210 protein-coding genes, 8 tRNA genes, 2 other RNA genes and 4 pseudogenes (2 of these 224 only partly in view) are annotated in these 230,686 nt (G+C 59.2%); 172 read left to right on the top strand and 52 right to left on the bottom strand.

Annotation, left to right across the window (positions count from 1 at the left end; translation table 11 throughout):
• Together ACOY6C_RS12440 and ACOY6C_RS12435 are read right to left on the bottom strand one after the other, a co-directional pair.
• A protein-coding gene (locus ACOY6C_RS12440; protein ID WP_420905792.1) for a 4Fe-4S binding protein crosses the window boundary here: on the bottom strand, positions 1-1,049 show its 5' portion. 178 nt of this gene lie to the left of the window's left edge; only the first 1,049 of its 1,227 coding nucleotides appear in the window; it begins with the start codon at positions 1,047-1,049; its stop codon lies off the left edge, out of view.
• A 14-nt stretch (positions 1,050-1,063) separates the two neighbouring features.
• On the bottom strand, positions 1,064-1,885 hold the full coding sequence (locus ACOY6C_RS12435; protein ID WP_420905791.1) for a sterol desaturase family protein: 822 nt from the start codon (positions 1,883-1,885) through the stop codon (positions 1,064-1,066).
• Between the two features lie 357 nt (positions 1,886-2,242).
• Here ACOY6C_RS12435 and ACOY6C_RS12430 point away from each other — a divergent pair, with 357 nt between their 5' ends.
• Positions 2,243-2,899, top strand: a complete 657-nt coding sequence (locus ACOY6C_RS12430) for an ArsR/SmtB family transcription factor (RefSeq protein WP_420905790.1) — start codon at positions 2,243-2,245, stop codon at positions 2,897-2,899.
• Complete coding sequence (locus ACOY6C_RS12425; RefSeq protein WP_420905789.1) at positions 2,896-3,207, top strand: DUF4915 domain-containing protein; 312 nt, start codon at positions 2,896-2,898, stop codon at positions 3,205-3,207. Before ACOY6C_RS12430 ends, ACOY6C_RS12425 begins: the two co-directional genes overlap by 4 nt.
• 337 nt (positions 3,208-3,544) lie before the next feature.
• Here the strand turns inward: ACOY6C_RS12425 and ACOY6C_RS12420 are convergent, their stop codons facing one another.
• The 5 genes from ACOY6C_RS12420 to lolA form a co-directional block, all read right to left on the bottom strand.
• Positions 3,545-6,463 carry an NACHT domain-containing protein gene (locus ACOY6C_RS12420; RefSeq protein ID WP_420905788.1) on the bottom strand — a complete coding sequence of 973 codons (2,919 nt, stop codon included), beginning with the start codon at positions 6,461-6,463 and terminating at the stop codon, positions 3,545-3,547.
• 333 nt (positions 6,464-6,796) lie between these two features.
• Positions 6,797-6,872 (bottom strand) — tRNA-Ala (locus tag ACOY6C_RS12415).
• 236 nt (positions 6,873-7,108) lie between these two features.
• On the bottom strand, positions 7,109-8,551 hold the full coding sequence (gene rimO, locus ACOY6C_RS12410) for a 30S ribosomal protein S12 methylthiotransferase RimO (protein WP_420905787.1): 1,443 nt from the start codon (positions 8,549-8,551) through the stop codon (positions 7,109-7,111).
• A gap of 3 nt (positions 8,552-8,554) precedes the next feature.
• Positions 8,555-9,040: a YajQ family cyclic di-GMP-binding protein gene (locus ACOY6C_RS12405; RefSeq protein WP_420905786.1), complete on the bottom strand. Its 486-nt coding sequence runs from the start codon at positions 9,038-9,040 to the stop codon at positions 8,555-8,557.
• A gap of 17 nt (positions 9,041-9,057) precedes the next feature.
• On the bottom strand, positions 9,058-9,768 hold the full coding sequence (gene lolA, locus ACOY6C_RS12400; protein WP_420905785.1) for an outer membrane lipoprotein periplasmic chaperone LolA: 711 nt from the start codon (positions 9,766-9,768) through the stop codon (positions 9,058-9,060).
• A gap of 84 nt (positions 9,769-9,852) precedes the next feature.
• On the opposite strand from lolA, the gene ACOY6C_RS12395 reads away from it, so the two are divergent.
• Complete coding sequence (locus tag ACOY6C_RS12395; protein WP_420905784.1) at positions 9,853-10,359, top strand: hypothetical protein; 507 nt, start codon at positions 9,853-9,855, stop codon at positions 10,357-10,359.
• A gap of 121 nt (positions 10,360-10,480) precedes the next feature.
• Here ACOY6C_RS12395 and ACOY6C_RS12390 read toward each other — a convergent pair whose 3' ends face one another.
• Both ACOY6C_RS12390 and ACOY6C_RS12385 read right to left on the bottom strand, forming a co-directional pair.
• On the bottom strand, positions 10,481-11,059 hold the full coding sequence (locus ACOY6C_RS12390) for a hypothetical protein (protein WP_420905783.1): 579 nt from the start codon (positions 11,057-11,059) through the stop codon (positions 10,481-10,483).
• 155 nt (positions 11,060-11,214) lie between these two features.
• Positions 11,215-11,631 (bottom strand): MCP four helix bundle domain-containing protein, encoded by a 417-nt coding sequence (locus tag ACOY6C_RS12385; RefSeq protein WP_420905782.1) that lies wholly within the window; start codon positions 11,629-11,631, stop codon positions 11,215-11,217.
• A gap of 464 nt (positions 11,632-12,095) precedes the next feature.
• Here ACOY6C_RS12385 and ACOY6C_RS12380 point away from each other — a divergent pair, with 464 nt between their 5' ends.
• From ACOY6C_RS12380 to ACOY6C_RS12345, 8 genes are all read left to right on the top strand, one after another.
• Positions 12,096-13,046 (top strand): MBL fold metallo-hydrolase, encoded by a 951-nt coding sequence (locus tag ACOY6C_RS12380; protein ID WP_420905781.1) that lies wholly within the window; start codon positions 12,096-12,098, stop codon positions 13,044-13,046.
• A complete protein-coding gene (locus ACOY6C_RS12375) occupies positions 13,046-14,470 on the top strand; it encodes an NAD(P)/FAD-dependent oxidoreductase (RefSeq protein WP_420905780.1) in 1,425 nt (474 codons plus the stop codon). Before ACOY6C_RS12380 ends, ACOY6C_RS12375 begins: the two co-directional genes overlap by 1 nt.
• A gap of 62 nt (positions 14,471-14,532) precedes the next feature.
• The gene (locus ACOY6C_RS12370; RefSeq protein WP_420905779.1) at positions 14,533-14,943 is read left to right on the top strand and encodes a cyclic nucleotide-binding domain-containing protein; all 411 of its coding nucleotides are present in this window, start codon (positions 14,533-14,535) and stop codon (positions 14,941-14,943) included.
• Positions 14,940-15,518, top strand: coding sequence for a hypothetical protein (locus ACOY6C_RS12365; RefSeq protein ID WP_420905778.1), 579 nt, complete (start codon positions 14,940-14,942; stop codon positions 15,516-15,518). Before ACOY6C_RS12370 ends, ACOY6C_RS12365 begins: the two co-directional genes overlap by 4 nt.
• A gap of 195 nt (positions 15,519-15,713) precedes the next feature.
• Positions 15,714-19,490: an EAL domain-containing protein gene (locus ACOY6C_RS12360; protein ID WP_420905777.1), complete on the top strand. Its 3,777-nt coding sequence runs from the start codon at positions 15,714-15,716 to the stop codon at positions 19,488-19,490.
• Between the two features lie 84 nt (positions 19,491-19,574).
• Complete coding sequence (locus tag ACOY6C_RS12355) at positions 19,575-20,894, top strand: two-component system response regulator (protein WP_420905776.1); 1,320 nt, start codon at positions 19,575-19,577, stop codon at positions 20,892-20,894.
• 51 nt (positions 20,895-20,945) lie between these two features.
• Positions 20,946-23,306, top strand: a complete 2,361-nt coding sequence (locus tag ACOY6C_RS12350; protein WP_420905775.1) for a methyl-accepting chemotaxis protein — start codon at positions 20,946-20,948, stop codon at positions 23,304-23,306.
• A gap of 288 nt (positions 23,307-23,594) precedes the next feature.
• Positions 23,595-23,670: transfer RNA gene (locus ACOY6C_RS12345), tRNA-Glu, on the top strand.
• 228 nt (positions 23,671-23,898) lie between these two features.
• On the opposite strand, the gene ACOY6C_RS12340 is transcribed toward ACOY6C_RS12345, so the two are convergent.
• Positions 23,899-24,066 carry a DUF6444 domain-containing protein gene (locus ACOY6C_RS12340; protein WP_420905774.1) on the bottom strand — a complete coding sequence of 56 codons (168 nt, stop codon included), beginning with the start codon at positions 24,064-24,066 and terminating at the stop codon, positions 23,899-23,901.
• Positions 24,067-24,715: 649 nt separating this feature from the next.
• On the opposite strand from ACOY6C_RS12340, the gene ACOY6C_RS12335 reads away from it, so the two are divergent.
• From ACOY6C_RS12335 to ACOY6C_RS12305, 7 genes are all read left to right on the top strand, one after another.
• A complete protein-coding gene (locus ACOY6C_RS12335) occupies positions 24,716-25,933 on the top strand; it encodes a tyrosine-type recombinase/integrase (RefSeq protein ID WP_420905773.1) in 1,218 nt (405 codons plus the stop codon).
• Between the two features lies 1 nt (position 25,934).
• Complete coding sequence (locus ACOY6C_RS12330) at positions 25,935-26,192, top strand: DUF4160 domain-containing protein (RefSeq protein WP_420905772.1); 258 nt, start codon at positions 25,935-25,937, stop codon at positions 26,190-26,192.
• Positions 26,193-26,197: 5 nt separating this feature from the next.
• The gene (locus ACOY6C_RS12325) at positions 26,198-26,449 is read left to right on the top strand and encodes a DUF2442 domain-containing protein (RefSeq protein ID WP_420905771.1); all 252 of its coding nucleotides are present in this window, start codon (positions 26,198-26,200) and stop codon (positions 26,447-26,449) included.
• 103 nt (positions 26,450-26,552) lie between these two features.
• Positions 26,553-27,731 carry a BspA family leucine-rich repeat surface protein gene (locus tag ACOY6C_RS12320; RefSeq protein WP_420905770.1) on the top strand — a complete coding sequence of 393 codons (1,179 nt, stop codon included), beginning with the start codon at positions 26,553-26,555 and terminating at the stop codon, positions 27,729-27,731.
• Between the two features lie 106 nt (positions 27,732-27,837).
• Entirely contained in the window at positions 27,838-28,086 is a 249-nt protein-coding gene (locus ACOY6C_RS12315; protein ID WP_420905769.1) for a DNA-binding protein, read from the top strand.
• A gap of 9 nt (positions 28,087-28,095) precedes the next feature.
• Positions 28,096-30,687 carry a hypothetical protein gene (locus ACOY6C_RS12310; RefSeq protein WP_420905768.1) on the top strand — a complete coding sequence of 864 codons (2,592 nt, stop codon included), beginning with the start codon at positions 28,096-28,098 and terminating at the stop codon, positions 30,685-30,687.
• 867 nt (positions 30,688-31,554) lie between these two features.
• Positions 31,555-33,519, top strand: coding sequence for an ankyrin repeat domain-containing protein (locus ACOY6C_RS12305; RefSeq protein WP_420905767.1), 1,965 nt, complete (start codon positions 31,555-31,557; stop codon positions 33,517-33,519).
• Between the two features lie 1,297 nt (positions 33,520-34,816).
• Here ACOY6C_RS12305 and ACOY6C_RS12300 read toward each other — a convergent pair.
• Together ACOY6C_RS12300 and ACOY6C_RS12295 are read right to left on the bottom strand one after the other, a co-directional pair.
• Positions 34,817-35,176, bottom strand: a complete 360-nt coding sequence (locus tag ACOY6C_RS12300) for a hypothetical protein (protein ID WP_420905766.1) — start codon at positions 35,174-35,176, stop codon at positions 34,817-34,819.
• A gap of 81 nt (positions 35,177-35,257) precedes the next feature.
• Positions 35,258-35,701, bottom strand: a complete 444-nt coding sequence (locus tag ACOY6C_RS12295; protein ID WP_420905765.1) for a helix-turn-helix domain-containing protein — start codon at positions 35,699-35,701, stop codon at positions 35,258-35,260.
• Between the two features lie 118 nt (positions 35,702-35,819).
• On the opposite strand from ACOY6C_RS12295, the gene ACOY6C_RS12290 reads away from it, so the two are divergent.
• The 51 genes from ACOY6C_RS12290 (at position 35,820) to ACOY6C_RS12040 (ending at position 74,095) form a co-directional block, all read left to right on the top strand.
• On the top strand, positions 35,820-36,080 hold the full coding sequence (locus ACOY6C_RS12290; RefSeq protein ID WP_420905764.1) for a helix-turn-helix domain-containing protein: 261 nt from the start codon (positions 35,820-35,822) through the stop codon (positions 36,078-36,080).
• A 102-nt stretch (positions 36,081-36,182) separates the two neighbouring features.
• The gene (locus ACOY6C_RS12285; RefSeq protein WP_420905763.1) at positions 36,183-36,614 is read left to right on the top strand and encodes a hypothetical protein; all 432 of its coding nucleotides are present in this window, start codon (positions 36,183-36,185) and stop codon (positions 36,612-36,614) included.
• A 31-nt stretch (positions 36,615-36,645) separates the two neighbouring features.
• Complete coding sequence (locus ACOY6C_RS12280) at positions 36,646-36,924, top strand: DUF6874 family protein (protein ID WP_420905762.1); 279 nt, start codon at positions 36,646-36,648, stop codon at positions 36,922-36,924.
• Positions 36,925-36,933: 9 nt separating this feature from the next.
• Positions 36,934-37,086 carry a hypothetical protein gene (locus ACOY6C_RS12275; RefSeq protein ID WP_420905761.1) on the top strand — a complete coding sequence of 51 codons (153 nt, stop codon included), beginning with the start codon at positions 36,934-36,936 and terminating at the stop codon, positions 37,084-37,086.
• Entirely contained in the window at positions 37,083-37,268 is a 186-nt protein-coding gene (locus tag ACOY6C_RS12270; RefSeq protein WP_420905760.1) for a hypothetical protein, read from the top strand. Before ACOY6C_RS12275 ends, ACOY6C_RS12270 begins: the two co-directional genes overlap by 4 nt.
• Positions 37,269-37,482: 214 nt before the next feature.
• The gene (locus ACOY6C_RS12265; protein WP_420905759.1) at positions 37,483-37,908 is read left to right on the top strand and encodes a hypothetical protein; all 426 of its coding nucleotides are present in this window, start codon (positions 37,483-37,485) and stop codon (positions 37,906-37,908) included.
• 40 nt (positions 37,909-37,948) lie between these two features.
• Complete coding sequence (locus tag ACOY6C_RS12260) at positions 37,949-40,210, top strand: Mu transposase C-terminal domain-containing protein (protein ID WP_420905758.1); 2,262 nt, start codon at positions 37,949-37,951, stop codon at positions 40,208-40,210.
• Between the two features lie 10 nt (positions 40,211-40,220).
• Positions 40,221-40,961 (top strand): AAA family ATPase, encoded by a 741-nt coding sequence (locus ACOY6C_RS12255; protein WP_420905757.1) that lies wholly within the window; start codon positions 40,221-40,223, stop codon positions 40,959-40,961.
• Positions 40,962-41,519 (top strand): hypothetical protein, encoded by a 558-nt coding sequence (locus ACOY6C_RS12250; RefSeq protein WP_420905756.1) that lies wholly within the window; start codon positions 40,962-40,964, stop codon positions 41,517-41,519.
• The gene (locus tag ACOY6C_RS12245) at positions 41,516-41,869 is read left to right on the top strand and encodes a hypothetical protein (RefSeq protein WP_420905755.1); all 354 of its coding nucleotides are present in this window, start codon (positions 41,516-41,518) and stop codon (positions 41,867-41,869) included. The genes ACOY6C_RS12250 and ACOY6C_RS12245 overlap by 4 nt, the downstream gene beginning before the upstream one ends.
• 342 nt (positions 41,870-42,211) lie before the next feature.
• Positions 42,212-42,721, top strand: coding sequence for a host-nuclease inhibitor Gam family protein (locus ACOY6C_RS12240; protein ID WP_420905754.1), 510 nt, complete (start codon positions 42,212-42,214; stop codon positions 42,719-42,721).
• Entirely contained in the window at positions 42,718-43,008 is a 291-nt protein-coding gene (locus ACOY6C_RS12235; protein WP_420905753.1) for a DUF2312 domain-containing protein, read from the top strand. Before ACOY6C_RS12240 ends, ACOY6C_RS12235 begins: the two co-directional genes overlap by 4 nt.
• A 5-nt stretch (positions 43,009-43,013) precedes the next feature.
• An RNA gene (locus ACOY6C_RS12230) (hammerhead ribozyme type II) lies at positions 43,014-43,080 on the top strand.
• Positions 43,081-43,098: 18 nt separating this feature from the next.
• Entirely contained in the window at positions 43,099-43,296 is a 198-nt protein-coding gene (locus tag ACOY6C_RS12225) for a hypothetical protein (RefSeq protein ID WP_420905752.1), read from the top strand.
• Positions 43,295-43,360, top strand: an RNA gene (locus tag ACOY6C_RS12220) — hammerhead ribozyme type II. Before ACOY6C_RS12225 ends, ACOY6C_RS12220 begins: the two co-directional genes overlap by 2 nt.
• A gap of 28 nt (positions 43,361-43,388) precedes the next feature.
• On the top strand, positions 43,389-43,589 hold the full coding sequence (locus tag ACOY6C_RS12215; protein ID WP_420905751.1) for a hypothetical protein: 201 nt from the start codon (positions 43,389-43,391) through the stop codon (positions 43,587-43,589).
• Between the two features lie 322 nt (positions 43,590-43,911).
• Entirely contained in the window at positions 43,912-44,385 is a 474-nt protein-coding gene (locus ACOY6C_RS12210; RefSeq protein ID WP_420905750.1) for a phage protein GemA/Gp16 family protein, read from the top strand.
• Positions 44,378-44,809 carry a Mor transcription activator family protein gene (locus tag ACOY6C_RS12205; RefSeq protein ID WP_420905749.1) on the top strand — a complete coding sequence of 144 codons (432 nt, stop codon included), beginning with the start codon at positions 44,378-44,380 and terminating at the stop codon, positions 44,807-44,809. The genes ACOY6C_RS12210 and ACOY6C_RS12205 overlap by 8 nt, the downstream gene beginning before the upstream one ends.
• 3 nt (positions 44,810-44,812) lie before the next feature.
• Positions 44,813-45,145, top strand: coding sequence for a hypothetical protein (locus ACOY6C_RS12200; protein ID WP_420905748.1), 333 nt, complete (start codon positions 44,813-44,815; stop codon positions 45,143-45,145).
• An 11-nt stretch (positions 45,146-45,156) separates the two neighbouring features.
• Positions 45,157-45,639: a nucleoside triphosphate pyrophosphohydrolase family protein gene (locus ACOY6C_RS12195; protein WP_420905747.1), complete on the top strand. Its 483-nt coding sequence runs from the start codon at positions 45,157-45,159 to the stop codon at positions 45,637-45,639.
• A 353-nt stretch (positions 45,640-45,992) separates the two neighbouring features.
• Positions 45,993-46,913 carry a BRO family protein gene (locus tag ACOY6C_RS12190; RefSeq protein ID WP_420905746.1) on the top strand — a complete coding sequence of 307 codons (921 nt, stop codon included), beginning with the start codon at positions 45,993-45,995 and terminating at the stop codon, positions 46,911-46,913.
• 160 nt (positions 46,914-47,073) lie between these two features.
• The gene (locus tag ACOY6C_RS12185) at positions 47,074-48,303 is read left to right on the top strand and encodes an SAP domain-containing protein (RefSeq protein WP_420905745.1); all 1,230 of its coding nucleotides are present in this window, start codon (positions 47,074-47,076) and stop codon (positions 48,301-48,303) included.
• Positions 48,304-48,442: 139 nt separating this feature from the next.
• Entirely contained in the window at positions 48,443-49,036 is a 594-nt protein-coding gene (locus ACOY6C_RS12180) for a glycoside hydrolase family 108 protein (RefSeq protein ID WP_420905744.1), read from the top strand.
• Positions 49,037-49,167: 131 nt separating this feature from the next.
• Positions 49,168-49,518, top strand: a complete 351-nt coding sequence (locus ACOY6C_RS12175) for a hypothetical protein (RefSeq protein ID WP_420905743.1) — start codon at positions 49,168-49,170, stop codon at positions 49,516-49,518.
• Positions 49,518-49,721 carry a TraR/DksA C4-type zinc finger protein gene (locus tag ACOY6C_RS12170; RefSeq protein WP_420905742.1) on the top strand — a complete coding sequence of 68 codons (204 nt, stop codon included), beginning with the start codon at positions 49,518-49,520 and terminating at the stop codon, positions 49,719-49,721. The genes ACOY6C_RS12175 and ACOY6C_RS12170 overlap by 1 nt, the downstream gene beginning before the upstream one ends.
• A gap of 8 nt (positions 49,722-49,729) precedes the next feature.
• Positions 49,730-50,101 (top strand): hypothetical protein, encoded by a 372-nt coding sequence (locus ACOY6C_RS12165; protein ID WP_420905741.1) that lies wholly within the window; start codon positions 49,730-49,732, stop codon positions 50,099-50,101.
• Positions 50,091-50,399 (top strand): hypothetical protein, encoded by a 309-nt coding sequence (locus tag ACOY6C_RS12160; RefSeq protein ID WP_420905740.1) that lies wholly within the window; start codon positions 50,091-50,093, stop codon positions 50,397-50,399. The genes ACOY6C_RS12165 and ACOY6C_RS12160 overlap by 11 nt, the downstream gene beginning before the upstream one ends.
• 7 nt (positions 50,400-50,406) lie before the next feature.
• The gene (locus tag ACOY6C_RS12155) at positions 50,407-50,925 is read left to right on the top strand and encodes a DUF3486 family protein (RefSeq protein WP_420905739.1); all 519 of its coding nucleotides are present in this window, start codon (positions 50,407-50,409) and stop codon (positions 50,923-50,925) included.
• The gene (locus tag ACOY6C_RS12150; protein WP_420905738.1) at positions 50,922-52,469 is read left to right on the top strand and encodes a hypothetical protein; all 1,548 of its coding nucleotides are present in this window, start codon (positions 50,922-50,924) and stop codon (positions 52,467-52,469) included. The genes ACOY6C_RS12155 and ACOY6C_RS12150 overlap by 4 nt, the downstream gene beginning before the upstream one ends.
• Positions 52,466-53,866 carry a phage portal protein gene (locus ACOY6C_RS12145; RefSeq protein ID WP_420905737.1) on the top strand — a complete coding sequence of 467 codons (1,401 nt, stop codon included), beginning with the start codon at positions 52,466-52,468 and terminating at the stop codon, positions 53,864-53,866. Before ACOY6C_RS12150 ends, ACOY6C_RS12145 begins: the two co-directional genes overlap by 4 nt.
• Before the next feature lie 16 nt (positions 53,867-53,882).
• Complete coding sequence (locus ACOY6C_RS12140) at positions 53,883-55,346, top strand: phage minor head protein (RefSeq protein ID WP_420905736.1); 1,464 nt, start codon at positions 53,883-53,885, stop codon at positions 55,344-55,346.
• A gap of 420 nt (positions 55,347-55,766) precedes the next feature.
• A complete protein-coding gene (locus ACOY6C_RS12135) occupies positions 55,767-57,809 on the top strand; it encodes a phage major capsid protein (protein ID WP_420905735.1) in 2,043 nt (680 codons plus the stop codon).
• Between the two features lie 14 nt (positions 57,810-57,823).
• Positions 57,824-58,489 (top strand): hypothetical protein, encoded by a 666-nt coding sequence (locus ACOY6C_RS12130; RefSeq protein ID WP_420905734.1) that lies wholly within the window; start codon positions 57,824-57,826, stop codon positions 58,487-58,489.
• Entirely contained in the window at positions 58,486-59,076 is a 591-nt protein-coding gene (locus tag ACOY6C_RS12125; protein WP_420905733.1) for an HK97 gp10 family phage protein, read from the top strand. Before ACOY6C_RS12130 ends, ACOY6C_RS12125 begins: the two co-directional genes overlap by 4 nt.
• The gene (locus ACOY6C_RS12120) at positions 59,073-59,531 is read left to right on the top strand and encodes a hypothetical protein (protein ID WP_420905732.1); all 459 of its coding nucleotides are present in this window, start codon (positions 59,073-59,075) and stop codon (positions 59,529-59,531) included. The genes ACOY6C_RS12125 and ACOY6C_RS12120 overlap by 4 nt, the downstream gene beginning before the upstream one ends.
• 10 nt (positions 59,532-59,541) lie before the next feature.
• Positions 59,542-60,468, top strand: a complete 927-nt coding sequence (locus ACOY6C_RS12115) for a phage tail tube protein (RefSeq protein WP_420905731.1) — start codon at positions 59,542-59,544, stop codon at positions 60,466-60,468.
• Between the two features lie 26 nt (positions 60,469-60,494).
• Complete coding sequence (locus ACOY6C_RS12110; RefSeq protein WP_420905730.1) at positions 60,495-60,821, top strand: phage tail assembly chaperone; 327 nt, start codon at positions 60,495-60,497, stop codon at positions 60,819-60,821.
• Between the two features lie 47 nt (positions 60,822-60,868).
• Positions 60,869-61,153 carry a DUF1799 domain-containing protein gene (locus tag ACOY6C_RS12105; RefSeq protein ID WP_420905729.1) on the top strand — a complete coding sequence of 95 codons (285 nt, stop codon included), beginning with the start codon at positions 60,869-60,871 and terminating at the stop codon, positions 61,151-61,153.
• Positions 61,146-63,983: a phage tail length tape measure family protein gene (locus ACOY6C_RS12100; protein WP_420905728.1), complete on the top strand. Its 2,838-nt coding sequence runs from the start codon at positions 61,146-61,148 to the stop codon at positions 63,981-63,983. The genes ACOY6C_RS12105 and ACOY6C_RS12100 overlap by 8 nt, the downstream gene beginning before the upstream one ends.
• Positions 63,980-64,600 (top strand): hypothetical protein, encoded by a 621-nt coding sequence (locus tag ACOY6C_RS12095; protein WP_420905727.1) that lies wholly within the window; start codon positions 63,980-63,982, stop codon positions 64,598-64,600. Before ACOY6C_RS12100 ends, ACOY6C_RS12095 begins: the two co-directional genes overlap by 4 nt.
• Positions 64,597-65,172, top strand: coding sequence for a baseplate hub domain-containing protein (locus ACOY6C_RS12090; RefSeq protein WP_420905726.1), 576 nt, complete (start codon positions 64,597-64,599; stop codon positions 65,170-65,172). Before ACOY6C_RS12095 ends, ACOY6C_RS12090 begins: the two co-directional genes overlap by 4 nt.
• On the top strand, positions 65,173-67,680 hold the full coding sequence (locus ACOY6C_RS12085) for a phage tail protein (protein WP_420905725.1): 2,508 nt from the start codon (positions 65,173-65,175) through the stop codon (positions 67,678-67,680).
• Positions 67,677-68,225: a hypothetical protein gene (locus tag ACOY6C_RS12080; protein ID WP_420905724.1), complete on the top strand. Its 549-nt coding sequence runs from the start codon at positions 67,677-67,679 to the stop codon at positions 68,223-68,225. Before ACOY6C_RS12085 ends, ACOY6C_RS12080 begins: the two co-directional genes overlap by 4 nt.
• A complete protein-coding gene (locus ACOY6C_RS12075) occupies positions 68,225-69,250 on the top strand; it encodes a WD40 repeat domain-containing protein (protein WP_420905723.1) in 1,026 nt (341 codons plus the stop codon). Before ACOY6C_RS12080 ends, ACOY6C_RS12075 begins: the two co-directional genes overlap by 1 nt.
• 21 nt (positions 69,251-69,271) lie before the next feature.
• The gene (locus ACOY6C_RS12070; RefSeq protein WP_420905722.1) at positions 69,272-69,670 is read left to right on the top strand and encodes a hypothetical protein; all 399 of its coding nucleotides are present in this window, start codon (positions 69,272-69,274) and stop codon (positions 69,668-69,670) included.
• A complete protein-coding gene (locus tag ACOY6C_RS12065) occupies positions 69,667-70,056 on the top strand; it encodes a hypothetical protein (RefSeq protein ID WP_420905721.1) in 390 nt (129 codons plus the stop codon). Before ACOY6C_RS12070 ends, ACOY6C_RS12065 begins: the two co-directional genes overlap by 4 nt.
• Positions 70,053-70,391 carry a hypothetical protein gene (locus ACOY6C_RS12060; protein WP_420905720.1) on the top strand — a complete coding sequence of 113 codons (339 nt, stop codon included), beginning with the start codon at positions 70,053-70,055 and terminating at the stop codon, positions 70,389-70,391. The genes ACOY6C_RS12065 and ACOY6C_RS12060 overlap by 4 nt, the downstream gene beginning before the upstream one ends.
• A 27-nt stretch (positions 70,392-70,418) precedes the next feature.
• Positions 70,419-70,802, top strand: coding sequence for a hypothetical protein (locus ACOY6C_RS12055; RefSeq protein WP_420905719.1), 384 nt, complete (start codon positions 70,419-70,421; stop codon positions 70,800-70,802).
• 10 nt (positions 70,803-70,812) lie between these two features.
• A complete protein-coding gene (locus tag ACOY6C_RS12050; protein WP_420905718.1) occupies positions 70,813-72,795 on the top strand; it encodes a tail fiber domain-containing protein in 1,983 nt (660 codons plus the stop codon).
• A gap of 357 nt (positions 72,796-73,152) precedes the next feature.
• Positions 73,153-73,401, top strand: a complete 249-nt coding sequence (locus ACOY6C_RS12045; protein ID WP_420905717.1) for a Com family DNA-binding transcriptional regulator — start codon at positions 73,153-73,155, stop codon at positions 73,399-73,401.
• The gene (locus tag ACOY6C_RS12040; RefSeq protein WP_420905716.1) at positions 73,316-74,095 is read left to right on the top strand and encodes a DNA adenine methylase; all 780 of its coding nucleotides are present in this window, start codon (positions 73,316-73,318) and stop codon (positions 74,093-74,095) included. The genes ACOY6C_RS12045 and ACOY6C_RS12040 overlap by 86 nt, the downstream gene beginning before the upstream one ends.
• A 290-nt stretch (positions 74,096-74,385) precedes the next feature.
• Here the strand turns inward: ACOY6C_RS12040 and ACOY6C_RS12035 are convergent.
• Both ACOY6C_RS12035 and ACOY6C_RS12030 read right to left on the bottom strand, forming a co-directional pair.
• Positions 74,386-74,460, bottom strand: a tRNA-Thr gene (locus tag ACOY6C_RS12035).
• A gap of 45 nt (positions 74,461-74,505) precedes the next feature.
• Positions 74,506-75,105 carry a peroxiredoxin gene (locus ACOY6C_RS12030; protein WP_420905715.1) on the bottom strand — a complete coding sequence of 200 codons (600 nt, stop codon included), beginning with the start codon at positions 75,103-75,105 and terminating at the stop codon, positions 74,506-74,508.
• Between the two features lie 140 nt (positions 75,106-75,245).
• Between ACOY6C_RS12030 and ACOY6C_RS12025 the strand changes: the two genes are divergently transcribed.
• The 47 genes and pseudogenes from ACOY6C_RS12025 to rplQ form a co-directional block, all read left to right on the top strand.
• Positions 75,246-75,806, top strand: a complete 561-nt coding sequence (locus ACOY6C_RS12025) for a helix-turn-helix domain-containing protein (protein WP_420905714.1) — start codon at positions 75,246-75,248, stop codon at positions 75,804-75,806.
• A gap of 117 nt (positions 75,807-75,923) precedes the next feature.
• Positions 75,924-76,008: transfer RNA gene (locus tag ACOY6C_RS12020), tRNA-Tyr, on the top strand.
• A gap of 15 nt (positions 76,009-76,023) precedes the next feature.
• Positions 76,024-76,097: transfer RNA gene (locus tag ACOY6C_RS12015), tRNA-Gly, on the top strand.
• 82 nt (positions 76,098-76,179) lie between these two features.
• Positions 76,180-76,254: transfer RNA gene (locus tag ACOY6C_RS12010), tRNA-Thr, on the top strand.
• Positions 76,255-76,367: 113 nt separating this feature from the next.
• Positions 76,368-77,558, top strand: coding sequence for an elongation factor Tu (gene tuf, locus ACOY6C_RS12005; RefSeq protein ID WP_420905701.1), 1,191 nt, complete (start codon positions 76,368-76,370; stop codon positions 77,556-77,558).
• Between the two features lie 121 nt (positions 77,559-77,679).
• The gene (rpmG, locus tag ACOY6C_RS12000; protein WP_420905713.1) at positions 77,680-77,835 is read left to right on the top strand and encodes a 50S ribosomal protein L33; all 156 of its coding nucleotides are present in this window, start codon (positions 77,680-77,682) and stop codon (positions 77,833-77,835) included.
• Positions 77,836-77,879: 44 nt separating this feature from the next.
• A tRNA-Trp gene (locus ACOY6C_RS11995) sits at positions 77,880-77,955 on the top strand.
• Positions 77,956-78,059: 104 nt separating this feature from the next.
• Positions 78,060-78,263: a preprotein translocase subunit SecE gene (secE, locus tag ACOY6C_RS11990; RefSeq protein ID WP_420905712.1), complete on the top strand. Its 204-nt coding sequence runs from the start codon at positions 78,060-78,062 to the stop codon at positions 78,261-78,263.
• A gap of 35 nt (positions 78,264-78,298) precedes the next feature.
• Positions 78,299-78,829, top strand: coding sequence for a transcription termination/antitermination protein NusG (gene nusG / locus ACOY6C_RS11985; protein WP_420905711.1), 531 nt, complete (start codon positions 78,299-78,301; stop codon positions 78,827-78,829).
• Positions 78,830-78,940: 111 nt separating this feature from the next.
• Positions 78,941-79,369, top strand: a complete 429-nt coding sequence (rplK, locus tag ACOY6C_RS11980) for a 50S ribosomal protein L11 (RefSeq protein WP_420905710.1) — start codon at positions 78,941-78,943, stop codon at positions 79,367-79,369.
• 104 nt (positions 79,370-79,473) lie between these two features.
• Positions 79,474-80,163 carry a 50S ribosomal protein L1 gene (gene rplA / locus ACOY6C_RS11975; protein WP_420905709.1) on the top strand — a complete coding sequence of 230 codons (690 nt, stop codon included), beginning with the start codon at positions 79,474-79,476 and terminating at the stop codon, positions 80,161-80,163.
• 235 nt (positions 80,164-80,398) lie between these two features.
• Positions 80,399-80,923 (top strand): 50S ribosomal protein L10, encoded by a 525-nt coding sequence (gene rplJ, locus ACOY6C_RS11970; RefSeq protein ID WP_420905708.1) that lies wholly within the window; start codon positions 80,399-80,401, stop codon positions 80,921-80,923.
• A gap of 91 nt (positions 80,924-81,014) precedes the next feature.
• Complete coding sequence (rplL, locus tag ACOY6C_RS11965) at positions 81,015-81,398, top strand: 50S ribosomal protein L7/L12 (RefSeq protein ID WP_420905707.1); 384 nt, start codon at positions 81,015-81,017, stop codon at positions 81,396-81,398.
• Positions 81,399-81,768: 370 nt separating this feature from the next.
• Entirely contained in the window at positions 81,769-85,860 is a 4,092-nt protein-coding gene (gene rpoB, locus ACOY6C_RS11960; protein ID WP_420905706.1) for a DNA-directed RNA polymerase subunit beta, read from the top strand.
• Between the two features lie 201 nt (positions 85,861-86,061).
• Positions 86,062-90,195: a DNA-directed RNA polymerase subunit beta' gene (rpoC, locus tag ACOY6C_RS11955; protein WP_420905705.1), complete on the top strand. Its 4,134-nt coding sequence runs from the start codon at positions 86,062-86,064 to the stop codon at positions 90,193-90,195.
• A 277-nt stretch (positions 90,196-90,472) separates the two neighbouring features.
• Positions 90,473-90,844 carry a 30S ribosomal protein S12 gene (gene rpsL, locus ACOY6C_RS11950; RefSeq protein ID WP_420905704.1) on the top strand — a complete coding sequence of 124 codons (372 nt, stop codon included), beginning with the start codon at positions 90,473-90,475 and terminating at the stop codon, positions 90,842-90,844.
• Positions 90,845-90,954: 110 nt separating this feature from the next.
• On the top strand, positions 90,955-91,425 hold the full coding sequence (gene rpsG / locus ACOY6C_RS11945) for a 30S ribosomal protein S7 (protein ID WP_420905703.1): 471 nt from the start codon (positions 90,955-90,957) through the stop codon (positions 91,423-91,425).
• Between the two features lie 58 nt (positions 91,426-91,483).
• The gene (fusA, locus tag ACOY6C_RS11940; RefSeq protein WP_420905702.1) at positions 91,484-93,565 is read left to right on the top strand and encodes an elongation factor G; all 2,082 of its coding nucleotides are present in this window, start codon (positions 91,484-91,486) and stop codon (positions 93,563-93,565) included.
• A 12-nt stretch (positions 93,566-93,577) separates the two neighbouring features.
• Positions 93,578-94,768 carry an elongation factor Tu gene (tuf, locus tag ACOY6C_RS11935; protein ID WP_420905701.1) on the top strand — a complete coding sequence of 397 codons (1,191 nt, stop codon included), beginning with the start codon at positions 93,578-93,580 and terminating at the stop codon, positions 94,766-94,768.
• Positions 94,769-94,820: 52 nt separating this feature from the next.
• Positions 94,821-95,129, top strand: a complete 309-nt coding sequence (gene rpsJ, locus ACOY6C_RS11930) for a 30S ribosomal protein S10 (protein WP_420905700.1) — start codon at positions 94,821-94,823, stop codon at positions 95,127-95,129.
• Between the two features lie 29 nt (positions 95,130-95,158).
• Positions 95,159-95,800 (top strand): 50S ribosomal protein L3, encoded by a 642-nt coding sequence (gene rplC, locus ACOY6C_RS11925; protein WP_420905699.1) that lies wholly within the window; start codon positions 95,159-95,161, stop codon positions 95,798-95,800.
• A 20-nt stretch (positions 95,801-95,820) separates the two neighbouring features.
• Positions 95,821-96,501 (top strand): 50S ribosomal protein L4, encoded by a 681-nt coding sequence (gene rplD, locus ACOY6C_RS11920; RefSeq protein WP_420905698.1) that lies wholly within the window; start codon positions 95,821-95,823, stop codon positions 96,499-96,501.
• A complete protein-coding gene (rplW, locus tag ACOY6C_RS11915) occupies positions 96,498-96,797 on the top strand; it encodes a 50S ribosomal protein L23 (RefSeq protein WP_420905697.1) in 300 nt (99 codons plus the stop codon). The genes rplD and rplW overlap by 4 nt, the downstream gene beginning before the upstream one ends.
• Before the next feature lie 36 nt (positions 96,798-96,833).
• Positions 96,834-97,673 (top strand): 50S ribosomal protein L2, encoded by an 840-nt coding sequence (gene rplB / locus ACOY6C_RS11910; RefSeq protein ID WP_420905696.1) that lies wholly within the window; start codon positions 96,834-96,836, stop codon positions 97,671-97,673.
• A 91-nt stretch (positions 97,674-97,764) separates the two neighbouring features.
• Positions 97,765-98,043: a 30S ribosomal protein S19 gene (gene rpsS, locus ACOY6C_RS11905; protein ID WP_420905695.1), complete on the top strand. Its 279-nt coding sequence runs from the start codon at positions 97,765-97,767 to the stop codon at positions 98,041-98,043.
• 15 nt (positions 98,044-98,058) lie between these two features.
• Positions 98,059-98,397 carry a 50S ribosomal protein L22 gene (gene rplV, locus ACOY6C_RS11900; RefSeq protein ID WP_420905694.1) on the top strand — a complete coding sequence of 113 codons (339 nt, stop codon included), beginning with the start codon at positions 98,059-98,061 and terminating at the stop codon, positions 98,395-98,397.
• A 53-nt stretch (positions 98,398-98,450) separates the two neighbouring features.
• Entirely contained in the window at positions 98,451-99,095 is a 645-nt protein-coding gene (rpsC, locus tag ACOY6C_RS11895; protein ID WP_420905693.1) for a 30S ribosomal protein S3, read from the top strand.
• A 12-nt stretch (positions 99,096-99,107) separates the two neighbouring features.
• Positions 99,108-99,527 (top strand): 50S ribosomal protein L16, encoded by a 420-nt coding sequence (gene rplP, locus ACOY6C_RS11890; RefSeq protein ID WP_420905692.1) that lies wholly within the window; start codon positions 99,108-99,110, stop codon positions 99,525-99,527.
• On the top strand, positions 99,527-99,742 hold the full coding sequence (rpmC, locus tag ACOY6C_RS11885; protein ID WP_420905691.1) for a 50S ribosomal protein L29: 216 nt from the start codon (positions 99,527-99,529) through the stop codon (positions 99,740-99,742). The genes rplP and rpmC overlap by 1 nt, the downstream gene beginning before the upstream one ends.
• A gap of 3 nt (positions 99,743-99,745) precedes the next feature.
• The gene (gene rpsQ, locus ACOY6C_RS11880) at positions 99,746-99,985 is read left to right on the top strand and encodes a 30S ribosomal protein S17 (RefSeq protein WP_420905690.1); all 240 of its coding nucleotides are present in this window, start codon (positions 99,746-99,748) and stop codon (positions 99,983-99,985) included.
• Positions 99,982-100,350: a 50S ribosomal protein L14 gene (gene rplN, locus ACOY6C_RS11875; protein WP_420905689.1), complete on the top strand. Its 369-nt coding sequence runs from the start codon at positions 99,982-99,984 to the stop codon at positions 100,348-100,350. The genes rpsQ and rplN overlap by 4 nt, the downstream gene beginning before the upstream one ends.
• Positions 100,351-100,391: 41 nt before the next feature.
• Entirely contained in the window at positions 100,392-100,721 is a 330-nt protein-coding gene (rplX, locus tag ACOY6C_RS11870; protein WP_420905688.1) for a 50S ribosomal protein L24, read from the top strand.
• 72 nt (positions 100,722-100,793) lie between these two features.
• On the top strand, positions 100,794-101,333 hold the full coding sequence (gene rplE, locus ACOY6C_RS11865; RefSeq protein WP_420905687.1) for a 50S ribosomal protein L5: 540 nt from the start codon (positions 100,794-100,796) through the stop codon (positions 101,331-101,333).
• A gap of 22 nt (positions 101,334-101,355) precedes the next feature.
• The gene (locus tag ACOY6C_RS11860) at positions 101,356-101,541 is read left to right on the top strand and encodes a type Z 30S ribosomal protein S14 (RefSeq protein WP_420905686.1); all 186 of its coding nucleotides are present in this window, start codon (positions 101,356-101,358) and stop codon (positions 101,539-101,541) included.
• 34 nt (positions 101,542-101,575) lie between these two features.
• On the top strand, positions 101,576-101,971 hold the full coding sequence (gene rpsH / locus ACOY6C_RS11855; protein ID WP_420905685.1) for a 30S ribosomal protein S8: 396 nt from the start codon (positions 101,576-101,578) through the stop codon (positions 101,969-101,971).
• An 18-nt stretch (positions 101,972-101,989) separates the two neighbouring features.
• Positions 101,990-102,523 (top strand): 50S ribosomal protein L6, encoded by a 534-nt coding sequence (rplF, locus tag ACOY6C_RS11850; RefSeq protein WP_420905684.1) that lies wholly within the window; start codon positions 101,990-101,992, stop codon positions 102,521-102,523.
• A 50-nt stretch (positions 102,524-102,573) separates the two neighbouring features.
• A complete protein-coding gene (gene rplR, locus ACOY6C_RS11845; protein ID WP_420905683.1) occupies positions 102,574-102,939 on the top strand; it encodes a 50S ribosomal protein L18 in 366 nt (121 codons plus the stop codon).
• Between the two features lie 51 nt (positions 102,940-102,990).
• Positions 102,991-103,554, top strand: a complete 564-nt coding sequence (gene rpsE, locus ACOY6C_RS11840; RefSeq protein WP_420905682.1) for a 30S ribosomal protein S5 — start codon at positions 102,991-102,993, stop codon at positions 103,552-103,554.
• A gap of 12 nt (positions 103,555-103,566) precedes the next feature.
• The gene (gene rpmD, locus ACOY6C_RS11835) at positions 103,567-103,746 is read left to right on the top strand and encodes a 50S ribosomal protein L30 (RefSeq protein ID WP_420905681.1); all 180 of its coding nucleotides are present in this window, start codon (positions 103,567-103,569) and stop codon (positions 103,744-103,746) included.
• An 85-nt stretch (positions 103,747-103,831) separates the two neighbouring features.
• A complete protein-coding gene (rplO, locus tag ACOY6C_RS11830; protein WP_420905680.1) occupies positions 103,832-104,314 on the top strand; it encodes a 50S ribosomal protein L15 in 483 nt (160 codons plus the stop codon).
• A gap of 17 nt (positions 104,315-104,331) precedes the next feature.
• Positions 104,332-105,654, top strand: coding sequence for a preprotein translocase subunit SecY (gene secY, locus ACOY6C_RS11825; RefSeq protein ID WP_420905679.1), 1,323 nt, complete (start codon positions 104,332-104,334; stop codon positions 105,652-105,654).
• Between the two features lie 27 nt (positions 105,655-105,681).
• Positions 105,682-105,798 carry a 50S ribosomal protein L36 gene (gene rpmJ / locus ACOY6C_RS11820; RefSeq protein WP_420905678.1) on the top strand — a complete coding sequence of 39 codons (117 nt, stop codon included), beginning with the start codon at positions 105,682-105,684 and terminating at the stop codon, positions 105,796-105,798.
• An 85-nt stretch (positions 105,799-105,883) separates the two neighbouring features.
• Positions 105,884-106,246, top strand: coding sequence for a 30S ribosomal protein S13 (rpsM, locus tag ACOY6C_RS11815; RefSeq protein WP_420905677.1), 363 nt, complete (start codon positions 105,884-105,886; stop codon positions 106,244-106,246).
• A 61-nt stretch (positions 106,247-106,307) separates the two neighbouring features.
• A complete protein-coding gene (gene rpsK, locus ACOY6C_RS11810; protein WP_420905676.1) occupies positions 106,308-106,709 on the top strand; it encodes a 30S ribosomal protein S11 in 402 nt (133 codons plus the stop codon).
• 35 nt (positions 106,710-106,744) lie between these two features.
• Complete coding sequence (gene rpsD, locus ACOY6C_RS11805) at positions 106,745-107,371, top strand: 30S ribosomal protein S4 (protein ID WP_420905675.1); 627 nt, start codon at positions 106,745-106,747, stop codon at positions 107,369-107,371.
• Between the two features lie 23 nt (positions 107,372-107,394).
• The gene (locus tag ACOY6C_RS11800; protein ID WP_420905674.1) at positions 107,395-108,417 is read left to right on the top strand and encodes a DNA-directed RNA polymerase subunit alpha; all 1,023 of its coding nucleotides are present in this window, start codon (positions 107,395-107,397) and stop codon (positions 108,415-108,417) included.
• Between the two features lie 74 nt (positions 108,418-108,491).
• Positions 108,492-108,848, top strand: a pseudogene (gene rplQ, locus ACOY6C_RS11795) (50S ribosomal protein L17); the annotation flags it as partial.
• A 237-nt stretch (positions 108,849-109,085) separates the two neighbouring features.
• Here rplQ and arsC read toward each other — a convergent pair.
• The 11 genes from arsC to ACOY6C_RS11740 form a co-directional block, all read right to left on the bottom strand.
• Entirely contained in the window at positions 109,086-109,439 is a 354-nt protein-coding gene (arsC, locus tag ACOY6C_RS11790; RefSeq protein ID WP_420905673.1) for an arsenate reductase (glutaredoxin), read from the bottom strand.
• A 65-nt stretch (positions 109,440-109,504) separates the two neighbouring features.
• Entirely contained in the window at positions 109,505-110,278 is a 774-nt protein-coding gene (gene yaaA / locus ACOY6C_RS11785) for a peroxide stress protein YaaA (RefSeq protein WP_420905672.1), read from the bottom strand.
• A gap of 4 nt (positions 110,279-110,282) precedes the next feature.
• Positions 110,283-111,077 (bottom strand): type 1 glutamine amidotransferase, encoded by a 795-nt coding sequence (locus tag ACOY6C_RS11780; RefSeq protein WP_420905671.1) that lies wholly within the window; start codon positions 111,075-111,077, stop codon positions 110,283-110,285.
• A complete protein-coding gene (locus tag ACOY6C_RS11775) occupies positions 111,059-111,754 on the bottom strand; it encodes a 4'-phosphopantetheinyl transferase family protein (protein WP_420905670.1) in 696 nt (231 codons plus the stop codon). The genes ACOY6C_RS11780 and ACOY6C_RS11775 overlap by 19 nt, the downstream gene beginning before the upstream one ends.
• Positions 111,755-111,761: 7 nt before the next feature.
• Positions 111,762-112,457 (bottom strand): thioesterase II family protein, encoded by a 696-nt coding sequence (locus ACOY6C_RS11770; protein ID WP_420905669.1) that lies wholly within the window; start codon positions 112,455-112,457, stop codon positions 111,762-111,764.
• Positions 112,454-114,100 (bottom strand): cyclic peptide export ABC transporter, encoded by a 1,647-nt coding sequence (locus tag ACOY6C_RS11765; protein WP_420905668.1) that lies wholly within the window; start codon positions 114,098-114,100, stop codon positions 112,454-112,456. The genes ACOY6C_RS11770 and ACOY6C_RS11765 overlap by 4 nt, the downstream gene beginning before the upstream one ends.
• 587 nt (positions 114,101-114,687) lie before the next feature.
• Complete coding sequence (locus ACOY6C_RS11760) at positions 114,688-116,733, bottom strand: heavy metal translocating P-type ATPase (protein ID WP_420905667.1); 2,046 nt, start codon at positions 116,731-116,733, stop codon at positions 114,688-114,690.
• A complete protein-coding gene (locus ACOY6C_RS11755) occupies positions 116,730-121,016 on the bottom strand; it encodes an amino acid adenylation domain-containing protein (RefSeq protein WP_420905666.1) in 4,287 nt (1,428 codons plus the stop codon). The genes ACOY6C_RS11760 and ACOY6C_RS11755 overlap by 4 nt, the downstream gene beginning before the upstream one ends.
• 66 nt (positions 121,017-121,082) lie before the next feature.
• Positions 121,083-121,880, bottom strand: coding sequence for an SDR family NAD(P)-dependent oxidoreductase (locus ACOY6C_RS11750; protein WP_420905665.1), 798 nt, complete (start codon positions 121,878-121,880; stop codon positions 121,083-121,085).
• A 117-nt stretch (positions 121,881-121,997) separates the two neighbouring features.
• Positions 121,998-123,662 (bottom strand): condensation domain-containing protein, encoded by a 1,665-nt coding sequence (locus ACOY6C_RS11745; protein WP_420905664.1) that lies wholly within the window; start codon positions 123,660-123,662, stop codon positions 121,998-122,000.
• A 45-nt stretch (positions 123,663-123,707) separates the two neighbouring features.
• Positions 123,708-124,421: a TIGR00266 family protein gene (locus ACOY6C_RS11740; protein ID WP_420905663.1), complete on the bottom strand. Its 714-nt coding sequence runs from the start codon at positions 124,419-124,421 to the stop codon at positions 123,708-123,710.
• A gap of 237 nt (positions 124,422-124,658) precedes the next feature.
• Here ACOY6C_RS11740 and ACOY6C_RS11735 point away from each other — a divergent pair, with 237 nt between their 5' ends.
• The 3 genes from ACOY6C_RS11735 to ACOY6C_RS11725 all read left to right on the top strand — a co-directional run bounded on the left by ACOY6C_RS11735 (position 124,659) and on the right by ACOY6C_RS11725 (position 128,904).
• Positions 124,659-125,576 carry a SphA family protein gene (locus ACOY6C_RS11735; protein WP_420905662.1) on the top strand — a complete coding sequence of 306 codons (918 nt, stop codon included), beginning with the start codon at positions 124,659-124,661 and terminating at the stop codon, positions 125,574-125,576.
• A 114-nt stretch (positions 125,577-125,690) separates the two neighbouring features.
• Positions 125,691-126,581, top strand: a complete 891-nt coding sequence (locus ACOY6C_RS11730; protein WP_420905661.1) for a sulfotransferase domain-containing protein — start codon at positions 125,691-125,693, stop codon at positions 126,579-126,581.
• 19 nt (positions 126,582-126,600) lie between these two features.
• Positions 126,601-128,904: an NADP-dependent malic enzyme gene (locus tag ACOY6C_RS11725; RefSeq protein WP_420905660.1), complete on the top strand. Its 2,304-nt coding sequence runs from the start codon at positions 126,601-126,603 to the stop codon at positions 128,902-128,904.
• 18 nt (positions 128,905-128,922) lie between these two features.
• On the opposite strand, the pseudogene ACOY6C_RS11720 reads toward ACOY6C_RS11725, so the two are convergent.
• The 7 genes and pseudogenes from ACOY6C_RS11720 to ACOY6C_RS11690 form a co-directional block, all read right to left on the bottom strand.
• Positions 128,923-129,015 (bottom strand): annotated as a pseudogene (locus ACOY6C_RS11720) (pentapeptide repeat-containing protein); the annotation flags it as partial.
• 140 nt (positions 129,016-129,155) lie between these two features.
• A complete protein-coding gene (locus ACOY6C_RS11715; protein WP_420905659.1) occupies positions 129,156-130,973 on the bottom strand; it encodes a TolC family protein in 1,818 nt (605 codons plus the stop codon).
• Positions 130,974-131,047: 74 nt separating this feature from the next.
• Positions 131,048-139,168 carry an amino acid adenylation domain-containing protein gene (locus ACOY6C_RS11710; protein ID WP_420905658.1) on the bottom strand — a complete coding sequence of 2,707 codons (8,121 nt, stop codon included), beginning with the start codon at positions 139,166-139,168 and terminating at the stop codon, positions 131,048-131,050.
• Positions 139,165-147,402, bottom strand: a complete 8,238-nt coding sequence (locus ACOY6C_RS11705; RefSeq protein ID WP_420905657.1) for an amino acid adenylation domain-containing protein — start codon at positions 147,400-147,402, stop codon at positions 139,165-139,167. The genes ACOY6C_RS11710 and ACOY6C_RS11705 overlap by 4 nt, the downstream gene beginning before the upstream one ends.
• 153 nt (positions 147,403-147,555) lie before the next feature.
• Positions 147,556-148,263: a cytochrome b/b6 domain-containing protein gene (locus ACOY6C_RS11700; RefSeq protein ID WP_420905656.1), complete on the bottom strand. Its 708-nt coding sequence runs from the start codon at positions 148,261-148,263 to the stop codon at positions 147,556-147,558.
• Between the two features lie 7 nt (positions 148,264-148,270).
• Complete coding sequence (locus tag ACOY6C_RS11695; protein ID WP_420905655.1) at positions 148,271-148,717, bottom strand: c-type cytochrome; 447 nt, start codon at positions 148,715-148,717, stop codon at positions 148,271-148,273.
• A 125-nt stretch (positions 148,718-148,842) separates the two neighbouring features.
• Positions 148,843-149,055 carry a CDGSH iron-sulfur domain-containing protein gene (locus ACOY6C_RS11690; protein ID WP_420905654.1) on the bottom strand — a complete coding sequence of 71 codons (213 nt, stop codon included), beginning with the start codon at positions 149,053-149,055 and terminating at the stop codon, positions 148,843-148,845.
• A gap of 123 nt (positions 149,056-149,178) precedes the next feature.
• Here ACOY6C_RS11690 and ACOY6C_RS11685 point away from each other — a divergent pair, with 123 nt between their 5' ends.
• From ACOY6C_RS11685 to ACOY6C_RS11675, 3 genes are all read left to right on the top strand, one after another.
• Positions 149,179-150,102, top strand: a complete 924-nt coding sequence (locus ACOY6C_RS11685; RefSeq protein WP_420905653.1) for a LysR family transcriptional regulator — start codon at positions 149,179-149,181, stop codon at positions 150,100-150,102.
• Between the two features lie 111 nt (positions 150,103-150,213).
• Complete coding sequence (locus tag ACOY6C_RS11680; protein ID WP_420905652.1) at positions 150,214-151,647, top strand: sensor histidine kinase; 1,434 nt, start codon at positions 150,214-150,216, stop codon at positions 151,645-151,647.
• Positions 151,644-152,342 (top strand): response regulator transcription factor, encoded by a 699-nt coding sequence (locus tag ACOY6C_RS11675; protein ID WP_420905651.1) that lies wholly within the window; start codon positions 151,644-151,646, stop codon positions 152,340-152,342. Before ACOY6C_RS11680 ends, ACOY6C_RS11675 begins: the two co-directional genes overlap by 4 nt.
• Here the strand turns inward: ACOY6C_RS11675 and ACOY6C_RS11670 are convergent.
• Genes ACOY6C_RS11670 through argJ form a run of 3 tightly spaced genes read right to left on the bottom strand, consistent with a single transcriptional unit; the run spans position 152,335 to position 158,715 of the window.
• Positions 152,335-156,804 (bottom strand): response regulator, encoded by a 4,470-nt coding sequence (locus tag ACOY6C_RS11670; RefSeq protein WP_420905650.1) that lies wholly within the window; start codon positions 156,802-156,804, stop codon positions 152,335-152,337. The two genes, ACOY6C_RS11675 and ACOY6C_RS11670, sit on opposite strands and share 8 nt — an antisense overlap.
• Positions 156,805-156,808: 4 nt before the next feature.
• Positions 156,809-157,492: a GMP/IMP nucleotidase gene (gene yrfG, locus ACOY6C_RS11665; protein ID WP_420905649.1), complete on the bottom strand. Its 684-nt coding sequence runs from the start codon at positions 157,490-157,492 to the stop codon at positions 156,809-156,811.
• The gene (gene argJ, locus ACOY6C_RS11660; RefSeq protein ID WP_420905648.1) at positions 157,489-158,715 is read right to left on the bottom strand and encodes a bifunctional glutamate N-acetyltransferase/amino-acid acetyltransferase ArgJ; all 1,227 of its coding nucleotides are present in this window, start codon (positions 158,713-158,715) and stop codon (positions 157,489-157,491) included. Before argJ ends, yrfG begins: the two co-directional genes overlap by 4 nt.
• A gap of 258 nt (positions 158,716-158,973) precedes the next feature.
• On the opposite strand from argJ, the gene ACOY6C_RS11655 reads away from it, so the two are divergent.
• The 5 genes from ACOY6C_RS11655 (at position 158,974) to ACOY6C_RS11635 (ending at position 163,084) form a co-directional block, all read left to right on the top strand.
• On the top strand, positions 158,974-159,174 hold the full coding sequence (locus ACOY6C_RS11655) for a hypothetical protein (RefSeq protein ID WP_420905647.1): 201 nt from the start codon (positions 158,974-158,976) through the stop codon (positions 159,172-159,174).
• A gap of 63 nt (positions 159,175-159,237) precedes the next feature.
• The gene (locus ACOY6C_RS11650) at positions 159,238-160,206 is read left to right on the top strand and encodes a radical SAM/SPASM domain-containing protein (protein WP_420905646.1); all 969 of its coding nucleotides are present in this window, start codon (positions 159,238-159,240) and stop codon (positions 160,204-160,206) included.
• Complete coding sequence (locus ACOY6C_RS11645) at positions 160,203-161,207, top strand: Gfo/Idh/MocA family protein (RefSeq protein WP_420905645.1); 1,005 nt, start codon at positions 160,203-160,205, stop codon at positions 161,205-161,207. Before ACOY6C_RS11650 ends, ACOY6C_RS11645 begins: the two co-directional genes overlap by 4 nt.
• Before the next feature lie 393 nt (positions 161,208-161,600).
• Positions 161,601-161,676: transfer RNA gene (locus ACOY6C_RS11640), tRNA-Ala, on the top strand.
• A 586-nt stretch (positions 161,677-162,262) separates the two neighbouring features.
• Positions 162,263-163,084: a hypothetical protein gene (locus tag ACOY6C_RS11635; protein WP_420905644.1), complete on the top strand. Its 822-nt coding sequence runs from the start codon at positions 162,263-162,265 to the stop codon at positions 163,082-163,084.
• Between the two features lie 382 nt (positions 163,085-163,466).
• On the opposite strand, the gene ACOY6C_RS11630 is transcribed toward ACOY6C_RS11635, so the two are convergent.
• From ACOY6C_RS11630 to ACOY6C_RS11605, 6 genes are all read right to left on the bottom strand, one after another.
• Positions 163,467-163,664: a hypothetical protein gene (locus ACOY6C_RS11630; RefSeq protein WP_420905643.1), complete on the bottom strand. Its 198-nt coding sequence runs from the start codon at positions 163,662-163,664 to the stop codon at positions 163,467-163,469.
• Positions 163,665-163,952: 288 nt separating this feature from the next.
• Positions 163,953-164,150: a hypothetical protein gene (locus ACOY6C_RS11625; RefSeq protein WP_420905642.1), complete on the bottom strand. Its 198-nt coding sequence runs from the start codon at positions 164,148-164,150 to the stop codon at positions 163,953-163,955.
• Positions 164,151-164,430: 280 nt separating this feature from the next.
• Positions 164,431-164,829, bottom strand: coding sequence for a hypothetical protein (locus tag ACOY6C_RS11620; RefSeq protein ID WP_420905641.1), 399 nt, complete (start codon positions 164,827-164,829; stop codon positions 164,431-164,433).
• 5 nt (positions 164,830-164,834) lie between these two features.
• Complete coding sequence (locus ACOY6C_RS11615; RefSeq protein ID WP_420905640.1) at positions 164,835-166,139, bottom strand: recombinase family protein; 1,305 nt, start codon at positions 166,137-166,139, stop codon at positions 164,835-164,837.
• Positions 166,136-166,582 (bottom strand): DUF2924 domain-containing protein, encoded by a 447-nt coding sequence (locus ACOY6C_RS11610; protein ID WP_420905639.1) that lies wholly within the window; start codon positions 166,580-166,582, stop codon positions 166,136-166,138. The genes ACOY6C_RS11615 and ACOY6C_RS11610 overlap by 4 nt, the downstream gene beginning before the upstream one ends.
• Positions 166,579-166,761 carry a hypothetical protein gene (locus ACOY6C_RS11605; RefSeq protein ID WP_420905638.1) on the bottom strand — a complete coding sequence of 61 codons (183 nt, stop codon included), beginning with the start codon at positions 166,759-166,761 and terminating at the stop codon, positions 166,579-166,581. Before ACOY6C_RS11605 ends, ACOY6C_RS11610 begins: the two co-directional genes overlap by 4 nt.
• Before the next feature lie 170 nt (positions 166,762-166,931).
• Here ACOY6C_RS11605 and ACOY6C_RS11600 point away from each other — a divergent pair, with 170 nt between their 5' ends.
• The 7 genes from ACOY6C_RS11600 (at position 166,932) to ACOY6C_RS11570 (ending at position 172,794) form a co-directional block, all read left to right on the top strand.
• Positions 166,932-167,324, top strand: coding sequence for a helix-turn-helix domain-containing protein (locus tag ACOY6C_RS11600; protein WP_420905637.1), 393 nt, complete (start codon positions 166,932-166,934; stop codon positions 167,322-167,324).
• Positions 167,321-168,001: an ImmA/IrrE family metallo-endopeptidase gene (locus ACOY6C_RS11595; protein WP_420905636.1), complete on the top strand. Its 681-nt coding sequence runs from the start codon at positions 167,321-167,323 to the stop codon at positions 167,999-168,001. The genes ACOY6C_RS11600 and ACOY6C_RS11595 overlap by 4 nt, the downstream gene beginning before the upstream one ends.
• A 102-nt stretch (positions 168,002-168,103) precedes the next feature.
• Positions 168,104-169,336, top strand: coding sequence for a hypothetical protein (locus ACOY6C_RS11590; RefSeq protein WP_420905635.1), 1,233 nt, complete (start codon positions 168,104-168,106; stop codon positions 169,334-169,336).
• Entirely contained in the window at positions 169,293-170,468 is a 1,176-nt protein-coding gene (locus ACOY6C_RS11585) for a hypothetical protein (RefSeq protein ID WP_420905634.1), read from the top strand. Before ACOY6C_RS11590 ends, ACOY6C_RS11585 begins: the two co-directional genes overlap by 44 nt.
• 704 nt (positions 170,469-171,172) lie before the next feature.
• Entirely contained in the window at positions 171,173-171,718 is a 546-nt protein-coding gene (locus ACOY6C_RS11580; RefSeq protein ID WP_420905633.1) for a sigma factor, read from the top strand.
• Positions 171,719-171,892: 174 nt separating this feature from the next.
• The gene (locus ACOY6C_RS11575) at positions 171,893-172,378 is read left to right on the top strand and encodes a hypothetical protein (protein ID WP_420905632.1); all 486 of its coding nucleotides are present in this window, start codon (positions 171,893-171,895) and stop codon (positions 172,376-172,378) included.
• Entirely contained in the window at positions 172,378-172,794 is a 417-nt protein-coding gene (locus ACOY6C_RS11570; protein ID WP_420905631.1) for an ATP-binding protein, read from the top strand. The genes ACOY6C_RS11575 and ACOY6C_RS11570 overlap by 1 nt, the downstream gene beginning before the upstream one ends.
• A 10-nt stretch (positions 172,795-172,804) precedes the next feature.
• Here the strand turns inward: ACOY6C_RS11570 and ACOY6C_RS11565 are convergent, their stop codons facing one another.
• Positions 172,805-175,168, bottom strand: coding sequence for a hypothetical protein (locus ACOY6C_RS11565; protein WP_420905630.1), 2,364 nt, complete (start codon positions 175,166-175,168; stop codon positions 172,805-172,807).
• Positions 175,169-175,178: 10 nt separating this feature from the next.
• Positions 175,179-175,556 carry a hypothetical protein gene (locus ACOY6C_RS11560; RefSeq protein ID WP_420905629.1) on the bottom strand — a complete coding sequence of 126 codons (378 nt, stop codon included), beginning with the start codon at positions 175,554-175,556 and terminating at the stop codon, positions 175,179-175,181.
• A 132-nt stretch (positions 175,557-175,688) separates the two neighbouring features.
• Between ACOY6C_RS11560 and ACOY6C_RS11555 the strand changes: the two genes are divergently transcribed.
• The 5 genes and pseudogenes from ACOY6C_RS11555 to ACOY6C_RS11535 all read left to right on the top strand — a co-directional run bounded on the left by ACOY6C_RS11555 (position 175,689) and on the right by ACOY6C_RS11535 (position 178,827).
• The gene (locus tag ACOY6C_RS11555; protein ID WP_420905628.1) at positions 175,689-176,675 is read left to right on the top strand and encodes a DEAD/DEAH box helicase; all 987 of its coding nucleotides are present in this window, start codon (positions 175,689-175,691) and stop codon (positions 176,673-176,675) included.
• Positions 176,668-176,874 carry a DUF6511 domain-containing protein gene (locus ACOY6C_RS11550; protein WP_420905627.1) on the top strand — a complete coding sequence of 69 codons (207 nt, stop codon included), beginning with the start codon at positions 176,668-176,670 and terminating at the stop codon, positions 176,872-176,874. The genes ACOY6C_RS11555 and ACOY6C_RS11550 overlap by 8 nt, the downstream gene beginning before the upstream one ends.
• Positions 176,875-176,890: 16 nt before the next feature.
• Positions 176,891-177,622: an ORF6N domain-containing protein gene (locus ACOY6C_RS11545; protein ID WP_420905626.1), complete on the top strand. Its 732-nt coding sequence runs from the start codon at positions 176,891-176,893 to the stop codon at positions 177,620-177,622.
• Positions 177,623-177,783: 161 nt separating this feature from the next.
• A pseudogene (locus ACOY6C_RS11540) lies at positions 177,784-178,119 on the top strand (bifunctional DNA primase/polymerase); the annotation flags it as partial.
• A 15-nt stretch (positions 178,120-178,134) separates the two neighbouring features.
• Positions 178,135-178,827 carry a PriCT-2 domain-containing protein gene (locus tag ACOY6C_RS11535; protein WP_420906117.1) on the top strand — a complete coding sequence of 231 codons (693 nt, stop codon included), beginning with the start codon at positions 178,135-178,137 and terminating at the stop codon, positions 178,825-178,827.
• Positions 178,828-178,944: 117 nt separating this feature from the next.
• Here the strand turns inward: ACOY6C_RS11535 and ACOY6C_RS11530 are convergent, their stop codons facing one another.
• On the bottom strand, positions 178,945-179,343 hold the full coding sequence (locus ACOY6C_RS11530) for a hypothetical protein (protein ID WP_420905625.1): 399 nt from the start codon (positions 179,341-179,343) through the stop codon (positions 178,945-178,947).
• A gap of 16 nt (positions 179,344-179,359) precedes the next feature.
• Between ACOY6C_RS11530 and ACOY6C_RS11525 the strand changes: the two genes are divergently transcribed.
• The 9 genes from ACOY6C_RS11525 (at position 179,360) to ACOY6C_RS11485 (ending at position 183,239) form a co-directional block, all read left to right on the top strand.
• Positions 179,360-179,950 (top strand): hypothetical protein, encoded by a 591-nt coding sequence (locus tag ACOY6C_RS11525; protein ID WP_420905624.1) that lies wholly within the window; start codon positions 179,360-179,362, stop codon positions 179,948-179,950.
• Between the two features lie 440 nt (positions 179,951-180,390).
• Entirely contained in the window at positions 180,391-180,819 is a 429-nt protein-coding gene (locus ACOY6C_RS11520) for a hypothetical protein (RefSeq protein ID WP_420906116.1), read from the top strand.
• Complete coding sequence (locus tag ACOY6C_RS11515; RefSeq protein ID WP_420905623.1) at positions 180,816-181,034, top strand: hypothetical protein; 219 nt, start codon at positions 180,816-180,818, stop codon at positions 181,032-181,034. The genes ACOY6C_RS11520 and ACOY6C_RS11515 overlap by 4 nt, the downstream gene beginning before the upstream one ends.
• Positions 181,027-181,428 (top strand): DUF6362 family protein, encoded by a 402-nt coding sequence (locus tag ACOY6C_RS11510; protein ID WP_420905622.1) that lies wholly within the window; start codon positions 181,027-181,029, stop codon positions 181,426-181,428. The genes ACOY6C_RS11515 and ACOY6C_RS11510 overlap by 8 nt, the downstream gene beginning before the upstream one ends.
• A gap of 161 nt (positions 181,429-181,589) precedes the next feature.
• Positions 181,590-182,057 (top strand): hypothetical protein, encoded by a 468-nt coding sequence (locus ACOY6C_RS11505; protein WP_420905621.1) that lies wholly within the window; start codon positions 181,590-181,592, stop codon positions 182,055-182,057.
• A gap of 1 nt (position 182,058) precedes the next feature.
• Positions 182,059-182,196: a hypothetical protein gene (locus ACOY6C_RS11500; protein ID WP_420905620.1), complete on the top strand. Its 138-nt coding sequence runs from the start codon at positions 182,059-182,061 to the stop codon at positions 182,194-182,196.
• A gap of 45 nt (positions 182,197-182,241) precedes the next feature.
• A complete protein-coding gene (locus ACOY6C_RS11495; protein WP_420905619.1) occupies positions 182,242-182,424 on the top strand; it encodes a hypothetical protein in 183 nt (60 codons plus the stop codon).
• An 8-nt stretch (positions 182,425-182,432) separates the two neighbouring features.
• The gene (locus tag ACOY6C_RS11490; protein WP_420905618.1) at positions 182,433-182,633 is read left to right on the top strand and encodes a hypothetical protein; all 201 of its coding nucleotides are present in this window, start codon (positions 182,433-182,435) and stop codon (positions 182,631-182,633) included.
• Between the two features lie 57 nt (positions 182,634-182,690).
• On the top strand, positions 182,691-183,239 hold the full coding sequence (locus ACOY6C_RS11485; protein ID WP_420905617.1) for a hypothetical protein: 549 nt from the start codon (positions 182,691-182,693) through the stop codon (positions 183,237-183,239).
• Positions 183,240-183,354: 115 nt separating this feature from the next.
• Here ACOY6C_RS11485 and ACOY6C_RS11480 read toward each other — a convergent pair whose 3' ends face one another.
• From ACOY6C_RS11480 to ACOY6C_RS11465, 4 genes are all read right to left on the bottom strand, one after another.
• Positions 183,355-184,227: a DUF3489 domain-containing protein gene (locus ACOY6C_RS11480; RefSeq protein WP_420905616.1), complete on the bottom strand. Its 873-nt coding sequence runs from the start codon at positions 184,225-184,227 to the stop codon at positions 183,355-183,357.
• Between the two features lie 829 nt (positions 184,228-185,056).
• A complete protein-coding gene (locus tag ACOY6C_RS11475; protein WP_420905615.1) occupies positions 185,057-189,673 on the bottom strand; it encodes an SUMF1/EgtB/PvdO family nonheme iron enzyme in 4,617 nt (1,538 codons plus the stop codon).
• Between the two features lie 61 nt (positions 189,674-189,734).
• Complete coding sequence (locus ACOY6C_RS11470; protein ID WP_420905614.1) at positions 189,735-190,730, bottom strand: AAA family ATPase; 996 nt, start codon at positions 190,728-190,730, stop codon at positions 189,735-189,737.
• Positions 190,727-193,426, bottom strand: coding sequence for a phosphorylase family protein (locus tag ACOY6C_RS11465; protein ID WP_420905613.1), 2,700 nt, complete (start codon positions 193,424-193,426; stop codon positions 190,727-190,729). The genes ACOY6C_RS11470 and ACOY6C_RS11465 overlap by 4 nt, the downstream gene beginning before the upstream one ends.
• Positions 193,427-193,855: 429 nt before the next feature.
• Between ACOY6C_RS11465 and ACOY6C_RS11460 the strand changes: the two genes are divergently transcribed.
• Genes ACOY6C_RS11460 through ACOY6C_RS11450 form a run of 3 tightly spaced genes read left to right on the top strand, consistent with a single transcriptional unit; the run spans position 193,856 to position 200,041 of the window.
• Positions 193,856-196,519: a tellurite resistance TerB family protein gene (locus ACOY6C_RS11460; RefSeq protein ID WP_420905612.1), complete on the top strand. Its 2,664-nt coding sequence runs from the start codon at positions 193,856-193,858 to the stop codon at positions 196,517-196,519.
• The gene (locus ACOY6C_RS11455; protein WP_420905611.1) at positions 196,516-197,814 is read left to right on the top strand and encodes an ATP-binding protein; all 1,299 of its coding nucleotides are present in this window, start codon (positions 196,516-196,518) and stop codon (positions 197,812-197,814) included. Before ACOY6C_RS11460 ends, ACOY6C_RS11455 begins: the two co-directional genes overlap by 4 nt.
• A complete protein-coding gene (locus ACOY6C_RS11450; protein ID WP_420905610.1) occupies positions 197,789-200,041 on the top strand; it encodes a DEAD/DEAH box helicase in 2,253 nt (750 codons plus the stop codon). Before ACOY6C_RS11455 ends, ACOY6C_RS11450 begins: the two co-directional genes overlap by 26 nt.
• Positions 200,042-200,321: 280 nt before the next feature.
• Here ACOY6C_RS11450 and ACOY6C_RS11445 read toward each other — a convergent pair whose 3' ends face one another.
• From ACOY6C_RS11445 to ACOY6C_RS11430, 4 genes are read right to left on the bottom strand one after another with little or no spacing between them, the layout of a single operon-like run.
• Positions 200,322-202,019 (bottom strand): SUMF1/EgtB/PvdO family nonheme iron enzyme, encoded by a 1,698-nt coding sequence (locus ACOY6C_RS11445; protein ID WP_420905609.1) that lies wholly within the window; start codon positions 202,017-202,019, stop codon positions 200,322-200,324.
• Between the two features lie 12 nt (positions 202,020-202,031).
• Complete coding sequence (locus ACOY6C_RS11440) at positions 202,032-202,781, bottom strand: PP2C family protein-serine/threonine phosphatase (RefSeq protein ID WP_420905608.1); 750 nt, start codon at positions 202,779-202,781, stop codon at positions 202,032-202,034.
• Positions 202,782-202,819: 38 nt separating this feature from the next.
• Positions 202,820-203,437 (bottom strand): hypothetical protein, encoded by a 618-nt coding sequence (locus ACOY6C_RS11435; RefSeq protein ID WP_420905607.1) that lies wholly within the window; start codon positions 203,435-203,437, stop codon positions 202,820-202,822.
• A gap of 47 nt (positions 203,438-203,484) precedes the next feature.
• Positions 203,485-205,488 carry a hypothetical protein gene (locus ACOY6C_RS11430; protein WP_420905606.1) on the bottom strand — a complete coding sequence of 668 codons (2,004 nt, stop codon included), beginning with the start codon at positions 205,486-205,488 and terminating at the stop codon, positions 203,485-203,487.
• 340 nt (positions 205,489-205,828) lie between these two features.
• Here ACOY6C_RS11430 and ACOY6C_RS11425 point away from each other — a divergent pair, with 340 nt between their 5' ends.
• The 21 genes and pseudogenes from ACOY6C_RS11425 to ACOY6C_RS11325 all read left to right on the top strand — a co-directional run.
• Positions 205,829-207,532, top strand: a complete 1,704-nt coding sequence (locus ACOY6C_RS11425; protein WP_420905605.1) for an SUMF1/EgtB/PvdO family nonheme iron enzyme — start codon at positions 205,829-205,831, stop codon at positions 207,530-207,532.
• 100 nt (positions 207,533-207,632) lie between these two features.
• On the top strand, positions 207,633-209,549 hold the full coding sequence (locus ACOY6C_RS11420) for an SUMF1/EgtB/PvdO family nonheme iron enzyme (protein ID WP_420905604.1): 1,917 nt from the start codon (positions 207,633-207,635) through the stop codon (positions 209,547-209,549).
• Positions 209,550-209,842: 293 nt separating this feature from the next.
• Positions 209,843-211,024, top strand: a complete 1,182-nt coding sequence (locus ACOY6C_RS11415; RefSeq protein ID WP_420905603.1) for a type III PLP-dependent enzyme domain-containing protein — start codon at positions 209,843-209,845, stop codon at positions 211,022-211,024.
• A complete protein-coding gene (locus tag ACOY6C_RS11410; RefSeq protein ID WP_420905602.1) occupies positions 211,011-212,339 on the top strand; it encodes a DUF3326 domain-containing protein in 1,329 nt (442 codons plus the stop codon). The genes ACOY6C_RS11415 and ACOY6C_RS11410 overlap by 14 nt, the downstream gene beginning before the upstream one ends.
• A gap of 81 nt (positions 212,340-212,420) precedes the next feature.
• Positions 212,421-214,643, top strand: coding sequence for an SUMF1/EgtB/PvdO family nonheme iron enzyme (locus tag ACOY6C_RS11405; RefSeq protein WP_420905601.1), 2,223 nt, complete (start codon positions 212,421-212,423; stop codon positions 214,641-214,643).
• Positions 214,644-214,941: 298 nt separating this feature from the next.
• Positions 214,942-215,202, top strand: a complete 261-nt coding sequence (locus ACOY6C_RS11400; RefSeq protein WP_420905600.1) for a DUF4160 domain-containing protein — start codon at positions 214,942-214,944, stop codon at positions 215,200-215,202.
• Between the two features lie 11 nt (positions 215,203-215,213).
• Positions 215,214-215,489 carry a DUF2442 domain-containing protein gene (locus ACOY6C_RS11395; protein ID WP_420905599.1) on the top strand — a complete coding sequence of 92 codons (276 nt, stop codon included), beginning with the start codon at positions 215,214-215,216 and terminating at the stop codon, positions 215,487-215,489.
• 317 nt (positions 215,490-215,806) lie between these two features.
• A complete protein-coding gene (locus ACOY6C_RS11390; protein ID WP_420905598.1) occupies positions 215,807-216,838 on the top strand; it encodes a hypothetical protein in 1,032 nt (343 codons plus the stop codon).
• Positions 216,839-217,041: 203 nt separating this feature from the next.
• Complete coding sequence (locus tag ACOY6C_RS11385; RefSeq protein ID WP_420905597.1) at positions 217,042-217,233, top strand: hypothetical protein; 192 nt, start codon at positions 217,042-217,044, stop codon at positions 217,231-217,233.
• 81 nt (positions 217,234-217,314) lie between these two features.
• Entirely contained in the window at positions 217,315-217,773 is a 459-nt protein-coding gene (locus ACOY6C_RS11380; protein ID WP_420905596.1) for a hypothetical protein, read from the top strand.
• Between the two features lie 115 nt (positions 217,774-217,888).
• Positions 217,889-218,548 (top strand): dihydrolipoyllysine-residue succinyltransferase component of 2-oxoglutarate dehydrogenase complex, encoded by a 660-nt coding sequence (locus ACOY6C_RS11375; RefSeq protein WP_420905595.1) that lies wholly within the window; start codon positions 217,889-217,891, stop codon positions 218,546-218,548.
• A gap of 21 nt (positions 218,549-218,569) precedes the next feature.
• Positions 218,570-220,351 carry a hypothetical protein gene (locus ACOY6C_RS11370; RefSeq protein WP_420905594.1) on the top strand — a complete coding sequence of 594 codons (1,782 nt, stop codon included), beginning with the start codon at positions 218,570-218,572 and terminating at the stop codon, positions 220,349-220,351.
• Positions 220,348-222,354 carry a hypothetical protein gene (locus ACOY6C_RS11365; RefSeq protein WP_420905593.1) on the top strand — a complete coding sequence of 669 codons (2,007 nt, stop codon included), beginning with the start codon at positions 220,348-220,350 and terminating at the stop codon, positions 222,352-222,354. The genes ACOY6C_RS11370 and ACOY6C_RS11365 overlap by 4 nt, the downstream gene beginning before the upstream one ends.
• Positions 222,355-222,496: 142 nt before the next feature.
• Positions 222,497-223,621 carry a hypothetical protein gene (locus ACOY6C_RS11360; protein ID WP_420905592.1) on the top strand — a complete coding sequence of 375 codons (1,125 nt, stop codon included), beginning with the start codon at positions 222,497-222,499 and terminating at the stop codon, positions 223,619-223,621.
• A 25-nt stretch (positions 223,622-223,646) separates the two neighbouring features.
• The gene (locus ACOY6C_RS11355) at positions 223,647-225,575 is read left to right on the top strand and encodes an SUMF1/EgtB/PvdO family nonheme iron enzyme (RefSeq protein ID WP_420905591.1); all 1,929 of its coding nucleotides are present in this window, start codon (positions 223,647-223,649) and stop codon (positions 225,573-225,575) included.
• A gap of 370 nt (positions 225,576-225,945) precedes the next feature.
• On the top strand, positions 225,946-227,043 hold the full coding sequence (locus tag ACOY6C_RS11350; RefSeq protein WP_420905590.1) for a hypothetical protein: 1,098 nt from the start codon (positions 225,946-225,948) through the stop codon (positions 227,041-227,043).
• A 223-nt stretch (positions 227,044-227,266) separates the two neighbouring features.
• Entirely contained in the window at positions 227,267-228,019 is a 753-nt protein-coding gene (locus tag ACOY6C_RS11345; protein ID WP_420905589.1) for a hypothetical protein, read from the top strand.
• The gene (locus tag ACOY6C_RS11340; protein WP_420905588.1) at positions 228,016-228,987 is read left to right on the top strand and encodes a hypothetical protein; all 972 of its coding nucleotides are present in this window, start codon (positions 228,016-228,018) and stop codon (positions 228,985-228,987) included. Before ACOY6C_RS11345 ends, ACOY6C_RS11340 begins: the two co-directional genes overlap by 4 nt.
• On the top strand, positions 228,984-229,766 hold the full coding sequence (locus tag ACOY6C_RS11335; RefSeq protein ID WP_420905587.1) for a hypothetical protein: 783 nt from the start codon (positions 228,984-228,986) through the stop codon (positions 229,764-229,766). Before ACOY6C_RS11340 ends, ACOY6C_RS11335 begins: the two co-directional genes overlap by 4 nt.
• A gap of 66 nt (positions 229,767-229,832) precedes the next feature.
• A pseudogene (locus ACOY6C_RS11330) lies at positions 229,833-230,069 on the top strand (SWIM zinc finger family protein); the annotation flags it as partial.
• A gap of 33 nt (positions 230,070-230,102) precedes the next feature.
• Positions 230,103-230,686, top strand: partial view of a hypothetical protein gene (locus ACOY6C_RS11325; protein WP_420906130.1) — the start only. 670 nt of this gene lie beyond the right edge of the window; the window shows 584 of its 1,254 coding nt (coding positions 1-584); the start codon lies at positions 230,103-230,105; the stop codon falls past the right edge of the window.

Here is a 230,686-nt window from a genome sequence, read left to right as displayed (position 1 = left end):
TGTTTGCGATCCTGATGCAGGCCCGGAAAGATCCGGTTGCGCACATCGTGGAAGGCCAGACTGCCGGTGGGACATTCGGTGATGCACCGACCGCAACCCATGCACTCGGTGGTATTCACCACCCCCTGGTTGGCCGCCCCCATGCGCCAGACCGGGATCGACATGTCGCAAACCTTTTCGCACTTGCCGCACTGGATGCACGGGTCGGCCCGATAATCGATGCGGAATTGGCCAACCTTGTTGAGCAGTCCGAAGGTGGCCCCGAACGGGCACAAAAAGCGGCAATAGCCGCGATTGCCGATCCAGGGCGAAAGCAGAAAGGTGATGAAGTAGGGCAGACCGACCATCAGGCCGAAGAAACCCAGATAGGCCGATGTGCTGTTGTTGGCCGGTTGCATCACCGCCCACATCGCGCCCAGATACAACGCGAACCAGAACCATTTCAGATGGCGCAGACGCCACGCCCAAGGCGAACGCGGCACATGATCGGCGTGCCGGAAGGGAAACCCCACCACCTCGCGGATGGCGACGCACGGGCAGTTGAAACCGCAGATGACGCGGCGTCCGAACAGGAATACGGCAAGAAGCACCAGAAAAAAGGTGATCGTTCCCGGCGTGTGCAGCGACGGGAAGGCCGGCAATCCGGCCAGATACCCCACATGCGGCTCGATGAAGGGCCAGACCCAGGGGATCAGCCACCAGAGCACCGTGACGTTGGCCACCAGGATGATCAGGCGGCGTCGGGTGTAGGGATTTTTTTCCGCCACGATGCGCCAGAGACCAAAGGCCAGAATGAGCGCCGATTCGGTATACCGGTTGAGCCAGAGCGGTGAGTCGAACTTGAAGAACCAGGTTTCATTGAGCCAGCCGAGAAAGGCCCAGCCAAAGGCCACCCAACTGAGCGCCTTGACCCACCAGGCATAGCGTCCGGCCTGGGAGCGCTGCTGGTTGGCCGGCATGCAGCGCAGGTGCTGGACCCGGTGGAGGGCGCGCATCCGTTCGGCTGGTCGGGGGGCGGGCGGACCCTGTTCGGCAAGGGCGTGATTCATCGCGATGCCTTTTTTCACCAACGTCGGTTGATGGTGTACTCCCCCAATTTGGAGCGCACGGGCATCAGCAACAGGGCGGTCAGAGGTTGACATTTCTCCGGTTCGCGTTGATGCTCCAGCCCGATCTCCATGGCTTCATGTCCTTCGGCGGGTTGTGGCCAATAGGTTCCCAGGATACGATCCCACCAGGACAGATTGAATCCGAAGTTCATGTTGGCTTCCGGGGAGAGGTGGGAGTGATGGGAACGATGCATGTCCGGGGTGACCAGGATCCAGCGTATCACCCGATCGATCTGCTCGGGAATGCGGATGTTGCCGTGGTTGAACATGGCCATACCGTTGAGCAGCACCTCGAAGATCAGCACCGCCACCGGAGAGGCGCCGATGGCATGCACCGCCGCCAGTTTGATCCCCATGGAGAGCAGGATCTCCATGGGATGGAAACGCAATCCGGTGGTCACGTCCACTTCCAGATCGGCATGATGCACCATGTGCAACCGCCACAGTACGGGCAGGGCGTGAAAGAGTACATGTTGAAGATAGATCACCAAATCCAGCAGCATCACCGCAAACAGGATCTCCACCCATTCCGGCCAGTCGAATTGGTTCAGCAGCCCCCAGCCGCGCGTCTGCCCCAGGGCGGCCACCCCCACGGCGGTCACCGGGAACAGCATGCGGACCAGCATGGTATTGATGACCACCAATCCCAAATTCGGAATCCAGCGCGCCTGACGGGTGAGCGTGCGTGGGCGACGGGGAAAGCGTGTTTCCCAGGCCGCGATCACCCCAAGCACGCCCACAAAAACACCCAGCCGTAACAGGGCTTCATGCGCCATTTTATGCTCCTCCCTCAACCCGCTGGCAATGTTCATTCATGAACCCGGCACCGGACGCCGGTTGTGGTTGGATTGTTGACCAATCGCCAGAACCCTCCGTGCTGCCCGGACCAGCCTGCGAGGTAAACGAAGCGAGGCAATAATCAACCAATTGGTTGAATTAAATTCAATCACCTTGTTGATCGTCTGTCAAGCCTTTTTTGCTCCTGAAACTCCCGTCAGGGAGGTCCGGGGTTGGTGGGTGAGGGGGGTTCCTTCCCCATCATGCAAGTTTGTGCTTGCCCGGAATTTCCCATTCTGGAAACATACAGCCAGCACTCTCATGAACCGATCCGAAGATGGTCAGGGTAAAGATCCATGTCGTTCAAACAAGAGCTGTTCGACCATCTGGCGCGCATCGGCAAGGCTGTGGGGCAGGGGCATCGGTTGGCTATTCTGGAGTTTCTCGCCCAGGGGGAACGGAGTGTGGAGGCGTTGGCGCAGTTGAGCGGTTTGTCGGTCGCCAACACCTCGAAGCATTTGCAACAGTTGCGTCATGCGGGTTTGGTGCAGGCGCGCAAGGAGGGGTTGTATGTCCATTATCGATTGTCGGATCCCGAGATCGTCACGTTGCTGGGAGTCATCCGGCGACTGTCGGAACGTCATCTGGCCGAAGTGGACGCTCTGGTTCGCAACTATCTGCTGACCAAGGACAACCTGGAACCGCTTCCGCGCGAGACCTTGCTGGAGCGGATGCGGGAGGGGACCGTGACCGTGCTGGATGTGCGACCGCACGAGGAGTATCAAGCCGGTCATCTGCCGCGCTCCTTCAACATCCCGTTGCGGGAGTTGGAGCGGCGGTTGCACGAGCTGCCACCGGATCGCGAGGTGGTGGCCTATTGTCGCGGGGCGTGGTGCGTGTTGTCATTCGAGGCCGTGGCCCGGTTGCGCGAGCAAGGGTTTACAGCCAGACGGTTGGAGGAAGGTTTTCCGGAGTGGCGGCAGGCTGCGTTGCCGGTGGAACAGTGTGATTGAATGGATGCAGGGGCGCCTCGCTGCTACGTCACAACCGGACCTTTATCGGTCTGCCGCTCGATGAGAGGCTCCAATCCCGGAACGCCCAGCCGCGCTGTGGCATCCAGGTGATCGATCTGCGCACCGGGGATGCGGTGCATGGGTTCCGTTTCGAAGGGGTGTTGAGCGAAATTCACGATCTCATCGCTCTGCCGGGTGTGCGCTGTCCGATGGCGTTGGGTTTCAAAACCGACGAGATCCGCCGTGTTCTCGGCGTTGATTCCGCATCGTCGCTGGACCGCATGAAATCGAAACCTGCGGCGCGGTGATAAGGATGACCTCGCGCCCGCATCCCAGGAAGCCCCCCACCCGCCGCCGCCTTGTTCATGGTGATGCAGGTGATCGTCGAGGCGTTGGAAAAGATCGATGCGGTGATGAAGTCCCTGGCTCACGAATGAGCGGCGGGATGGATGGGGGCAGAGCATCCGGGGACTGAAAGGAAATTGGTATGGTGTCTTTGGAATTCCGAAAGGAAATTGGTATGGTGTCCCTGGAATTCCCGGAATTCCCGGACAGCCTCGGCCTGGAAAAGCAGCGGGCGGGATTTCCCATGGACTGGGAGGAGCAGGGGCGGAGGTTTGGAATTTGGTATTGAGCTGCCGGAATTCAAGAGGCGTTAATAACTTGAAAAAATGAAGCTAGCTCATTTTCAATAATCTGCTCATCACAAAATCGTCTAAAGATATTCCTGCCAATTTCTGTTGGACTTATAAGTTCGTGCGTATCAACCTCGACCAGATTCTGTGAGATTAGATGCCTAACGAAACGGCGGGCAACCTCAGGATTCCGATTTGCTACCCCGCGCTGTTCGAGACCTCTACGTTGCCGCTTTGCTTGCATGGTGAGCAGACGGCAGATCTTCTCGGCAATATCGAAACTAGGATGGTGATAAATGACAAAATACTCAGGGACGTCGTTTGTAGTTGCCTTGCGAGACTTAAGGTATCCAAGCGCCAGTCGACCATTGAAGGTTCTCCCATCCACCTTTATGGAGATATCATCTTCATCGACAGTCAAAAAGTCCGCTTGTTCAAGATCAGCTCCTGAAAGATCGACATCCGTAAGGATTGCCCCTGTGAAACTGCTGCCACACAGGCCTGCATTTACAAAGCAAACATTGTCTAGCAACGTATTATTGAATGATGCGCGCTCTAATTTCGCTGATGATAGATCAATATCAATTAAATGCGCACTGGAGAAGTTCGCACCTTCTAGAGCGCTTGGCTTGATTTCTCTTGATAAGATAACACGTCGCAATATCGTCCTACTCAGGTCGAGTGCCCCTGAGCCGATCTTCCGAAGGAGAAGGTTCACTGGATCGCTTTGTCCATCCGAGTCTCCCAGAACTCGTAACCCAGCATCCCAGAGGAGCGATAGAATCTCACCAGCTGCTTGATTGTCAGTCCTGTCGGGCCACAGGTTCGTTAGTTTGGTAAGGTACTGCTCAATATTGGCATCTTGTTGAGATGCAACGAAGAGACGCATGGCATCGGAGACGTAGACACCATCACCAAAGAACCTGCCGGACTGAAGTTCGTTAAGCAGAAGCTCTGCAACCAAATACTCGCGCAGCGAGTTGTGGGAGAATTGCCATCCATTTGTTCCTGGAGCTCCAGATCGGGTTAGCGTCCCTGAACTTCGCAAATCCGCGAAGAGCCGCTCAATCTCAGACTTCCGATCTTCGGATGCATGCCGCGCCAGCTCATTTTTAAATTCTTTTTCAATAAGGCGAACAAAATCAAACTCTTCTATGAATTGGTGACCCTTCTTCGATAACCAAATGGCAAGCTTTTGCAGGAACTTGCGCCGATGTTGCATTTGTAGGACCGGAGATCTTTTAAAGTCTCGTCGCATTAAGTTCGTGACGATCATATCGAAGATGGCCCACTCGGACCTGATCGCATCCATCACCCCCTGCTGCTCGGTCTTAACGGTATCGAGAATATCAAGCAGGTAAGAGATAATCACCGGTTTTCCGGATAAATTTTTGCTCCCAGAAACATGTTCTGTCCGATAGATCCTGTCGAGCAGGTCGAACACAACTTTTTTCCCATCTGCATCTTTATTTAAAATTCGACCTACAAGCGCCTCTGTCTGTGGTCGTGACAAATCCTGAAGTGTGCGTTCGTAGCGCTCCAAAATATGCGCTTCGATCGTTGCATCAATTTCGCGCTCACGCTTTATTGTTTCAGCGTCGGAACGATCTACACCTAACGAAGAACGGTCAACTGTCGCATATAAAGCTTCATATACATGCAATTCTTCTGTCTCTGTAAAGTAGTTTGGGCGGCTAGTCAGCACGCCACAGGCTCCCTCTGCTGACAGCCTCGACAGTGCTTCTAAGCAGACACGTCTTTCTCGAATATGCATGTACTGGGCCATTTCGTCGTAGCCATCCAATAGCAAGACAACGCGGCCAGAGCGAATAAGTGAGTTGACGAAGTCGATAGGGATATGTCCAAGCTTGTTGCTGTCAAGGAAGTAGTGAAGTAAGCTATTGGCATCGAACTGGCGGTTGAAGTTGCGTAACTCAACTCGAAATGGAATCGGAGATGCTGGGTTCGCACGGTACGCGTTCACCCACCGTCGCTGCAATACTCGTGTCAAAGCCGTTTTTCCGGTTCCGTATTCTCCGACGACGACGATCCATCTGTTTTGACGCGACTCCCTGGAAAGCCAATTGGTTAGAAACTCCGTAGCGGGATGGGTGCCATGGACGTCATCAAAGTGGGGTTCTTCATACACCGCGTCAAGGTGGGCAAGTTCGTCGGAGTATTTTCCAGAATTAAGGATGTATTGAATGTAAGGATCAAAACGTTCGAACTTCGAGAATAGTTCATCGTAGGTGAGTGTATTGATCCGTGCTTCTCTGGCGCGTTCCCTGACTGGCGCAGTAAATCCTTTTCCCGACACAATCAGGAATTGTGCATCTTGGCGTTTCTCCCGAAGGAGAATGATTTTTGTTAGATCTTTTCCATACTTATCGTTATCAACGTACTCAATTGTCACTTCGATATATAAAGGGGGGCTGAACGGGTCTGAGAGGTGTTCAGCGATAATGTCGATTTCCGCCCCGTGAATCTCCTCGGGACCACGAACATCATAATTGTTTAGCCGCAGAAGCGAGGCTACCGCCTTTGGAAGCGTATCCCTATCAAAAATAACCGACATAACTCTCGCTCCATGTAAATCCGGAGACAGTACATCCCTTTCCCATCCCCGAGTTTCCTGATCGCAGCATCCACTTACCAAACCTGTTGCCCCATTTTCCTTCCAGAGCACATTAAAATCCGGGGACAGTATACCCATTTCCGGCACTGCGTGCCATTTCCTTACCCTGTCGTCAAGTCTTGATACTAAAAACACCAGACGTAAAAATTTTAGAATATAACCTTGTACTATGTCAATCAAAAAAAGTCGTTCATAAGTCGCCCGTTCGACGTCGGGTTCTTTTGACCCCGAAGTGCAGAAATCTGGGGACAGTGTATCCATTAACCCTTTTGGGGATTCTGGAGCAAATGTCATGCCGCACTCAAGTTAGCCAGTTCACCCTATTCTCCGTAACCAAGTTTACCAGCAAACCAGTCCGGCATCAAGGGGCAATGATATTACTTTGATTTCATGGTGTTAAGTTGGTTCGTGATTTCCGGACTCAACGCGGCGGGTCCATAGGCTTTGGAGAATGGGCCGGAGAGAGAAGGAAAAACGCCGGTTTTGGCCCTCGCGAGTCCGACGCCGGACCAGGTGCGTTTTCGAACCGTCTCGAGTGACTCTTGGAAATATTTGGATTGTTGCGGCAGGAATAAAAAAAGCCGCCCCAAAGGGCGGCTTTGCAGAGAAATAACTTATGAAAGAAATTGGTGGAGCCAGGCGGGATCGAACCGCCGACCTCTTGAATGCCATTCAAGCGCTCTCCCAGCTGAGCTATGGCCCCAAATCAGAAGCAGGATTCTAAGCGGGTTGGATGGGATTGTCAAGCATTTTATTCGAGGTGTTTAAATTGTCTCGTTTGCAACCGAACGTGAGGGCGTCATTTCAGCGTGTCACGAGGCGTCCCGCAACCGGCGAATTGGGGTCGGTCAACTCCGGGCCGGGGAGGCGGTTTGGCTCTGGATGGGGGGGTGGCTTGGCGCGTTTTGGGGTCGGTCAATTCCGGGTCGGGGAGGCGGCTCAGACCCGGATGGGGGGGCCGGCCTGGCGCGCCTTGAGGTCGTAATCCCCGGATGCGGTGATGACGACCGGTAGAAAGGTGCCGGGCGGGAAGGTGGCGCGGCCCTCCAGACGGGTGATGCCGTCGATCTCCAGCGCCTGACCGGTGGTCCGCCCGACCAGACGCGGCGGGTGTCCGCCCTCCGCGCCATCGATCACCATCTCCAGCCGTTGACCGACCAGGCGAGCCAGCTTCTCCCGACTGATCCCCTGTTGCAAGGTCATCAGCTCGGCCCGGCGGGCCTCGGCGATCTCTGCCGGCACCTTGTCGGGCAGTGCGTGGGCCGCGGCCTCCGGTTCGTCCGAATAGGCGAACACCCCGACGTGATCAAAACGACTCCTCTCCACGAACCCCCGCAGCACGGCGAACTCCGCGTCGCTCTCCCCTGGAAACCCGGTGATGAACACCGAACGCAGCACCGCCTCCGGCATGCGCGTCCGAATGCGGACGATGAGCCGTTCCAGATCGTCCGCGCGCTCCGCGCGGCGCATGCGGCGCAGCACCCCGTCATCGGCATGCTGCAACGGCAGATCGAAATAGGGGAGAATCCGGGCCGAGGCGGCGATGTGGTCGAGCAGCGCGTCGGTGATCAGGGTGGGGTAGAGGTACATCAGTCGGATCCACCGCACCCCGCGGATCCTCTCCAGGCGGGTCAGCAGATCCGTCAGGCTCAAACGCGGGGAGAGATCCCGACCGTACAGGGTGGTATCCTGGGAGACGACGATCAACTCACGCACCCCGCCGGCGGCCAGCGCTTCGGCCTCGGCGACGATCTCCTCCGGCGGACGCGAACGGAACGGACCGCGCAGACGCGGAATGATGCAGAAGGTGCAGGGGTTGTCGCACCCCTCGGCGATCTTCAAGTAGGCGGTGTGGGACGGGGTGGTCAACAGCCTCGGGCCGGCCTCGGAGTGGCGCGAGAAATCCGCCGCCGGCATCGGCGTGATCGGAATGGCGAGCCGCTCCAACAGGTGATCGTGTCCGGTGGTGCCGGCCAGCAGATCGATGGCCGGGATCTCTTCTCGCAGTCGCTCGCCGTGCCTTTGAGCCAGACAGCCGGTCACGATCAGCCGTTTACCCGGATGGGCCGCCTTGAGCGCCGCCATCTCGGCGATCGCGGCGCGCGATTCGGCCTCCGCGTCGGCCTTGAACCCGCAGGTGTTCACCAGCAGGATGTCGGCCTGTTTCGGATCGCTGGTCGGTTCGTGGCCCGCCTCCAGGAAACGCCCCAACAGCCGTTCGGCATCGACCACGTTCTTCGGGCAGCCGAGGGAGATCAATCCCACCTTGGCGCGACGTCTCCGCAAGGAGGATCCGCGACTGGGCGGGGAGGGTGGGGTATCCCGGTCCGGCACGTTTGCCGCGCGGTGTTCCGTCCCGCGCGCCTTCCAATCGTCACCCACGCATCACTCCCGGAAGTTGGTGAACTGCAACGGGATCTCGTATCCGGCGGCCTTGATGCTGGCGATCGCCTCCTGAAGATCATCGCGTTTCTTGCCGGTGACCCGCACCTGTTCCCCCTGAATCGCTGCCTGCACCTTGAGCTTGCTCGTCTTGATCCCGGCCACGATCTTTTTCGCCAACTCGGCGTTCACACCCTGGCGCACCGTGATCTGCTGACGCTTCATTCCCCCCGAGGCTGCCTCCACGGTGCCATAATCCAGCACCTTGAGATCCACCTTGCGACGCACCAGTTTTTCCTTGAGCACATCCAGCACCTGATCGAGCTTGTAATCGTCGTCCGCCAGCACCTTGAGCAGCGACTCCTCGCGTTCAACCTTGCATTTGGAACCGCGAAAATCATAACGGGTGGCGATCTCCTTGGTCACTTGATTGACCGCGTTGTCCACTTCCTGCAAATCCACTTCGGAAACCACGTCGAACGAAGGCATGGGGCACTCTCCGGTTGTCACTGGGTGTTTTTTTCTACGTGTTCGATCACATCCACCCCCTTGGGCACCTCGAACCGGAACCGTTCCGCCGGAATCTCGGTGTTGACCCGCCAGGTGCGAAAGAGAATACGCGAGCGATTGTTCAGGGAGTCCTCGACCACGAAGTCGCGGATCTCCTCCTTTTTCGGATCCAGGGTGATGGCGATCCAGCGCAGCGAACCCTCCTGGAGCGGGGTGAGCACCACGGCGGGGCGATCCGGGGTTGGGCCGGGGATCACCTCCCAGGTGAAGCTCTCCTCGAGTCGTTTGCCGGAGATCAGGAATCCCGCCGGACTTTTGTCGAGTCGCGTCGTGGTGGAGCGGGTCACCTGTTTGAGATCCGGTTCGTAATACCAGACCGCGCGGCCATCCGAGACGATCAGTTGCGGATAGGGCGCGGTGTAGTCCCAACGGAACTTTCCGGGTCGAGAGGCCAGGAACAGACCGCGCCCGTCTCGCGCCTCGGCGGCATCTCCCTTGATCAGTTGCTGTTCGAACTCGGCCTCGATGGTGCGCAGACGGTCCATGAAGGCCTGAAGCCGTTGCACCTCCGGGGGTTTGGGACTCCCTTGACCCAAGGCGGGCGGCGGGTTGATTCCCAGGATCCCCAAAACCAGAACCCCGAGCAGGAGTCGGCGCACGGGATTGAAAGAAGAGCGTTTTTCGCGGATGGGAAGAAAGGTTGGCATGAATTTGGCTTTCTTTTCAGGTATAGAAAATCCCTTGCAGGGGGATTGTCAAAAGTTTTACGTCACCACGGGTCAATGACGCACATGGATATGAACAACCTGCCTGATCTGCTCTTTCGCGAGCAGCCGGACAACTGGGACGAAACGGATACCCGGATCGTCAACGAGTCGGTGGTCGAAACGGCGGAGTCAGGCGCACTCCAGAGCATGGCCGTACAGGGTGATCTGGCCGAGGTCATGGAGGATCTCGCCGTCTGGCTGACCAAGCGTATCACCGTGGAGGTGATAGCTTACTGGAATCCGCGACTCGGGAAAAGCCATTTGCTCTCTTTGGCCCCGTCGGAGGAGAATGGGGCGTTGCCGGAGCTGATCCGGGGGGTGATCGACGGTCCCTTGCCGCGCATTCGTCACTGGCGGCGTGGGGCCTGGAGTTTCCATCTTTGGATGGGACCACCTCTTGACGGTTGGGATCGTCTGTTGATCGTCGAAAAGGGGGGGGCTCTGGATGCCGACGGCTGCAACACCCTGATTCAGGATGCGGCGCGCAACTTCGGAACCGCCCTGCGACTGGCCCCCATGCCCAAGGTCTGAACCATCGTTCCGTCACCATGCCGCGTCCGAAGGGGCCACCCGGCCATGGGCATTCACGGCTTCCCTTGATCCAATCTCACCGCCGGCGATCAACCCCGCACCCGTGCCGTCAGCAGCCGGGTCATCGGGAAACCGGTTGGCCCATCGCCTGGGCCTCGTCCATCTCCTCCCCTTTTCTCAGAATATCCCGCGCCTGTTCAAAGACCGAAGCGGGGTAGAATCCAGCCTGGCGCTCGACGCGAATCCGTTCCACAAAGCGATCCATCTCTCCCGGCGCGGCGGTCACACTGGTGAAAGCCCCCCCTGCCAGACGCGATTGGGGGGACAATTCGACCCGAAAGGCCGGTTCCTGCCATGAACCGCCGCGTGCCGGTGGACGTGTCCAGACCGTGGATCGCTCCAGCCGGAGCTGGGGTTGGACTCTTCCGGAGACGGAGTAGAGCAACGGGGCGGACTCGGAGGGTTGTTCCTGTGGTTCGGGAAGCGTGGCCTGGTCGGCGCGGCGCAGCAGGTCGGCAAGCCCTTCGACCATGCGGGTGAGGGTGAGGCGTGCCGATTGCAGGGACCAGAGGCTCGATCTTCTTTCGGTCGGATCGTCCGTGTGATGCGTCGATGCCTGGGAAAAAGGGCTGGTGATCCGGTTCAGGGTCGTGCCGAGCCAGTCGAGAGAGTGCTGGAGCAGGCGATCCGGGGAGATCATGGGGGGTGCCTCGCGCACGGCCTCATTGGGATGGGGGAGAAACACGGCGCACATCGGCGCATGAATACCGTTAATAACCCGACAAACCGTGGGCGTCAAGGGCATGGATCGGGTGGCAAGGGGATCCTGTCCCTTCCTGGCGTCCCCAGGCCTGTTTACCGCAGGATTTGCACCATCCGCTGGTACCGGTCGGCCTGGATCCCCTTGCCGAGGCTTTGGGCCTTGGCCCGGTCTCCCGCGAGTACCGCTGGGATGATCTCCCCCATGCGGGTGTTCTTGAACGGTTCCCAGATGTCCTTGAACCGTTCCAACCGTTCGCGGGTCGCCGGAGGGGTGGCCCGGTTGTCGAGCAGGTTGGAGACGCGATAATCGATCTCTTGTTGGGAAAGGGTGAGATCGTCGATCACCCCCGTTTTCTGGCCTGGATTCTGACTGTCCACGAGGATGAGCAGTTTGGCGCGCGAGGCGCGCAGCAGGGCGAGGATCTCCGGGAGATCATCCGCCACGCCGGGCGTGGTCAGGGAGAGAAACAACGCCAGGATCGTGGCGGACGAACCGAACCGGTTGCGCATGGGCGTGATTGAGCTGAAATGGATGATCGTGTTCTCCGGCGTGCGTGAGAGCGGCCAGGAATCCCTTGAGCCCCGCCTTCCGTCACACCGGCGCGGAAGAAATCTCTTCTCAGGTTCGTGGCATCGAAGACCCGCAGACTCCAGGCATCAATACCCCCTTGGGATTCGCGTCGTCAAGCGGGATTGATGGATTGTTTCCCCGGAATTTTTCAGAGGTTCCATGGGGGGTGGGGCGAGGGGGCGGGAAGGTCCGTTCGCGACGAAGCGTAAAGAAGACTCGTCAAGCGCGCGGGATTGTCCTAAGATGATCAAGTCTTCATTTTCGTGGGAGATCCCCCGACCTCTCCGACGGGAGGGGAGAAGGCGCCCTGGAGATCCCCCGACCGCTCCGACGGGAGGGGAGAAAGGGCCTTTCGGCGCAGGATTCGGATATCGGGATATCAATGACAGGAGTCGAACAGAACATGGCAACGAGATTTCAGGAGGTACACCCCGGGATCACCCGGATTGACGTGGAGTACAACCGCACCGGATTCGCGGCGGCCTGGTTGATCCGTTCCGGTGCCCAGGCGGTCTTCATCGAGACCGGCCCACTGCCGGCTTTGCCGTTCCTGCTCGAGGCCCTCGATCATCACGCCCTGACCCCGGCCATGGTGCGCGCGGTGATCGTCACCCATGTCCATCTCGATCATGCCGGTGCGGCGGGGGCTCTGCTGAACCACCTGCCCAACGCGCGTTTCTTCGTGCATCCCCAGGGGATCAAACATCTGGTCGATCCCTCCCGTCTGGTCGAGGGGGCCAAGGTGGTTTACGGCGAGGCGTGTTTCGCCGCCACCATCGGCGGGGCCGAGCCGGTCGATCCCGAGCGGGTTCACGCGCCGGTCGATGGGGAGGTCTTTGATCTGGGCGGTCGCAATCTGATCTTTTTCGATACGCCGGGCCACTCCCTCAATCATCTCTGCGTGCTCGATACCGTCAGCAACGGTCTGTTCACCGGGGATGCCTTCGGGCTCTCCTATCGGGAGTTCGACGGTGGATCCCATCCCCTGATCATCCCGGCCACCACCCCGACCCAGTTCGACATCGACACCTCGCGGGCCACGGTGCGGCGTTTGGCCGCATTGCGGCCCGAGTGGCTCTATCTGACCCATTTCGGGGCGCTGCGTTTTGATCCGGTGCTGGCGGATGATCTGGATGCGCAGTTGATGGGCTACCACCGCGTGGCCACCGATCTGCCGGACACGGCCACCGAAGAGGCGTGGATCGCGGCCCTGACCGAGCTGACCACCCGTCACGCGCGCGCCATCGGCGTTCCAGAGGAGGCTGATCTCTCTCTTTTGGCCGGCGACATGCGTCTCAACGCCCAGGGGTTGTCGATCTGGCGCGAGCGCGGACGGCGACGGAAATCGGGGTGATGATCCCCTCCGGCGCGGCTGGGGCGGGCGGCATGCCCCCTCTCGAGTTGACCGGCGGCTCACGGGTCGCGGTCATCGGCGGGGGGCCGGCGGGTTCGTTGAGCGCCTGTTTTCTGTTGGATCTGGCGCGCCAGTTCGGGGTGAGCTTGCGGGTGGATCTTTACGAACCCCGTGATTTCACCCTCACCGGACCACCGGGCTGCAACATGTGCGGTGGCGTGATCTCCGAATCGCTGATGCAGAAGATGGCCGCCGAGGGGATTTCGCTTCCCAGAGAGGTGCTGCTGGATGCCATCGACTCCTATGTGCTGCATACCGATTCCGGAGCCGTGGCCATCCGTCCGCTCCACGAGGAGATGCGTATCGCCTCGATCTTTCGCGGCGCCGGTCCCATGGGCGCCGAAAGCCAGAGTCCGCTTCCCTGGAGCAGCTTCGATCACCATCTGCTGGAGATGGCCCGGCGGCAAGGGGCGCTGCACATCGCGCGCCGCGTGCGTCGCCTGGAACGGTGCACCGATGGCCGGGTGCGTCTCCATCTCCAACCCTCCCGGCAGACCGAGGGGGCGGATGATGCCTCCGATCCTTATGACCTGGTGATCGGCTGCGTGGGACTCAATGGGGCCGGGGTCAAGCTCTTCGAAGAGTTCGACATCGGCTACCGTCCGCCGAAAAGCGCGCGCGCCTGGGTGTCCGAACTTTACATGGGGGCCGAGGAGGTGCGGGCGCGTCTGGGCAATGCCATGCATATCTTCCTGCTGGATGTGCCGGGCATGAAGTTTGCCGCCTTGACCCCCAAGGGACACTACGCCACCTTCATCCTGTTGGGGGAGGGGGTCAACGAGGAGTTGGCCAGTCAGGTCTGTCACTCCCGGGCGATCCGGGAGCTGTTTCCCGAGGGGTGGGAGACCCCGGTGCGGCCCTGTCACTGCATGCCGCGCATCAACGTCGGACCACCGACCCGGCCTTTCGGCGACCGGCTGGTGCTGGTCGGGGATTGCGCTTCGTCACGCCTCTACAAGGATGGCATCGGCGCCGCCTATCGCATGGCCAAGGCGTGCGCCTATACCGCCCTGACCCGAGGCATCTCCGCCGAGGCGTTCCGGTTGGGCTACTGGCCGGCCTGCCAGGAGATGGACCGGGATAACCGGCTGGGCCATCTGCTTTTTTCGATGGATGGCTTGTTGCGCCATGTTCCCCCCTTTCGGCGTGGCATGCTCCAGGTGATCCGCGACGAGCAGGAGCGCAGCGATGATCCCCGTCGCATGAGTTCGGCGATGTGGGATACCTTCACCGGCAGTTCGAGCTACAAGGAGATCTTTCGTCGTGCCGGCCATCCGGTGATTCTGTGGCGTCTGCTGGTCGCCACGTTGGGCGCTCTTCTCTCCGGTTTGGCCTTTTGGCGTGGCCGGGGCGGAACCGCCTGAACATGCGAGGGGCGTGGCCGTCGGGCAAGGGCCGCACCCCCAGGAAAAAGGAGACCGTTGCCGTGCTGTTCGATTCGGATAAACCTTCTCTGGGCAAGGAGTTCGCCGCGGGCGAGGTGATCTTGCGCGAGGGCGAGGTGGGGGACAGTCTGTACGTGATCCTCGAGGGGCGCGTGGAGGTGGTGGTCGATGACGGTGGCAAGGAACCGCATCACCTGGCGATCCTGGAAAAGGATGCCTTCTTCGGTGAGATGTCCCTGTTTTCCGATGATCCGCGCGTGGCCACGATCCGCGCCCTGACCCCGGTGCGGGTGATGACCGTGGACAAGCGCGGTCTGTTGCGCTGGATGGGCGAGGATCCCTCCTTGAGTCTGCGCATCCTGCTCAAGATGATCGAGAGGATCCGGTTGCTGGTCGCCGAGGTGGTGCGTCTGCGCAAGACCCTGCGCGACGGGGGATTGATCGGTCCATGATGCGCCATTTCGTTTGGTTTGTGCTGTTTCGGCCCGAAGGGCTGTTCACGCGCCTGCGCGCCTATGATCTGTTTCGTTGGGCCTTGGCGTTGCAGATCCTGCGCTGGGAGTCCACCGCCCTGACCACCATGGTGACGCTCTACCACGAAAAAAGCGACATGTTGTTGCCTGTGCCCTTCGGCATCGATCCGCAAGCCTACCGGTTCTTCGAGATTTTTGCCTATGGCCCGTATGGGCTGCTGATCATCACCATCATCGCCTACGTGATCCAGGTGCACGGCGCGCCCTTCGCGCTTCAGACCCCCTTGACCATGCGTCGGGCCTGGACCCTGTTGGGTTTCTGTTTTTTCGGCCCCTGGCTGCCGAGTCTGTGCGTGGACAGCTTTTTGATCATGCTTGGTTTCGGCGGTCCGGAGGTGATCATTCCGTGGCATGTGACCATCGTGGCCGCCGAAAGTCTCTTCACCGCCGCCGGTCTGCGCACCATCCACGGCATCCCGATCCGGCGCGCCCTGGGACTGGGCGCCCTGACCGGCTTTTTGTTTCTGATTCTGGCGGGTCTGGTGATCCGGTGACGAGGCGGGAGTCGGTCGAGGGAAGGGATTGACCGATGCGGGCAGGTCTGCGAAACTTGAGACCCTGACAGGAGTTTCTGGAGCACGTTGAAGCGTTTTGCCGTGGAGTCCCGGCAGGGTTTCCACGATTTGGGGGAGGAGGGGGCTCTTCCCATCTGGCAAGAATGGCGACGTCGGGTCGGAGGCTGGGCACGAATGAGATTCCTGGAGTCCCTCTCGTTTCATGTCAAGCTCCTGTTGATCCTGCTGATTCCCTTGGGAGGGATCCTGGGCCTGGGTCTGGTCGGCATTCACGAAAAGCGGGAACTGATCGCGGAAATGGAGCGGATGAATCACCTCTCCGGCCTGGCGATCCAGATCAGCGATCTGATCCACGAGATCCAGCGCGAGCGCGGATTCACGGCGGGTTTTCTCGGCAGTCGGGGCAAGCGATTCCAGGAGGAGCTGGCCTGTCAGCGGGCGCGGGTGGAGTCCTCGTTGGCGCGTCTGAATCTGTCGCGACAGGAGCTTCATCAAGCGGAACACCACGCCGATGCGCTCGGCGAACCCTTCCAGTCGGCCAGCGCCGACCTGGACAAACGCGACGCCATCCGGCAGTCGGTGGATCGCCTCGCCATCGATGCCATCGAGGCGATCGATTATTTTTCCGCCATCAATCTCGATCTGCTCAACACCATCGATCGACTCTCCAGTTTTGCCGCCACGGTGGAGATCGCCACCCAGACCCGCAACTACACCCTGTTCCTGCAAGGCAAGGAGCGCGCCGGCATCGAACGGGCGATCATCGCCGAAACCCTCACCGCCGGTCGTTTCGCCCCCGGCATGTATCGACGCTTCAGCGCCCTGGTCTCCGAACAGGAGACCCTGTTCGGCATCTTTCGCGCCCTGGCCTCTCCGGATGAGCGGGTTCGGTTCGACGCCATCGTCTTTGGCGCGGATGCCAGCATGGTGGAGCGGATGCGCGAGGTGCTGTTCAAGAGCGGTCATGCCAGCGCGCTTTACATCCAGCTCGGTCTTCTTTATCAGAACATGGCGCTGCGCGGCGCCTATCATTCGGTCAAGAATCTCCTCATTCGCGGTTCGCTCTACGGCGATCGGGACGACGACTTCGATCCCGAGGCCCAGCAACGCCACTATCGGCTGCAATTCGAGGGGAATCATCAAGCGATCCGCGAGATCGTCGAGCGGATTCGCGCCCTCTCCACGGAGGAACTCTCCACCGGGCAACGGAGCGATGTGGAGATCGTCTGGGAGAACATCGAAGCCTACCGACACAGCCTCGCCCGGATCATCGCGATGCAACGGCGCGGAGCCACGTTGCACGAGATCGACATGGATCCAGGGGTGAAGATCGACGACCGACCCGCAGACGAAGCGATCCGGCGTCTGGTGGAGTCCACCCGGGTGGGACGGTTCAATATGGAGGCCACCGACTGGTTCGGGGCCACCACGGCCCGGATCGATCAGTTCAAGGAGCTGGAGGATCAACTGGCCCTGCGTCTGATCACCCGTGGACAGGCGTTGGAGCGGGAGGCCAGGAGCGAACTGCTCGCCTATCGTCTGGCGATGCTGGCGATCATGCTTCTGGCGTTGGGGATGGGCTCCTATCTGGTGCGCCGGCTGCGCGACAAGGCCGAGAGGATCGTGCGGTTGAGCCGTCAGATCCGCGCCGGGGATCTGACCGCGCGCATCGAGCTGTGGGATGCCACCCGCCAGGACGAACTGGATCGCATCGCCATCGCCATGAACCATATGGTGGAGGGACTCGATCGCTCCACGCGGCTCACCCAGGAGACGATGCGCGCTCTGGCCGATTCGGAAAGCCGGGTGCGCTCGATGTTGGAGACCGCGCCGGATGCGATTCTCGCGTTGAATGCCGCCGGTCGGGTGGAGTCGGTCAATCCGGCGGGGGAGGATCTGTTCGGTTACTATCCGGGCAGCATGGCTGGCTGTTTCATCGAGGATCTGGTGCCCAATTTCCGCGCGGTGCTCAATCTGCACGACGTGGATGGCCTGGCGGCGCACAGGACGGTCGAGGTGGAGGGGTTGTGCCGGGATGAGGGGAGATTCCCGGTGGAGATCTCCATGAGCGGCTACGAGTCGGTGACCGGCGAGTGGCATTATCTGCTGATCATGAACGACATCACCGAGCGCAAGCAGGTGAAGATGGCGTTGGCCGCGGCCTACGCCGAACTGGAACAGCGGGTGCGCGAGCGCACCTTCGAGTTGGAACACGCCAACCGGCAGCTGTTCGCCGAAATCGACGAGCGCACCCGTGCCGAGCAGGGGCTGACTCTGGCGGCCAAGGTGTTCGAGACCGCCACCGAGGGGATTCTGATCACCGATGCCGAGGGTCGGATCATCAAGTGCAACCAGGCCTTCACGGAGATCTCCGGCTACACCTTCGAGGAGGTGTATGGACGGCAGCCGAGCATGATGAGTTCCGGGCGGCACGACCAGGCCTTTTACGAGGCGATGTGGAAGGGGATCTTGGAGGATGGCGCCTGGTCGGGCGAGGTGTGGAACCGGCGCAAGAGTGGCGAGATCTTCCCGCAGAAGCTGTCGATCACCACGGTCTGGAACAGCGCCAACGAGTTGACCCACTATGTGGGGATCTTCTCGGACATCACGAAGTTGAAGGAGACCGAAAAGCGCCTCGAGCAGATGGCCTATTTCGATGCCCTGACACAACTCCCCAACCGGGTTCTGTTCCGCGACCGGCTGCAACACGAGCTGGACAAGAAGAGCCGCTATGATATCAAACTGGCGGTCTTTTTCATTGATCTGGACCGCTTTAAGCATGTCAACGACTCCCTGGGACACTCCGCCGGGGATCAACTGCTTGTCGAGGTCGCCGAGCGGATCCGGATTTCGTTGCGCAAGTACGACACCGTGGCGCGACTCGGCGGGGATGAGTTCGCGGCGATCATCACCGGCTTGAAGGATGGCCGGGAGGCGGCGCCGGTGGCCCGCAAGATCATCGACAGTCTTAAAGCCGTCTTCCATATCAACGGCCATGAGGTGTTCGTGGGTGCGAGCATCGGCATCAGCGTTTTTCCGAACGACGGCGAGGAGATCGAAACCCTCACCAAACACGCCGACATCGCCATGTACAAGGCCAAGGAGAGCGGTCGCGGGGTGATCAAGTTCTTCGAGGAGGCGATCAACGCCGGCTTGCAGAACCACCTCCAGATGGAGAGCGCGGTGCGCAACGGCCTCAAGAACGGCGAGTTCACGGTTCACTATCAGCCCAAGGTGTCGTTGAACAGCGGTCGGATCGTGGGCATGGAGTCGCTGGTGCGCTGGTTCCCGCCGGAGGGCGCGATGATTTCGCCGGCCCGGTTCATTCCGGTGGCCGAGGAGACCGGTTTGATCCTCCCTCTGGGCTCCCAGGTGCTGCGCGATTCGTGTCGGCAGGCCGCGCGCTGGCGCAAGGAGGGACACGAAATTCGCATGGCGGTGAATCTGTCGGCGTTGCAGTTCCAGAAGAGCGAGTTGGTGGACGAGGTGCAGGAGATTCTGGAGGAGGTGGATCTGCCTCCGGGCGCCCTGGAGCTGGAGATCACCGAGAGCATGGTGATGGGGAATGTGGAACGTTCCATCGAGCGGATGCAGGGGTTGAAGGCCCTGGGTCTGACCCTGGCGGTGGACGACTTCGGAACCGGGTATTCGTCGTTGAACTATCTCAAGAAATTTCCGATCGACACCTTGAAGATCGATCAATCCTTCGTGCGCGATCTGGGGCAGACCCGCGAAGGGTTGGCGATCGTGCTGGCGATCATCTCCATGGGCCAGGCGTTGCATCTGAAGCTGGTGGCCGAGGGGGTGGAGACCCGTGAGCAGTTGGACATTCTCAAGGAGTTGGGATGTCACGAGATTCAGGGGTATTACTTCAGCAAACCGGTGGCCGCCGAGGGGATCGGAGCGATGTTCGCCGCCGACAAGCGGTTGGAGTGGCGAGGATCCGCATAGAGATTCCACGGGGTTTGACCATGGGTGAGGCTCCGTGCTGATCCGTGAATTTTTGAAATTCATGTGCAGGGTTGGGAGTGGAGCATGGAATTTGCCGGTGTACAAAAGGTTCCCCGCATTCTTGTCGCGGATGATTCACGTTCGGCGCGGGAGATGATCCGAAATTTTCTGGAAAAATCCGGATATCTGGTCAGCGAGGCGGCGGATGGCAAGGAGGCGGTGCGCAAGTTTCGCGAGACGCCCCACGATCTGGTGTTGATGGATGCCAACATGCCGGTGGTGGATGGCTATCGCGCCTGCGCGGAGATCCGTCGTTCCTCCCAGGGGGGGGATGTGGGGATCATCATGATCACCGCGCTCGACGACGACGAATCGGTGGAAAAGGCGTTTGCCGCCGGGGCCGAGGAGTACATCAACAAGCCGATCCGCTGGGTGGTGTTGCAAAAACGGATCCGTTTGTCGCTGGAGAACCGTTTTGCCAAGGAGCAGATCACCGAGGCGCGGGCACGCATGGAGGCGATCGTCAACTCTGCGGCGGATGCCATCGTGGTGATCAACGAACGGGGGGTGATCGAGTCGGTCAATCGGGCGGCGAGCCGGTTGTTCGACTACCCCATGCCGGATATGGTGGGCAAGAACGTGTCGATGTTGATGCCCACGCCCCATCGGGAACGGCATGATCAGTACATCAGCACCTATCTGACCGCCGGCAAGGCCAAGGTGTTGGGGATGACCCAGGAGATGGTGGCGATCAAGAACGGAGGGATGACGTTTCCGATCGAGTTGACCATCAGCGAGGTGCGGCTCAAGGATCGGATCCTGTTCACCGGGATCCTGAGGGACATCACCGAGCGCAAGGAGGCGGAAGCCAAGATTTTTCACCAGGCCCATTACGACGCCTTGACCGGACTGGCCAACCGGGCGTTGTTCATGTCCACCCTGGAAGATGCCGTCGGGCGCGCCAAGGCGTCGGGTCGGGAGTTGGCGCTGGTGTTCGTGGATCTGGACCGTTTCAAGTGGGTGAACGACAATCTCGGCCATGCCGCGGGGGACGCCTTGCTCAAGGCTGCATCCGGACGCATTCGTGAACCGGTGCTTGATGGCGATACCGTGGCCCGGTTGGGCGGGGATGAGTTCACCGTCGTTCTGGCGAATTGCACGCCGGAACGGGCCCTGGAAACCGCGCGTCGGATTTTGCATCGCTTGAACGAGCCGTTTGAACTGGAAGGGAGGGAAACCTTCATCTCCGGCTCGCTGGGCGTTGCGTTTTTTCCGCGTGACTCGCAGAATCTCCACGAACTGTTGAAGTGCGCGGATGAGGCGATGTATCGCTCGAAGAAAGCGGGGCGGAACGCGTGTCATTTTTTTGTTGGCGAATCGTTCTCCCTGCCACGCAACTACTGACACGCGGCATGGGGATGGTTCTGTTGCCGGGGATGGGGGTGACAACGAGGAATGAAGGGGCAACTGCGATTCAAGGTTTTGTTGCTGCTGGTCGCCGCGCTGCTGGTCATCGTGGGGTTGAGCGGCACGGCCACGTTCGAGCGGCTCACGCAGTCGCATGAGGCCGGTTTGCATGCGGATCTGGCCGAGTTGGCGGTGTTGACCGGCAACGTGCTCCATGAGGGGCAGAAGGAGCGCGGTTTGACCTCCGGGTATCTGTCGAGCGGCAAGAAACGGTTTCGACCGGAGTTGGAAGCGCAGCGCGCCGGAACCGACAAGGCGCTCGCCGCCTGGCTGGAGTGGTTCGGTCAGGAGCGGTGGCGGAATTTTGTGCCGGCGTTGATGCAAAAGGTGGAGCAAGCGGCGGCCAGTCGCGAACGGATTGGGGCGATCCGCAAAGAGGCCGAGGGGGAGAAAGCCACGGCCAATGAGGTGGTGCCCAAGTATACCGTGGAGTTGTCGATTCTTCTGGAATTGATCAACGATCTGCCCAGCCACTCCAACAACGTCTCCCTGGCCGCGCGCGCGTTGGCCTATGCCCATCTGGTCTCCGGCAAGGAGTTGGCCGGGCAGGAGCGTGCCTTGATGATGGCGGTCTTCACCGCCGATCGGTTCGATCCCGCCAAGTTGACCAAATACGCGCAGTTGGTGGGTGGACAGGAGGTCTATTTCAAGAGCTTCATGGACCTGGCTACGCCGGCCAATGCCGAGAAGGGCAAACAGTGGCTCGCCTCGCCTGCGGAGGAGGCTGTCGGCAAAATTCGCAAGCTGGTTTTTGACAAGGCGTTGACCGGTGGTTTCGGCATGGATCCTGGCGCCTGGTTTCAGGCTTCGACCAGGCGTATCGACACCATTAAGGGACTCGAGGACGCGTTGGCCCGTGATCTCGGCGATCTGGCCGGGGTGTTGCGGGTGCGGGCGGTGCGGGCGTTCTGGGTCTATCTCACCGGAACCATCGTGGTGGTGGGGGCGTTGTTGTCTGTGGTGGTGATCGGCATGGTGTCGGTTGGTCGGCGGGTTCAGGGGATTCTGTCCGGGCTGAACCGTCTGGGCCAGGGGGATCTGACCGGTCGCATGGAGTCTGGAAACGGTCACGACGAGCTGAGTGCCATCGCGTCGGGCATCAACACCATGACCGAGGCCATGGCGACCAATCTCAAGACCGTGCATGCCGAGGCGGAATCGGTCGAAAGGGTGGCTTCGCAATTCGTCACGTTGCGGCAGGAGATGGATCGGGAGTCGAGCGCCACGTTGCGGTTGTCTGCCCAGGTGGTGGAGGAGAACAACCGTCTCGACCACGAACTGGAGAAGCTGAAAGGTGACATCGATGCTGCGGTGGAGCGGATCGATCAGGTTTCCAAGGCCGCCGAGCAGCTCGCGCACGATGTGCATGGCACAGCCAGTTCCACCGAATTGGCGAGTGCCAACGTGCATGCCATGGCTGCCGCCGCCGAGGAGATGACCGCCAATCTGGCCGAGGTGAACCGACATCTGGAGGAGGTGGCCGCTTCGGTGCATCGGGTGGCCGATCGGGTGGATGACGTGCGCGATCTGTCCGTGCGCATCTCCGAGCGGTGCGCTGCGGCGGATGGCATCGCGGAGCAGGCGGATCGCTCCTCGAACGAAACCCTGGTCGCCATCGAGGGGTTGGCCTCTTCATCGGACGAGATCGTCGAGGTGGTCAAGTTGATCCATTCGATTGCGGATCAGACCCACATGTTGGCGTTGAACGCGGCGATCGAGGCGGCGGGGGCCGGGGAGAGCGGCAAGGGTTTCGCGGTGGTGGCGGGCGAGGTGAAGGAGTTGGCGCGGCAGACCGCCGAGGCCACGGAGTTGATCGAGGCCAAGACCAACGACATTCAGGATCGGACGCGGGTGGTGGTTCAGGCGATTCGCGAGATGGGGGAGTTGATCGATCGGATTGGATCTGGGAACGATGCGATCATCGAGGCGGTGAATCAGCAGCGGTCGGCGGTGGCGGAGATCGGTCAATCGATGGACCGGGTGGCCGATTCGGCGGGTCAGGTGTCGCGCAATTCTGGCGAGTTGGCCATGGCCTCGGACGAGGTGGCGCGGCGCGCTCAGGAGGCGGCTTCTGGGACCGGGGATGTGGCGCGGTCGGCGGTGTTGATGTCCGAGCATGCGGAGCGGGTGGCATCGGAGAGCGATGGAGCCCGGCGGCGGGCCGAGTCGATGCGCACCGTGGCCGAGGAGATGTATCGTGCCTCTGCCGAGGTGCAGAAGATGATGTTGGATGCGATGAACCATGTGGACGCCTTGGGAGAGACGATCGAGCGTTCCGGGAAGTTGACCGAGACGTTGAATCAGAGCAGCCATGCGTTGCACGAGGCGCGGGCCGGTTGGACGGTGTAGGAGTCTGGTATTGGCATGAGGGGATCCCCGCTCTCACCGCGCAATCGTGGACCTTCTTTCGGGCGGTCCACGGTAATGTTGCACGATTGGGGAGGAGATCCCCCCCCCGCACCCCCGACCGTGGACCACCCTGACTGGCGTTGCAGAGTAAAAAAAAAGATTGCAACTCCCGTCGAGTTGCGCTATGATGGCGAGATTGTTTCCAAGCTTGAAGGATGAAGCGTGATCGGCAATGGCACGCCAATCTTGATTCAAGAATCGCTTGACTTGATGCTGTATTCATCGCACGTCCTGTTCGTCTAGTGGCCTAGGACATCGGCCTTTCACGCCGGCAACACGGGTTCGATTCCCGTACGGGACGCCATTTCAAATCTGAAGCAGTCCAAAAAAGTCCAATAAGCCCGTAAAATTCAACGTTTACGGGCTTTTTTGTGTCCAGAGTGGTCCCAGAAAATCCGCTTGCAACCAACAAATTTGGTAACCGTTCAGGTCTGTAACGCGCTTTAAGCGGGCTGAATGACTTCGACTTCCTGGGATGGAAGCGGTGAGGGGGGAGGGGGCTGGTTTGTCCTGCAGGCGAGCCTCTACAGCCTCAATCAAAAATGCCATGACATGACGGATCCTGAGACGGCGGTTTGGAGGAATTGCTGGAATTCTTTTGCAATCGCTCTTCCAACGTGGCGACCCGTTTGACCAGCTCAGCAATCTGCTCCTGCTGCCGAGCAAGCAGTTCCCGAAGGGACTGGTTTTCCTCGCGCAAAAAGCAGATTCTCCTCCCGAAGAGCCCGGTTCTCTTCTCGCAGTCGTTGATTCTTTGCAAGTAGATCCGTGATGTTCAATTCCATGATAGCGTTCATGGATAAAGAATCTGACTGTCAATAATCATTCTGTCAAGGTATAGCGTCGCTCGGTACTGGGGTGAACGGTTACGATATTTTTACAAAACCATCTGGCGCGATACAGCCTGTTGATTGTCAGGTATCGGGAGGGGCCTTCATCCTGGAGGGAAAAATCTCACTGTGGTTACACCAAAAAAAACGGCCTACGTCGATACCGACGTAAGCCGTTTTTTTTCCTGGAGCCGCTTCTCGGAATTGAACCGAGGACCTGCTCATTACGAGTTTGCGAAAAACGGGTTTTAGCCATTTCTAGGCTGTTCGATATTTTTCTAAAATTGCTTGTGAAGCATGATGTTAATCTGTTATCTTCTTCTACGCGGTTTGAGCCGTTTTTAATCGAAGTGGCTACACTGTGGCTACATTGGAAAAACTGCTCATTATCTGCGGGCTGTTTTTTTGATGTAGCCACACCAGACCATGTTGGGGCATTTGTCGGGTGCAGTGGCTACATTCTGACCTGACTCATTAGCGATCAGGTCTGGTTTGGTGGCATTGCCTGGAGGGGTGTTTATGAGACTGATCAAGACCGCCATTGACCGTTTGCCTTTCCCGGAGTCCGGGCAGGTGCTCTATTTCGACGACACGTTGAAGGGGTTCGGCCTGCGGGTGACGATGAATTGCAAAACCTTCATCGTGGACAAGCGGATTGAAGGCAAGAAGAAGCGCATCACCGTGGGGCGGCATGGCGAGTTGACGGTTGAACAGGCGCGCAAGGAGGCTCAAAGGCTGCTGGGGGAGATTGCGACCGGAGAGGATCCGATTGCCAACCAGCGCGAAGAGGAGTTGCGGTCACGGACGTTGGAGGAGGTTTTCAAGGAGTATCTGGCATCCCGGCAACTGGCCGCCAGCACGGTGCGGAATTATCGGCTGGCCATGGATCTGCAATTTGCCGACTGGAAGGACAAGCCTTTCTTGTCGATCACCAAGGACAAGGTGGAACGTCGGCATGCCCTGGTTGGCAAGGAGCGGGGAGAGCCGTTTGCCAATCACGGCGGGCGGGTGTTGCGCGCCCTGTTCAATTTTGCGGCAGGCAAGTATGAGGATGCGCAAGGCAATTCGCTGGTCCGGGATAATCCAGTGCGCAGGCTCTCTCAGGTGCGCAGCTGGTTCCGCGAGACCCGACGCCAAACCTTGATCAAGTCCCACGATCTGCCCGCGTGGTATGCGGCGGTCATGCGGTTGGAGAATACCATTCTGCGGGATTACCTGCTGTTGTTGATCTTTACGGGTCTGCGGCGGGAAGAGGGTGCCCGGTTGCGGTGGGCGCATGTGGATCTGGCGGGCAAGACCCTGACCATCCCGGACACCAAGAATCACGAACCGCATACGCTCCCGCTGTCTGAATTCCTGTTCGAGCTCCTTTCCAGACGGCGGCGGGCTGCTTCCGAGAGTGCGGAGTTCGTTTTTCCTGGAAGTGGGGCAGGGGGACACCTCGTCGAACCACGCGCACAGATGCGGAAGATCACCGAGCAGACCGGCATTCACTTCACGGTCCACGATCTGCGGCGTACCTTCATCACCATGGCCGAATCGCTTGATATCCCCGCCTATGCGCTCAAGAAGCTGTTGAATCATCGAACCGGGGCCGATGTGACGAGCGGGTATCTGGTCATCGATGTGGAGCGGTTGCGGGGGCCGATGGAGAAGATTTCAGCCGCCATGCTCTCCTGGATGAGGGCTGGGCCATTGGCGGACGTGGTGCTGTTGCGGAAAGAGTTGGTTGGTTGAGATGCCAGTCTTTAGTCGTTTTTTCGGAATTGTGGTGTTCATGCACTGGAACGACCACTTTCCACCGCACTTTCATGCCCGCTATGGCGATCTTGAGGGGATGATCGGTCTGGATGGCGCGGTGTTGGAGGGGAATCTCCCGCGTCGCGCATTGGCGCTAATCGAGGAGTGGAGAAGCCTGCATGCCGGGGCGTTGCAAGAGAACTGGGAGCGTGTGCGTTCCCGTGAACCGCTGATTGATATTGACCCGTTGGAGTAACCATCATGCTGCACATCACGGACGTTGCCTATCTGGAAGAGTACCGATTGTGGCTGGCATTTGATAATGGCGTTTCCGGCCAGGTGGATCTGGGTGGAGAGTTGTGGGGGGAGATGTTTGCACCCTTGCTGGATCGTGCTGCGTTTGCCGAGGTTGCCCTGGATCGGGAGTTGGGGACCATCGCATGGAAGAATGGGGCGGACCTGGCACCTGAATATTTGTTGGAGAGGCTGCAACGTGAAGAAGTTGCGGCCTGAATGAGTTTGCCAGGATAGGGAATCGCGACCCGACAAGGCCGGACACCTTCAACGGCTTTCCTGGTAAAAATAATGAAGGCATCGCCGTTGAAGGGGCGAAACAATGCTTTTGACCCGTGATCAAATTTTGGCCGCACCTGCCAGGGAGTCAGATGCAACCTCCGCCGAACTTGAGGAGTGTGAACGCCGACTTGAAGGGCTGTGTCACACTCTGACCAAACCTTTATTATCTGTACGTTCATGGGTGAAAACACAGACAGATCAGTATGACCGGATAATTGCAGATATAGACCGTCAGAAAAAGTTTACTGACCAGATGCTGAAGACGTGGGACACCTCCTCGTTCCTCCGGGATCTGGAGACGTGGGGCACCTCCTCGTTCCTCCGGGATCTGGAGACGTGGGGCACCTCCTCGTTCCTCCGGGATCTGAAGACGTGGGACACCTCCCTGTTCATCCAGGAGTTGGAGAAAGATGAAAGTTACGCGCTTGATCGCAACCAAGCGAGATGGATTTCATGCGTCACCTTTGATAGGTCTGTTCATCACGAACTTAGAGTGATTTCTATTCCTCTGTTCACCCCTGATTGGAGCCTATACCGTGACACACCGTCTGCACCGTTATGGCATCGGATCGCCTATTCTCTGAACGTGTCCCCTTTGCTTCTGGAGGCAGTATGGCGACGTAGCGGTGCCATCAGAATGAATTTCAGAGAGTGGCTTTCGGGCTGTGGAGTGGCCTTTTCTGAGCGGTTACTGATTGCTGAATCGGCAGTGATATGCGGTTCGCTTGAGGCAAAAGGTTTTTCTTGTGTACTTCCGCACGCTCATTACGTAGATGCGGATAAATTCTTGCGGTGGGCCAGGCAGAACGGATGGAGAGTGCCAGATAAGCTGTTTTCTGTTGCTCCCATTACCATCCAAGGAAGCGTTGTCCACGAAACAGATCCCATTGTCCCCGATCCGCCAGCGACGTACCACGCCCCACCTAAGAATAAAGGAGGGAGACCAAGCGGTCGGGTTTCTCCTTTGACCATTCTGATTGAAGTAACCTACCACGCACTGTTGAAGGACCACCCGGAACGAAAGCCAACAGCGAAAGAAATTTTGCTTGAGATTCGAGACCACGACGACGAGCAAATCATCCAGGAGATAACTGGAGATCAAGATATCCTTTGGTGTGATCCTGTAACTCGCCAAGACCGCCCCTCGTTGACCTTTAGAACGCTACGCAATCGAATTTCAAGTATGTCATTCCCGATCAACCCCGCCGATCACGATTAACCTGCCAAAATCCCGATCAATCCCGACCAATCCCGGTTAACCAGTTAATCGGGATTTTGGTTTTCTAAGCTACCCTCGTCACTAATTTTCAGCATGAGGTGTTGCGATGAAGACCGAAAAAACACGAATTGAATTGTTGCGAGAGTTCGAGGACGCCCCCGTTTCGGCTCTGTTCGACCAAACGGCGATTGCTGCTGTCCTTGGATGTTCTGATAAAAAGCTGGAAAGAGATCGATGGATCGGGGGCGGGATCCCGTATCGAAAAATCGGCAATCTCGTCCGGTACTCGAAAGGCGATGTGCTGGCCGCAATTGACCGGTGCCCGTTGGTCAATTCGACGGCGGCTTGTTGCTGAGGGGTGCCCATGGACGCGATCACACAACAAAGAAGTCGCCTGGCTGGCATTTCGGACGGCTCACATTATGGACGCGAGAAGCTTTCTCCCACGTCTACCACCCAACTTCAACCCATCCTGGACGAAAGCGGAAATAATGCGCTGACACATTCCTCTGTTTGGTCGAACGAAACCGACAAAACCAACAAAACCGATTCTGTCAGCAACACACAATTCCTGGCGGCGTTGTTCGGGAATACCAAGTCCGATCACTGCCCGATCTTGGTAAGTTTTCCCGGCCATCCAGGCGAGGTGCCCGGTGGCGCATGGATGGGGCACCCCTGGAAAGAGAATTCCCCCGAACTGCCCGAGGCCAACAACAACTATTTCAGCTTGGCCGTGTTCCGTCCTGACGAGGCGGGGATCTACCGGCGACAGAAAGCCCGTTTCATGGCTCTGCACGCAGTCATGCTGGATGATATCGGCAGCAAGGTTCCCAGGGAACATTTGACCCTGCCCCCTTCATGGTTGCTGGAAACATCGAAAGGAAACTTTCAAGCAGGCTTCATCTTAAAAGAGCCGATCACCGATGGCACGGCAGCCGACCGGTTGATGAACGCCATCGTGACCGCCGGTTTATGCGATCCAGGCGCAAACGGTCCTCGTGCCCGTCTGGCGCGTTTGCCCGTAGCCGTGAATGGCAAGCACGAACCGCCCTTCCCATGCCGCATGGAGACATGGAATCCGGATCTACGCTATGCGGTCAAGGAACTGGCGGATGGACTGCAACTGGATATGACCACAACGGCGAGCAAACGTCGTGCCCGCTCTCCGGATAATCATGATCGGCATGCGGAGCGTGATCCGGTTTGGCTGCCGCGCCCGGATGAAAACGCAGTCCTGGCCGGGCTTCGCGACAGAGGGCTCTACAAAGGCCCGCTTGGCGATGGAAAGCATGACATCACCTGCCCATGGGTGGAAGAGCACACCGACAACCTTGACGGCGGAACCGCCTATTTCGAGCCTGACGACAATTGGCCCATCGGTGGATTCAAATGTTTGCATGGCCATTGTGCCCACCGGCATATGCACGCACTGCTCAAATTTCTGGGTGTCGATGCGCATGCCGCGCGAATGAAGTCGATCATCCGTGTGGTGCCTGGGGCACTTGACCGCATTGTGGATGCCGCCGAACGGGAACTTGTTCAGACCCGCCGTCATTATCAAAGAGGCGGTCTGATTGTTACCGTCGTCACCGATCCTGGCACCCGAGAAACTCGCGTCCAGGAAATCAGCCAACCGGCTTTGGTGCGTGCCTTGGCTGGGGTCGCAACATGGGAACGCTACGATGCCCGTTCACAGGCATGGGTGCGGACTGATCCACCCGAACGGCCTGTGAATGTGTTGTTCAATTCCGAAGAATATCCCCACCTGTCAGTCCTCAAGGGTCTGACCCGTCAACCTTATCTTCGGCCAGACGGCAGCCTGATGTACCGGGCAGGATATGATGAGGCCACAGGAATGTTCGGCGTGTTCAATGAGCGAGCTTTTGCCATTCCCGATCATCCGACCCGCGATGAAGCGGACGCGGCGGCCAAACTGTTGATGGGGTTGTTGTCGGAATTCCATTTTGCCAATGCTCATGCTCAGGCGGCAGCCTTGTCTGCGATCCTCACAGCCGTTGTCCGGCCCAGCCTGCCCCTTGCGCCGATGTTCCATGTGAAAGCGCATGTGCTTGGATCAGGGAAAAGCTACCTGTGCGAACTGATCACGGCCTTTGCCACGCCACAACGGGGAACACCAACCACCTTTCCTGCTGATGATGAAGAGTGCCGGAAATTGCTGTTGGCCGAACTTCTCAGGGCTCCAGCAGTGATCGAGTTCGACAATCTGACCAGCGATCTGTTGCCGCACAAGAGTCTTTGCACGGCTCTGACGTCGGAGTTTATGACCGGGCGGATTCTGGGTGTATCGAAAACCGCCACGGTCAACACGCGGGCCTTGTTCCTTTCCAGCGGCAACAATGTTGGACCTGTCCGCGACATGACACGCCGTTGCATTACCATCAGCCTGGATCCCGGTTGCGAGACGCCAGCGGCGCGATCCTTCGAGCGACCCGATCTGGTGCGGGAGGTGCTGGCAGAACGGTGGCGATATGTGTCGGCGGCGTTGACCATCGTGCGCGCCTGGATCGAGGCAGGCAGACCCAAGATCGAATGCAAGTCGCTGGTGAGTTATGACGACTGGTCGGACTTGTGCCGTCAATCGCTCATGTGGTTGGGCTTCGCCGATCCCACCAACGCTATTTTTGAATCCATGGCCGATGACCCGGATCGGGAGATTCTGGGCCGCATACTTCTGGCTTTGAATGCGGAGTTTGGCAATGCCCCCACCATGGTACGGGATATAGTCAAGCGGTCCGAGCATTCGGTTGACGACATGTCGAGCGAAGGAGAGTTGCGGGAAGTACTCCATGACATCGCCTTTGAACGCGGGGGGATCAACCGGCGGAGGCTGGGATGGTGGATTAAGCGCCATGAGGGCCAAATCGTCAATAGCTTGAAATTTGTTCGCGCCAGTGGCAACCGGTCGGCGGAAGCATGGAAGGTTGAATCGGTTTAGTCGGTTTCGCCGGATGATATCTGGTGATATCAGAAAAGTTGCAAAGAAGTATGGATCGACAGTTGGGCCAGCCGGAACCACCACGAACAATGCAGGAGTCTTGGTGGTTCCGGCCTTCAAATGGGATCTGTCTTGCATTTGTCATCTGGTAATCGTAAACTTTGGATATTCATGGCCCTCCACTGTATAGCTCAGACGGGTTCTGAGTATCGTGAAGTAGGTTCGGTGCCCGACAACTCTGAAACGTCTCTGAGATCGTTGTAGGGGCCGAGAACAGCGGTTCGGTATCATGAGGGCTGCGGAGGTTGCGAGCCAAAAGCCGTAGGTTCTCCGACACGGTCTGGAAAGCGACGGCCAGAGGCCCGGAGGTTGGCTAGTGGAAAACCAAAAAGTATCGATAACATTTACGTATAACTTTTGATTAACAAATAAAATATGAAAACTTTTATAAAAATCATAATGACGATATTTGTTAGTTCAATCGCATTGTTTCTTGTTGTTCTATGGGTGGCAGGGAAAACAATTCCTTCCGGAGAACAGGGGTCAAGTACAAAAAGGTTATCCAATAGTATCGCGACCTACGCAAGCAATGATAAATTTTTAATGCAGTGCCATAAATTGCTTGAGTTAACTCTTGTGACAAAACTACAATTTACAGACATCTCTATCCCTTATATTGAACCATTTAATGACGGCGACACTTATATTTTTGCATAGGGATATTCTACAAAATTTATTAAAGCAAAAAATAGAATTGGACAAGACGCTTCTGTTTCTTCTTCTTGCCTCGTCAGAAAATCTACACAAGAAATAATTGGAATGTCGGTGAATGGCCAAACTATTTTATAGGAATCACGAGGGCTCGACATGAAAAAATATAGTTGCTCGGCGCAGATTTATTCAATAAGAAAAAGCAATTATGTTTCGATGGGAGCAATGTTGATTTTGTTATCAACAGGCCTTGGGTATGCAGATCAGAGGTGCGGAGATACTGGGGGTGTCTGTCCACAAGTGTGGAGGAGCGACGACCAACCTCGTGCAACGGTCCAGGGCGATCTGGTTGTTGCACAGGCCAAGCCCGCAAAAGAAGGGAAAAATGTAAAAGCTAAAGATGGTGATGGCCAGACCGCGCTGATGATAGCCTCCAAGAACGGAAATCTTGCAGAAGTACAAACTTTGCTTGCTAAGGGGGCGGATGTCAATGCCAAGGAGAAGACTGGTTTGACCGCGCTGATGGTGGCCTCCGGCAAAGGACATCTCGAAATTGTCCAGGCACTGCTCGACAAGGGGGCGGATGTCAACGCCAAGGAGAAGACTGGTTTGACCGCGCTGATGGTGGCCTCCGGCAAAGGACATCTCGAAATTGTCCAGGCACTGCTCGACAAGGGGGCGGATGTCAACGCCAAGGATCAGGACGGTTGGACCGCTCTGGAGTTTGTCTCCGTAGAAGGACATCTCGCAATTGTCCAGGCGCTGCTTGCCAAGGGGGCGGATGTCAATGCCAAGAGTAAGAATGGTGGAACCGCGCTGATGGGGCCCGCTATGGAGGGACATCTCGCAATAGTCCAGGCACTGCTCGACAAGGGGGTGGATGTCAACGCCAAGGATAAGGAGGGAGGAACCGCGCTGTTTTATGCCTCCTCGAAGGGACATCTCGAAATTGTCCAGGCACTGCTTGCCAAGAGAGCGGATGTCAATGCCAAGGTAGAAAAGGGTGGCTTAACCGCGCTGATGGTGGCCTCCGGCAAAGGACATCTCGAAATTGTCCAGGCACTGCTCGACAAGGGGGTAGATGTCAACGCCAAGGATAAGAATGGTGGGACCGTGTTGATGGAGGCCTCTGCGAGTGGACAGCTCGCAATTGTCCAGGCACTGCTTGCCAAGGGAGCGGATGTCAACGCCAAGGTTAAGAATGGTGCGACCGCGCTGATGCATGCCTCCTCGGCAGGACATCTCGAAATTGTCCAGGCACTGCTTGCCAAGGGGGCGGATGTCAATGCCAAGACTGAGACTGGTAATGCCGCGCTGAAGGTCGCCTCCTCGGCAGGACATCTCGAAATTGTCCAGGCACTGCTTGCCAAGGGAGCGGATGTCAACGCCAAGGATAAGAATGGTATGACCGCGCTGATGGTTGCCTCCCTGAAGGGATATCTCGAAATTGTCCAGGCACTGCTTGCCAAGGGGGCGGATGTCAACGCCGGAATAGATGGTGAGACCGCGCTGATGGTGGCCTCCAGAGAGGGACATCTCGAAATTGTCCAGGCACTGCTTGCCAAGGGGGTGAATGTCAACGCCAAGAGTAAGGATGGTGAGACCGCACTGGCTCCGGCCTCCTCGGCAGGACATCTCGAAATTGTCCAGGCACTGCTCGACAAGGGGGCAGATGTCAACGCCAAGAATAACGATGGTTGGACCGCGTTGGTGCTGCCGTCTTCTAAGGGACATCTCGAAATTGTCCAGGCATTGCTTGCCAAGGGGGCAGATGTCAATGCCAAGAATAAGAATGGTTTGACCTCGCTGATGGTGGCCTCTGTGAGTGGACAGCTCGCAATTGTCCAGGCACTGCTCGACAAGGGGGCGGATGTCAACGCCAAGCAAAAGGCTGGTTTGACCGCGCTAAGCTTTGCTTTAAGACAAGGGCACCATGATATTGTTAAACTTCTGCGGACCAAGGGGGCTAAGGATGGGCAACCTACGAGCTCTTCCGCCCCTTCCTTCGATATCAATTCATACTGCAAGGACATGGCTATGAAAGCTGGCGGCAGTTACAGCCTGATGGAAAGCTGCATCGAGCATGAAACAAAGGCAAGGGACAGGCTCAAGAATCGTTAATTTTCCATAGACTGCCACGAAATGCAACAGGAGCGCGTGCAGAGACTGCAAACCGGGCATTCGTGCCTGCCCTATACCGTCGTGTGACGGTGGACGAGGCCCGACACCGTGACGCGGGCGGGAGCGCATGGAGCAGTGAAAACCTTCATCCGCGTCGTGGAAGGCCACAGACGCGCGCACAAAGCCTTATCGGGAACGCACTCAATTGGCGGCAGCCCGGCACGTGGAATAGGTTGTGTCGGTTTTATCGGTTTCATCCGGGTGCAATCAGAAAAGTGTCATCAATCATGGATCAGGCAGCAGTGACCAGTGAAAGCAGGCAGGTAGAATAGGTTTTGTCGGTTTTATCGGTTTCACTCCAGCGAAATTGGAAAAGTGTCAGCAATCATGGATCAGTAGCCGTAGCAGGTTTTTTTGCGGGCGTACTTTAAAGCGGCTTCCTTGATCTTCAGATGCGCCGCCAGCGTCCCTCCGGTTCATGGAATGGAGTTGAAGTATCATGTCTTGAGGACGCGACAGAGGGCCGTGCAAAGGCTGTAATCGCATATTGTGTCGTTGCCTTGGTCGGGAGGGCACCTGCAAGGCGTGTGATTTGTGGATTCGTATTGCTGGGGCATGTCTATCGCCATGTCGCCACAGGGAGAACAAGAAAATTGAAAATCGGGCTCCCTCCTGGCGACATGGATGGGGAGCATCAGCTTTCATTGCCTCGGGATGGGAAGAGGAGCACCCTGTTCCTGAAATAACCCCGTCTCCTACCCGTTTGTACCGATTATTTGGAAACGTGGTGGCATTCCACCTGGAAGGGGATGCTTGTTTCGCGCCAGATGGTGTTGGAAATCCGGGGGTGGGACTTGGGGGGACTTGGGGGGACTTGGGGGGATGGAAGGGGTTGATGGGGAAGGAGAAAGGATGGGGGGCGGGTGGCTGGGGCGGTGAGGGGGGCGGGGTGGGCGCGCCAGATGGTTTTGGAAATTCTCCTTGGCGGCACTGAAAGCGGGTGGCGCATCTTGCAGCACAAATCCATTCATTACAGATAGTTGGGAAAATATATGGCTAGGCGAACGTGCACGAAAACGTGCATGTTTGAGTTTTGCGTGCAAGTTTAAAAATGTCTATAAAAACAATTATATGAACAAGAAGATTCCGAAATCACAATCCGGAACATGCACGTCTCTATCAGGAAAGCAATCCCTTATATCCTATATCTATAGAAATATACCGCCCAGGCGACCAATTTGCCGGAGCGGGCAAAATGGTGTCCGCCCGAGCGTTCCGGGCGGACAGTGGGACGGGATCAGGGGGCCGGGTAGGCGGTTAAATAGACCACCGCCGACTCGAAATCTGCCTGCCTGATCTGGCTGGCGCGGCGCACCTCGAACTTCTTGTGAACGACGCTCCAGACTCTTTGTCGGGATAGTCCAGATCGTTCCGAGGCGCTGGCGACCAAGTTGGACAGGGTGACGAGCTGGTCCTCGGTGACCGGTTTGGATTGGCGCTGCTGCCACACGGCCACCGCGACCAATAGAGCGACGCACGACATGCCCCACACCTTGAAAGATAGACGCCTGCGCGTGTTCTCTGGCGTCGCACTCCTGATGAGGCCAGCCAACTCATCAAACTCTTGTTTCTTATCTGAATCCTGATCGGTATGCATGACAATCCTCCTGACAATGGCCCCGGCCCATTTTGGCCGTCAGGAGGTGTTACGGTTTTATTACAAATTCAGATGAACTCTTTATGTGCTGGCCGTTTTCAGGACATCCACGTACTCGCCTAAGCGGGCGGAATTCTCTTCCAGATTGCTCATCTGTCCGCGCTCTCGATCTCTCCTCACCAGCATCTTGCACAACAGCTTGACCATCTCCGCCTTCTTGGGGGGCGGCATTTTCAATTCGCTCTCATACAGCCAAGTGTCCACGAACTGCATCACATCCAGAACCAGCGCGGCGCCGACCTCCGGGTAATCCTCTAACCCTTTGGCCTGGATGTTAGGCTTATTGCTGCGAACCCCTGTCAACAGGTAACCAACATCAGCGCCAGCCTTGGCGATTGCTGATAGATAATCAGCATCGGGACTTCTGCTGTCGTTTTCGTAGTTCGTTTGAGTTCTCCGAGTCGCCCCTGATAGGCGTGCAAATTCCTCTTGCGTCAACCCTAATCGGTTACGCTCCTCTTTCAATCTGGCTCCAATAGGAAAATTCATTCTCACTTTTCAAAAAAATTGTTGACTTTGAGAACAAACGTTCCCATTCTATCAAGCATGAATTCTTTAACGAACAAACGAACCCGGTAAACCAATGGACAAGCACGATATCACAGCCGCCGTGCATCGGAACGGATGGTCATTGCGCCGACTGAGTGAGGCGCACGGATTCCGCCCCTGTTCCATCGGGAGGGCCTTGCACATGCCTTATCCAAACGCTGAATGGATCATCGCCGACGCCATCGGCATGAAGCCATGGGAGATCTGGCCGGAGCGGTATCCCAACGGGCCGACGGATCGCGCGACGGTGCGGCGGCGTTGCACAAAGCGAGCGGCCAATGGCGCGGGTCGGTGAAGCGATTCGCAGTCCGGTGTCATTCAACGTGTGGGTAAGTGTACCACACCCCACCAACATCTCAATGTCCATTTCCCGATGAGGATGGGACAGGAGGCAAACATGAGTGGAAATCAGCATACGCACGGTCCGTGGAGATGGGAGGTGAATGAGGCAGGTAAGAGCCTTTCGTTGGTCGGAGGGCTTCGACCAAAGTTCGATCTCACTATCATCCATGTCAGGTGGGGAATGGGGAGCGGATCCATGCTGGTCAGGGGTACGACGTTTGACGACATGAATCTGTTGTACAAGCTGCACGAGCGCAGAGACTGGATCGAGCCGTTTCCTGGGCGAGGCCACCACGCACATTGGTGTGCTTCGGTAAACCACCCCGACATGCGGCTGATAGCCGCCGCGCCCGAGTTGCTCGAATCTCTGACAAAGCTGTTTGAGTGGGCAATTAACATTCGGGCAGCAATGAAAATAAACGATAGTTTTACAGAGAAGTTGATCAATAGAGTAGATAAAACAATATCCGAAGCAACCGTAGGATGAAGGGTCAACCATCACAGGAGGAGATTACCCCATGATCAGCTTTGATGTTTCGAAGCGCGACAAGAAATTGATCGCCAAAATCGCCAAGCGGGTGAAAAAGATCTGCAAGCCCGCGAACGAAAGGATCATCGCAATGGATCTGACCGCCACCCATGCCAATGGATGCCCGTTGGATCTTTTGGGGATGCTCAAGGCGAGAGAGGTGGATCTTTTGCACGATGTTGGCAACATTCATAGTTCTTTGGATCGAAACACGGGCAAGTTGAAAGATTGTTTCGAGCCTCGGTATGCGGAAAAGATTCCGTTTTGAGGTGTCGATATGATCACCGAACCCGAGTTCCAGATCACCGAAGAAGATGAGGAAGAGTTAAGGATTATCGAAGAGCAGTTGAGCCGACTGTCGAGAGAAGAACTCGACCGGCTCATCGAAAGCATCATTAAGGATATCGACGCACGAAAGGAGGATCCATGAACAGCGAGCAAGACAATCAACAAATCAACGAGGCGGTGGAGCGTCTGAATCGTCTCGCAGACGCGATGCGGAACCTGACGGTTGAGGATATCGAGGATTATTGCAACGCCTTCCTTGAGCGCGAGGAGGCCGCAAAACGTGAGCAATCGTCTGACGAGCCGCGCGGCGGCGAAACTCCCTGAGGGGAGTCACGAAGCTCAACTCTTCCAGGCCATGGAAGGCCAAGACAAGCCGGGGGTGTCGAAACTCCGGCCATCACCGACCGTTTATTCGTGACGTTTGCCTTTGTGCGCACGACCTCCGGCGGGGCGGTGATCGAGTGGTCCACGTGACGGACCGAAATTTTTAGCAGATTTTAACCCATTTATAAATCGCGTTTTTTGGTTGTGAGACGGCGTGAACGGAAAACAGCTCAACCTTTTTGCTCCCGGCCTGGCTGTGGAGTACGCGATCAAGGAGGCGATGCAGATCGCCGCCAAGGAGAGTGGTTTGTCCCGCGCCCAGATCGTGGACGAGATGGAAAAACTGGCTGGCCGGAGCGGGGTGAAGCTGAACACCGGATCCGCCGCGCGTCTCACGGAGGATATGCTGGACAAATGGCTGAATCCTCAAGAATCGGAACGGATGATACCGCTCAAGTCTCTGGTGATCTTTTGTCGGGTGGTGGGGAGTCTGGCCCCGTACCGGGTGATGCTGGCGCCGCTGGAGGCCGAGGTGATCAGCGGGGAGGATGTGATTCTGTTGCAGTGGGCCAAGGCCCAGCAGCGCATCAAGGAAGAGCGCAAACGGTTGCGGCGTCTGGAAATGCAGATCAGCGGGTGAGAGCGATGCGCGATGACGGCCAGACTTGGGATTTGCGGTCATGAACGCCTACACAGCGCGCGAGTTGGCTGATTTGGTGAGTCAGGGGGCTGCTCCAGGACTCCCAATATCGCGTTTCAGAATTGCCGAGTTGGCAGACCGCGAATCCTGGCAACGCCGCGCCCGTCAGGGCCGTGGCGGCGGGTGGGAGTATCTGCCCCCCGAGCCCTGGCGCACCCTGCTGGCGGTACACGAGTTCAAGCAGGCGGCCCCCTCCTCCGTGCTCATGGCGCCGGAGAGAGTCGAGGCCGCCGCGCGGCAGACCGAGGCCGGGGTGGAGAAGCGGCCCGCGCTGCGGCGGGATGCCAAGCTGTTCATCCTGGGGGCGTGGGAGCAGTTCCGCCATGACTCCGGTTTGCCGCTGGTGCGGGGCATGGAACTGTTTTGCACGCTCTATGGCGCGATGCAGCCGGTGCAAAAGGGCGGATTCTCGGCCTCTGACGACATCGACGGGCAGCGGCACGTGTTGGCGATTCCGGCCTGGGTGCGGGCTGTGTGTCCATCCTTGTGCGTGACCACGCTGATCAACTGGCGCAAGGCGCGGGAGGCCGGGGCGCTGGAGGCGCTGGCCGGGGCGTATGGCAACCGGCGCGATCGGGGTGTGATCGACCAGTGCGAACTGCTGAAGAACAAGGTGATCGGACTGGTGTTGAAGGCGCCGCACTGGAGCGGTCCGCAGCTGCGCGATGCGTTGCTGGTGGAGATCGGCGCGCAGGTGGAGGTGATCGAGAACGGCATGGCGACCCTCAAGCCGATCCCGAGCGTGCGCAACCTGCAACGCTGGGTGGCGGATTGGAAGGCGCGCAACAAGTCCCTATACGTCCGGGAGACCAATCCGGACAAGTGGCGCTCCGAATTCGCCTTGGCTCTGGGAGACGAGGACGAGCATGTGGTGCGGCTGAACCAGGAGTGGCAGATCGACGCCTCGCCGGCGGATCTGCTGCTGACCGACGGACGGTATCAACTTTATGTGCTGGTCGATCTTTACAGCCGCCGGATGATGGGTCTGGTCACCAAGACCGCCCAGACCGGCGCCACGTTGGTCTTGATACGGCGCGCGCTGACGGCCTGGGGGGTGCCGGAGGTGATTCGCACAGACGAGGGATCGGATTTCACCAGCTCCGAATTCGAGCGGACCGTGGGGTTTCTGGACATCGCGCACGACGTGCGTGGCCCGTACCGGCCCGAGCAGAAAGGCACCGTCGAGGCGCGCGTCAAGATCGTGCAACACCAGTTTGTCTCTCTGATGCCCGGCTATGTGGGCCATTCGGTAGCGGATCGACAAAAAATCCGCGAGCGCAAGGCGTTTGCGGACCGGCTTGGCGAGTCGGACAAAGAGGCGTTCGCGGTGGAGCTGACCCGCGATGAATTGCAAGCGCGGCTTGATGACTGGTTGACCCATGTGCGCGCGCACCAGCCGATGAATGATGTTTTCAAGGATTCGCAGCGGCGCGGCAAATCGCCGTTTCAGATCGCCACCGAGTACACCGGGAGCATCCGGCGCATCGATGATGCGCGCAAGCTGGATCTGCTGTTGGCGCCGGTGCCCTCCTCCGGGGGACGGGCTGCCGGAATCCGCACGGTAACAAGCAAGGGAATACGGGTTGAAGACGCCTATTTTTGGGACAACACCCTCGCGGATCCGCGCCACACCCGGCAAGAGGTGTTCGTGCGCATGGATCCGACCGACATGGGCACGATCTGGGTGTTCGATGTTGAGCACGAAACATTCATCTGTCAGGCGGTCAATCAGGACCGGGCAGGCCTCAACCGCGCTGAAATGGCCACCGAGGCCAAGGCCGTGCAGGCCAAACGGCTCTCCGAGGCGCGCAAGCAGGTGAGTGCCGCCAAGCGCGGCGTCAAGCCGCACGAGATCGCGGACGCGATCATCGCCAAGGGACGGAGCGACAACGGCAATCTGGTGGCCTTCCAGGCCCCGTCCGAATTGCACGAGACGCCGGCCTTGCAGGCGGCTGGAGAGGCGCTGCGGGCCATGGAGCCAGTGCAACCAAAACCGATGAGCGAGCCGGAGCGGCAGGCCTATCAGGCCAAAGTGGTCCAACTGACCACACCCAAGCCGCCACCGCCGGAGGATCCGGCCAAGGTGCGCTATGGTCGTGCCAAAGGGATCGAGGCAGCTCTGGCTGCGGGAGAGGATGTGAATCACGAGGATCGCGACTGGTTTGAGCTGTACCGGAACAGTGCCGAGTACCGCGCCCGTGAGCGATTCTCCAACTACAACAAGCGAATGATGAGCGGATAGGGGAGCAGGCATGGAGAGCGAGCGGATTACCAGTGTGGCCCTGTTGAAAAATGTCATGGCTGTCACCGAGGCCATGGAGCATGCCATGGCGCGTCCTGGGCATCTGCCCGGATTGGTGTGCATGCATGGGTTTTCCGGGTTGGGCAAGAGCTATTCGGCCATTTTCGTGGCTGCCGAGCATCGGGCCTATTTCGTTCAGGCGCGTTCCACCTGGACCCGCAAGGCGATGTTGCTGGCGGTGCTCAAGGAGATGGGGATCGAGCCGGAGCGGACCATTCCGGAAATGGTGGATCAGATCGCCGAGCAGTTGGCGGCCTCGCGCCGCCCGCTGATCATCGACGAGACCGACCACCTGGTGGAGCGCGGCCTGATCGAGGTGGTGCGGGATATTCACGAAAGTGCGCCTGGCTGCACCATTCTTTTGATCGGCGAGGAGGGTTTGCCGGGCAAGCTGGCCAAATTCGAGCGGGTGCATGGCCGGATTCTGGATTGGGTGGCTGCCCAGCCGGCGGACATGGAGGATGCCAAACTGTTGCGGTCGTTCTACTGCAAACGGGTGCAGGTGACGGATGAGCTGTTGGCCCGGATTCATCGAGTGAGCAACGGATCGGCGCGCCGCATCTGCGTGAACCTGGAGCGGGTGCAGGAGATGGGGGCTTCGGAGGGGAAGCGGGAGATGGATCTTGCGGCCTGGGGCGACCGGGCGTTTTACACCGGCGAGGCCCCGACGCGCCGGCAGGGAGCGCGATAGATGAAGAGCGTGAAAACCAGAATCGAGAAGGCCCTTCAGTTGACGGGCAGCGATCAGGTTTGGGCGCTGATCCGCGTCTGGCGCTGTTTCTCGTTTGCCGAGATGACGGACATCGCACGGGTGCATCCGGACACGATCCGCGGCTATTTGCGCGCGCTGGTGCAATCCGGGCATCTGTCTGTCAACGAGGGTTTTTATCGGCTGGAGCGGGATGTTGGCGTGGATCGACCACGGGTGCGCGAAGATGGTTCGGATGTGCCGCAAACTGGCCGTCAGCGCGCGTGGACGGCGATGAAGATCGCCAAAACCTTCAGCATTCGCGACCTGCACGTCACTTGCGGCATCGCCATCTTGGACGCCAGAGATTACATCTCCGGGCTGCATCATGCCGGAATTCTGGTTGTGGTCGAGGCGTCGAGGCCTGGAGTTCTGGCCAAATACACCCTGCCGCGACACGCCAATACCGGCTCGAAGGCTCCATCCTTGCGGCGCGACGGATCGGTGTTGGATCTGAACACGGGCAAGGTTCACCCGCGTCTGACCGGGGGGCGGTCATGAGCAATCTGGCGACCGCGCAAAAGAGCTGGGGGGCGGCCATGCCGGCCTGGGTCGGGGCGCTGGCGCGGGCTTGTGATGAGACCAGTCAAAGCCGGACGGCCAAGGAGATCGGTTACGCCGTAGCCGTGGTCAATCAGGTGTTGCTCGGCAAGTACAAAGGCAGTTTGAGCCGGGTTGAAACCCAGGTGAAGGCGGTTTTCATGGGCGAGATGGTTGATTGCCATGCGCTGGGCGAAATCCCGGCGCTGGATTGCGAAGCGTGGCGCAAGAAGCCGTTTGCATCAACCAACCCTGTACGTGTGCGCATGTGGGTGGCGTGCCGGGAGTGCGGCAAGGGAGGGGCGAAATGAGGGGGTCTATGAGGTCACCATCGAGGCGGGATTTCCGGGACTGATCAACCAGGTTTATGTGTTTTCCAATCTGCCGCATGCGTTGGAGTTTGTAGAAGGATTGTTAAAAAAATGCACAGCGAACAAGGTGGTGATCATACGCCGTGAAACGACAAGTAATGAGTTGATGAGACATTTTGGCGAACCAGGTAAGGAGATGACAGCATGATGAAATGGTTGAAGAGATTTTGGGGATGGATCCGGAGCGAGGTGGAACACGCCAAGGCGCTTCGGACCATGAAAGAGATCGGGATGGGCAATCCGCGTCGGCGGACCTATTGGGCACGGAAAGGAGGGTAAGAGATGGCGCGCACGAAGCCTGAGATTTTCTACATTCGGGATCTGGATCACGCCAACCAGGTGATGGCCGAGATGGCGCAGATCAGCCGGGAGATCCAACGGATCGAGACCGACTTGAACCGCGAGATCGACGCGGCCAAGGCGCTCGCGGACGCACTGGCCGCCCCGCATCGTAAAAAACTGGAGGCGATGGGTAACGGGCTGGCGAACTTTGCCGAGCACAACAAGAAAGAGTTGTTCGTTGCCAAGAAGACGGTGGATCTGGTTTTCGGAATGTTCGGGTTCCGTCTCTCCTACGAGTTGGCGCCCGCCGTCAAATCGACGTGGGGGGCGGTGCTGGAGCGTCTGAAGGCCATGAAAATCCACGAGGCGATTCGCGTTCGGGAAGATCCGGCCAAGGATATCATGCGCGAGTGGTCGGACGAGCGGTTGGCGAGCGTTGGCGCGCGGCGCGTGGAGAAGGACCAGTTCTGGTACGAGTTGAAGGAAGTGAATCTGGAGAATAAAGCATGAACGCCGCCCAAAAACTGAAAGCCGTGACGAATCCTGACCCCCTGAATGCCAATTCGGACGATGATCTGCGTCGATATATCGAGCGGATCGAACGGCTGGAAGAAGAGAAGTCTGGCATTGCCGCAGACATCCGTGCCGTCTATCTGGAAGCAAAAGCGCAAGGGTTTGATACAAAAACCATGCGCAAGATGATCCGTCTGCGTGCCATGCAACCGTATGCGATCGAAGATGAAGATGCGTTGAATGATCTTTACAGATCCAAGCTTGGCTTGAATTTCGGTAAATGATTGAAGCGCGAAACCGCCCCTCTGGGGGCGGTCGTCGGGGCGTGGTGGCCCCGGCCTGATGAGCAGCCAAAAGAATCAAAGGAGACCGCTATGAAAGACTGTTATGAATATGTAAATCGCTTATATAAAAGAAATTTCAAACCGGGACAGATTGTTAAGTATGTTAACTCCGGACTGATGGGGCAAGTTCAGAACCGGAGAGTCAACGACCAGTATGTGGAAGCTTGGCTTTCGAATGGTGCGCGCGGCCCGTTCCATCCGGATGATCTTGAAATTGTCGAAGGGTGAGCGAAACCGTCCTACGAGGGCGGTCGTCAGGGCGTGGTGGCCCCGGCCTGATGAGCAGCCATTCCAGACCAGCTATTGAGGGTGCCATGAACGTGACTGAGAAAGAAGCCTCCCGGCTGTGGTGTTGCCAAGCCCGGCATGAGGCGGTGAGACAAGCGGATCGGAAGGTCATGGTGTCGTGCATCGGTTCCGGGTGCATGGCCTGGCGCTGGGATATGCCGGCCAACGAGGTCGAGTCGCAGAAAACGCGCTATGGCCATTGCGGGCTGGCGGGCATTCCAGAGTGGACGTGACCACGCAAACCATCCAGATCCCAATCGGGGCGCGCATCTGCTGGCACTGCCGACATTGGCAGCGCCACGGGTTGAGCGGCCTGGGAGGGTGCGAGATCAAGGTCGTGCATATCGCGACCTGGGATTGGGGTTGCACCAGGTTTGAGCGCCGTTGAGCGCCCAACAGAGCGCCTCAGAGCGCCAAGCACCATTCTAGAGTGCCGTCAGAGCGCCTTAGAGCGCCAAGCACCATTTTAGAGTGCCACCGGAGCGCCTCAGAGCGCCGTCAGAGCATCATTTCAGAGTGCCATCAGAGCGCCAAGAGAGCGCCACGGGGGATAAGATGTCGAGCAGCGCCGCTTTTGCCAAGATCCATATCGCCAAGAAAGAGTTGGGGCTGGATGATGCGCAGTATCGCCAGATGTTGCGGGACCGGTACGGCGTGGAAAGCTCGAAGACGCTGTCGGCGCAGGATATTGCGGATCTGTTGTCCCATCTGCAAAAGCTGGGCTGGAAACCGAAATTGCCCAAGGCTGCCGAACAACCTGCCCCACCGGCGGGCAGACGGCCACAGCCCAAGAAGGGCAACGAGGCCATGATTGCCAAGGTGGCGGCGATGCTGAAGAACGCCGGGCGACTTGGCCAGGGCGCGACGCGCTTTGCGTATGCTGACGGCATTGCCCGGCATATGTTTTTTGGGGGCGATCCGGATGTGCAGGTGTGGGTCGAGTGGCTGGAGCGGTGGCAGTTGGTCAAGGTGATCCAGGCGCTGGAGTACGATGCCAAACGTTTGCCCAGGAAGACGGACCATGTCTGAGTCGCTGCATGAGGTCTGCCAGGAGGAGTTGCCGGAGACCTTGCGAGAGATCCGGGATGTGATCGGTTGGCCGGCCACCATGACGCTGGTGAGCGAGATGGGCGGGTTGAAGGTGATTGTGCCCAAGAAGTTGACCCGGAATCACCTGCTGGTCGAGATGCTGGGTTGGGAGGCGGCCAGCAAGCTTTCCGAGGTCTACGCGGGCGAGGTGCTCAAGATCCCCCGCGCCATCTCCGCGCTGCGCTGTCTGCGGGATCGGGAGATCCTGCGGCGCTACGATGCCGGGGAGAGGTTGGCCATCCTGGCGCGCGAGCATCATCTGGATCTGCGTACCATCGAGCGCATCATTCCGCGCGCGAGCCTGAAAGAGGCCGAGCGGCGGGAACGGGCGAGTCGGCAGCTGGTGATGACGTTTGGGGAGTGAGAGATGGCGCATGCGACGGATGAGATGGACCGCTCGACCCTGGAGTTTTTTGCCTGTGCGGAGGTTTCGGCGCGGTGGGAGCGCGGGTTTCTCTCGCACCTGTTCGGATGGGCGCCGTATCTGGGCGAGTTTGGCTTGCTCTCCTCGCGCTCCGTAACGCCTGTTGGTTCGCGTCATCCGACCGGGCTGTTCGCCACCAAAGGCGACGCCCTGCATGCCGGAGAGGTCTATCGAGAGGCGTGCCGGAGGCGGGTTGCGGATTGCGATCTGAACGATGCGCGCGACTGCATTGGTCAACAGGGTGTGCAACAGTCGCCTTTGAACTCCAGTGAATGACGGAGGGGAAAATGGAAGAAGAGAGGTGCGATTTGCGTTCACTATTGTCGTGGCAAAGAGGATTTAATACTGGCAGAAAATCCATGAGATTGGAGATGGATCAAGTGCGGCAAGCGATGGAGCGGGTGCGCGAAGATGCGCGACTTGAGGAGCTGGCCGTCATGGATCTCGTGGACAGGATGCATGGCCAGGAGGCCGCAGCTGCGGAGGAGACGGCGCTCTACAAGCTGGCGCTGGACATCCACGGAAAATCGAAACAGGTGGATATGGCCCTTGAGGAGATGTCGGAGTTGGCAAAGGCGCTTTTGAACGAGCGCCGGGGCCGGGGCGAGAACATTGTCGAGGAGCTGGCGGACGTCTCGATCATGCTGAAACAGATGCTGCTGATTTTTGATCCGGACGGCAGCCAGTTCATGGAGATCAAAAGCCGGAAACTGACCCGGCTGCGTGCGCGGTTGCAGGAGCGGTTGCGGGCAGCTGAGGGCAGAGATTGAAATGCGGGCTGGCTGGATTGACGAAGCAGGTGAAGATTCCGAAACGGACGTTTGAAAAAAACTTGCAATTTTGCGTTCGGTTCCGGTAACGTCGGGGGCGGAGCTCGAAAACCTCCAAAACACACGGCGGACAACCGCCCCCGTCAGTCTTGGCGTTTTTTTGTGCCCGCATTTTGCGGGTCATCATCGCGTGTCCGCGTTTGCCAGACTCCGGGGGGGTCATGCAATGTCCAAGCCGCAAGGCTAAAGGCATGGCCGCCCAACCGTGTGTGGGGTTTTCGACCCCCGGAGTCTGAACGCTCGAAAACCGCTCGCTCTCCGGTAAAGTCCACAGTAACACACGGAGCATCCTCATGATAAACCCTACCCATGCGTCTTCCACTTACCTCACCCTGTTCGAGTTTGAAACACACCCAATTCGAATCGTTACCCGAGATGGCGACCCTTGGTTCGTCGCCGCCGATGTGTGCCGGGTGTTGGAAATCCGCAACACGTCAGATGCCATCAAGCGATTGGATGCTGACGAACAAGCCCTAGATTTCATCGAGGGCATCTCTCGCGGGAACGATCAAGTCAATATTATCAACGAATCCGGCCTTTATTCGCTGGTAATGAGATCATACAAACCGCAGGCCAAGCCGTTCCGCAAGTGGGTGACTGGTACAGTGCTCCCGTCGATCCGAAAGACCGGATCCTACCAGCATCCATCCATGGGGCCGATCCGAGCGGGTGACGAGGATTGTTACGTGCAACCGGGTTTTGCGGTTGTCGAGGGGCGGGTCGTCATATCGAGTGTGGATCTCGCTGTAAAATTCGGGAAACGGCATGAAACAATCCTGCGAACGATTCGCAATCTGGATTGCTCGCCGGAGTTCCGACGCCGCCATATTTTCGAGGGGATTCGGGAATTCGAGGTTTGTGGTACGCCCTATCGGGAGCCGATTTGTCATTTAAGCCGCGACGGTTTTCTCTTTTTGTTCATGCGCGGTTATATCGGCAAACATGCCCAACTCATGGAGGCGTATCTCGACGCCTTCGATAAACAGGCGGTGGCATCTGTTCTGCCATCGACACCACCCTCACCGCCACAGACGTTACCGTCCACTCCTAGACCGATCGGAGTCACCGATCCTATGCTGAAGCTGATGGAGAAACTGGTGTCCGCCGTGGAGATCTTAGCTAAGAATAGTATCGTTACACCCGAGGCTATCGACCGGGCACAACAGTTCGAGCTGTTCCAGTTGAGACGCCAAGGCCGGGTCAGCTGTGGGTAAAAAATAACTTTTCAACACAAGGGTCAGAGAATTTCTGACCCTGATTTTTTTGGATTTTATTATGATTATTGTTAAAACACATACAAATCGATCTTGACCTTTTGGGTATATCCTGAAATTATATTAACATGTTTAAACAATTCTTATCTTTAGGAAAATCATGATGAATCAGACACATCTGTATTTTCTATCCTGCCTTACAAAACCATTCTCCAAGAAGAATTTGGATAATCGTGAATCTTGGGATAGCTATCTCGGGGAGAGTAGATTCACTTTTGTGGATCGTATGATCAAGGAAGGATTGGTCCAACATCTTGATATTGATGAACAAATCAATCTAATATTCACTGTTTCTGAACTTAAATCCCTCTTGAAGGAGCGTGGATTGAGAGTTTCTGGAAACAAGCCGGAGTTGGTGTCTCGTTTGTGTGCTCACGACCCGGAAGGAATGGCACAGATCGCCTCCGCAAAAGGGGGTGGTTGGTGTGTCTCGCCAAAAGGCGCTGAACTTGTGGATCAACACAATCGTGAGATGCGTCTGGATTTTGATACAACAATCCAGAAGATTTACTATTTCCTAGAAAAATTTGATTATTGGCAAGCCGAAAAGATCGCCATCGAATACGGGAATCGTCAAGTATGGACATTCTATATAGGTGTAAATTGGGGTAGAAATATTCAGATAATGCAAGAGATTATGGAGAGCATTCCAGATGACTATGTTGGAAATGAAGCTATTCTTGAAGAGTTACGCATTCCTGCAACTATTTTATTTCTTTTTAGGGAGCCAAGTGTTAAAGATTTATTATTATCACATCCAATATTAACTGATTATTTTGATTTTAAGCTGGAAATTGAAAACTTAATAAATATTTCAATAAGTAAGTGTTGGTTTGATCATTGGCGCGATATGGAAAGAAATCAACTTAGACGGTATATGCAACCACAGAGTTCTGTCGCTTTTGTTGAAGTGAGAGGGAGTATTGGACCTGTTTGCTCTGCCTGTGCGCAAGTTGTTGGGGTTTATCTCTTGTCAGATGCACCAGTAATTCCTGTTGAAGGTTGTGAAACATTATCCTCGTGCAAAATAACGTATCACCCCGTCTTCAGAATAGAAACCGAGTTAATAGAAGATTCGTATAAACAAGGAATAAGTATTGATGATATTGCTGAAAAGAGAAGAATTGAGAAGAATATTGTATATTTTACTATCAACACGTATCTTCCTGGCAAACGAACGAACGGACAAAGAGAATTTAGGGATGATCAGCTAGAATTTGTTGATTATAGAGACGTATCCAACCACACAACAAACTCACCAGCAAATGAATCATCAAGAAACGATAATGCCTGGAGAGTTGTTAAATGGTTGAAGAGATTATTATTGTGACTGTATCTGACAATATTTAACAAGTCAAAAGTTACCATCCGTCATCCGTCGGCTTCATTCCCGTTCTCCTCATTCTCTATCCTGACCAGGATGCCGCCTTGGAACTGTGTGCGGCTGCACCCCTTGTCAGGAGCGCGACATGCCCGATTTTTCCTCTGCTTTTCAAAAAACCATGGGCCACGAGGGTGGCTGGTGCAACACGCCCGGTGATCGCGGTGGCGAGACCTACCGGGGGATTTCCCGCGTCTATCATCCCGGGTGGCTGGGGTGGTGGTTGATCGATGCGGCCAAGGACAAGTCCGGTTCTCCGGTGCTGCGCGGCTATTCCCGCATGGGTGAGCTGGACGGGATGGTGGAGGCGTTCTACCGCGCGGAGTTCTGGGAGCGTTGCGGCTGCGACCGGATCGAGCATCAGGCCATCGCCGAGGAGTTGTTCGACTCCGCGGTCAACTGCGGGGTGGTTGCCGCCCAGACGTGGCTGCAAGAGTCGGTCAACATCCTCAACGAGCGGTTCCGGCTCTTCGGCAAGCTCGCGGTCGATGGTCATGTCGGACCGGGCACACTCGCCGCCGTGGCCAAGATGCTGGAGCGCGGGGTCGGCTTGCTGCTGTTCCGGCTGATGAATCTGGCCCAGGGGGCGCACTACCTGGCTTTGGCGCGCAAGGATCCCAGTCAGGCCAAATTCCTGGCGGGTGGCTGGCTCGACCGGGTCGAGTGGGAGACCTCCAAATAACCTGCCGACTGCTGTCGGCTGTCCGTCGTCACGCACGAATCGTTATCATGACCTTGCAAGTGTCCGGATGATTTCCGGAGTCGCTTTGACGTTTGAATCTTTGTTCATCACCTTTTCAAGGAACCTGAAACATGCCCAAAAATTGGCTCATCGTTCTCCCCGCGCTTGCCGTGGTCACTCTTCCCCCCGCCCTGGCGATGGCCATGGACCCCGCCACACTGATCAGTGTGGCCAACGTTGTGGCGCCGCTGATTCCGGACAATATCGGCAGCGTCATCAGCGGCTTTTTCACGATCGGCGGCGTCCTCGCGCACATGACAGCCGCGTTGCCCATCTCTTCCGGCAAATCCTTCGGCAAGATCATGCATACGCTGGCAGGAAACTATGGCCACGCGTTCAACGCCAAGGATATCCCCGAGATGTTGGCCAAATCCAACAACAAGGCGGAGCCCGATTTCACGTTGCCTCGGGATCGCGACTGATGGACGAGGCAGACCAGGCGCAGGCCATCGCCGAGATCGAGACCGCCCGCTTGATCGCGGCGCACACACGATCCTTTCGGCAACAACAGGGACGCGCCTTCTGCGAAGATTGCAGCATCGCCATTCCCCAGGAGCGGCTTTTGGCCAATCCTGGGGCGCGGCGCTGCCTGCCGTGCCAAAAGCGTGTGGAGCGCGGACGATGACGATAAACATGGAGTTGTGGCAGCTGATTTCGCTGCTTTTGGCGTTCTTCGGCTTTACCGCCGCGGGTGCCAAGCTTTTGGTTGGACAGTTCGAGGCGCGACTGGATGAAAAGTTCGACAGCATGGAGCAGGCCAGGGCAGCGGCGGATCGCACGTTGCGCGACTCGATCCAGGAGCTTGCCGAGCGGCAGAAAGAGCTGGACGCGCAATTCCGCGAGCAGGAAAAAGAGATGAACCGTATGCAGGTGGACATGCTGTCGCACTATGTCCGGCGCGAGGATTACATCCGGGGGCAGACGGTCATCGAGGCCAAGCTGGACGCGCTGAGCGTCCGGCTGGAAACGTTGCAACTGAAAGGAGTCGGTGCGCATGACCGTTGATCTTGCCAAGGCGCGTCGCGAAACGATGCGCTGGAATATCCTGCTTACTCTCAATAATTCCCGACCCATCGGCGCGCGCGAGGAGCTGGTGTTGTCCGTTGTTCAGGGGATGTTCCCGGACGCCACCGCGCACGAGCTGCGCCGCGAGCTGGACTATCTGGATGATCGCCAGTTGGTGACGGTCAAGAAATCCCCGGACGGCAGTTGGCATGCCGAGCTGACGCGGTATGGGGTGGATGTGGCCGAATACACGGTGGATTGCGATCCGGGCATCGCGCGGCCCGTGAAATACTGGTAGGTGATCGATGCCGTCGCGCTCCTTAGTGTACGACCTGTCGCCGGAGATCAAGGCGTGGCTGGATGAGGCTTTGGTCGAGGGAAATTTCAGCGGTTACCGGGCGCTGGAGGCTGCGTTGCGGGAGAAAGGGTGCGAGATCTCCCGGAGCGCGCTGCACCGCTACGGCCAGGATTTCGAGCGCCGTCTGGGTGCCTTGAAGATGGCATCCCAACAGGCCCAGGCGATTGCCGAGGCGGTTCCGGATGAAGAGAACGCGCTCTCCGATGCCCTGATCCGATTGTTCCAGGAAAAGGCTTTCGACTATCTGATCAAGATGGAAGCGGATCCGAAGATCAGCTTTGCCGCGCTCGGCCAGGCCATCGCGCAGATTTCGGGAACCTCGACGGCGCTCAAGCGCTATCAGACCGAGGTGCGCGCCAAGACCAAATCCGCAGTCCAGGAGATCGAAACCATCGCCCGGCAAGGCGGTCTGTCGGGCGATGCGGTGGCCAGCATACGCCAGCACATTCTAGGGATTACGCAATGACTGATTCAGCCGTACAGACCGACCCGACCCCGCCGGCGCTGCTACCCTATCAGCAAAAATGGGTCGCGGACAAGTCCAAGGTCAAGATCTGCGAGAAAAGCCGCCGCATTGGCATCACCTGGGCCGAGGCTGTCGATGACGTGTTGATCGCGGCCACGGGCAAGGCGGATGGCGGCATGGATGTCTGGTACATCGGCTATAACAAGGAGATGGCCGAGGAGTACATCCGCGCTTGCGCCGGCTGGGCCAAAGGGATCCAAAAAGCGGCCAGCGAAATCCGCGAGTCGCTCTTTCGCGACAAGGATGTGGAGCGGGATATTCTGACCTACAGCATCGATTTCGCCTCGGGATGCCGGATCACGGCGCTCTCCTCCGCGCCCAGCAATTTGCGCGGCAAACAGGGTGTGGTGGTCATCGACGAAGCGGCCTTCCATCCGCACCTGCCCGACCTGATCAAGGCGGCCATGGCGCTGCTGCTGTGGGGCGGCAAGGTGCGCATCATCTCCAGCCACCAGGGTGACGACTCCCCGTTCAACCAGCTTATCCAGGAGTGCCGGGCCGGCAAGAAGGGGTACGCGGTGCACCGCTATGTCTTTCAAGAGGCGGTCGCCCAGGGGCTGTACCGGCGCATCTGTCTGGTCACGCGCGAGGCGTGGAGCCGCAAGGGTGAAAAGGCATGGGTCGCGCAAGCCTACGCCGACTACGGCAGCGACGCCGAGGAAGAGCTGGATGTGGTGCCGTCGAGCGGCTCCGGCGTCTATCTGACCCGCGCGGTGATCGAGTCTTGCATGGATCGCGCGCGTGCCGTGCATCGGTTGTCGCTACCCCAGGAGTTTGCCACGCGGGAGGCGTTCCTGCGTGAAGGCGAAGTGCTGGAGTGGTGCGAGCGCGTTTTGCTGCCGGAGTTGTCGCGGCTGGATGTGTCGTTGCAGGGATATTTCGGGCTGGACTTCGGGCGGTCTGGTGACTTGAGCGTGTTGGTACCGCTGATGCAGAGTCAGGATCTGCGCTTGACTGCCCCCTTCCTGATCGAGATGAGCAACGTGCCGTTCGAGCAGCAAAAGCAGGTGCTGTTTTATGTCGTGGACCGGTTACCGCGTTTCCGCTCCGGAGCGCTGGACGCGCGCGGCAACGGCGCCTATCTGGCCGAGGTGGCCATGCAGCGTTATGGCGCGGCCAGGATCGTTCAGGTGGCGCTCTCCCAGCCGTGGTACATCGAGCACATGCCGAAATTCAAGGCAGCCTTCGAGGATCGCATTGTGTCGATCCCGGCGGATGCCGATGTCATGGACGATCTGCGCGCGATCAAGATGCACAAGGGGGTGGCCAAGGTGCCGGAAGGGGCCAAGACGCGCGGCAAAGATGGCCGGCAGCGGCACGGGGATGCGGCCATCGCCATCGCGCTCGGGGTGTTTGCCACCAAGAGCAGCATGCTGCCAGCAGCCGGTGTGTCCATCGATCCCGATCCGGAGATCTACCGGCCTCGGGCGGACGGATCGCGGCCTGGGCTGCTCCAGCGATTCAAGGCGCGGATCTGGTCATGAAGCATCACTCGAAGAAACAGGCGGCGCGTCGGGAGCAAAAAACGGTCTTTCGTGAGGCGCATGGCCGGAACATCGATCTGGAAGAGACCGGATACCGTCGGCTGACCGACGGCAAGAACCGGCGCGATCTGCCCGAGCATCAGGCGGCCCGCATGCGCGAGATCGCCCTGCATTTGTGGCGCACCAACCCCTTGGCCAACCGCATCATCGAGTTGCCGCTGGCATTCATTCTGTCGGACGGTGTGACGCTTAAAATCGATGATCTGGAGGCGCAAGGGTGGCTGGATGCCTTCTGGCGTGATCCCATCAACCGCATGGGGATCACCCTGTTCGAGATGGTGCGGGAGTTGGCGCTTTATGGCGAGCTGTATTGGGTGGCCTTTGTCAACGAGCATTCGGGGCATGTGCGGCTTGGCTATCTGGATCCGGAGCGGGTCGAGGCGGTGGTGCGCGATCCGGACAACGGGCGTCAGGCCATCGGCGTGATCACCAGGGCGGATGAGCAGGGGGTGAAACGCCGTTACCGGGTGGTGATCAACGGGACGGATGATGAGCTGCTCATGCCGGAGGCGATCCGATTGCGCGAGAGCTGCACGGATGGGGATATCTTCTATTTTGCCGTCAACAATGTCTCGACCAGCGGCGGACACAGCGACCTGTTGGCGTTGGCCGACTGGATCGACGGCTATGAGCAGTTTCTGTACGGCGAGGTCGAGCGGTCGGCCCATCTGCGGGCGCATGTCTACGATGTGACCCTGACCGGGGCCACGCCGGAGGAGGTGGATCGCAAGGCGCGGAGCATCGTGCCGCCGGCGCCGGGCGGGGTGCGTGTGCACAACGAGGCGGAAAAGTGGGAGGCGGTCTCCCCCAACCTGCAAGCCGCCGACACAACGGAAGTTGGACGCATGTTCCGCAACCACGCCCTGGGCGGGGCGACGATCCCGGAGCACTGGTTCGGCGGCGGCGGGGATGTCAACCGTGCCACCGGCGAGAGCATGTCGGACCCGACGACCAAGATCTTCACGGTGCGCCAGAAGCTGATCCAGTATTTTTTGGAGGAGCTGGGCAGCTATGTGGTGCGTCGTCGCTTAGAGTCGCTCGCCCGTCCGATGCCGGATCCGGAAGATGCGGCGTGGCGGGTGCGGGCCGAGTTCCCGGAGATGATCGTCAAGGATGTTTCCAAGTACGCGGCGGCGTTGCAGCAGGTGGTGGCCGCCTGCGCTTCGGCTGTGGATGCCGGGTTGATGTCGCGCGATACGGCGCTCTCCTGCATCCGGTCTGTCGCCACCCGGTTAGGCGTGGAGTACGACGCCGGGCAGGAGCTGGACAAGGTTGATGCGAGCATGGATGCGGCCCGCGAGGCGGATAACTTCCAGCCGCCGCCCGTGACCGTATGACGCAAGGACCGGGTGCATGAACATCTTGAGAAAGGTTGCCCAGGCCATCCAGAGCGCGCATGCGAAGCTGATGGCCATCTATGCGAATACCTTCGGAGAGGTGGAGCGTCTGCTGGATGCGACCTCGGATGAGATCCAGAAAGAGTTGGACAAACAGCCGAGCGACTGGAAAACATGGCATCTGCAGCGATTGAAACAGGAGGTTCGACGCTCTTTGGATTGGTTCGGGGAGCGGTCGGGCGCGGTGGCGGCGTCCGGCGCGCGCGATGGCTGGGAGGCCGGGGTGCAGTCGGTGGACGATCCGATCGCCGTTGCCAGGGGTGAACCGATTCACGATTCCCCTTTGCCGCTCCGACAGACTGCACCGCAAATGCCATCATCCTCGCCACCCGCATCCGTTCAAGTCCCCCTTGTCTCCTCCCCGCCCCACCACATCACGGTTGGCGTGCAGCTTCCGGCCCTGGATAATCACCAGCTGGTTGCCATCGAGGGGTTTCTGACGCACAAAATGAAGGATGTGTCGGCGGACATGGTGAAAGCCATCAATCGGGAGCTGGGTCTGGTCGTGACCGGATTGCAGAATCAGTCCGACGCGGCCACGGCCATCGAGAAGCTGCTGAAGGTTGGCGGCAGACGGCGCGCCCTGACCGTGGTGCGCACCGAGATCGGACGGGCCTTCTCGATGGCCGCGCAGCGGCGCATGGAAGAGAAGGTGGCGGCGGGGATGACGGGACTTAAAAAAAAGTGGCGCCGTTCCGGCAAGATTCACTCACGCCAGGCGCACGATCTGGCGGACGGCCAGGTGGTGGCGGTGCATGAGTCGTTCATGGTGGGTGGCCAGCCGATCCGGTATCCCAGAGATCCGAACGCCCCGCCGGCGCAGACCATCAACTGCGGTTGCACGGCCATTGCGCACATGGACCATTGGGAGATGCTGCATCCGGGTGACAAGCCGTTTACCGAGGAGGAGATCCAGCGCAACCCGCGCCACATGTATACGGCGAACTCGCGTGCCGAGGGGGTTGCCAAATGGATCCAGACCACTTTGGAGGGCAAGCGCAAGGCCAACGGCGAATGGCGCACCGTGGGCACCCTGCCTATGCCTGTCGTGGATTTTCTCCGCGCCAAGGGGGTGGAGCCGGCCAGCATGGAGATCGCGATCTCCGACAAGCTGCTCAAGCGTCCCGCGCGAGAGATGAAGCGGCATGTATGGATGAAGGGATTGGAGAATGATGAGCTTGTCGGGATGTCGGCTCATATCGACAATCCCAAGGCGATCTACTGGGGCAAGCATGATCACAGCCTGCATTATGTGTTTGCCCGCAAGGATCAAGGGCTTGGCAAACTGGTGGTGAGAGTGCGGGCGCGTGAAAGCCGCTCGACCCTGAAACATCACAATTACATCATCTCTGGCGGGTCGGTGAATCGAACGGATGTAATGGATACAAACCAGTATCAATTGATCTCGGGAGCGATCTAAAGAAAAGAAAACGACCGGACGGGACGTTACCCCCATTCACTCCCTCTCGGCTGCCAGGGCCGGACGAGCTTGCGGATATACGGCTTGTTCCGCTGACCAAACGGTCGTTTCGAGTGTCATCATACCTCTTGCATCACCCAAAGACAAACAAAACCGCAAAAGCCCCACAAAAGCCCATTTGAGGCGTTTTCTATCCTCTTCCTTCCCGCCGTATTACCGAAACCACAGGCGCGATCCTGGGGCGAATTAAAAGGTGTTTCAAAGCCATCCCGCCTGTTGGGTCACCCTACGCAATCACCGTTTCCTCAAGCCTCATCTGAACCGGCATCGGTCGTCTACATCTCCCTGGCGCATCCCTCTATTCTGGATCTCGTGTTGAACGCAAGAGCAAACGAGATACCGCCCATCGAGGATGACGACATGGCTGAAGAGGAAAATCCAACCGAGACGCAACCCGGCGCAACCGGCGTGCTGCTCGAAGCCAAGGATGGCACCCGGTTTCTGGTGCGGGTGATCCGTGCCGGGCTCTCGGGCAACGGGGTGTTCTATCCGGACGCCGTGCTGCGCGAGGCGGCGCCGCTTTTTGACAAGGCGCGCGTCCTGATCAAAGGGGATCAGGAGCATCTCAAGGGGGGCGGCAAAGACCCTCGCAACATCGTGGGACGCCTGACCGAGACGGTATTCGTCGAGGGGCGCGCTCCGGATACCGGGGAGTTGCGCGCCACGCTGGAAGTGCTCCAGTCCGCGGGCGACATGTCCGCGCGGCTGACCGAAGCGGTGAGCCGTGGCATGGCGGATCTCTACGGACTCTCGATGTTCGCCGACGGACGCACGGTTCAGGGTGCGGTATCCGGCAAGCCGGCGCGTCTTGCCCGTGCCATCACAAAAGTCCACTCCGTGGATCTGATCGTCGAGCCGGGCGCCGGCGGCGAGATCGTATCCCTGATCGAAGCCCAGAATACCACCCCACACCATGGACAATCACGCATGAAAAAATTTTTGATCGAGCAGATTCAAGCCCGCAAGCCGGAACTGTTGGCCGGCAAGGATCCGGAGGCCCTCCGGGATGACGAGGTGGAGGCGATCTTCAAGGAGGCCTATCCCGACCCGGAACCCGAACCGACCACCAGCCAGACCACCACCCCGGCGACCACCAGCCAGCCCACCACCCCGGCGACCACGGACGACCTCGACTTGCGGATCCAACAGGCGGTCGAGGCCAAGACCCAATTGCGCGAGGCTCTGGATACGAGCGGACTGCCTCCGGCGGCGCGTGACCGGGTCGCGCAGCGTCTCGGCAGCCGGTTCGTCCCGGATCTGGTTGACAGGGAGATCCGGGCCGAACGGGACTATCTGTCGCAAGTGACTGCGAGCGGGCGTGTCACCGGCCTGGGCGGGAGTCGCGCGCGGCTGGTCGAGAGTCAGCGCCAGAAGACGGACAAAATGCTCGATGTGCTGCTCGGATCGGCGGCTGCCGGGCCGGGTGACACGCTCAGTCTGCGGGCGGCCTACGGTCGGATGACAGGCGATTTCGAGGTCTCGGGTCGTATGAGATCGGCGAACATGTCGATCATGGCCGAGGCGCTGGACAGTGACTCCTGGTCCGAGGTGCTGGGCGATGCCATGACCCGTCGTCTGCTGGCCGACTATCGCGCGCCGGCGGCGCAGGATATCTGGCGTAATCTGGCCAACACCGTGCCGGTCCGTGATTTTCGCGATCAGAAACGCACGCGCATCGGCGGTTACGGCGATCTGCCGAAGGTGGCCCAGGGTGGAGCGTATCAGCCTCTCTCCTCTCCGGACGACGAGAATGCCGACTATGCCGCCGAAAAGCGCGGCGGTACGGAGAGCGTCACCCTGGAGATGATCATGAACGACGATGTGGGCGCGCTGCGGCAGATCCCGATCAAACTGGCGCGCGCCGCCAAGCGCACGCTTGGCAAGTTCGTGCTGGATCTGTTGCGCACCAACCCGACCGTCTATGACGGCAAGGCGCTGTTCCACGCCGATCATGCCAATCTCGGCAGTGCCGTCCTGGACGCCACCAGCTGGATGGCCGCCCGGTTGGCGATGCTGGCGCAAACCGAGTCCGGTTCGAACGAGCCCTTGGGGATCGCGCCGAAATATCTCTGGGTGCCGACCACTCTGGAGGAGGCCGCGAAAGATCTCTTCGTGCGCAACACCAACCTGGATCCGACCTTCCTGCAAACCACCGCCCCGACGGTTGTGTCGGTGTGGTACTGGACCGATCCCAACAACTGGTTCGTCTCGGCGGACAAGCTCGACATCCCCTCCATCGAGATCGGTTTTTTGGGTGGCAACGAAGAGCCGGAGATTTTCATTCAGGACAACCCGACCGTCGGCAGTCTGTTCACCAACGACCAGGTGACCTACAAGATCCGGCACATCTACGGTGGCACCGTGACCGACCATCGCGGGCTGTACGGCGCCATCGTGGCGTAAGGGGTGGGCGAGCGATGGCCCTGACCGATCTGCAATCCATGGCGCGGCGCATGACGCGCACGGACGAGGCGAGCATCACCGCCGAGGATATCGACGCGGCGATCCGCACCGCAATATGGCGATATTCTATGGATCGCGCGCGCGTAATGGTCGCGGAGATCCGGGTTGCGGACGGTCCGGTGTTCGCGCTCCCGGATGGATGGGAGGCCGGGTTTTCCGTGCTGGCCACCATCGAGCACGGCGATGGCGAGCTGGAGGGGGAGCCGTTGCCGCTCTCCATCCTGCGCATCGAGGAGACGGCTGCGGGATGGCGGATGCGCCTGACCGGGCCTGTGGACACCTCTTCCTTAAGGCTGCGTTACACGGTGCCGCACCGGGTGACGCAGACCGAAGACACGCTCGCGGCGCGCGAGTGGGAGGCGGTGTCCACCTACGCCGCGGCGCATCTGTTGGAGCAGATCGCCGCGGCCAAAAGTGGCGATGTGGACCCTTCGTTCGGGGCGGATACGGTGAGCCGAAGCACGCCGGCGAGTGAGTACGCGGCGCGCTCCAAACAGCTTTTCGCCCGCTACCGGGAGATGATCGGCACCAGAACCGAACGCACCATCCCGGCAGGGGTGGTGGTGGCGCCGATCCAACGGCGGGTGGGGCTGACACATGGCGTGCGAGGATGGGTATGAGCGGAACCACGGAATATTCGATCGAGAATGACCCGGCCTACCGCCTCCAGATCGACACCGGAGGGCTGGTCGATCTGGCTCGCCGCCTGGAACACGCTCCGGACGAGGTGGTGAATGCGCTCAAGTTGGCGATGATGGAAGCGCTGGAGTTGCTGGCCTCCGAGGCCCAGGAACGCACGCCGGTTGCCACGGGCAATTTGCGCGCCTCGATCTTCCCGGTGATGCCGCAAGTCCAGGGTGATGCCGTGATCGGCGCGGTGGTATCCACTCAAGAGCAACAGGGGGAGACGCTCGGCATGGGGTCGCCCTTGATTTACGCCGTGCCGGTCGAGCTGGGTAGCAAACCGCACATGCCGCCGCTACAGCCGTTGATCGATTGGGTGAAGCTCAAGCTGGGCATACGGGATCCGGAGGAGCGGGAGACCGTAGCCCAAAAGATCCGCTGGAAAATCTACAACCACGGCAGCCGTGGACAGTTTATGTTTCTGCGGGCGCTTGAGGTCTGCAAGCCGCGCATGGAAGCCATATTTGCGCGCTACATGCGCATCGCCGTCGAACGGACGCTCGGAGAGAGGAGTGGATCATGAACCAGCTTGAAACCATCCGTCAGGCGATCATCGCACGCATCGAGGAGATCCCGGAGATCGGGATCGTGCATGATCATCAGCCGTACATCAAATCCGAGCAGGAGTTGCGCGCGCTCTACGTCGATGAGGGGCTGCTGCTCGGCTGGTATGTGCGCCGCGTGGCCACCCAAGAGAGCGCCGGCGCCATCGGACAGTGGATCGAAACGCACACCTGGCTGATCTGGGGGGTGATGGCCATGGGCGATCAGGGGCGATCCGAGAACACGTTCGACGGGCTTGTCGAGCAGATCCGCGACAAATTCCGTGAGGATCAGGATCTCGGGGGTGTCGTGGCGCTCACCGCGACGCACGAGGTGGCGGGTATCCAGGTCGAGAAGGTGGAGCCGGTCTTTTTTTGTGGCGTGTTGTGTCACGCCGCGCATCTCACATTGCGCACCGTTTCGTATCGTTATTAAGGAGACGCCAATGCTTCATCTCACGGCAAACCGCATCATTCTGGCCAAGATCGAATCCACTTACGGGGCGGATGCGGCACCCACCGGAAGTGACGCGCTGCGGGTGCAAAATCTGTCGCACGCCTCATTCGAGGCCGACACGGTGAATCGCGCCCACGTTGTGCCCTGGTTCGGCGAGCAGTCGAAAAGCCATACCAAAACGCATCGCAAGGTCTCCTTCGAGATGCAGGCGTATGGTTCCGGGGATCCGGGCACGGCTCCGGTGTGGGGCGCGCTCCTGCGGGCGTGCGGCTTCTCGGAGAGCGTCACGCCGGATGTCTCGGTCACCTATCTGCCCATGTCGGGCGACAACGAGTCGCTGACCCTCTATTACCGGCAAGATGGTCGTCTGACAAAGATCACCGGCGCGCGCGGCAAGGTCACCCTGTCGCTCGCCTCCCAGGCCTTGCCGGTTCTCAAATTCGAGTTCACGGGCCTATGGAGTCCGGTCACGCAGGCTGCGTTGGTGACACCCGCATTTCCGACCGCGATCGATCCCCAGGCGCTCACCAAGCTCCTCACCCCCACTTTCACGCTGCACGGCCATGCCCTGGCCATGAAGTCGCTGGAGGTCGATTTCGGCATCGAGGTGAGCTACCGCAATCTGGTGGGCTACGAGGGGGTGAACAAAACCGGTGCCGCCGTGAGCGCGAATACGCAATGCCTTCTGCCAGAACTCTCCACCCTGGATGCCGAGACGTTGGCCGTCAATGCCACGCGCGACGCGCTGCAACTGGTACACGGCACCGTGGCCGGCAACATTCTGGAGATCCAGGGAACCCAGGTGCAGGTCATGAGCCCCAAAGAGGCGGATGACAACGGGGTGCGCATGCTCCAGTGCCAGCTTCTGTTTCACCCGACATCCGGCAATGATGAGATCCGGATCATCTCCCGATAACCCTAAAACCCATCAAGGACCAAACCATGTTTCAAATCGCCAAAGACCAGACCTTTTCCTGGACCATCGATGTCACCGCCCCCCATCAGAGCAATCAACAACCCGCCGGACAGTTCACGGCGCATATGCGGCTGCTCGGAATCGCCGAGACCACCCGGTTGGCCGGGGAGAGTGACGCCGCGTTCATCAACGCGATCGTGACCGGCTGGGATGATGTGCTCGATCAGGAGGGTCAGCCGATGCCGTTCACCCCGGAGAATCTGGCGGTGCTGATCGACATGCCCAACGTGCGTCTGGCCCTGGTGCGCGGGTACCACACGGCATCGTCCGGCGGGGCGCGCGAAAAAAACTGATCGATGCCGCCCGGTATTGGGCGGTCGGCGCGCGCGCCTCGCGGGAGTTGCAGGCGGATGCCGAGGCGTTTGGAATCACCATCCAATCGGGTTCAACCGGCTTTGAAGTCTGGGAAGAGAATTTTGAACCCGTGAATCTCTTCCTGCTCTGCGCCACCCAGTGGCGTCGGGCGGGTATGGACGGCATACCGGTCGGCCTGGATTACATTGCCGTGGACGCGGCGGCCAGAATGGCCGGTATCGTCATCACGCCACGACTGTTTGACGATGTGCGCGTGATGGAAATGGCAGCCCTTGAGGCCTGGAGCGGAGAGCGAAAGCACGATGGGTAGCGAAACACAGTTGGCGATACGACTGAGGGCGGATGGTATCGGGCAGGTAACCTCCGGCCTGGATGCCGTCGCTCAATCGGCGCGACAGGCCGCGGTTGACAGCGAAAACGCATCCCTTGCGATTGCCGGGATTGGTCAGTCGGCTGGCGTGGCCAGCGAGCAAATCGTGCCGGCGTCAAACCACGCCGCCGAATCGATCGCCAGAATCGGCGGTGCGGCAGAGGTCTCCGCGGCGCAGATGAGAATGGCGCGCACCATCGTTGTCCAGAATCTTATCAACATGGGCACGGCAGCGGTCGTGACCCATGGGAACATCATCGCAACGCTTTCCCCTCTGCCGGACCTCCTCTACGGCATCAATCAGATGGGTTCCGGGGCTGCGGCCAGCGCGCGGAACATGATGCTGTTCGGAGGCGCTTTCGTGGCGGTGGCCGGAGGCATGGCCGCCGTGATCGCGCACGCTGTCACGCTGGAGTCCCGCACCCGGCAGATGAATGTGAGCATCAAGGCCATGGGGGATGCGGCAGGGATTACCGGCGAGCAGTTGCGCAAACTTTCCGAGGCCGCAGCCACAAAAGGCCCGTTCAGTCGCGCCGAGACCGCCGAGGCCGCCAACGCTCTGGCCTCCTCACACCCGCTGATCGCGGGCAACATGATCGGCAAGCTGCTCAACACGTCGGTCGATTTCTCCGCTGCGTTCGGCAAGGATCTCATATCTGGCACCAACACCCTGGCCGGGGCGCTCGAAAAGGGGTACGCCGGTATCCGGCAGCTTGACGAGCAGCTCAATTTTCTCACTCGGGATGAGCTGAAGCAAATCGAGACGATGACCCTGATGGGCAAACAGACCGATGCCATGGGGGTGGCCCTGGACGCACTCAACCGGCGTTTCGGCGGGTTGGCGAAGGAAGGAATGAGCGAGTCTGCAAAGGCTTGGCATTCCATGACGGACGAGGTTTCTCGGTTTCTTGACAAGGTTTCCAATTCGGATTTTGTCGTTTCCTTCATGCAACGGTTCACGGATGGACTGAAACGTATGCGGGGTGAATCGGATCCAGCTGACATCCCGATTCGTCATGGGTTGGCGTTGGGAGAATTGACAAAAGGCCGTGAGCAGCTTGCCGAGGCGCAGCAACGGCTGGCGACTCTGCCAGAAGGAACCTGGGAGTACAAAAGAGCGCTAGCCGATGCCAGAACGGCTCAAGGTTGGATCAATAAATACCAAAATGAGATCGCGTCTCTAAAGCAACCAGCGCCCGTCCAGTCGCAATCCGTATCGGCCAGCTTTGCAGCGGATGCCGACGCACAAAAAACCAAAGACCAAACCGAGAGAGACGCCAAAAAGATCGAGGAGCTGCAAAAGCAGCTGTCGGGCGAGGCGCGCGTCCTGTCCGTATCGGCGCCGAATCGTCCGTTGATGCAGGCCCGTGTCGATGCCGAGAACTACGCCAAGACGAACAACGTCGGTGTAGCCGAGGTCCAGAACCTCATGACCGACGCGGCATTCAAGCGCATCGCCGCCGCAGCGCGCGACGCCACGGACGAGCTGCGTTACAACGCCGACGCTCAGGGGCGTGTGGCCGATGCGGCGGCCATCTCGGATATCGCCATGCGCAAGGCGGCGGTGGACAACGACATCGCCCGGTTCGCGGTCGAAAAGCACGGCATCCAACTCGAAGAATATACCGAGCAAGCGCGGCGCATGTTCGACAACGAGAATCGCGCCCGACGCAACCAGTGGGCGCGGGAGATCGACGACCAGGCTTCTGCCGCCAACCGCCTGTCGGACGCCTACAAGGCTCACAGTGTGGCGGCCATCGATGTCGCCGAACGCGAGAATCAGATCCAGGATGCGGTGCGCCGACTGGGTGTCACCGCCGAGGAGGCAGCCACGCAAATCGACAAGCTGTTCGCTCACAAATGGGATCAGGTCGCTGTCCAGCTCAACCGCTCGGGCGATCCCAACCTGAACTACCGGATGCAGTCCGAGGAGTTGGAGCGTGCGCGCGCCACCGGCATCCTCTCGGAGAGAGCCTATGCCGAGCACGCCAAGCGCAATTACCACGAAATGCTGGAGGCCTCCAAGGCGTGGAGCGACGGGGCCAGGCTTGCGGTGTTGGATTATACCGATGAGATCAACAACAGCGCCAAGCAGGCGAACACGTTTTTCAGTGGCGCTTTCAAGAAAGGCGAAGACAGCCTGGTCAAGATGATCACTGGCGGCACCAAAGGGTTCAAGAATTTGAAAGAGAGCTTTTTGGATTTCGCCAACGGCATGGTCGAGGGGTTGGTGCGTATCGGGGTGCAACAAGAGTTCATGCGGCCCCTGGCGCAAACGCTGTTCGGCGGATCAGGAGGTGGATCTGGTGGCGGGTTTGGGGGTGGCGGGTTGCTGGCCGGTTTGGGAGGACTGCTCGGATTCGGAGGCGGGGGCGGATCTCTGGACGGGATGCTCAACGCGGACGGCTCCATTGATTCGTGGGTGTTTCATGGCGGCGGCATCGCGGGCGAAGGGTCGCGCGCCGTCAAGGCCCCCGCAACCCTATTCGCACGCGCACCGCGCTTTCATGGCGGCGGTCTGGCCTCTGACGAGGTGCCGGCCATCCTGCAACGCGACGAAGGCGTCTTCACGTCTTCCCAGATGCGACGCCTGGCTCCGGTCGGCGCGGGCGGTGCCGGCGGGAACGGCGCCACCGTCAACGTCACGTTCAACGTTCAGGCCCTGGATGCGCGCGGGGTCTCCGACGCGATCTATCAGCAGCGTGACCTGATCGTCGGGATCGTCAATCAGGCGACGGCCCGTCGCGGCGGAAAGGGTGTCCGGACATGAGCGCGATTTATCCTGTCCTGCCCAGACCGAAGAGTGTGCAGATCGGATCCGTCACGCCCAGCATCGCGTCTGAGACGCACAGTCTGCGCGTGCAAACCCGCTCCCGCAATGTGCATCGCTGGACGTTCAAATTGACCTACATGGATCTGACGCGCGATGAGCATGCCACGCTGCGCGCGTTTTGCCTTGCACAGCGCGGAAGGCTGCGCCGGTTCCTGTTCACACCTCCGATCCACGCCGCGCCGCGTGGCGTGATCCTCGGCTCTCCGAAAGTTCATGGCAGCGCCTTCACGCGCGATCCTCTTGATGGGGTCATGCGGGTGGTGACAAAGGGGTGGATACCAAGCGTCTCCGGAATCGTCAAGGCGTTCGATTTTATCCAATTCAACGGCCATTCGAAGGTCTACGCGGCAATCGAGGATGCGTCCTCCGACGGATCCGGCCACGCCACGCTGATCATCGAGCCGGGTTTGCTCTACCCGGTGGCGGATGACGAGTCCGTGATCGTTTCCGATGTGCCCTTCGTCTGCTCCGTTGCGGAGGATGGTTTTGCGGACAGATTGATCGGCGGACCGTGGTATCAAGACGTTGAAATCAATCTTGTGGAGCGGTTATGAACGAACGTCGCGCCACCACCGCATTGAAGGCCGCCATTGCTCAACCGGACGTGGTATGTGGCCACCTGTTCGAGGCGCACATGGACGACGGCACGGTTTATCTCACCGATCTGGGCCATGATCTGACCTGGAACGGTCACGCCTATATGTCCGCCGGACAGATCCTCTCTTACGAGCCCATCGAGGAGTCGCTGGATATCTCGACCTCCCAGACCACCGTGACCCTCTCCGGAGGGGATTCGGACAGCATCGCCTTGTTCCTGGGCGATGACTACATGCTGCGGCGCTGGCTCATCCGCACGGTCGTGCTCGACAAATCCGGCCAGGTGATCGCCGATCCCATCCTGATTTTCGATGGCCGTATCAGCCGCGTCACCCTGCACGAGGATCCGGACAGCGGAGAAAGCACTGTTGCCATCCAGCTCGTCAACGCCCTGATCCTGTTCGAGCGCACCGCTGGCCGCCACACCAACGATGCCGAGCAACAATTCCGGTTTCCGGGTGATCGCGGATTCGAGTTTGTCGCGGCGATTGCAACGACCCAGGCCATTCCCTGGGGAAGGAGCGCCTAGATGGGCTTTCTATCCTTCGTTGGCGGTATCCTTGGTGCTGCGATAGGCTTTTTTGTCGCCGGACCCAAAGGCGCGCTCATCGGCTACAGCGTGGGATCCACCATCGGCGCGCAGGTCGAACCCAAACCTCAACTGCCCTCGACCTCCGCTGTACCGTCCGGCGTCATGCTCAATCAGCGCTCGTCTGTCGCCCCCATCCCGGTCATTTACGGATCGCGCCGCATCGGGGGACCGGTGGTGTTCATCGACACGACGGGCGAGAGCCGGATCTACCTGCATCTGGTCGTGGCGCTGTGCGAAGGCCCGGTCGCAGCGATCCACGACGTGTTTTTGGACGATGTTGCGATCACGGATGCGAAATTCAATGGCCTTGTCGAGTGTTATCGGCATTTGGGTGATGAGAGCGTTGCCGATCCCCAGTTGATCGCCCGCTCCTCGAAGTGGACCAGTGCGCATCTGCTCAAAGGGGTGGCCTATCTCTACCTGCAACTCAAATACGACCCCAACAATCTCTCCGCGCTGCCAACCGTCACCGCCGATGTGGACGGCAGGCTGCTATACGATCCGCGCTCCGGACAGACCGGCTTTTCGCGCAACCCGGCCCTGGCGATCCGCGACTATCTGACCAACACCCTCTACGGCTGTGGCCTGCCCGCCTCGGCGTTGGACGAAGCATCCTTCATCGCTGCCGCAAACCACTGCGACGAGGTCGTCAACGATCCCGGCATCTCCCAGCCCCGGTATACCTGCAACGGCATCGTCAACGTCGATGCCCGTCTGGTGGACAATATCGAGCATCTCAAGTCCTGCTGTTGCGGCTGGCTGGTTTGGCAAGCCGGGTACTATGGATTGCTGATCGACCAGCCCGCCTCCCCGGTGGCCACCATCACGCCGGATCAAATCACAGGCAGCTGGGAGATCGACAGCAACGACCACACCACACGCACCAACCGCATCAAGGTGACGTGGTACAACCCAGGCGCCAGATGGCAACCGGACCTGCTCACCCTCGATGCTCCCGCTTTGCGCGCGGAGGATCAGGGATTTCTGCTCGAAAAAGCTATCGAACTGCCGTTCACCGCCTCCGGCACCATGGCCAGTCGCATCGGCTGGATACTGCTCAAGCGCTCGCGCCTGTTCCTCGCCGTGCATCTCACGGTCACCATGGAGGGTCTGCCCATCGAGGTGGGCAGCGTGGTCGCGATCACCCATCCGACGGCGGGGTGGATGGAAAAACGGTGCATGGTCCTGAAAATCCGCCTGCTCGTGAGCGATGAGGTCGAACTCTGGGCGCAAGAGTACGATCCGGGCGTCTACCAATCCGACATCACCACGACATTCCATCCGGCACCATCGCTTGGCCTGCCTGATCCGTATCACGTCACACCACCATCCGGCCTCGATGTCACTGAGTCGCTCTACGTCACGCGCACAAGCAGCGCGCCCAAAGCCAAGGCTACCATCTCTTGGATTTCGGCATCGGATCTGTTCCGGGTCTCCGTCAGAAACACCACGGGTGGTGAATGGAAACTCATCGGCACGACCAGCGAAACCCTGTTCGAGTGGTTGGATGTTGTGCCCGGCCTGTATGAATTCCGGGTGGTGGCAATCAATGCCATTGGCGCCGGCAGCGATCCCACCACGATCACCACGGAAATCTTTGGCCTGAGCGTCCCGCCTCAAAACCCGATCGGTCTGACCCTCTCCGGCCTGGGAGGTATCGCCCTGCTGCGCTGGAATCTCTCCCCGGATCTCGACGTGCGCATCGGCGGTGGGGTGCTGATCCGCCACACCCCGGACACCAGCGAGGCAGGATGGAGCGCATCGATCAGCGCCAGCAACCGTTTGCCGGGTGATGCCACCTCCGCAACCCTGCCGCTGCGCACCGGCACCTACATGCTGCGCTTCATCGACTCCTCCGGCATTCTTTCGCCCGGATATGCCGCTGTGGTGGCCACCCAGGACACGGTGTTGGCCTACGATGGCACCGGCACGATCTCGTTTCACCCGGAGTGGATGGGCGAGAAAACCGGATGCGCCGTGGATGACGGCACACTCAAGCTGGATGGCGTCACCCTGGTGGACGCCTGGGGCGAAATCGACGCCATCGCTCTGATCGACCTTGGCGACGGCGACGGAATTGCCACAGACGGGACATTTACGCCTGCCGAGGTGTTCGATTTTGGTTCCGTGGTGCGACGCCGCCTGACAGCCACGGTGCGTGCGACAATCTACAGTGCCAACGACATGCTCGATGCCCGCCTGGATCCCATCGATGCCTGGATCGACATCGATGCCGAGGGTGTGGCGGGCGCCGATGCCCGCGTCGAGGCCTCCTACACCATGGACGATCCGAACGCCTCCCCGGCGTGGTCCGAATGGCGGACGCTCGAGGTCCACGAGATGGTGGCCAGGGCCGCGCGGTTCCGGCTGCGCCTCTCATCCGACGGGTTTTTCAATATCTCGGTCTCCGCATTCTCAATCGTTTCCGACACGGTGCAACCATGAGTCAAGCCTCTTTCAATATCCCCAATCAGCCCGGCGCCAGTTTCCGGGCGGATGTCAACGCCGCCTTGCAGTCGCTGGCCACCAGCAGCGCCGGGCCGTCGGCACCCGGCAACCCAACGGCCAACATGTTCTGGGCAGATACAGCCAACCAGGTGCTCAAGATCCGCGACACGACCAACGCGGCCTGGATCACGCTCTGTGCCCTCGATGAATTCGTGCATGCCGGAGTGCCGCAAAACAGCCGCAGCGAGAATTATGTCCTCACACTGGATGACGCCAACCGGCATATCTTTCATCCCGGATCGGATCCAACACCGCGCGTCTTCACGATCCCATCGAACAGCGCGGCGCCGTTCCCGGTCGGCACCATCATTGGCTTTGTCAACGACTCCGGCGGCGCCGTGACCATCGGCATCACCTCGGATACGCTGGTATGGCCTCCGACCGGCGCCACTGGAAGCCGGACTCTTTCATCCTGCGGCATCGCCAGCATCATGAAAGTCACAGCCACGAAGTGGATGATCACAGGTACGGGGGTGTCGTGATGGGCGGTGCTTTGCATTTCATGGCAATGGCCTGCGCTTCCAGCGGAAGATCGCCAGGAATCGTCATTGGGCATATGAACGCCCCCTTTGTCAGTGTCTATCAGTGGAGCGATGGCTTTGGCGCAAAATACGCGGACCCGGCCACAACACCCACAAGCACCGTTCTCTCTGTCGCTCACTCGCCGACCAAGAATGTCATTGCGCTCGGACATTCCGACTCACCGTGCATTAGCGCGTATGATTGGTCAAATGGGCTCGGCGCAAAATACGCGGACCCGGCCACGCCGCCTTCTTATTACAGCAGTTCCGTGACCTTCTCACCGACAGGCGACGTGCTCGCTGTAGCGCACTCCTATTTCCCCAACGTCTCCGCTTATGCGTGGGCGAGCGGATTCGGTGTCAAATTTGCCAATCCGTCGGTTATTCCAGGTGGAGGAGGTCAGTCCGTCGCATTTTCGCACGCCGGCGACGCGCTTGCCGTTGGGCACGGTTTTTCTCCGAACATCAGTGTATACCGTTGGAATAATGGTTTCGGAACCCGGTACGCCAGCCCAGGTACTTTGCCGAGCAGCGCTCAAGCCGTTGCCTTCTCTCCATCCGATAGCACGATTGCCGTTGCTGAAGGAAGCTCGGGCGCCTTGATCAGCGTCTACGAATGGAATGATGGATTCGGTACCAGATTCGCCGATCCGGCGGTCATGCCGATCAGTCTGGCACAAGCCGTTACCTTTTCTCCAGCTGGGGATGCCCTCCTGGTCGGGCATTACGTCAACCCCATCAGTTCCCCGTATGTTTGTGCCTACCACTGGAATAACGGGTTCGGCACAAAATACGCCGATCCAGCAATCCTTCCAATCGGTACCACCAACGCCGTCGGCTTTTCCTCATCGGGAAATGCTATCGCGATCGGCAGTAGCCAGAGCCCGTATATCAACGCCTATCCTTGGTCGGGTGGCTTTGGAGTCCGGTACGCAGATCCGGCGCCATCGATCCCAGGACCTGTTCAGAGTCTCTCCTTTTTTTAACCACAATCTTATAGGTAAGTCATGGATATCACCATCGAAACTACTGCCGACCAGATCATCATGCGCCAAGCCTCGATCCAGGCCTACCAGCGCAACATCGACACCTTTGCGGCCATCGTCTCCGGTCTGCCGCAGGGCGAAGTGCCGCCGGAACTGACTGCCTACATGGCCATGCGCGCCGAGGAGTTGCCGCTGGAGCTGGACGACGGGACGGTGGATCTGATCCACCAGTACCAGCACCGCGACAACATGCGCCGCCGCATCCGTGCCGAACGCCAGCAACAGGCGATCGAGCAAAGCGTCGTCGATGTGCATCTGACCCAGATCCCGGAAGAGTTGCGCGAGCAGGCCTTGCAGGAGGCCCAGGCGCGACTGGTGCAACGCCAGGCGCAACAGGCGCAACAGGCGGTCCAGCCGTGAGTATCTGCCGACGCGGCGATGTGCAGCGGATCCATCTCTCCGTTGGAGACCACGGCAAGCCGCTGCTTTGCACGCTGCGAGACCGCACCAAGGCGGCGCTCGGAGCTGTGCTTGATGCGCGTAATCCGGAGACCTGGAAGCCGTATGATCTGTCGCGCGTGCGCACCATCCATGCCACGGTACATCCGCCGGACGGGTCTGATCCCGTGCTGCTGGGCGCCACCCGCCGCGCGCCTTATGCCGCCGGGGTGGTGCACCTGACGTGGTCCGGGGAGGTGTTCGCTCTCCCCGGACAGTATCCCGGAGAGGTCCGCATGGAATACCTTGATGGCTCGATCGAGACAGTGACGCCGCGCATTCTGTTCATCGTCCGGAGGGACTCATGATCGCCCGTGTCTTGCCTGCACGTCTGAGTATGACCGGGTGGCGCTGGAGCGACGATCAGTACGCTCGGATCGATCTGGCCACGGTGCTGTCGTGTCCGGTCGTAAAAATCGCCATACGTGTCGAGACGCCAGCATGTGCAATCGAGGTGTCCACCCAGGCGGCAACCCGACTCTCCGTCATCACCCGGTGTGACCTCGACATGATCAGCGCCACCAACACCCGCATCACAACCAGGAGTGCAGCGGTCGTAACGCTGAGCGCCCAGGCCGATTGCGATCTGGCCTACGGCAGCATTCTGGGGCGAAACGTACTCGGTCATGACCTCTTCGGCTGATTCACTCATAACTAAAGGAGCATCCCTATGCCCACCCAATCGCCCGCTACTGTCACAATCAATGGCCTTGCCTGGGCCTTGGCGCGCATCGCGGGCCAGGGTTTAGCGGCCAGCCACATCGCCATCGGCACCGGCTCGACCGCGCCCGAGCCAACCGATACCGCGCTGGTCACCGAGGTCGCCAGGATTGCCCTCTCCAACCCAGCCGGCACGATCGTGGGCGACCAGATTCTGTTCGAGGCGGAATTTCCGCCTGGAACCTACATCGGCACCGTTCACGAGATCGGTCTGTACAACGAGGTGGTGGGCGGCACCTTGATCGCCCGATCCTTGAAGGGGCCCTACACCATGGACGATAGCGCCTCGCTGGTCGTCACCATGAGTCTGCAACTCCAACTTGTTGCCGCCTAAGGAGATTCCCATGCCTTTGAAACTAAAGGATGACGCACGCTCCACGCTGGCCGATGCATGCTCTCCAGAGGATCTGTCCATTCATGTCGTGGATGGCGCCGTCTTCCCGGCGCTCTCGGTCGGCGATCACACCTACCTCGTCATCTCGTCACCGGCCCGTGAAGTGGTCAAGGTGACAGCCATCACCGGAAACATCCTGACCGTACTGCGCGCCCAAAGTGACACCACGGCCCAAGCGCACCCGGCTGGAGCGGTGATTGCGCTGCGATTGTGCAGCGCGGTCGTGGGTGAGATGTATGGCCCGCAGGGCCCACAAGGCGACACCGGCCCGACCGGGCCGCAGGGCATCCAAGGTCCACAAGGCGACACCGGCCCGACCGGTCCGCAGGGGATCCAAGGTCCACAAGGCGACACCGGCCCGACCGGGCCGCAGGGCATCCAGGGACCGACTGGCGAGACTGGCCCGACCGGGCCGCAGGGGATTCAGGGTCCGCAGGGCGACACCGGCCCGACCGGGCCGCAGGGGATTCAGGGTCCGCAGGGCGACCCAGGTCCGCAACGCTGGTATCAGGGGTCGGGCGCCCCATCGGACGCGATCGGCGCCCAATTCGATCTCTATCTGCGCGGCGACAACGGCCAGGTCTATATCAAAGGTGTTTCCACCTGGAGCGACACCGGTGTCAATATCAAGGGGCCGACCGGCATAGGTACGGGGGGTCTGAACGGTTTGTCGGCTGGCGGTCTGGTGGTCGGAGGGTCTAACGGGCTGCCGGCTCAAGATGCACAACATTTTTTTTGGGACGCGACCAATAGGCGGATGGGGGTGGGGACAAATGCTCCGATCGGAAATCTCGATGTGCGATTGTCTTCAAATGAACAGCCGATCAAAATTCTTTTGGAAGAAATTGCAAGTTTTTACCAGGCAGGAACCGTTACATCAGCCTCGCTTGTCAATCTTTTTGATTCCAATATTGCGAACGTTGGATTTACCTATTCGGCACAAACCGGGCAGTTTGAAGCTGGCGTGATTTTCAAATTTTCTCGCATAGCTTCAAAATTCCGTTGGTTCAGCGATATCCAAGGCAGTTATCCGGCGTTGGCGACGTTCAAATTGCAAGCCAAAATAGCCGGAATATGGGTGGATCTTGCGGTCACAAGTGTCGCAGACTCATGCACAAGAAATGGCGATTATAATATCTCAACGGGGCTCTCTACCGGGTGGAAGACTATGAATTTTTCCCCGATAGCCTGTGAAGGGATTAAGATCGTTAGTCTCACATGGAATAATGGATCATGGATCAACATATGCGGAGAGTTTGAGATTTACGTTCTGCCTGCTGCTACCAGCGCGCACATATTGTGCGTTAAAAATTATGGCAATGTTGGAATCGGCACCTCGGATCCTGTTGCACGTCTCCACGTTGCCGATTCTTCAGACTATCTTGCCGGGTATATGTATCGCGCAGGAATGACGACAAGCGACCCAATTGTGCAATTTGCTTCCAATGTCACGTCTAACAACAGCGTAAAATGCCAGATAAACAACAATGGCGACCTGCTGAATACAAACAACAGCTATGGAGCCATCTCTGACGAGAAATTCAAGGAGAACATTGCCGATACCGCGCCGAAATTGGCCGATCTCATGGCCGTGCGGGTGCGGAATTTCAATCTCATCGGCAACCCGTTGCGCCAGATCGGGGTGATCGCCCAGGAGGTGGAAACCGTCTTTCCGGGATTGGTCGAGTCGGTCCCGGACTTCGAAACGATCCCTGATCCGACGTGGAGCCCCGGCGAAGGAGAGACCGAGGCGGATCGTCCCATCGTTCGGCGTGATCTGGGCTCGGTGACCAAATCGGTCAAATATTCGGTCTTCGTGCCGATCCTGATCAAGGCGTTGCAAGAGTCGCATGCGCAGCTGCTGGAAATGGCGAGCACCCTGACCGCCCTGACCGCGCGCGTGGCGGCGCTGGAGGGCGGGGAGGATGGATGATGCGTGGGCGACAGAGATGCATAGACGCATCAAGGAGATATACCTGGAAAGAGAGCGAATCGAGCAATCTGAGATGCATAGACGCATCAAGGAGATATACCTGGAAAGAGAGCGAATCGAGCAATCTGATCAATCTTGTTCTGGTGTTGGAACGTGGATATGGCTTCTTGCGTGGTTGATCTATATGGTTTTCTTCTAAAGATGATCTCTGTTGATATGATTGCTGCGAAGCAATAAGCGGGGGCCGGGGTGTTAGGGCACCCCAAGCCGCAGGGGGTAATCCTGCACGACCAATTGGCCATTTTGGCCGTCCCGCACCGCACGCGCGGCGGGATAAAGAGTACAGGAAGGTGTTGAATGTTGGAAGAGTTTAGATGTGGCCAGTGTGGGCGTTTGCTGGCCAAGGGCGCGGGAATGCGCGTTGAGATCAAATGTCCAAAATGTAAAACCCTTAACCATTTCAGTGGTCAAGAACCACGCCAGACAGAACGCCAGAGAGCGTTGTCGTCAGGTAGTAAAAATGAACATACCGATCAAAAGCCCGCTTGCCGGTTGGACGGGCGGAAAGTATCTGCTTTCACGAACCATTATCCCCCTCATTCCTGACCACCAGTGCTATGCGGAACCGTTTGCCGGTGCGGCCTGGATTTTGTTCCGCAAACCTCGCTCCGATTGCGAGGTGATCAACGATATCAACAGCGACGTGGTGAATTTGTACCGGATCGTCCGGTTCCATTGGGAGGCGTTTGTCGAGACGTTACAGTGGGCCCTGACGAGCCGGGAGGAGTTCGAGCGGTTTCTCGAAACGCCGCCGAATACGCTGACGGACATCCAGCGGGCGGTGAGGTTCTATTACCTCCACAAGTTGTGCTTCGGAGGACGCATGAGCGGCAAGCGCACGCTGGGGACATCGGCGGTCATGCCGTCAAGCCTGGATCCTTTCAAGGTCCGGCGCGAGGTCGAACTGGCGCACACACGCTTGAGCCGTGTCATGATCGAGCATCTGCCGTATGGGGATCTGATCCGTCGTTATGATCGGGCGGGTACGTTCTTCTACATCGATCCTCCATACCACGGTTGCGAGGACTACTACGGGAAAGGCATTTTCACGCGGGAGGATTTCAACGCGCTCGCTTCCCAATTGGCCGGCATCCGTGGCAAGTTCCTCATGAGCCTCAACGACACTCCGGAGATTCGGGGAATCTTCGGGGCGTTCCAGATCACCCCGGTCACGACCCGCTACTCCTGCACCACCGGCCCGCGCCCGGTGGCAAAAGAGGTGCTGATCCGGAACTATTGACATCCGTTAACGTTAACCAAATGAGGGTCGCAAGACCCTCTACTTAAATATTATAATTTATTATTAAATTAATTAGACAGACAATATTATTGATTAATTTTCCAGACAACTACTTTTACAAAACCATCTGGCGCGATTTACAAAACCATCTGACGCAATACAATGCTTACGGCCATGGGTCTGATATGTCATGGGGTTGACGAACGACCCGATTTCCACCAAGTGGCTACACTGTGGCTACATCAAAAAAAACGGCCTACGCCGATACCGACGTAAGCCGTTTATTTTTCTGGAGCCGCTTCTCGGAATTGAACCGAGGACCTGCTCATTACGAGTGAGCTGCTCTACCCCTGAGCTAAAGCGGCTTATCCAATCAAGTATAGGACAAACCGCGTCGTTTTGTCAAGGGATTACAGATCGCTGGCGTGGTTGGCCAGGTATTCGGCCACACCGGCGGTCGAACCCTTCATGCCGGCCTTGCCTTTGTTCCAGCCCGCCGGACAGACCTCGCCGTGCTCTTCGGTGAACTGCAGGGCATCGACCAGGCGCAGCATCTCGTCGATGTTGCGGCCCAGCGGGAGGTCGTTGACCACCTGGTGGCGGACGATACCCTGACGGTCGATCAGGAAGGAACCACGCAGGGCAATGCCGGCACCCAACAGTAAATCATAGTTCTTGGCGATCTCCTTGGTGAGGTCGGCCACGAGCGGATATTGGACATTGCCGATGCCGCCCTGATTGATCGGGGTGTTTTTCCAGGCCAGATGGCAGAAGTGGGAGTCGATCGACACGCCGACCACCTCCACGTTGCGCTGCTTGAACTCGTTCAGACGGTGGTCGAAGGCGATGATCTCCGAGGGGCAGACGAAGGTGAAGTCCAGGGGATAGAAGAACAACACCACATACTTGCCGCGCAGCGAGGAGAGGGTGAAGGCGTCGGCGATGCTGTTGTCGGGCATGACGGCCTTGGCGGTGAAGTCGGGTGCGGGTTGGGTGACCAGAACGCTCATGTGATTTTTTCTCCTGTAATAACAGTTTTGCTTAGATACAATGGTGGCTACTGTGCGCCGAGTCGCTGGTTTGCGTCAAGCGGAAAATCAATATGCTGTCAATTTTGTTGTCAGATTGTCAAGCGGGGGCGAATGCCAACATGATCACCAATCTGGTTGGTACGCGAATCCGTTCGATTCGCCGGCAACGGAAGCTCACCCAGCAGCAGTTGGCCGATCTGGCCGGGATTCCCAGGGCCACGCTCGCCACGGTGGAGAAGGATGATGCCAATCCGAGCTTGGCCGTGGTTTTCAAGATCGCCTGCGCGCTGGAGATGACGCTTGATCAACTGGTGGATGCCTCGCGTCGTTTTATTCGGGTTCTGCCGGTGGATCAGATGCGGCGCGTCGAGTCCGGGGAGGGGCGGTATCAGGCGATGATGGTGACGCCATCCAACATGCTGCACCTGACGCAATGGTCTTTCACGTTGCAACCGGGTGGGGGCTACGCGGGGAAGCCCCATCTTCCCGGTAGCGAGGAGTATCTCCACGTTCTGGAGGGGGAGGTGGAACTGGAGGTGGGTGGGGAGCGGGCCAGGGTCGGCGCGGGAGAAACAGCCTGCTTTCACGGCAACGCCCAGCACCACTACCGCAACCTCTCGACACGTCAGTCGGCGCGGGGCATCATGACGATCCTGGCGATCGATCCGGAAAAAAAGTGATCCTCTGCACAAATGATCTTGACTTTCGACCGTGCGACGTTTAAATGTTTCTAGCTCAACCGATGCCAATCCTGAAGGCCGTATTTTTCAGGACCCGGTTGAACGAGATGGGCTTAGGGAGGGGTTCCCAAGCGGCCAAAGGGAGCAGACTGTAAATTTGCCGGCTCAGCCTTCGGAGGTTCGAATCCTCCCCCCTCCACCAATCTCGCCAGAGCAAGCGGGCGTAGTTTAGTGGTAGAACGTTAGCCTTCCAAGCTGATCATGGGGGTTCGATTCCCCCCGCCCGCTCCAAAAGATTTCAACCAGGGCGCACACAGATGATCCTGGCCTTGGAGTGAAGAATTTGGTAGATTCTGGTATGCAGTGATGTTTCGCCCATGTAGCTCAGTGGTAGAGCACTTCCTTGGTAAGGAAGAGGTCCTCGGTTCAATCCCGAGCATGGGCTCCACTCTATAATTTTTCTGAACTTTTCAAGCCCGCGACTTCAGTCCCGAGGCATTTTTTTATTTTCAAGTTTTTGTCCATAATTCGAGATTGCAGAGTCCCAGCGGAGAGATTGTCATGGCCAAGGCGAAATTCAATCGAAACAAACCGCATGTCAACATCGGCACCATCGGTCACGTTGACCATGGCAAGACGACCCTGACGGCGGCAATCACCAAGCATCTGGCGACCAAGGGGCTGGCCGAGTTCAAAGCGTATGACCAGATCGATGCGGCTCCCGAGGAGCGGGCTCGTGGTATCACGATCTCGACCGCTCATGTGGAGTACGAGACCGATCAGCGTCACTATGCGCATGTGGACTGCCCCGGTCACGCGGACTACATCAAGAACATGATCACCGGTGCCGCGCAGATGGACGGCGCCATCCTGGTGGTCTCCGCCGCCGACGGCCCGATGCCTCAGACCCGCGAGCACATTCTGCTGGCCCGTCAGGTGGGTGTGCCCTCGCTGGTGGTCTTCATGAACAAGGCCGACCAGGTGGATGATCCGGAGTTGCTGGAACTGGTCGAGCTTGAGGTGCGTGAGTTGCTGTCGAGCTACGACTTTCCGGGCGACGAGATCCCGATCGTGATCGGTTCGGCTCTGAAGGCCATGGAGGGTGATACCGGCCCGATGGGTTCCGGCGCGATCCAAAAGCTGATGGATGCGGTGGATGCCTACATCCCGCAACCGGAGCGTCCTTTGGATGGTGCCTTCCTGATGCCGATCGAGGATGTGTTCACCATTTCCGGTCGTGGCACGGTGGTGACCGGTCGCGTGGAGCGCGGTATCGTCAAAGTGGGCGAGAACGTCTCCATCGTCGGCATCAAGAATACGACGAACTCGGTCTGCACCGGCGTCGAGATGTTCCGCAAGCTGTTGGATCAAGGTCAGGCGGGCGACAACATCGGCGTGCTGCTGCGTGGCATCAAGCGCGAGGATGTGCAGCGTGGTCAGGTTTTGGCCAAGCCGAACTCGATCACCCCGCATACCAAGTTCAAGGCCGAGTGCTATATCCTCTCCAAGGAAGAAGGTGGTCGTCATACCCCGTTCTTCACCAACTATCGCCCGCAGTTCTATTTCCGCACCACGGATGTGACCGGTGTGCTGAATCTGCCCGAGGGCGTGGAGATGGTGATGCCGGGCGACAACATCGCCATGGAAGTTGAGCTGATCGCACCGATCGCCATGGAGAAGGGACTGCGCTTCGCCATTCGCGAAGGCGGCAAGACCGTGGGCGCGGGTGTTGTTTCGGAAATCATGAAGTAAGTCGTGGCTTGCGTGCAATGCGCCGAACACCCTCGGGTGTTCCGTCCATTGTCCGCCGGATCGGTTCGAACCGACGATCGATGCCAAGACAGAAAAGCAGCCAGGGAACTGGGAGAGATAGATGCGTGACCTGATCAGCCTCTGTTGCGAAGTGTGCAAGCGGCGTAATTATACCACCGACAAGAACAAAAAGAACAAGCCGGAAAAGATGGCGCTCAAGAAGTTCTGTTCGGCGTGCCGCAAGCATACCCTGCACAAGGAAGGAAAGATCAAGTAGATATCACGTCGCGTCCCTGGGGCGCGACGTGAACATGTTGGATTAGGATAGTAGCTCAAGTGGTAGAGCATCGGTCTCCAAAACCGGCGGTTGGGGGTTCGAGTCCCTCCTGTCCTGCCAATGTGTATGGCGTATCGGCTTGAAGGCCCCTTGACCGGGGTTCTGATGGTGCTGGTGCTTAAGGTCCAACATTCATTTGCCTTCCTCACCGTAAGAATCACTCCATGATCAATGACAGTGGGCGGATCGCCCAATTCAGAACCTACCTGACTGAGGTGCGTGCCGAGGTCGGCAAGGTGGTTTGGCCTACCCGGAAGGATACGATGAACACGACCATCGTCGTATTCGGCATGGTGGTTCTGGTATCTCTGTTTTTGTGGATGGTGGATGCGATCCTGGCGCTCGTCGTGCGTCAGATCATCGGTTGACGGCTTGGGACCGCGCACAAAGAAAAAGGACAACCATGGCCAAACAGTGGTATGTGATTCACGCCTACTCGGGATTTGAGAAAAAGGTCAAGAGCACCCTTGAGGAGCGTGTGCGACTGACCGGTTCCGGGGAGTTGTTCGAGTCGATCCTGGTCCCCTCGGAAGAGGTGGTTGAACTGCGTGGCGGTCACAAGGTGACCTCGGAGCGCAAGTTCTTCCCTGGTTATGTCCTGGTCAAGATGGAGTTGAACGACGAGACTTGGCACTTGGTGAACTCCATTCCCAAGGTGACCGGCTTTCTCGGTGGTGGAGGGCGCCCGCAGCCGTTGTCCGAGCGTGAGGTGGAAAAGATCCTTCATCAGGTCGAGGTGGGCATGGAAAAACCCAAGCCCAAGGTTACCTTCGCGGTGGGTGAGAGCGTACGTGTGACCGATGGTCCGTTCGTCTCCTTCAACGGCGTGGTGGAGGCGGTGGATGAGGACAAGACTCGTTTGAAGGTCTCGGTGAGCATCTTCGGACGCGCAACACCCGTGGAGTTGGATTTCGTTCAGGTCGAAAAGCTGTAATTTGCATGAATGGGGGGAGAACCCCCTCACCCCCCGACCATGGATCTCCCTGGCGGGAGTTCATGCTCATTCACGCTTTCATATGGTGTCACAGATTGGGGATTCGCCAAAATGGCCAAGAAAATCACAGCGTATGTCAGATTGCAATGCCCGGCTGGCGCGGCCAAGCCCAGCCCGCCCGTGGGACCGGCTCTGGGTCAGCACGGCCTGAACATCATGGAGTTCTGCAAGACCTTCAATGCCCGTACCCAGACGTTGGAGCCTCTGGCTCCGACCCCGGTGTTGATCACGGTCTATGCGGACCGAACCTTCACCTTCGAGATCAAGACCCCGCCGGCCACCTATCTGCTGCGCAAGGCCTCCGGCGTGCCCAAGGGCGCGGTGAAGCCCGGCAAGGGTGGTCCGATCGGCAAGGTGACCTGGGATCAGGTGGCGCAGATCGCCGAAACCAAGATGGTGGATCTGAACGCCAAGGATCTGGAAGGCGCGAAGCGGATCATCGCCGGCTCGGCCCGTTCCATGGGGCTGGAAGTGGTGTGAGTGGATGGATTGACCGATGCCCTTCCGTTGGAAGAGGCCAAGGTTGGCGGGTGAGGGGGATACCCCACATCATGCACGTTTGAAAAGGAATCGAGGAGCGAGTCATGGCCAAGCGCGGTAAACGGATCAAAGCTCTTTGGGAGGGTCTTGACCGTACCACCCAGTTCACGCTGGAAGACGCGGTGCGTCTGGTGAAAGAGAAGAGCAACGCGAAGTTCGACGAGTCGGTTGAGATCGCGGTCAATCTGGGCGTTGATCCCCGGCATGCCGATCAGATGGTTCGCGGCACGGTGGAGCTGCCCCATGGTACCGGCAAGACGGTTCGGATTCTCGCCTTTGCCAAGGGTGACAAGGCCCAGGAGGCACTGGCCGCCGGAGCCGATTATGTCGGCGCGGACGAGTTGGTCGAGAAGATTCAAGGGGGTTGGCTGGAGTTTGATCGCGTCGTCGCCTGCCCCGATGTGATGGGCATCGTGGGTCGCCTGGGACGTGTTCTGGGCCCCCGTGGCCTGATGCCCAACCCGAAGCTCGGCACCGTGACCTTCGACATGACCGGCATCATCAAGTCCATCAAGGCCGGTCAGGTGGCCTTCCGCGTCGAGAAGGCGGGTATCATCCACGCCGGCGTGGGCAAGGTCTCCTTCGATGCCGACAAGATCAGCGACAACTGTCGCGCCCTTGTGGGCCAGCTCAAAAAGCAGCGTCCCACCGTGGTCAAGGGCACCTATGTGAAGAAGGTGACCGTCTCTTCGACCATGGGGCCGGGCGTGCGGGTGGATGTGCACACGGTGTGACCTGCGGTTCCCGTTCGGGAGCGCGCCACCGGTTTGAATTCGTCCAAGACAGCGGGTGAGGCGTGAATCACGCGCCTCTTAATGGAAATCAGCTTCGGCCCGCCGAGACCAATCATGCGGAATATCCTCTGGTTGGGGACGCTTTTGTTGGTACGAGACACGAAAACCTGCGACCTGGCCAACCCTTGACAGGGAATGGGGGGCGCACCAACTCAGCCAGAAAGGAGCACAGTCGGTGAACCAAACCGAAAAATCAGTGATCATCCAAGAGGTCCAGGAGAGCATGGCCCGTTCGCAGGTGGCTATCGCCTCTCACTACCGTGGCATGACCGTGGCCCAGATGACCCGTTTGCGGCGTGAAATTCGTGCCGCTGGCGCGGAGTTGCGGGTTGTCAAGAACACCTTGACCCGTCGGGCGATCCAGGGATCCCAGTTCGAGCCGTTGGGTAAGGTTCTCACCGGTCCCACGATCCTGGCCTTCTCCAAGGATCCCGTGGCCCCGGCCAAGGTGCTCACGGAATTTGCCAAGAAGCATCCCCTGCTGATCGTGCAGGGAGGCGTTCTCAATGGCGTCTTCATGAACCCGGCGGAGATCGTCGAGCTTTCCAAGCTGCCCTCGCGCGAGGTGCTGCTGGCTCGTCTGCTCGGTACCATGATGAACCCGGTGCAGAACATCGTCGGTGTCCTGGCCGCCGTGCCCGCCAGCTTCGTGCGCGTGCTCGACCGGATCCGCGAGGAAAAAGAGAAACAAGCCGCTTGACCCTTACCCTGGCCTGGACTCCAGGTGGGGGACTGGGCTTGTCATTCACAAAATTCGCGCATGGCGCGATCGATATGATTGGAGAAAGAACATGGCTCTGTCGCAACAAGAACTGATTTCCGCCATCGAAACCATGACGGTCCTGGAACTGGCCGATCTGGTCAAGGCCCTGGAAGAGCGCTTCGGTGTTTCCGCCGCCGCTCCGGTTGCCGTGGCCGCTTCCGCCGCTCCTGCCGAGGCCGCTGCCCCGGTGGAAGAGCAGACCGAATTCACCGTCATCCTGGCCGATGTGCCGGCAGACAAGAAAATTCACGTCATCAAGGCCGTGCGCGCCATCACCAGCCTGGGCCTGAAAGAGGCCAAGGATCTGGTCGAGGCTGCGCCGAAGCCGGTCAAGGAGGGTGTCTCCAAGGCCGATGCCGAGAAGTTCAAGAAAGAGCTGGAAGAGTCCGGCGCCAAGGTCGAGATCAAGTAATTCCACGTTCTTGTCAGGTTCCCGCCCGCGATCCACGAGGAAATGGAGTTCGGATCGCGCGGCGGGTCTTGGCATTTGTGGCGTTTGAGAAATTTCAATATTGAAAGTCATGCCACGCTGTTCGGCCATTTCGTATCCGAGGGCATGATTGAGGTCAGTCGGGTGGATGGGTTGGTCTCGGGTCACACTCCAGAGGGTCGCTCCCCTGGGGACGATCTGTCCCAAGATCCCCATCGCGCCAACAGGATGTGGCGCAATACCGTGCATGATCGCCGGGACTAGGCGCGGGTAGTTGGCGTGGGGACCCCCTGTTCCCACTGGCGCGCGAGTCCCATGTTTTGTTTCCAAACAGGTCGTTCCAGGAGTTCCGATGGCTCTGTCGTTCACTGAAAAGAAAAGGCTGCGCAAGAACTTCGGCCGCATCCCGACCATCATCGACATTCCCAACCTGATCGCCATCCAGACCCAGTCCTTTCAACGCTTCCTCCAGGAAGAGGTTGACCCGGATCTGCGCCGTGACATGGGATTGCACGGGGTCTTCCTGTCGGTCTTCCCCATCCAGGACTATTCCAACACCATCAGTCTCGAATATGTCCGTTACCAGCTTGGCGAGCCCAAGTATGAGGTGGACGAGTGCCTGCAGCGCGGCATGACCTTTTCGGCGCCGCTCAAGGTTTCGTTCCGTCTGGTGATCTGGGAGGAGAACGAGGACGCCGGTACCCGTTCGGTGCGCGAGATCAAGGAGCAGGAGGTCTATCTGGGTGAGATGCCCCTGATGACCGCCACCGGCACCTTCATCGTCAACGGCACCGAGCGCGTGATCGTCTCGCAGATGCACCGTTCGCCGGGCGTCTTCTTTGACCATGACAAGGGCAAATCCCACTCCAGTGGCAAGCTGCTCTTTTCGGCGCGGGTGATTCCCTATCGCGGTTCCTGGCTCGACTTCGAGTTCGATCCCAAGGATATCGTCTACGCGCGCATCGACCGTCGCCGCAAGTTGCCGGTGACGACTCTCCTGCGTGCCATGGGCATGTCGGGCGAGGAGATCCTCAACCGTTTCCACGACTCCGAGCGGTATCGCAAGCAGGGCGTGGTCTGGGAGAAGAAGCTCGACTTCGAGCGTCTGATGGGCAGCCGTTTCAACTACGCCATCGTCGATCCGGAGAGTGGCGAGGAGTTGGTGAGCGCCAAGCGCAAGATCACGGCGCGGGCGGTGAAGAAAATCCAGCAGCTCGGCCTGGAGTGGTTGCCGGTGCCTGCCGAGGATCTGATCGGGCGTTTCCTCTCCCACGATATGCACACCGCCGAAGGTGATCTGATCGCCGAGGCGGGTGGCGAGGTGACCGAGGATCTGTTGGTTCGTTTCGAGGACGCGGGGATTCAGGAGATCGAGACCCTGTTCATCGATTACACCACCGTGGGTCCATATCTGCGCAATACCATGGCGCTGGACAAGAATCAGACCACCGATGACTCGCTGATCGACATCTACCGGATGATGCGTCCGGGCGAGCCGCCGACCCTGGATGCGGCCACCAATCTGTTCAACAACCTCTTCTTCAACCCGGAGCGGTATGATCTCTCCGCCGTGGGTCGGATGAAGATGAACAAGCGGCTCGATCTGGAGTGCGACCTGGATGTCCGCGTGCTGCGCAAGGAGGACATCATCGGCGTGCTGTCGATCCTCCTCAAGCTCAAGGATGGTCACGGCAAGGTGGACGACATCGACCATCTGGGCAACCGGCGTGTCCGTTCCGTGGGCGAGTTGTTGGAAAACCAGGTGCGTATCGGTTTGGTGCGCATGGAGCGGGCGATTCGCGAGCGCATGTCCGCCGCGGACTCCGACTCCCTGATGCCGCACGACATCCTCAACTCCAAGCCGTTTTCGGCGGTGATCCGCGAGTTCTTCGGCTCCAGCCAGCTCTCGCAGTTCATGGATCAAACCAATCCGCTCTCGGAGATCACCCACAAGCGGCGTCTTTCCGCGTTGGGACCGGGCGGCATGACCCGCGAGCGCGCCGGCTTCGAGGTGCGCGACGTCCATCCGACCCACTATGGCCGCATCTGTCCGATCGAGACCCCGGAAGGTCCGAACATCGGCCTGATCAACAGCCTCTCCACCTATGCGCGCATCAACGAGTTCGGCTTCATCGAGAGCCCGTATCGTCGCGTGGAGAATGGCCAGGTCACGGACGAGGTGGATTATCTCTCCGCCATTGAGGAAGAGAACTACGTCATCGCCCAGGCCAACGCCGCCCTGGATCGTCAGGGGCGTCTGACCGGTGAACTGATCCAGTGCCGTCACAAGCTCGAATTCACGGTGGGCGAGCCCATCCGCGTCGAGTACATGGACGTCTCGCCCAAGCAGATCGTCTCCGTGGCCGCGGCGTTGATCCCGTTCCTGGAGAATGACGACGCCAACCGCGCGCTGATGGGTTCGAACATGCAGCGTCAGGCGGTGCCTTTGATCAAGACCGATGCCCCGCTGGTGGGCACGGGCATGGAAGGGGTGGTGGCGCGGGATTCGGGCGTGGCGATCGTGGCCAAGCGTTCCGGCATCGTGGACGAGGTGGAGGCGGGTCGCATCATCATCAAGGCGGATGACGAGCCGGGCGCGACCGAGCCGGGCGTGGACATCTACAATCTGATCAAGTTCTCCCGTTCCAACCAGAACACCTGCATCAACCAAAGCCCGCTGGTACGGGCCGGTGAGCGGGTGAACAAGGGTGACATCATCGCCGATGGTCCGAGCACCCAGTGGGGCGAACTGGCGTTGGGACGCAACGTTCTGGTGGCCTTCATGCCCTGGAACGGCTACAACTTCGAGGACTCGATCCTCATCTCCGAGCGTCTGGTGCGCGATGACGTCTTCACCTCGATCCATATCGAGGAGTTCGAGGTCATGGCGCGGGACACCAAGCTCGGACCCGAGGAGATCACCCGCGACATGCCGAATGTCGGCGAGGATGCGCTGCGCAATCTCGACGAATCGGGGATCATCTATGTGGGTGCCGAGGTCAAGGCCGGGGATATCCTGGTCGGCAAGGTGACCCCGAAGGGCGAGACCCAGTTGACCCCGGAGGAGAAACTTCTGCGGGCCATCTTCGGCGAAAAGGCTTCGGACGTGCGTGACACCTCGTTGCGTCTGCCGCCTGGTGTCGCCGGAACAGTCGTCGATGTGCGCGTCTTTTCGCGTCGCGGCCTGGAAAAGGACGATCGCGCCAAATTGATCGACCAGGAGGAGATCGTCCGGCTGCGCAAGGACATGGCTGCCGAGCGGCGCATCATCGAGCTGGACGCGGATGCCCGCATTCGTGCGTTGATGGTGGGCAAGAGTGCGCGGGGTGGCGCGGGTCTGGCTCCCGGGACCGAGATCACCAATGAGCTGCTGAGTCAGTTGGGTTCACGCCGTTGGGATTCGGTGGTGCTGGACGACGATCAGATCACCCAGCAGATCGAGGGGATCCGCGAGCAGATCGAGAAGGCCGCCGCCCGTTTGAAGAAGCGGTTCGACAGCAAGGTCGAAAAGCTGGAACGTGGTGACGACCTGCCGCCCGGCGGTCTGAAAATGGTGAAGGTCTACATTGCGGTGAAGCGCAAGCTGCAACCCGGTGACAAGATGGCCGGTCGCCACGGGAACAAGGGCGTCATCTCCAAGATCAACCCGGTCGAGGATATGCCGCATCTGGAGAATGGCACGGTGGTGGACATCGTGCTCAATCCCCTGGGTGTGCCGTCGCGTATGAATGTGGGTCAGATTCTGGAGACCCATCTCGGTTGGGCCGCCAAGGGGTTGGGGGTACGTATCGGCGAGGCGCTTGATGCCTACCGGACCCAGGAGTCCCAGGATATCGAACAGGTGCGCGAGGTGCTCTCCATCGTCTTCACCAATCCTCGTCAGTCCCGCGCCGTCAAGGCGCTGACCGACGAGGAGGTGTTGACCCTGTGCGGCAACCTGCGCGATGGGGTGCCGATCGCCACCCCGGTCTTTGACGGGGCCACGGAGAAAGATATCGTCGAGCTTCTGGAGAAGGCCAATCTGCCCAAATCCGGACAACATCGTCTGATCGACGGGCGCACCGGCGAGCCGTTCGATCGCCCGGTCACCGTGGGCTATATCTATATCCTTAAACTGCACCATCTGGTGGACGACAAGATCCACGCCCGCTCCATCGGTCCCTATTCGCTGGTCACCCAGCAGCCGTTGGGCGGCAAGGCGCAGTTCGGTGGACAGCGCTTCGGGGAAATGGAGGTGTGGGCCCTCGAGGCCTATGGGGCCTCCTACACGTTGCAAGAGATGCTCACGGTCAAATCCGACGACGTGGCGGGCCGCACCAAGATCTACGAGTCGATCGTCAAAGGCGACGACTCCTTTGACGCGGGCATTCCGGAGTCGTTCAACGTGTTGATCAAGGAGTTGCAATCCTTGGCGTTGGATGTGGAGTTGAAGACCACGGATTGATTCTTTGCCGGGGGTGGCACCGAACGGGGATATTCTCCTTGTGGAGCCTGGTCAAGAATCAGCGCCTTCCCAATCAGGATACAACCGCCCCGGCTCGCCGGGGCGACGACTCTTACCGTGACGCCCGTCAGGGAGGTCTACGGTTGGGGGGTGAGGGGGTCCTCCCCCCATCATGCAAGTTATTTTGTGGAGCGAGAGGACGTGAAACCAAATCTCTTCAAGTTGTTCTCCCGACCGACCCTGGGACAGAATTTCAATGGCATCCGCATCTCCCTGGCATCCCCAGAGAAGATCCGGTCCTGGTCCTTCGGAGAGGTCAAAAAGCCCGAAACCATCAACTACCGTACCTTCAAGCCGGAGCGCGACGGTCTGTTCTGCGCCAAGATCTTCGGACCGGTGAAGGATTACGAGTGTCTGTGCGGCAAATACAAGCGCCTCAAACATCGCGGCGTGGTCTGCGAGAAGTGCGGCGTGGAGGTGATTCAGTCCAAGGTGCGGCGCGAGCGCATGGGCCACATCGAGCTGGCCGCGCCGGTGGCGCACATCTGGTTCCTGAAATCCCTGCCGAGCCGCATCGGTCTGTTGTTGGACATGACCTTGAAGGATCTGGAGCGGGTGCTCTACTTCGAGAACTTCGTGGTGCTCGATGGCGGCATGACCCCGCTCTCCAAGGGGGAGCTTCTCACCGAGGAGCGCTACCATCAGCTGTTGGATGAGTATGGCGAGGACTTCACCGCCGGCATCGGCGCTGAGGCGATTCGCGACATGCTCGCCGGCATGAACATCCCGCAGGAGATCGAAACCCTGCGCGAAGAGATGTCGGCCACCAACTCGGATGCCCGTCGCAAGCGGATCATCAAACGGCTGCATACGTTGGAGTCGTTCCAGGAGTCGGGCAATCGTCCGGAGTGGATGATCCTGGAGGTGCTGCCGGTGATCCCGCCGGAGCTGCGTCCGTTGGTGCCTTTGGATGGCGGTCGCTTTGCCACCTCGGATCTCAACGATCTCTACCGTCGGGTGATCAACCGCAACAACCGGCTGAAGCGCCTTTTCGAGTTGCGTGCGCCGGACATCATCATCCGCAACGAAAAGCGCATGTTGCAGGAGTCCGTGGACGCCCTGTTCGACAACGGACGACGTGGACGGGTGATCACCGGCACCAACAAGCGCCCGTTGAAATCACTCTCCGAGATGCTCAAGGGTAAGCAAGGTCGCTTCCGTCTGAACCTGCTGGGCAAGCGCGTGGACTATTCGGGCCGTTCGGTGATCGTCGTCGGTCCGGATCTCAAGCTGCACGAGTGTGGTCTGCCGAAGAAGATGGCCTTGGAGTTGTTCAAGCCCTTCATTTATAACCGTCTGGAGGAGAAGGGCCTCTCGACCACCATCAAGGCGGCCAAGCGCATGGTGGAGAAGGAGAAGAGCGAGGTTTGGGATATTCTCGAGGAGGTGATTCGCGAACATCCGGTCATGCTCAACCGCGCACCGACCTTGCACCGTCTGGGTATCCAGGCCTTCGAGCCCAAGCTGATCGAAGGCAAGGCGATCCAACTCCATCCGCTGGTCTGCACCGCCTTCAACGCCGACTTCGACGGCGACCAGATGGCCGTGCATGTACCGTTGTCGGTGGAGGCGCAGATCGAGGCGCGCGTGTTGATGATGTCCACCAACAACATCCTCTCGCCCGCCAACGGCAAGCCGATCATCGTGCCGACCCAGGACATCATCCTTGGTCTCTACTACATGACCTCCGAGCGGCTCGGTGTTGCCGGCGAGGATATGATCTTCAGCTCGCCCGCCGAAGTGCGTCAGGCGTTTGATTCGGGAATCGCCGGTTTGCACGCGCGCATCTATTGCCGCATGAACGGCATGCGCATCCAAACCACCGTCGGACGCGTGCTGCTGACCGAGATTCTGCCGGATGTGGTGCCTTTCGAGCGCATCAACCGTCTGCTCACGAAGAAGGAGGTTGCCAACCTCATCGATCTGGTCTACCGCAATTGCGGGGCCAAGGAGACCGTGGTCTTCTCGGATCGTTTGATGGGCATGGGCTTTTCGTTCGCGGCCCGGGCCGGGATTTCGTTTGGCAAGGATGACCTGGTGATTCCGCAGGCCAAGAAGAAGCTGGTGCGCGAATCCCAGGTGAAGGTTCAGGAGATCGAGCGGCAGTATTCGGACGGTCTGATCACCGAGGGCGAGAAATACAACAAGGTGGTTGACATCTGGTCCCAGTGCACCGAGCGGGTCGCCGAGGCGATGATGAAGGCGATCTCCTCGGAAGAGGTGATCGACAGCAAGGGACAGAAACAGGAGCAGCTCTCCTTCAACTCCATCTTCATGATGGCCAACTCCGGCGCGCGCGGTTCCGCCGCCCAGATGCGTCAGTTGGCGGGCATGCGCGGTCTGATGGCCAAGCCGTCTGGCGAGATCATCGAAGCGCCGATCACCGCGAACTTCCGCGAGGGGTTGACGGTGTTGCAGTACTTTATCTCCACCCACGGCGCGCGCAAGGGGTTGGCGGATACCGCCTTGAAGACCGCCAACTCGGGTTACCTGACCCGTCGTCTGGTTGACGTGGCCCAGGACTGCATCGTGCGTGAGCTTGACTGCAAGTCCGAGGAGGGGTTGACCGCCGCCGCGCTGTTGGAAGGCAACGACGTTGTGGAGTCCCTTGGCGACCGGATTCTCGGACGCACGCCGGTGTATAACGTGTATGATCCGGTGACCGACGAGCTGTTGGTTCAAGCGGGGCAGATCATGGACGAGGCGGATGTGGATCGCATCGAGAACTCGAACGTCGAGTCGGTGTTGATCCGGTCGCCTTTGACCTGCGCCACGGAGCGCGGGGTGTGCGTGTTGTGCTATGGACGCGATCTGGCGCGTGGCGTGCCGGTGACCGAGGGTGAGGCCGTGGGTGTGATCGCGGCTCAGAGCATCGGCGAGCCAGGGACGCAGTTGACCATGCGCACCTTCCACATTGGTGGTACGGCGTCGCGCGCGGTGGAGCGATCCTCCATCGAGACGGTCAACGGCGGCATGGTGCGCTATCACAATCTCTCTACCGTGACGGATCGCAACGGTCATTTCGTGGTGTTGTCGCGCAACAGCGAGGTGACGGTCCACGATGCCCGCTCCGCGGACGAGAGTGGCAAGTTGGAGCGCGGCTTTGTCGGTCGCGAGCGCGAGCGCTATCGGGTGCCTTACGGCGCACGTCTGGCCGTGGCCAATGGCGGCGCGGTGGAGCGGGGTGGCGTACTGGCCGAGTGGGATCCGTTCGCGACTCCGATCATCACCGAGTTCAACGGTGTGATCCGTTACGGGGATCTTCAGGAGGGAACCACCCTGCGCGAGGTGACGGACGATACCACCGGGTTGAGTTTCCGCGAGGTGACCGACTGGAAAGGGCAGGGGCGTCGCGTGGACATGCGTCCGCGGTTGACCCTCAAGGATCCCCAGACAGGCGAGACCCTGATTTCGCCGACCGGTACAGCGGTGAGCTACTACCTGCCGGTGGGGTCGGTCATCGTGGCCCAGGAGGGAGATCAAGTGCAGGCTGGCGACATCATCGCCAAGATCCCGCGGCAAAGCTCCAAAACCCGCGACATCACCGGCGGTCTGCCGCGCGTGGTGGAGTTGTTCGAGGCGCGGCGTCCCAAGGAGTTTGCCATCATTGCCGAGAACGAGGGTGTGGTGTCGTTCGGAAAGGATCTCAAGGGCAAGCGCCGGGTGATCGTCACCCCGGATGATGGGGGTGAGCCGCGTGAGTATCTGCTGCTCAAGGGCAAGCAGTTGGCGGTGAACGAAGGGGACTGGATCCGTCGGGGTGAACCCCTGATCGAGGGGTCGCTGGTTCCTCAGGACATTCTCAAGGTGCTTGGTCTGGAAGCGTTGTGCCGTTTCATGGTCAACGAAATTCAGGAGGTGTACCGTCTGCAGGGCGTGCGCATCAACGACAAGCACATCGAGGTGATCGTGCGCCAGATGTTGCAGAAGGTGACCGTGCTCGAACCGGGCGATACCACGCTGGTGGCGGGTGAGCAGGTGGAGCGCAGCGAGCTGCTGCGCATGAACGACAAGGCGCGTGCCCGTGGGGGTCGTGAGGCGTCGAGTGCGCCGTTGCTGTTGGGTATCACCAAGGCATCACTCTCCACGCCGTCGTTCATTTCGGCGGCGTCGTTCCAGGAGACCACGCGGGTGTTGACCGAGGCGACCATCTCCGGCAAGGCTGATACCTTGACCGGACTGAAAGAAAATGTCATTGTAGGTCGATTGATTCCTGCCGGGACCGGGCATGCCAAGGAGATCTTTCACCAGAAGGTTCGCTTGGCCGTCTCCTGAGTTGCAATAAGCAACAAACGTGCGAAAAATCAGGAAACGCACATTTTTTTGATTAAAAAGCGTTGACAATCCTGGTGTGCATGGTTAGTATGAAGGGCTTTCACGATATGGCGATTTGAACGGCGGGTTCACCCCGCCGTTCTGTTCACCATAAAGGCGAAATATAAGGTTGGTCGGTCGGGTCAGCGATTTTGAAGCAAAAAAAGTGCGAACAAGACTTTACCGACGGCTGAAATGTTGTTAAACTATCGGGTTAATGGTTTGGGGTGAGATTGGGATGCCAACCGTAAATCAACTTGTGCGTTTTGGACGCAAGACGGTCAAGAAAAAGACCAACGTCCCGGCCATGCAGGCCTGCCCGCAAAAGCGTGGCGTCTGCACCCGCGTCTACACGACGACGCCGAAGAAACCGAACTCAGCGCTCCGTAAAGTTGCGCGCGTGCGTTTGACCAATGGCCATGAAGTCACCGTCTATATTCCCGGTGAGAGCCATAATCTTCAAGAGCACTCGGTGGTGCTGGTGCGCGGTGGCCGTGTGAAGGATCTTCCTGGCGTGCGCTACCACATCATTCGTGGCACCCTGGATACCCAAGGGGTCAAGAATCGCAAGCAGGGCCGCTCCCTGTACGGAGCCAAGCGGCCAAAGTAATCTGCATCACCCGGAGTATGTTTGAAAACGGGTGAAATCTCCGCTACCGGTTTGCATTTTCTGGTTACCGGTTTTGAGAAACAATCTCTTAGTTTGCAGGAGCTGAATGCATGTCGAGACGGCGTGACGTTCAACAACGGGACACGATCGGTGATCCTGTGTATGGCGACCAGCTGGTAGCCAAATTCATGAACTGTCTCATGCGGGACGGCAAGAAATCCCTCTCCGAGCGGCTGTTCTATGGTGCCTTGGAGATTGTGGGCGAGAAGACCAAGGATGATCCGATGAAGATCTTCCGGGATGCCATCGACAATACCCGTCCGACGGTTGAAGTGCGTTCCCGTCGCGTGGGTGGCGCCACCTATCAGGTGCCGGTCGAGGTTCGTCCGAGTCGGCGTCAGACTCTGGCGATCCGCTGGATTGTCAAGTATGCCCGTGATCGTGGTGAGAAGACCATGCGCGAGCGGCTCGCCGCCGAACTGATGGATGCCGCCAACAATCGCGGTTCCACGGTCAAGAAGAAGGATGATACCCATCGCATGGCCGAGGCCAACAAGGTCTTTGCTCATTATCGCTGGTAAGGTTTGATGATTCGGATGCACTTGATCATCCGGATCTCTCGTGTACAGGGGATGTGACGTGTCTAGGGAAATACCACTGTCTCGCGTGCGCAATATCGGCATCATGGCACATATCGATGCTGGTAAGACCACCGTGACTGAGCGGATTCTGTATTACACCGGTCGCTCGCACAAGTTGGGCGAGGTGCATGAAGGAACCGCGACCATGGACTGGATGGAGCAGGAGCAGGAGCGTGGCATCACGATCACCTCTGCTGCGACCACCTGTTTCTGGACCGATCATCGCATCAACATCATCGACACCCCTGGTCATGTGGACTTCACCATTGAGGTGGAACGTTCTCTGCGTGTGTTGGATGGCGCGGTGGCAGTCTTCTGTTCGGTGGGTGGCGTTCAGCCTCAGTCTGAGACGGTGTGGCGTCAGGCAGACCGCTATGGTGTGCCGCGTGTAGCCTTCGTCAACAAGATGGACCGCATGGGTGCGGATTTCTACCGTGTGGTCACGATGATCAAGGATCGTCTGAAGGCCAAGGCGGTGCCGCTCCAGTTGCCGATCGGCAGCGAAGAGAATTTCCGTGGCATGGTGGATCTGCTCTCCCGCAAGGCCTTCATCTTTGATGATGAGTCGCTGGGAGCGCGCTACGAAGTTCAAGAAGTTCCGGCCAACATGCTGGACACCGTGAACGAGTATCGCGAGAAGTTGATCGAAACGGCCCTTGAGGAAGATGATGCCCTGATGGAGCGTTATCTGGAGGGCGAGACCATCACCGAGACTGAGATCCGTTCCTGCGTCCGCAAGGGTGTGATCCGCAGTTCCTTCATTCCGGTGATGTGTGGTTCCGCCTTCAAGAACAAGGGTGTGCAGGCTCTGTTGGATGCGGTCGTGGCCTATTTCCCCTCACCCGAGGATGTTCCGGACGTGCAGGGCGTGAAGTCGGTGGACGATTCGACCCCGGACTCTCGCGAAGCCAAGGACACGGAGCCCTTTTCGGCTCTGGCCTTCAAGATCATGTCCGATCCGTTTGTGGGAAGCCTGACCTTCTTCCGTGTCTATTCGGGTGTGTTGACCGCTGGGTCCTACATTCTGAATCCAGGCAAGGACAAGAAGGAGCGCATTGGTCGCATCATGTTGATGCACGCCAACAAGCGCGAAGATGTGAAAGAAGTGAGAACCGGTGACATTGCTGCAGCTGTGGGCTTGAAAATGACCACGACCGGTGATACACTGTGTGACCCAGCCAAACCGATCATCCTGGAGAGAATGACCTTCCCGGAACCGGTGATCTCGATTGCCATCGAGCCGAAGACCAAGGCTGACCAGGAAAAGATGAGCCTGGCTCTTGGACGGTTGGCCCAGGAGGATCCATCCTTCCGGGTTTCGATCGATCATGAGACCAACCAGACGATCATCTCGGGCATGGGTGAGTTGCATCTGGAGATCCTGGTGGATCGTATGATGCGCGAATTCAAGGTCGAGGCGAATGTTGGCAAGCCGCAGGTTGCCTACCGCGAAACCATCACCAAAACGGTGGAATCCGAAGGCAAGTTTGTGCGTCAGTCCGGTGGTCGTGGTCAGTTCGGTCATGTCTGGCTGCGTATCGAGCCGCGTGAACCTGGAGCCGGCTTCCAGTTTCTGGATGAGATCAAGGGTGGCGTGGTGCCGCGCGAGTATATCTCTGCCGTGGCCAAGGGAGCCGAAGAGGCCCTTGGGAGCGGTGTGATGGCCGGCTATCCGATGGTGGATATTCAGGTTGCCCTCTATGACGGTTCCTACCATGAGGTGGACTCGTCGGAAATGGCATTCAAGATCGCAGCCTCCATGTCTCTCAAGGCGGGTTGCGCCAAGGCTTCGCCGGTGATTTTGGAGCCGATCATGGAGGTGGAGGTCGAGGTGACCGAGAACTTCATGGGGGATGTGATCGGTGATCTGAACTCACGTCGCGGTACGATTTATGGGATGGACTCCATCGCGGGCAATCAGTTGGTGAAGGCGATGGTCCCGCTGGCCAATATGTTCGGATACGCCACGGATCTGCGGTCCATGACCCAGGGACGTGCGACATTTACCATGCAGTTTCATCACTACGAACCGGTGCCGAAGAGTGTCGCTGACGAAATCGTGGCGAAGGTCAAGGGCTAAAGGGAAAAAGAGATGGCCAAGGCGAAATTCAATCGAAACAAACCGCACGTCAACATCGGCACCATCGGTCACGTTGACCATGGCAAGACGACCCTGACGGCGGCGATCACCAAGCATCTGGCGACCAAGGGGCTGGCCGAGTTCAAAGCGTATGACCAGATCGATGCGGCTCCCGAGGAGCGGGCTCGTGGTATCACGATCTCGACCGCCCATGTGGAGTACGAGACCGATCAGCGTCACTATGCGCATGTGGACTGCCCGGGTCACGCGGACTACATCAAGAACATGATCACCGGTGCCGCGCAGATGGACGGTGCCATCCTGGTGGTCTCCGCCGCCGACGGCCCGATGCCTCAGACCCGCGAGCACATCCTGTTGGCTCGTCAGGTGGGTGTGCCCTCGCTGGTGGTCTTCATGAACAAGGCCGACCAGGTGGATGATCCGGAACTGCTGGAGCTGGTCGAGCTGGAGGTTCGTGAGCTGCTGTCAAGCTACGACTTTCCGGGCGACGAGATCCCGATCGTGATCGGTTCGGCTCTGAAGGCCATGGAGGGTGATACCGGCCCGATGGGTTCCGGCGCGATCCAGAAGCTGATGGATGCGGTGGATGCCTACATCCCGCAACCGGAGCGTCCGCTGGATGGGGCCTTCCTGATGCCGATCGAGGATGTGTTCACCATTTCCGGTCGTGGCACGGTGGTGACCGGTCGCGTGGAGCGCGGTATCGTCAAAGTAGGCGAGAACGTCTCCATCGTCGGCATCAAGAATACGACGAACTCGGTCTGCACCGGCGTCGAGATGTTCCGCAAGCTGTTGGATCAAGGTCAGGCGGGCGACAACATCGGCGTGCTGCTGCGTGGCATCAAGCGTGAGGATGTGCAGCGTGGTCAGGTTTTGGCCAAGCCAAACTCGATCACTCCGCACACCAAGTTCAAGGCTGAATGCTACATCCTTTCCAAGGAAGAGGGTGGTCGGCATACACCGTTCTTCACCAACTATCGGCCTCAGTTTTATTTCCGGACCACCGATGTAACCGGTGTCCTGAATCTGCCCGAGGGCGTGGAGATGGTGATGCCGGGCGACAACATCGCCATGGAGGTGGAGTTGATCGCACCGATCGCCATGGAAAAAGGGTTGCGTTTCGCCATTCGTGAGGGTGGCAAGACTGTGGGTGCCGGCGTCGTCTCGGAAATCATGAAGTAAGCGATGGCCTGTTAGGGTACGGCGTCAGGAAGGCGATTTGGGTGAATGGGTAATGGATAATCAGAAGATACGAATCCGGTTGAAGGCATTTGACCATCGGATCCTGGATCAATCCACCGGTGAGATCGTGCAGACCGCACGTCGCACCGGAGCGGAAATTCGCGGGCCGATCCCGTTACCGACTCGCATCAGCCGGTATACGGTACTGCGTTCACCGCACGTGGATAAAAAATCCCGTGAACAGTTCGAGATCCGCACGCACAAGCGGGTCATCGATATCATCAATCCGACGCCTCAGACCGTGGACGCCCTGATGAAACTCGATCTGGCCGCTGGCGTTAACGTCGAGATCAAGCTGTAGGCGGCAGGTCTGAAGAAAGGATAATCAAGATGCGCGCGGGATTGATCGGACGCAAACTCGGTATGAGCCGGATCTTCACGGAAGATGGCAAAAGTGTGGCCGTCACCTTGGTGAAGGTGGGGCCATGCCCGGTCATCGGGTTGAAGACGAGCGACAAGAATGGCTATGATGCCGTACAGCTCGGCTTTGAGGATGCCAAACCCTCTCGGGTCAAGAAGCCGGTGCGGGGAATTTTTGCCAAGGCCAATGTGCCGCCGCAACGAATTCTCAAGGAGTTCCGGGTGACGGATACGGGTGAGTATGAAGTTGGCTCCTCTCTGAGCCTGGACCGATTTGAAGCTGGCGGTCGAGTGGATGTGACCGGAAAGAGCGTCGGAAAGGGGTTCGCCGGTGGGATGAAGCGCTGGGGATTCCGCGGTGGTCGTGCCACCCATGGTGCCCATCTGACCCACCGTTCCCCTGGTTCCATCGGTCAGTGTCAAACGCCGGGTCGAGTCTTCAAGAACAAGAAGATGGCCGGCCATATGGGTGATGAGAATGTGACGGTCATGGGGTTGACCGTGGCCTCCGTGGACCTGGAGCGCAATCTGCTGGTTCTGAAAGGCAGCGTGCCGGGTTCCAAGGGATCGGTGCTATTCATCCGCGATGCCGTCAAGGCGGTCCGGAAATGACCAGTTCGAGATCGGATGAGATGATTGACTTTCCTGTAATCGACGCGGCCAGCAATGAGTCGTCGCGCACCGTGAAGCTGAGCAGCCTGGGTTTTGGTTGTGTTGTACGCGGTGATCTGCTGACACGGGTGGTTCACTACCAACTGGCCAAGCGCCGTCTTGGCACCGCATCGACCAAACGTCGCGGCGAGGTGCGTGGTGGCGGACACAAGCCTTACCGTCAGAAGGGAACCGGTAATGCCCGTCAGGGTACGATCCGGGCTCCGCAATACCGGACCGGTGGTGTGGTGTTCGGGCCGCATCCCCGTGACTATGCGGTCAAGATGACCAAGAAGGAACGCGCCCTCGGGCTGCGTACCGCCTTGTCCGCCAAGCGCGAGGCCGGTGAGTTGATCGTCGTTCAGGATTTTGGCCTGGAGCGCATCAAGACCAAGGCGATGCTCGAGATCCTCAAGCGGATCGGTGCCGATCGTTCTTCCCTGATCGTGTTGCCGGGCATCGACGCCAATGTCGAGTTGTCGGTCCGCAACCTTCCGGGCGTGGATGTGATCCTGGTCGAGGGGGTCAATGTGTACGATATTCTCTCCCACGAAAAGCTGGTGATGACCGAAGCTGCACTGGCCAAACTGGAAGAGCGTCTTGCCAATCTGCCCGGCTCCAAGGCCGTCGGGATTGATGCAAGCGAAGGAGATCAGGCATGAGCGGTCCTTACACTCTGTTTCAGGTCCTGGATGCCCCGCGCATCACTGAAAAGGCAACCATGTGCCTGGAGCAAGGCAACCAGGTCGTCTTCCGCGTGGCCAAATGGGCCAACAAGCCGCAGATCAAGGCCGCGGTCGAGAAACTGTTCAACGTCAAGGTCGAAGCCGTGCAAACCCTGACGCAGTCGGGCAAGACCAAACGGGTGGGTCGCACGCAAGGACAAAGAAGCGACTGGAAAAAGGCGATCGTTCGCATTGCCGAAGGGCAAGCGATCGACTTTTATGCCAAGTCCTAACCGAGTGCGACACACGGAAACGCACGGAGCGCAATCATGGCACTGAAATATTTCAATCCCACCTCGAATGGCAAACGCACCCAAGTGTGTGTGGACCATAGCGCACTGCATCGTGGGGAACCGGAAGGAAGTCTCACCGAGGGCTTGAACAACTCCGGTGGACGCAACAGCTATGGCCGGATGACGGTTCGTCATCAAGGTGGTGGTCACAAGCAGCGCTACCGCATCATCGATTTCAAGCGCGACAAGCACGGCATTCCGGCCAAAGTCGAGCGGATCGAGTACGATCCCAACCGGACTGCGTTTATTGCCTTGCTGCACTATGTGGATGGCGAGAAGCGCTACATATTGGCCCCGCAGCGTCTCGCCGCTGGCGATCAGGTTCTCTCCGGAACCTCTGCCGAGGTGAAACCGGGCAATGCGATGCCGTTGCGAGTCATTCCGCTCGGTTCCGTGGTGCATAATGTGGAGTTGAAGCCCGCCAAGGGTGGACAACTGGCCCGCTCTGCTGGTAATTATGTACAGTTGATGGGCAAGGAAGGCAAGTATGCGCAGTTGAAGCTCCCTTCGGGCGAGATGCGCATGGTGCTGCTGGATTGCATGGCTACGATCGGTCAGGTTTCCAATCCGGATCATGGCAATGTCAAATTGGGCAAGGCGGGTCGTGCCCGCTGGATGGGCAAGCGTCCGTCGGTGCGTGGTGTGGCCATGAACCCGGTTGACCATCCGCACGGTGGTGGTGAGGGTCGTACCTCTGGAGGTCGTCATCCGGTGACCCCGTGGGGTGTTCCAACCAAGGGCAAGAAGACGCGCGTGGGCAGCAAACCCTCGGATCGTCTGATCATGCGTCGGCGCGTGACCGGCGATCGCAAGTAGCGTTCGCACGGCGTGGTTTTACTGGACAACGGGAAGCAACCGGGCACGAGGTCGTCAAGCTTCGGGTCATGACGGGTGCGAGAGGAATAGCATGGCACGTTCGATTCATAAGGGTCCCTTCTTCGATGGGTATCTCCTCCAGAAGGTGGAGAGACTACGCGATAATGGACGCAAGGAGCTGATCAAGACCTGGTCGCGGCGTTCGACGATCATTCCGGAATTCGTCGGCTACACCTTTGGCGTGCACAACGGTCGCAAGTTCATTCCGGTTCTGGTGACGGAAAACATGGTCGGTCACAAGCTCGGAGAGTTTTCCGCCACCCGTACCTTCCCCGGCCATGGCAACGACAAGAAATCCAACCGGAAATAAGGAAGGGACGGGAAGATGGAAGCCGTAGCTCGTTTGAGAAATCTCCCGGTCTCGCCCACAAAGGTCAGACTGGTCGTGGATTTGATTCGTGGTCTGCGCGTGGAAAATGCCCTGCGTACCTTGGAGTTCTCCAAGAAGCGGGTTGCCAATTCCGTGCGTGAGACTCTGAAATCGGCAATTGCCAATGCCGAGAACAATTTTGGTCTGGATGTCGATACGCTTGTGGTCTATCAGGCGAGTGTCGATCAAGGACTGGTCATGAAGCGGTTCCGTCCACGCGCCAGAGGTCGTGCGGGTCGTGTCACGAAACGGACGAGCCACCTGACCATCACGGTCCGGTCTACCGAGCCGTAAGGGAACAGCGGATCGCGAGATCCTCATCAAGATTAGAGCTGGAGAGCGACTCAATGGGTCAAAAGGTACATCCAACAGGATTTCGTCTTGGCGTTACCAAGACGTGGGATACACGCTGGTATGCCGATAAGGCGTTCGCTTCGTTGCTGCTCGAAGATATCAAGTTACGCGAGTGGATCAAGAAGCGCCTGGAACATGCAAGTGTATCGAAGGTCATCATTGAGCGTCCGGCCAAAAAAGCGCGCATCAATATTCACACAGCCCGACCCGGTATCATTATCGGCAAGAAGGGCGCGGATATCGAGAAGCTGAAAAACGATATCGCCAAGGTGGCCAACACCGAGGTTGCGATCAATATCGTTGAAGTGCGCAAGCCCGAAGCCGAGGCTCAGTTGATCGCCGAAAACGTCGCGCAACAGTTGGAAAGACGTGTGGCCTTCCGTCGAGCCATGAAGCGCGCCGTCACGTCTGCGATGCGCTTGGGTGCTTTGGGCATCCGGATCAATTGTGCCGGGCGACTGGGTGGTGGTGAAATCGCCCGTACCGAGTGGTATCGTGAAGGTCGCGTGCCTCTGCATACCCTGCGCGCGGACATTGAGTTTGGATTCGCGGATGCGAACACCCAGTATGGCGTCATCGGCGTCAAAGTATGGGTGTTCAAAGGCGAGATCATCGACAAGGAAATCAGGAGGCCGTAAGGATCCTTCATCATGCTTTTGCAACCCAAAAAGACCAAGTTCCGCAAGGCCCACAAGGGACGTATCCATGGGATCGCGGGAAGCTGTGATGAGCTGGACTACGGCCAGTATGGACTCAAGGCCCTGGAGGCCGGTCGTATCACGGCCCGTCAGATCGAGGCCGCGCGCCGTGCCATGACCCGGCACATCAAGCGCGGTGGCCGCATCTGGATCCGGATGTTCCCGGATGTTCCGGTCTCCAAGAAGCCCGCCGAGGTTCGTCAAGGTAAGGGTAAGGGCAACCCGGAGTATTGGATGGCGCGGGTCAAGCCGGGCCGTGTCATGTATGAGATGGAAGGGGTATCGGAGGAGATCGCCCGGGAAGCCATGGCTTTGGCCGGTGCGAAGCTGCCCATCCCCACCAAGTTTATTCATAACTGGAGGAAGGCGTGATGAAGGCCGCTGAAGTCAGGTCGCTGACCGAAGAGCAAATCGCCGACAAGTTGCGCGAGCTTCATCAGGAAGCATTCAATCTGCGCTTTCAACTCGCCACGGCGCAACTCGAAAATACGGCGAGAATTCGCAAGGTGCGCAAGGAGATCTCCCGGATCATGACGATCCAGGGAGAACGTGCGCGGCAACAAAATGCTGTGGCCAAGGGGAGTTGAGTCATGCCGCAACGCATCCTTCAGGGCGTCGTGGTGAGCGACAAGATGGACAAGACCGTGGTGGTCAAGGTGGAGCGAAACGTCCGTCACGAGTTGTACGGGAAGATTATCCGCCGCTCCAAGAAGTATAAGGCCCATGACCCGGACAATCGTCTCAAGGTGGGTGAAGTGGCGCGCATTCGTGAGTGCCCCCCGGTGAGCAAGGATAAGTGCTGGGTGGTGATTTCGGAGGAATCCGCATGATTCAGGTACAAACCACACTCGAGGTGGCGGACAACTCCGGAGCCAAGAAGGTGCAATGCATCAAGGTTCTGGGTGGTTCCAAGCGTCGCTATGCCCTGGTGGGCGATGTGATTGCCGTGGCCATCAAGTCCGCGATTCCGCGCGGCAAGGTCAAGAAGGGTGATGTGGCGCGAGCTGTCGTGGTCCGCACCAAGAAGCAGGTCGTTCGTGACGATGGCAGCTATATCCGTTTCGATCGCAACGCTGCGGTGCTGATCAACAAGTCCGGCGATCCAGTCGGTACCCGTATCTTCGGACCGGTTACCCGTGAATTGCGTGTCCGGAACTATATGAAAATCATTTCGCTGGCTCCTGAAGTGCTGTAAGGTGCCGGTTTTGAAAAGTGACGGTGACAAGTAGAGGTCCGATGAATACCGCTTTCAAAACTTCCCTGAAAAAGGGTGACCAGGTCGTTGTGATCTCCGGGAAGGACAAGGGCAAGCGCGGTCGCATCCTGAAGATCGTGACCGACCAGGAGTCTGCTCTGGTCGAGCGTATCAACATGATCAAGCGTCACACGCGGGCGACCAAGGATAAGGAAGCCTCGATCGTGGAAAAAGAGGCCCCGATCCATATTTCCAACCTGATGTTTTACGATGTGGCCACCGGCAAGGGCAGTCGGATCGGCAAGAAGATCCTGGAGGATGGTCGCAAGGTTCGCGTGGCCATCAAATCCGGCGAGACCATCGATCGGTAGGGTGTTTCAACGGACGGTTCAGTTCGTTCATAGTGAAGCCTCGAATGCCAAGGCCCCAGACAGGAACAGACCATGGCCAGATTGAAAGAGCTGTATGACAGGGAGATCGCTCCCGCCCTGATGAAGGAGTTTGGATACCGCAACGTGATGCAGATCCCGCGGATCGAAAAAATCGTCATCAACATGGGTGTGGGCAAGGCGGTCGCGGACAAGAATCTCTTGAACGGCGCCGTGACCGACATGACGGCCATCTCGGGACAAAAGCCGTTGGTGACCAAGGCCAAAAAGTCGGTGGCTGGCTTCAAGTTGCGCAAGGGACAGGCGATCGGCTGCTGCGTGACCTTGCGGCGTGTGAGGATGTACGAATTTTTGGATCGACTGATCAACGTGGCCCTACCGCGTACCCGTGACTTTCAGGGCGTCAAGGGAAATGCCTTTGATGGTCGTGGCAACTACTGCATGGGCCTCAAGGAACAGATCATCTTTCCGGAAATCGACTACGACAAGGTCGATGCGGTGCGTGGCATGGATATCGTGATCGTCACCTCCGCCACCACGGACAAGGAAGCCAAGGCTCTGTTGCGGGCATTCCGTATGCCTTTCAAGAATTGATCGTCGAGGATGATGCGAACTCATGGCCAAGAAATCGTTGATTGCCAAGTGCAAGCGTAAACCGAAGTTTTCTGTTCGGACCTATCATCGCTGTGCCCGTTGTGCTCGACCCAGGGGGTATCTGCGCAAGTTCACGCTTTGCCGCATCTGTCTGCGTCAACTTTCGCTGCGCGGTGAGATTCCGGGTATCGTGAAAGCATCGTGGTAAGAACTGTTTTATTGAGAATTGGAGCTTTGTTTCCATGGGTATGACCGATCCAATCAGTGACATGTTGACCCGGATCCGCAATGCGCAGATGGTGCGCAAGGATCAGGTCGATGTCCCCGTGTCCAAGATCAAGACCCGTATTGCCGAGATCCTTATGGAAGAGGGGTATGTCTCCAAGGTCGAACTCGTGGCCGAAGGAAAATTTCCCATTTTGCGATTGGATCTCAAGTATCGCAAGGGCCGTCCGGTGATCGAAGAGATCAATCGACGCTCCCGTCCTGGCCGACGCGTCTATGTGGCGAAGGATGAGATTCCGAAGGTGTACCAGGGCTTGGGAATCGCCATTCTTTCCACCAGCAAGGGTGTTGTATCCAATCGCCAGGCGCGCAAGATGGGCGTTGGCGGTGAGCTTTTGTGTACCGTATTCTAACATTCGAGGAACGTTCTCGTGTCCAGAATTGGCAAATTACCGATCTCTGTCCCCAAGGGGGTGGAGGTGACCATCGACAATCAGACCGTTCAAGTCTCCGGCAAGTTGGGTAGCCTCACCCGCACCTTTCCCGCCGAAGTTCAGGTCACCCGTGATGGGGATCAGCTGATTGTCATTCCGATTGGCAACTCCAAGAACAGCAGTGCGCTCTGGGGGTTGGCTCGTGCTCTCCTGTTCAACATGGTCAAGGGGGTGTCCGAGGGATTTACCAGGACCCTCGAGATCATTGGGGTTGGCTATCGTGCTGCGGTTGAGGGGCGGGTGCTGAAGCTGAACCTGGGCTTTTCCCATCCGGTGGATTTCAAATTGCCAGATGGCATCGAAGTCTCGGTGGATAAGAATACCCTGTTGGTCTTGAAGGGGATCGATGCCGAGCGTTTGGGTCAGACCTGTGCCGAAATCCGTACCTATCGTCTGCCCGAGCCTTACAAAGGCAAGGGGATTTTGTATCAGGGCGAGAAGATTCAGCGCAAGGTCGGCAAGAAGAAGTAAGCCGGAGTCGGATTTCGGCGGACAACGTCAATACGCATGGGGATGGTTTGATGTCACAGGACAGACATGTGGCCAGAAAGATTCGCAGCGCGCGAATCCGTTTCAAGATCCGTCAAGTCGCTGGAGACCGTCCGCGTCTTTCGGTTTTTCGCAGTGCCAAGCATATTTACGCGCAGATTATTGATGACGCCGTTGGACGTACCATCGTCTCGGCCTCCACGGTGGAAAAAGAGATTCGCGAGCAGCTGAAGAACGGTGGCAACAGAGAGGCAGCTGCCTTGGTGGGTCAACGTATCGCCGAGAAGGCCAAGGCTGCCAATGTGGGTACCGTGGTTTTCGACCGCAGCGGTTATCTGTATCATGGCCGGGTGAAGACCCTGGCTGATGCGGCGCGTGAAGGCGGTTTGGATTTCTAGGGAAGTCAGTCCATTTGATGGGCTTGGACGCAAGATCAGGCAGGAGCGGCGATGGCTAAGCGACGCAGCAATCAGGCGAACAACAACAATAACAATAACGCGCCGGAAGAGAAGGTCGGTGGCTGGCAGAGCGATGATTACATCGAGAAGCTGGTGACGATCAAGCGTACCGCCAAGGTGGTGAAGGGTGGCAGCCGGTTCAACTTCTCGGCCATTGTCGTGGTTGGTGATGGCAAGGGCCGCGTCGGTTATGGATTGGGCAAGGCCAAGGAAGTTCCGGAGAGCATTCGCAAAGCCACGGAAAAGGCCCGCAAGAGCATGATGGACATTCCGATCAAGGATGGTCGCACCATCTTCCATCAGATGATCGGTCACTATGGCGCGGGTGGTGTCATTCTGCGTCCGGCGGTCGAAGGTACTGGCATCATTGCCGGTGGTTCGATGCGTCCGATCTTCGAGGCCCTCGGAATTCGCGATATCCTCGCCAAGTCCACGGGCACCTCGAATCCGCACAATCTCATCAAGGCGACCTTTGATGCTTTGAAGGCGATTCGTTCACCCAAGGAAGTGGCCGCCAAGCGCGACCTTCCGATGGACCGCTTTGGCGCCGCATAAGGGGGGGATCCGATGTCCAAGACTCTCAAGGTGGAGCAGATCCGCTCTTTGATCGGTCGTCCCGAAGAGCAGCGTTTGATTGTTCGCGGTTTGGGTTTGAAGCGCATTCGACACGTCCGTGAGTTGCAGGACAATCCCTGCATACGCGGCATGATCGCCAAGGTTCCGCATCTGGTGCGCCTGGTCGAGTAGCTTTTTTTTGTAGAGATTGAAGATGGACATCAAGCCGTGTCAACAGGGCTTGATACCCTACCTATCCTGTAAGGTTGTGGATACCATGAAACTGAATGAACTGCCCAAGAATCCCGCCGGTGCCCGTGGTGGCAAACGTGTGGGACGTGGTATCGGTTCCGGTCACGGCAAAACCAGCTGTCGTGGTCAAAAAGGTCAGAAGGCCCGCTCGGGTGGCTATCACAAGGTGGGTTTCGAGGGCGGTCAGATGCCCTTGCAGCGCCGTCTTCCCAAGCGAGGCTTCAAGAATCCGTTCCGCAAGGTCTATGCCCTGGTCAACCTGCAGGATCTTGATCTGTTCGATGCCGGCGTGACGGTTGGGATCGAGGATCTCAAGGCTCGCGGGCTGGTGGGGCGTGAGCGTGATGGCGTGAAGCTGTTGGCTCAGGGTGAGATCACCAAGCCGCTGTTCATCACTGTGGATCGCGCTTCGGCCTCGGCGGTTGCCAAGGTGCGTGCGGCAGGTGGCAGCGTGACCGTGAATCAAGCTGAATCGGATGAAGAGTCGCACTCCGAAGCGGGTGCCTGAGCGTAGACAGAGGGTTCATGGACGCGCAATCTCCTTTTGCCGGTCTGGCCAATCTTGGCCGTATCCCCGAGTTGCGCAAACGACTCATATTCACCCTTGGGATGCTGATTGTCTATCGGATCGGTGCTCATGTACCGACACCGGGCATTGATCCCAAGGCTCTGGCGGCTTTTTTTGATCAACAGCAAGGCACGCTGCTCGGCATGTTCAACATGTTTTCGGGTGGTGCGCTTTCCCGATTGACGGTTTTTGCCCTGGGCATCATGCCCTACATCTCCTCCTCGATCATCCTGCAATTGATGACCGCTGTCTTTCCGAAGCTCGAGGCCATCAAGAAGGAAGGGGAGATGGGACGGCGCAAGATCAACCAGTATACCCGATTTGGAACGGTGGTTCTCTCCATCTTCCAGGGGTTTGGCATTGCTTATGGCCTGGAATCCATGCAAGCCGGCGGTTTGGGCGTGGTGGTGGAACCAGGTTGGTCGTTCCGTGTCATGACCGTGATCACCTTGACCTCAGGCACGGCATTCATCATGTGGGTGGGTGAGCAGATCACCGCACGCGGCATTGGCAATGGCATCTCGCTGATCATCTATGCGGGGATTGTCGCCAATCTGCCCATCGCCCTGGTCAAGACCCTTGAATTGGCGCGCACCGGTGACCTGCAACCCTTGTTCGTGCTGTTCCTGCTGATCATGTCGGTGGCGGTGACCGCCTTCATCATCTTCATGGAACGTGCGCAGCGCCGCATTACGGTTCAGTACGCCAAGAGACAGGTGAGCGGACGCCGCATGGTGGGAGGCGAGAGCACCCACTTGCCGTTGAAGATCAACACGTCGGGTGTGATCCCGCCGATCTTTGCCAGCTCCATCATTCTGTTCCCCGTGACCATCGCCAATTTTGCGCCGTGGGATTGGCTCAAGGGGATGGCCACCGCCCTCTCTCCTGGGCATGTGGCGTATATGGTGGTCTATTCGTTGGCCATTGTTTTCTTCTGCTACTTCTATACCGCGATTGTTTTCAATCCTCAGGAGACGGCGGACAATCTGCAGAAGTATGGTGGGTTCGTGCCGGGTATCCGACCGGGTGCGCGTACAGCGGAGTATCTGGACAAGATTCTGACGCGGCTGACTCTGGTGGGGGCAATGTACGTGACCGGAGTTTGTCTCTTGCCTGAGATTCTGATTTCAAGCTATAATGTGCCGTTTTATTTCGGAGGGACCTCCATGCTGATCGTCGTCGGCGTCACCATGGATACCTCCGCGCAGATTCAATCCTTTTTGATCAGCCGTCAGTATGAAGGGTTGATGCAAAAAGCCCGGATTCGTGGTCGTACCTGACGACCCAAACGTGGAGGAGTTTTCCAGATGAAGGTCCGTGCATCGGTGAAGACGCTTTGCAAACTCTGCAAAGTGGTGAAGCGCAAGGGCGTTGCTCGGGTGATCTGCCCGGCGCATCCGAAACACAAACAGCGCCAGGGTTGAGTTTGGTATCCTGCTGCGAGAATCCCTTGGGTTCTTGCTGAAATGGCGTATAATCCGTGAATTCGGCTATTGAGGAGATTTGAAGGTGGCCCGTATTGCTGGCGTGAACATTCCGATCAACAAGCGGATGGAAGTGGCTTTGACCTATATCTACGGGATCGGTCCGGTTCGGGCCAAGCAGATTCTGAAGGAGGCCGAGGTCTCCACCGAAGTCCGCGCGCGTGATCTCTCCGAGGCCGAGGTCGCCCGCATTCGCGCCGTCATCGACAAGGAGCATGTTGTCGAGGGCGATCTGCGACGTCAGGTTGCGATGAATACCAAGCGGTTGATGGATCTGGGCTGCTATCGTGGTCTGCGTCATCGCCGTGGTTTGCCGGTTCGTGGACAACGTACCCATACCAATGCCCGGACACGCAAAGGACCGCGTCGTGCCGTGGTTGGTAAATGATCTTGAATCTATTACTGATTGGCCCAGGTGACAAGACCGGGCAGGAAATCGAGGAGTAAACATGGCGACGAAGGCTCAGAAAACCGCGACTCGAATCAAAAAGAAGGAGCGGAAAAATATCGCCAGCGGGATCGCGCATATCCGATCCACATTCAACAATACCATTGTTTCGATCACCGACACCGCGGGAAATGTGATCTCCTGGGGTTCGGCTGGCGCACAAGGGTTCAAGGGATCGCGTAAGTCCACCCCCTTTGCCGCCCAGATGGCTGCCGAAGATGCGGGACGCAAAGCCCAGGAGCATGGCATGCGCAACCTTGAGGTGCGCCTGAAAGGTCCTGGCTCTGGGCGTGAATCGGCCTTGCGTGCCTTGGCCAATATCGGTTTTAACATTGCCTTTGTTCAGGATGTGACTCCCATTCCACATAATGGTTGCCGTCCTCCGAAACGGCGTCGCGTCTGATTCGACTCGGTAGATATAAGGGACTCTAGGGAAACATGGCCCGTTATTTTGGATCCAAATGCAGACTCTGTCGTCGCGAGGCGGCCAAACTCTTCCTGAAAGGGGAGAAATGCTTCTCGGACAAGTGCGCCATCGAGCGTCGAAACTATGGCCCTGGTCTGCATGGACAGCGGCGCCGCAAGGTTTCGGACTATGGCGTGCATCTGCGCGAAAAGCAGAAGATCAAGCGCACCTACTGCCTTCTGGAAAAGCAGTTCCGCAACTACTTCGAGAAGGCATCCCGCATGTCGGGCGTTACCGGTGAGAACCTGTTGGTCCTCCTGGAGCGGCGTCTCGACAATGTGGTCTATCGCCTCGGATTCTCGGCATCGCGTAGCGAAGCCCGCCAGGTGGTCAGTCACAAACAGATCCTCGTGAATGGCAATTGCGTGAATATCGCTTCCTATCTGGTCAAACCAGGTGACAGGATCGCGGTGGATGAGACATGCAGAAACCATTTGCGCATCAAGGGCGCCATGGAAAGTGCCATGCGTCGCAGTTTCCCTTCCTGGCTCGAGGTGGATCCGGTTTCCCTGTCCGGAACGTTCGTGTCGTTCCCGGATCGTGCGGATCTGCCGGCGGATTATAACGAGAACCTCATCGTGGAACTGTATTCCAAGTAACGTGTTTATTTGGATGGGGGATTGTGATGTACAGGAACTGGACGGAATTGATCAAGCCCCGCAAGGTTGAGCTGGTCGGCGATGGAGATTCTCAATACAAGGCGACCTTGATCGCCGAGCCGTTGGAACGTGGTTTTGGAACAACGCTGGGCAATGCTCTACGTCGTATTCTTCTCTCCTCCTTGCAAGGCGCGGCGGTCTCCGCCGTGCGCATCGAAGGGGTTTTGCACGAGTTCTCAAGCATCCCTGGCGTTTTGGAAGATGTGACCGACATCATCCTCAATCTCAAGGGTGTCGCGATTCGCATGAAGAGCAGTACCACCCGTACCATGACCCTCGTCGCGGAGAAGGAAGGGGTGGTCACCGCTGCGGATATCGATTGCGGTCATGATATCGAGATCCTCAATCCGAATCACCACATCGCCACCCTGAACAAGAGCGGCAAGCTGAACATGACCATGACCGTGACCACGGGCAAGGGGTATGTTCGTGCCTCCGCGGGTGCCGATGACCAGCCGACCAACATCGGCGACATCCCCATGGACTGCAGCTACAATCCGGTCAAACGGGTCTCCTACAAGGTCTCCAACGCTCGTGTGGGACAGCAGACCGACTACGACAAACTCGAGCTTTACATCGAGACCAATGGCGTGGTCAGTCCCGAGGATGCCCTGGCCCTGGCCGCCAAGATCCTGCAGGATCAGTTGAGCCTGTTCATCAATTTTGACGATATCCCGATTCACGAGGGACGTGATGACCACGCCTCGCCGAAGTGGAATCCCAACCTCTTCCGTAAGGTGGATGAGCTGGAACTGTCGGTGCGTTCCGCCAATTGCCTCAAGAACGACGATATCGTATACATCGGCGACTTGGTTCAGAAAACCGAGTCCGAGATGTTGAAGACTCCGAATTTTGGACGCAAATCCTTGAACGAAATCAAGGAGGTGCTCGAGGAGATGGACTTGAGCCTTGGCATGCACCTGGATGGGTGGCCGCCTGAAAACATTGAAGAGCTGGCCAAGCAGTTCGAGGAAGAGAATTTTTGATTGTCATGCACTTGGCGCGGATGGATGAAGGTATCATTCGGCGTTGACTGGACGATGGAAGGACACAGAGAATCATGAGACATCTCAAGCAGGGCCGCAAGCTCAATCGCAGACCCGACATTCGCAATGCCTTGTTGCGCAACATGCTGACCAGCCTGTTCCGTTATGAGCGGATCGAAGTGACCGTGCCGCGCGCCAAGGAGTTGCGCATGCTGGCCGACAAGCTGGTGACCCTGGGCAAGGATGGTTCCTTGCATGCCCGGCGTCAGGCTTTGTCGGTTATGACCGACAAGGAGGTCACCCACAAGCTCTTCTCGGATATCGCCGAGCGCAACAAGGAGCGCAATGGTGGCTACACCCGTATCATCAAGACCCGGCATCGCTACGGCGATTGTGCGCCCATGGCCTTCATCGAGTTGGTGGAGCGGGAAGCCGCTGTTTGATCCTGGCGTTTGTTTGCAGCCATTGAATGGAAACAAAAAAGCCGCTGGCATCTGTCAGCGGCTTTTTTGTTGATTGGATCGGGATGTGGCCTTGCTTCCTTGAGGCGCGGGAGAATGTTTTGGGCGTTCTTCCGGGTTTGGTGGATGGGGAAAAAACCGATCACTTGAGGCGCGGGAGACCGTTTTGGGCGTTCTTCCAGGTTCGGTGGATGGGGACAAAACCGATCACTTGAGGAGCGGGAGAACGTTTTCGGGCGGTCTGCCCAAGACAGCGCGGGTGCCGATCCGGACCACCGGTCTTTCGATCAGCTTGGGATGGGCGACCATGGCGGCGATCAGTTGGGCATGGGTCAGGTTCGGGTCGGCCAATCCCAGTTCCTTGTAGAGCGTTTCGCCGGTGCGCAACAGTTGTCGCGGGGTCAGATCGAGGGCGGACAGAACCCGCTCCAGCTCCTGGGCGTCCGGTGGGGTCTCCAGATAGTGGACCACACGCGGGGTCACCCCGTTCTCCTCGAGCAGTTGCAAGGTTTGGCGCGATTTGGAGCAGCGCGGGTTGTGCCAGATGGTGATCTCTTCCATGGGGATGCGTTCCTGATGGGTGGGTTGTGGTACGGGACTGTTGCGGAGAGGACGTCGCCTGGGTTTCAGGCGAATGGCGCCGTTTCTGGTCGCACGAAGATCCAGTGGCTGGCATTCGACAGCTCTGGACGATACCGGTAGCCTCCTTCTGTGAACGCCTGCAAGGGTTCCGGGCATTCCAGGCGTTGGGTGATCATGTGGCGTGCCATGGCGCCTCGGGCGCGTTTGGCCATCAGGCCGATCACCTGGAGCCTGCCACGCCGCTCCTCCTTGAAGACCGGCGTCACCATGGGCAGTCCAGCGACCGCCTTGGCGTACTCCTCGGAGGCCAGATTGATCACTGTGGGGTTGGCATGCGTGGCGACCTGAGCAGTGATCGCCTCGATCAGTTGTTTGCCCCAGAAGGCATACAGATCCTTGCCGCGTGGATTGGCCAGCCGGGTGCCCATCTCCAATCGATAGGGTTGAATCCGGTCCAGGGGACGCAGCAGGCCGTAGAGACCGGTGAGGATGCGCAGATGTCCCTGGGCGAATTCCCAGTCGTCGAGTGACCAGGAGTCCACATCCAACCCGGTGTAGGTGTCGCCGCGATAGAGTTGCGCGGCGGGATGGCCAACCTGGGGTGCGGGGTTGGCGATGAACGACTGGAAGCGCTCGGCGTTGAGTCGCGCCAGGGCCGGACTGATGTTCATGAGGGATTCGAGTGCCGGCGCGTCGAATCCTCGCATGACTTCTGCGAGTTCCTGCGCCAACTGTTGAAAAAAAGGTTGCGTGGTGGCCAGGGGGAGCGGCTCGGGATGCGGATCCAGGGTTTTGGCTGGTGAGATCAGGGCGAGCATTGTTTTACCGGTCCCTGCGGTTCGTGTGGTCGTTGTTTGTTGGGTTGGGGGTTTGGGGGAAGCCGGTACGGTTGGCTTCCCCATGCCCGTGCGATCCGCGCGCGCGAAAAAATCCAGCGATCCATTCAGCCACGAGCTGGTTGTCCACGTCAAGTGCCAGACGCTTTCGCGCCATTTCCACCTCGGTACGCTCTTTTTCCGGACGCGGGAGTTCGATCAGGGCCTGCATGTAGGGATGGTCGAACTCCGGATGACCCTGGATTCCGAGGCTGGCCTCACCTGCCTGGAACATCGCGCAGGGGCAGTTGTCACTGGTGGCCAGGGTTTGTCCATCTGGTGGCAGACGGATCACCTGATCGCGATGGGCGAAGGGGAGATGGAGCACGGTTTGGCAAGGCACCATCCAGGGCGTGGGCGCGGTGATCTCGATCCGCCTGGTGCCCAGTCGCAAGCCGCCGCTGGCCCGTTCCACGGAACCACCCAGGGATTGGGCCAGCAGTTGATGGCCGAAGCAGATCCCCACGAAGGGGTGTGCGGCGGCATGCACGGCGCGGATGAAGGCCATGAGCGGCGGCAGCCAGGGCAGGGGATGGTAGACCGAATCGTCGGAGCCCGGACAGATATAGCCGTCGCAGGTGTGCACCGAATCGGGCAGCTTCCCTTCTCGTACCTCGAAGATGCGCAGGCGCGCTTCGGGCAGAACGTCGGCCAGCATCCGTTGGTACATCGCCGGGTACTCCCCGAACCGTTCCGTCAGCGGTTTGGGTGGTGTTCCGACACTCAAATAGCCGATTTCCATAGGGGCTCCAGTGTGATCGGTGGATCTTGATCTTCAAAAAACGTGGGGGGTAGCAGCGAGGAACCTCTTTTTGGACTGGCCAGCGCCACATGGCAGCACAATCCAATCGGCACCGCGACCGGCAGGATCGACCAGTGGTTGCCGTTTTCCCCTACGGTGCCCCGGTTGCCGGTGATGCGCAGGTGCTCCAGGGGAAACGAGAGTCCCCGGCCATCGGCCTTGAGGAGTGCTTCTCGGCGTGTCCAGGCGTCAAAGAAGGCGAGAAACGGGTCTGTCGCCGCTTCGATCTCCTCCCACGCATCGCGGGGGAAGAGCCGTTCGAAATCATGCAGGTCGAGCGGGCGGATCCGCTCGCAATCGATGCCTATTTCGCCAACACGGGTCACGGCGCATAGGACCAGACCATCGGTATGGGAGATGTTGAAGAAAATATCCTCTGCCACGCTCGGTTTGCCGAACGGACCCAGGCGCCAGGATTGCAGGGTGTGGCCTGGATGGTGTTCGGCGAGCAGCGCCTGTCGCACCAGCCATTTCCCCAGCAGCGCGGCCTGACGATCCTGCCAGCGCTTGTAGCGTTGGATCGCGGGGTGCATCGCGGCGGGAAGGGAGGTCAGCAGTTCTTCCCGGATGGACTCTGGGAGCGGGGTGGCGTTGTCGGCGGCAAGCACGCGGATCACCCCGGCATCACCCCTCCAGCAGGGTTTTCGAGACGATCTCGCCGATGCGTGGCCACTCCTCGAAAATGAAGAAGTGATCCCCTGGAAAGTGTTCGATGATCAGGGGATGGCGGGTCTCGGCCTGCCACAGCCGCACCAGATCCAGGGTGACGATGGCGTCTCTGGCTCCGGTCAGGGCGGTGATCGGCACGGGCAGGGGGTCGGACGGCTGGTAGTGGTGGGTCTCGACCGCCTGGAAATCGGCGCGCAGGATCGGCTCGAAGTAGTCGATCAGTTCTTGATGACCCAGCACCTCGCGGGGCAGTCCGCCGTACTGGCTCACTTCGGCCAAAAACGCCTCCTTGGAGAGGTCGTGGATGAGTTTTTTCTTTTTGGGTCGCGTGGGTCCTGCCGCACCCGACACGAACAGATGACGGGGTGGTTCGACGCCCATCCGGATCAGGCGGCGGATCACCAGGTTGGCCAGATAGGCCCCCAGGCTGTGGCCGATCAGGGCGTAGGGCCCTTCCAGACGGGCGTGGATCAGGTTGGCCAGATCTTCGGTGATGGCCTCGATGGAGGTGAGCAGCGGTTCCTGACCACGCCGTCCCCGTCCTGGTGGTTCGAGGGGAACGGTGCGGATGAAATCATCCACATGTTTGCCGAGCCCCAGAAACGCATAGGCGTTGCCGCCCGCGTAGGGAAGCGAAAAGAGTTGCGTCATGCGGTGGTACCGGCGTGGTCGTCGTCGATCACCACCTTGCCCATCTCCATTTTGATCAGATGGTCGCATTCGTGGAAGTAGCGATCGTCATGGGTGACGCAGATCAGGGTTTTGCCTCTGGCGCGCATGTCGGGCAGGATTTTTTCGTAGAAGAAGGCCCGGAAGGTGGCATCCTGATCCGCGGCCCACTCGTCGAAGATGTTGATCGGTTTGTCTTCGAGCGTGGCGGCGATGAAGGCCAGACGCTTTTTTTGACCGGTGGAGAGGTTGATGTCCGTGAAGTGACCGTCCTGATAGCTGGTTTTGTTTTCCAGTTGCATCAGCCGCAGCAGTTCGTCCAGGGTATCCTCGTCCACATCCTCCAGGCCGTAGAGGCGATCGAAGAGGTGAAAATCGCTGAAGATCAACGAGAACAGGTTGCGGAACTCCGGGTAGTTGGCGCGGTTGACCGGCACGCTGTCGATGAGGATGCGACCCGATACCGGATAGTAGAGGCCGGTGATCACCTTGAGAACCGTGGATTTGCCGCTGCCGTTGCCGCCGGTCAGGAACAGGATGTTGCCGCGTTTGATGAAGAAGTTGAGCGGTCCGACCGAAAATTCGCCGCCTGACTCTTTGGCGTCGTAGGCAAAGGTGACGTTTTCGAAGCGGATCTCCTGGAAGGCGGCCATGCGGTTGGCCAGTCGGACGTTGAAGGGTTGGTCGCTCAGTCCCTGGGCATCGAGTTCGCTTTCGAGCTTGTAGAGGTTGCGCACCGCCACATCCGCCAGGGTGAAGATCGGGATCGCGCCCACCAGCAGGTTCACCGGACCGATGATGAACAGGGTCGAGGCGGTAAGTTTGATGACGATGGTGTAGTGGGTGGGTTCGAGTTGCGGCAGAATGAAGACGATGATGGCCAGAAGCAGGTAGAAGGAGACCTGGGAGAACATGAAATCGACCACGAAGCGCAATCCCGAGGTCACTTTCAGCTGTTCGGTTTCCTCGGAGATGCGTTCGATGTGCTCGAACAGCCGGTCGCTTTTTTTGGTGTTGACCTTGACCTCCTTGAAGCCGCTCAACAGGTGGTTCAAGGCGTCGAAGAACTCCGACTCCTTGCGGTTGACCGCTTCGAAGGCGTCGGCGTTTTTGCGGTTGTTGGCCAGATAGAGGATGCTGCCGGTGCAGAGGGCCACGGTGATGATGAGGAAGCCCACCGGCGAGAGCCAGGCCACGTAGATCAGGGTGGTGACCAGCACGATGGCCGACTGGCTGGCGTTGATGATGATCACCGCCGATTGCGAAATGAGGTTGGCGTCCTGGGTGAGGCGGGTGAACATGCTGGAGCGTCCCATGTTTTCGACAAAGGATAGCTCCGAACGGCGGATTTTGTCGGCGATGCGGATGCGCACCTTGCGCACCGCAGCCTCGACCGCCACGGATGCCGCGCTCAGGGCGAATTTTTTCGTGATGAAAAAGAGCAGGAACGAGGCGATGAAGATCCAGAAATAGTGATCTTTCATCTCCTGGTTGGCCGCCATTTCCGCGCCCGAGTTGATCACCGCCAGCAGAACCGCGCTGGCCGCGCCCGCGATGGTGGTGCTGCCCAGGATGGAGGATTTGGAGATTTCCAGTTCCCGATTGAAAAATTCCAATAATTTCATGATGGGATTTCCAGAAGAGGGCGCAAATTCAGATTCAACGTTCAGGTTGCCATGATAGCGCAATTGCCGCTTGATCACCAGCATCGGTTCACATTTACGACAGGTCTTTCAAGGGCTGGACTCAAAAAAACGCTCTCGCTCGGTTGGCGGGGTCTGGCCGCCTCCGGGGAGCATCCGTGTCCAGCCGCCTCCGGGGGGGAATCCGTGTCCAGCTGCCTCCGGGGGGCTGCTTTTTGGGCCATGTTCGCGGGAACGTTTCGCCAAAGGCGCGAAACGTTCCCGCAGCCAAGGCGGCGCGAAGCGATTTTCACAAAAAGACGTGAAAATCGCTTTTTTGAAGAGCGCGCCAAAGACTAAAGACAAAGACGCCGGCAAAGTCAAAACCTCGGAGGCTCCGCCTCCGAACCTCCGCCGGGGACCTTGCGGTCCCCGGTCCCCTGCGACAGTGAGGGGGCACTTTGCGGTCCCCGACAGTGAGGGGGCACCTTGCGGTCCCCGACAGTGAGGGGGTACCTTGCGGTCCCCGACAGCGAGGGGGCATCTTGCGGTCCCCGGTCCCCTGCGACAGTCGGACCCTGAAGGCTCGGTTATCCTTGGGTCTGATCCGTATGCCCGATCCGCTTCAAACGAGGCAACATGGCATTGCCAACCCCGGCCACCAACCCGGTATTGTAGAGCATGATCGAGGTCAGTACCCCAAAGCGCAGGAAGAAGGCACCCCCCACACAAACCAGACCAGGTACCAGGGTGGTCATGAAACTGGCGTTCATGTTCCGGTCGAACTCGGCGCCCAGTTCAAACAAAGGCAGCAACTGGTTCAAGTCCCCTCCCATCAGCACGATCTGCGCCGAGTCCCTGGCCGCGGTGGTGGCACCGGATAGAGAGACCGAAACATGGGCCTTTTTCAAGGCGATGGCGTCGTTGATGCCGTCGCCGACAAAGCAGACCGAACGCCCCTCCTGTTGCAGGCGCATGACCAGGTTGGCCTTGTCCTCGGGGAGCACCTCGGCGAAAACACGCTCGATGCCCAGCTCCCGGGCGAGCATTCGGGTGGGCTGCTCATGGTCCCCGGAAACGATGGCCAACTGCTTGCCCTGCTCGTGCAACACCTTGATCAGGGATTTGACCTCCGGGCGCACCTTCACCCGCAGTTCGATGATGCCCGACAACCGGTCGTTCACCGCCACATAAACGAACGATGAACCGGGTTCGCCGCCATTGTCGGCATGGCCATGCGGATCCGCCGGCGTGGCGATCCCCTCCATTTGCATGAACCGGTTGCTTCCGACCTTGACCACCTGGCCCTCGAATTCCGCCTGGATGCCGTAGCCTACCTCATATTGGATGTTCTCGGTGGGGGGAAGGTCGATGTGGCGTTCTTTGGCGGCTTGAAGAATCGCCCTGGCGATCGGGTGGGTCTGACGGTACTCGCACGCGGCGGCGTAACGCAGGATCTCGTGTTCGGGATGGAAGTCGGTGGGGCGAATCTGGACGATTTCCGGCTCCACCAGGGTCAGCGTGCCGGTCTTGTCAAAGACCACGGTATCGATTTTGCCCAACAGGTCCAGGGAACGTCCGTCCTTGATCAGAATCCCCTCGTTGGCGGCAATGGTGAGGAAATTCAACATGCCCAGCGGTGCGATCAGGCGCATGTTGTAGCCGAAACCGGCATTCAGGACCGCCAGGGATTGGGGGATGCCGGCGGTCAGGGCCAGGCCGCTCATGACGATGGTCGGCAGGACCGCCTTGTCGGCGATGGTCTCGCCGCGCGACTGGATGGCGGATTCGTAGTTGGCGGTTCGATTGAGGATCTCGCCCAACTGGGCGATCACCGTATCTTCCCCGGCTTTCTCCACCCGGTAGTGGATGCGTCCGGAGATCAGCATGGTGCCGGCGAAGACCAACGCGCCGACGGTTTTCTCGACCGGTTTGGCCTCGCCGGTGAGTTGATGCTGGTCCACGCTGCAATCCCCCTGCAGGATGATGCCATCGGTGGGAATGTACTCCCCGGCATGAACGATCACCGTATCCCCAACCTTGACCTGTTCGATGGGGATTTCGCACTGGATGTGATTGCGCAGGATGAGAACCTGTTTGGGTTGCTTCACAAACATGTGGATGGTTTTCTTGCGCGAGTCGTCACGGGTTTTCAGGAGCAGCTTGTCGCTGCCCATCAACAGCGTGACTGCCAGAGAGCAGGCGAAGATGTTGCCGGTTCCCAGCATCGCGGCGATGGATACCATGTCCAGGATGGAGGCGCGAATTTTCTTCTCCTTGAAGATCGCGCGCAGACCATCCTCGGTCAGGGGAGTGCCGACGTAGATGAGACCCGGAATGGCCAGTTTGTCGAGCATCGGAACGCCGGCCACGTTGCTCAGAACGGAGAGAGCCAGGGAGCTGCCGGCGGCGGTCAGGTTTTGATTGACGATCTTTTCATGGGTCTGACGCGCCCTGTTTTCATCGACCTCCACCCCATCCGCGGGAGGCTGGCTGGGCGGCTGGGCGGCGGACGTTTTTTTCCCGGTACTCTTGGGCGGTGAGTTGGGAGGGGGCGTGCGGAGGCGATTGGCCTGGCGCGCCTTGACGGCGGCTACGATGGAAGCGCCCAGAATGACGGCACCAAACCAGATCATGACCGGTCTGCCTCCGATCTTGGGTGAATGGAGGGAAAACGGGTCTGCAAGAAATGCAGATAGATCCGCAGCTGTTCCTTGTCGAGGGGCGGGCAGGTGATGCGGCTGCCGGACAAGCCCTGCAAGGCGTTGTCGCACCGGAAACGCATGCCGATGGAGGAGGTCTCGAAATAGCTCAGATCGGTTCCGGCCATGCCACCGGTGAGAACGGACAGAATCGGACCGAACAGATTCTCCGCAGCGTGGATCTCCAGCCCCTGCAACTGGGCCAACCAGGCGGAATAATCGGTCAAGGTCACGGCATGGCCCAGTTCATTCAGGGCCGCCGCCAAACCGGGCAGGGAGATCGGATCGGGATGAACCAGATGGAACACCCGTTCCGGCGTGGCGGCGTGCAGCGACAGATGAATCATGGCCTGGCACACGTAATCCACAGGCACCATGTCCATCGGCACTTCCAGATTCGGGATGGCTCGCTGGCGCAGGAAGTGGCGCAACAAGCCGATGACGATGCTGTCCGTGTCGGTGTGGCCGGTGCGGCTGTGACCGATCACCCCGCCGGGGCGGTAGATCGAAACCGGCACGCCACGCGCGCGCGCCTCGTTCAGGAGTTGTTCGGCCACCCATTTGCTCTGGGCATAACCGCCGTGGATGGGCGTATCCGCCTTCAGCCGCATCGCTTCCGGAATGCCGGCATGGTTCACGAATTCGGCGGATTCGAAGAGGCCGAGGGTGGATGTATAATGAACCGGTTTCGTTTTGTGCCGGGTCGCCAGACGGAGAATCTCCACGGTTCCCCCGACGTTCGCCGCCTGGAGCGCCGGGAAGGGGTAGAGGAGATTCACCTCGGCTCCCAGGTGGTAGATCACCTCGATTTCGTGGGCGAGGGTGGCGAATTCCGCCTCGCTCAACCCCAGACGCGGCAGGGAGAGATCGCCGGGCACCGGAATGATGCGTGGGTTGAGTGTGTGATCATCGGTGAGATCGACCAGTCCGTAATGCTTGAAATGGTGCAACAGGCGCTGTCTGGCCTTTCCCGGCGTCTTGCAGCCACGCACCAGACAGTAAACCTGGGCCCGAGTCTGGCGCAGCAGTTCATCGAGCAGAAAAGCCCCCAGAAAGCCGGTGACTCCGGTCAGAAAGATCCGTTCGGGCATGAAGATCGGCGGCGCGGACGCTTCATGGGCGCGGATCTCTTCGGGCAGGTGGACGAGGGATTGCAGTTCACCAACCGTGACCGCGGACAAGGTGGTTCGGGGGGCATCGTCCTGGGGCGCGTCATCGATGGCCGCTCCCAATCCGGCGATGGTCGGGGTTTCGAACAGCCGGGTGAGCGGTACTTCCACCTGAAAGCCATCGCGCACCTGCGCGAGCAGCGGCATGATCAACAGGGAGTGGCCCCCCAGATCAAAGAAGCTGTCTGTCCTGCCGATGGGGTGGATGTTGAGGATTTCGGCCCAGATCGCCGCCAGCTTCTCTTCGGTGGCGGTTCTGGGCGGGATGAAGGGGTGTTCGAGCGCGGGGCGTTCCGGCTTGGGCAGGGGCAGGCGGCGTCGATCCACCTTGCCGCTCGCGGTGAGCGGGAACGACTCCAGGAAGACGAATGCCGCGGGCAGCATGCTGTCGGGCAGATTCTGCCTGAGGTAGTGACGCAGCTTGGGAACCAGGGCCTCGCGGCTTTTCAGGGGGTTGTTGGTGGCGGTTGTCCACGTTCCGGCATGCACCGTCCGCAAACCGGGAAAAAGCCCGGCATGGACGATGACCGGCGAGTCGGTGCGTTGCAGCAGCACGTCGTAATGGCCCGGGTGTCCGGCATCCGACCAGCACACATGGGCCCGATAGGGCAGCTCCGCCACCAGGTCCGACCACGCCTCCGGCTCGATTCCACCCGAAGGCGCGTCTGCCTTCAAGGCGCCGATCGTCCGGGTGGAATCACTCGAGGCCAACGCCTGCATGGCCTGCGCATCCATCCAGAGTCGCGCATTGGGAACCTGGGAGATGGCATGAAACTCCGGGGCGTTTTCGGTCAGGTGCGGGCGCAGGCGCTCCCAGGAGTCGCGCTCCTCCTGCCATGGGGTCCAAACCGGCTCCAGGGTGGGCCGGATCCGCGGTTTTTCCACATGCAGGGTCACGTCGAAACGAAACCGGGTCAGTTCGTTGACCACCCGACCCGGTTTCAACCGGATTTCCACCTGGCTGATGCGGGGGAAACGGTCGGGCAGCGCGGCAAAGAACTCCGGGCCGAACAGCAGCTTTTTCTCTTCTGCCATGCGCGCGCGGATGCGCTGGTCAAGTTCGCCGACGGTGAGATGATCCGGGGCCTGATGCAGCTGGACCGAGGTGTGGAACATCTCCAGCAACGTCTGGCTTTGGATGTCCCCCAGAAAGATCTGGCCGCCGGGTTCAACCAGGGTCAGGATCTTTTCCAGGGCATTGAAAAAATAATCCACTCCTGGAAAGAACTGAATCACCCCGTTCAAGATCACCGTATCCACCGGGTCGATGGCAGGCAGGCTATCCGCCGCCGCCGCGAAAAGGGTGACCGAATCGCTCCAGGGCTTGGCGCGCAGCCGTTGCCGTATGAATTCGATTCCTGCGGTGGAGATGTCCGTGCCCACATAGCGGGCGCAGACCGGCGCGATGCGGAACAACAACAATCCTGTGCCACAACCGATCTCCAGAACCCGGCGCGGCGACAACGCCAGAATCCGCGCCACGCCGAGGGTCACCCACTCCCGCACCTGGGATTCCGGCAGGGTGCCCCCCGTATAGCTGTCGTTCCAGCCTCCCAGATGGAAATCGTCGTCCCAGGCCTGTCCTGCGGTTCGATAGGCCTCATCCCAGATCCGTTGCCAGTGGTGGACGTGCTCCTCGCCCGCGCGCACGATTTCGGGGGTGCCAGCCGCCAGTCGGGGTACCACATAGGCGATGAGCCGCCTGTCATGGTTGGCATCTTCCTGAGCCACGACCACCGCTTCGCTCACCAGCGGGTGTTGGGCGAGCCGGGATTCGATCTCGCCCAACTCGATACGGAAACCGCGAATCTTGACCTGATGATCCAGCCGTCCCAAAAATTCGTAGTGACCATCCGGAAGCAGACGGGCCAGATCTCCGCTTTTGTAGAGCCGGCCCGGACCGTGCGGATTGGGGATGAAGCGGTCGCGGTTGAGTTCCGGACGTTGCCAGTAGCCGTTGGAGAGGACCAGCCCGCCGATGTGAAGTTCGCCGCGCTCGCCTTTGGGCACGATCTGGAGCTTGTCGTTCAGCAGCAGGATCTGACTGTTGGCGATGGGACGCCCGATGGGCGGGCGTTTGGGCCAGTTGGCCGGCGGGCCGCTTAAGGGGTATTCGGTCACCACATGGGTTTCCGAGGGGCCATACTGGTTGATCAGCCGGCAGTCGGTGAGATCGGTGAAGAACGCGACGATGGCCGGGGTGATCTGGAGTTGATCGCCGGCGGTGATCACCTCTCGCAGGGCGCTGGGGACGGTCTCGGTGTCGATGGACGCCAACGCCAGTTGATGCAGCGCGACCGGGGGGAGAAACAGCCGGTCGATCCGCTGCTCCACCAGGAACCGCAACAGCCCGCGCGCATCGCGTCGCAGCATCGCCGGCATCGTGACCAGCGTGCCGCCCGAACACCAGGTGGAGAAGAACTCCTGGAAGGAGACATCAAAGCTGATCGGCGTGAATTGCAGGGTGCGCATGGGATCGTGCGAAACGGCGTTGCCGATCTGCCATTGGATCAGGTTGACCAGGGGACGGTGGGGCATGGCGATGCCCTTGGGCTGGCCGGTGGAGCCGGAAGTGTAGAGAATATAGGCCAGCGACTCCGGTGTGACGCGGGACGCCGGGTTGTCCGGGTGTTCGTGCGTCTCGAGAGCTTCTTCTTCCTCCAGGCAGTGGACCCGCAAGGCCTGGGTCGGCAGGGCGGTGAGGAATTTTCGTTGCGTCAACAGCACCGGGCAACCGGAGTCCGCCAGCATGTGGGAGAGGCGTTCCTGGGGGTAGGCGGGATCGAGGGGGAGATAGCCATGCCCGGATTTCAGGATGGCCAGCAACCCCACCGCCAGATGCAGCGAGCTTTCCAGACAGATGCCGACCGGCAGTTCTGGTCCGATCTCCCCGTGGTTCAACCGATGGGCCAGGTGGTTGGCGAGCCGGTTCAACCGGGCATAGGAGAGCGACACCGCCCCGTCGATCAGCGCGATCGCGTTCGGGGTGCGTTCGACCTGTTTTTCGAAGAGGTGCAAAATCGTGTGATCGTCAGGGAGTTCCTGCATTGCCCCACCATGCGTTCCATCTCGAGCGCCGTCTCCCCCCGGAAGGCGTTCGTGCATGCCGTGTCGTTACCACAAGGAGCCCGCCGCCACGGTGAGATCCTGCATCGTGATCCCCTTCGACCCCTCCTGGCACAGAAACAGCGCCAGGTTGGCGATCTCGGCGGGTTGAATCATCCGTTGTTGCGGATTGGTCTGTTTGATCTCGTTCAGACAGGCCACCGGATCGCGTCCTTCCGTTCGGGCGGTCTGTGCGATGGCGCGTCGCGCCGCGTCGGTTTCGACCCAACCGGGGCTGATCGCGTTGCAGGTCACCCCGTGGGCCGCCCCTTCCAGGGCCATGCAGCGGGTCAGGGCCACCACGCCCGCCTTGGAGGCGCAATAGGCCGGATAGGTGACCGCTCCAACCGAGGCCGCCGTGGAGGCGATGTTGATGATGCGTCCCCATTGGCGTCGGATCATCTCCGGCAGGCACCGTTTGCAGGTGCGGTAGACGCCGTTGAGGTTCACCTCCAGCACCTCGTCCCACAACGTGTCCGGATGACCGGAGAGGGGGTGTTCCGGGAAAATGCCCGCTGCGTTGACCAGGATGTCGATCGCGCCGAAGGTTTCGACCGAGGCGCGGTAAAAGGATTCCACCTGATCCGTGGTGCCGAGATCCACATCCAGAACCAGGATCGCCTCCCTGTTGGGAAACCGTTCGGACAGGCCGGAACGTCGCGAGGCGTGACGTGAGCCGATCACCACCCTGGCGCCGGCCTCGGCCAGGGCCAGGGCAACCGCCAGGCCGATGCCCGAGGCGCCCCCGGTGACCATGGCCACGCGCCCGCGCAGAAAGGGGGGTGGCGGATTGTTCTTGTCGGTCATCTGTGCGGACTCCATGATAGGTCGTTCATATTGTATCAACCTGTCGGGGTCGTGTCTACTTATCCAGAAACGCCCACGGGCCATGTCCTTCGACGATCGGGGAGAAGCCGTGGGGGATCATGCCGTCTTTGGGATGGCCCGCGTCAGCTCGGGGATGGTCTGGTCCGGATGCGCCACGATCGTCTGGAGAAGGGTTTGGAAATTTCTGGCCAGCCGCGCGATGGTGTTCGCTTCGAACCGGTCGGTGCGGTAGGTCAGGGTGCCGGAGACCGCATCCGCCTCTTCCAGCAGAGCCAATTCAAGATCATACCACACCCCCAGCCAGGCGGGCAGGAGATCGGGCGCGGCCATCAGACGCAGCCCCCCGCGTTCGATCGGGGATTCGGTTCGCCCGGAGAAGAGCGGCGCCATGTCGCCGTAAAGCTCAAGCGGCAGCATGGTGAACCAGATGTTGCAAAGCGTCTCCCGTTGGAGCTTCAGCCGCCCTTCAAGCCACTTCATCGGAATCCCTTGAAACGCCAGGGCATCCGTCACCGTCTCCCGGACCCGCTGCAAAAGGGTGGGGAATTGGTCGGTCGGCGAGATTTTCGTTCGGATCGCCACCGTGTCGGCGAGGTATCCGACCAGATCGGCCCATTCCGGCCTCTCCCGATTCTGCGTGTGGGTGGCCACCAGGATGTCGTCCTGTCCCGAGGCGTGGTGCAACAGGATCCCGAGGCCGGCCAGCAGCAGCATGTAGAGTGTCACCCCTTTCCGTTTCGCCAGAGTGCGCAGCGCGTGTACCAGGGTGGGTTCCAGGTGGATGGGATGGCACGCCCCCTGGTGGCGGGTGGGCGATCCGCCGGGGTGATCGGTGGGCAGGTGGACCAGGGGTGGATCATGTGCCAGCCGTTCGCGCCAGTGGCGCCAGGCGCGTTCCCCCTCGGGCCCGGCCAGACGGGCGGTTTGCCACTGGGCGAACGCCGCCATCGTCCAGCCCTCGGCGGGCGGGGGGGGGCGTTCGCCGGCGAGTCGCGCCGCGTAACCGGAAAAGAGTTCGTGGATCAGAATGGCGAAGGCCGTGGCATCCACGGCGATGTGGTGGGCGACGATCAGCAGCAGATGATCGCGAAAGCCGCGCGTGAACAGATGGCCCCGCACCAGGGGATCGCGATCCAGATCGAAGGGGCGTCGCGCCGCCGTCTGGATCCGGGCGGTGACCTCCGGCCACGGGGTCGTCTGGACGGTGACCGTCTCCAGATGGACGGCGCGGTTTTCGTCCACCCTCTGCACCGGTTCGCCCCCCTGCCGGTAAAAGCGGGTCCGCAAGGCGGCATGGCGGGTGATCAGGGTTTGCAGGGCCCCTTCCAGGGCGATCGGATCCACCGGGGAGAGGATCCGGATCGGCAGACTCAGATGCAGGAAGGCGGAGTCGGTCGCGGTTTCGTGCCAGGCAAAGCACGCCTGCTGGTTGAAGAGTTGGGGAATGCCGCTGCCCGGAGCGGGCGGGGCGGGGGGCGGCGGGAGATGCGGCGCGGAGGGGGCCTGGGAGAGATGATCGCTCAGTTGGTCGATCGAAGGGTGACGCAGGGCCACGGCGGCGTCTGCCGCGAGGCGGCTTCCCAATCGGCACAGTTGCAGGGAGTTCAGCCCCAGGTCATGGAAACTCTCCCGGCTGGAGGGCGCGGCGCCGAGCATGTCGGTCAATTCGTCCCGAATCATCCGCGCCATGCGGTCGCGACGCTCCTGACGCGCCTTGTCCGGTTCGAAAGGAGAAGGCGAAGATTCCCAACCTGCACGCATGCCGCGCTCCATCGCTGATTTGCCGGATCCTGCACCCCCTGGTTTTCAGGATGCGCGCGTGGGGGTCGGCAGGTTCTCGGCCAGCCAGGCGATCAGGGTTTTCTTGTTGCGCGAGGCGAGCAGGATCTGACCCTGGCCGGAAAACCGCAACACCACCGCCTCGCCGCTGGTGGCCGCGCTCAGCAGACCGCCCAGCATGCCGCGGGCGCTGTTGGGGGTGGTGATCTCGTGATCGAGCGAGGTTTCCCAGGCGACGAGGTGCTCGTTGTCGATGGTGATCGGCTGGCCGGGCTTGACATCGAGCAGGAACACCGAGCCGAAGGCGGCCACGGCCAGTTTTCCCTTCCCCTCGGTCGTCTGGATGAAGAATCCCCCGGTGCCGCCGAAAAAGGCATTGCCCAGGCTCTGCATGGCGTTCGTCACCGTCACCCCGGACTCGCAGGCCAGAAAGGCTCCGTCGGCCAGGTTGAACTGCCGGGGGCCGATCTCCAGCAGATGCATGCCTCCGGGAAACGGCGCGGCCAGCAGCACATCGCCAGGACCGGTTTTTGCGGTGATCTTCTGTTGAAAAAGGGTCTCTTCGTTGGCCATCCGGCGCATGATGGCCCCCAGAACCCCCTGGTTGCCCAGGGAGCCGTCCAGGGTCAGGGACTCTTCCATCATCACCATGGCGTTGGATTCGGCCAGGATCGACTCCCCCTGGCGCAGGGATACATGCAAGAACGGATCGATCTCGCCGGTGATGGTGAATTCGGCCATGATTGCCCCCTTTGGGAAGATGGTTTGGCGGATGCGGGAATCGGAGCTTCCATCATGATCCGGATCCGATGACATGTCCATGCCGGCCATGCGTCCGAGAATGAGGGGTTGGGAACTTGTGCCATTGACGTGGTGGGGAACGATCTTGCAAGATGATCCCTTGGGAATTGACCCGGATGGGCGCGAGCCATTTCCTGACTTCTATTCATTGCAACGAACGGAGCGCGAGGCGTGATCATGAACCGATTCAAAACCATGGCATTGGCCGGGGTGTGCGCCACCGGTCTTGCGTTGCAGTCCGATGCCCGGGCCGCCGGGGAACAGGGACACTACGTGCATGGGGTGGAGGGGATCAAGGCTGCCTCCCTGCCGCCGCCCGGACTCTACTGGCGGTGGTACAACGCCGTCTACAGCGCCACAAAACTCAAGGACAACCAAGGCAACAACCAGCCGGTCGGGCTCGATCTGGATGTGGTCGCCACGGTGAACCGGCTCATCTGGATGACCCCGAACAAGTTCCTGGGCGCCGATTACGGCATGGACATCATCGTGCCGCTGGTCAATACCGATCTGGACCTGAACAACGTCGGCGGTGGCCTGGACTTCGACCGGTTCGGCCTGGGCGACATCACCCTCGAACCGTTGCTGCTCTCCTGGCATGGCGCCCAGTGGGACGCGGCGGCGGCGGTCGGGGCCTACCTGCCCACCGGACGCTACGACAAAACCAATCCTGCCTCGCCGGGCAAGGATTTCTACACCCTCATGCTCACCCTGGGCGGCACCTGGTATCCGGATGCCCAGAAACTCTGGTCCATGTCGCTGCTCTCCCGCTACGAGATCCACTCCAAGAAGGATGATACCGATCTGCGATTGGGCGACGACTTCCATTTCGAGTGGGGCGTGGGTCGCAAGGTGAGCGATCTGGTGGAGCTGGGTCTGGCCGGCTATGCCCAGTGGCAGGTGACCGATGACAGGGGTTCCGCTGCGGTGGGCGATCCCTCCGTGCACGATCGGGTGTTCGGCATCGGCCCCGAGGTGTCGGCGACCGTCCCCTTCTTGAAGAGTGTGGTGTCGTTGCGGGCCATCAAGGAGTTCGGCGCCGAGGATCGTCCGCAGGGCTCGATCGTCGCCCTGACCCTGACCAAGCCGTTGTGATACGCCGTGGCGCCTGTCGTGAACCGGACAGGCGCGTCGTTCCCGCCGGGGGAGTCTCGTCCCCCGGCGTTACCGGATGCACAACTCTCCCCAACGCACCATGGAAACACCGGGATGAACACCCTTTTTCAGCGCACCGCCAATCGCCTGATCGGTGGGGTCAGTGGCGCCCTGCGCGGACTGGCCGAGCTGTTGGAGACCGTCGCGGTACAGATCGATCTGAAACGCACCGTGGCCTATGAACTCGAGGATCGGCCCGACGACATCTTCGTCGTCACCTATCCCCGTTCCGGCACCACGCTGACCCAGATGATGCTCTACCAGATGACCACCGACGGCAACATGGATTTTCAGCACATCGGCATGGTGGTCCCCTGGTTCGAGCGGCGCATCATGTCCAATCCGCAGGCCGCCATGGATTATTTCAACGCCATGCCTTCGCCTCGGGTCTTCAAGTGCCATCTGGCCTACGCGGACACCCCGAAAAAACGCGGGAAATACATCTACGTGATGCGCGACGGCCAGGACGTGCTGGTCTCCTATTTCCACTTCTACCGCTCGCACCTGTCGTTTCGAGGCAGCTTCGAGGAGTTCTTCGAGCGGTTCATGCGCGGGGAGGTGCAGTTCCAATCCTGGTTCGACCATGTGCGCGGCTGGTGGGAACATCGCGAGGATCCGAACGTGCTGTTTTTGCGCTACGAGGCGGTGATCGCCGATCTGCCGGGCACCGTGCGCCGCGTGGCCGAGTTCTGCGGTCTGTCGCTCGATCCGGAACGGATCCCGGTGATCGCCGAACGGTGCGGGTTCGCCTTCATGAAAAAACATGAGCCCCAGTTCGACCACACCACCGGTCTGGCCCTGGATCGGGGCTATCAGCTCTCCTCGTTCATCCGCCAGGGGAAGAGCGGCCAGGGGGATCTGTTGATGACCCCGGCGCAGAAAGAGCGTTTCCAGGCCCGGTTCCAACGCGATCTGGCGGGAATGGGATCGGATCGACCTTCCTGAATTTCATGGACGCACAATCATGGACGAACATCTGAAAGAAAGCGCGCTGGCCTACCACCGCGCCAAGCCGGCGGGCAAGGTCTCGGTGGTGCCCACCAAGCCGATGGCCACCCAGTGGGATCTGTCGCTGGCCTATTCACCCGGTGTCGCCGCCGCCTGCGAGGCGATCATCGCCAATCCCGCCGAGGCCGCAGAACTCACCGGACGGGCCAACCTGGTCGGCGTGATCACCAACGGCACGGCGGTGCTCGGGCTTGGAAACATCGGTCCCCTGGCCGGAAAACCGGTGATGGAGGGCAAGGCGGCCCTCTTCAAGAAATTCGCCGGCATCGATGTGTTCGATCTGGAGATCAACGAACGGGATCCGGACCGTTTCGTGGAGATCGTCGCCACGTTGGAACCTACCTTCGGCGGGATCAACCTCGAGGACATCCGTGCCCCCGAGTGTTTCATGATCGAATCCAAACTGCGCGAACGCCTCAAGATTCCGGTGTTCCACGACGATCAACACGGCACCGCCATCGTGGTGGCCGCGGCGGTGATCAACGGGTTGCACTGCGTCAACAAGCGGCTCGACGAGATCAATGTGGCGGTCTCCGGCGCGGGCGCCGCCGCGATCGCCTGTCTGAACCTCCTGGTGGAGCTGGGGGTCTCGCTCTCCCAGATCACCGTCTCCGATCTGGGCGGCGTGCTGCATGTGGATCGCACCGACCTCTCCCCGGAACAGCGGGTCTATGCCACCAGCCGCAAGGTCCGTCACATCTCCGAGGCCATGGTCGGCGCGGATCTGTTTTTGGGACTCTCCGGTCCCCGCGCCATCACCCCGGCCATGGTCCAGACCATGGCTCCGCAACCGCTGGTGTTCGCGCTGGCCAATCCTACCCCGGAGATCACCCCGGACGAGATCCGAAGCGTCTGCCCGGATGCCATCATCGCCACGGGACGGTCGGACTATCCCAATCAGGTCAACAACGTCCTCTGTTTTCCTTTTTTGTTTCGCGGCGCTCTCGACGTGGGCGCCTCGCGCGTCACCGGCGCCATCATGCGCGCCTGCGTGCAGGCCCTGGTCGATCTGGCACGCTACACCGTGCCCGATACCGTGGCCATCGCCTATGCCGAGGAGAATCTTCAGTTCGGTCCGGAGTACCTGATCCCCAAACCGTTCGATCCGCGCCTGATCGTCGAGGTGGCCTCCGCCACCGCCAAGGCCGCCATGGAGAGCGGCGTCGCCACCCGCCCAATCGCCAACCTCGAGGCGTATCGTCAGCAGCTCTCCGAGTTCGTGTTCCGCTCCGGACAGGTGATGCGCCCGATCTTCGAACGGGCCCGGCGCTATCCGCGCCAAAGGGTGGCCCTGGCACAGGCCGAGGAGGAGCGGGTGCTGCATGCCGCCGACGAGATGATCGCCGAGGGAATCTGTCGTCCCATCCTGGTGGGACGCGCCGAGGTGATTCTTCCCAAGATCCAGCAACTGCGTCTGCGCATGCAGCGGGATCACGACTACGAATTGGTGGATCCGGCCACCGATTCCCGTACCGAGGCCCTGGCCGAGGAGTATCTCCACCTCATGGAGCGGCGCGGGGTCACGCCGGACATTGCCCGTGGCGAGATCGTCAACTCCTCCACCATCACCGCCGCGTTGCTGACCCGCCGGGGGGATGCCGAGGCGATGCTGTGCGGGGCCTCGGGACGGATTCGCGACCATCTGCGGGTGATTCGCGACGTGATCGGACGCGCCGCCGGGGTGGGCCACTTCACCGCCTTGAGCGGGGTGATCCTCGATTCGGGTACCTTTTTCATCTCCGATACCAACGTGATCGCGGATCCGACCGCCGAGCAGGTCGCGGAGATGACCCTGCGCGCCGCACGACAATTGCGTCGCTTCGGTCTGACCCCCAGGGCGGCGCTGCTCTCCTCGTCCAACTTCGGTTCCTACCGCGCCCCGCACACCACCAAGATGCGCGACGCCCTGACCCTGATCCACCGCATGGATCCGAACCTGGAGGCCGATGGCGAGATGCGCGCCGATGCCGCCCTCTGCGACGAGATCCGCGAGGCGATCTTTCCCAGTTCCCGACTCAAAGGACGGGCCAATCTGCTGATCATGCCCAATCTGGACGCGGCCAACATCTCCTGCGACATGCTGCTGACGCTGGGCAACGGGATTCGCGTGGGTCCGATCCTGTTGGGAACCGCCCTGCCGGCCCATGTGATGATCTCCACGGTGTCGGTTCGGGGGTTGGTGAACATGGCCGCCTTTGCCGCCGTGCAGGCCCTGGAACAGAATCTGGGCGCTCCCCCGATCGGCAGCACCACGGATTGACGCGCGACGGGATGCCCCACGGAGGGATGCCCCACGGAGGGATGCCCCACGGAGGGATGCCCCACGGAGGGATGCGCGACGGGATGCACCACGGAGGGATGCCCCACGGATGGATGCCCCACGGAGGGATGCCCCACGGATGGATGCGCGACGGCGGGATGCGATCGTGGCGAGAACGGTCTGAAAACACGAACGGGGAGCCCGGATGATCCGGACTCCCCGTTTGGTTTGGTGCGTTTGAAAAGCCAGGCTTACGGCAGGGTGAGGATCGCCTTCTTCTCCACCACGAAGTTGTCGATCTCGCCGGGGGGCAACAGGGTGCCGGTGGTGAACCGGACATCGACCACCGATTTGGCCAGGGTGCTCTTGGCGTCGATGTTCTTGGTGAGGGCGTCTTTGAGTTTCTCTTCGAGGCTCAGAAGATCCATCAGGGTGGTGAGGGTGACCCGATCGCGCTGGGCGTTGTATTTTTCCAGCGAACCCTCGACGCTCGGCCAGTAGTTGCGGATCGACTTTTGCGCCAGCTCCACGCTCGGGATGGCGTGCTTGAGATCGTTCAGGCTTTTCTTCACGCTCATCTGCACGGTGCGGGTCTTCTCTTCCAACAGCATAGAGTCACGCATCACCGCCATGCTGCGCTGCTTGACCATCCCCTCGGCGGCATCGTTGCCGAAGGGGTATTCGAAGATCATGCTCACCTTCCAGTTGGGGGAGACGGTGTTGTCCGTGAACCCCTTGCCGACGTTGTTCAGCGTCGAGCCGGAGACATCCCCGCCCATCATGCCCACGGTGCCGTCGGCGGTCAGCTTGGGCATGAGATCCTTTTTGGCCTTGGTGAGCTGGACGTTGGATTGATCCTCGACCAGTTTGGCGGCTTTCAGGTCGGCGCGTTCGCCCTGGGCGGTCTGCATCAGGCGCTTGATGAGGGATTTGTCTTCGAAATTGGCGGAGATCTTCGGGAACTCCTCGGCGGGATACCCCTTGGCGCTCAGTTCTTCCACCGACAGGCCCATGGCCTCGGCCAGGGTGTTCTTGGTTTCGTAGACCTTGGATTTGCCCTCTTCGACGGCCAGCGACTCGGCGGCCAGACGGGCGGACAGGGTGTTCACCTCATCCTTGTTGCCGCGATTGCCGCGCGCCGTGGCGCGATCCTTGGCGGCTTCGGCCCAGTTGGTGACCATTTTTTCGGAGACGCGCAGGATATCCTGCTTTTCCATGGCCGCCTTGTAGTCCCAGTAGGCCTTGGCCACGGTGCGTATACGGTTGGAGACGGCGTGACGGTACTCTTGCTGCTTGGCCTCGTAGCCGAGTTTCTTGTCCTTTTCGTCCACGGTGGCCTGAAAGGCATCCGAGCCGCTGTTGCGCAGCAGGGGGACGATGACCCGCAGTTCGCTGATGCCGATGTTGGTGGCCCCGGCGCCCTGGGAGGCGATGTCGTAGTAGTTGACCGGATCGGTGCGCATGGCCGTGGCTTTAAGCTCGGTGATCACGCCGACCCGATGGTATTGCTTCAGGGAGGCGGTGGCGGTGCTTTCGTGTTTGTTCTTTTCGAGGCCGGCATCGTAGAGGGAGCGCAGTCCACCGGCCATCTCCTTGAGTTCGATGAGATCCTTCAAGTCGGTGGCGGTGAAGTTGGTCGGGTCCGTGGCGGCCTTGGCGTTCAGGGCGCGGATCAGGGCGGGTGCCGAAGCGCCGGGCAGGGCGTTCTCCTGGAGCTTGAGGGCATTGTATTGGTCGTTCACCCACGGCGGGACCGGGGTGATGGACTGGCCGTTGTCCACGGTGATGTTCAGGGTGGGGTTGAAGGCGCCGCTCTTTTCCTGGTACTCACCGGCGGCCACTTCGCGCATCCCCTTGGCCATGATCACATCGGCGTTGCTTTCGTTCTCCAGGGAGATTTTCACCGCGTCCATGATGGGCCAGGGACCGATCTTCTCCTCCGGGGTGGGTGTCATGGTTTTGAAGATCTCTTCCTGGAGGCCCCCGGCGGCCAGGGCGGGCGGCGTTTGGGAGAGCAGCAGGGGGAGCAGCGAAGAGAGGACCCATGAGAATCTGATCGGTTGTTTCATAGTGAGCTCGATAGCATGAAGAAGGGATGGGTGTTGGAGATGGAAAGCAATTTTCGCGCCATAGAATCCGAACGTTAACTCAGTTCGGCCAGCAAGGCATCCAGATCATCCCCATCCAGGTTGGTTGCCGCGGCATCTTCAGCTGGCTGGCGCAAAGATTCCGATTCCAAACCATATTGGATCATTTCTCTGAATGCAACCAGAAAAAGTTCCCCCAGACGTTGAATCGAGTCGGCGTGATGGTGACACGGATCATAACTCCAGTCCCAGTGTAACACGCCGGAGCCCACAAAACCATTCAGTTCCAGAAGATGGCTGCGTTGGGCGCGCGGGTCGCTGGTGGGACCGATGGCTTCCTGGGCCAGGGTGAAGCGGTTCGACGCGCCGAGCAGACCATCGTACTGACCGAAATAGTTGAAGCTGATTTGGGCGGTGGGCGGCTGGCGCGACGGGGTGTCAAGCAGATGACGCAACAGGCCGAAGCCGATGCCGTTTTTCGGAACCGCCGCGAGCCGTTCCTGAATCCTGTTCAGGGCTCCGGCGGGCCAGGAGTCGTCGGACACCGCCTCGAGGGCCACCGGATAGAGCGCGGTGAACCACCCCACGGTGCGGGAGATGTCCAGATCCTCGAACAGCTCTTCGCGACCATGCCCCTCCAGATCGATGAGGAAGGCGCCGCTTTTTTGTCCGGACCAGAGGCTCAAGGCGCGCGCCAGGGCGGTGAGGAGCAGATCGTTGATGCGGGCGTTCAGCGCTCCTGGCAGTTCGTGCAACAGGGCGTTGGTTTCGACCGTATCCAGGGAGACGCGCAGATGGGCCACCGAGCCGGCCAGGCTGGGTTGATCCGGGCTTCCCTGGTCATGCGGCAGCGGCAGAAAGGTGCGATCGGCCAGGGATTGCCAATAGGGGAGTTCCGCGCGCAGGGTCTCCAGGTGGGCCGGCGCGGTGATCCGTTCCGCCCACTGCTTGAACGAGGTGGTCTTGGCCGGAAGCTGGAACGGTTCGCGGCGCGCGGCCTGGTCGAGCAGGGTCTGGAGATCCTCCAGCAGGATGCGCCAGGAGATCCCGTCGATGGCCAGATGGTGGATGATGAAGAGCAGCCGGCCCGGCTGGTCGTCCGCGCCCTGGAAAAGGGCGGCGCGCAGGAGCGGTCCCCGGCTCGGGTCGAGCGAGGCTTGCAGTTGGGACGCGCGCGTTTCGATGGCCGCGTGCCAGCCGTCGGCGGGGAGCGCGGAGAGATCCTCGCGGGTGAAGGGGATGGTCTCGTCCGGTTCCGCCAGTTCCTGGCGCCAGCCGGAGGGATCCCGGAAAAAACGCAGCCGCAGGGCGTCGTGCCAGCGCAGCAGTTCGCCGATGGCCCCACGCAGCGCCTCCGGATCCAGATGGGGAGGCGTGACCAGCAGATGGGCCTGATTGAAGTGGTGGGGGGCTTCGGTGGCGCGTTCCAGAAACCAGCGCTGGATGGCGGTGAGCGGCGCGGCGCCGGTGACGATCCCCTGTTCGGCCCGCACCGCCTCGGCGAAACTGGCCACGCTGGCCAACTCGGCGATGGTCTGGTGCTGGAAGATCTGACGCAGGGTCAACCCCATGCCCGCCTGACGGGCGCGGGCGACGATCTGGATGCTGAGAATCGAATCCCCGCCCAGCTCGAAGAAGTTGTCGTGGATCCCCACCTGCTCCACGCCCAGCACCTCGCTCCACAACCGGGTCAGGAGCTGCTCCTTGTGGGACTGGGGCGCGGCGAGCTGGCTGGAGAGCCCCTCGCGGCTCCGTTCCGGATCGGGCAGGGCCTTGCGATCGAGTTTGCCGTTGGCGGTCAGGGGAAGACCGTCGGGCAGGAGCATGAACACCGCCGGCACCATGAACTCCGGCACGCGGCTCTTCAAGTGGGCGCGCAGATCTCCCACCGTGGGAGCCGATCCCGGTCGCGGCACCACATAGGCGACGAGATAACGGTTTTCGCCATTCGTCCCTTCGCTTCGCACCACCACCACCGATTCGCGCACTTCGGGATGTTGTTGCAGGGCGTTTTCGATCTCCCCCAGCTCGATGCGAAAACCCCGGATCTTCACCTGATGGTCCCGGCGTCCCAGAAAATCGATCGAGCCATCCGGCTTGAAACGGGCCAGATCGCCGGTCTTGTACATGCGCTTGTACATCCCCTCGGGATGGAACGGATTGGGGATGAATTTTTCGTCGGTCAGCTCCGGGCGGTTGAGATAGCAGCGGGCCAGACCGTCGCCGCTTAAGTAAAGCTCTCCGGTCACCCCGATCGGCACCGGTTCCAGATGGGCATCCAGGATATAGGCCTTGGTGTTGGCGATCGGTCGCCCGATGGAAGGCGAACCCCGCAGATCCGCCGGGATGCGGGCGCAGGTGGAGTAGGTGGTGTCCTCCGAGGGACCGTAAAGATTGTCGAAATGCAAAACCCCTGGATTGGCGTAGATGGCGTGGGCCAGGGTATCCTTGAAGGGTTCGCCGGCCAGGATCACCAGCCGCACCGAGTCGGGCAGCGGCCCCAGGCGCAGCAGGGCGGCCATGGCCGAGGGGACGGTGTTGACCAGGGTGACCTGGTGGCCGGCTTCGACCACGCCGGGCAGGGCCAGGGCGTCGCGGGCCAGGATGATCCGACCGCCCCAACTGAGCGTGACGAACAGCTCGAACACCGACAGATCGAAGCAGATCGAGGTGGAGGCCAGCACCGCCTCGAACCAGGCCCGTTCATAGAAGGTCCGGGTCCAGTGGATCAGGGTGACGGTCGAGTGGTGTTCGATGGCCACCCCCTTGGGCAGACCGGTGGAGCCGGAGGTGTAGATCAGATAGGCCAGGTGGTTCGGGGTGGCCAGGGGTTCGGGTCGGCTGGTGGAGCGCGCGGCGATGGGGGCGGCCACCGGACCATCCAGGCTCACCACCCGCGCTCGCGAGGCGGGCAGGTGGGGGAGGATCGATTGCTGGGTCAGCAGCACCGGACCTTCGGAGGAGGTGTCGGCTTTTTCCATGTCGGAGAGCATGAAGGCGATGCGCTCCGGCGGATAGTTGGGGTCGAGCGGGACATAGGCCCCGCCGGCTTTCAGAATCGCCATCAGGGCCACCACCAGCTCCTGGTTGCGCTCCAGGCAGACCCCCACCAGCCGGTCCGGACCGACGCCAAGGTCGCGCAGATGGTGGGCCAGCTGGTTGGTTTTTGCGTCCAGTTGGGCATAGGTGAGCCTGCGGCCATCGTCGCAGATCAGGGCGATGGCGTCCGGAGTGGCCTGGGCCTGATGTTCGAACAGTTGATGGATGCAGAGAGCGGCGTGGGGATGATCGACGTGGTTGGCGTTCCAGGTCTCCAGCAGCAGTTCCCGTTCGGCGGCGTTTTGAATCGGGAGGCGCGACAGGGGGATGTTCGGCGTGGCGGCGATGTTTTTGAGCAGGCTGGTGAAATAACCGATGAAACGCTCGATGGTGGTCGCATCGAACAGATCGGTGTTGTACTCGAAGTTGCCGGAGAGCCCCTCCGCGTTCTCCTCCATGGAGAGCGAGATGTCGAACTTGGCCGACTTGCCATAAAGATCCAAAGCCCGCATGGTCACCCCGGCGAGGTCCGGCGGCGCGAAGGGGGCGTTCTGGAGCGCGAAGAGCACCTGGAAAAGCGGCGCGTGGCTCAAGTTGCGGGTGGGCTGGAGGGCATCGACCAGCTGTTCGAAGGGGATGTCCTGGTGGGCGAAGCCGTCCAGGGTCATGCGTCGCACCCGTGTCAACAGGGTCGCGAAATCCGGATCCGCGCCCAGATCCACCCGCAAGGCCAGGGTGTTGACGAAAAAGCCGATCAACCCTTCGGTCTCCGGGCGACCGCGGTTGGCCACCGGCGTGCCGATCACCACGTCGGTCTGATCGCTCAAGCGACCGAGCAGAGTGGCGAAGGCGCCGATCAGGGTCATGAAGAGGGTGGCGCCGGTGGCGCGGCAGAGCGCATGGAGTCGATCCGTGGTTGGCCTGTCGATGTTGAAATACAGATCCGCGCCGTGATAGGTCTGCACCGGCGGGCGCAACCGGTCGGTGGGGAGTTCCAGAAGCTCCGGGATGTCGGCCAGTTGCCCCTTCCAGTAGGTCAGTTGCTGTTCGAGCAGCGCGCCGGTGAGCCACTGTTGCTGCCAGTGGCCGTAGTCGGCGTATTGGATCGGCAGGGGCGGCAGGGGATCCGGCGCGCCCGCCGCGAAGGCGTTGTAGAGTTGGAACAATTCGGTGATGAAGATCGCCACCGACCAGCCGTCCGAGGCGATGTGGTGCAGGGTGAAGAGCAGTGCGTGCTCTTCGGGCGCGATCTGGACGATGCTGGCGCGCAGCATGGGCTCGCTGGACAGATCGAACGGGCGTTGCATCTGCTCGCTGGCCAGATCCTGGAGCGACTGTCCGGGGGCGAGGGTCAACAGCGGCACCGGCAGATCGAAGAGGGGAAGCACCCGCTGCACCGGGTTGCCATCGACCGACGGAAAGACGGTGCGCAGCGACTCATGGCGGTTGACGATGGTGCGCAGGGCGCGGGTCAGGGCAGCGAGGTCCAGGGGGCCGGTCAGGGCCATGCCGCCGGGCAGATGGTAGGTGGCGAAGCCCCCCTCCAGCTGCTCCAGGAACCAGAGCCGTTGCTGGGCGAACGACAAAGGCAGATCGCCACTGCGGTCGATGGCGCGGATCGGCGGCGGCGGCGGCAGACGTCGGGCGGTCAGGCGCGCGGCATCGATGGCCGTGGCCAGATCGCCGAGCACCGGGTGATCGAACAGAAGCGCCAGGGGAAGTTCCAGGGCGAACTGGTCCTTCAGGCGCGCCAGTACCCGCGTGGCCATCAGCGAGTGGCCGCCCAGCTCGAAGAAGTGGGCGTCGCGACTCACGCGCGGGAGGGTCAGCAGCTCCGCCCAGGTGGCGGCGATCAGCTCCTCGGTAAGCCCTCGGGGTGGGGTGAAACGGCTTTCGGCCATCCCTTCGTCGGTCGGGGCGGGCAACAGACGCCGATCCACCTTGCCGTTCGGAGAGCGCGGCAGGGCGGCCATGATGCGGAACAGGGCGGGCACCATGTAATCCGGGAGCTTTTGTTTGAGATAGGCGCGCAGCTGCTCGGCGGTCGGCGGTTCGTGCCCCTTGCGCACCTCCACGTAGGCCACCAGCATCTTGTCGCCGGGACGCGGCTCCCAGGTGGTGGCGGCAGCCTCGTACAGGTCCGGATGCCGGACCAGATTGGCCTCGATCTCCCCCAGTTCGATGCGGAAGCCGCGAACCTTGACCTGATAATCCTTGCGACCCAGAAAATGGATGTTGCCATCCGGCAGAAATCGGGCCAGATCCCCGGTGCGTTGCAGTCGGGCCTCGGGATCGTCGCTGAACGGATCGGGGAGGAACGCCTTGGCGGTCAGCTCCGGTTGATTGAGATATCCTGGCGAGAGGTTGTGTCCGCCGGCATACAGAATTCCCGGCACGCCGATGGGCACCGGTTGCAGGTGGTCATCGAGAATGTAGAGCGGATGCAGCTCCGCCCGCGGCGGACCGATGCGCAGATGGGGTTGCTCGAGATCGGCCAGGCTCAGGGCGTGATACGTCGTGTGGACGGTCGATTCGGTGATGCCGTAGAGGTTGATCAACCGCGGGCGCTGGTCTCCGTGGCGGGCGAACCAGGGTTTGAGGTTCTGGAGTTTCAACGGTTCGGCGCCAAAGATCACCACGCGCAGGGCGAGCGGTTTGGCCCCGCCGGACTCCTCGATGCGGGTCAGGGCCTGGAACACCGAGGGGTTGTTGTTGAGCACCGTCACCCGTTCGCGATGGAGCAGCGCGTAGAACGCCTCGGGGGAGCGGGCGGTTTCGCCATCCACCACCACCAGCTTGCCGCCGAACAACAGCGCCCCCCACATCTCCCAGACCGAGAAGTCGAACGAAAAGCCGTGGAACAGGGTCCAGATGTCGTGCGCGTCGAAATCGAACCAGGCGCGGGTCACCAGGAACATCCGCACCAGCCGGTCGTGGCGGATCACCACCCCCTTGGGTCGTCCGGTGGAGCCGGAGGTGTAGATCACATAGGTGGGGTGGTCGGGCTGGACCGCCACATCCGGATTGCTTTTCGGGCGGGTGGCGATGATCGCCGCGTCGCGTTCGAGAAGACAAAGCGTCGGCGCGGTATCTTGAGACGCCCGCAACAGGGTTCCAGGGTCGGGGGTGGCGGGTGGGCTCCCCCCATCCTTCAAATCGACGGGGAGTTTGGAGACCACCGAGGCGTGCGCCACCACGAACTTCAGACGGGCATCCTCCATCAGGATGGCCAGACGCTCCGGCGGATGGTTGGGATCCATCGGCACATACGCCCCGCCCGCCTTGAGAATGGCCAACAGCGCGATCACCGTGTCTGGCGACCGTTCGACGCTGATGCCGATCAGGGTGCCGGGGGTGACGCCCAGGGCGATCAGGTGGTGGGCGAGCTGGTTGGCCCGGGCGTTCATGGTCTGGTAGTCGAGGGTGACATCCCCCCAAACCAGGGCCGGCGCATGCGGGGTTCGGGCCACCTGCGCCTCGATCAGGGTGTGCAGGCACCCCCCTTCGGGTTCGACCACCTCGGTGCGGTTCCACTGGCGCACCATGAGATCATACTCGGCGGGGGTGAGCAGCGGCAGCCGGGCGCAGGGCTGGTTCACGTCGTCGCAGGCGGCGGTGAGCAGCGTCTCCAGATGGCCGATCATGCGCCGGATGGTGGCGGCATCGAACAGGTCGGTGTTGTATTCGAATTCGCCCTTGAGAAGATCGCCCTTCTCCTCCAGGGCGAGCAGCAGGTCATACTTGGCCGGCACCTGCTCCTGATCCAGGGGCTCGATGGTCAGCCCCGGCAGCTCCAGGCGCTGCTCCGGGGTGTTTTGCAGAATGAACATCACCTGGAACAGCGGGGAGTAACTGCGGGTGCGGGCCGGTTTCAACCGCTCCACCAGTTGCTCGAAGGGGACATCCTGATGGGACTGGGCCTCCAGCGTCACCGCGCGCGCCTGCTCGAGCAGCGCCGCGAAAGTCGGCTGTTCGGTCCATTGCAGACGCAGGACCAGCGTGTTCACAAAAAAACCGATCAATCCCTCCAGCTCCGCGCGGTTGCGGTTGGCCACCGGCGAGCCGATCACGAGATCCGTTTGTCCGCTGTAACGGGCGAGCAGCACGGCAAAGCCGGTCAGCAGGGTGGTGAACAGGGTGGTGCGGTGGTCGAGGCTCAGTTTTTTCAAGTTGGCGGTCAGAACCGGTGAAAAAGAAAAACGCTCCGCCGCGCCGTTGAACCCCTGCACCGCCGGACGCGGACGGTCCGTGGGCAGCTCCAACAGGGCCGGAGCGCCGGTCAACTGCTTCTGCCAGTAGGCCAACTGCCGGTCCAGCTCCCCCTCTTCCAGCCAGCTCCTTTGCCAACTGGCGAAATCGGCGTACTGGATCGGCAGGGGCGGCAGGGGCGGCGCCTCAGCCGCGCCCGTCTCGCGGGCGTAGAGTGCCGCCACCTCTCCGACCAGCACCCCCAGCGACCAGCCATCGGCGATGATGTGATGCAGGGTCAAGAGCAGCAGATGGTTTTTCTCGTCGAGTTTGACCAGAGTCACCCAGATGAGCGGTCCCTGGGACAGATCGAACAGGTGCTCCTCGCCACGGGCGATCCAGGCGCGTTTTTCGGCTTCGCGCGCTTCCGGGGCGAGGTCGGAGAGATCCACCACCGGCAGATCGAGGGGGGCGGGCGCGGCGATGCGCTGCACCGGGGTGGCCCCGTCGGCGGCAAGGCCGAAGGTGGTGCGCAGGGTCTCGTGACGGGCGATGAGGGCGGACAAGGCGCGGGTCAGGGCGGCGTGATCCAGGGGGCCGGTGAGACGCAGGGCCGCCGGGATGTTCCACGTGAACCCTTTTTCCATCTGGTCCAGGAACCAGAGCCGTTGCTGGGCAAAGGAGAGCGTTGCTTCATCTCCGGGAGCGCGGGATCCGGTCGGGATCGTGGTGGCGGTGCCGGAGCGGTCCAACACCGTGATGCCACTGGTCGCGGCCTCGGCTTTCAGGTGGGCCAGGATCTCCCCCTTGCGGGCGGCCATCTCGCCGCGCAGTTCCGGGGTCAGCCGCTCTCTGGGGGCGCTCACCCGCAGGTTTTCGCCATCCACGAGCAGGACCACGCCCAGGGCGCGCAGGTCGGAAATCAGGGTTGCGATGGGCGCATGGGTCACAGGACGAACTCCTCTCGTTCCGTTTCGTCGTGGCAGGTGTCGGGGAGGATCCCCAGGGCGGCATCGAGCTGGCGGGCCAGCGTGGCGATGGTGGGCAACTGGAAGATGAGACGCACCGGAATTTCGATGCCCATGCGTTCCCGCAGCCGGGTGATCACCTGGATGGCATGCAGCGAGTGCCCTCCCAGGGCAAAGAAATCGGCATGGCGATGGATGGCCGGACGGGCCAGGACCGCGCTCCAGATCTCGTGCAGCAGCCGTTCGGTGGCCGTGGCCGGGGGTTCGAGGCTGGCCGGATCCGGCTCCAGGGCGGTCGGCGGGGGCAGGGCGCGCCGGTCAACCTTGCCCTGGCCGGTCATCGGCAAGGCATTCAGGTGGATGAAATGAGCCGGGATCATATAGTCCGGCAGCCAGGAGCGCAGATGGGCGCGGATGTCGTCGTCGGTCGGGGCCGGGGCGGTGGCGGATACCAGCCAGGCCACCAGCTCCCCTTCACCGTTCGGCGCGGTCACCACCTGAACCACCGCCTCGCGCAGCCCGGCATGGCGGGTGAGCGCGGCTTCGATCTCGCCCAACTCGATGCGGAAACCGCGAATTTTCACCTGGTTGTCCAATCGGCCCAAACAGTCGAACGAACCGTCCGGCAGCAGCCGGGCCAGGTCGCCGCTCTTGTAGAGGCGCGCGCCGGGGGTGGAGCTGAAGGGATCGGGGATGAACCGCTCGGCGGTCATCTCCGTACGGTTGAGATACCCCCGCGCCAGCTCGTTCCCGCCCAGATGCAGCTCACCCGGCACGCCGAGGGGCTGGAGTTGTCCCAGAGGATCGAGCACATAGGCGCGGCGCGTGCCGAACGGCTGGCCGATCGGGATGCGCCGGTCCGGATCGATGGCCTGGGGGATGCGCTGGGCCAGGGCGGTCACCACCGCCTCGGTGGGACCGTAGTCGTTCCAGATCTCGATCGCGCCCAACGGGGTGGCGCGGATTCCGGCGATCAGCTCCGCAGAGACCGCCTCGCCGCCCACATGCAGCAGACGCAGGGTGCCGGCGGGTGCATCCTCGGGTCGGACCTGCCAGTCGTGCCGCAACTGTTGCAGATAGGCCGGGGTGAGTCCGGCCACCGTCAGGCCATGGGCGCGCGCCTGCCGGTTGAACTCCGCCGGACTCCAGAGGGTTGGACCGCGAAGCACCAGCGTGGCTCCGGACAGGAAGGTGGTGAACAGATCCTCGACCGAAAAATCGAAGTGCAACGCCGTGAACTGCAACACCCGGTCTTGCGCGGTGATCCCCAGCAGGGCCGCGTAGTCGAGACAATGGGTGACGATGGCCCGATGCGAGACCACCACACCTTTGGGTTCGCCGGTGGAGCCGGAGGTGTGAATCACATAGGCGGCCTGGTCGGGTTGGACGGCGTTTGCGGGGTTGTCCGGGCTCAAGGAGCGGGTCAGGTCGTCGAAATCGTCCAGGGAGATGACCTCGCAATCCTCTTCCGGCAGCAGGTGGCGCAATGCGTCGTGGGCGAGCACCAGGCGGATGCCGGCATCCCTGACGATCGTCGCCAGCCGCGCCTTGGGCTGATCGGGGTCCAGGGGGACATAGGCCCCGCCCGCCTTCAGGATCGCCAGAACTGCGATGATCATCTCCACCGAGCGCACCGGCAGCACCCCCACCAGCCGTTCCGGACCCACGCCGCGTCCGATCAGGAAGTGGGCCAGATGGTTGGCGCGGCGGTTCAGATGGACGTAAGGGATCCTCTGATCGTCGCAGAGGATCGCCTGGGCATGGGGGGTCGTCCCGGCCCAGTGCTCCACGCCCTGCTGGAGCAGGGTGAAGGGCGCCGGGGCGCGATGGGCGCCCGGAGGATGGCTGATGGCGAGCAGCCGTTCCCGCTCCGTCGCGGTCAGGAGCGGCAGCCGGCGCACCGAGGTGGCGGATGCCCCCTCGTCGGCGAGGGCGGTCAGGAGGTTCTTGAACAGCCCGCTCCACCGTTCCAGGGTCTCCGGGTCGAAGAGGGCGGTGGCGTAATCGAACTCGATCACCAGCTCCCCCTGGATCTCGGTGACGTTCACGCTCAAGGCGTTGTCCAGGGCGTGGATCGGTTGCGGGAACCATTCGGCCACGAGGTCCAGTTCGCGGTCCAGCTCGATCGGATGGTCCATGTTGAAGGTGGTCGCCACCAGCGGGGCGCGCATCTGGCTTTGACGGCGGTTCAGGTGTTCGATCAGGTTGGCGAAGGGGTACTCCTGGTGCTCCAGGGCGGTCAGGAGGGTGGTTTTGACCGTGGCCAGGAATTCGGCCAGGGTGGGATCCCCTTCCAGTCGCCCCTTGATGGGCAGGATGTGGGAGCAGTAGGCGATGAGCGGTTGGCGGGCGGCGGCGGGCGGACGACCCAGCACCAGAATGCCGATCACCAGTTCGTCCTGCCCGCACAACCGGTGCAGAAAGAGCTGATAGGCGGCGAACATCAGCATGAACAGGGTGCTGTTGTGGCGCGTGCAGGCCCTTTTCAACCCCTGATGCAGCCCGGCATCGAGCCGCAGCACCGCCCGCGCCGCCCGGTAGTCGTGCTCTTGGGGGGCGGATCGGTCGCCGGGCAGATCCAGGACCGGCAGGGGATCCGGGAACTGCTCCAGCCAGAAGGTTTCGTGGACCTTCAGGGCGTCGGATCGGTCGGAGTTCTCGCGCCAGCGCAGATGGTCCCCAAGCGGCATGGGCGCGGGCAGCGCGCTGGCCCGTCCGGCGCGCAGGGCCAGATAACAGGCGAACATCTCGCGCAACACCACCACGATCGACATGCCGTCGATGAGGATGTGGTGGGCGGTCAACACCAGTCGGTGCAGCCCGGTCTCCAGACGCAGCACCGACAGGCGCATGGCCGGTGGGGTGGCGGTGTCGATCGGGGTGGCGGCCTCGCGGAGGAACCAGGCGTCCAGCGCCTGTTGGCGCGCCTCGGGCTCCAGATGGGTCAGGTCGGTCACCGGCAGGACATGGGTCACTTCGGGCAGGATGGTCTGGTGCTGGCCGTTTGGATCGATGACCGCGCGCAGGGCGTCGTGCCGGGCGATCACCTGGTTGACGGCCCGCTCCAGTGCCGCCAGATCCAGCGGACCGCGCAATTGCAGATTGGTGTGGCTCAGGTTGGTCAGCGAACCGTCGCCGCTCACCTGATCGAGGGTCCAGAGCTGGGTCTGGGCCTTGCTCAACGGCAGGGTGAACGGTTCGGGCCTGGGCGGGGTATGCCCGGCCATGGGAAAGAAGCCGGCATCGAGCAGCGCCTCGATGGTTTCGCGCACCGCCTCGACCACCTTGGCCAGATCCTCGTCGGTGTGGGCGGTGGAGACAAAACAGGTGCGCCCCTCCCAGAGATAAATGCCGCGCTCGATCAGCCCGAAGTGCAGCAGATCCATCTCCAGGGATTGATAGGTGTAGCTGAAGTTGCCGCTCTGCACGAAACGGAACAGGGAGCCGAACCGGGCGATGCGCACCGGGATGTTTTTGGATTGGAAACAGCCGTTCAGATCGGCTTCGAGTCGGGCGGCGCGTTCGTTCAACCGTTCGTGCAGGGCCGGTCCCTCGTCCCGGATGCGGGTGAGGATGGCGCGGGCATTGGCCAGGGAGAGGGGGTGACGCCGGAAGGTGCCGGCCCCGGCCAGGGTGGTCTGGGCGCTCGGGAAAGAGTCGGGATCGTCGAATGCCCACTCCCCGCCATCCACCTGGTCGATGAACCGGGCCTCCCCGGCGATCACCCCCAGGGGGAGTCCGCCCCCCAGCACCTTGCCGTAGGTGACCAGATCGGCCTGGACGCCGAAATGGGCCTGGGCGCCGCCCGCCGCGATGCGGAATCCGGTGATCATCTCGTCGAAGATCAACGGGATGTCGAGTTCTTTCGTCACGGCGCGCAGTTGTTGCAGGAACGCCCGCGGCTGCATGGTCGGCTGGCGGCTCGGGACGGGTTCGACCAGCACGGCGGCCAGTTGATCCGCCTGGGCGCGGATCGCATCAAGCGCGTCCGGCTTGTCGTAGTTGAGAATGATGGTATCGCCGACCGCCTCGGGCGGGATCCCCGGCACCATCGGCACGGTGCGGCTTATCCCGTCCACCTTGCCGGCCATGGCCAGCACCGCGTCCGAGTGGCCATGATAGGCGCCGGAGAACATGGCGATCTTGCGGCGTCCGGTGGCCGCCCGCGCCAGGCGGATCGCCGACATCACCGCCTCGGTGCCGGTGGTGCAGAAGGCGACCCGTTCGACCCCGGTCAGCTCCCGGATCAGGCGCGCCACCTCGCCGCTCAATCCCGATTGCGGCCCCAGATGGATCCCTTGGTCAATTTGTTCGATCATGGCCCGTGTGAGGTCTGGATCCTTCAATCCAAAGAGATGGGCGCCGAATCCGCCCGCCAGATCCACGTAGGCGTTGCCGTCCAGGTCGATGAAGCCGCTCCGGGTGGCCTCGTTGGAGAGGATCGGATAGCTCAACCGCTTGGTCTCCGGGCGCATGCCCATCAGCGAGCGCACGTCGGCCCAGTGGACCCGCTCGGACTCGGCCTTGGCGCGGGAGGTTTTCGTGCGGGCGATGTAGCGGGCGATGAACCCGTCCAGATAGGCTTGCTGGGAGGGGGAGAGCCGGCTGGCATCCTGGTCGTGGAACGAGGCGAAGTGACCGCCACGCGTGGGGACCGGCGCGGGGGAGGGGGATGCGGCGGGTGCGGCGGGTGCGGTGCCTTGCACCGCCTGGACCAGTGGGCCTGCCAGAGGCGACTCCCCACGCAGCAGCGCCAGTTGCTGGCGCATCAGTTCCAACTGCTGCATCACCACCTGCTCCACCATCGAGCCCGGTGCGGCGCTCCCGGTCGGGAGCGGAGCCGGTGGGGTCGCGGAGCCGGGGGCCGCGTGGGTCGGGAGCGGAGCCGGTGGGGTCGTGGCGTCGGAGGCGATGGGGATCTCCGCCTCGGGATCGACCCAGCCGGCGGGCTGTTCGAGGGCGATGGCCTCCGCGACCAGCTGCGGAGTGGACAGATCCTCGAAGATGCGCCGGATCGGAATCCGCACGCCGAAGCGTTTGTCGATCGCCTGGAGGATCTCCATCAGGATCAGCGAATCGGCTCCCATCTCCAGAAACGGGGCGTTCAGATCCACCTCATCCGGGGTGGCGCGCAGTTGCCGGGCGATCAGATCGCGCAGCCTGTCGGTGATGGGTCGCTTCGGGGAAGGCGCGGCGGCGGGCGTGGCAACGGTATCGGACAAGGTGGCCAGGGAAGCGGCGGTGGGCATGGCAACGGTCTCGGGCGGTGCGGCCAGGGAAGGCGCGGCGGTGGGCATGGCAACGGTCTCGGGCGGTGCGGCGGGGGAGGAGGTCGCCCCGGCTGGGGTGGCGCACGGAACGACGACGGACAAGGGGGCCGGGGAGCCGGGATTGGGGATCGGGGCCCGTTCGTCGGCAAACCAGCAGAAGGTGCGCTGGAATGGATAGGTGGGCAGGGTCACCTTGCGGCGCGGATGGTCGCGATAGAGGCCGTTCCAGTCCGGATTGGCCCCATGGGTGTACAGGGTGGCCACGGAGCGGAGCAGCATCGACCAGTCGTCCTGCCCCTCCTTGAGGCTGGCCAGCCACGCCACCGGATCGTCGCGCAGGGCCATCATCCCCAGGCCGATCAATACCGGTTGCGCGCCGATCTCGATGAAAGCGTCGCAACCGGCCTGACGCGCGGCCAGGATCGCCTCCGCGAAGCGGACCGGCTGGCGCATCTGCTGACGCCAGTAGCCGGGGGTCTGCATGTGGACGGTGGCGCGCTTGCCGGTCAGCCCGGAGATCAGGGTCGTTTTCGGCGCGGAGATCTCGAGGTTGGCGAGCCGTTTTTCGAAGGGATCGAGCATCGGCTCGACCAGCGGCGAGTGGACCGCGTGTTCGCTTTTGAGCATCTGGCCCGGCGTGCCCGCCGCCGCGAATTCGGCCAACAGCCGTTCGACGATCGCCCCGGCCCCGGAGATGGTGCAGTAGTCCGGGCCGTTGATGGCCGCGAGCGACACCTCGGCGGCATGCGGGGCCACCGCCTTCAGGATCGTCTCCTCGCCGGTGGCCAGAAGCGCCATCCGTCCGCCGGGCGGCAAGGCGCCGATCAGCCGACCCCGCTCCACCAGCAGCGGCAGCACCGCTTCGAGCTTCACCATGCCGGCGGCCCAGGCGGCGGCGTACTCCCCCACGCTGTGGCCGAGCACCACGGCGGGTTCCACCTTGAGCGCCCGCCACAGCCGCGTCAGGCCGCACGACACCGCGAAGATGGCGCAGTGGGCGTACTCCGGACGGCTCAACAGGGCGTCGTCATCTCCCAGCATCGCCTCGAGCAGCGAGGGGGTCAGATGCGGGCGCAAGATCGCGTCGCATGCGTCGAGGGTGGCGCGGAACAACGGCTGGGTCGCATACAGTCCCCGCCCCATGCCCAGGTACTGGGATCCCATGCCGGTATACAGGAACGCCACCTTGGGGGACAGCCCGGTGGGGTTCTCCACGCCGGGCATGATCCCCCAGGGCGCCCGTCCGCGCTGGAATTTCTTGTCGGCGGCTCCTTCGGCGAAGGCCAGGAGTTCGGCGCGGATTCTGGCGGGATCCTCCCCGGTGGGCGCGACCAGGGCGACCCGGTGGCGGAAGCTGGCGCGGCTCGTGGCCGCGGTGTGGCAGAGATCCCACCACGCCGGCTCCGGTTCCGCCTCCATGCGCGCCGCGTGGCGGCGGGCGAGTTCCCGCAAGGCCGGCATCCCCTTGGCCGACAGGGGCAGCAGGGCCAGCGGCGGGGGAGGGGGCAGGTTGGTGGACGGCTCTTCGAGCGGGGTCGGGGCCTCTTCCAGGATCATGTGGGCGTTGGTGCCGCCAAAGGCGAACGAGCTGATGCCGGCGCGGCGCGGACGGTCGCGTTCCGGCCAGGGGATGAGGGTGGCCGGGATGTCGAGGGGCGCGCGGCTCCAGTCGATATGCGGGGAGCGGGTCCGGCAGTGCAGATGGGGCGGAATGGCGCGGTTGCCCAGCGACAGGATCACCTTGATCAGGCTCGCCATGCCGGCGGCGGACTCCAGATGGCCGAAGTTGGTCTTCACCGAGCCGATGTGCAGGGGTTGATCCTGGGGTCGCTCCGGACCGAACACCTTGGAGAGGGCATCGATCTCGATCGGGTCGCCGAGCGGGGTGCCGGTGCCGTGGGTCTCGACGTAATCGATGTCGCCGGGTTTGAGTTGCGCGTTGGCCAGGGCCTGGCGGATCACCCGCTCCTGGGCCAGACCGTTGGGCATGGTCAGGCCACCGCTCGCGCCATCCTGGTTGATCGCCGAGCCGCGAATCAGGGCCAGGATCGTATCCCCGTCCCGCTGGGCGTCGGACAGGCGCTTGAGGATCAGTGAGCCGCCCCCTTCGCCGCGGGCGTAACCGTCGGCGGCGGCGTCGAAGGTTTTGCAGCGCCCGTCCGGGGCGAGCATGTGGCCGCGCGAGAAGTTGATGCTCACCTCCGGAATCAGGATCCGGTTCACCCCGGCCACGATCCCCAGTTCGCACTCCCGATTGCGCAGGCTCTGGCAGGCCAGATGCGTCGCCAGAAGCGAGGAGGAGCAGGCGGTATCCACCGAAAACGAGGGGCCGGTCACCCCGAGAAAGAACGACAGCCGCCCGGCGGCCACGCTGTAGGTGTTGCCGGTGATGAAATAGGCGTCGATCGCCTCGGGCGGGCGACTCTTGTGCATCAGGAGCGCGTAATCGACGTTGCTCAACGCCACGAACACCCCGACCGGCTGGCCGCGCACCGCCTCGTGGGGGATGTTGGCCCGTTCCAGGGCCTCCCAGGTCAACTCCAGCAGCAGGCGTTGCTGCGGATCGAGACTGGCCGCCTCGCGGCGCGAGATCTCGAAGAATTGCGGGTCGAAGGCGGACGGGTCGCCGATGAAGCCGCCCTGGCGGGTGACGATGGTGCCGGGCCGGTCCGGATCCGGATCGTGCCAGGCTTCGGCGTTCCAGCGGTCGGAGGGGACCTCGGAGATGGCGTCCACGCCGTTTTTCAACAGCTCCCAATACCGCTCCGGGGTGTCGGCCTGGCCGGGAAAGCGGCAACTGCTTCCGATCACCGCGATCGGTTCGTGGCGCGCGGCCTCCATGGCCTTGATCTTGGCGCTCATGTCGCGCACGGCCAAGAGTGCCTGTTTGACCGATGAAAGCTGGCCGGATTCCGCTCCGGAGGTGTCCTGGATGGGGGTGGTCATGCGGTCCTTCGATGACTGTCGCGACATGAACGATGGCGCTGGGTGGGGTGGGTGTATTTTTCGATACGGATGGAGTGACATTCTACGCTGGAGGGAGAGCTCTGTTCAAGCTCAAAGTCATCCGGGCAGGTGAGGGCGATCCCGATCCGGCGGTCACCACTTCCAGATCGAGATTCCCACCCAGACCACGCCCATCGCCAGGAGAAGCAGCGCGAGTGCCAGCCGGTTGGAGCGCATGCGCACCGGGGTGGCGTCGGCGGGGAGCTGGGACGGGTGTTTGCAGCCGGTGAACATGGGCAGGATGAGATTGTCGCCTTTGGCCAGATAGAACAGCACCGCGCCCAGATGGAGCGTCACCAGGGCGAGCAGGGCAAGGAAACTCAGACGATGGATGGTCGAGGCGAGGGCCACGGTTTTCTCGGAGACGAGAAAGGCCAGCGGCCCCTTGACCAGGATGTCGTCGCTGGCGAACAGTCCGGTTATCCCTTGCAGGGCCAGCACCATCAGCAGCGCCGCCACGGACCAGCCGCCGGCGGGATTGTGGCCCACGAAGCGGGGGTGTTCTCCCTTGAGGTTGGCGATGAGGTAGGCGATCACCGCGCCGGGTCCGGTCAGGAAGTTCCTGAACCGGGCTGTTGTGGAGCCGAACAGGCCCCACAACAGCCGGAACAGCACCAGCACCAGGATGGCATGGCCGATGGCCATGTGCCAGACCAGCATGGCATCGCCGAACTTGCGCGACACGAAGGCCGAGATCACCGCCAGCACCAGTCCCCAGTGGAACAGCCGGGTCGGCGGATCCCAGACCCGCACCGGGGAGCCCCGGTCCGGGGCTTCACCGGTGGCGGGACGGTCATGCACGGTCGGATCACTCCTTGCGGAAATCGTCATGGCACGCCTTGCACTTTTCGCCCATGCTCTTGAAGGCGGCGATGGTGGCCCCCTTGTCGGTGCCGGCGGTGGCGGCGACCAGCGACTTGGCGGCGGCAACTCCGTCCATGGCGCGCTGCTTGACCTTTTCCGGCTGGGTCCAGATCTCCGGTTTGGCCTTGGTTTCGCCCTTGTCCGATCCCGGCGGATAGGAGTTGCCCATGTGACCGAAGGCGTCCAGGATCCCCTGGGCGTGGAAGGAGAGGTCGGCGGGGGCCTCGAAGCCCAGGAACAGGATCGACTTCATGGCGGTCATGTGGCCGGCCATGGTTTTGTAAAGGCCCTGACGGTGCACGATGGCGGGATTGGTCTCATCGGCGAAGGCGGCGAAGGCGCTGACGGCGGTCACGCTGGCCACGGCCATGGCAAGGACGATTTTCTTCATGATGGAGGGCACTCCTTGGATTTTTCAGGATAAGGGATGGGTGAACGTATGATAATCTCTTTGCGTCGGGTTGATCAAGCGTTCGCAGCGTGAGCGCCGTCGCAAAACGGCGCCGGGCCGCCCGATCAGGCTTGCGAATCGTGACTGCCGTCGCAGAAGGGATCGTTGGCCGAAGCGTGGCAGCCGCACACCGCCGCCGTGCCGGCTTCGGCCATGACGACCCGTTTGGGTTGCTTGCCGGTTCCGTCGTGGGATCCGTCGCAATGAGGATCGTTCTTGGAACGACCGCACAGACAGACCCAGCTCTCTCCGGCGGGCAGGGTGACGATCTTGGGCATTTTTTGTGGACTCCTTGGGTTGGGCGGGTGGTTGGATGGGTGACAGCATAAGCCAGGTCGGATAAGATTAGAATAGACAATAATCGAAAAAGATTGTTTCCGATTTGGAAAAAAAGAGGCCCGATGGACCGACTGGAGACGATGCGCATCTTCGTGACCGTGGTGAATCGTCAGGGGTTCGCGGTGGCGGCCCGTGAGCTGGGTCTGGCGGTGGCCACGGTGAGCAAGGCGGTCGCCGCGCTGGAGACCCGTCTGGGGGTCTCCCTGCTCAACCGCACCACGCGACGGATCAGCGTGACCAGCGATGGGGAACGCTATCATGACTGGTGTACCCGCATTCTCGCCGATTGCGAGGAGGCGGATACCACGGTCCGACATGGCGCCTCCGAACCCGGCGGACGGATCCGCGTCGCCGCCCCGGTGCTCTTCGGCCAACAGCATCTCATCCACCAGGTGTGCGGCTTCATGGCGCGCCATCCGGGCATCGTGGTGGAGCTGGATCTCAACGACCGCTACGTGGACATGGTGGCCGAAGGGTTCGATCTGGCGGTGCGCATCGGTCGCCTCGGGAACTCCTCCCTGCGCTCCCGATGCCTGGCCGCCTTTGAGCTGCGGGTGTGCGCGAGTCCGGACTATCTCGCCCGCCGTGGTCTCCCCGTCACCCCGGAGGAGTTGACCAACCACGACTGCCTGGTCTACACCCTCTCGTCACGGGACGGGGTGGGGGTGTGGCGTTTCGAGGGCGGGGAGGCGGGCAAACAGCATCGCATCCGGGTCAACGGGGTGCTGTTCGCCAACAACGGCGAAGTGTTGCGTCAGGCCGCCCTGGCCGGCTTGGGGATCCTGATCCTCCCCTCGTTTCTCGTGGACGGGGATCTGGCCAACGGCAGATTGCAACAGATCCTGATCGGCCATCGTCTTCGGGGCGGGGGGATTCACGCGGTCTATCCGCCGGGCCGACTCCTGCCGATCCGGGTGCGTCTTTTTTCCGATCATCTGGCCGAACAGTGGCGACACGGCGTGTTACCCCCTGGAAATTCGGCTTGAGGCTTGTTATCATTTCGATTGGGCAACGATCTCGCGATCCTGGGTGAGGCATCCCCCACAGGCGGGTTGCCCCTTTCGTCTCAACCTTGCCATGGAAACGGATTCACGACGATGTTCACCGACGAGGCCGGCATCGCATCGCTCGATCTGCCAACCGCCGTGGCCTTCCTGATGGCCATCACGGCCCTGGATGGCATCATCGCCCTGACGATCTGGAACGCCCATCGCAACATCCGGGGATTGGCGACCACGGCTTCCGGATTCCTGGCGTTCGGCATCGCGGTTTACATGCTGCCGGTCAAGAGTCTGCTTCTGGTCACGGTGCGCAACACCCTGTTCAACCTCTCCACGGCCATGGCCGCCGAGGGGATGGCGCAACTGCTGGGACGTCCGGGGGCACGCTGGCTCCCCTGGAGCGTGGCGCTGTTCAGCCTGATCTTCTGGCCACTGGCGCAACTGTATATCCCGGAGAACCACAGCGCCCAGATCCGCACCATCGTCTCCTCGATCATCAGCATGCTGCTTTTGGGGTGGATGACCTGGCTGATGCTCTCCGACCGGCAGCAGACCCGGCTGTTGCGCGGCGTGACCCTGGTCTGTCTGGCGGTCATGATGATCACGGTCGGCATGCGTCTCCATCAGGCGGCCACGGAACCGTTCACCGAGGCCACGTTCTACTCCCAGCAGCAGGCCTGGTTCTATTTTCTGCTCTGTCTGGGGAGCAATTTTCTTTTTTTCTGCCTGTTGGTCATGGTGGGCGAGCGGTTGTCGCGCAACCTGCACGAGCGGAATCTGGAGCTGAGAGAAGAGGTGCGACTGCGTGGTCGGTTGCAGGAGGAGGTCTCCGTCGCCCTGGCCGAACACCTGGAGTTGCGCGAGGAGCGACGTCGCTTCCTGCAGGTTCTCGGCCACGAGATCGGCACCCCGCTGGCCATCATCGACCGCTCGGCGGAGATGATGCAGAGCGTGCCGGAGACCGCCGCCAAACGGTTGGATGCGATCCGCTCGGCGGTGCGGCGGCTGTCGCGTCTGACCGGTGATCTGTTGGATGCCGAACGGGCCTGCCTGGAAAATCTCGTCATGCGCGAGCTGGATGCCGGCGAGGTGACACGGGAAGCGGTGGAGATGCTGAATCTGACCGACTCGGTGCAGATGGAACGGGTCGATTCCCAACCGTTGCGGTTTTCCGGCGATCACGACCTGATCGTCATGGCCCTGGTGAACGTGCTCAACAATGCCGTCAAGTATACCCCGGATGATCAGGCGATCTCGATCGTGCTGACCGTGGACCGTCAGCAGGTGGTGATCATGATCCTGGATCGCGGCATCGGCTTTCCGGAAGAGGAACGGAGCCGGGTGGGAAAACGGTTTTATCGAGGCTCGAACGTCGAGGCGATCCCTGGTCGGGGTTTGGGGTTGCATATCGTCTGGTTGATCATGCAACGTCATGCGGGGGTTTTGCGGGTGGCCAATCGTGAGGGTGGGGGTGCGGTGGTGACGCTTTCGTTGCCGGTCGTCGGAGGGGGCAGGGGAGGACCAACATGATCCGGGTGCTGGTGGTGGAGGATGAACTTTCGTTGCGCGGCGATCTGGAGGACTATCTGACCGCCAAGGGGTATCGGGTGACCGGCGTCGCCACGCTGGCCGAATCGTGCGCCATTCTGGAACAGACGCGGTTCGATGCCGCGATCGTGGACATCGGCTTGCCGGATGGGGATGGCCTCGGGTTGGTGGAGCGGATCCGGGAACACTCCCCACAGTGCGGCATCGTGGTGCTGACCGCCTTTGGCGAGCCGGAAGCGCGCGTTCGGGGACTGGAATCCGGAGCCGATGCGTATCTGGTCAAACGGTCCACCTTGCGCGAGATCGATGCCACCTTGCGCAGCGTGTTGCGTCGCGTCTCCACCGCCATGGTCGTGGAGGGGCCGGCGGTGAGCGAATGGTTGCTGGATCGCAGCGACTGGTCGCTGGTGGCTCCGAACGGTCTGGCGGTGCGTCTGACCAGCACGGAGATGGCCTTTCTGATTGCGCTGGCCGAAAGCAAGGGGAACGTCTGCCAGAGGGAGCAGCTGGCCCAATCCATCGGTCGTGCGCCCAAAACCGCCGACGAGCGCAATCTGGATGCGGTGGTGCGGCGACTGCGGCGCAAGATCAGCGAGGCCACGGGCACGGATGTGCCGGTCAAGGTGGTCTACGGGGTCGGGTACGCCTTTCCGGCGTCGCTGCGTCTGGTCAATTGAGGATGCCCGTACCCCGAACGCACGATCCTTCCGCCTCCCGCGCCAACGCCTGGGTCAACTCCGGCACGGCGGACTGAAAGGCATACACCGCCGCCGAATGGAGCCGCACCGCCGGCAGGGTGTCGCCGACCCGGGCCGCCTTTTCGATCACCGCGCACAACTCCGAAAGCGCCATCGCGCCCACCGTGGCGCTGTTCGACTTCAACGCATGCGCCGCGCCGCGTACCACCTCGTCCTCGTTTTTCACACCTGCCCGTTCGATGCGCTCCAGCAATCCCGGCGTGCTCGCCAGAAACTCCTCGATCACCAGCGTGAAAGTCCCCGGCACCTCTTTCATGGCCATCCAGAAGCGCTCCAGGACATCCGGGTCCAATGCCGGCCCACCCGTTTCTTCGATCTCGGACCGGACCTCCGGTGCGGGAGGAGGCTCCTCCAGCTCCCAATGGGGCAACCACTGGGACAACTTGTTCAACAACGCGTCCCACAACACCGGCTTGGCCAGATAGTCGTTCATCCCGGACTCCAGACACCGCTCCCGATCGCCGCTCAACGCATTGGCCGTCATGGCGATGATCGGCATCGGCTCTCCGGTCCCGAGCCGCGTTTCCCATTCACGGATGCGCCGCGTCGCCTCCAGACCATCCATGCCCGGCATCTGCATGTCCATCAGAATCAAATCCGGACGACCGGCCATGGCCCGTGCCACACCCTCTTCGCCATCCCGGGCGATCTCCACCTCAAACCCCATCTGTTTCAACATGCTCGCGGCCACCTGCTGGTTGACGAAGGTATCTTCCACCAGCAGAACCTTGCCCAGAAGCCGTCCCTCCGGTCGGTTGGTCGCCGCGTCCGGCGTTTCGCCGCCTCCCGCCGACTCCGGCTTGAACAGCAACTCCAGGGCGCGCGCCAAACGTCGGGGGCCGACCGGTTTCATCACGAACGCACCCACCCCGGCTTCGCTCAACACCGACTCTTCCAGATGGATGCCACAGCTCAGCAGCATCACCTTGGGCCTCGGAATCGACCCCTCCTCGCGCATTCTCCGCGCCACTTGCAAACCGTCCAAGCCCGACATGCGCATATCCACGATCACCACGTCATACGCCCCATCCGGGGAATCCGACGCGGACCGCACCATCGCCAGCCCCTCCTCGCCACTGGACGCGCCATCGCACCCGACCTGCCAGGACTGGAAATAGTTCTGGAAGATCATTCGATTGGTCAGACAATCGTCGATCACCAGCACTTTTTTGCAGCAGAGGGCCGGTGGTGACACGCTCAGGGCGCCCGGCGGCCTGGAAAACTCCACCTCGAACCAGAACAGCGATCCCCCCTCCGGTTGGCTGGACAGACCGATCACCCCGCCCATCGCCTCGACGATCTGCCGGGCGATCACCAATCCGAGGCCCGTGCCACCGAAACGGCGCGTGGTGGAGTCGTCGGCCTGCACGAAGGGTTGAAACAGTCGGTCACGCGCCTGATCCGAGATGCCGATGCCGGTATCCAGGACATAAAAACAGATGCGCGCCTTGTCATCGGTCTCCCGGACCAGATCCGCGCGGATCACCACCTCGCCGTTCAAGGTGAACTTGATGGCGTTGCCGGTCAGGTTGATCAGCACCTGACGCAGCCGCACCGGATCGCCGATCAACTCCGACGGGATGCGCCAGGAGAAATGGATCATCAACTCCAGACCCTTGCCGTGGGCCGCGCCGCTGAGCATGGCGCCAACGTTGTCCACCAGTTCGCGCGGGTCGAACGGAATCTGTTCCAGCACCAGCCTGCCCGCCTCGATCTTGGAAAAGTCCAGGATGTCGTTGATCACATTCAGTTGCAGTTCGGCGGACTGCAGGGCGATGGAGAGGTATTGTTTCTGGATCGGATTCATGCGGGTTTTGGACAGGAGCGCCAGCATGCCGATCACCCCGTTCATGGGCGTACGCACCTCATGGCTCATGTTGGCCAGGAAGGTGCTTTTGGCATGGCTGGCGGATTCGGCCTTCTCTTTGGCCAGGATCAACTGCCGATCGACGATTTTCTTCTCCACGATGCTGGCCAGGGTGTTGCGCACCGTGGCCAGAAAATCCTCCTCATCCTTGTTGCAGGTGTGGGTGGGGGGCAAAAAGATCTGGATCACCCCCTTGATCAGGCCGCCGGGTGAAAGCGGCGCCGAATAGTACCCCCACTGCTCGGGCACGCCGGGAATCGCCCCGCCGGGCCAATCGTGGGCGCGGATGAAGACGATGCCGGGGGTCTGCACCCCCCAGGCGGTCTCGAGGAGCGCCTTGCCGACCCGCTCTTCGTTCCCCTCTTCGGGCAGTCCGATCTGGCAGACCACATCCCCGCCGTTCTCGGCGGCCCCGAAAAGATAGATCGCCCCCTTGCCCTCCGGCATGAACCATGGCGCGGAGAGGATCCGCGTCAGGGCCTCGCGGATGAAATCCCGCAAGAACGAGGTGGTCTCCATGGCCGAAAAGAGCAGACCGTTGAGGATGTCCTGAGCCTGCTTGGAGCGCAGCAGACGCGCCTGGGCGATGCGACGTTCGGTGATGTCCGTGGCGATGCCGCAGATGGAGAAGTGACCGCTTTCGTCGGCCACCACCGGAAAGCGCACCGTATGGAAGATCCGTTTGTCGCCGGCCAGGGGGATGATCATGTCCACATCCGCCTGAACACCGCGCTGCAACACGGTGCGATCCGACTCGATGAACCCCTGGGCCACATCCTCCGGGAACAGCTCCATGTCGCCACGTCCGATGATCCGCTTGGGGTCGAGTCCGAAGGTCTCGGAAAAGAGGCGGTTGGCCAGCAGATACCGTCCGGCCCGATCCTTCAGACAGACCAGGCTCGGCATGTTGTCGAGAATCGCCTGCATGCGGTTTTCGCTTTTGGCGAGTTTGTCGAAGGCCTCGCGCAGCCGCAACTCCGACTCCTTGCGATGGGTGACATCCTCCTGGATGCAGACGAAATGGGTCACCCGTCCCTCGCCATCCACCAGGGGCGAAAGCGACGCCTGCACCCAGTAGAGCGACCCATCCTTGCGCTGGCTCTGGATCTCCTCGCGCCACGCCAGCCCTTCGTGCAGGGTCTGCCACATCAGATCGCAATCACGCTCGGAGCGTGACTGGTCCTGCAAGATCAGCGGCGTGCCCCCCAGCGTCTCGTGGGCGGGGTAACCGGTGATCTGGGTGAAGCGCGGATTGACGTATTCGATCCGTCCCTCGGCATCGGTGATCAACACGATGTTCGGACTCTGCTCCACCGCCGCAGAGAGTTTGCGGATCAGCGACTCGTCGGCGCGCTTCTCTTCCATGAGCCGATCCTTGCGGATCGCGGCATCCAGGGTGTTGGCGGCCAGTTGCATGGCGTCGATCTCGCCTGAACTCCAGGTGCGCTCCCGGCGGGAATCCTCGAAACCCAGCACGCCCCATAACCTCTCATGCACCAGAATCGGCATCACCGCGATCGACAGAATTCCGCGTTCGGAGAGAAAATCCCGCTCCGGTTTGGCAAAATCGCGGGTTCGTCCAGAGAGGTGTTCCCCCTTGGCGAGCCGTTGGCGCCACCGGGAGAGTCCGAACCGTTCCGGATCCACATCCTGGTCGTCATCCGGATCCATTTCCGGCAGAATCCCTGGCGCGCACCATTCGTGGATCCAGCCGAACAGCTCCCCTTCCAGGCCCAGGGTCCGGAAGATGTAGGCCCGGCTTACATTCGCCGCCCGGCCCAGGTCGGCCAGAACCGCATCCACGTTCTGGCGCCAGCCGCCGTGAAACAGCAACCGTTGGGCGATGGCGGCCACGGTGTTCAGGACCCGTGTACGTTTGGCCACCTGCTCCTCGAGCAGTTGCCGATGCAGGCTCAACTCCCGTTCCGCCTTTCTGCGTCGTTTGGATTCATGGGCCGCCAGCACACCGAAAGCCAGGGCATCGGCCAATTCCGAGATCAGCTCGATCTCCGCCGGTTCAAAGGCCCAGGGATCGGCGGCATAGAGGTTCAACACCCCGAACAGATGTTCCCCATCCTTGAAGGGAACCGCCAGGGCCGCGGCATAGCCATGGTCTTCGGCCTGCTCGCGCCACACTCCGGCCAGCGGATCCTCGAGCAGGTTGTTGAGCGTCGCCGTCGCATTGCTGCGGATGGCGGCACGGGCGGGCTCCTGACGGCTGCCGGTTTCGAGCCAGATGCGTCGGAACGCCTGCAACCGTTCGGCATCGAGACGCGCATGGGCCACCGGGGTGATGGTTCGATCCGCGTCATCCGCCACCAGGCCGCACCAGGCGAAACGGTATCCGCCCTCCTCGACCAGCAGGTCACAGGCACGGGAGAGCATCACCACTTCGCTTTTTTCGTGCCGCACCAGCTTGTGGCACTGTTTGAGCAGGGTCAGGGCACGTTCCGCCGCCGTGGGTTCCTGGAAGGGTGGTCCAAACCGGGCGTTCGCGGGCAACGAATCGGGCATGGGGTCACTCCTGGTCGCGCGGAGGGAAACCGAGATCCCGGAAATCCATCAGAGCCGGGAAACGTCCCGACGGCTTGGGTGGCGCGCCGGAGCTGGGATTGAGCGCCTGACGCAGATGGGCGATGCCGAAATCGGCGGCTGCTGCGAGCACCGATTCCGCGTCGTCCACCAGCAGGGTGGCGGCTGGATCGAAATCCAGGCGGGCTTGCAACAAGGGCCAGAAGGGAGGTTGTTCCTTGGCCCAGCCGATCTCGTGGCTGGTGATGGTCGAGTCCAGCCAGGCGCCGATCGGGGTGCGGGCCAGTTTCATGCGCAGCGAATGGCCGTGGGCGTTGGTGACCAGATGGGCCGGTCGTCCCGAGGCGCGCACCGCCTCCAGAAACGGCAAGACATGCGGATGGACACGAATCAGATGGGCCACCTCTTCCTTCAAGAGCGGGATGTCGAGTCCCAACCGATCCGACCAGTAATCCAGATCATACCAGGCGAGCGTCCCCTGATTCTCCGAGTAGGCGGCGAACACCCGCGCATACGCCTCCTCGAAGGTCAGGCTGTTTTTTTCCGCGAAGGCCTTGGGAACGACCTGTCGAAAAAACACATCGTCGAACTTCAGGTCCAGCAGCGTGCCGTCCATGTCCAGAAGCACGCAGCGGACCTCGGACCAGGGCACGCGCGCCAGGTTGATCACGTGCGATAATCCGCGTTGATGGTGATGTAGTCGTGGGTCAGATCGCAGGTCCAGACCGTGCTGGTTCCGGCTCCGCCGCCGAGGTCGAGACGGATGGCGATCTCGGCGGCGGCCATCACCGCGGCCCCGCGCGCCTCCTCGTAGGTGTTGGCCAGCTGGCCCCGTTCCACCACCAGCACCTCGCCGAGCCACAAGGAGAGGGCGCCGGGATCGAAGCCAACCCCGGCGTAGCCCGCCGCAGCCAGGATGCGTCCCCAGTTCGGATCGCTGCCGGCCAGGGCGGTCTTGACCAGAGGGCTGTTGGCGATGGCCATGGCCACCTGTTTGGCCTCGGCGTCGCCGGCGGCGCCGCTCACGGTGAGGGTGACGAATTTGGAGGCTCCCTCCCCATCCCGGACGATGGCCTGGGCCAACTCCCGGCAGACCGCGTGGAGCGCCTGGGCGAACTCGGCCAGACGCGGATCGTCCGCCGACTCCACCCGCCCGTTGCCGGCCCGTCCGGAGGCGAACAGGAGCATGGTGTCGTTGGTGGATTGATCCCCATCCACGCTGATGGCGTTGAAACTGCCCGCCACGGCCCGGTTGAGCAGGGTGCGCAGGGAAGCGGAGGCGATGTCGGCATCGGTGAACAGGAAGGCGAGCATGGTGGCCATGTCGGGCCGGATCATCCCCGCGCCTTTGGTCATGCCGATGATCCGGACGCTTTCGGCGCCGATCCGACATTCGCGACTGGCCAGTTTGGGAAAGGTGTCGGTGGTCATGATGGCGCGCGCGGCCCGCTCCCATCCGCCCGCAGCCAGGGAATCGACCATGCCCGGCATCTCCGAAACGATTTGTTCCACCGGCAGGGGGGTTCCGATCACGCCGGTGGAGGCCACGAAGAGTTCGTGTTCGTCGGCGCCGATGAGATGCGCGGCCAGGGCGGAGGTCTCCAACGCGGCCCGCATGCCCGCTTCGCCCGTGACGGCGTTGGCGTTGCCGGAGTTGACCAGCAATCCCCGCGCCCGTCCCCAGGCGAGCCTCTGCCGGCTGAGCACCACCGGTGCCGCCTGGACGCGGTTGCGGGTGAACAGCCCCGCGACCGTGGTCTCCGGGGCCATCTCCACCAGGAGCAGGTCATCCCGTTCACGACGGCCATTCTTGATGCCACAGGAGGCGACGGCCAGACGGAATCCGGCCAGGGGCGGCAGAAAGTCGGGGATCGGAGGGGGTGAAACGGCCATGGCTGGGACTCCTTGAAATGCGGTTGATTCGAGACAAACCCGCGGGAAGTTTTTTTGCGTGCGGGGGCGTTTTTCCCGTCCGCACGTTCACGCGGTTTCTTGGCCGTGGAACGCCCGCAAGGGAGGTCCACGGTCGGGGGTGAGGGGTTTTTCCCCCCCATCATGCAAGTTCGCCGATCTGGCATGATCTTTGAATTTTGCTTTTGGCAAGGCGACTCGTTTTCACGAATCCTTGACGATTATAGGGAATTTTGCACCATGGGACAATACATGACAATTCGCATTCCTCCCCGGCGTGACTGGAGCGGTGACATGGAGCCGGAGTATGAGGAGATCACCGAATGGCACTGCCCGGACGGCATCGACGGCCTGGGTCGTCGGTTTGGTGCGTTGCCGTTGAGCTGGCGGGCGATGATCGCCGCCCGTTCCGGTTTAGGGGGTCACCGCTTCGCCTCGTGATTCCTTTGGAACCAACGCGATCCGGATGGGGCGGGTTGCCGTGCAGCTTTCGAGCGTGCCAATATGATCCGCGCAATTCTCAATAAAATCCTGGGCAGGGGCTCCGTCGATTCGGAAGCTGCATCCAGAGAGGCGTCCCTCGGCACGATCACCGGTCAGATGCGTGCTCTGGCCCGTCTCGGCAGCGTGCCGCTTCCCCGGATCATTCATGTGGAGACCCGTTCGCGCTGCAACGGTTCCTGTTCGTTCTGTCTGGCTGCGGCCCGCACCGATCCCAGGCCGGATCTGCGCATGGAGCCCGCGCTGTTCGACAAGATCATCGCCGAGCTTGCCGAACTGGGATTTGCCAATCGCCTGTCGTTGTACAACAACAACGAACCCCTCATCGATCCGTTGATTTTCTCCCGGCTCGCCCAGGCGCGCAAGGCCCTGCCCAACGCCTACATGGAGATCAAGACCAACGGCCTGAATCTGACCCTGCCCAAGGTCCATCAACTTTTCGATGCCGGACTGGACATGCTCTACATCAACCAGTACCTGGCGGAGGACGACCCGTCCGGCCCACCCAAACGCGACAACCTGCGCGCGTTGAGCGACGCCTTGCAACACATGCGTCGTTTCAAGGGACACTTCGACGGCACGCGCTATTTCACCCGGATTCTCATCACCAGACGCGCTCGAGACGAACAGTTGGGCAGCCGGGCCGGAACCGCGCCCAATCGCGATCCTTTGTCCGATCCCATCACGCGCATCTGTCTGCGTCCCTTCGAGATGATGACCATCGCACCTGACGGACGGGTGGCGCTTTGCAGCGACGATCTGCTTTTCGCCAAGGTCATGGGCAACGTGGCGGAGCAGTCGATTCAGGAGATCTGGAACGCACCGGCCTATCACGACGTGCGCCTGGCCCTGTTGGACGGCCATCGGGCACGCTATCCGGAGACTTGCGCCAGGTGTGACAATCGGGGGCATACCTGGGAGATTCTCCAGGAGTGGCGCGATGCGGCCCTCTTCGAACAGGCGCGGAGATGACACCGGTTCGACTGGCCATCCTGGGTGTGTCCGGCATCGCGTCGGGTTATGTCAAGGTGGCGCGCGCCCTGCCGGGGGTGACGCTGGAGGCGGTGTGGGGACGGGACGCGGCCCGAACCCGCGCCTTTGCCGCGCGTCACGCCATCCCCCGGGCCGAGACCGAACTTTCCGCCATTCTTGCCTCCCCGACCATCGACGGGGTATTGATTCTCACCGAACCGGCCCGCCACATCGAACTGGCGACCCTGGCGCTCGAACACGACAAGCCGATGCTGATCGAAAAACCGTTGGGCATGGAGCTGACCGCCTGCCGTGCTTTCGTCGCACGGGCCCAGGCCAGCGATCTGCCGATCGGCGTGGTATCGCCATACCGGTTCAATCCGCTGTTGGCCGGGATCAAGGCCGATCTGGACCGCATCGATCCCGAGGCGCCGAAAATCGCCCAACTGACCCTCTTCTGGCCCCGCGACGAGGCCTACTACCGTCACGGCGATGGCTGGCGCTCCCGCGATGGCGCGGTGCTGGTCAACCAGGGGATCCACTGGATCGATACGCTGAACTGGTTTTTCGGTCATCCGGAGCGCGTCGAGGCATGTTCCTGGCCGAGTCGGCCCTTTCTGAGCGGCGCGGATGCCGGTGCCGTGCTGCTGGCCTACCCGCGCCATGCCACGGTGCTGATCGCGGCGGGAACCTTCGCGCCCGAACGGGAGGATCAACTGGTGATCCACCATCCGGGCGGACGGATCGACTACGCCGCCCTGCGCGGTCCGCCGGCTCCGCGTCATTTCCGCGAACGCCTCGGACGCTGGCTGCTCGGCGGACCGGTCTGGGGTCGGGCGCTTCCGGACATGATGGCGTTGCAACTGGCCGATTTCGTGTCCGCTCTGCGGGAGAGGCGTCCGCCGGCGGTGACCCTCGCCGACGGACTGTCCGCCCTGGAGGTGGCCCTGGCAGCCAGTCTCCCGTCCCGCCTTCCGGAATCCGCTACCGCGCCGGCGTGACCGGGGGGGTGGTCGGCCTGGAGGCGTCCAAGTCGGCCAGTCGCCCGTCCCACCTTCCGGAATCCGCTACCGCGCCGGCGTGACCGGGGGGTGGTCGGCCTGGAGGCGTCCAAGTCGGCCAATCGCCCGTCCTACCTTCCGGAATCCGCTACCGCGCCGGCGTGACCTGGGGGGGTGGTCGGCCTGGAGGCGTCCAAGTCGGCCAGTCGCCCGTCCCGCCTTCCGGAATCCGCTACCGCGCCGGCGTGACCTGGGGGGTGGTCGGCACTGGCAATCTGCGATTGCCCTGCGTCTCTGCCGCCTTCTCTTGCATTCGCGGCTTTGGTTGGGATATAGTGAATGTTTGAAATCAAGTTCGTTACAGGATCAACACACGGTCCTGTTCGGATGTCTGGGGGTGTAGCTCAGTCGGGAGAGCGCCTGCTTTGCAAGCAGGAGGTCATCGGTTCGATCCCGTTCACCTCCACCATTAAGAAATTTAAGAAAGCTATCTGTTTAAAGGCCGCCTTCCTGGGCGGCCTTTTTCGTTAGAAATTCCCCAATGTTTCCAATGGTTACGGGGATGGCCAAAATGGGGGTTGCCCCCCCTCGAGGTCGGCCCCCCGCCCGTCAGGGCCAAAATTGGCCCGTACCCCTCTCTCTTTCTCTGTGCCCGAGGTCGTCGCCCCAATCCGACCTCACGCCGTTTTTACCCCGATCTCTCCCATAATATCAACAGGTTGCACGCATCCCGACCTCAGGGCCATTTCGACCCCCCTTCGCACTACTCCGGGATCGAGGGAACCCGGTGTCGAAGGGGCGACCACAGGGAGAGATATCCAGGATTTCTTCCAAAATCGGTGTCTTCCGTGTACCCTTGGAGCGTTCATTGGTTGTCTAAGTCGTTAAGACTCGATGATCTAAAAAAGGATTCTCCGACGTGAAAACTAAGACATAATCTAAATGCTACCATTTGCCGGCGAAAGTAAGACAAGCTGTAATAATCCATTCGTTAACGAAAAATTAATCAATGAGGATGTCATGCTCATATCAATGTTTACTGAGAGATGGGTCTGATGGGACAAGAACTTCAGAGACTTCAACGTCGCAATAAGCAATTGTCAAAATTGAATCAACTCGCGGGTCAAGCTGAATCCGTGCTGGTGATCCACTATTCTTGCGAGAGTTTCTATGACCGAGACGACGGTCGAACGCCGCGCATAACTTCCATTGCCGTCCGTAATCTTGATTCTGGGCAAACAGATTCATTCTCAATCCATCAGATCGCCGAGGAAGAGAAGGTGCCTATGGAGGATATTGCAGATAGCTACGACATGCTTGAGAAAAAAATGCTTGATCGATACTTCGAATTCGTGAGTTCCCACCAGAAATTTACCTGGATGCATTGGAATATGCGAGACGTTAACTACGGTTTTGCTGCAATAGAGCATCGCTATCGGGTTCTTGGCGGTAATCCGACACAAATCGCTGAAGAGCGTAAGTTCGATCTCGCAAGGGCGCTTGTGGACTTATACGGTGATGGTTACATCGGACACCCTCACCTAGAATCGCTAATAAGGAAAAATCATATTTCCGATAAAGACTTCCTGCCAGGAAAAGAAGAAGCCGCGGCGTTTAATGCTAAGCAGTTTGTTAAGCTGCATCAATCAACTTTGAGAAAAGTTGATACGTTAGCAAACATATTTGATCGGTCATTGAATAATTCGTTGGAAACAAATTCATCATGGATGGAGCAAAACGGATACTCGCTAGGTGTTATCTCGGAACGGATCAAGGAACACTGGTTGATATCCCTATTGGCCGCAACTGGAATCATTCTAACATTTATTGTTAGAGCGTTCGATTTGTTTGACAAACTCGGGTGGACACAAAAATAGGCAAAAATAGGGGGGGAAGCAACCTAATTTCTCTGATTTTGTAGTTCCAAGCCAACATCCCCGAAATCAGGAATTGCCGAGACACTCAACCATATGAATTCTCGGAGAAATTACCGGAACACCCCACCAAATTCCCAAGCCGTCACGCCTCACGGACGCCGAACAGATCCCGTTGCTCCTCCCACTCCAGAGGAATCCCCGCCCGCAGTTTTTCCAGACTGAGGCTGTCTGGGTAGTCTCCGCGCAGTGAAGAATTCCGGGGACACCATACCAATTTCTGTTCAGTCCCTGAAGTCTCTTCACCCAGAATTCCAGAATTCCGGGGACACCATACCAATTTCTGTTCAGTCCCTGAAGTCTCTTCACCCATCGATCCCGCCATTCATTTGTGATCGAGGGATTTCATCACCGCGTCGATCTTCTCCAGTTCATCGACGATCACCTGCATCACCATGAACAAGGATGCGGCGGGTGGCGTGTCGTCCTGGGCTGGCCGGGCGGCGGTGCCGCACTCGGCTGACAAATCGGCAGGAATGCCGATTTGGACGCACCGCAGGTGCGCCCGAAGGGCGAGCGCCATGGATGGCGCGAGTCACCATGCGCGCCACAGCCAGGGTTTTGTCGAGGCTTAAGTTGATGGTGTCGATCTGTTGCAAGGTCAGGGCATGTTGACTGTCCATGGCAAGGTTTCCGGGCGAGAGGTTGATGCCTGCCTGGACCATACCTCGCCCTTTTTCATAATTCCGACAATTCCGGGGACACCATACCAATTTCTGTTCAGTCCCTCACATAATTCCGCATAATTCCGGTGACACCATACCAATTTCCTTTCAGTCGCCGGATGCTCTGCTCCCAGCGATCCCACTGTTCACTCGTGAGCGAGGGATTTCATCACCGCGTCGATTTTCTCCAGTTCATCGACGATCACCTGCATCACCATGAACAAGGATGCGGCGGGTGGCGTGTCGTCCTGGGCTGGCCGGGCGGCGGTGCCGCACTCGGCTGACAAATCGGCAGGAATGCCGATTTGGATGCACCGCAGGTGCGCCCGAAGGGCGAGCGCCATGGATGGCGCGAGTCACCATGCGCGCCACAGCCAGGGTTTTGTCGAGGCTTAAGTTGATGGTGTCGATCTGTTGCAAGGTCAGGGCATGTTGACTGTCCATGGCAAGGTTTCCGGGCGAGAGGTTGATGCCTGCCTGGACCATACCTCGCCCTTTTTAATAACTCAAGGAATCAGAATATCCGGCGCTGGCTGCCACGGCATCACCCCACCGCCGGAAATTTCCACAACGCCCGCTGCTCCTCCCACAGCATCGGGAACGGTTTTCTCAACTCTGCCCAGCTCAGAACGTCCGGCTGCCGCCCGTCCAGAATCGCCTTGATGATATGACGCGGGCCATCCATGGCCCGCGCCCTTCGGGCCGACCTTCGGTCGGTCCAAATCGGCTATCCTGCCGATTTGTCCGGGCCAGCAGCGTCAGGCGCAGGATCTTGGCGATGTAGGAGGCGTCGAGATTCTCGTGGGCCGCCAACTCCCGGACGGAGGCAAAACGCTTTTCCTCCAACAGCCGCAACCAATGGTGCGCCCTGGCCACCAGTTTGGCCAGAGTCTCCTCCCTTGGCGGCGGTTCCTCGCCCATGCCGGTGGGCGCGATGATCAGCGTCCGTCCGCCGCGCTTTTTCATCTGCATGGGAATGCTGACGATGATCGTGCTGCCGTCCTTGCTCATGGTCGTTTTCATCACTTTTACTCCTGTTCGCTCCGAAAGTCGTTGAGTTCCCTGGCCAGGGTGTTCAAGCCGGTGGCGCGCAGATGCACCTCCACCCCGCCCTTCTCCACGTCCAGCCTGGAGATGAGCAGCCCCACCAGTCGTTGCTGTTCGACCGGGAACAACTCCTCCCAGACCGGATCCAGCTTGCGCAGGGCCTCGACCACATCCCGTTCGTTGAGTCCTTCCTCGGACTGCCAGGTCTTGACCACCATCTCGGGAGATCGCAGCATGGTGCGCACCTGGGAGAGGGCCATGGCTTCGATCTCTCCGGCGGCCACTGAGCGCAAGGGACAGGTTTCGCGTCCGTGCTTGTCCGCACCGTGGCAGACGTAGTATCGATAGAGCTTGCCTTGCTTGCGGGTAAAACTGGGTCGCATGATCCGGTCGCAATGGCGGCAGCGGATGATCCCCTTCAACAGGGCGGGTGTCTGCACCCGGATCCGATCCGGTTGATAATGGTTGTTGCCATCCATGATGGTGTGGACCTGATCCCAAAGCGCCCGGTCGATGATCGCCTCGTGCTCGCCGGGATACACAGCGTCCCGATGCGGCACTTCGCCGATGAAATATCGGTTCTTGAGGATTCGGTAAACATACGGCCTGTCCATGCGATTGCCGTTCTTGCCGACCGTGCCTTTTTCGCCCAGTTCGCGGACGATCTGAACGGCGGAACCGCTCTCCGCAAACCTTTGAAAGATCCAGCGCACCGTTTCCGCCTCGGCGGGATTGACCACCAGCTTGCGATCCTTCACGTCATATCCCAGGGGCGGATGGCCACCCATCCACATCCCTTTTTTCTTGGAGGCCAAGAACTTATCCCGGATCCGCTCCGCCGACACCTCCCGTTCGAACTGGGCAAACGAGAGCAGGATGTTGAGCGTCAGGCGTCCCATCGAGGTGGTGGTGTTGAAGGCCTGGGTGACACTGGCGAAGGTCACCTGTCGTTTGTCGAAGACCTCCACCAGCTTGGCAAAGTCCATCAGCGAACGGGTCAGGCGGTCGATTTTGTAGACGATAATAACATTTATTCTTCCTGCTTCAATATCAGCCAGCAGGCGTTGCAGGGCGGGCCGCTCCAGATTGCCTCCGGAAAAACCGCCGTCATCGTAGCGATCCGGCACCAGAAACCACCCTTCCGACTTCTGGCTGACGATGTAGGCCTCGCACGCCTCCCTCTGGGCGTCGAGGGTGTTGAACTCCATGTCCAGACCATCCTCCGTGGACTTGCGCGTATAGATCGCGCAGCGTATTTTCGGTGTTGTCGGCTTCTTGGTGATCATCGTTTATCTCCTTGTTTTTTAAGCGCGAAGAAGACGTTCCCGTTCCATTTCGTGCCGGTGATGAAGTTGGCAAGCGCCGACAAGCTGTTGAATTCCCTGCCTTGGTACTCGAACCCCTCGTTCAGCACCGTGCAACGGTGCTCGACCCCCTGCCACTCCCGGATCAACTGCGTTCCCGGCAGGAGTTTCTCCCCTGGCGGGCGTTTCTTCTCCTGCGGCGGGAGCTTCTCCTCCTCAACGATTCGCTCCATGCGCTTCTCCGTCGTCGCGGATAGTCCGCCCAGGGATAACTCCTGGAGCCGGTAGGCCAGCCGTTTCACCAGGAACACCCGGTTGTAGGGTGGCGGTTCCGTGGTGTGCAAGTCCGCCCACAAACTCTTTAAATCAGCGATGGACATGCCCGGCAGGGCTGCCACCTGTTTGATCATATTGATATCGTTCATGCCCGTTCTCCTTTGGTTGATTTTTGACCATAAGGGCATTGGTCGGGCGACTTATCAACTGGAATTTTCTCTGTTTTCTTCTTTTCTTTCATGCGCTTGATAGCTGTGGCCAGGATGGTGGCCGCTTCGTCAAGGCGGGCGTCAGCGGTCATGGCGTCTGGGTGGGTGCGCTTGATCATCGGGTATCGCTCCGGCTGTGTCGTCTCGGGTTTGGACCTGTCATGGCCCGTTTCCAGATACATACCGACGATTTCTGAAAAGTGTCCCAAAAAAAGTTGGACAAGCGGGAAAATGATCGTTTATAATATATTAAACTTTCAGTGACCACCCGCGAAAAGGTTCATGTCCCATGGCAGGCAATCCAGCGTTTGGCAAACGAATCAGAGATCTTCGGGAGGCCAAAAAGGCATCAGACCCGAGTTTCTCGCTGCGCCAATTCGCCCAGGCGGTAGGCATCAGCGCCACCTTCGTCAGCAAGATCGAAAACGGCGAATTCGACCCTCCGGCAGTCGACAAGATCAAACGCATGGCCGTTCTTCTGGAAATCGATCCAGATGAATTGCTGGCTTTGGCTGGCAAGGTGGATCCGGAATTGCCGGAGATCATCCGTGAGCAACCCAAGGCCATGGCTGATTTCTTGCGCACGGCGCGCGATCTGAATCTTGGATCGAACGAAATCACCGCCCTGACGCGTCTGATTCGGGAATACGGCGCAAAAAAGCCTCCGGAGGAACCAGCATGAGTTTCCGGCCTATGCAGAAAGAAGAGATCGAAGCAGCATCGCGTCACCTGCTGCTTGGTCACTACCGACAATTCGGACCTTCCGGCTTCCTGCCGATTCCGGTCGAGGAGATCCTGGAGTCCCACCTGGGATTGACGTTGGAGTTCGATGATCTTCGCAGGCGTTTGGGAATGGACGACGTGCCTGGAGCGACATGGGTGAATGATCGCCGCGTGGTGATCGATCTCTCCCTGGATCCCACCGTCGACCCTCGAAAGGAGGGGCGTTATCGTTTCACGCTGGCACACGAGTTGGGACACTGGGAGTTGCACCGGCACGATTTCGAGAATGGAGTCGCCCGACGCGGCGCCTTTCGGCAGATGATCCCGCCTTCCATCGTCTGCCGTACCAGCACAAGCAAGGATCCCATGGAGTGGCAGGCGGATCTCTTTGCCAGCTATCTGTTGATGCCAACCAAGATGCTCTTCGATGTATGGTCATCCATCTTCGACACCTCCGACGCCTATGATGCGGAGGACGAAATGGCGGAACTTCTCTCCCGGCAGAACGGACAGAGTGGCGGCGGTCGTCCTGTCGTCTCCGTTGCCAAAGAGATGGCCAGGGCATTCCATGTGTCCGGTCAGGCCATGCAGATCCGCCTGTTGGATGTCGGATTGATCAGACTGAGCGCGAATTGAAACGATCGGGACTTCTTGTTGAGCCCTGAGTTTTTTTGACTGATTCGTTTAAGGTTGATTTTACGATCTTGTCCACTCACATCGGGTTCAAGGGGAGAAAGCATGTCGAATATTGCGGAAACCCTGGCGCGGGTCAACGCGCCGCCTCCGGAATTTTGGGAAAACGATTTGGAAATGGGATTGGGGTTGCTGCTTCCATCCATTGAACGGGATGAAACCCGCAACGAGTGGATCGGTCAGTTGAACGGTCGCCAGATGGAAATGGTCTGTGCCGCTTTGGATCTTCCGGTGGAAAATCGTGTTCGGGAACGCCGGGAAACGTTGCGCGGGGTCAACGGACAGTTGGTGCCCTTTTGGCTGGTGGATCGGTTCGCGCACATGAAGTCTCGTGTGGCGGTGGTGGATTTTGCCCGCAAAAGACTGCCTCCGACCCTGGTCAACGACTGCCGGATCAACGACGAGGATCACGACACCAAGGCGTTGCTGTTTGCGCTCTACGGCAACAACCCCACCGATTTGCGGAAGGTGTTTCACCTGGAAAAGATCCAGAAGACTGGCTTTGCTCGCTTGGCTCTGACCACCCCGGTCAAACAACCGGAAACGACGTTTGCGGAGTTCCTGACCCCGGATCGCATCCGGTCTTTGTTGACGTTGTTCGACCATGACAAAAATGATCAGCGGTTGAGCGAATTCCGGGATATCGTGGTCGATGACGGGCGGCCATTGCTGTTCATTCGTCGCGCGGAGCGTCCCGGCCTGATTGTGAAGACCGTCGGTGTTGAGCATGGCTTCCAGCCGGAATGGATCATTCTCGACTTTTCCCAAAATGCCCGTCGGGTACGAATCTCCTCTGCCAGTCCCACCGTTCCATTGGAGATCGCCAATTGTCTGGCTGGCGCCTATTTTGGCACCGCCTGCGAATATGCCAACGAATACGAGGAGGTCCATGGCGCACAGCTTCGCAGACTGCTGAAATTGCTTGCGACAGGTCAGGCAGATGCGCTGGAATTCGTTGAAATCACTCTGAAGGCATCACCGCTGGATGGAGCCAGCAAACTGGTGCTGTCGGACGACCGTTCAATCCGTCAGGCCGTAAACCATTTTTCCCAGGCGATTGGCGACATCCTGACCGAAATTGCCAACATCAGAGGAATCAAGGTGCTGTATCGGGGTAAACGGGTGGGACTGGTTTTCGATGCCGCGTCGGATGATCGTTTCGTGGTGCGCTATACCGATCAGCGGTTGAACACCAAAGAACGCGCCTCGTTCGAACAATTGATGAGGGATGACCATGGCATCACGATCCTCTCCACCGAAAAACGCTCCCGGCGTTGATGCGCTCGTTCTGGAGCGACTGTTGCGGGATGGGTGGCGCTTCGATGCGCCGAGCGAAACGGTCCTGAAGTCTGCCGAACGGCTGGAACGTCTTGGGCTGGTGACAGTCAGTCGCCAGGAATATGTGGTCTGTGCCGATTCGGAGGATGATGATTTCCCGCCGATGGATCGCGATTGTTCGGGTCGGATTCTTCTGCGGGACGGCCTGGATGAGGGTGGAGATGAATTCCGCTGCCCGGAGTGCGAGCGGCCTGTTTATCCGTTTATCTACAACAAACGCCGACACCAGGAGTTGCGCAGCCGGGTGAATCAGGAAGGCGTCACAGCCCTGATTCAAAGCGAATTGGAGGGCATCGGCAATCTCAGGTTGATCGCCCCCGGGGTCTATCGGGTGGAGATCGATACCGGGGAGGTTCTGGTCTGCATTGTGGAGTTGTGCCGGGATCCCCGTTTTCTCTCCCGCGAACACGCACGGATGCGCCCGACCATTTTTGTGGCCATCGACTCCCGCAATCTGCAGGAGCGATTTTTGCCAGAACCGTGGTTGATCCGGGTGAGCGTGGCGGATCTGGTGGCCGGAATTGTGGACCTTCGCGACCTGTTGGAGGAATCGCTGGATCAGGGGGTACCGTCTGCCCTGATCAACGCTTCCGTTCCTGTTTACGACAAGGTGGTACCGGCCATGGTTATCGAGGCACCGGTTGCCACAACGCGCCGACCGTTCATGGTGGAGTTCACGCCGGAACGCCTGACGATCGAAAACATCGTCGTGGCAACGGTCCGGGCAGACATGCGACTCCAGGCCTTTGGCATTCTTTGGAAGCGGTTTCTCGAGGATCTGTCCAACGGGCAGCCTCCGGATGACTTTCGGGTGATCAGTTTGTCAGATCTGGCGAACCTCATTGATGATGGCAGCCGGGAAGAGGCCATGGACGAGTTGAACGTCCGCCGTGCCATCAACCGGCTCCAGCAGGAACTTATGGATGGCATTCGGAAAGAACTGGGCTTGCCGATTGGTCGCGAAGATGTCATTCAGAATCTGCGTGCCGATGACGGCAGGCGTCGCAGACGTAGCGGCTACCGCATCAATCCCCATACGGTCCTGCCCAGGGCCGCCTCATCCCCGGCATGATCTGCCATCGCATCCGTTCTGATTGAGCCACGGCCCTGTTTTGTCAGGGCCGTTTTTTTTCGTAACCTGCCGAAGTCATACCACCTTCCTATTTTACGCCAACTGTCTCGATCCTGCCCCGACTGTCTCGATTCCGCCCCAACTGTCTCGATCCTACCACGACTGTCTCTATTCCGACGCTGCTGTCTCTATTTCGCACCGACTGTCTCTATTCCTCCCCAACTGTCTCTATTCCGACTCTGCTGTCTCTATTCCACGCCGACTGTCTCGATCTTGCGCCGACTGTCTCGATTCCGCCCCAACTGTCTCGATCCTGCCCCGACTGTCTCGATTTCGAGCCGAGTGTCTCTATTCCACGCCGACTGTCTCGATCTTGCGCTGACTGTCTCGATTCCGCCCCAATTGTCTCTATTTCGCGCCATATGTCTCGATTCTGGCTCAGGTGTCTCAGCATGTCCGTATCTCTGCTGCGGCATCCGGAGCGGCTTTTCCGCGAGAATCCGGGGAGGATCCGTCATGCCCATTTTTGGGCCAACTGTCTCTTTTTTTTCCAACTGTCTCGAATTCGATTCTGACCCCAGATTTCATGCGGTCTCCAGAAGCCCATCTGTCTCACTCATTTTTGAACTGTCCTCAAAATCGCACCCAGGATCCGCGACAATCTCCCCCGTGCTCAGCGATCACCTTCCAGACGGGGAAAGCCCATGAACTCAGGCAACAGCTACCACGGCATCGACACCAACGCGATCCGTGTCATCCGTTTCAAGGCCAGACAACTCTCCCGTCTGCCCGGCTTCTCCAGTTCGGAAATCGAGGATCTGGAGCAAGAGATGGTCATCGATGTATTGCGCCGTATGCCGAATTTCGACCCAGAGCGCGCCGGTCTGCCAACCTTCATAAGCCGGATCATCGGACACTGCGCCGCCACCCTGGTGACAAGGAACAGAGTAGACAGCCTGGAGGGCAAGATGACGCGGTTCTCCCTGGATGAACTGGAGACTGGCATCGCCTCGGAAATGACGGGAACGCACTCCGGAATGGACCACATCCATCTGGCGATCGATATCGGTCGTCTTCTTTGCCGTCTTCCCAACGAGCATCGCCGAATCTGTCAGTTGCTTGTGTTGTTGGACAAACCTGCCATTCCGCAGCGACTGGGCATGGGGCGCACCACCTTCTATCGACGCCTTGGCGAAATTCGCAGTCACTTCCGGGAAGCGGGAATGCAAAACGCTCTGGCCGCCGCATGAGAAAGCTTCAGAAAAAGGTTCGATCATAACAACCGGGGCTTGGGGACAATACAACACCCTTTCGGGGAATACCCCCACCGCAACTCCTTGGGCGGCGCCACCCCCGGCTTTTTCATTCGACAGTAGCGAGATTTCAAGGATCGGCAAAAACACAAATAAGGAGAACACATCACGATGAACAGCACCCTTTCCATTCACGATCTGCCGGAACAACCCGCAGCCCATGTTGCTGCCCTGGGGGTCGAGCTGCTGGCCGACCTGCTGGAGCAGGCCGAAGCCCACATGGATCGCGCCAAGGCGATCAAGGCCAGCCTGGACGAGGCCATCGCCCACCGCTACGGCGATCACGCTGCTCTGGTTCGCAACCAGAACAACAAGCCCACCGGCATCGTCCGATTCGACGACGGTCCGTTCGTCGTCATCACCGATTTGCCCAAAAAGCCGGAGTGGGACCAGGAAAAACTGGCCGAACTGGTCGGGAAGATCCGGGAGTCCGGAGAAGACCCGGCGGATTACGTCGAGATCGCCTATCGGGTGCCGGAGAGCCGTTATACCGCCTGGCCAACCTTCATAAAGAAGTTCTTCGAGGCCGCCCGCACCCTCAAGGTGGGCAAAGCCACCTTCAAGCTTGAGCGGTCCACGGGCCGGGGAGGTCGCTGATGGCCATTTCTCTCGCATCCCTCAACCGGCAGCAAGTGCTTCTGCCGCCGCGAATTCTGGTCTACGGCGTGGCCGGAGTCGGCAAAAGCACGCTTGCGGCCTGTTCGCCCAAGCCGGTTTTCATTCTGACCGAGGATGGCCTGGGACTGTTGCAGGTCACCAGTTTCCCTATTTCCCGCACCTTCGTCGAGGTGCTGGAGGCCCTCGACAGCCTGCTCGTCGAACAGCACGACTTCGAATCCGTGGTCATGGACTCGGTGGATTGGCTGGAACCTCTGATCTGGGCCGAAGTGTGCCGGATCAACCGGGTCAACAGCATCGAGGACATGGGTTATGGCAAAGCTACGTCGCCGCCTTGGATCTCTGGAGGCTCTATCTGGATTTTTTCTCGAATCTCGGGGCATACTATCGCCTGATTGACAACCATCACTCCACAGAGAGTTCCGATTTTAAAAACTCTGCCACTTTCTCATAAAATTCCTGCGCTTTGGGCAGATCACCGGCATCACGATACGCCACAATCAGGTTGACCGCCCCCTTGGCTTGCGACTCTCTTAGAGACGCCTCGTCTGGGTGGACAATGGTCAGGGCAGCGATATCCTCGTACAACCTCTGTGCCTGGGCCAACTCTCTAGCATTGCCATAAAGGGTGCACAGATTGTACGCTCCCTTAGCTTGCCAATCCCTTAGAGCTTCCTCGACTGAATGAGCAATGGCCAGGGCTGAAATAGCCTCGTATAGCCCAAGCGCCTGGGTCAGTTCTCCGGCATTGCCATAAGCAATAATCAGATTGACCGCCCCCTGGGCTTGCAACTCCCGTAAAGGCGCTTCACATGGGTGGGCCATGACCAAGGCAACGATGTCCTCGTAAAGATTCAGCGCCTGGGACAGCTTTCCGGTATTACCATAAACGATGCTCAGATTGACCGCTCCCTGGGCTTGCAACTCCCGTAAAATCGCCTCGCTTGTGTGTACGGTGGCAAGTTCATGGAGGGTCTCGTACATTATTTGCGCCTGGGTTAGGTCTGCGACATTGCCATAATAGGTACTGAGATTATACGCACCCTTTGCTTGTTCAGCCCTGATCTGTGGTTCTTCGGGGTAGGTGGCGGCCAGAAATACGAGTGCTTCATACAGTTCCCGTGCCTGGATCAGCTTTCCCTCTTCGCAATAAACGATGCTCAGCTTATACATACCCTTGGCGTGCCACTCCCTTACAGTGGCGTCATCTGGGTAGGCGGTGGCCAGGGCTACAAGATTATCATAAGTTCTTTTTGCTAATTGAATTTCTTCAGTTTTAGAGTAAGAAGCGATAAGATTTGAATAGCCCATAGCTTGAGCTTCCCTTAACGGAGCATCATCGGGGTAAGCCATGGCCAATTCGGCCAGTTGGTTCAACAGGTTTTGGGCGTTGCGGATTTCTATTCCAGCAAAAGCAGTGATATTGACCACGGTTTGCGCCCAAAAGAATCGTGTCAGTTGATTCTGCATCGGAGGCAAGACCATCAGAGACCACAACGCCGCATGCCCAGGATAATCCTGGGCACATCTGGAGAGGGTCTCATAAACTTTCACAGGATTGATCTGCCAACTATCTTGGAGTATCTCAATGCGCAAGGCGCGAGTGTTATCCAGTCGCGGGCTGGCATGGGTAGGGCATAATCCTTCCAGGATAAACAGCTCTCCCAACAGATCCGGTTCCAGGGGGGAGAGTCGGGGCTGATCCAGGGTCAGCGCAGTGCCGGTCACGTGTAAAACTCGTTCGCCCCAGGGCGGCGTATGGACCTGGTTGGCGCTATCGAGCCGGACCATAACCGTTTCCGGAAGATCCTCGCGATCAGTATCGATCCCACCGCACAAGGTCGCTAGGTACAGCAAGGGCAGGTCTCTCTCCTCCAACACACTGCTTTCGCGCCAACGCTCCTTTTCCCGATCCAGAATATGACGGATTAGTTCGTCCTTGTTCCAGGAGAGAGCCTCTTTTTCACCCTTTTGCAAGGCATCGGCCAGAAATATGGCATACAACGGGCGTCCACCAACATCCATGCGTTCCAGAATCGTTCGCAGATGCGCGTCGGCAATCCGTTTGCCACCCGGCCATTGGCGGATCACCGCGATCATGTGCTCCAAAGATAATGGCCCAAGTCGTAAACTCTCCTGTCGATGACGGCTGCGGACGATGCAATCCATCCGGAAACCCTGGCCCAGAAGCGGTTTGAACCAGTCCGCCTCTTCCCCTTCGCGTTCCAGCAACAACAGACGTACCTTCCCTTGGCCAGAAACGCGGCCTGTCAACTGTTGCACCAACTCGCCAACCTCTTCCGGCTTGCCCAGAATATAATCAGCGATCAATATTACCGGTTTGGATGGCCAATGCGTTGGAGGAGATCTCAAAAAACGGCCATTCTCCACCCATGTCTGATCGCGTCCGAGAAAACCCGCTTCCCACCCCATTGCTCGTCGTGCCAGAACCACATCCAGGGCCAGGCGGCTTTTGCCCACTCCGCCAGGTCCTACGGCCAGCCACCAGAGAAACGGCTCAGGACGATCGAGAAACACTCGCAGCTGTTCCCATTCATGTTCACGCCCCAGCAAGCTGGTCTGACGAGCTGTATAGCGAAAACGCAGGATGCTCGTGGCCAGATCCGCTTGGGTAGATTCACTGCCAGCATCCACGGGCAAGGGTTGCAATAACAGACCACGCGGGGTGATGCCCACGTAATTGATCTGTTTATTGATGAGCGTGGGATGCTCCGCTGACTTGACTTCGATTTTGTTCTTCCTGCTCATGGCCAGTTATTCAGCGGTGGTTGTGCTGCTCGTTGATGAACGTGCTGTTCTTGGCGTTCTTTACCTTGGTGCATTTCTCGTTATGGACCTGCTTGATCGTGACGCCACCTTGATCCCGTGGCAGATTGGCCAGGTTCGTGGCCAAACGAATCGCCTCGGTGTCACGATCCAACCCGCTGGCAATCACCGCATCATGCAAAAGTTGCAGGCGTTTCTCCGAAGGTCTCTCTTCGACCCTTTCCAAAGCTGTCACGACGGTATGCGTGTCGCCGAGTTTTTGTTTGAACCAGGATTTCAACTCGGCATAGCTATCTGAAATCACAAGGCCACCCATTTTCTCCGCAACAAAGGGAATCGCGGCACTGATTGCGGTCGTGATCAGATCCATGAGCTTGGTCTCCAAAAATGAGCAAAAGAGATTAATTGGATGATAAATACATTATCAATGTTAGAACACTTCTATCACGAAAGAAACCAGATATATATCTCCCCCCTGATCAGTAAACGCACCGACACGCAGTTGGATGTTTCCGGCGTCGGCACCCGGGGAGGAGAGTTCATCCCCGGCCAGTTGGAGGCGGCGGTGGATAAGGATCCCTTCACACGCGCGGCAGTGACGGAGATCGTCGCCCATGGACAGGATCGCCGCTCCTGGCTGCTCTTCTGCTCAGGCGTGGCCCACGCCCGCCATGTACAGGAGGCGGTGCAGGCCCATGGCATCTCCTGCGCGACCATCTTTGGCGACACCCCCAAGGCAGAACGGGATGAGATCGTGGCGGCTTTCAAGCGCGGCGAGATCCGCGCTCTGGCCTCCATGGGGGTGCTCACCACCGGCTTCAACGCCCCGGCGGTAGACCTGATCGCCATGCTGCGGCCCACCAAGTCCACCGGCCTCTACGTCCAGATCGCCGGGCGGGGCATGCGTCTGGCTCCGGGCAAGAGCGACTGCCTGGTGTTGGATTTTGCGGGCAATGTGCAGCGGCATGGTCCCATCGACAAGGTCAAGCCCAGACAGCCCGGTACCGGCGATGGCGAGGCTCCGGTCAAGCCCTGCCCGGATTGTCGGACCATCAACCATGCAGCGGTACGCCACTGCACCCAGTGCGGCCATGAGTTCCCGCCACAGGAGAGCGACAAGCTGGAGGCCACGGCCACCACTCGCACCATTTTGACCAACGGCAAGGTGGAGTGGGTCAAAGTCTATGACATCGCCTATCAGCGACACCAGAAGGAGGGCAAGCCGATCTCCCTGCGCGTTGAATATCTTTGCGGCTTCAATTGGCACCGGGAATGGGTCTGTCTGGAACACACTGGTTATGCACGTCAGAAGGCGGTTTCCTGGTGGCTGCGCCGGGCGCCGGAAGGATTGCGGGTGCCGGACAGCGTTGCGGAGGCGATTCCACTGTTGGATCTCCTGAGCATTCCGACCGAGATCGCCATTCGCCGGGGCGATCGCTTCGTGGAGGTGGTGGGTGCGCGTTTCGATGCGGAGGTGAGCCATGGTTGATCCGACCGAACGCGAACTGGCGGCCATGCGCGCCTCTGCTCCCGTGGCCGGGGAGTACATCGAATCCTTAAGCAAAACCGACCTGACCCTCTTCACCGTGGAGGAGTTCCTCACCCTGATCCAGGTGATCGTCGGAGGATATCTCAAGGCCAAGGCGCAATTCGATCACGACAATTCCTGGGACGATGTCCCGTTTTGAATGAGGAGCAAACAAGATGCATGCAATCACTGAAAATACCCTGCCATCGATCACCATCGGCGAAGCCACCGTTCCGGTCATTGAGTACCGGGGCAGACGTGTCGTCACCTTCGCCATGGTGGATCAGGTCCATCAACGCCCGGAGGGAACGGCATCCAGAAACTTCCGCGCCAATCGTGAGCGATTCATGGAGGGAGAGGACTTCCATCTCATTGATTTTTCTAAAAGCGACGAAATTCGTTCTTTTGGAATCGATGTCCCTCCGCGCGGACTCACTTTGCTCACCCAGTCCGGCTACCTGATGTTGGTGAAATCTTTCACCGACGATCTGGCCTGGCAAGTCCAGCGGGAGTTGGTGAACCGCTATTTCCAGACGGTGCCGACCTCTGCCGCCCACCAGGTTTACCTCATGGCCAAGGCGGTGTGGGAGCAGGAGTTGCGACTTCATCATCTTGAGCAGTCCAGCACCGACCAGCAACGGCAGATCGATGCCCTTGCCCGACGCCAGGACGACCTCGATGGCGACACCGGATACTTGACCGCCTTGGCTTTCTGCCGCCGGGAGCATGTTGCAGCGCCTCTGGCACTGGCACAGAGGCTCGGTCAGAGAGCGACGGAAATGTGCCGTGATCTCAACATTCGCACCGGCAGGGTGCCAGACGAACGATGGGGTGCGGTGAACAGCTATCCCATCGAGGTGTTGAAGGAATGCCTCGCCACCCTGAACCGCAGCGCGACTGCGGCCTGATCGGGAGTATATGACCATGGACGAGAATTTCATGACCCAATACGGTGACCGCCTGATGGCAGGCGGCTTTCCCTTTCTGCCGATCATGCCCGGCGAGAAGTTCCCCGGGCGGTACGAACGGGGCAAATGGATGCCCTACCGGGGGGTGGACGAAACACGCATCCCGCGCCACCACCACGCACGAATTGGCCATCTGGAAGCAGTGGCCAGACGCCGGAATCGGTATTCCTTGTGGTATTGTTGCCGGCGTGGATATCGATATTTTCGATGATACAACTCTTTCTGAACAGATCCAGAAGCTGGCCTTCGCGGTGCTCGGAGAAACACCGGCCATCCGCATCGGCAGACACCCCAAACGGATGCTGGTCTACCGAACGTCCACCCCGTTCAAGGGAATCAAGGCGCATCCTCTGGAGGTGCTCTGCCAGGGTCAGCAGTTCGTCGCCTATGCTATCCATCCCGGCACCGGGCAGCCCTACGAATGGCCGGCCCGGTCGCTGGCAGATCTGACGATGGCGGACCTTCCGGTCATCACTGAGGCGCAGGCGCATGCTTTCATCGAGCAGGCCCTGGCCCTGTTGCCGGAAGATCTGCGTCCCGTCCGTCTGGATCATGCCCAGCCGAGCATGTCCGAGCAGACGACGGAAGCTGTCCCGTTGCAGTCGATCCGTGATCTGCGCGGCACCCCCGAGGCGATCCAGGATGCCTTGCGCTACATCGTCAACGCCGATCTGCCCTACGACGACTGGATACGGGTCGGCATGGCCATCAAGGGTGCGCTGGGCGAGTCCGGTGCGCGACTGTTTGCCGATTGGTCGGCTACGTCCGCCAAGAATGTCCCGGCGGCCACGGAGCGCGCCTGGGCGAGCTTTCACCCGACGGTGATCGGCGCCGGCACCATCTACCACCTGGCGCAGAAGCATGGCTGGCGACCGGATGCTGTCATCACCCTGAACCCAGCCAACCGCCCCACCGATTCTCATCCGGCGGCGGAACTGCTGCGCAAGATGCAACAACTGCCCACACTTGATGTAGTTACGCAGCGTGAAAAGCTGCCGTTTCTGGATGGGCCAGCCTGGAATGTGACCGACATCGATGGCGTGATGGGGCTGTTGGTGAGCTACATGATGGCCACCGCCACCCGTCCGCAACCCATCCTCGCCATCGGTAACGCCCTGTGCGCCTTGGGTGCCATCATGGGCTAGCGCTATCGCACGGAGAGCAATCTGCGGTCGAACCTTTACGTCATCGGCATCGCTGACAGTGGTGCCGGCAAAAATCACAGCCGGGAGATCATTACCGACCTGTTCATCAAGGCTGGTTTACACAAGTTCCTGGGCGGCAACCGCATCGCTTCGGGAACAGGTCTGCTTCGTGCGGTCTTCGACCATCCGGCCATCCTGTTCCAACAGGATGAGTTCGGCATGTTCCTGCAGGCCGCCGCCGACCGCAGACGCAGCCCCAAGCACATCACCGATATTCTCGACACAATGACCGAATTGTATTCTTCGGCATCCACAACCTTCCTTGGTCCTGAATATGCTATCAGGGATAAAGACGGGCGCAAGGATATTTGCCAGCCCTGCCTGTGCATGTACGGCACCACAACGCCGGTGTTGTTCTGGTCGGCTTTGAAAAGCGCCAATGTCGCAGACGGCTCCATGGCCCGGTTTCTCATCCTGAAAACGCAGGAGGATTATCCGGACGAGGTGGCTGGCCATACCATCCATCCATGCATTGCCGGACGAACTGGTTCAGTCGGTCCTGACCATTACCCAGGGCGGCACCATGGGCGCCGGCAATCTGCAGGGCATCACGTCGCGCCCCACAACGCCCGTGACGCCCATGATCGTGCCGATGGACGAGTCTGCCAAGCACCAATTCGACCAACTCGGTGATCAGGGCATGACCAAGTTGCGGGAGACCAAAGCCACCCAATGGTCGTCTATCCTGGCGCGGGTGTGGGAAAATGCCGCCAAGGTAGCCCTGATCCGGGGCGTGTCTGCTAACCCCTTTGCTCCTGTCATTCGCGGCAGCGATGCAACTTGGGCCATCGGTCTGGTGCGCTATGCGATCAACGGTCTGATCGTGGACGTAGAGCGATTTGTCGCCGACAACCAAACTGAACAAAATCACAAGCGCATGTTGGAGATCGTGCGCAAAGCAGGATGCAAGGGCATCACCATGGCAGATTTATCCCAAAAGGCCCGCTTTCTGGATTTGCGCCCCCGGAAGGAGGTTCTCCAGACACTGGTGGAGAGCGGACAGGTTCGGTGCGACACGAGACCCGGAAAAACCAGACCGATCACTATCTACCGAATCAATTAATGATAGCATGAGAAACCGTGCAGCGCATCCTGCACGGTTTCTCGATGCGCAACCACACGATAAATAAACAAATCTGAAAATATATGAATAAATTAACTCATAAAGATAAATATATATTAAGTATATATAATAATACTATATATAGATCTTTTATTATTCTCTTTATGGGTCCATTTTTTCATAAATCTGATTTAATTGTTATAAAACAATATTCTACACTATAAAATACCATGTGAATCACGTTTGCATGACTTCCAATGTCAATGATTGCAGAGCGACGGATCCGGGATCGGCCACCCTCTCCATCGCCCTCACCAATTCCACCATGAGGAGTGAGGACGATGACCGTTTTCCAGACCGCGCTGCAGAGCGTATCCAAACAACCCAAGCCGGAGGCATCCGGCGCAACCTCCATTCTTGCCCTGGACCTGGGAACCAAAATGGGCTGGGCCCTGAAGCAAGCGGACGGCACCATCACCAGCGGTACCGTGGAGTTCAAACCGGGCCGGTTCACTGGGGGCGGCATGTCCTTCGTCCGGTTCAAACGCTGGTTGTCAGAGGTGGTCCGTTTCGCCGGTCCCATTGGCAGCGTGTTCTTCGAGGAAGTTCGCGCTCACGTTGGAACCACTGCAGCACATATCTACGGCGGATTCCTGGCACACCTCACCACCTGGGCCGAGGAGGCGGAAATTCCCTACCAGGGCGTGCCGGTTGGCACCATCAAGCGTCATGCGACCGGCAAGGGAAACGCCAGCAAGGAGGAGGTGATCGAGGCGATGCGCAGGAAGGGGCATCACCCCGCAGACGACAACGCTGCCGATGCCCTGGCCATTCTGTACTGGGCACTGGACGATGAGGTGGCGAAATGATCGGCACACCTCGCTTACCTCGCTCCTGCCTCGCCCGACTCATCCCGGAGCGGATGGACGTGGAGTTGGAAAAACGCAAAGGCTGGCACACCCACGGCATCCTGGTGGTAGCCGAAAACGATCCCAGGCTGGGCTGGCCGGAACGGGAGATGATCCGGCATCTGGCGAGTAAGCTCTTCGGCAAACAGGCGGTCAAGGAGGTGGCACATGGCTGAGAAATGGACACCCAAGATGGTCGCCGAGCGCATGGCCGAAGCGGCCAACACTCTGCGGCGGCTCAAGGTGTCTGGCCTGAAGCCTGCCGGATACGGAACCTCCTGGCCGGATATCATCCACGAGTTCAGCGAGGCCTACGGGTACAATGACCTGGTGATCCGGCTTGGGCCTCCGACAGCGGATGCCATCACCCGTATGGACGAGAGCATGGAGTGGCTGCGGTGGCTGGAACCGGATCAGGTGCGCTTGGTGTGGCTCCATGCCGAAGATGTTCCCCGTAAGATCATCTCGGCGAAGATTGGGATAAGCCGGGCGGCTGTCTGGCGAGCTTGGGCAAGTGCTCTGACGGTCATTGCAACCTGCCTGAACCTGTCTCCCAGGAAAAATTGTTGAGCAAAATTGCTCAACAACATTCTGCGAGACAAATGAGACAGAATTTGACAAGATCCTCATCATGCTGGTGGAACGTGCGCTCAACGGCACATTCCATCCGCTCACCACCATCGACCCGCCCAGGGCATCCCTGCGGCGGGTTTTCTTTTTGGGAGACCATCATGGGGCTTGATCCGCACCAACTCCGCGATCTGATCATCCGACCCACCCTCCAACGTTTGGGCTATTGGACCGAGGCCGCCGAGGAACTGGTCCTGGGCACCGCCATCCAGGAGTCCGGTTTGCGCTTCGTTCGCCAACTCGGTTCCGGTCCGGCACGCGGCCTGTGGCAGATGGAGCCGGCCACGCACGATGACCTGTGGCTCAACTACCTGAACAGCCGTACCAAGATCGGCTTGAACGTACTGGGGCCGTATTCCAAACCGGACGCGGGCCGACTGGTCTGGGATCTCGGATACGCCTGCGCCATGTGCCGCGTTCACTACCTGCGCTGTCCCGGAGTGCTCCCTGCTGCCGGAGATCACGAGGGTCAGGCGGCGTACTGGAAACGGTGGTACAACACCGCACTCGGTGCTGGAACGATCGAACAGTACCTCGCCAACTGGCAGCGCGTCATGGGGAATGCATGACATGAGCGCCATTCCACTGCTGCAGACCATCCCGAAATTCTGCTCCCGATGCTGCCTCGCCTGGGGAGCGATCCTCTTCCACATCCTGGTGGTGATCCTCACCGCAACCACCGCCGTTTGCGCCATTGCTGTTTTGTGACCATCGGATGACATCAACCACCCAACACGCCAAAGGAGACAAGCCATGAACTTCCTCACCCAACGTCTTTTCGAGCCCTCCACCTGGGCATCGCTCGCGGCCTGCGCTGCCATCGTCACCGGTCATGATCCGGCTGCGACCGCCAATACCACCATGCAGGTGATCGGTGGCCTGGCCTCGCTGCTCGGCGTCTTCATGGCGGAAAATAATAACCGGCCAGCCTCCTGAGAACGACCATGGACACCATGCAAGACATCCTGCTGCGACTGGGTGAAATCAACGGCACCCTGGAGGCCATGGCCAAACGCCAGGAGGAGATGACCGAATGGCTGCACGGACTGGACTCCCGGCTGCGCGCCGTGGAGATCAAGGCGGCCCTCTGGGGCATCGCCGGTGGCGGCTGCGGCATGGCTGCGTTCCAATTCCTTTCCCGTTGAACCGGCATGTTGCAACTCCAGATTGATCCGCAGGCCGTAAAGAAAATCTGCGACGACATGGAAAAGCAGCTTCGGTTCGCAGCCGCCCTGGCCCTGACCAACACTGCCAAGGACGCCCAGGAGGAGGTTCGGAGACAGTTGCCGCAGCGGTTTACCATTCGCACCGGCTGGGTGGCCAAAGGCATCCACGTCCGGGCTGCGGACAAGAACACCCTGCAAACGTCAGTGAGGGTGTTGGACCCGTTCATGAGGATGCAAGAATTCGGCGGCGACAAGCAATCACCTTTCGGAGACTCCCTGGGCGTCCCGGTCGGCGCCCGACCCACCCCGACCTCGGTGACACGGCCCGGCAGTTTTCCAGGGGCGATGCTGCAACGGAAGGGATACTTCATCGCCCCGATCAAGCATGGATCACACGTCAAAGGGGTCTGGAAACGGACCGGCAGAGGACGGCGTGAACAGATGACGCTGATGTACGTTTTTTCCAAACAGGTCCGGCTCAAGCCCCGGTTCGGCTTTCGGGAGACAGTGCGCCGGATGGCGATGGAACAGTTTCCCCGGCGGTTTGCGGAGGCATTGCGTCAGGCGTTGGCATCGGCGCGGTGACTGGCGTTGGGTGCGCGTTGGGGCGTTTTGATTTGGTCTGTGGCAGGATTGATGGCAGACGATGGTATGACGGCCCTGGGGCGCAACCAGCGCCCCAGGGCGGCAGCAGGTTTGGTCAAGGATTGATGAAGTAGGTGGTAGTCGATCCGGGCGTCCCTTGTTTGTTCGGTCCGACCGTCTGGACGTGATTGGTGGCGATCTCCATCCCTTTTTTCTTGGTGGTGGAGATGAAGGCCCTGATGGTGTGACTCATCCACCCGGTCGCCTCGGCGATCTGGGCGAGCGTGGCCCCTTCGGGCCGCTGCATCAGGGCGATCACCTTGGCCTGTTTGGAATCGGTGCGTGGTTGGCGCGGCGCTCCGGGTTGGCGGCGGGTTTTGACCGGATTTTTGTGGCTCTGCACGCCTGCTTCGTAGGCAGCTTCCAGGGCGCTTCTGATGCCCCAGACCGACACGTTGTGGAAATCCAGGCCGCTGGAGTTCTGGGTTTCCAGGGTATCGACGAACATGTGGTCCAGGGCGATGCGTTCAAAGAGTTGATCCAAGGGGCTCCGCTCGGACCTCGTTTCGATCGCTTCCGCCTCACCGTCGTCGTCCGCCTCTGCGTCATCGTTCACCTCTGCATCGTCGTCCGCGTCATGCGCCTCCGCACCGTCGGCGCTGTCTTGGGCCTCCGCGCCGTCGCTGTCCTGGGCCTCCGGAGTGTCGTCGTCGATCTCGATCGCGGGCGGTTCGGTTGCAACCGGCTGGTCATTGGCGTCGGTGTTTTCAGCCTGCTCCATCCGCAACCCGAGGGCCAGGAACCCGGTCTCGGTGATGCGCCATGTCTCTGGACCGTCCTCTTCGATCAGATCCTTCTTGAGCAGGCTCTTGATCACCTTGCGCGCTGCCTCGCCCTTGAGGTTGCCGGGCAAGGGGTGGATCGAGCCGTTGAGGTGGTTGATGGCGGCTTCGAGGACGGTCCGTTGGGTGGTGGTCAGTTCGTTCATGGTGCGTGCTCCTGGATGGTGGTTGGTGTGTTCTTGATGGCCACCATTGAGCCATTGGAGTCGCTTGCTTATCAAGCACAATTTCAAACTATTATAATTTATTTCAATATTATTTATCATTGCATTGGCTGCTGTCTGATCCAGCAGGCTGGAGACAGGTTCGATGTCTTCGGTTGGTGACCGACAAGGAATCGGAAAACAAAAGATGAAATACCAGTCAAATTTGGCCAACAGGCCGCACAGGACGCGCCGTGTTGCGTCCTGCCGGATCGTCCATGCCACTCTGCTTCGCGGTTCCTTCCTGGCCTCTGAAGGCGCGGGGGCCGCGCGACCTCGGGAGTTCGCTAGCGTCTGACTTTTTTACAAGGTTGACGACGCGCCGGTTGACACCGTTCGGCCCGTCCGACAGGCCTTTTTCAACCTGAAAAAGCCCGTGTCACACGCCGTTTTCGATACGACCTGCAATGCACATGGTTGACAAATTTCGTCCAACTTTTTGATTTCAAAAGATTCATTGGTTGACAAATTGTTAACCAGCTCTTTTCGCCCGGTTGACAAAATTCATTCAACTATTTGATTTCAAAAGGTTCACTGGTTGACAAAATCGTCAGCCAACGCCTTGAACTGGTTGACAAAATCGTTGCAACCATTTGATCTGCAAAGATTCGTTTGTTGACAAATCCGGTTCGTATCCCAACAAAGACACCGCCATGGAACTGCAAATCGAGAACTGGCCACTAGACCGGTTGATTCCCAATGCATGGAACCCATGAATCAGTGACATGGGGGACTTGGTGTGGGTCGGAAAAAGAATAAAAAATGAATTCAGTCAATTGTCAGACGGCATGATGGCAACACGGAAGCCTAGGGAATTCATTTTATACCAAGTGTGACGACTAAACCGGCAGGCCGACCGCACCATATTAGGCAGGGCTCTCCATGCCGCGCCGCGAAGCATGCGTTTCTCCTCATGTTGTTGTTCTGACCATACTTCATTTTGATTTAACCACGCTTCGCCATTTGTTGGAGCTCCGTGGTATGAGCCATGGTTGTGATCCAGGCACCACTCCGACACATTTCCCAGCATATCATATAATCCCCAGTTGTTTGGTTTTTTCATTCGCACTTCGTGGGTTCCAGCTTTGGGGTTAGGGTATTGTTTTTCCTTTAAATCGGAAATATCTGCTCCTTCGCTCAGATTAAAATCCTTGCCACTGTTGCCGCCATACCAAGCTATGAGATCCAGGTCTGGGGCGTTATTTTCCCCACGAATTTCTAACTTTCCGGTATAAATCGCGGTCGTTGAATCTGCCCGGCAGGCATACTCCCATTGTGCTTCGCTGGGTAAGGTCAGAATTAAACCAGGCCTCATGAATTTAATTTTCTGTAAGAATGTTTGAACCTTTCCAAATGTGACCTGCTCCACAGGTCGTTTCGGCGATTTGAATTGGCTTGGGTTTGTGCCCATTACAACTTCCCATAACTCCTGGGTACATGGGGTATCCGCCAGCCAGAAGCCAGAATGAAGTGTCACCTCATGCTGTGGTCCTTCGTCAGAAAATCGTCCTGGTTCATCCTCTGGCGAGCCCATCATGAAACAACCAGGAGGGATCCAGCGCATGCGCTGGGTCACCTTTCCGATGGTGAACTCCGCAAAGACGCCGAAAGAGTCCTGTCCCCATCCTGATGCCCACCTAGGGGAAGAACCATCAATGAGCGGATGCCGTGTGCGGTCGATCATGATCGCCCCATAGGAGTCAGGCTCAAGAAGAACACATCGGAAGCCCAAGTTCTCACAACTATTTCCTGCGGAACTCCAATAGCGGGACGCTGAACGCACATATTCTGATGCGTCTTCCCAGGATCCCCCGCGAGCTGGGCAGCCTCGGATATTGTGACTTCCAGCATGTTTTCCCTCCCATGCCGAACCATCCGTCGGGGCTTCATCATAGGAATCATACCAAACATCTTGGCATGTCTCATGAACATTTCCTAACATATCATATAATCCCCAAGAGTTGGGCTCTTTTTGCTTCACGCGGTGTGTTCCGCTTCGCAAACCATCCATCCAGTGTTGGACTTCAGATTCGAACTCCCTGAGCCAATCATCTTCTTGCAACCAACTATCAGGATTCGGGCGTGGGTCATCAATATCCGAGGATTTCAAATCAAAATTTTGATCGCTGTTGGCTCTTAGCCAAGCAATGGCATCCAATGCTGCGGGATGGCTGTCTTCTATATAATTATTATCTTCAAAATAAATAGCCATGGAACTTCCAGCCCGGCACGCATACTCCCACTGTGCCTCGCTTGGCAGGACCAAGCCAAGACCAGACCGACGCTTTTCGATTTGTTTAAGGAATATCTTGATATCATTAAAGCTCACCCGTTCTACAGGTCTATCTGGCGATTTAAACTTACTGGGATTTCCTCCCATCACCTCCTGCCACAACGCTTGCGTGCAGGGCGTATCGAACATCCAGAAACCCTTTTGGAGAGTCACCTCGTGTTGCGGGCCCTCGTTCGCAGAGCGTCCCGCCTCATCCTTAGGCGAGCCCATCAAGAAACGTCCAGGTGGAATCCAGCGCATTTGCTGTCGGACACAGCCAATCTCGAACTCAGCCCACACCCCAAAACGATCGCGACCAATGGCATCGGCCCAGGTGGGTTTGACCATTTGGCCAAAGGTCAAGATTTCGCAATCGCTTTCGATTTGGAAATGGTTACCTTGGGGCAAAGGGATGCTCGCCTGGTCGGAGGATTGACGCAGGTCAATCGTTGCTACCCAATTTGTTGCTTTCCAAACGGACTCTTGCTTTTCCAAAGAGATGGGTTTGGTTGAAACGGGTTCGGCGTTCTCATATCCATCAGATAGGGTTCGCTGAACTCGGGCGCAACGGAAGCCGATGTCATTGACGTGAGCAGAAGGGTCGAACCAGCGACGGTAAGCCGACCGAATACTGCGCGCACGACACATCCATGAACCTCCGCGCAGCACTCGTTTGAATGAGATGGCTTCTTCGTCCCATGCCGTGCCATCCGTCGGAGCATCTTGATAATTTCCATGTCCCGTGTCCTGACACCACTCCCACACGTTGCCATGCATGTCAAAATGACCCCAGGAATTAGGGGGGAATGTGGCTACAGGTATGGTTTGCTCTTTCCATAGAGTAATATCACTGTTGATATCAATGCTATCCATTGGATGGTTGTCGTATGTATTTAAACCATAATATATATCAAGATCCTTGCTAATCGCATAGCCTGGTTTATAATTGCACATATCTATGGAAATAATCGAACCAACACTGAATGGCGATGTCGTACCAGCCCGGCACGCATACTCCCACTGCGATTCACTCGGCAATCCTAATTGAATACCAGGCAAAATCATCTCAATTTTTTTAATAAATTCCTGTACATCCTTGAAATTTACCTGTTCAACTGGCCGTTTCGGCGAATTGAAATGGCTTGGATTGTCCCCCATCACCGCCTGCCACATCTCCTGGGTACAAGCGGTATCGCACAACCAGAAGCCAGATCGAAACGTTACCTCGTGCTGTGGTCCTTCGTTATCATCCCGCTCAGGTTCAGACTCGGGCGAACCCATCATAAAGGATCCTGGAGGTGCCCAGCGCATGCGCTGACGCACATCGTTGACCACGAACTCCACCCACGCGCCATATGGATCCCACCCCCATGCATCAGCCCAGGAGGGCGGCGTACCGGATTTCCAGAAGGCGGGATTGCGGTTCGGCTGTAAGGATTGTTTCTCCACTTCCTGTATCTGCACCACACCATGATGGGTGTGCAGACTGCCATACAGAGCGTAGTCCGGAGCTGCCTTGCGGCTGATTTGGAGAGAGTCTCCGTGCTGTATCAGGAAAAGCGTACCCGGTGTCTCCGAAGTGCGCGGCAGAAGACGCAGATCTGCGCCAGGAGGTAACTGCAGAAGCTCCAGATTCCCGGCAAAGGCGATCTTCAACATGTGGCTCTGGGAGGCAAGCAGGGTTTGGTCCTGGTGACGATAGAGTGAAGGGGTGGCACGCGCATGGTTGCGACGCACCCATGCCTGCGCCGACTCCGAGGTTGCCACCTGCTTAACCAGTCCGGCGATGCGGCGGCGGGCAAGCGGCAATGCCCGCTCCCGCAACAGGGGAGGCAGTTGCTCGGGGTTTAAGCGCAACAGCTCCTCATCTCTTACCTCGGGGGGTAGATGGGCATGCCAGTGGCGAATCGTCTCGATCACCTGCGCGGACAATCCTGGATCGGTCCGCGAAAGAGATTCAAACGCGGCCAACAGCCGTTTTGACTCCTTTGGGTCCAGAGTGCCCGCGACCCTGGATCGGCCTATCATCGTCGGATGGCTCCAGACATCGGCCTCAACGCCGGCCTCCAGACCCAGCAGGATCCGAATCTCTCTTAACAATCCTGGTTCGATACGCACCGCCGGAGCAAGGCAGGTCAACAATCGTTCGACACACGCCTGACGCTCGTCCGAGCTCGGTGACACTGCATTCGTACTCCTGTCCAAGAACAGCAATGTCCAGGAAGGTAATAGTGCCGGTATCTGACGAGTGGCTGCAATCGGCAGCAGCGCCACGGGATGACACCCTTTGCTGCGCAGATTTCGTCCCATCCGCTCCCAGGTAGCCCCTTCTGTGACCGGATCACTGGACAATGCCCCCATATCCCCCAGCACTGCCACCAACGTTCCTGTCGGCGGATAACGATAGCGCGAGTAGTACTCCTCCGAGCGATCATCGACCAGCATCGGTTCATCTCGCCCATCCCGTAACAAAGCCCACGACACCTGTTGTTCGGTAAAGTGGGAAGCAAGTCGCAAAGCCGCATCGTCCAGATCGTCCTGATAGGGGATCAACCGTTCGGCACGATCCAGAATCAATTGGATCCCGTGCCCCCAGCGCCGGCGTTGCCGCATGGGCAGGCGCTTCAGGGGATGGCCTCGGACCAGGCGACGTACTGTCCGTTCCACATCCAACTCCTGGCCCGCCTCGTTGTGGGTGAAGAGGGTGCGCATGCGCGTGGCCAGTTTGCTCCATTCCCACAGCCTCGGCGCCTGGGGTTGTTGCGTGGCGGGATCTAAAAACTCTTCCTCCTCCATGACGGTAACTTCGTGCGATGTTGGTGCAGGTTTCTCGAGGGATGGCAAGGCCTTATATTCCACCAGACGCCACAACCAGAATGGTGGCAGATCCAAGACTCGATAGGGTGTGGATTCAGAGTGAGTCGACTCCAAAGGCTCTTCGATCAGCACTGGTACGGGTGGGAAGAAAGAAACGGTCTCCTTGCGCGGTTCGGCAATAAATCCGAGCAGCTTGGCCATGGATGTCAACGCCTCGTGTCCACCCGAGGCATAGGCGACGGCCAGATCGCCATGACCACAACACCCTCTGAACGGGATGATGGAAGAGAGGGGCTTCATGCTGTCAACCTGACCTGCCAGTACTGGGGTCGGATAGATTGCGGATATGAGCAGGTGGGGTTCATACCGATTCTAACCGGACCCGGTTCTTGTTCAGAGTGAAACCTGCGAGGATGTTCAACATCTCGTCTCGCTTCTTTTCCGATGAGGTCAGATTGAGAACGGCGCGGAGCAAATCGAGATACTCTGCCTGGCCGGGGAGTGGGGAGATGTGTTTTTCGCGCGCTTTAAAGCGTTCGGTGTAAAGGAGACTCGCTGCCTTGCGTAGGAAGTCGGGGCTTGTCCTGGGGAAATGGGCATGGCCACGCTCGACCAGAAAGTCCAGGAGTTGCTCCTTTGTTTCAGGCAGCTCAAGGTAAAGCACTAGACAGCGACGCAGGAAAGGGTCTGGCAAAGTGCGTTCTTCATTGGTGGTGATGATCACCAGAGGCAGGTTGCCGGTCATCCGCACCGCATTCCCGATCCCTTTTGGGGTGAAGCACCGATTGCTCAGCACCTCCAAAAGGCCATTGGGCACTTCGGATTCGGCTTTATCAATTTCGTCGAGCAGCAATACCGCGCCGTTTTGCCATACCCCTCCGTCAAGCTGCTCGGGTTCGGTCAGCGTGCCGGTATGTTTGGACTGCTCCAGGGCACTCTGCCAATTGAATGTCCACCACATGGGACCTGGATGCACAAACCGGTTTACACGCAATTCTTCCCGAATGGCATCCGGTTCCTGACGCAACACCCCCGCAAGTTGTGCCTCGGCCAGACGGTGCACCGCATCATATTGCCATAACAAATCCCTGGATTCGGTGTGCGAGTCGACCACATGCCGCACAAAGGCCCGCTTCAGCAGTTTGGCCGCCGCCCTCGCCATTTGACTTTTGCCCGTGCCCGGTTCCCCGCGTACCAACAAGGGCCTCCCCGAGGCGATCGCAGCGTTGATGGCATGAATCTCCTCCACCCCCAACAAATGGGCTTGGTCGTCGATCCGATCCTGGTTTGTGGACAGGGTAACTTTGACCCAAGGTTTGCCATCCTTGGGCAGCTCGATTCTTTGGTAGGTATTCATGTGCTCCCCGGTACAAGCAGTGGACGAATCTCCGTGAACAGTTTTTGATCGCGCAGATAAACTTCTTCATTCGTGCTCAGGCTTACAATAGCAACAGATGGGAACTCTCTGGCAAACCATGCGATATGCTCATCATAAATCCTGGCATCGACTGCATTTTCTGGGCGGTCGTCGCAAATAAAATAGATGCGTGGCTTGGAGTCTTTAAATTCTTGCTCAATTTCGAAGTTTACAGCAATTCTCTTCTTGCGGTCTGACATTCTTTTTGGTGTGTGAGGGGGACGGAACTCTTTCAGCAGATCAGCGAGCACATTTTCTTTCCATGTGTCCGTGGTTCCTCCTTCCGGGGGAATTGAAATTTTACGTGCATTTTTGCCTCGGGGATATTTATCGATCACGGCCCAGTCTACCTCACGGCGGTCCAGGCCGGCCATGATCAATTCCGCAAATGAATCATTCCCCACCGGTAATACCAACACGCTACCCAACACCGACACGCGCCCCCATGCCAGCTGCACACCTTCTCCATTTGCATTTTCTACAACAAAGATCCACGGGATCAACAGGCGGCTAATGCGTTCGATGATGCGCACCGACTCCTCTTCTTTGGATGCTGACAACTGCTCGTGCGACTGCTTCAATAACTCTTTGCCATCCATGAAATTCATTTCAACCAGCCTGTCGGACCACTCCTGGGCGCGTTTTCTGGAAGCAAACGAAATCTCTTTGCGCAGATTTTTTTTCTCAGCCACGATCGTGTCGAGCATTTCTATGACTTTGGCATTCAATAACCCGGCAATCTTTTCTTTCAACGCATCCATAAGTTCTTCTGTGTCTCGTTGATACACGACTTCTTCAGTTGGTCTCGTGGTTGACGAGGCTTGTGGGCGCGACTCCTCTTCAGGATTGGATGAGGCTCTGGATGTTGATGAATCATCAGGGGGGATATTGGTATGGATCGTTCCGGACCCCAGTGGTAATCCTGTATTTGGTGCTGATTGATCCGGACAGAATACTCCTGATTGAATCAGACTGCGCGTGAAGGATGCGGCAGTATGGCATGCGTAGATTGTCCAGCTTTCATTGCGCGCCAGACCTACAATATCACTGATGCCACGAATGGCTAAAAATGGTTTATGGGATGCATGACAGACGACGTATATGCCGGCGCTTTCCATCTCCACGGCGGCTATGCCCCGGATGATTTTGCGCCAACTTCTGAGCAATTCCGGATCCTTGATCAAACGGTCGCTGGCGGCGATAGACTCGATTTTAAAGATCGGTCGAAGATGCAATCTCTTGGAAAGTGTATTTAGACCTGACAGAATCGTACGGTTCAGATCAGAATCTTCCGTAGTAAATTCCCGCTTTATTTCTGGTCTTCTACAATGAATGGCGTTTTGAGTGTTCCATGGTGGTTTGAATGGAATACGAGCGTGCAGAATCTGTAGGATTTGATTGATTGCCGGATGGAGAGGTCCCCCGGATGCATTGAATCTTCGGTTTTCTGGGTTGGTTCCCGTATCCTCCAGTGTCAAATCATGAATATGGTTGGATACGATCACGTCTCCAAGACTGAAATCCTCTCCTGGAATGCCTCCAGCAATCCCCACAACCAGAATGAAATCTGGAGAGAGATCCTGGATCATTTGATTGGCTGTTTGACTTGCATGGCTATTGCCCGGCACTAGGGCTCTAGTAACGGCGACGCGGCAGACGCCATGGAGAGTCTCGATATCACCCCACAAATAGATATTTTTGAACGGTTTGGAGTCTCTGTCGATATTTAACTTGTCAAGAACCGCAGTGAACTCCTCTGGTTTGATCGTAATAATTCCTATATGGAAGCGGTCGGTGTTTGGTGTGGTTGTAACCGCAGATGGGTTGGGAGGAGATTTGCGATGAGCTGGAGCACGGATCGATTCAGGTTGAGCAAAAGGTGGTGGATCCGGCAGTGTTTGGACCGGAACGATGTGCGGAACAGTATGGGACAGTGGTGGCAGGTCGGGCATTGCGCGTGCCTGCGCGACCTTTGGTTCGGGTTGAGGTGGAGAGGGTAAATCCGGTAAAGCGGCCTCCTGGACCTCCTTGCGCACCACATCAAGGTCTGACTGGACGTATCCCATTAATCGTTTGTCGTCTTTGATGACAAATTCCACGCGCGTCCAAGGCAACGCTTCCGGAATTCTTAATCCCTCGGTCATTCGCTCCGGGTGGTTCAGCCAGATGTCATAGAACAGGGCGGATACCACCAGAATCAAGGTTTTCCCGGATTGTTTCTTTAAAAGTGATTTCAACCAAGCATGATCAACCAGTCGCGCTGCTTCGATAAAGGCGTCGCTATTGAGTTGATCTCCCGCTACTGTTTCCACATCACCAAAGGTGAGTCCAACCCGCAGTCGCAAGGGATAGTCCTTGTGTGTGTCGTTATGAAGCTTGAGGGCCTTTTCGAGGTCCAGGGCAAAGCGCATAGCCACCGGTGCGGAAAAAGCGCTCAATGGAAGATAATAGCCATCCCCGGTGCCATGACGCTGCATCACTTTCCAGGGATTGGCAAAACCCACAAATCGCCTGGAGCAGTCCGTGATAATTTTCTCTAATCTAACAATGGCTTCGCGTCGATGTGTGTGCGTGGGAAGACGTGAGAACCCTTCCATATCGATCAGCACGATGGGGTGGTGTTTTGTATCTGTCATTAGCAAAGATGCTCTTCTTGAGGTTTGTGATATATATCTATAACTATAAAAATTTTGAAGCAATATGCTTCCGGCTTGTCGTTTATGCGGATTCGGATGACGACTGTGAGTGAGAAATTATCATACTTTATATTAATCGATTGGTCCAGGAATGCACAACCATTTCGCCATTAAGAGCGACACGCCTGTCAGGTGTCTGGATTTTTTTGCTTAAAAGAACCAGAGAGCTATAAGCATCTCTTTGAATTATCTTGAAGATATAAAAGATTTCTGAAGACAATACAGATAGAAATATTATTTAAATTGTTATTGATTTTTCTATATTGACCGTTTGACGACGATCAAAAACATGGTAAGATTTAGAAGAGGATGGTTGTGTATTCAAATAAGAATCAATAATATCAATTGATATCCGTTGGGAAATAATGCATGACCGACCATGAATTATCCAGCGTGAGCATATGGCATGTCATCGCGGTTGTGATCGTGATCTTCGGCGGCAGTGGTCGGTGGATGGACCTCCTGCTGGCAGGAGGTTTGTTATTTCTGCTGCCGGCTTCGTGGCGTTTTGGCTACCTTCTCCTGCTGATTGTTTATTGGTTGCTCCGGACGCTGAAGCAGCGATCCACACCATTGCTCTCCGAGTCCAAACCCGTGCCGTCCATTCCTGCTTCTGCGCTGGACGGATCAGGTCCAATCAAAGCAGATGCGATTTCTACTCAACCACTTGATCAGCAACCAGTTATCCAATCCGCGATTATCGAGCCTGTAGCCCCAGCCAAGCCATCCGGATCTGCCTACCAATCTTCGGCCATGCCAGTCTCTCTCATCCCATCCAGGTCGGCGGTGACGGATGTGCAACAGACGCGTCATGAACCGTTCGTGACGATTCGACTTGGCAGTCGCGAACCCACCCATCGCCTTCCACCTCCTGAGCCATCGATCCCCAACGAAGCCCGATTAGGCTGGATACCTCCTGGGGAGTCTGTCAAGGTAGCCGGGTTTGTTTTGCCAGGAGGGATGCTGTATGTCTGGAGAGCGGCCAACCGCTTCAGTCGTGAAGAGCCGTCTATGATCGATCCAAGCCTGGAGGTTACCTCCCATCCCATTGATCTCATCCTGAAATTGACCTCATACTGGCCGGATTACGCGACGCTCCATCCGGATGCGCGCCGGGCCTATCTGCAATGGTTGGCTGGGGATCGTCGTGAAAAAGAGATCGATATTGGCTATCTTTTTTTGTTCTATTATGGATTGGAACGCCGGGCGCTGATCGACGCCAAAGAGGATTCGGACGCACAAGCAGACATTCCGTCGATCGCAAGGGAGATCCGGCGACTCCTGGCCATCCATGAATCCAATGATTCATTCCGGAATTATGCCACGGCGTTTCTTGACTACCTTGAATCCGCGACCATTGAGCCTGAGATTTATGTGCAGACTCTTCCAAAAGCCAGGCGCTCCCATCCGCTTCCATTGCGACTGCGTATCGCACTGGGTCAACTGGCCGTGGATCGACAGCCTTTGCCAGCCGAATGGGCACTTGTCTGGGTGCTCTCCGATCCGAACCGGCTTCTGCGCACGCCGGTCAAACGTTGCGTGGAAGCTTTCGCGACGCTTTTCAAAGTGAAATATTCCGAACTGTTTGGCACCGGAATGCGGTTGCGCGCCAATCAGACCCGCCTGACGATCTCCTACCGTGCTGCCTCTGGCAAACTGAATGGCATGGAGTTCAAGCGACAACTGAACCATCTTCCGGAAATCTCGGCGCAATCCGCGCCCCAGGCCAAGCTTCAGGAGGTGATCGATCTCTGTGCCACCTTGTTGGAACCCTATAGCCGTTTCATCGCGCGTCATCCAGAGCGGGACAAGAGTCATGAGGCGCTCCTTCTGCTGCCATCTGCGTGCTGGCCCGATGCACTTACGTCTGAGTTTCTTGCTCTTCAGGAGCAGAGCCGCCACGAGATGCGCGTGATGCGTTTTGATGGGTTGATGGAGCGGTTAAGATGTTCGCCTCCACTGACGCGGGAGATGTTATCCGCGTTAGCCTCGGCCTTTTCCATAAACCGGATCGGCATGGCACCGGATTTCGAGGAGGGGAGGAAACGGTTCAAGCCGGATGAGTGGGTGGTGCTTTATCCTGTCGAGGACGAAGACCATACCCCCTGGAACACGCCGATTTACCAGGGTTGCGTCACAACCGTGGAGTTGGCCTGTCTGGTGGCCTTGGCGGATGATATCGAGCGACTCGCCGTACCGACTCTGACCCGCCTGACGGATCAGATCGACTCCTGGGCCCATTTGTTACCAGGACAACGGCAACGACTCAAAGCGCACATGCGATTGTCACTTGCGCAGCCGCCAAGGCTGACGACACTCAAGAAACGCCTCCAGCCCATGACGCTCGATGCCCGGCATGCGGTCGCGAAATTTCTGGCCCATTTGGCCGAGGCTGATGGCATCATCACGCCTGGCGAGGTCAAGCAACTCGAACGCATCTACCAGGCCTTGCAGCTTGATGTGCAGATGCTCTATGCCGATCTGCACGGCGTGAGTGCGCAACGTCTGGATAACAAGTCCGTGCATCGGACACATGCGACAGGTGTCAAATGTGCGGATTCGGGTATCACGCATGAAATGGCTCCATCACCTGGAAAGCCACGGGATGCGCATCCGGCGGCAGGAGTGGAGGCCGACGCATCCAGGGTGCGGCTCGATTTTGCGCGGATCGACCAGCTGCAACAGGAGACCGAATCCGTCACCACGCTGCTGGCTCAGCTGTTTGCCGGTGAAACCGCCGAAGCCCATCCCGCAGCCGAGCCGACGCGGAAGGCTGAACCGGAGTCGGTCGAGCCACCCTTGTTTGGACTCAGTTCCGAGCATGTAGCCTTTTTGCGTCATCTGGTCATGCGTCCCACCTGGTCACGGCAGGAGTTGAGCGACCTGGCAGCCGACATGGATCTGATGCTCGACGGAACTCTGGAGCTGTTGAATGATGTCATTATTGGACTGTTTGAGATGGATCTCTACGAAGGTGAAGATCCGGTAGAGATCCTGCAACATCAACCCTTGTTGGAGAAATTATCGGCATGAGCAGCTCCATGCGCATCAAGGATCGGGATGCGGTGATCGACGCCCTGCGGGCGGGAGTCGTTCCACGAACCGGGCAACATCTGATTCAGGTGGGGCGCAAGCGCGAGGTTGAGGCGCTGCTGCGCGATCTCGAACGGATTCACGACGGAGGATCAAGTTTTCGCATCATCATCGGGGAGTATGGCGCGGGCAAGACCTTTTTTCTCAATCTGATTCGTTCGATCGCCTTGGAGAAGCGGTTGGTGACCATGCAGGCCGATCTCAATCCGGATCGTCGTCTGCATGCCAGCGGGGGGCAGGCACGTTCGTTGTATCAGGAGCTGACCCGCAATCTGGCCACGCGCACCAAGCCGGAAGGAAATGCGCTGCAGGGGGTGATCGAGAAATTCATTGCCCAGGCCAGAACCGATGCCAAGAGTGCCGGCACGAGTGCCGAGGGATTGATTCGCACCCGGCTGCTCCCGTTGACGGAAATGGTCAATGGGTATGACTTTGCCGAAGTGATCGCGGCTTACTGTCGGGGATACGACACCGGGGATACAACGGTGCAATCCCAGGCGCTGCGCTGGTTGCGAGGAGAGTTCAGCACACGCACCGATGCCCGGGCCGCTTTGAACGTGCGCACCATCGTGGACGATGCGACTGTCCACGATCAGATCAAGCTGTTGGGTCGCTTTGTGCGTCTGGCAGGTTTTGCGGGTCTTCTGGTCTGTCTGGATGAACTGGTCAACCTGTACAAATTGGCCAACACCCAGGCCAGAAACGGCAATTACGAGCAGATACTGCGCATTCTGAACGACGCCTTGCAAGGTTATGCCGAGGGGGTTGGGTTTATACTGGGCGGAACGCCGGAGTTTCTGCTGGATTCCCGTCGCGGTTTGTACAGCTACGAAGCCCTGCAATCCCGACTGACGGAAAACCGGTTTGCCAGGAATGGGTTGATTGATCTGTCCGGGCCGATCATTCGCCTGACAAGTTTGACGCCAGAAGAGCTGTTCGTGCTTCTGGGAAAATTGCGTCATGTGTATGCCTCCGGTCATCCGGAACGCTATCTGCTGCCGGATGAAGGGTTGCTGGCGTTTCTGGAACACTGTGCCAGACGCTTGGGTGATGCCTATTTTCGCACGCCGCGCAGCACCATCCGTGCATTCATCGATCTGCTCGCCACCCTGGAACAGAATCCGGGTGTGGCGTGGCATTCGCTCCTGGATACGGTGGAGGTGGCGCGCGACCAGGGGGGAGAGAGTGACCAGCCGGGCGAGGATGCGGATGAATTGGTCAGCTTCCGGCTATAGCCGCTCCTTCGAACAGCTCGACACCCGCATTCAGCGCTGGATTTATACGCAAGGATGGAACGAGCTGCGTAATGTCCAGGAAGAGGCGATTCCGGTCATCGGGAAGGGCGCTCAGGATGTCCTGCTGGCCGCGGCGACTGCGGCTGGCAAGACCGAGGCCGCCTTTTTGCCGATTCTCAACCGTCTGCTGAACGTCCAACCACAACAACGGGCTGTCGTGTATGTCAGTCCGCTCAAGGCGCTCATCAACGATCAATGGGGTCGTCTGGCCGCGTTGTGCCAACATGTCGAGATCCCGGTGATCCCCTGGCATGGCGATATCTCTTCCCGCATCAAGCAGGCATTCATCAAAAAGCCGCACGGGGTGTTGCTGATCACGCCCGAGTCCCTGGAAGCGATCTGCGTCACCCGAGGCAGCTGGCTTCCCACCTTGACCGCGGCGCTTGACTATCTGGTTGTCGATGAGTTGCATGCCTTCATCGGCACGGAGCGCGGCAAGCAGTTGCAATCTCTGTTGAATCGCCTGGAGCTGGTTGCCGGTCGCAAACTCCCTCGGGTGGGTCTGTCGGCGACCCTGGGAGACATGAACCTGGCGGCGGAATTCCTGCGTCCGGACAAAGGGTCCGGGGTGCGGCTGATTGTGGATTCGACCCAAAGCGGGTCGTTGCAACTTCTGGTCAAGGGGGTACTTGATCGTCCTTCGTGCGCTGACGATCCGACGCCAAAGCAGGAGCCGGGTTTCGAGGATCTGGTGAGCGGCGGTCTGCTGGATATCGGCGCGGATCTGTACAAAAAGCTGCGTGGATCGAACAATCTGGTCTTTCCCAACAGTCGCAACCGGGTGGAGTTGCTGGCCGATCTGCTGCGCCGCTGTTGTGACCGGGAGGGGATCCCCAATGAGTTCTGGCCGCATCACGGGAGTCTCGCCCGTGAGATTCGCGAGGAGAGCGAAACCGCCTTGAAGCGTGGGGATCGTCCGGCAACCGCGATCTGTACCACGACGCTGGAGTTGGGCATCGATATCGGCGCGGTGCGCTCCATCGCCCAGATTGGCGCGCCGCCCTCGGTGGCCAGTCTGCGTCAAAGGATGGGCCGTTCGGGTCGTCGCGCCGGAGAGGCGGCGATCCTGCGGTGCTATGCCATGGAGTCGCCATGTACCGCCCACTCCGACCTCTCCGATCTGCTGCGCGAAGGTTTGGTGCAGACCATTGCCATGCTGCGACTGTTGTTGGCGCGCTGGTTTGAACCGCCGATGGTGCGGGGCATCCACGCCTCGACGCTGGTGCAACAGATTCTGTCGGTAATTGCCGAGCGGGGAGGCGCGAGAGCCGGTCAGTTGTGGAACATCCTGACCCATGATGGCACCTTTGCCAATTTGACCCAAGCCGAGTTCCTGGCGCTGCTGCGCCAGCTGGGCGCGTGTGATCTGCTGATTCAAGGCCCCTCCGGCGTGCTGTTGCATGGCGCTCTGGGGGAGAAGATGGTCAATCATTACTCGTTCTACAGCGCGTTTCAGACCGATGAGGAGTTCCGTCTTGTCTGTCAGGGGCGTGCCCTGGGAGCCTTGCCGATCCATCGGCCTCTGGTGGTTGGACAGTTCATCGTGTTCGCCGGACGGCGCTGGTTGGTGTTGGATGTGGACATGGACAAGAAGTTGATCACCGTGAAGCCTGGTCCAGGAGGGACCCCACCCGCGTTCGGAGGGGGCTCGGGCAAGGTGCATGACCGGGTGCGCGCGGAGATGCGGCGGGTTCTCTCCGAGTCCGGAGAGATTGGCTATCTGGATTCCGTGGCCAGGGCGCTGCTGCGGGAGGCGCGTCACTACTACCGTGAGGCCGGACTGGAGAAGCGGACACGCCTGGACTCAGGGAATGGGGTGCTGTTGTTGACCTGGCGCGGTGATCGCACCAACGATGCCTTGGCGCTCCTGTTGAAAAAACAGGGGCTACAGGCCATCAACGCCGGGCTGATGGTGCAGATCGCAAACGCCGATGACCGCCAGGTTCTGGATGGCTTGCGGAGCATCAGCCAGCAGGTCGAAGCCGATCCTTCGGTTCTGCTGGAGGATGTCAAGAATCTGCAACGGGAAAAGTGGGATTGGGCGCTGCCCGATGCGCTGCTGAAAAAATCCTTTGCCTCGATCCATCTGGACCTGGAGTCTGCCCGTGTGGTGGCGGAGTCGCTGCTGCACCAGGGAGGTGGCGGGAAGGGGGGAGTAACGGCCTGAGTGTGTTTGTCTCAATCATGGGTGGGTGTTCGGCATGGTTGCGTCCGTTGAGGGGAATGAAAACTTGAAAAAAAATCGCGACCAAAGGCTCTGCCTTTGGAATCCGCACGAGGGGGCTGCGCCCCCTCGTGGCTCCCCCGCCCGCCACCCTTGCGGGCGGCTCTCGGACGGCCTCCCGCTTCGCAGGCCGTCCTCTCGCCTCCCTCCAGGGTGTCGGGCAACTTCCACATCCAAATCAACACCGTGGACGCTTGAGCGCCAGGGTAAAAGCGTAAAAGGATCAAGAGCCAGTCCTGGCGAGGCGGAAGCCCAGGCTGCTGTGGCGAAAGTCCGGGGTGAGGCGGCTGCGAAGGGCGGAGCGCACGCGGGCCGGGCCGGTGTTCCAGCCGCCGCCCCGTATGACCCGGTAGGAGCGCCCAGATGGCCCCTGAGGATTCTCACGCGGTGAATAGGCATAATAGTCCGTGTCATACCAATCCGACACCCACTCCCACACATTCCCGCTCATGTCGTGCAACCCCAAGCCATTGGGAGCCTTCTCCCCAACCGGATGGATCGAGTCTCCGCTATTTCCACGATACCATGCCACCCGCTCGATATCGTCCCCACCGGAATACCTCTCTCTCTTGCCCCCACTGCGGCAGGCATACTCCCACTCCGCTTCCGTCGGCAGGCGCCATTTACCGTCAACCTGGGTGTTGAGTTTTTCGATCATGGATTGGGCATCGTTCCAGGAAACCTGTTCCACCGGATAACGCGCACCTTTCTGAAAATACGACGGATTGTGCCCCATCACCTTCACCCACTCCCCCTGGGTCACCGGGTACTTCCCGATCCAGAAGCCATCCAGACTCACCTCATGCACCGGTTTCTCATCGGAACTACCCTCACCGAACAGATCCCCCATCTGAAAAACACCACCCGGAACCCAGACAAACACCATGCCCGTCACCGGACAACACCACTCGTCTCCCAGGCGGGGAAGCGGTTGTATTGGGGGAAACGGAGGAGGAGAAGCGGGACGAACCAGAGATTCTGCCGGACGCTGTGCCACCACCGGCATCGCCGTCGGCACTGCCGGACGGCCTTGCAAAAGCTGCAATACCTGCGCGAAATCCTCCGGGCGCTGGGCAGGGTCGAACCGCAAGCACTGCTCCACCGCCTCCACCACCCGGCCCAGACCGTCGATGGCCTCACGGTCCCAATCCAGACCGTGATCCCGGATCGCCTCGGAGGTACTGTACGCCGCCTGGTGGGGCAGACGCCCTTGCAGCACCTGGAAGGCCACCATCCCGAACGACCAGAGGGTGGCGCGTAAACCCACGGAGGCGCTGGGAAACGGTTTTCCTGGCACCACCTCGGGCGCGCGATAGGCGTCACTGACTTCAAAAGAGCCGCCAGCAATCGTATGGATACTTTTCAACCCGCCGATATCCCCGAGCACCATCTTCGGCACGCTGGCTCCGGCCTGCTCCCGTAACAGGATATTCTCCGGTTTCAGATCGGTGTACAGATGGTGGCGCAGGCTGTAGAGCCGCTCCAGAATCTCTGCCAGACGCACCACGATCTGCCGCTTGCGCTCTGCGGGCAACCGGGGGTGATCTTCCAGATAGCTGTTCAAATTGCTTGGATAGTACGCCATCAGAATGGCGCCAAACCCGGAGGCGATCCGGCCATCCCCATGGGAGGTCACCTGGTCACGGTTGAAATCGTACACCGCCACGATCTCATCGCATTGCAACGCCTGGTAACGCTGCTGCAAGCTGTTCCACTCGCGCAGCCACAACTCCCCAGCCGCCGTCGCGCCCGCCCGGTTGTCGCGTTTCATGGTGAAGGTCACAAATTTCACCACCCGCTCCAACTCCTCCGAGCGCACCCGATACACCGTGCCATAGGCTCCGGCGTCGATCAACCCATCCAACCGATACTTCGGCCAGCAGTTCTTCAAGATTATTCTCGCCGTCTCTTCGTGGATCATGGCTGCTCCCGATCACGCCTCCCACAGCAGGACAAAGGAAAAATTATCCGTGGACTCCTCCCACACCCGTTGCGCCAGGTGCGCCGCGCTCTCGGGCGATGGGGAGGCCAGCAGCGCCTCCAGTTCCGCATGCGCCAGCGCCCCGTGTACACCATCCGAACAGACCAGCCACACCCCGCCCGCATCCGGCAGAGTCCTGACCCGACAGGAGTAGCGTCCGCCTTTCCAGAGCGACGCAAAGGCGCTGCCCAGCCCGAACTCCAGCACGTTGCGATAGGGATAGTCCGCCACCTCCTCAGGAGTCAGTTTGCCATGATCCAGCAGCGATTGCACCAGGGTGTGATCATGCGTCAACTGTGTCAGAGCCCCCCCTTCGGGCCGGTGATAAATGCGGCTGTCTCCGGCATTGAAAATGGTCACACCCTCGGCGTGCCTCAGCAAGCCGACCACGGTGGCACCCTCCACTGCGCGACGACGACCGTTCCAGCCTGCCTGCTCTTCCATCCGCAACTGAATCTCCCGCAAACGCGCTTCGATCACCTCCGGAGTCGGCGTCAGCGGCTGTTCGGCCAGCTGCTCGCACACAAAGCGGCTGGCCCACTGCCCGCGCGCATGTCCACCCATGCCATCGCTCACCACCACCAGCAGATCCGCCTCCGCAGCCACCTGAACCATCAGCGGCACGCGCATCTCCGCAACCTGCATCACATCACTGGCCACCAGCAGACAATCCTCCTGCTCCTCCCGAGGTCCGGTGTGCATGACACAGGCAAGCCTGCATGAATCGCCCTTCCGCGTATTCATTGACAGATCTCCCAATCAAAAAAGCAGTTGTATTCCACCATGGGTTCGTTGCCCTGGGCCAGGGGCAAATCCAGATGCGTTGCCGTCTCAACCTTGGTCGCGTGCAACTGACAGGCCCCGCGCCAGGGGCGATAGACCAGCTCGCCGTCCAGAACCACGTATCCGAGGGATCTCTTGTCCAAGGGGGTTGGGGCTCCGTATGGGGTGCTCTCCGCGCCAGCCTGGGTACCTTGCCAGGCTTTGGGATCGATGCGGCATCCTGTTTTGGCGTCTGGGCTCTCCTTGGTCGCGGAGCGGCACAGTTTTTTCATCAATTTTTTACATTTTTTATCATCAACCTCGATCACCGGGAGCGTTACCCCTCTTTTGGTGCTGATGGCGCTCAACGCCTCCTCCGGGTACGGCAAGCGCAGCCACTGAAACCCGCCCCAGGCCCACAGCAGGAAACCCAGCCCCATGATGCCGTTGCCTGTCTTGCGAAACACATCAAACCGTTGCGACTCTCCGCTGCGCAGGGAATAGGTGTTGCGCCCATAGTTGCGCAGCATCCTGACCGACCAGCCTACGAGGAGCGGTCCCAAACCAATGGTGAAAGGATTCAACCAGCCGTTCATCTGTTTTTGTTGCACCCCTTGTCGGAAGTTGAAAAAATTGCATCGCCTCAACATCCCACCAGCAGCGGCAGGCGTGTCTCCATGGCCCAATCCGGCCATAAGCTCTCCAGCGTCTGCCCCCAGAACTGCTGGACCGCCTCGGCATCGGGCTGGGCGAACTCCAGGCGCAAAAACCGCCCCAGCACGATTTCGCAGCGTACTGGAAACAGCTCCGTCAACAGCAACCGGTCCCCGGAGAGCAACGCCTCGCGCCGACCACTGGCCACCTGACGTCGCTTGCCGGCATGCTCGATGAATAACGCATTTTTCAACGGCTCGGCCAGCCTCACATAGCCCTGGCCGTGCTCCATGCCCAGCTCAATCGGCTTTTGAGAGAGGGCGGCAAGTCTGGTATTCAAATCGCTCTGCATATTGCCTCGATGTAGCGTTATGTGGGATTTGGCCCACCAGCGTACCTTACGTCCTTCGAGCTGCACCTCCTGAAAAAAACCTCCACCCAGGCGCTTGCGCACCCCCGCGACGATCTCATCCACGCCGGGAACTCCCTGGTGTCGCTCGCCATACAGCAACAATTCCGGCCAGCAGCGTTGCTGGTGCAACTCCCTGGCCTGGCGCACCACATGGTTGACCTGCTCATCCACCAACCCTGTCAGGCGGGCACGCACCGCTGCCGGGTCGTATTCCGGGGGAAACAGACCGGACGTATACTCCAGCAACGGCGTCTCGGCCTGACGGATGGCTTCGGTCAGTCGTCCGGACTCCAGATGCACGCGCATGCTTTGTCTGCGTTCAGTCATGCGCATCTCGGCCAGCGCGCATGCGGCCTGGCGCAGATCGGTACGCCACCGCTCGCGGATCATCTCTACATCCACGGCAACTGTGGAAATCGGCAGATTGGCGATCTCCTGCCATGCCTCCCGCAGACGGCCCTGGGACTTGAGCGCGTTCATCTGCTGCTCGAATTCCTGCAACTGCTTGAGCACCTCAGCCAGACGGCTGGCCTGCTCCTCCAGATCCCTGGCCTGGCTGGGGATGAGCAGCTTGTCGGGCTCCAGCAACGCCTTCAACGTGCGTATGTGCTCCATGGTCTGATCGGGTTGAGAGCGGGTCAGACAATCGCGGGCAGCCTCCAGCAGACCCTTTGCCCGCTCCTCCATGGCGCTCAAGCGGATGATCTCATCGGCAAGAATCCGCCGATCCGGATCCGCCTGCCGCACGGTCTGCAAGGCCTCCCCCACGGCTTTTCCCGCCAGCTTGGGCAGCATGCGTGCCCGTAAACTGGTCTCATCGAAGAGGGACAACAGGGTATCCATCTTGTATTGGCTCAGCAACAAGGCTACATGCCCGTCAAAGGCGGTATCCAACGCCTTGCGTGCCTGTTTGAACGATTTGTCCAGCGTGCGTCCTTCCGCCAGTTGGATGCGCCAGGAGAGCACTCGCGCCGCCATGCTGTCGCTCTGATCCAGTGATCGCAAAACCGTATCGCAATCCTGGCGGCATTGGCTCTCCAGCTGATTCAGATTGTCAGCAAAGAATGCTTTGTCGATCATGCCGCGCGTCAGTTGGCGCCACTTCTGGAAGGTGCGGACCAGGGAGTAGCGTTCAAACGAATCGTTGGAGTGGTTCAACCCCTCCCAAAGCGGCCCAAGGGTGACGGAGCGCATCAGTTGGTCGAACAGAGAGCGCTGGTTGGTTGCCAGAAACTCCGCCACGATGAACTCTGCCATGGTGCCATTCCCCATCTCCTCGAACAACTCCTTGAGCACAAACAACTCGCGCAGATAATAGACCTTGTTCTCGGCCCACTTCATCCGGCCCAGATGGGTTTTCTTGAAACTCTCCAGATCCACCTTGATCCCGGCGACCAGGCGCGCATCCACCGGGATCGGTTGACACCCCAACTCCCGGCGCAACAGGGTATGCATCCAGGCGCGGTACAGAGGCAGGGTGTGACGGGAGATCGGCTCCACATCGGAGTCCCAATCAATGACCGGTGCGTTCTGCCCGAACAGCGACACATCCTCCAACGAGACATCCTTCAAGACGATCATCAGCCCGGCTCCTTGAATTGAGAACAAGGGGAGAAGGATCCAATCCGACCACGCCACGCTTGCCGTCATGGCGTGGGGCGATTCATATCATCCAGGGTGAAGAGCGCGCCCCGGTATGTAAAGATACTATGAGAGACGCAGGGTGATTTTTTTTCGCATGATGCAAAAAATCGCGCCCCCTTCTCGCATAGCCTAAGGTGCGCACGCCGGACAAGCCGATGACAAAACCGCGCACTTTTGCGCCAGGAGTTGCCTTTGGAGGTGTGCGCACCTATCCTGCTTTATGAGCCTGTGACGGCGCCTGCGGGCAGGACCACTCGATGACCGGGAGCATCCAACGATGATCAACGAAGAGACGGCGAGGAAGATCCTAAAGAACTGCTGGCCGAAGTACCGGTTGGAGGCGTTGATCGGCTTTGGAGGCTTTGGCGTGGTCTATCGGGTGCGCTCGGAGGAGTTGGAGCGGGCGGTGAAGTTTGTGGAGTTGTCGGTCAAGCGCGACAAACGAGCCCGAGACACTTCGGTGGGTGAGTTGATGCAGAGGGAGTGGAACACGTTGCGCGAGCGGTACAACAGCTTGCGCGGCGATGAGTTGGTGGTGGTGCATGATTTCAGCACGGATCAGGCGCAAACCACGGCGGATGGGCGCATGGCCTCCGGTTATGGCGCGATCCTGATGGATTACTGGCCGACGGATCTGGAGCGCTATCTGGAAGATCATCCACGCCTGCCTGGGGAGCGCAAGCGACAGATCGTGCTGCGTCTGGCCGAGCTGCTGGATGGGTTGTACAGTCGGCGCCACTCGTTTTATCCGGATCTCAAACCCACCAACATTCTCATGCGCGAAGATGGTCCCACGAACGCACCCAGCATGGTGATCGGGGATATCGGGGGTTTGAAAAACATTCACTCCATCGACAGCTCCACATTCGAGAGTACCCAAGAGTATCGTGCGCCGGAGGTGGTGCCAGGCAAGCCGTTTCCAGGCGAGACCGCCGGGTTGCGTGCCACCCTCTGGTCGTTCGGGATGATGGCATTTCTGGTGTTGCAAGGCCGCTTGCCGCACGCAGGGGCGTCGGATCTGCCCGAGGCGATCCGCGATCACGGGCTGGATTGGGAGCGTGAAGCCATCGAGGGTCTGGGTCGGGTGGTGGAGGCGGTAGACCGCTGTTTGCAATACGACCCCATCCAGCGCCCGGAGGATTTTGCGCAGCTGTTGCAACTTCTGCAGGGCCGCCCTGCGGTGCCGACGGCGATGCCGCTGGTGGCCCATCGTCCGACAGAACATCTCCCGTATCCAGTCTTTCCACTTCAGCTTGCTCCAATTCCGCAATCTCCTCGTCTTGGAGACGCATGGCGGTGTCCGGTCACGGGTATGGTTTTTTTGTGGATTCCAGCTGGAGTGTTTATGATGGGGGGAGATAAGGATGAGAATGAAAAACCCCAGCATGAAGTCGAGCTGGATGGATTCTGGATGGGTAAGTATCCGGTGACGCAAGGAGAATGGATGAAGGTAATGCTGTCTAATCCATCCGATGAATATAAGGATAATTATCCTGTCACTAATGTTTCATGGAACGATGCACAAAATTATATTCAGCGGTTGAATCACTGGGTGGATGGGAAGTACCGTTTACCGACTGAGGCAGAATGGGAATATGCCTGCCGCGCAGGGAGTGATCAGGATTATTGCTTTGGTAATGATTCAATAATCTTTCCAAAACTACGTAGTTATGCTTTGTACAGTAGTATTTTACTACCCGTCTATAATCTCGCAGTAGGAGGTAAGAAATCGAACTCTTGGGGGTTGCATGATATGCATGGAAACGTGCTTGAATGGTGTCAGGATTGGTATGAAAATAATTATTATAGTTGTTCTCCGCGCAAAAATCCATTAGGACCAAAAGAGGGGTTCTTTCGGGTTTCTCGGGGTGGTGCTTTTCCTCATCCTCCAGAGTGGCTTCGTTCAGCCAAACGTTTTGAGGATGCCCCAGGGTATTATTGTTCTTTATTGGGTTTTCGTCTTGCCAGAACTTTTCCTTAACTTTTACAATCTTTTTAACTAAATTGTATAATAACAATTTATAAAATTTGATTTATCAGCTTACGTTATCAACAATCATCAGTACCTAAGTGAGCGAATTATGGAAATATCCCTAGAATATGCCCAGAAGATCTTGCAGCAGAGGCTGCCCTCGTACCAGATTGTGCGTTGGTTGGGCTCCGGGAGTTACGGGGTGGTCTATCTGGCCGAGGATTCGGATACGCGCCAGCAATTTGCGGTAAAGATTTTTCGGATGGAACGTCACTCTGCGGTTTCAAAAGAAGATGGCACAATCACGGATGCGGTGACGCGGTTGAATCGGGACTGGAAACTGCTGCAAGAGCAGCATGCGCTGTTGAAGCGTTGTCCGTCCATCGTGGAGATTCCCATATTTTTTAGCCTTCGCGTGGCGGATGGACTGGAGAGCCGCTCGAAGGCATCGGCTTTGGGAATCGCGGTGATGGAGTATTACCCGGAGAATCTGCACGATCATGTACTGGAGCCCATCGCATGCAAGGGGCAGCCGTGGTCGGAGTCGCATCGCTTGAAATTATTGCGCGCTCTGGCCGAAGCAATGCGGCAACTGCATACCCTGACCGACCAGGAAGGCCGTCCATTTGTCTATGAGGATCTGAAGCCCACCAATGTGCTGGTGCGCATGCCGACTAAGGGCGAGATGCCACAAGTGGTGATCGGGGATATTGGTGGATTGCGTCAGGTTGGCCTCTCTGGATCGAGCGGTGGGCAGGTGACAATGGCTTATGCCGCGCCGGAAAAGGTGGTGGAGATGAAGTCACCGGATGAGCGGTCGGTGGTCTATTCGTTTGGCCTGGTGGGATTCTTCATTCTGGAGGGGCGGATACCCCACGATGATGTCGAAGGACTGGTGGAGCGTTTCAGCAGTCTGGACACCGATCCCGGCTTTACGCCACGGATGAGCGCAGGTCTGGGTGCGGTAACCCAGGTGCTGCGCCGCTGCCTGAAGACGGATCGCAACCTTCGCTATGCCAACTTCGATGAGGTCTGCCGGGCGTTGACGCTGTGGGCTGGAGACACACCTGAACCCATGGTGGGATCCAAGTCGGCTGTCCCACCTCTACCAGACGGCTCTCTGAAGATACCAAAGAGCATTCAGGTGCCAGCGTCACGCGTACCGGAACCAAAAGCCATACTCATTAATGGCGGCAAGGATGCGATCTCAGCCCAAAAGCCAAATATATTCTCAACGTTCAGTTCCATTCTCAAAGGTGCTGTCGCACCCCGGTTTTCCAAAAATCCTAAATTGGGAGATGAATGGCGCTGCCCGGTCACAGGCATGGTTTTTCTGTGGATTCCGGGTGGAATCTTCATGATGGGGAACGATAAAACATATGATGCGAAGCCTCGGCATGAAGTGGAGCTGGATGGTTTCTGGATGGGCAAGTATCCAGTGACGCAGGGGGAGTGGCAGAAGGTGATGCAGTCGAATCCATCGAAGTACAAGAAAGGGGATCTCTATCCGGTTGAGTCCGTTTTATGGGATGATGTGCAAAGGTTTATCGCCGAATTGAATCGTCAGGTGGATGATAAATACCGACTGCCGACCGAGGCGGAATGGGAGTACGCGTGTCGTGCGGGCAGTCAAGCTGCCTACTGTTTTGGAGATGACGAAGACAAGCTTGGAAAATATGCGGTATACTGCTCTAACTCCGGGGCAAAATGGGTTGGCATTGGTAAAGGAAGGAGTTTAACCCAAGATGGATTGAATGAGGTGGGAACCAAAAAGCCGAACGCCTGGGGATTGCACGACATGCACGGGAATGTGTGGGAGTGGTGTCAGGATTGGTATGACAAGGACTATTATGCCAATTCTCCACGCAGGAATCCGCGTGGTCCAGATGAGGGATACTCCCGGGTCAATCGGGGCGGCTGCTGGGGCAGCAACCCGGCCTACGTGCGCTCCGCCTATCGCCGCTGCAACACCCCGGACGCTCGCTACGGCAACCTGGGCTTCCGCCTCGCCAGGACTGACTCTTGATCCTTTTACGCTTTTACCCTGGCGCTCAAGCGTCCACGGTGTTGATTTGGATGTGGACGTTGCCCGACACCTTGGATGGAGGCGAGAGGACGGCCCGCGTAAGCGGGTGGCCGTCCAGAAACCGCCTACAAGGGTGTCGGGCGTGGGCGTCACGCTTGGGCGTAGCCCCGGTGTGTGGAAGAGAAGCTTGAGATTATAGTCGATCATAATTTAATCATTTTTTGATTAACACACTATGCGATACAGGTCAATCACGTATTTTTGACTATCTATGTCTTGGAACCATTCTCTTTATGAAACCAGCTCAAATCCACGAATTGTTCAACCTGGACATTGAAACACCGGCTTTCCTATTGGATATACCGACCTTGATGCGAAATATTTGTGACGCCAAAAGCATGGTTGAAAGTGAACAATTTAAGATATTATTTTCGTTAAAGTGTTTCAGCCTGGCGAGCGGATTGGAGGTGATCGCAAGAGAAATGGATGGCTTTTCGGCCAGTTCACGCTTCGAGGTTCTGCTAGCCAGCCGATATCGAAGCTCAAATCAGCGTATTCATATGACTACCCCTGGATTGCATCCCTCCTCAATTGTTGAGGTATGCCAAGAGGTGGACTATGTGTCTTTTAATTCGTTTAATCAATGGTTGCGATTCAAAGAGGATGCAACAGAATTAACCAGTTGCGGATTGCGTATCAACCCGCAGTTATCCTTTGTGGCAGATGAACGTTACAATCCGTGCCAGGCACATTCTAAGCTTGGAGTACCCCTGGATGCATTGTGTGGCTATTTAAAAAATCACCCCGATGCATTCCAAGGCATCGAAGGGATTCATTTCCACAATAATTGCGATTGCACGAATCTGGAGGAGTTGCGATTGACTGCTGAAAAAATTCATGACGCCATTGCACCATTATTGCCTCAAATCAAATGGATCAACATGGGAGGCGGATATCTGCTGAACGAGGTTGCAGAACGCGATCCGCTTCGGAAAGCAGTGAATTTTTTTCTGGAAAGCGGCGTGGAAAAAGTATTTTTGGAGCCTGGAGCCGCGATCGTAAGAAATGCCGGTTATATGGTATCAAGCGTCATTGATATGTTTGTCAGTGGCGGGAAGAATATTGCAATATTGGATACTTGTATCAATCATTTGCCGGAGGTGTACGAATACCAATGGCGTCCTCCAGTGTTACATACATGCGATGACAGCGCGTATCGTTATGTTCTGGCTGGTGCGACATGTTTGGCTGGTGATGTCATGGGTGAATATTTTTTTGATCGGAAGCTTAAAATCGGCTCAAGAGTCGTGATTGGTGATGTTGGAGCCTATTCTCTTGTTAAAGCAAACATGTTTAATGGCGTCAACCTGCCATCGCTATATATAAACAATAATGGTAAGATAAACAAGATTAAAGATTACTCTTTCTCTGATTATCTCGCGTTATGTGGAGGAATTAATTATGGAGATTTCTGAAATAACTATTGAAGTGCCAGTTGTCTATGGACATAGACAACTCTTGAATCATATTTCCGCGACCATTCAGAATCAAATTTCCTCCGAGCAGATACCGATCCGGTTTGTCATGAGTGAAACGAACGCATCTGTTTACAAGTGCGAGTTAGCTTTGTTGACGGGTCTACAAGAGAATCAGGGGGCTCATTTAACCTCTATATTTGATTTTTCGAAACGTGCTTTTGAGAATACCGACAGGTTCAATGCCGTCCTTTTAGTCCCAACTGGCATTGGTTGCGCAATCGGTGGACATGCGGGCGATGCGACACCCATGGCACGCATGCTTGCTTCAGTCTGCGATACCCTAATAACCCATCCGAATGTTGTCAATGCTTCCGACATGAACGAAATTCCGGAAAACGGACTGTATGTGGAAGGGAGTGTCATCACACGATTAATGATGGGAACGTGCGGTTTGTTGCCCGTTCGTGCCAACCGGGTGCTTGTGGTGATTGATGAACATCCAAGTCCATTATACACCTGGGGCGCCATTAATTCTGTTAGTGCTGCCCGCGCCACCTTGGGTATCTCTTGTCCTGCTGTTGTATGTATGGACCCGCCCGTGCTGGTACGTTCCATCTATGCGCCATCTGGTCGGGCAGTCGGAAGCGTGGAGCAAATGGAAGGCTTGATGAAAATTCTTGCACAATATAAAGGACAATTTGATGCTTTGGCCATCTCAACTCAGATCGCCACACCAGATATCGATCCTGTGAAATATTACAAATCAAAAGGTGCCATGATCAATCCTTGGGGAGGTGTTGAGGCATTGTTAACGCATGCTTTATCATCTGTTCTTCAGCTTCCCACCGCACACTCACCCATGTTCACAAGTACCTTTGAAAATACCTCGCTTTCGGAAGTCAATGTCAATGTTCTTGATCCAAGAATGGCAGCCGAAGTTATTTCTCTTTCATTCTTTATATGCGTTCTGAAAGGATTAATGAGAAGTCCGAAGATTATTCACTCCTTAAGCAATGCACCGAAAAATGTTATTACAGCCACTGATATCTCGTGTCTGATCATTCCGGATGGATGCATTGGTCTTCCAGTCTTGGCGGCACTGGAGCAGGGAATCAAGGTGATCGCAGTAAAGGAAAACCAAAACATTATGAGAAATAATCTCAAGTCGCTACCGTGGGGGCAAGATCAATTCTTTCTTGTAAATAATTACTGGGAGGCGGTTGGAGTTATGGCGGCGATCAGACAAGGTTTGGACCCGTTTTCAGTTCGCCGTCCGCTGGCCAATACATTGGTCCAGAACGTCAAATTATAGATTAAGTTAAGAATAGCTTGGTAATATGATTTCTTTATTGATTAACTTCGGAGTATATACGATGACCGGGAGCATCCAACGATGATCAATGAAGAGACGGCGAGGAAGATCCTAAAGAACTGCTGGCCGAAGTACCGGTTGGAGGCGTTGATCGGCTTTGGGGGCTTTGGCGTGGTCTATCGGGTGCGCTCGGAGGAGTTGGAGCGGGCGGTGAAGTTTGTGGAGTTGTCGGTCAAGCGCGACAAACGCGCCCGAGACACTTCGGTGGGTGAGTTGATGCAGCGGGAGTGGAACACGTTGCGCGAGCGGTACAACAGCTTGCGCGGCGATGAGTTGGTGGTGGTGCATGATTTCAGCACGGATCAGGCGCAAACCACGGCGGATGGGCGCATGGCCTCAGGTTATGGCGCGATCCTGATGGATTACTGGCCGACGGATCTGGAGCGCTATCTGGAAGATCATCCACGCCTGCCTGTGGAGCGCAAGCGACAGATCGTGCTGCGTCTGGCCGAGTTGCTGGATGGGTTGTACAGCCGGCGCCACTCGTTTTATCCGGATCTCAAACCCACCAACATTCTCATGCGCGAGGATGGCCCCACGAACGCACCCAGCATGGTGATCGGGGATATCGGGGGTTTGAAAAACATTCACTCCATCGACAGCTCCACATTCGAGAGTACCCAAGAGTATCGTGCGCCGGAGGTGGTGCCAGGCAAGCCGTTTCCAGGCGAGACCGCCGGGTTGCGTGCCACCCTCTGGTCGTTCGGGATGATGGCATTTCTGGTGTTGCAAGGCCGCTTGCCGCACGCAGGGGCGTCGGATCTGCCCGAGGCGATCCGCGATCACGGGCTGGATTGGGAGCGTGAAGCCATCGAGGGTCTGGGTCGGGTGGTGGAGGCGGTAGACCGCTGTTTGCAATACGACCCCATCCAGCGCCCGGAGGATTTTGCGCAGCTGTTGCAACTTCTGCAGGGCCGCCCTGCGGTGCCGACGGCGATGCCGGTAGCAGCGTCAAGTCCTGTTGAACCAGCCACCCCGCAACCTGAGATCAAGACCGAGCCGAAACCGAAGAAAGGCATCAACCTGCCGGTGGTGTTTGTACTCTCCTTGGCCGCAGCCGGCGGATGGTGGGGCTATCAACAGCAACAGGATGCGCATCAGGCGGAAGTGGTCCGGTTGCAGGAGAAAGCGGCAGTAGAAGCACGCAATGCTAAGGATGCTACCGAAAAAGTACGTTTATCAGAGGAAGCCAGGAAGGCCGAGGAAGCCAAAAAGGCCGAGGAGGCCAGGAAAACCGAGGATGCAAAAAAGGCAGATGCAGCCAAAAAAGCTGAGGAAGCCAAAAAGGCCGAGGAAGTCAAGAAGGCTGAGGCGGCCAAGAAAGCTGAGGAAGCCGAGAAAGCGAAAAAGAAAATGCTTGCGCTCGCGGCAGGCGAGTTTGTCAAGATTCCCAAGGGGTGTTTCAAGATGGGCCTGTCTCCTCGTGAGAAAGAGGAATTGAAATCGCATGAGAATTATGCAAAGTGGTTCCAGGATGCGGAGTATCAGCACGAGGAGTGTGTGGAGTCTTTGTGGGTTGGTAAGCATGAGGTGACGGTGGGGCAGTTTCGGCAGTTCGTGAAGGAGACGGGATTTGTCACAGATGCCGAGAAGAACACGGAGGTCAATGGCAAGCTGGTACTGGGATGTTGGAGTGAATGGGTGAAGGATGAAAAAGTTGAATGGGGAAATGTCGCGGGTCGGAATTGGCGGGATCCAGGGTTTGCCCAGAATGAGAATTTTCCCGTGGCCTGTGTGAGTTGGAACGATGCGCAGGCGTTTGTGGCTTGGTTGAATCGTTTGAACGAGAAGACGTGCTATCGTTTGTTGACCGAGGTGGAATGGGAGTATGCGGCCAGGGGTGGGACGACCACGGCGAGATTTTGGGGCGATGAGGAGCGGAAGGCGTGTACGTATGCGAATGTGGCGGATGAGACCAAGAATGGTACGACGCGTGGGAACGACAAATTTACATGTTCAGATGGTTATTATTTCGCAGCTCCGGTGGGTGGTTTTCAACCCAATCCATTTGGATTGTATGATATGTTGGGCAATGTGTGGGAATGGACCTGTTCGGATTATGGGGCGTATCAGGACAAGGGAAAGAAGCATGCCAAATGTAGCGAAGGAGGCACCACCCGGGTCGCTCGGGGCGGCAGCCGGTTCAACAACCCAGACCTCGTCCGCTCTGCCAATCGCTTCTTTTACTCCCCAGCCATTCGGGACGACCACTTGGGCTTCCGCCTCGCCAGGACGTGTCCTTAGCCCTTTTACGCTTTTACCCTGGTGCTCAAGGGTCCATGGTGGTGACTTGGATGTGGACGTTGCCCGACCCCCTGGAGGGAGGCGAGAGGACGGCCCGCGCAGCGGGAAGCCGTCCGAGAGCCGACCGGATGGGTGGCGGGTGGGGGGGAGCCACGACGGGGCAAGGCCCCCTCGTGTGGGATCCAAGGACGAAGCCCTTGGTCGCGAAATTTTGGCTGGAAGCAAAGCGTGAATATGCGCGGCGCACACCCGCAAGGCATGAAACAGATCGAGTCTTTGGGAAAAACAAGGTAACCTCATGCCAGAACTGAGTCATTTTTTCGGCATCATCATCCGCATGTTCTGTAACGATCATGAACCACCCCATTTTCACGCGATCTATGGTGAATTTGAGGCGTTGATCCAGATCAACACACTGGAGGTTCTGCGCGGGCAGTTGCCCAACAGGGCCTTGGCTTTGGTTCTGGAATGGGCTGCAAACCATCGGGAAGCGTTGCGACAGGATTGGGAGTTGGCGCGCACAGGCCATGCGCCACTGCCCATCGAACCGCTTGAATAAGGAGTCAGGGCATGTCCATGCCAAGAATTCGGGCAGCAATCCCTCTGGAGGGGATGCGTTTGCATCTCTCTTTGACGGATGGCCGGGAGATCGAGCGCCTTATCGCACCCTGGCTGACCGGTCCTTTGTTCGAGCCCATCCGTCAGGATCCATCCCTGTTCGCCCAGGTGCATGTGGAGGGCGGCGGCGTGGCCTGGCCCAACGGTGCCGACTTGTGTCCGGATCTTTTGATCTGGGGCGGCTTGCCCCCTGCCGAGGATGCCGAGCCAAGATCCGACCCTCTTTAAAAGGAAACGCAGGACGCATTCGGGCCGGAGTGAAGCTCTGCCGGTGCCGGGGGCTGACTGGCGTTTCACAATAGTCTTTTGCTCGCCACCGAGAAATGTGCCCACCTCCGATTGCCGTTTCCCGCCGATCAAGGCTAACCGGGGTCGCGACTTTTTTCACTTTTGCCCCAATATCCCAATGGCAGAAATAATCTGATCCTCCTCCTGCGGCTGCAAAAATCCGGGCTGCGCCGCGCATAGAGACCGGCAAGGCCGGAGCGTTGTTCCGCCCTGCCGGATTCGACCAGCCATTCAACCGCCTTTTTGGAGATCGGACCATGAAGAGATTGCCAAACCGTGGCCTCACCCTCGTCGTGTGGGCCTGGTGTGTGCTGTTTGGAACGGCGTTGCCCGCCTGGGCCAGTTGTGGCGATCAACCACCCGCCACGCTCGTTCCCGTGCTGGTGCTGGGTGTGGATGACAAGAGCGAGAGTTTGAGCCGTCAGAACCACATTTTCACCCGCGTGCTGGGCGAGATGAACGCCAGCATGGCGCGTTGCGGCTTCCGGATGCTGGATGAGGCGATGCTGATCAGCGACATGAACTGGAAGATCAGCGGTCGGCAGGGGGTGGAGCCGTTGATCCAGATCTCCTCCCTGGCCAACGCCAAGGGGGATGCGCGCACGAACCATCGGGCTTTGGTAACCTTTTCGATATTCGCCAGCCAAAGGTCCCTTGGGCATGCCACCGAGATGCACACCCGCATCGAGGGGGAGATTCGCGACGCCCTCACCCGGCAGTTCAAGGATCGCTTCGAGTTCCAGGCCACCTATCCCGGTCCTGCCGATTGCAATGAGTGGTGCATAAACAAAACCATCGGTGACAGAGCTGCCGAGATTGCCATGAACCTTGGGGATGTGCTCGGCAAGAAGTTGGCCTTCCTGCAACCCCAGCCCGCCACCACTTCCAAAGCCGTGGCCTCGCCTGCGGTGATTACCGGCAACCCGGCCCAATCTCCGTGCCCGTCCGCCCCGTCCGCGGCTACGCACACCATGATGACCACCTATGGCGTCACCTTCCGTCGCTTCAACAATGCCGAAATCCTGTCGATCATGGGCGTGATGACCACCGAGTTCCCCGGCTTCGCGGCGGTCAACATCATCGAGCTCACCCCGGCGGTGCGCAAATATGACTACGTCAGCTCGGCCACCGCCGCCAAGCTGGTGGAGTGGATGCACATACTGCTTTTGGACATGCGTCTGAGCGACCGGAACGTGACCATCCAGGTCGAGGGCAACCAGATCACCTTGGATAAAATCACCCCCACCCCGGATGCGACCTCCAACCGCAAGGAGGAGCGTTTCAAGTAATCCTCTCTTTTTTGCCAGACGCCCAAGTCAACGTTGTGGCCATTCCGGGCGGCTGGTGCAAAAAAATCGGTGCTGAGTTCCAAAATCCAGGCTGTCGCGCGCATAGCCCTTGATGCAAGGGTTCCCTTCAGACAAAAGGAGCACGTGACATGATTTTAGTATTCATAAACTGGCCATTCAAACGAATCATCAGGAGAAAAGCCATGAAATATCTGCTTATGCCCATTTTGTTGGTACTGGCCTTGATGTCGGGGGCGGTGTTGTACTCTGCTGCGCGCATGGTCACCGGTGGACCGACGGTGGTTGACAAGGTGGTCGGGGTGGTGTGGGAGCAAGGCAAGGAGGTGGTGCAATTGCCCCTCAACAAAAACGAGTTGCGACCCATCGTGCAGTGAATTGTGGGGTGGCGTGAGCTGTTGGATGCTCTTTGGACCACCAGTTTGACCGCAACCTTTCATCAAGAGGAGTATCAGACCATGCCCGCTGAAGCGCACAACTGGTGGATCGTCGCCGCGGCGTCGATCATGGCATTGATCGGCGTGGTGAATCTGTTGCGCACCGGGATTTCGTTGCTTGTCTGGGGGCTGCTGCTGGTGGCGGGCGTGGGCGGAATCCAGTACGGTTGGAACAACGGCGAGGCGGACATGGCCAAACTCCTCTCCACCGAGACCGTCATGCACGGGGTGAGGGAGTTGCGCCAGCTGGATGTCAACGTCATCGCCCGTCAGGCCATCTCCTGGTATCAACAACACTGGAGCGATCCGCCCGCCCCGGCCAAGCCGGATGCCCGGCACAAACCGGATACCCAACCCAAGCCCGACGCCATGCCCCACCTGGATCCACCTCAAGTGATCGAAAGCAAGGAGCAGCCGCCCGTGAACACGGATGTGCCCGCACCGGGTTATGCGCCCGCCCCGAGCGGGCGTTTTCGATAGCCTGCACAAATAAATTCCAGCCGCGCGGGTGGGACGCGAAAATCCCACCGTCTCCTCGCATAGACGTTGATAGCTTTGACCATTCACGTTGTTTCCAAATACAGGAGATCTTACCATGCCTTCCAGACATCATCTGCTGTCGCTGTCGCTGTCGCTGTCGCTGTCGTTGTTGGGGTTGCTTTTGGGCGGGTGCGCCTCGGCCCCGCCGCTCGATCCCATGGAGACCTGGAGAAATCCCGAGTTCCAGGAGCAATGGAACCGTTGCGTGCGCGACTCCGGGGAGTCCTCCTGCACCGCCAGTTTTCGCAAGACCGAGCAGAGCAACTCTGGAACCTCGCTGGTCACCGAGGGGCAATTCGTGCACAAAAACACGCCTCCCGAGAAAACAGTCGGCAAAGAGAGTACACTGGTGGTGATCACCGAGCCTGAAAAGCCAGCTTCGGAAAAGGTGGTCAAACCTCAGGCCAAGCCCCCGGCCAAGCCGGAGCGCGTCAAGCCCCCGGCCAAGGCGGAAACAAGCGCCAGGCCCGCCGCGCCACGCAAGCAACCGGTGCCGCAACCTGCGGTCATCACCGCCGATAGCACCAAACCCTGCCCGCCGCAGAAGCGCACGCCGCAACCGGTGGCGATTACCGGGGAGGCGGCGCCTGCCACCTCCGTCACGCTCATCCCCTGTACCGAGGAGGAGAAACGGCAATCCCAGCAACTGCAAGAGAACATCGATGCCCTGCGCGGCTCCCTGCGAGAGTGGTTGAACAGCCGCGGTGATTACTAAATATCGAAGAGGGTTGAACCCATGAATCCACTGAGTGCCGAACAACAGATCATCGAGGCCCAAAAAAGTCCGGATTTGCGGGCCATTCTGCACACCATCCAGCAGCAGATGCACCAGAATGAGCCGCGTTTCACGGCAGATGTCTGGAAAGAGTTGGGGCGGGTGATCGTGTTTCGCAACCACGCCTCGTCTCTCTTGGAGTTGACGCACATGGTGCGGGTCGCCCAGGCCTGTGAGAAGCTTCCGGAGCGGTTTGCCGGTCTGTTCTGGGCTGTGCCCGTGGCGCGTCCCTGGAGTTTTCACCGTTATCTGCAAAAGCATCTTCCCCAACCGATGCACACCCCGGTGCGCATGCGTCTGACGACGCAGGGGGTGGAGATCGATTATGCGGATGGCCAGTTCACGGTCTATTTCAGCCGCATGCCCTTTCTGGCGGCCCTGATGGAGTTTCTGATGACTTCAGGTGGGTATACGGCGTGGGGCGAACGGTTCCGGACGTGGCTGGCCGGTCCTTCCAGCAGAAAAAATGCCGATGCCTGCGCATCGGAGTTGCGTTCGTTGGTGAATGATTTTTTGAACGCTCATCTGCCCACGGAGCAGCAACAACGCAAGTTTCGTCGTTTGATCGGATTCATGAAACAGCGTCACGGCGGGGATTTTTCGTTGGAAGATTTCAACGACGAGGGGGTATTGGAGTTCTGGCTGCAAAAGCACCTGTCGGTTTCAGAAGACAACGAGGATATGAAAACCTTTCGAAATGTGGCTTACAGCTTCATGGATCTCTATCGTGCCTTGGTGCAGGCAACGGATCAACATCAACTGGAGGTTTCAGACTCATTGACCCGCATACCGGACCGTGAGGGAGAGTTCATGGTCGAGCACGAAAAGGAGGAGACGTGCCAGAGTTTGTCCGAGGAGCCAACGTATGAACTCGACGAGCAGGAACCGCGCAAAGAGGTGGCGATGTCGCGAATTTACGCCATGGCCTGTGAGGACGCCTGGGAAGAGGCGCCGCATCTGGCCCTGCGAAATCCGCCCATGGCGTCCATTGAGTTTTTGCGTGACACGGAAGGTGAAGATGTGGCGTTCTGGATCCGCTTTCACCGTTATGCCGCGATCCTGCCGCGCACCTGTTGGCGTCTGGAGGTATTCGCGCCCACGCAAAAACGCATCGGGATGGCGCTTGGCAAGACCAAACCCGAGGAGATCCAGACGCTGATTGAAAAGAGTATCCTGGAGGACTACGAAAAACGCCACAAAAACCTGCTCAGACGGCAGGATTCCCTGCTGCGGACGTTGCAGGCGATCCTGCATATTCTTCTGACCAACCGGCACAAGGAGGGAATCGGCCTGTTGTTGGCGATGCATCCCAAGTTGGATCTGCAATCCCTCAAGCGTGCCATGGAGGGCATCGACAACGCGGTGGGCAACGTGGTCATGCTGAGCCGCCGTCGGGTCGGACTCTCGAAAGATGGGCTCGTGGATCATTTTTTCAACAGCCTGACAGGCGATGGTCCGTTTGCACAGAAGATGGGTCCGATCCTCGCCCTGGCCAAAAAGGGTCATGCAACCAAAATCAACCGCGATGGTTTCAAGGCTGAGGATCTTTGTCAGGAAGAGGTTCTGGAGGGGTTCGCGCAGGCTATTCCCCATGTGCAGCGGTTGATACGGCTGGTGGCGGTCTTGAGTGAATCTTTGACCCGTCTGGCCCCCGACAAAGAAGATCGCGAGGCGCTGTTTACCCAGGATCGCGCGATCTTTATCGAAAAATTTAGGCAACTGTATGAAGGAGTCAACCCATGATGACCTGGAATGGTCTTGATCACGCGCGACAGCAGAGTGCCGAAGCGCTGTTTTGTGCGCTGTCTGCCGAGCGCCATTTAAACTCTGATGAGCTGGAGGAGGCAACCCCGGCCATCGGTTTTGCGGAGCTGTATCGTCTGGCGAGTCAGCCGGAACAGCCGGTCACCCCGGAGATGGCGCTAGCCCTTGCGGGCAATCCGCGTCTGGAAGCGGACTTGAAACGGCTGATCCACGAGCAGAGCCAGTGTCATTTTCCGCTGCGCGCCGCAGCCGACAGTGGGGAGGAGACCAGTCGAGAGATGCACGGCTTCAAAATCCGGTTGCATCCGTCGCAGGCCGAGCAGGCACAGATGTATGTCTCCATTCGTCTGGCCGAGGAGAAGAGAGAGGTTCCCACGACGCTGTTCATTCTCAAGCCCGGCCATCCGCCCATCAAGCGTCACTTGCCTCTGCCCAAGGATGGTGTTATCCAGATTCTGGAGGACGGAGAGTCCGATCTGGTGCATGCGCTCAAGGATTTGGACAGTGAAATCTTCTTGAGCACGCAAGGGGTCCGGGAAGAGGTGACGGTGAAGCCGGTTCGTGTGGTGATCGGGACCACGGCTGGTCCCAGCGAGGTGCTGCAATTGGCCCCGGAGAGTCCGGAGGTGGCCTCCGTGGTCTGTCTGGATCGCACCTCGGAGAGTTTGCCGATCAGCCAGGAGTATGCCGGTTTTGTGCGCGCGCCTTCGGGGGTGATTCAGAAGTTGTTCGGCCATGCCGCTTTCCGCATGGATGTCTCGCAGCGCATCGAGGAGGGCAAGAGCTGGCAGCTGGGTGCCTTGGCGGCGCATGCTTTGTTGCATGCCCAATCCCTGGCCGGTCAGGGCGAGCCGGTGCGGGCTGTGGTGTGGTTGAGCGGCGAGGTGGACACCACGTTGCGGTTGCGCCCGGTGCAGAACATGCGCCGCAAGCTGGAAAAATCGCGCGACTATCTTCTGGCGCAGCTTGAGGCAGGCACGCCGGTGATTCTCTCCATGCATCCGACGGATCGGAAGATGCTGGACGATGCCTGGATGAAGGCGAACGGCATGGAGGAGCTCATTCCCTGCCTACATCCGGTGACGCAGGTCCAGGATCTGATCAACAGGCTGGATCTGGAGCCGTTGCCGGAGATGCCCAAGGTTGCCGCAGCCACGGTCACGGGCAAACTGCCGCGCGATCTCAAGCGTTGGTTGGGATGGCTGCTGTTCCTCGTTGTGGTTGGCATCGGAGTCTGGACGCAACGCGATACGCTGCGTGGCTGGCTGGAGGAGCTGTTCCGGGTATCAGGACCGGTGGTGATCACGCAGAACCAAGCCGTGGAACCTGTCAAATCCGCTGTTGAGGCCGGGCCAAAACCCGCTGTGGAGAGGCCTGCCACCGTTTCCACCAGCGCGGCCAGCCCGGAGAATCCCTCCGCAGAGGGCGGGAGTACCCCCCGGCTGAATCCTCTGCAAGTCTCCGGCCTGCACCTGACGCTTAACGCGCAGATTCCGAGCGGTTGGGAGGTGTGCGCGGTGCAGAAATCGAGCGGCACCCCTTTTGCGCGCCAGGAGATTCTGCTGGCGTCGGAGGGTCAGTTCCCCGGCGTTCGGGCGGACAACCGCTTGTGCGGTCTGGTCTATGGGCTCTTCTATCCGGGCGAGGCGGTGCATCTGGCGGTGGGGGTGATTCCCACCGGGGGCGGGGTGCCGACCGGTGCGGTTCACTGGTCGGCTGTTGCGGATGCCCCGCTGGCGGCTGGTCAGGCGGTGGAGATCGCGCTGCCGGTCAAATCCTGGCAGAGTGCCGACCGCACTCATCTGGTAATGGCCTTGGCCTCCACCGAGCCCTTGGGTGATCTTCTCGACACCTTGGGCCGTGCTGTCGCGGATCAGCCCGATCTGCCCGCCATGCGCGCCGAGATCGAGCGCCAGCTGCAAACCCGCGCCGCGACCACGGTTTGGCGCGTGGTCCTCCACGAGCTGCTGCGGGTCCAGTGACCCCGCACCCGGCGGCGCTGGCGCGCCCCGGCCACACGCTCTCTTAAGATGCGGACGGATCCCGAATATGGATTGTCATGGGATCCGTCCGCATACACAATACCCAAAGATCATCACTGCACAATTCAGGAGGATTGGGATCATGGCGACCGTGCGCGGTGGGTTGCTGGGATGGATTCTGGTGGGGATCGTCAGCGCCTCGATCCTTCCTCGCCCACTCTGGGCCGATGGCCTGGAAAAGCTGGCCACCGACATCATGCGTTCAGTGCGGGAGATGACGCCAGGCCTGCCTCTGGAAATCCATGTTCCGGATGTTCTGGATGCGGCTTATGACATTCCGTGCGCGCCCCTGAGCGGTTATTTGCAGGACGGGTTGAAAGCGGCTTTGAGCACAACCGGGCGCACAGGGGTCCGCCTGGTGAGCGCGGAGACTCAGGCCACTCTGCGCCTGACCTGGCGCAAGGAGAACGACGCCAGAATATTGCTGACCGCCGTCCTCACGGATCTTCGTCACACAGGGGCACCCAAAATCAGCCACCAACAGTCGATGCGCACGAGTGAGATTCCCGCGGAGGCGCGGATCTGTCTGTTTGACACCGAAAAGGTGGACCGGATGATCCGGACGGCGGGCAGGCTGCTGCTACGCACCGCGCCGACGTTGACGCCGCTCACCGATCGGGCCATGGTGGATCGCAACCCCATCGAGGTGGAACCAGGGACGCCGCTTTGGGTGCTGGCGCGGATTCGCGAGCCCCAATCCCAAGAGTCCCAATCTTCATGGTGGGTGGTGCGTCTGCCTCCCAGGGATATTCCGGAAGTCGGTGGCCGCGAGGTGTATGGCTTTGTGCATGGCCCGTTGGGCGCGCCACGACGCGTGGTGCTGCATATGGAAGGGGATGCCGCGTTGGCGCAAGTCGCCGGGCAGCAGGTGACCCGGGAGCTGCTGACCCCCCTGGATTTGATTGTGGTGCGCGACGGTAGCGGGTTGAAAGATGCGCTGCATCTGTTCATCCAGGTGGACCCGCCACGGGAGAGCGGACAGGAGACCGAGTATCTCAGTGTTGCCGTGCGGGTGCAACTGCGTGCCGAGGATCGCGTCGTCTCCCAGGTGGCGCTGTGGGAAGCCGAGGCGGAAAGAAAGCGCCTGCCCGCCTCGAAACGCCAGATGGCCGAAGCGGTGCGGATGGCGGCAGAGGATGCAGGCCGAGAGTCCGCCCGGCAGCTGCGTCGGGCGTTGGAAGAGCGTTTCTGGATCCTGGCGGATTGAACCACCACAAGCAAGGGAGAAGCGCATGAAAAGCTGGGCATGGCTGGCTCTGATCGGGGCGGCATGGGCGAGCGGAGCGTGGGCCGAAGGGTTTGACAGTGTGAGCCGGGATGTGCCGGTGCAGCTTGCCAAGGATTTGCATCAACAAAAGAGACTCGGGCAAGGCAAGCGCGTGGCCGTGGCCGGGTTTACCAATGCCCTGGACGGCAAGGGGTGTCAGGCATTGTCGTATTACCTGGGCGAGAGCGTGAGTGCCACCTTGCAGACCGCCCGTTTGATGATGACGCCCTCTTTTGAGATCGTCGTCCGGCGTAACCTGGAGCCGGTGGAGGCCGAGTACACTCTGCAAGGCAAAAAGATCGATCCGGCGCGTCTGCGCAAGGCGGCGGATCTGCTCATCACCGGCAGTTGGTTGGATGGGTTGGGCAAATTCCGTTTGACCGTCAAGGCGGTGGAGCTGGCTGAGGGTGGCGCGGTGGAGTTGACCTCGGTTGTCAAGGAGGTGGACAAATCCGGTCTGCCGGAGGCGGCATTGCGCTGTCTGCCTGGACCGAAACAGTTCGGATTAGATCAGAATGAGGAAGTTCGGGTGTTGCAGGAAAAGATCAATGATCTGAATACACAAATTGAAAGTCTTCGACAGAATCGGGATGAGACTCGGCGAAAAAAAGAGATGGAATCGGTGATTGCTAAACAGAAACAAACCATTAAAGAATTGCTCAAAAAAGGGGATGATAAAGGAACTGTACAATATACAGACCGTACATTTTCGGAAAATCTTGCGTTTCTGAATCTTGAAACCAGTCCGACCGGTATGGAAGTTTATGTAGATGGCGCATTCATCGGTTTTTCCCCAATCAAAAAATATGAGATTGAGGCTGGCAAGGAGTACATGATCGTGGCTAAGGGGGATCCACGTTATTGGCGACAGGCTGAGTTAAAACGAAGTTTTCAGAAGATGCAGAGGGATCAGTATCTTTTGCGATTAACTCGTGCGCGTGGTAAAGTATTATTATTAGGTGATGAGATGGTTGACGGGGTTGTGGTGGATGGCAAGGTAATTCGGAACTTTGATCCAAAAAATCCGGTAATAGAGGTGAATGCTGGCAAACGAAGAATCGGACTGTTCTCACCCCGATCAAAAAGTGATAGCAACCATCCAACGATGATCGAAGTGGATGTGTGGGAAGGGGATCTGTTGCGCAAAGATGTCGTACTTACTGGTTCTGATCTGATTACAAAGAATTGCTCAAAGATCAAACCAGAGCACGGAATAATTTGTTACGACGAGGTAGCGAATATGAAATTTGTTTATATTGATAAAGGAAATTTTCAAATCGGTTGCGTCTCGGAGATACCTTGCGATGAAAGGTTGTTTCCTTCTGTAGCACTAAATCCCTATTGGATGGCCATTACCGAGGTGAACCAGGGGCAGTGGCGCGCGGTGAGAGGTTACAATCCCGCTATGTTTCAAACCGGGGATGATTATCCGGTGGAGCAGGTTTCTTGGAACGAGGCGCGTGCGTTTGCCCAGGAGTTGAGCCAGAAAGGAGGCAAGTGTCGCTATGATTTGCCCACCGAGGCGCAGTGGGAGTATGCCTGCCGCTCCGGGGGTTATAACGAAGAGTACTGTGGTGGCAAGGATGTGTACAATTTGGCATGGTATGAGATGAACAGTGGCCAGCAGACTCATCCCGTGGGCGAGAAGGATGCTAACGGGTTGGGGATCCATGACATGAGCGGGAATGTTTGGGAGTGGACCTGTTCGGATTATGAGGTTTATCAAATAGAGGGAAAGCGATATGCTAAATGCGGTGAAGGTGCTCGCCGAGTTATTCGGGGAGGTAGTTGGTATAGCAATTCATCCCAAATCTTATCTACTGATCGAAGTTATAATACTCAAAAATATAATAGTAATAATATAGGCTTCCGCCTCGCCAGGATTTGTCCTTGATTCTCTTACGCTTTTACCCTGGCGCCAATGCCGTCATTCCCGCGCAAGCGGGAATTCAGAAATAAACTTGAGAAATTCTAATTTCTGCTCCTGTTGAAATATAAAACAATTATCGCATGAATTGATTGCTTTATCAGAAATCAGAATCCTGGATTCCCGCTTTCGCGGGAATGACATTGCAATTGAAGGATCGGGAATGACATTTCAATGCAAGGAAATGGCGTACCCAAGCGAAGCAGAATGGAGTGAGATAAATTTCGTGGCCTGACCAAAAATCCGGGCAGCTCCTCGCATAGATCCGGGCATGGCGGCACACACGCTGCCCCGAATACCAAAGGCCACTCACCCCATTCCATTGGAGAAAAAAAACATGAACACCCGGCACACACCACGCAACTGGACCCTCGGCTTGTGGGCACTCTGGCTCGTCATGTCCGGAATCCTCCCCGTCCCGGCCTGGGCCGATCCACCCCCCGCCAGCAGCATCCCGGTGCTGGTCATGGGCGAGGATGGCAACAAGGATACCATCAGCCGCGACAGCAACATCTTCCGCCGGGTGTTGGGCGAGCTGAAAACCTCCATGGCCCGGCACGGCTTCCGCATGCTCGATGAAGAGATGCTGGCCGTGGATCTCAACTGGCAGATCACCGCGCGCCGTCCCAAAACCGAACTGATCCAGGCCTCCAAACTGGCCAATGCCAAGGGGGACTCCCGCTACAACCACCGGGCCATGGTGCTGTTCTCGATTTTTGCCTCCAAAAAAGAGCTGAACGCCGCCACCGAACTGCACACCCGCATCGAGGGCGAAATCTACGATGCCCTCACCCGCCAGTTCGTGGGACGCTTCGAGTTTCCCAACGCCGTCTATCCGGCGGCCAAAGATTGCAACGAGGTGTGCATCAACAACACCGTCGGCGACAAGTCCCGAGAGATCGCCATGAATCTGGGCGATGTGCTGGGCAAGATGCTGGCCTTCCTGCAACCGCAACCTGTGGCTTTCGCACCTCAAGCCGTGGTTGCCACGCCGCAACAGCAACAACCGGTGGCCGCCAAACCAACCCCCGCGACCAACGCCCCGGCAACGGTGAAAACCAAGGGCAACGAGGTGCCGCTCTCCCAGTCGCCAGCCCCTTCCACCGCCACCCATACCATGATGACCACCTATGGCGTCACCTTCAAACGGTTCAACAGCGCGGAGATCCTCTCGATTATTGGGGTGATGACCTCGGAATTCCCCGGCTTCTCCTCCACCAACATCATCGAACAGGCGTCCGCCCTGCAAAAGTATGATTACGTGACCACCGCGACCTCGGCCAAAATGGTCGAATGGCTCAACATCCTCCTGATGGACCTCGGCTTGACCGACAAGAACGTGGTGATCCAGGTCGAAGGCAACCAGATCACCCTCGACAAGATCACCCCAACCCCCAACCCTGCCGCCAACCGCCAGGGACCGCGTTTCAAGTAATCCCTTTCCCATCCCCCAACCCACCCGGTCCGCTTCATGCCCCATTGCCAAACAGCTTGGCAATGGGGCCGAGGGCCTCCTTTTCGGATACCTTGGGGGCGTATCACGAAAAATGCCGTGGCATGCGCATGCCCTGGGGGATGAAATGGCATCGAAACCCATCCCTGTGAACCGGTCGCTTGGTGGCCGGTTCGCTCCTTTCGACCCTGAAACGGTGTGAAGCGTGAATCCCCAGATCGTGCAACGCATTGCGGATCGTCTGCAAGCCCGGGACAAACGGTTTGTCTCCCGGAACGAGTTCTTCAAGGTGATTGGCGCAGCCTTGGCGCGTTCACTCGGAGTCTCACCGAGCGATTCCGTTACGGCCTTGAGTGTGGCGTTGCAGAGCCATTGCGGAGACGCCTTCCGCGTGGTCCAGGGGGGACGCACCCTCTATGTGGCGCTGAATCTGCCGGACGAAGATTTCTTACTCGACAAGGCCAGGCGCTTGACCACCTTCACCCCCGCGCAACTGGCCTTGAACCTGCCCATGCCCAAGGCGCGCGTCGCACCGGCCTTGACGCGACTGCTCGAATCCGGCCAGATCTTGTGCATTGGTTTGAAGGCCGATTTTACGCCGATCTTGCGGTTTTCCGGTTCCGGAAAGCCATCCAACTCCGTAGCCGTGGTCACATCCCAAGTCCTGGACGACCAGTCAGCTTTATCCCAACTCTCGGATGACGAGACCGCCTTGCATCGGGCCTTTCTGGAGATCGGCCAGGGCCGGAATTTCGTGGCCATCCATCGACTGCGCGCCCATCTGGGTTGGGAGCGGCAGCGCTTTGACCAGACGCTCCTGCGTTTGCAATCCGCCGAACGGATCCTGTTGAACATGGGGGATCCGACCCGTCTGACCCGCACCGAACTGGAAGGGGCCTATCTGGATCGCAATGGCATGCGCTATCTCACCCTCAACTGGCTGGAGTCCCGGCCATGAAGGCCGAACGTCTGCGCGAGCGGCTGACCCGCGACAATCCTCTGGCCTCGGTAGCCGCCGGTTCCCCCTGGGAGCGCGTCGGGGTGGATGTGCCAGCCATCAACCGCATCCCCTTCGAAGGGGTGATGCGACTGTTCCAGCAGATCGGACGGACCCCCGGCGAACTGCTGGCCGCTCTGATTCTCGGCGAGGTCGGCAACGGCAAGAGCCACCTGCTGGCCCGGCTGCGCCAATTCTGTCAACAGGGCACACAAGCTGGTGCCTTTGTCCTGGTCACACCACCGGAGAATGGCGCCACCCCGTTTCGATATCTTCTGCGGGAGATTGCCGACTGTCTGCGCCATCCTCCCGAAGAGACTGAGCAACTCTCCTATTGGCACCATCTGGCCGCAAGATTGATCATCGAGAGCCAGGAACGGAACCGGTCCCCAGAGCAAAAAACCATAAAAATCCGACAGCTTCTCAAAGCGATGCGCCAGGGCAAGGGATCTCCGGCCAAGTGGTGGCAACAGGTGCGCACGGCACCGTTTCTGGATCGCTTGCCGCCGGAATCCTTCGATCTGGCGGAAGTTCTGGTCCGTTGGCTTCCCTCCTCATCCGAGGGACGGCGAGAGGCCATGGCCTGGTTGCGCGGTGATGCCTTGGTGGGCAACATCCTGCCGACCCGTTTGGATCGGAGCGAGGCCAGCCTGGAGGCAATCGAGGAGCAGGCGCGTGCCCTGTTGATCGGCCTTGGGTCGCTGCTTGGCCATCTGCATCGACCGCTTTTGATCTGTTTTGATCGTCTGGAGGATCTGCGCACCCCGTCACAGCATGCGGCCATGGATATCCTGCTCACATTTCTGGTGGATCGAATGGTAGCCGCTCTGCCGGTGGTTCTGGCACGTGGAGAGTTCTGGGAGACCTTGCGTCTGGAACGCTGGAACGCCCAGACCGTGGCCGTCTGGAGAGCAACCGCTTCGAGATGACCGGCTGCTCGCGCACCGAAGCCGAAGAACTGGTACGTGGACGTCTGAAGGCGGTAGTGGGCATGAAAGGGATGCAGGCGCTCTTTTTCGATCCGGCCACGCTGCTCGACTCCTTGGCTCCGGGCCGCAACGCCCCACGCATCGTCCTGACCCTGGCCAACCGGCGTCTGCAAGAGCTGCTGGCGTTACCCGCCCAAGTGGTCGAAGATCCGGAGTCGCGTCTGGCGCGGGTGTGGGCCTCTCTGACAACACCCGCGCAAGTCGCCCGTCGGCGTTCCGAGCCCTGGCGTCCCGAACGGATTTTGCAGGTACTGCGGCTCTATCTCTTGGGAAACGAGAATCCGGAGGATATTGACAATGCATTGGGACTGTCACTGAAAGAACCGCCCCAAGCTGGCCGCCCGGCCCGGCTGTGGCTGGTGGAACCGGTCTTTCACCCCAAAGCGGTGATTCATGCGTTGGAACAGGGGGTTTCTTGGTTGAAACGTCATCCGGGTGGGCAGCTCACCTATGTGCGTGACGGTCGCCATGCCATTCCGCCGTATTCCAAATGGCCGGAGACCAATCGGCTGTTGCGCCGTTTCCAGGAACAGGGCGGACGGCTCATGCCACTTTCGGCAGAGCGCATCGCACGCTGGCAGGCCATCGGCGAGTTGTACGATGCCGTCCGTTGCGGAGAGATCACCAGGATCGATGCCCAGAATCGCGAACAGCCTGTGCCAGTTGCGCTGCTGCACGATTTTCTGCGGCTGCATTTTGCGACAGAGCAGAACGTATAGAGGATCCTGAATAAAGTGACCAAGCTTATCTCTGACACATATCCCGTGACATCACCTCCCTGTTCGATGACCATCGAGGGTCTGCGCCGCATGACCTCGCCGGATGCGTTCGTCAAGGGTGAATGCTATTTTCGGGATCATGCCGTTTTGGATCTCGCCTGGCAGGATGGCGCCTTGGTGTCCATGGTGCAGGGTTCACGGCATCAACCCTATGAGGTCAGGATTTGCTTTGACTCGCAGGGCATTGACGATGCCTATTGTTCTTGTCCGGTCTCCAACCCATGCAAACACATCGTGGCCGTGCTGCTGACCTGCATGGCGCATCCGGAGGGTATCATGCAACGCCGTTCCCTGACCGAGGTGCTCCGGGAATTGACCCTGGAGCGTCACCTGCAACTCTGGGCCATCCTGCTTGAAGAAGATCCCGCGTTCTCCCGTAAGCTGGAGTTACTGCTGGCCAAGGAGATGGCACCCGGAACACCCAAGCCAGAACCCGAAAAGCGCCCAGCCGTGATCGACATCACCCCATTTCGTCGCGAGGCCAAGGCCATTACCGCCTCGTTGCGGGGTCGATATGGTGATGGCATGGGGGAGATGATTTATGATCGTTTACAGGTTCTATTGACACGCATTGAGCCGTTTTTGGATGCCGACGATGGAGACAGTGCCCTGTTGGCGTTGCGAGAGATCCTGGACGCTTTTACCTATGAGTGGATCGAGATGGATGAAGAGGGGGATATTTCCATCCTGATCGATGAGATGGGTGAGATGATCGCCCAGGCGCTTCTGTGCGCCGATCCTCCGTTGCCGCGACGTCAGGAGTGGCTCAAAGCGTTACGGAAGTGGCATGATGAGATGGCTGATTATGGTTGCGAAGAAGGGGCGAACGTTGCGATCCGTGCTGCCGAGGAGGGATGGGA

The sequence above is a fragment of the Candidatus Magnetaquiglobus chichijimensis genome (assembly GCF_045865675.1).
In the GTDB taxonomy this organism is placed as follows: domain Bacteria; phylum Pseudomonadota; class Magnetococcia; order Magnetococcales; family Magnetaquicoccaceae; genus Magnetaquiglobus; species Magnetaquiglobus chichijimensis.
Note: the sequence above shows the minus strand (reverse complement) of the source record. Positions and strands in the feature narration are given on the sequence as shown.

Excerpts from the sequence above, each read along its gene's own strand:
- ACOY6C_RS11570 (WP_420905631.1), top strand. The coding sequence starts at position 172,378 with ATGGCCATTTCTCTCGCATCCCTCAACCGGCAGCAAGTGCTTCTGCCG.
- ACOY6C_RS12040 (WP_420905716.1), top strand. The coding sequence starts at position 73,316 with ATGAACATACCGATCAAAAGCCCGCTTGCCGGTTGGACGGGCGGAAAG.
- rpsC (WP_420905693.1), top strand. The coding sequence starts at position 98,451 with ATGGGTCAAAAGGTACATCCAACAGGATTTCGTCTTGGCGTTACCAAG.
- ACOY6C_RS12175 (WP_420905743.1), top strand. The coding sequence starts at position 49,168 with ATGCCCAAAAATTGGCTCATCGTTCTCCCCGCGCTTGCCGTGGTCACT.
- ACOY6C_RS12310 (WP_420905768.1), top strand. The coding sequence starts at position 28,096 with ATGGACGCGATCACACAACAAAGAAGTCGCCTGGCTGGCATTTCGGAC.
- rpmJ (WP_420905678.1), top strand. The coding sequence starts at position 105,682 with ATGAAGGTCCGTGCATCGGTGAAGACGCTTTGCAAACTCTGCAAAGTG.
- ACOY6C_RS11365 (WP_420905593.1), top strand. The coding sequence starts at position 220,348 with ATGATGACCTGGAATGGTCTTGATCACGCGCGACAGCAGAGTGCCGAA.
- ACOY6C_RS12195 (WP_420905747.1), top strand. The coding sequence starts at position 45,157 with ATGGAAGAAGAGAGGTGCGATTTGCGTTCACTATTGTCGTGGCAAAGA.
- ACOY6C_RS12375 (WP_420905780.1), top strand. The coding sequence starts at position 13,046 with ATGATCCCCTCCGGCGCGGCTGGGGCGGGCGGCATGCCCCCTCTCGAG.
- ACOY6C_RS11355 (WP_420905591.1), top strand. The coding sequence starts at position 223,647 with ATGAAAAGCTGGGCATGGCTGGCTCTGATCGGGGCGGCATGGGCGAGC.
- ACOY6C_RS12395 (WP_420905784.1), top strand. The coding sequence starts at position 9,853 with ATGGATATGAACAACCTGCCTGATCTGCTCTTTCGCGAGCAGCCGGAC.
- ACOY6C_RS11380 (WP_420905596.1), top strand. The coding sequence starts at position 217,315 with ATGCCCGCTGAAGCGCACAACTGGTGGATCGTCGCCGCGGCGTCGATC.
- secE (WP_420905712.1), top strand. The coding sequence starts at position 78,060 with ATGATCAATGACAGTGGGCGGATCGCCCAATTCAGAACCTACCTGACT.
- ACOY6C_RS12260 (WP_420905758.1), top strand. The coding sequence starts at position 37,949 with ATGAACGCCTACACAGCGCGCGAGTTGGCTGATTTGGTGAGTCAGGGG.
- ACOY6C_RS12365 (WP_420905778.1), top strand. The coding sequence starts at position 14,940 with ATGATGCGCCATTTCGTTTGGTTTGTGCTGTTTCGGCCCGAAGGGCTG.
- ACOY6C_RS12200 (WP_420905748.1), top strand. The coding sequence starts at position 44,813 with ATGGCGCATGCGACGGATGAGATGGACCGCTCGACCCTGGAGTTTTTT.
- ACOY6C_RS12150 (WP_420905738.1), top strand. The coding sequence starts at position 50,922 with ATGACTGATTCAGCCGTACAGACCGACCCGACCCCGCCGGCGCTGCTA.
- ACOY6C_RS11475 (WP_420905615.1), bottom strand. The coding sequence starts at position 189,673 with ATGAAGCCCCTCTCTTCCATCATCCCGTTCAGAGGGTGTTGTGGTCAT.
- ACOY6C_RS11735 (WP_420905662.1), top strand. The coding sequence starts at position 124,659 with ATGAACCGATTCAAAACCATGGCATTGGCCGGGGTGTGCGCCACCGGT.
- ACOY6C_RS11670 (WP_420905650.1), bottom strand. The coding sequence starts at position 156,804 with ATGCCCGATTCGTTGCCCGCGAACGCCCGGTTTGGACCACCCTTCCAG.
- rplO (WP_420905680.1), top strand. The coding sequence starts at position 103,832 with ATGAAACTGAATGAACTGCCCAAGAATCCCGCCGGTGCCCGTGGTGGC.
- rplR (WP_420905683.1), top strand. The coding sequence starts at position 102,574 with ATGTCACAGGACAGACATGTGGCCAGAAAGATTCGCAGCGCGCGAATC.
- ACOY6C_RS11500 (WP_420905620.1), top strand. The coding sequence starts at position 182,059 with ATGAGCGCCATTCCACTGCTGCAGACCATCCCGAAATTCTGCTCCCGA.
- ACOY6C_RS12235 (WP_420905753.1), top strand. The coding sequence starts at position 42,718 with ATGAACGCCGCCCAAAAACTGAAAGCCGTGACGAATCCTGACCCCCTG.
- ACOY6C_RS12060 (WP_420905720.1), top strand. The coding sequence starts at position 70,053 with ATGATCGCCCGTGTCTTGCCTGCACGTCTGAGTATGACCGGGTGGCGC.
- ACOY6C_RS11650 (WP_420905646.1), top strand. The coding sequence starts at position 159,238 with ATGATCCGCGCAATTCTCAATAAAATCCTGGGCAGGGGCTCCGTCGAT.
- ACOY6C_RS11615 (WP_420905640.1), bottom strand. The coding sequence starts at position 166,139 with ATGATCACCAAGAAGCCGACAACACCGAAAATACGCTGCGCGATCTAT.
- ACOY6C_RS11535 (WP_420906117.1), top strand. The coding sequence starts at position 178,135 with ATGGCGGACCTTCCGGTCATCACTGAGGCGCAGGCGCATGCTTTCATC.
- ACOY6C_RS12280 (WP_420905762.1), top strand. The coding sequence starts at position 36,646 with ATGATCAGCTTTGATGTTTCGAAGCGCGACAAGAAATTGATCGCCAAA.
- ACOY6C_RS11745 (WP_420905664.1), bottom strand. The coding sequence starts at position 123,662 with ATGCGTGCAGGTTGGGAATCTTCGCCTTCTCCTTTCGAACCGGACAAG.
- rplX (WP_420905688.1), top strand. The coding sequence starts at position 100,392 with ATGAATACCGCTTTCAAAACTTCCCTGAAAAAGGGTGACCAGGTCGTT.
- ACOY6C_RS12050 (WP_420905718.1), top strand. The coding sequence starts at position 70,813 with ATGCCTTTGAAACTAAAGGATGACGCACGCTCCACGCTGGCCGATGCA.
- rplE (WP_420905687.1), top strand. The coding sequence starts at position 100,794 with ATGGCCAGATTGAAAGAGCTGTATGACAGGGAGATCGCTCCCGCCCTG.
- ACOY6C_RS11860 (WP_420905686.1), top strand. The coding sequence starts at position 101,356 with ATGGCCAAGAAATCGTTGATTGCCAAGTGCAAGCGTAAACCGAAGTTT.
- ACOY6C_RS11405 (WP_420905601.1), top strand. The coding sequence starts at position 212,421 with ATGATCAATGAAGAGACGGCGAGGAAGATCCTAAAGAACTGCTGGCCG.
- ACOY6C_RS12085 (WP_420905725.1), top strand. The coding sequence starts at position 65,173 with ATGGGCTTTCTATCCTTCGTTGGCGGTATCCTTGGTGCTGCGATAGGC.
- ACOY6C_RS12275 (WP_420905761.1), top strand. The coding sequence starts at position 36,934 with ATGATCACCGAACCCGAGTTCCAGATCACCGAAGAAGATGAGGAAGAG.
- ACOY6C_RS12355 (WP_420905776.1), top strand. The coding sequence starts at position 19,575 with ATGGAATTTGCCGGTGTACAAAAGGTTCCCCGCATTCTTGTCGCGGAT.
- ACOY6C_RS11420 (WP_420905604.1), top strand. The coding sequence starts at position 207,633 with ATGGAAATATCCCTAGAATATGCCCAGAAGATCTTGCAGCAGAGGCTG.
- lolA (WP_420905785.1), bottom strand. The coding sequence starts at position 9,768 with ATGCCAACCTTTCTTCCCATCCGCGAAAAACGCTCTTCTTTCAATCCC.
- rpsJ (WP_420905700.1), top strand. The coding sequence starts at position 94,821 with ATGGATAATCAGAAGATACGAATCCGGTTGAAGGCATTTGACCATCGG.
- rpoB (WP_420905706.1), top strand. The coding sequence starts at position 81,769 with ATGGCTCTGTCGTTCACTGAAAAGAAAAGGCTGCGCAAGAACTTCGGC.
- ACOY6C_RS11780 (WP_420905671.1), bottom strand. The coding sequence starts at position 111,077 with ATGGAAATCGGCTATTTGAGTGTCGGAACACCACCCAAACCGCTGACG.
- ACOY6C_RS11515 (WP_420905623.1), top strand. The coding sequence starts at position 180,816 with ATGATCGGCACACCTCGCTTACCTCGCTCCTGCCTCGCCCGACTCATC.
- rpsS (WP_420905695.1), top strand. The coding sequence starts at position 97,765 with ATGGCACGTTCGATTCATAAGGGTCCCTTCTTCGATGGGTATCTCCTC.
- ACOY6C_RS12430 (WP_420905790.1), top strand. The coding sequence starts at position 2,243 with ATGTCGTTCAAACAAGAGCTGTTCGACCATCTGGCGCGCATCGGCAAG.
- ACOY6C_RS12255 (WP_420905757.1), top strand. The coding sequence starts at position 40,221 with ATGGAGAGCGAGCGGATTACCAGTGTGGCCCTGTTGAAAAATGTCATG.
- argJ (WP_420905648.1), bottom strand. The coding sequence starts at position 158,715 with ATGGCCGTTTCACCCCCTCCGATCCCCGACTTTCTGCCGCCCCTGGCC.
- ACOY6C_RS11705 (WP_420905657.1), bottom strand. The coding sequence starts at position 147,402 with ATGACCACCCCCATCCAGGACACCTCCGGAGCGGAATCCGGCCAGCTT.
- ACOY6C_RS12180 (WP_420905744.1), top strand. The coding sequence starts at position 48,443 with ATGCCCGATTTTTCCTCTGCTTTTCAAAAAACCATGGGCCACGAGGGT.
- ACOY6C_RS11595 (WP_420905636.1), top strand. The coding sequence starts at position 167,321 with ATGAGTTTCCGGCCTATGCAGAAAGAAGAGATCGAAGCAGCATCGCGT.
- nusG (WP_420905711.1), top strand. The coding sequence starts at position 78,299 with ATGGCCAAACAGTGGTATGTGATTCACGCCTACTCGGGATTTGAGAAA.
- ACOY6C_RS12115 (WP_420905731.1), top strand. The coding sequence starts at position 59,542 with ATGCTTCATCTCACGGCAAACCGCATCATTCTGGCCAAGATCGAATCC.
- ACOY6C_RS12160 (WP_420905740.1), top strand. The coding sequence starts at position 50,091 with ATGACCGTTGATCTTGCCAAGGCGCGTCGCGAAACGATGCGCTGGAAT.
- ACOY6C_RS11495 (WP_420905619.1), top strand. The coding sequence starts at position 182,242 with ATGAACTTCCTCACCCAACGTCTTTTCGAGCCCTCCACCTGGGCATCG.
- ACOY6C_RS12390 (WP_420905783.1), bottom strand. The coding sequence starts at position 11,059 with ATGATCTCCCCGGATCGCCTGCTCCAGCACTCTCTCGACTGGCTCGGC.
- ACOY6C_RS11545 (WP_420905626.1), top strand. The coding sequence starts at position 176,891 with ATGCATGCAATCACTGAAAATACCCTGCCATCGATCACCATCGGCGAA.
- ACOY6C_RS11390 (WP_420905598.1), top strand. The coding sequence starts at position 215,807 with ATGAAGAGATTGCCAAACCGTGGCCTCACCCTCGTCGTGTGGGCCTGG.
- ACOY6C_RS12405 (WP_420905786.1), bottom strand. The coding sequence starts at position 9,040 with ATGCCTTCGTTCGACGTGGTTTCCGAAGTGGATTTGCAGGAAGTGGAC.
- arsC (WP_420905673.1), bottom strand. The coding sequence starts at position 109,439 with ATGGAAGAGATCACCATCTGGCACAACCCGCGCTGCTCCAAATCGCGC.
- ACOY6C_RS11440 (WP_420905608.1), bottom strand. The coding sequence starts at position 202,781 with ATGCACACCGGACCTCGGGAGGAGCAGGAGGATTGTCTGCTGGTGGCC.
- ACOY6C_RS11600 (WP_420905637.1), top strand. The coding sequence starts at position 166,932 with ATGGCAGGCAATCCAGCGTTTGGCAAACGAATCAGAGATCTTCGGGAG.
- ACOY6C_RS12155 (WP_420905739.1), top strand. The coding sequence starts at position 50,407 with ATGCCGTCGCGCTCCTTAGTGTACGACCTGTCGCCGGAGATCAAGGCG.
- ACOY6C_RS12030 (WP_420905715.1), bottom strand. The coding sequence starts at position 75,105 with ATGAGCGTTCTGGTCACCCAACCCGCACCCGACTTCACCGCCAAGGCC.
- ACOY6C_RS12070 (WP_420905722.1), top strand. The coding sequence starts at position 69,272 with ATGGATATCACCATCGAAACTACTGCCGACCAGATCATCATGCGCCAA.
- tuf (WP_420905701.1), top strand. The coding sequence starts at position 76,368 with ATGGCCAAGGCGAAATTCAATCGAAACAAACCGCATGTCAACATCGGC.
- ACOY6C_RS11470 (WP_420905614.1), bottom strand. The coding sequence starts at position 190,730 with ATGAATACCTACCAAAGAATCGAGCTGCCCAAGGATGGCAAACCTTGG.
- ACOY6C_RS12270 (WP_420905760.1), top strand. The coding sequence starts at position 37,083 with ATGAACAGCGAGCAAGACAATCAACAAATCAACGAGGCGGTGGAGCGT.
- ACOY6C_RS11580 (WP_420905633.1), top strand. The coding sequence starts at position 171,173 with ATGAACTCAGGCAACAGCTACCACGGCATCGACACCAACGCGATCCGT.
- ACOY6C_RS12245 (WP_420905755.1), top strand. The coding sequence starts at position 41,516 with ATGAGCAATCTGGCGACCGCGCAAAAGAGCTGGGGGGCGGCCATGCCG.
- ACOY6C_RS12385 (WP_420905782.1), bottom strand. The coding sequence starts at position 11,631 with ATGCGCAACCGGTTCGGTTCGTCCGCCACGATCCTGGCGTTGTTTCTC.
- rplC (WP_420905699.1), top strand. The coding sequence starts at position 95,159 with ATGCGCGCGGGATTGATCGGACGCAAACTCGGTATGAGCCGGATCTTC.
- ACOY6C_RS11400 (WP_420905600.1), top strand. The coding sequence starts at position 214,942 with ATGCCAGAACTGAGTCATTTTTTCGGCATCATCATCCGCATGTTCTGT.
- rplV (WP_420905694.1), top strand. The coding sequence starts at position 98,059 with ATGGAAGCCGTAGCTCGTTTGAGAAATCTCCCGGTCTCGCCCACAAAG.
- rpsH (WP_420905685.1), top strand. The coding sequence starts at position 101,576 with ATGGGTATGACCGATCCAATCAGTGACATGTTGACCCGGATCCGCAAT.
- rpsK (WP_420905676.1), top strand. The coding sequence starts at position 106,308 with ATGGCGACGAAGGCTCAGAAAACCGCGACTCGAATCAAAAAGAAGGAG.
- ACOY6C_RS11520 (WP_420906116.1), top strand. The coding sequence starts at position 180,391 with ATGGGCTGGGCCCTGAAGCAAGCGGACGGCACCATCACCAGCGGTACC.
- ACOY6C_RS12380 (WP_420905781.1), top strand. The coding sequence starts at position 12,096 with ATGGCAACGAGATTTCAGGAGGTACACCCCGGGATCACCCGGATTGAC.
- ACOY6C_RS12120 (WP_420905732.1), top strand. The coding sequence starts at position 59,073 with ATGAACCAGCTTGAAACCATCCGTCAGGCGATCATCGCACGCATCGAG.
- ACOY6C_RS11755 (WP_420905666.1), bottom strand. The coding sequence starts at position 121,016 with ATGCAGGAACTCCCTGACGATCACACGATTTTGCACCTCTTCGAAAAA.
- ACOY6C_RS12055 (WP_420905719.1), top strand. The coding sequence starts at position 70,419 with ATGCCCACCCAATCGCCCGCTACTGTCACAATCAATGGCCTTGCCTGG.
- ACOY6C_RS12335 (WP_420905773.1), top strand. The coding sequence starts at position 24,716 with ATGAGACTGATCAAGACCGCCATTGACCGTTTGCCTTTCCCGGAGTCC.
- ACOY6C_RS12090 (WP_420905726.1), top strand. The coding sequence starts at position 64,597 with ATGAACGAACGTCGCGCCACCACCGCATTGAAGGCCGCCATTGCTCAA.
- ACOY6C_RS12225 (WP_420905752.1), top strand. The coding sequence starts at position 43,099 with ATGAAAGACTGTTATGAATATGTAAATCGCTTATATAAAAGAAATTTC.
- ACOY6C_RS11510 (WP_420905622.1), top strand. The coding sequence starts at position 181,027 with ATGGCTGAGAAATGGACACCCAAGATGGTCGCCGAGCGCATGGCCGAA.
- ACOY6C_RS11620 (WP_420905641.1), bottom strand. The coding sequence starts at position 164,829 with ATGAAAACGACCATGAGCAAGGACGGCAGCACGATCATCGTCAGCATT.
- ACOY6C_RS11730 (WP_420905661.1), top strand. The coding sequence starts at position 125,691 with ATGAACACCCTTTTTCAGCGCACCGCCAATCGCCTGATCGGTGGGGTC.
- secY (WP_420905679.1), top strand. The coding sequence starts at position 104,332 with ATGGACGCGCAATCTCCTTTTGCCGGTCTGGCCAATCTTGGCCGTATC.
- ACOY6C_RS12140 (WP_420905736.1), top strand. The coding sequence starts at position 53,883 with ATGAACATCTTGAGAAAGGTTGCCCAGGCCATCCAGAGCGCGCATGCG.
- ACOY6C_RS12080 (WP_420905724.1), top strand. The coding sequence starts at position 67,677 with ATGAGTCAAGCCTCTTTCAATATCCCCAATCAGCCCGGCGCCAGTTTC.
- ACOY6C_RS12285 (WP_420905763.1), top strand. The coding sequence starts at position 36,183 with ATGAGTGGAAATCAGCATACGCACGGTCCGTGGAGATGGGAGGTGAAT.
- rpsE (WP_420905682.1), top strand. The coding sequence starts at position 102,991 with ATGGCTAAGCGACGCAGCAATCAGGCGAACAACAACAATAACAATAAC.
- ACOY6C_RS11445 (WP_420905609.1), bottom strand. The coding sequence starts at position 202,019 with ATGATCCACGAAGAGACGGCGAGAATAATCTTGAAGAACTGCTGGCCG.
- ACOY6C_RS11480 (WP_420905616.1), bottom strand. The coding sequence starts at position 184,227 with ATGAACGAACTGACCACCACCCAACGGACCGTCCTCGAAGCCGCCATC.
- ACOY6C_RS11340 (WP_420905588.1), top strand. The coding sequence starts at position 228,016 with ATGAAGGCCGAACGTCTGCGCGAGCGGCTGACCCGCGACAATCCTCTG.
- ACOY6C_RS12100 (WP_420905728.1), top strand. The coding sequence starts at position 61,146 with ATGGGTAGCGAAACACAGTTGGCGATACGACTGAGGGCGGATGGTATC.
- ACOY6C_RS11560 (WP_420905629.1), bottom strand. The coding sequence starts at position 175,556 with ATGGATCTGATCACGACCGCAATCAGTGCCGCGATTCCCTTTGTTGCG.
- ACOY6C_RS12095 (WP_420905727.1), top strand. The coding sequence starts at position 63,980 with ATGAGCGCGATTTATCCTGTCCTGCCCAGACCGAAGAGTGTGCAGATC.
- ACOY6C_RS11455 (WP_420905611.1), top strand. The coding sequence starts at position 196,516 with ATGAGCAGCTCCATGCGCATCAAGGATCGGGATGCGGTGATCGACGCC.
- ACOY6C_RS11410 (WP_420905602.1), top strand. The coding sequence starts at position 211,011 with ATGGAGATTTCTGAAATAACTATTGAAGTGCCAGTTGTCTATGGACAT.
- ACOY6C_RS11680 (WP_420905652.1), top strand. The coding sequence starts at position 150,214 with ATGTTCACCGACGAGGCCGGCATCGCATCGCTCGATCTGCCAACCGCC.
- rpmC (WP_420905691.1), top strand. The coding sequence starts at position 99,527 with ATGAAGGCCGCTGAAGTCAGGTCGCTGACCGAAGAGCAAATCGCCGAC.
- ACOY6C_RS12025 (WP_420905714.1), top strand. The coding sequence starts at position 75,246 with ATGATCACCAATCTGGTTGGTACGCGAATCCGTTCGATTCGCCGGCAA.
- ACOY6C_RS11630 (WP_420905643.1), bottom strand. The coding sequence starts at position 163,664 with ATGGCGCTCGCCCTTCGGGCGCACCTGCGGTGCGTCCAAATCGGCATT.
- ACOY6C_RS11465 (WP_420905613.1), bottom strand. The coding sequence starts at position 193,426 with ATGACAGATACAAAACACCACCCCATCGTGCTGATCGATATGGAAGGG.
- ACOY6C_RS11605 (WP_420905638.1), bottom strand. The coding sequence starts at position 166,761 with ATGATCAAGCGCACCCACCCAGACGCCATGACCGCTGACGCCCGCCTT.
- ACOY6C_RS11590 (WP_420905635.1), top strand. The coding sequence starts at position 168,104 with ATGTCGAATATTGCGGAAACCCTGGCGCGGGTCAACGCGCCGCCTCCG.
- ACOY6C_RS11690 (WP_420905654.1), bottom strand. The coding sequence starts at position 149,055 with ATGCCCAAGATCGTCACCCTGCCCGCCGGAGAGAGCTGGGTCTGTCTG.
- ACOY6C_RS11425 (WP_420905605.1), top strand. The coding sequence starts at position 205,829 with ATGATCAACGAAGAGACGGCGAGGAAGATCCTAAAGAACTGCTGGCCG.
- ACOY6C_RS11740 (WP_420905663.1), bottom strand. The coding sequence starts at position 124,421 with ATGGCCGAATTCACCATCACCGGCGAGATCGATCCGTTCTTGCATGTA.
- ACOY6C_RS11575 (WP_420905632.1), top strand. The coding sequence starts at position 171,893 with ATGAACAGCACCCTTTCCATTCACGATCTGCCGGAACAACCCGCAGCC.
- ACOY6C_RS11715 (WP_420905659.1), bottom strand. The coding sequence starts at position 130,973 with ATGAAACAACCGATCAGATTCTCATGGGTCCTCTCTTCGCTGCTCCCC.
- ACOY6C_RS12210 (WP_420905750.1), top strand. The coding sequence starts at position 43,912 with ATGTCGAGCAGCGCCGCTTTTGCCAAGATCCATATCGCCAAGAAAGAG.
- ACOY6C_RS12435 (WP_420905791.1), bottom strand. The coding sequence starts at position 1,885 with ATGGCGCATGAAGCCCTGTTACGGCTGGGTGTTTTTGTGGGCGTGCTT.
- ACOY6C_RS11550 (WP_420905627.1), top strand. The coding sequence starts at position 176,668 with ATGGTTGATCCGACCGAACGCGAACTGGCGGCCATGCGCGCCTCTGCT.
- ACOY6C_RS11765 (WP_420905668.1), bottom strand. The coding sequence starts at position 114,100 with ATGAAATTATTGGAATTTTTCAATCGGGAACTGGAAATCTCCAAATCC.
- ACOY6C_RS12075 (WP_420905723.1), top strand. The coding sequence starts at position 68,225 with ATGGGCGGTGCTTTGCATTTCATGGCAATGGCCTGCGCTTCCAGCGGA.
- rplA (WP_420905709.1), top strand. The coding sequence starts at position 79,474 with ATGGCCAAGCGCGGTAAACGGATCAAAGCTCTTTGGGAGGGTCTTGAC.
- ACOY6C_RS11490 (WP_420905618.1), top strand. The coding sequence starts at position 182,433 with ATGGACACCATGCAAGACATCCTGCTGCGACTGGGTGAAATCAACGGC.
- ACOY6C_RS11415 (WP_420905603.1), top strand. The coding sequence starts at position 209,843 with ATGAAACCAGCTCAAATCCACGAATTGTTCAACCTGGACATTGAAACA.
- ACOY6C_RS11435 (WP_420905607.1), bottom strand. The coding sequence starts at position 203,437 with ATGAACGGCTGGTTGAATCCTTTCACCATTGGTTTGGGACCGCTCCTC.
- ACOY6C_RS12330 (WP_420905772.1), top strand. The coding sequence starts at position 25,935 with ATGCCAGTCTTTAGTCGTTTTTTCGGAATTGTGGTGTTCATGCACTGG.
- rpsG (WP_420905703.1), top strand. The coding sequence starts at position 90,955 with ATGTCGAGACGGCGTGACGTTCAACAACGGGACACGATCGGTGATCCT.
- ACOY6C_RS12190 (WP_420905746.1), top strand. The coding sequence starts at position 45,993 with ATGATAAACCCTACCCATGCGTCTTCCACTTACCTCACCCTGTTCGAG.
- ACOY6C_RS12360 (WP_420905777.1), top strand. The coding sequence starts at position 15,714 with ATGAGATTCCTGGAGTCCCTCTCGTTTCATGTCAAGCTCCTGTTGATC.
- rplD (WP_420905698.1), top strand. The coding sequence starts at position 95,821 with ATGATTGACTTTCCTGTAATCGACGCGGCCAGCAATGAGTCGTCGCGC.
- ACOY6C_RS11645 (WP_420905645.1), top strand. The coding sequence starts at position 160,203 with ATGACACCGGTTCGACTGGCCATCCTGGGTGTGTCCGGCATCGCGTCG.
- ACOY6C_RS11565 (WP_420905630.1), bottom strand. The coding sequence starts at position 175,168 with ATGAGCAGGAAGAACAAAATCGAAGTCAAGTCAGCGGAGCATCCCACG.
- ACOY6C_RS11375 (WP_420905595.1), top strand. The coding sequence starts at position 217,889 with ATGCCTTCCAGACATCATCTGCTGTCGCTGTCGCTGTCGCTGTCGCTG.
- ACOY6C_RS12305 (WP_420905767.1), top strand. The coding sequence starts at position 31,555 with ATGAAAAAATATAGTTGCTCGGCGCAGATTTATTCAATAAGAAAAAGC.
- tuf (WP_420905701.1), top strand. The coding sequence starts at position 93,578 with ATGGCCAAGGCGAAATTCAATCGAAACAAACCGCACGTCAACATCGGC.
- ACOY6C_RS12130 (WP_420905734.1), top strand. The coding sequence starts at position 57,824 with ATGGCCCTGACCGATCTGCAATCCATGGCGCGGCGCATGACGCGCACG.
- rpmG (WP_420905713.1), top strand. The coding sequence starts at position 77,680 with ATGCGTGACCTGATCAGCCTCTGTTGCGAAGTGTGCAAGCGGCGTAAT.
- ACOY6C_RS11430 (WP_420905606.1), bottom strand. The coding sequence starts at position 205,488 with ATGATCGTCTTGAAGGATGTCTCGTTGGAGGATGTGTCGCTGTTCGGG.
- ACOY6C_RS11585 (WP_420905634.1), top strand. The coding sequence starts at position 169,293 with ATGGCATCACGATCCTCTCCACCGAAAAACGCTCCCGGCGTTGATGCG.
- ACOY6C_RS11655 (WP_420905647.1), top strand. The coding sequence starts at position 158,974 with ATGGGACAATACATGACAATTCGCATTCCTCCCCGGCGTGACTGGAGC.
- rpmD (WP_420905681.1), top strand. The coding sequence starts at position 103,567 with ATGTCCAAGACTCTCAAGGTGGAGCAGATCCGCTCTTTGATCGGTCGT.
- ACOY6C_RS11460 (WP_420905612.1), top strand. The coding sequence starts at position 193,856 with ATGACCGACCATGAATTATCCAGCGTGAGCATATGGCATGTCATCGCG.
- ACOY6C_RS11610 (WP_420905639.1), bottom strand. The coding sequence starts at position 166,582 with ATGAACGATATCAATATGATCAAACAGGTGGCAGCCCTGCCGGGCATG.
- rplK (WP_420905710.1), top strand. The coding sequence starts at position 78,941 with ATGGCCAAGAAAATCACAGCGTATGTCAGATTGCAATGCCCGGCTGGC.
- ACOY6C_RS11360 (WP_420905592.1), top strand. The coding sequence starts at position 222,497 with ATGGCGACCGTGCGCGGTGGGTTGCTGGGATGGATTCTGGTGGGGATC.
- ACOY6C_RS12165 (WP_420905741.1), top strand. The coding sequence starts at position 49,730 with ATGGAGTTGTGGCAGCTGATTTCGCTGCTTTTGGCGTTCTTCGGCTTT.
- ACOY6C_RS12185 (WP_420905745.1), top strand. The coding sequence starts at position 47,074 with ATGATGAATCAGACACATCTGTATTTTCTATCCTGCCTTACAAAACCA.
- rpsQ (WP_420905690.1), top strand. The coding sequence starts at position 99,746 with ATGCCGCAACGCATCCTTCAGGGCGTCGTGGTGAGCGACAAGATGGAC.
- ACOY6C_RS12325 (WP_420905771.1), top strand. The coding sequence starts at position 26,198 with ATGCTGCACATCACGGACGTTGCCTATCTGGAAGAGTACCGATTGTGG.
- ACOY6C_RS12420 (WP_420905788.1), bottom strand. The coding sequence starts at position 6,463 with ATGACATTTGCTCCAGAATCCCCAAAAGGGTTAATGGATACACTGTCC.
- ACOY6C_RS11770 (WP_420905669.1), bottom strand. The coding sequence starts at position 112,457 with ATGACGCAACTCTTTTCGCTTCCCTACGCGGGCGGCAACGCCTATGCG.
- ACOY6C_RS12315 (WP_420905769.1), top strand. The coding sequence starts at position 27,838 with ATGAAGACCGAAAAAACACGAATTGAATTGTTGCGAGAGTTCGAGGAC.
- ACOY6C_RS12170 (WP_420905742.1), top strand. The coding sequence starts at position 49,518 with ATGGACGAGGCAGACCAGGCGCAGGCCATCGCCGAGATCGAGACCGCC.
- ACOY6C_RS11530 (WP_420905625.1), bottom strand. The coding sequence starts at position 179,343 with ATGGCCAGCCACCTCGTCCGGATAATCCTCCTGCGTTTTCAGGATGAG.
- rpsD (WP_420905675.1), top strand. The coding sequence starts at position 106,745 with ATGGCCCGTTATTTTGGATCCAAATGCAGACTCTGTCGTCGCGAGGCG.
- ACOY6C_RS12290 (WP_420905764.1), top strand. The coding sequence starts at position 35,820 with ATGGACAAGCACGATATCACAGCCGCCGTGCATCGGAACGGATGGTCA.
- ACOY6C_RS12350 (WP_420905775.1), top strand. The coding sequence starts at position 20,946 with ATGAAGGGGCAACTGCGATTCAAGGTTTTGTTGCTGCTGGTCGCCGCG.
- ACOY6C_RS11725 (WP_420905660.1), top strand. The coding sequence starts at position 126,601 with ATGGACGAACATCTGAAAGAAAGCGCGCTGGCCTACCACCGCGCCAAG.
- ACOY6C_RS11505 (WP_420905621.1), top strand. The coding sequence starts at position 181,590 with ATGGGGCTTGATCCGCACCAACTCCGCGATCTGATCATCCGACCCACC.
- ACOY6C_RS11760 (WP_420905667.1), bottom strand. The coding sequence starts at position 116,733 with ATGATCTGGTTTGGTGCCGTCATTCTGGGCGCTTCCATCGTAGCCGCC.
- ACOY6C_RS11675 (WP_420905651.1), top strand. The coding sequence starts at position 151,644 with ATGATCCGGGTGCTGGTGGTGGAGGATGAACTTTCGTTGCGCGGCGAT.
- ACOY6C_RS12300 (WP_420905766.1), bottom strand. The coding sequence starts at position 35,176 with ATGCATACCGATCAGGATTCAGATAAGAAACAAGAGTTTGATGAGTTG.
- ACOY6C_RS12320 (WP_420905770.1), top strand. The coding sequence starts at position 26,553 with ATGCTTTTGACCCGTGATCAAATTTTGGCCGCACCTGCCAGGGAGTCA.
- rplP (WP_420905692.1), top strand. The coding sequence starts at position 99,108 with ATGCTTTTGCAACCCAAAAAGACCAAGTTCCGCAAGGCCCACAAGGGA.
- ACOY6C_RS11450 (WP_420905610.1), top strand. The coding sequence starts at position 197,789 with ATGAATTGGTCAGCTTCCGGCTATAGCCGCTCCTTCGAACAGCTCGAC.
- ACOY6C_RS11685 (WP_420905653.1), top strand. The coding sequence starts at position 149,179 with ATGGACCGACTGGAGACGATGCGCATCTTCGTGACCGTGGTGAATCGT.
- ACOY6C_RS11485 (WP_420905617.1), top strand. The coding sequence starts at position 182,691 with ATGGAAAAGCAGCTTCGGTTCGCAGCCGCCCTGGCCCTGACCAACACT.
- ACOY6C_RS11350 (WP_420905590.1), top strand. The coding sequence starts at position 225,946 with ATGAACACCCGGCACACACCACGCAACTGGACCCTCGGCTTGTGGGCA.
- ACOY6C_RS12145 (WP_420905737.1), top strand. The coding sequence starts at position 52,466 with ATGAAGCATCACTCGAAGAAACAGGCGGCGCGTCGGGAGCAAAAAACG.
- ACOY6C_RS12045 (WP_420905717.1), top strand. The coding sequence starts at position 73,153 with ATGTTGGAAGAGTTTAGATGTGGCCAGTGTGGGCGTTTGCTGGCCAAG.
- ACOY6C_RS11695 (WP_420905655.1), bottom strand. The coding sequence starts at position 148,717 with ATGAAGAAAATCGTCCTTGCCATGGCCGTGGCCAGCGTGACCGCCGTC.
- ACOY6C_RS11385 (WP_420905597.1), top strand. The coding sequence starts at position 217,042 with ATGAAATATCTGCTTATGCCCATTTTGTTGGTACTGGCCTTGATGTCG.
- ACOY6C_RS12250 (WP_420905756.1), top strand. The coding sequence starts at position 40,962 with ATGAAGAGCGTGAAAACCAGAATCGAGAAGGCCCTTCAGTTGACGGGC.
- rplW (WP_420905697.1), top strand. The coding sequence starts at position 96,498 with ATGAGCGGTCCTTACACTCTGTTTCAGGTCCTGGATGCCCCGCGCATC.
- ACOY6C_RS11335 (WP_420905587.1), top strand. The coding sequence starts at position 228,984 with ATGACCGGCTGCTCGCGCACCGAAGCCGAAGAACTGGTACGTGGACGT.
- ACOY6C_RS12205 (WP_420905749.1), top strand. The coding sequence starts at position 44,378 with ATGTCTGAGTCGCTGCATGAGGTCTGCCAGGAGGAGTTGCCGGAGACC.
- ACOY6C_RS12240 (WP_420905754.1), top strand. The coding sequence starts at position 42,212 with ATGGCGCGCACGAAGCCTGAGATTTTCTACATTCGGGATCTGGATCAC.
- ACOY6C_RS12135 (WP_420905735.1), top strand. The coding sequence starts at position 55,767 with ATGGCTGAAGAGGAAAATCCAACCGAGACGCAACCCGGCGCAACCGGC.
- rplL (WP_420905707.1), top strand. The coding sequence starts at position 81,015 with ATGGCTCTGTCGCAACAAGAACTGATTTCCGCCATCGAAACCATGACG.
- rplB (WP_420905696.1), top strand. The coding sequence starts at position 96,834 with ATGGCACTGAAATATTTCAATCCCACCTCGAATGGCAAACGCACCCAA.
- ACOY6C_RS12125 (WP_420905733.1), top strand. The coding sequence starts at position 58,486 with ATGAGCGGAACCACGGAATATTCGATCGAGAATGACCCGGCCTACCGC.
- yaaA (WP_420905672.1), bottom strand. The coding sequence starts at position 110,278 with ATGCTCGCCCTGATCTCACCAGCCAAAACCCTGGATCCGCATCCCGAG.
- rplN (WP_420905689.1), top strand. The coding sequence starts at position 99,982 with ATGATTCAGGTACAAACCACACTCGAGGTGGCGGACAACTCCGGAGCC.
- ACOY6C_RS11750 (WP_420905665.1), bottom strand. The coding sequence starts at position 121,880 with ATGACCGACAAGAACAATCCGCCACCCCCCTTTCTGCGCGGGCGCGTG.
- ACOY6C_RS12110 (WP_420905730.1), top strand. The coding sequence starts at position 60,495 with ATGTTTCAAATCGCCAAAGACCAGACCTTTTCCTGGACCATCGATGTC.
- ACOY6C_RS11370 (WP_420905594.1), top strand. The coding sequence starts at position 218,570 with ATGAATCCACTGAGTGCCGAACAACAGATCATCGAGGCCCAAAAAAGT.
- ACOY6C_RS11635 (WP_420905644.1), top strand. The coding sequence starts at position 162,263 with ATGGGACAAGAACTTCAGAGACTTCAACGTCGCAATAAGCAATTGTCA.
- rpsL (WP_420905704.1), top strand. The coding sequence starts at position 90,473 with ATGCCAACCGTAAATCAACTTGTGCGTTTTGGACGCAAGACGGTCAAG.
- ACOY6C_RS11625 (WP_420905642.1), bottom strand. The coding sequence starts at position 164,150 with ATGGCGCTCGCCCTTCGGGCGCACCTGCGGTGCATCCAAATCGGCATT.
- ACOY6C_RS11395 (WP_420905599.1), top strand. The coding sequence starts at position 215,214 with ATGTCCATGCCAAGAATTCGGGCAGCAATCCCTCTGGAGGGGATGCGT.